A 197,857-nucleotide genomic window follows, 5' to 3' on the forward strand; every position below is an offset into this window, starting at 1 on the left:
TGTGGGAGGCGAGCGGCGTGGCCTACCCGGAGCTGGTGGACCGCCTGGTGCAGGCGGCGCTGAACCGCTCGACCGGGCTCCGCTAGCGGCTTCCGCGGCAGCCCGTCACGTCAGTCGGCGATCCCCTCGGGGATCGCCTTCTTGATGGGCGCCGCGAAGTCCGTGAGCGGCCCCGCGCCCTCGTCGGCACGCTCCTTGGGCAGCCTCACCTCGACGTATGCCGTGCGCAGGGTCGTGGTGAAGACGTACGACCCGTCGTCCCGCTTCTCGACCAGCCAGCCGACGCCGTTCACCTCCGCGCCGTCGGCGTTCGAGTCGTTCATCTCGGCGGGCCGTTCCACACCGCAGCGCAGTATGATCGCCGGGCCTCCCCAGCCCGCGGTCAGCGCGGACCGGGGCTCGGGATCGTTCCGGTCGAGGCCGTTGACTTTCTTCGGCAGCTCCTTGTCCAGGTTCTGGCACAGCTTCGTGACCTTCGCGCCCGGGCTGGGAACCGCGGCCGAGGGTTCGTCGTCTGCCGAGGAACAGCCCGTGACGGCGAACAGCAGAGCGAGAACGGGCAACCCGAAAGCAGCGGTTCGCCGGTGGTGGAAGAAGGTCACCGGCCAAGGGTAGACGGGGGCTACAGGTGCACGACCGGGCAGGTCAGGGTGCGGGTGATGCCGTCCACTTGCTGGACTTTGGCGACCACCATGCGACCGAGGTCGTCGACGGTGTCGGCCTGGGCGCGCACGATCACGTCGTACGGTCCTGTCACGTCCTCGGCCTGGATCACCCCCGGGATCTTGCTGATCGTCTCGGCGACGGTCGACGACTTGCCGACCTCCGTCTGGATCAGGATGTACGCCTGTACCACGGAACCTCCAGGGCGGCCACGAGGATCATGTGGGGAAAAGGAACGCCACGGTATCGCGTCGCCGCTCGCCGCGGGGAGACCCGCGGTGGCTGGGGCTTGCGCGCCGGGGTGCACAGACTGCACGAGTTGACGGTCATTTCGACCGTACCGAGTACCAGGACGGCACGCGACCGCACCGAGGACGGTTCGTCTGCCGCGGCGCGGGACGGATCGCGCAGCGCGGCGCAGGCGGTACGCGCCGCGGTTCGGACGAGTCGTACCGTGGCGCAGACAGGAAGAGAAGGGGCAGTACGACTATGAAGGGCACCGTGGGCGAGTTGGGGGAGTTCGGGCTCATCAAGGAGCTCACCTCGCGTCTCACCACCACCCCGGCGGTCCGGGTCGGCCCCGGCGACGACGCCGCGGTGGTGGCCGCGCCCGACCGCAGGGTCGTGGCGAGCACCGACATCCTCCTGGAGGGGCGGCACTTCCGCCGCGACTGGTCGACGGCGTACGACGTCGGGCGCAAGGCCGCCGCGCAGAACCTCGCGGACATCGCCGCGATGGGCGCCGTACCGACCGCGCTGCTGCTCGGCCTGGTCGTCCCGGCCGAACTCCCGGCCACCTGGCCGTCCGAGATGATGGACGGACTGCGCGACGAATGCCAGGTCGCGGGCGCCTCCGTGGTCGGCGGCGATGTCGTACGCGGCGACACCATCATGGTGTCGATCACCGCGCTCGGCGATCTGCGCAACCACGAGCCGGTGACCCGGGGCGGCGCCCAGCCCGGTGACGTGGTCGCCGTGACGGGCTGGCTCGGCTGGTCGGCGGCCGGGTTCGCGGTCCTCTCCCGGGGCTTCCGCTCACCGCGCGCCTTCGTCGAGGCGCACCGGCGCCCGGAGCCGCCCTACCACGCGGGTCCCGCGGCGGCCGGGCTCGGCGCGACCTCGATGACGGACGTCAGCGACGGGCTGATCGCCGACCTCGGGCACATCGCCGAGGCGAGCAAGGTGCGCATCGACGTGCGTTCCGGGGACATCGACATCCCGACCCAGATGAACGACATCGGGCAGGCCGTCGGCGTCGACCCCATCCAGTGGGTGCTCACCGGGGGCGAGGACCACGCGATCGTCGCCACCTTCCCGCCGGACGTGAAGCTGCCCGCCCGCTGGAAGATCATCGGTGAGGTGCTCAACCCGTCGGCGCTGCCGCAGGTCACGGTGGACGGGGCGCCGTGGACGAACACGGGCGGCTGGGACCACTTCGGGGACATCGAGTCGTGAGCGTCCCGCCCCGCGTGCTGACGGTCGCGGGCTCGGACTCCGGTGGCGGGGCCGGGATCCAGGCAGACCTGAAGACGATGCTCGCGCTCGGCGTGCACGGCATGAGCGTGATCACGGCCGTCACCGCGCAGAACTCCCTGGGCGTGCAAGGCGCTTGGGAACTGCCGGTGGCGGCCGTACGCGCCCAGTACCGCAGCGTGGTCGACGACATCGGCGTCCAGGCGGTGAAGACCGGCATGCTCGCCTCCGCCGAACTCGTCGAGGCCGTCGCCGAGTTGATCGCCGCCACGGACGCGCCGGCCGTCGTCGACCCGGTCGGCGTCTCCAAGCACGGCGACTCGCTGCTGGCCGCCTCCGCGCTGGATTCCGTACGGACGAGGCTGCTGCCGGTCGCGACCGTGGCGACGCCGAACCTCGACGAGGTCGCCCAGCTGACGGGTGTGCGGGTCGAGTCCGAGGAACAGTTGCGGGAGGCCGCGGCCGCTGTGCTGGCGTACGGCCCGAAGTGGGTGCTGATCAAGGGCGGCCATCTGCCCGCGGACGCCGTCGATCTGCTGACGGACGGGTCCGAGGAGCACTGGCTGCGCGCGCCCCGCCACGACAACCGGCACACGCACGGCACGGGCTGCACGCTCGCCTCGGCCATCGCCTGCGGACTGGCGAAGGGGGAGACCGTGCCGGAGGCTGTCGCGGCGGCCAAGGAGTATGTCACCGGGGCGATCGCGGCCGGGTTCGCGCTGGGAGGCGGGATCGGGCCGGTGGATCACGGGTGGCGGTTCAGGGCAGGCACGTAAACGCTTACGTAAGCGTTTACGTGTGCATTTTCCTACGCGCTCGCGTCGTTTCCCGTCTGGTCGGGAGCAGCAAAAAACCGGCCCACCGTGAGATGGACCGGTTCAGTGCAAGCGAACCAGCAGTGGCCGCGCGCTAGCGGTTGTCAGCGCGTGACCTTGCCGGCCTTGATGCACGAGGTGCAAGCGTTCACGCGCTTCGGCGTCCCGCTCACCACGGTACGGACGCGCTGGATGTTCGGGTTCCAGCGACGAGGTGTACGGCGGTGTGAGTGCGAGATGCTGTTGCCGAAGCTCGGCCCCTTGCCACAGACGTCGCAGTTGGCAGCCACGGGTCACTCCAAAGACTTCAGATGAACTTACGGTGGATCCCGGCATGCCGAGATCAAGATCTAGGATCTGAGTGGCGGTGCCAGGGGGAAGACCCGATCTGATCGGGCAACTGGAGCAGCATACAACGACTGCGTCCGGAGAACGAAACTACCATGGCTGCCCCGGGCTCCGGCCTGGCCCTCCAGAGGGCCCCCTACCGGCAGTAACCCCTTCTGGGTCTACGCTGCGTCCACGTCCAGCAGCTCAAGGAGGCGCAGGTGCCCAAGGTGCCGCAGACGTTCGATGCTCTCGCGGTGCGCACCTGGTGCGGCCTCGCGCTGGAGGCACTGGGACGGGCGCGCGAGGAGATCGACGCGATCAACGTCTACCCGGTGGCCGACGGGGACACCGGCACCAACCTGTATCTGACGCTGGAGTCGGCGAACGCCGCGGTCGAGGCGGTCTTCACGGGGCACGAGGTCGGCGCCGCTGCCGGTCGCGAGGCCGACAGCCACGGGCCGTCGCTCGCCGACGCGGCGGGGGCGATGGCGCACGGGGCGCTGATAGGGGCCCGGGGCAACTCCGGGACCATCATGGCGCAGCTGTTGCGCGGTATGGCGCAGGTACTCGGTGCCGACGGTGAGACCGCTCACATCGACGGGCCGGGTCTGCGGTCCGCCCTCCGGAAGGCCGCCGACTCCGCTCGTCAGGCCGTCGCGCACCCCGTCGAGGGCACGGTCCTCACGGTCGCCTCGGCCGCCGCCGACGCGGCCACCGGCACCGAGGGGGACTGCGGCACGGTGGCGCGGGCGGCGTACGAGGGAGCGCGGGCGGCCCTCGCGGCGACTCCCGGGCAACTGGCCGTCCTGGAGCGCGCCGGTGTCGTCGACGCGGGCGGACGGGGGCTGGTGGCGGTGCTGGGGGCGCTGGTGGAGACGTTCACGGGGGAGGCCCCGAGGGCGTTCGCCGGGCCTGCCGAGGTCCACGCGCGCGTGCGGACGGCCCGGGCCGCCGTCGACATCGTCGGTGTCGGCATCGGGGGAGTGCACGCCGACGTGTGCGCGGACCCGGTGCCGGAAGAGGGCGGGCCGGCCTTCGAGGTGATCTACCTCCTGGAGGCGGAGGACGGGCCCGTGGCCCGGTTGCGGGACCGGCTCGACCGGCTGGGCGACTCGCTCGTCGTCGTCGGCGGGGACGGGCTGTGGAACGTCCATGTGCACGTGGACGACGCGGGTGCCGCCGTGGAGGCGGGAGTCGAGGCCGGACGGCCGTACCGGATCAGGATCACGCACTTCGGGCTCGGGGACGTCCACACCGGCGGCCCGGGGCGGCCGGTGCGGGAGCCGGCGCAGCGTGCCGTCGTGGCGGTCGTACCCGGCGAGGGGCTGGCCGGGCTGTACGCGGAGGCCGGGGCGACCACCGTGCTCGCGCGGCCGGGGGAGCCCCCCGCGAGCGGCGAGCTCGTCGAGGCCGTACGGCGTGCCCACGCGCGCGAGGTGGTCCTCCTGCCCAACGACGCCGAACTGCGCCACACCGCGGCGGCCGCCGCCGAGCAGGCGCGCGCGGACGGTGTCAGGGTCGCGCTGATCCCGACCCGCTCCGCGGTCCAGGGGATCGCCGCGCTCGCCGTCCACGAGCCGGAACGCCGCTTCGACGAGGATGTCGTCGCCATGACCTCCGCGGCCGGCGCCACCCGCTACGCCGAGGTCGCCGTCGCGGAGCGCCAGTCCTGGACCATGGCCGGCATCTGCCAGGCCGGCGACGTCCTCGGCCTCATCGACGGCGACGTCGCCGTCATCGGCTCCGACATCACCGTCACGGCCGAAGCCGTCCTCGACCGGATGCTGTCCGCCGGCGGTGAGATGGTCACCCTCGTCCTGGGCGACGAGGCGCCCGAGGCCATTGCCGGCCACCTGGAATCCCGCGTCCGTGAGTCGTATCTGGCGGTGGACACGGTGGTGTACCGGGGCGGTCGGCAGGGAGCGTTGTTGCTGATCGGGGTGGAATAGCCGGTGAGCGGTTGGACGCGCCGGCCCGCCTCCACCCCTGGCGCCGGTCAGTTCTCCGAACGCCCCTCCGTCACCTTGAGGATGCTCTCCGCCTCCGAGCGCCTGGCGTCCGCGGTCTCCCCCTCCAGCCCCGCGTACGCGGAAAGCACTCCACGCGCGCGTGCCGCGGCCGCGGCGGGCCGGTGAAGGTCCGCCTCCAGCCGGCCGGCGGCGAGTTCGGCGCCGGTACGGACGTCGACGACCTCGTCCCCCAGGGAGGCGAACACGGAGATCGCCTCGGCGAAGTGGGTCAGCGCCTCCTCGTAGGCGGCCCTGGCCGATTCCTCCGCCGCGTCGTCCGGCACGGAACGCGCCACCAGGTCGCCGAACTGACGGTGGGTGTGCCCGAGTTCGGCGACGAGACGGAGGGCCGCGGCGGTGTCCTCGTCCTCGTCCTCGTGCTGGTTCTCGGCGTCGGCTTCGTTGTCGGTCTCGCTCTCGGTCGCGGTCTTGAATTCCGCGTCGGCGTCGGCGTTGGCGTCGGCTTCGGCTGAGTCGGAGGCGATCGGCGTGGCTTGGATCGCGATCTCGCACTCCCGCACCGCCGCCGTCATCAACTCGCGTGCCCCGTCGAGTCCCGCCTCCGCACCGGCGGCCGACCAGGCGCGGGCCCGCAGCGAGCGGACCAGCCCGTGGACGTTGCCGAGCTCGCGCCAGAGGTCGCCGGCGCGCTCGTACGCCTGGTCCGCCTGGGCGGGCAGTCCGGCGTTTCCGAGGGCCTCGGCGGCGAGATGGGCGAGCATCGCATGGTCGCGCTGCTCGGGCCAGTGACGGGCGATGTCGGCGGCCCGCAGCCAGTGATCGGCGGCCTCTCGGTGGTCGCCGAGTTCGGTGAGGCAGTCGCCGAGCCACCAGTTGGTCTGCACGATCGCGCCGTCGCCGTGCATGGCGGTCGTCAGGTCGGGCAGCGCCGACTCCAGGATCTCGGCGGCCTCGGCCCAGCGCCCCTGACGCACCAGGAAGCCGCCGAGCTGGTGCCGGGCCCAGGCGCCGAGCGTGGCACTCTGGCCCGCTTCGTCGGCCCAGTGCGCGGCCTCCAGGGCGTGTTCGGCCGCGGGCCCGAACTGCCCGGTGCCGCCGAGGATCTCGGCGAGCTGAAGGTGCAGCTGTGCGTGGCCCGGCGCCTCCAGGTGGATTCCGCCGTGCTCCAGCGCCCCGCGTACCGCCCGCTCCGCCGCTTGCGGGTCGCCGAGGTGCAGGGCGATACCGGCGAGCCGTGCCTCGTGCTCCACCGCGAACCACGGCAGTCCGGCCGACACGTACGTCTCGACGGCCCGGCCGAGCAGCTCAGCGGCCTGCTCGGCGTCCCCGGCACGCGCGGCGAGCTCCCCGAGCATGGCCTGCGCCTCGGCGGCCCGCGAAGCCAGCCGCACGTCCCCGACATGGGGCCCGGTAAGAGCCAACAACTCGCGTGCCGCGGCTTCGGCGGCGGCTACGGGGGTGAGGCGGGGCGGGCGCGCGGGTACTTGCCGGGCTGTGCGTTCGGGCGTACCCACGACCCGGGGCGCGTGGGTGTCTTCGTGCGTGCCCGCGTCTCCGGCGGTGCCGGTGTCTTCACGCGTGCCCGCGGCTCCGGCTTCAACTGTGTCTTCGCGCCTATTCGCGACTCTGACCGCGCCGGCGTCTTCGAGACCGCCCGCGGCTCCGGCTTCGCCTGTGTCTTCGCGCGTATCCGCCGCTCCGGCCCCGCCTGCGTCTTCGTGTGAGCCGGTGCTTCCGCCCACGCCGAGGGCCGCTGCCGGGACTCCGGCCTCCGCCGGGACTCCGGCCTCCGCCGGGACTCCGGCCTCCGGGTCCGTCCCGCGCTCCGGGCCGGTCCCACCGTCCGGCTCGGTCCCAGCCTCCCCGTCACCCCCCGCTCCCGGTCCCGCCTCATCCACCCGATGCATCAGAATCCGCGCCCGCCCCACCAGCACGGACGCCGTCTGAGACACCCCCGTGGCGCCCTCCGCGAGGAGCGCGAGCGCCTGGTCGTACAGTTCCGAGACGCTGGTCAGGGCTTCGTCCGTGCCACCGGTCAGGGCGAGGACGTAGGCGGCGCGGGCGCGGGCGGCGAGGGCCTCGCCGGGGTCGTCGGCCTCGGCGTAGAGCTCGGCCGCGCGGTGGAAGAGGTCGATGCCCTCGGGGCCGCGCTCCATCGCCGCGTGGTCGGCTATCTCCGCGCGGTCGCGGACGTCCAGCTCGTGACCCTCGGCGGCACGTGCGACCGCCGCCCAGGCCTCGATGGCGTCCGGACTCCGGGAGTCCGACAGGCGGCGGGCCTCGGCGAGCAGCGCGGGCAGGCCGGGCTCGGCGGCTGCCGCCGCCGACGCGACGGCGGGCGGACGCGACGCGTGCGCCGTGGGTACGGAGCGCGCGGAGCGCACGCCCAGCGGCAGGCGTTCGACGAGCCCCGACTGGTTCATCCGCGTCCGCGCGCGGGTGGTGACATACGACGTGCCGTTGCGCGCGTCGAAGCGCGCCGCCAGCGAAAGCGCCTCCCCGCGCGCGTGGGCGGCGAGGTCGCGCGCTGTCCACGCGCGGCCGGCAGGACCGGGAACCGTCTGATCACCGAGTCCCAGGGAGGACAGGTGGTCCATCAGGAGGGTCACCACCGCCATGAAGTCCAGCTTGCTGCGCGGATCCCCGGTGTCAGTGAAGTACGCGGGACGCTCGGCGAGCAGTTCCAGCGCGCGCGCCTCGTTGCCGGAGAGCGCGCAGAACTCCACGTGGTCCGCGTACGCGCCGCGCATGCTCTCCATGGCGCGGACGAGCCGGAACCCGCGCAGATGGTTGGCGCGCGCCTCCTCCACACGCCCAAGGCGCAGCAGGGGCACCAGGGAGGACGCCAGGACGGTGTGCGGCTCGTGGGCGCAGGAGTACTCGCCCTCCAGGACCGGGCCCCACAGCTCCAGCGCCTCCGCGTCGGAGCCGCGCTGCGCCCGCCACCACCCCTGGCCGTGCAGCTCGCACGCGTGGCAGTCGGCCATGGTGTCCCGGTCGGCGGCCAGCCAGGCGGCGTAAGCCCGCTCGGCGCGGTCCAGGTCCCCGAGGTGCGCGGACACGCTGAACTCGGCGCTGCGCACGGCCCGTTCGGAGTGCCCGGCCAGCCGGTAGCGGTGCTCCATCTCGCCGAGCCACTTCTCTATGGAGGCGAGTGGAATGTGCGGCTGGTCCAGCATTCCGGCCGACATCCACTTGAAGACCCAGTGCAGCGAGTGGATCTCGTACTGGTCGAAGTCCTCGGGGCGTTCGTCCCACATGCGCAGCAGGCGCGCGAAGGGGACGAACATCTTGTCCTTCTCGGAGCTGTAGTTGTAGACCTTCAGCTGGTGCCCGAGCGCCTCGATCACCGCGAGGGGGATGCCGAGTTTCTCCGCCGAGGCCAGCAGCTGCTCCGCGCGCGCGTTGCGGGCGGGCCCCTCCGGCTGGTCGAAGTTGTCCCCCATCGCATGGCGGAGGGCGTCGAAGTCGGTGATCGCGTCGAACTCGCTCATCGTCGGCCGTCCTCACCGGAGTTGGTGTGCGTGGCCCACTCGAGGAGGCCGATGAACGCGCGGTTCAGAAGAGCGGAGTCCGCGGGCCGCAGCGGGCGCTGGGCCATCAGCAGGGCCTGTCCGTAGAGGGACTCCGTGGCGGTGCCGATCAGCTCCGGGTCCTTGAGTGAACTGATGCGCCGGATCAGCGGGTTCAGATGGTTGAGCACCAGACGCGCGCGTGGAGCGCTGCCGCGCAGCGACCCGAGGATGCCTGCCCACAGGTCGTCGGCCCGGTCCTCGGCCTCCGCGCGGGCCTGTTCGTGCCGGGCCCCCCGGTCGTCCAGGTGCAGCGCCGGGACCGAGAGCGGGTGGAAGGCGCGCAGGACCACGTCGCAGCCCAGGGGATCGAGTCTGGCCCGCGCCGCCCCCAGGAAGGCCGCCAGCGCAAGTTCCTCGGCCGGGTCGACCGAGTCCAGGTGCGCCGTGACGGTGTCGGCGTCCAGCTCCGAGACGACCGTCCCGGGGCGCACCGACGGCAGCGCCTCGACCAGCTCGCTGTCGTACGTGTAGCCGCCGTTGACGACCCCGACGCCCTGCGCGGAGGCGATCGGCGCGACCTGCCGGTACTCCTCCACGGTCCGCGTGAAGTGCACCACCGGGTGCCGCTGCGCGAACTCCTCCAGGGAGAGCCGTCCGTCGGTCGTCTCGAAGGGCAGCCACGGCAGCATCGTGCGCAGCATCTCGGGGTCGTGCCGGGCCAGCGACTTCACGCCCAGGTGGTGGACCGACAGGAAGGCCGCCAGCCGCTCCGGGTCACCGGCCGCGAGACCGGTCAGCCAGGACCGGATCCGCTCGCCCAGTGCCTCGCGTACGGCGGCGAGCGTCTCGTCCTCGTACAGCGACTCGCGCGACGCGGTGGGCCGCAGGCTGTCCGTGTCCAGGACGCAGCGCACGAAGAACGCCCAGTCGGGCAGCAGCTGTTCGGCCCGCTCGGTGAGCAGCATGCCCTTCAGGTGCACACGATGGCTCGCGCGCTGGGCGGGGCTGACCGAGGACGGCAGGACGTACGCGACGCCCCGGATCCCGGCGAGCGGCACGTCCAGGTCGATCGAGTCCAGCGGAGTGAACCCGAACAGGTCGTGGCAGTGCCGCGCCAGGGCCACCCTCCGGTTGGCGGGGCTCGGGTACGCGCGGTCCCAGGGCGCCGGCAGGTCCGAGATCGCCTCGTCGCCGACCCGTACGTCGTACGGCAGCAGCGCGCCGAAGTCCCGCGCCAGTGACCGGACCTTCTCCTCCGTGAGCCACTCGCCGGCGCCGGCCCGCGCCACCAGGTGCACGGTGGTGCCCGGTTCGGTGCGGGCCTCGTGCGGCAGGGTGCGCACGGTGTACGAGCCGTCGTCGGCCGCCGTCCACTCCACCGGTGCCGCGTCGGGCGTACGGGCGCTGCGGCTGACGACCCGGATCCGCTCGGCGACCACGAAACACGCCAGCAGGCCGATACCGAACTGGCCGAGGAAGTCGGAACGCGCCGACTCCAGACCGTCGTTCCGCTTGGAGCTGCGGCCGATGGTCGCGAGGAGGCTGTGCACGTCGGACTCGGTGAGTCCGATTCCGGAGTCCTCCACGCGCAGGGCGCCGTCCTCGGCGTACAGGCGCACGGTGGCAGGCGCGTCCGGCTGTTCGGCGCGCCGGGCGGTGATGGCGTCCACGGCGTTCTGCAGCAACTCGCGCAGATAGACCTTGGGACTGGAGTAGAGGTGATGGGAGAGCAGGTCCACCAAACCGCGCAGGTCGACCTGGAACGTATGAGGTGACTGGGATGCCTGGGATGGCTGTGAGGTCTGGGAGTCCATCGTCGCAGCGCCGGTGGGGGGACGGGCGACGGCGCGGGGTCGGGCGGTCCCGGTGGACGGTGACCGCGAAGAGGGCCGGAGCCGGTCATCCTAGGCCCCGAACGACGCGTCTGACCAGCGGATTTCCAGGACGTATACGGCATTGTCAGTGCGGTGGTGTGCAATGGATCTCGTGTCCGTGCTCGAAGAACCACTGAAGAACGCGCTCGGTTCCGCCACCGCGAAGGTGATGGCCGAGCACCTCGGCCTGCACACCGTGGGTGATCTGCTGCACCACTATCCCCGCAGATACGAGGAGCGCGGGCAGCTCACCCACCTCGCGGATCTGCCCATGGACGAGCATGTGACGGTGGTCGCCCAGGTCGCCGACGCCCGTCTGCACTCGTTCGCGTCGTCGAAGGCTCCGCGCGGCAAGGGCCAGCGCCTCGAAGTGACCATCACGGACGGCAGCGGCCGCCTCCAGCTGGTCTTCTTCGGCCACGGCGTGCACAAGCCGCACAAGGAATTGCTGCCCGGCACACGCGCGATGTTCTCCGGCAAGGTCTCCGTCTTCAACCACCGCCTCCAGCTGGCCCACCCGGCCTACGAGCTGCTGCGCGCCGACGACGACGAGGCGACCGAGACCGTCGGCTCCTGGGCCGGGTCCCTCATTCCGCTCTACCCGGCCACCGCCAAGCTGGAGTCCTGGAAGATCGCCAAGTCCGTGCAGACGGTGCTGCCGAACGCGCGGGAGGCCGTCGACCCGCTTCCCGACTCGCTGAGGGACGGCCGGGGTCTCGTCACGCTCCCCGAGGCGCTGCTGAAGATCCACCGCCCGCAGACCAAGGCGGACGTCCTCGACGCCCGCGCCCGTCTCAAGTGGGACGAGGCCTTCGTCCTCCAGGTCGCGCTGGCCCGCCGTCGGTACGCCGACGACCAACTCCCCGCCGTGGCCCGCGAACCCAAGCCGGCCGGCCTCCTCACCGCCTTCGACGCCAAGCTTCCCTTCACGCTCACCGAAGGCCAGCAGAAGGTCTCCAAGGAGATCTTCGACGACCTCGCGACCGAACATCCGATGCACCGGCTGCTCCAGGGAGAGGTCGGCAGCGGGAAGACGATGGTGGCCCTGCGCGCCATGCTCACCGTCGTCGACGCGGGTGGACAGGCCGCGATGCTCGCGCCCACCGAAGTGCTCGCCCAGCAGCACCATCGTTCGATCACCGAGATGATGGGGGAGCTGGCCGAGGGCGGGATGCTCTCCGGGGTCGAGCACTCCACGAAGATCGTGCTGCTCACCGGGTCCATGGGGGCCGCGGCCCGGCGCCGGGCGCTGCTGGACCTGGTCACCGGTGAGGCCGGGATCGTCATCGGCACGCATGCGCTGATCGAGGACAAGGTGCAGTTCCACGATCTGGGCCTGGTCGTGGTCGACGAGCAGCACCGTTTCGGTGTCGAGCAGCGTGACGCCCTCCGGGGCAAGGGCAAGCAGCCCCCGCACCTGCTGGTCATGACCGCCACGCCCATTCCGCGCACCGTGGCGATGACCGTCTTCGGGGACCTGGAGACCTCCGTCCTGGACCAACTCCCCGCCGGGCGCTCGCCGATCGCCAGCCATGTCGTGCCCGCCGCCGAGAAGCCCCGTTTCCTGTCGCGCGCGTGGGAGCGCGTGCGCGAGGAAGTGGAGAACGGCCATCAGGCGTACGTGGTCTGCCCCCGCATCGGTGACGAGGAGGACGGCTCCGGCAAGGCCAAGAGCAAGAAGAAGGCCCCGGAGGACGAGGCCGAGAAGCGCCCGCCGCTCGCCGTCCTCGACATCGCCGACCAGCTCGCCAACGGCCCCCTCCAGGGGCTCAGGGTGGAGGTCCTGCACGGCAGGATGCAGCCCGACGACAAGGACGCCGTCATGCGCCGCTTCGCCGCGGGCGAGACCGACGTCCTGGTCGCGACGACCGTGATCGAGGTCGGGGTGAACGTGCCGAACGCGACGGCGATGGTGATCATGGACGCCGACCGGTTCGGTGTGTCGCAGCTCCACCAGCTGCGTGGCCGCGTCGGCCGCGGCTCCGCCCCAGGCCTGTGCCTCCTGGTCACCGAGATGCCGGAGGCGAGCCCGGCACGCCAACGGCTGAACGCGGTGGCGTCCACGCTCGACGGCTTCGAGCTCTCCCGCATCGACCTCGAACAGCGCCGAGAGGGCGACGTCCTCGGCCAGGCCCAGTCCGGCGTCCGCTCCTCGCTACGGATGCTGGCCGTCATCGAGGACGAGGACATCATCGCCGAGGCCCGTGAGGAAGCCACCAGGATTGTCGCCGCCAACCCCGACCTCACCGACCTCCCCGCCCTGCGCACCGCCCTGGACGCCCTCCTCGACGAGGAGCGCGAGCAGTACCTGGACAAGGGCTGACCGGGCACCGGGACCCACCGCGTGCCCTCAGCCCGGCAGGCAGTCCCTGCCCCCTGGCTGAGAGACTGGGAGCCGGCACACCCGCCGCCCTCTCACCAGCGAAAAGGACCCTCATGACTCGCGTGATCGCCGGCCGGGCCGGCGGACGCCGTCTGGCTGTTCCGCCGGGTACCGGTACCCGGCCCACCTCCGACCGGGCACGCGAGGGCCTCTTCTCCACCTGGCAGTCGCTGCTCGGCGGCCCCCTCGAGGGCGAGCGCGTCCTCGATCTGTACGCGGGGTCGGGCGCCGTCGGCCTGGAGGCGCTGAGCCGTGGCGCGGGACACGCCCTGCTCGTGGAGGCCGATGCCCGCGCGACCCGCGTCATCCGGGAGAACGTGGAGACACTGGGCCTGCCCGGCGCCGAGGTCAGGCCGGGCAAAGCGGAACAGATCGTCCATGCTCCGGCGCCGTCGGACCCGTACGACCTCGTCTTCCTCGATCCGCCGTACGCCGTCCCGGACGGGGATCTTCGCGAGATTCTGCTCACACTCCGGACGGGGGGCTGGCTCGCGGCCGAAGCCCTCGTCACCGTGGAGCGCAGCACCAGAGGCGGCGATTTCGGGTGGCCGATCGGTTTCGAGGCGATCAGGGCCCGTCGGTACGGTGAGGGGACGTTTTGGTACGGTCGCGCCGCCGCTACGTGCGAAGACGCACGATGACCGGACTGGAGAGCGAGGGACCTCAGTTGCGCCGCGCCGTCTGTCCCGGGTCGTTCGACCCGATCACCAACGGACATCTCGACATCATCGCCAGAGCCTCCAAGCTGTACGACGTCGTGCACGTCGCCGTGATGATCAACCAGTCCAAGCAGGGCCTCTTCGAGATCGACGAGCGGATCGAGCTGATCCGCGAGGTCACCGCCGAATTCGGCAACGTCGAGGTCGAGGCGTTCCACGGCCTCCTCGTCGACTTCTGCAAGCAGCGCGACATCCCCGCGATCGTCAAGGGCCTGCGCGCCGTCAGTGACTTCGACTACGAGCTGCAGATGGCCCAGATGAACATCGGCCTGTCGGGCGTGGAAACCCTCTTCGTCCCCACCAACCCCACCTACAGCTTCCTGTCCTCCTCGCTCGTCAAGGAGGTCGCGACCTGGGGCGGCGACGTCTCCCACCTGGTGCCACCCGTGGTCCTGGAGGCGCTCAAGGGGCGTCTCGGCAAGGACTGAGCCCGTCCCGGAGAACTGACAGTCCGTCATCCGGTGTCGGGCGGGGCGGGAGTGGTCGTACAGTCGACCCGTCCGTCTCCATCACAGTCGTAGAGAGTGGCGAGCGCAGAGTGGACGTGCAGAAGAAGCTCGATGAGATCGTCGCGTCGGTCGGCAGCGCCCGTTCCATGCCCATGTCGGCCTCGTGCGTGGTCAACCGCGCCGAGCTGCTCGCCATGCTCGAAGAGGTGCGCCAGGCACTGCCCGGCTCCCTCGCCCAGGCCGAGGAGCTGATCGGCGGCCGCGAGCAGCTGGTCGAGCACGCCCGTCAGGAGGCCGAGCGGATCATCGAGACCGCGCACGCCGAGCGCGGCTCGCTGATCTCCGACACGGAGGTCGCCCGGCGCTCCCAGGCCGAGGGCGACCGCATTCTCACCGAGGCCCGCAGGGAGGCCGAGGAGGTCCGCGCCGAGGCCGACGACTACGTCGACTCCAAGCTCGCCAACTTCGAGGTCGTCCTCACCAAGACCCTCGGCTCCGTGGGCCGCGGCCGCGAGAAGCTCCTCGGTACCGGGCCCGGCACCGACGAGCAGGGATACGAGGACGAGGACGCCCCCGAGCGCAGCCACGACCCGGAGACGCTGCGCCGCAGCGCCGACGAGTACGTCGACGTCAAGCTCGGCGCCTTCGAGGCCGTCCTCGCCAAGACCCTGGACGCCGTGGGCCGCGGGCGGCAGAAGCTGCACGGCCGCATCGCCAGCGACGACCTCGGCCTCCTCACGGAGGACGGGACACCCGTGCACCACACGAACGACTCCGACTACCTGGCGGGTCTCGCGGGCACGGCGGCCCCCGAGCAGCCCGCGGCGCCCCCGGCTCCGGAGATCCCGGCCCAGCAGCCGGCCTACGCGCAGCAGGACGCGTACGGATACCAGCAGCAGGCCGCCGCCGACCCGTACGGATACCAGCAGCAGTACACCCAGCAGGACCCGTACGCGTACCAGCAGCAGACCGCCGACCCGTACGCGGCCTACCCGCAGCAGCAGGGCTACGACCAGCAGGCGGGATACGACCAGAGTCCGCAGCAGGCCTACGCGCAGCCGCAGGCGAACGCCGCCGACGCGCAGCCGCAGGCCCTCGACGAGACCAGCCTCTTCGACACGGGCATGATCAGCGCGGAGCAGCTGCGGGCGTACGAACAGGGGCGCTGACACCGGATTGGGCCGAGAGCGAAAGGTCCAGTATCCTGGCTCTTCGGTCGCTTGTACGTCCGCGATCACAGCTGCCCGGATCATCACGGGCGGCAACCCCCCTTGAGCTTCGAAGATCGAAAGCAGGAATGGCTCTGAACGCCCGCCTCGACCACCGCAACCCGCTCGTGTTCGACACACACGAGCTGGGGCGGCGTCCTGGCGCGCTGCAGCGCCTGTCCCGCACGATCGACGCCCCCAAGGATCTCGGGATCCAGGGAGTCATCGGAGTGCCGGAAGGCGCCCCGGTGGAGCTCGACCTCCGGCTTGAGTCGGTCATGGAAGGGGTGCTTGTCACAGGCACCGCCCGTGCACTGGCCAAGGGGGAGTGCGTAAGGTGTCTGGAGCCACTCGAGCTGGAGCTCGAAGCGGAATTCCAGGAGATGTTCTCGTACCCTGACGCCGACGACCGGGGCCGCCCCAAAGCGGAACCGGCCGACGACGCCGAGGACGACGAGGACACGCTCTTTCTCGAGGACGGCCTGTTCGACCTCGAGGTCGTGCTGCGTGATGCGGTGGTGCTCGCACTGCCGATGCAGCCGGTGTGCCAGGACGACTGCCCCGGCCTGTGCTCCGAATGCGGAGCCCGGCTCGCGGACGCCCCGGACCACCATCACGAGGCCGTCGACATCCGTTGGGCGGCACTGCAGGGACTCGCCGGTTCACTCGAAGATGGCGAGAAGGACGAGTTGGGCGGCGCCGAAGCAGGCGTCGACGAGAAGCAGGAGAAGTAGCCGTGGCTGTTCCGAAGCGGAAGATGTCGCGCAGCAACACGCGCCACCGCCGGTCGCAGTGGAAGGCTGCGGTCCCCAACCTGGTCGCGTGCGAGCGCTGCCACGAGCCCAAGCTGCAGCACATCGCGTGCCCCGCTTGCGGCACCTATAACAAGCGCCAGGTCCTCGAGGTCTGAGCGGCTGGTGAGAGGTCTGATGTCTGACGCCAAGGCGGAGTCAAGCGCCAAGAAAAAGGCGGAGAACACAGCCTCGTCCCACACGCTTCTGGAAGGGCGGCTCGGCTACAAGCTCGAGTCCGCCCTTCTGGTGCGTGCGCTGACCCACCGTTCGTACGCGTACGAGAACGGCGGTCTGCCGACCAACGAACGCCTGGAGTTCCTCGGGGACTCCGTGCTCGGCCTCGTGGTCACGGACACGCTGTACCGCACTCACCCCGACCTCCCAGAAGGCCAACTGGCCAAGCTGCGGGCCGCGGTGGTCAACTCGCGTGCGCTTGCGGAGGTGGGTCGCGGCCTCGAACTCGGCTCCTTCATCCGGCTCGGCCGGGGCGAGGAAGGCACGGGAGGCCGGGACAAGGCGTCCATCCTTGCCGACACCCTTGAAGCGGTGATCGGCGCGGTCTATCTCGACCAGGGTCTGGACTCGGCGGGCGAACTCGTCCACCGGCTCTTCGACCCGCTCATCGAGAAGTCCTCGAATCTGGGCGCGGGCCTGGACTGGAAGACCAGTCTCCAGGAGCTCACCGCGACCGAGGGGCTCGGCGTTCCCGAGTACCTGGTCTCGGAGACGGGCCCGGATCACGAGAAGACCTTTACTGCTGCCGCCCGCGTCGGAGGCGTCTCGTACGGCACCGGCACCGGCCGCAGCAAGAAGGAGGCGGAACAGCAGGCCGCGGAATCAGCGTGGCGTGCGATCCGTTCCGACGCGGACGAACGCGCGAAGTCGGCCAGGGCCGCCGTAGAAGAGGCGGCAGCCCAGGTCACCGAGGAGATCGCCGACACCTCCCCGGCGCCGGCGACGAGCGATTCGGCCACGGCCTGATCCTTCACAACGGCGGCAACTGACGTACCGATGTACAGAAGTGGTCGCGGCACCCGTAGTACCCGCAGTATCCGAACCCCGTCGCAGCGCTCGCGCAGCGGCGGGGTTCGCATCGCATTCTCCGGAGGAGCACCGTGCCCGAGTTGCCCGAGGTCGAAGTCGTGCGGCGCGGTCTGGAGCGCTGGGTCAGCGGGCGCTCCGTGCGCACGGTGGAGGTCCGGCATCCGCGAGCCGTACGGCGCCACCTGGCCGGGCCCGAGGGCTTCGCCAAGGCGCTCGCCGGCCAGACCGTGGGAGAAGCCAGGCGTCGCGGCAAGTACCTGTGGCTGCCCCTCGCCGACTCCCCGCACTCCGTGCTGGCGCACCTCGGCATGAGCGGTCAGCTCCTGGTGCTGCCCGAGGACGCCCCGGACGAGAAGCACCTGCGCGTCCGTGTCCGCTTCGAGGACGACCAGGGCACCGAACTGCGCTTCGTCGACCAGCGCACCTTCGGCGGCCTCTCCCTGCACGAGAACACCGCGGACGGCCTGCCGGACGTCATCGCGCACATCGCCCGCGATCCGCTCGACCCGCTCTTCGACGACGCCGCGTTCCACACCGCGCTGCGCGGCCGCCGTACGACCATCAAGCGCGCCCTGCTCGACCAGTCGCTGATCAGCGGAGTCGGCAACATCTACGCCGACGAGGCGCTCTGGCGCTCCAGGCTGCACTACGAACGGCCCACGGGAACCTTCACGCAGCCGCGCACCGCCGAGTTGCTCGGCCACATCCGCGACGTCATGAACGACGCCCTGGCCGCCGGCGGCACCAGTTTCGACAGCCTGTACGTCAACGTCAACGGGGAGTCGGGCTACTTCGACCGCTCGCTCGACGCGTACGGGCGTGAGGGCGAGCCCTGCGGACGCTGCGGGACGCCGATGACCCGGCGCGCCTGGATGAACCGCTCCAGCTACTTCTGCCCGCGCTGTCAGCGCGCGCCGCGTAAGACGGCGTAGACCCGACGCGACGGGTCCTAGCCCCGGCGGGTCTCGTCGTAGCGCTCGCGGGACTCCAGTACGTCGTCCATGCGGCCCTCCATGAAGTGGATGAGGGTCAGCAGACGCTCGGCGACCTCGCGGCCGAGGGGGGTGAGTGTGTAGTCGACGCGCGGCGGATTGGTCGGCTGTGCGTCGCGGTGGACCAGGCCGTCGCGCTCCAGCGCCTGGAGGGTCTGGGAGAGCATCTTCTCGCTGACGCCGTCGACACGGCGGCGCAGCTCGTTGAAGCGGAACGTGCCGTCGTGCAGCGCTCCCAGCGTCAGCGCGCCCCAGCGTCCCGTCACGTGCTCCAGCGTGCGCCGGGACGGGCAGTTCCGGGCGAACACGTCGTAGGCGAAGTCCTGACCCCCGCCGCTCCCGGCGGTCCCCCCGGCTGTCTCCATGGTCGTAGCGTACTCCGACAGCGCCAACCAGCGGGTTGCGCTAACGAATCGACAGCGCGCTCGGCGGCGTTCGAAGCGGGTCGGCGCCCTAGCCGGTCAGTACGGTCAGTACCCGAAGTCCTGCGTCCACCAAGGGCCGCCCGTGCCGAGGTGCACGCCCACGCCGAGGGTCTTGAAGTCGCAGTTCAGGATGTTGGCGCGGTGGCCGGGGCTGTTCATCCAGGCTTCCATCACGGCCTCGGCGGTGGACTGCCCGCGGGCGATGTTCTCGCCGCCCAGGTTGCTGATTCCGGCGGTCGCCGCACGGTCCCAGGGAGTGGCGCCGTCGGGGTCGGTGTGGTCGAAGAAGCCGCGCGCGGCCATGTCCTCGCTGAAGACGGAGGCCAGCTCCGACAGGGAGCTGTTCGCCGCCACCGGGCTGCAACCCGCGGTGGCGCGCTCGGCGTTGACCAGCTTGAGCACCGCGGCCTCGGCGGCTGTCTCCGCGGACACCGTCACGGGGGCGGTGGCCTCCGGAGCCTCGGTGGTCTTCTCGGCGGGCTTCGAGGGCTCTTGCGTCTTGCTGGGCTCGGCCGTGGGCTTCTTCTTCGCCGGTGCCGACGCCGAAGGAGCGGTGGTGGAGGGCGTGGAGGGGGCGGCGGACGGTGAGGCGGCGCGATCGGCGTCACGGCTCGTCCCCGTGTCGTCGCGCTCGCTCTCCGCGCTGCCCGAGGTGCCGCCCTGCTCGGTCTCCACGCTGGACGGGGAACCGGCGGCCTGCACGTTGTCGGCGTTGCCGCCGCCACCGCCGATCGAGTAGTTCTCGCTGCCGGGCAGCACTCCGGTCGCGACGGCGACGGTGCCCAGGGCCACGGCGGCGGAGACGCCGAGCAGCCCCGTACGTACGGGCGCGCCCTTCCGCTTGCGGTGCGAGCGGGCGCGGGCGTCGTCCGGGAGGTCGGCGACGGCCGCGTAGCCGTACAGGTTCTCCGGGCCGTAGGGGCCGGTGGTGACCGTGCGGTTCGTGCGGGTGTCGGTGTCCCCGGCGGCGCGACCTGTGGCGGCGCGGCCGGCGGCTGAGCGTCGGTGGCGTCCCATCTCCTGGCCTTCCTCGATCTTGCGGTCAGCGAACCTCACCCTAAAGAGTGAGTTTCATATGAGACTCATTGGGTCGGGACGGTACCGCATGGCGCAAGGGGGGGAAGTGCCGCGAGAGACATTGTCCGGTTAGCGTGCGCCTATGAACGAGGTTGCACGGGTGGTCATCTGGGTGCGCGGAAGGGTGCAAGGGGTGGGTTTCCGCTGGTTCACCCGGGCCAGGGCGCTGGAGATCGGGGAGCTGAGTGGTTTTGCTCTCAATCTGGACGACGGACGGGTCCAAGTGGTTGCGGAGGGCCCCCGGGCCGGCTGCCAGAGTCTGCTCGACTGGCTCCAGGGCGACGACACACCCGGGCGCGTAGAAGGAGTCACTGAGATCTGGGACACGCCCCGTGGGATCTACGACGGGTTCGCCATCCGCTGAGGAAGCCGTCGACAACCGACCGGCCGGAGTCTCGGTGCACGCACATGACACCTGCCGGGAGCGGAAAGGCCCAGGTGGTTGCCAAGAATGGCAGGGGGTGACAGGCTCCGCGGATACGGATGATCTCCCGGCCCCGAGGGCCCGCAGGAGTCGCAGCGCCGCCCTCGAGGGGCCGCGGGCCCCAGTCATGCACGCCATTGCGGGGCGTGATCGTGTTGACCGTCAAACTTTTTGGTGAGACGCTGAAAACCCCGCGCACCTTAGCTGTTTGGCATGTGGAACAGCAGCAAGAACTTAAAAGTGTCAAGCAACGCGGGTGCGATTCCCTCACGACCCATCGACCCACACCGTTTCGGTCGGTCACTCAGTGTGGAGGACCATCCATCATGGCAAAGGCGCTTCTCGGTTACGTCGGCGGTTCCGACCCGCGACTCATTGCCGAGATGCGACGGCTCCAGCAGCGCGTACAAGACCTCGAATCCGAGCTCGGACGGATCCAGGCCGAGAACGACGCGCTCGCGGCTGCCGCTTCTCACGACTCGCTTCTCGATCTCGACGTACCCCAGGCGGAGCCTGCGCTCACCTGATCACCGCATCGCACCACGACAGCGGTGGTTGGGCAGCTCACATCAACCGCTAAGTTGTCAGAATCGCAAGGGACGCCTCTTCGGCGTCCCTTCTTTCTTTCCCCTGCGCGCTCTACCACTCTCTTCAACGTCTGGTGTGCCCTGCACGTTCATGGGTGAAACCGCGCGTTCATGGAGTGAGACCGGCCCGAAAGGTAGAGTTCAGCGGCGTGCACCTCAAGGCCCTCACCCTGCGCGGGTTCAAATCGTTCGCCTCGGCGACCACGCTGCGGTTCGAACCAGGCATCACCTGCGTCGTGGGCCCCAACGGCTCGGGCAAGTCCAATGTGGTGGACGCGCTCAGCTGGGTCATGGGCGAGCAGGGCGCCAAGTCGCTGCGCGGCGGCAAGATGGAGGACGTCATCTTCGCCGGCACGACCGGGCGGCCACCGCTGGGCCGCGCCGAGGTGTCCCTCACCATCGACAACAGCGACGGCGCGCTGCCCATCGAGTACGCCGAAGTCACCATCACGCGGATCATGTTCCGCAACGGCGGCAGCGAGTACCAGCTCAATGGCGACACGTGTCGGCTGCTGGACATCCAGGAACTGCTGAGTGACTCCGGCATCGGCCGCGAGATGCACGTCATCGTCGGGCAGGGCCAGCTCGACTCCGTACTGCACGCCGATCCGATGGGCCGCCGCGCCTTCATCGAGGAGGCTGCGGGCGTCCTCAAGCACCGCAAGCGCAAGGAGAAGGCGCTGCGGAAGCTGGACGCGATGCAGGCGAACCTGGCCCGCGTCCAGGACCTGACGGACGAGCTGCGGCGGCAGTTGAAGCCGCTGGGCCGGCAGGCCGCGGTCGCACGCCGCGCCGCCGTCATCCAGGCCGATCTGCGCGACGCCCGGCTCCGTCTCCTCGCCGACGACCTCGTACGCCTGAGGCAGGCGCTCCAGGGCGAGATCGCCGACGAGGCCGCGCTGAAGGAACGCAAGGAGGCCGCCGAGTCCCTGCTGAAGAAGGCGCAGCAGCGGGAAGCGCTCCTGGAGGACGAGGTCCGGCAGCTCGCCCCGCGCCTCCAGCGCGCCCAGCAGACCTGGTACGAGCTGTCGCAGCTCGCCGAGCGGGTGCGCGGCACGATCTCGCTGGCCGACGCGCGCGTGAAGAGCGCGACCTCGACGGCTCCCGAGGAGCGGCGCGGGCGGGACCCCGAGGACATGGAGCGCGAGGCCGCGCGGATCCGCGAGCAGGAGGCCGAGCTCGAAGCGGCCCTGGAGGCGGCCGAGCACGCCCTTGAGGACACCGTCGAGCACCGGGCCGAGCTGGAGCGCGAGCTCACCGTCGAGGAACGCCGACTCAAGGACGTCGCCCGCGCCATCGCCGACCGCCGCGAGGGCCTGGCCCGCCTCAACGGCCAGGTCAACGCCGCCCGTTCGCGGGCCGCCTCGGCCCAGGCCGAGATCGACCGCCTCGCCTCCTCCCGCGACGAGGCACAGGAGCGCGCGGTCGCGGCCCAGGAGGAGTACGAGGAGCTGAAGGCCGAGGTCGACGGCCTCGACGCGGGCGACGCCACGCTGGCGGAGCAGCACGAGGCGGCCAAGCTGGCGCTGACGGAAGCGGAGGCCGCGCTGACAGCGGCCCGCGAAGCCGCCACGACGGCGGAACGCAAGCGCGCCGCGACCCAGGCCCGCCGCGAGGCCCTCGCGCTCGGGCTGCGCCGCAAGGACGGCACGGGGGCGCTGCTCGGCGCCAAGGAGCGACTGACGGGTCTCCTCGGTCCCGCGGCCGAACTCCTCTCGGTCACCCCGGGTTTCGAGGTCGCGCTGGCCGCGGCCTTCGGTGCCGCGGCCGACGCCATCGCCGTCACCACCCCGGCCTCGGCGGCGGACGCCATCCGCATGCTCCGCAAGCAGGACGCGGGGCGGGCGGCGTTGCTGCTGGCGGGGGCGCCGGAGGAGCGGGACACGCACACGGCGGAGGGCGACGTACCCCGTCAGGAGCGGAACGACGGACCGCCGTACGCCGCCGATCTCGTCCGGGCTCCCAGCGAGCTCATGCCCGCCGTACGACGGCTGCTGCGCGGGATCGTGGTGGTCAGCACCCTGGAGGACGCCGAGGAGCTCGTCTACTCGCGGCCGAAGCTGACCGCCGTCACCGCCGAAGGGGACCTTCTTGGCGCCCACTTCGCGCACGGCGGGTCGGCCGGGGCGCCGAGTCTGCTGGAGGTGCAGGCGTCCGTCGACGAGGCGGCGGCGCAGCTCGAAGAGCTGGCCGTACGGTGCGAGGAACTCGGCGAGGCGCAGCACGAGGCCACCGGACGCCGGAAGGAATGTGCCGCGCTCGTCGAGGAACTGGGGGAGCGGCGGCGGACCGCGGAGCGCGAGAAGTCGGCGGTGGCGCAGCAGTTGGGACGGCTGGCCGGGCAGGCGCGGGGCGCGGCGGGCGAGGCGGAGCGCAGTACCGCCGCCGCCGCGCGGGCGCAGGACGCCCTCGACCGGGCGGCGGAGGAGGCGGAGGAGCTGGCCGAGCGGCTCACCGTCGCCGAGGAGATGCCGGTGGAGGAGGAGCCCGACACCGGCGTACGGGATCGGCTGGCCGCCGACGGCGCCAACGCGCGGCAGACCGAGATGGAGGCCCGGCTCCAGGTGCGTACGCACGAGGAGCGGGTGAAGGGGCTCGCCGGACGGGCCGACGGGCTCGACCGGGCCGCGCGCGCCGAACGCGAAGCACGCGCGCGTGCCGAGCAGCGCCGGGCACGGCTGCGGTACGAGGCCGAGGTCGCTGGGGCCGTCGCCTCCGGAGCGCGGCAGCTCCTCACGCACGTCGAGGTGTCGCTTACCAGGGCCGAGGAAGAGCGGGCCGCCGCCGAGAACGCGAAGGCGCACCGGGAGCGGGCTCTCGGCGCCGCCCGTGGCGAAGGACGCGACCTCAAGGCGGAACTCGACAAACTCACGGATTCAGTTCACCGGGGCGAGGTACTCGGCGCCGAGAAGCGGCTGCGGATAGAGCAGCTGGAGTCGAAGGCGTTGGAGGAACTCGGTGTCGAACCGGCGGGGCTGGTCGCCGACTACGGTCCGCAGCAGCTCGTGCCGCCCTCGCTCCCCGCCGAGGGCGAGGAACTGCCCGAGGACCCGGAGCACCCGCGCAACCAGCCACGGCCGTTCCACCGATCCGAACAGGAGAGGCGGCTGAAGTCAGCCGAACGGGCGTACCAGCAGCTCGGGAAGGTCAATCCGCTCGCCCTCGAGGAGTTCGCCGCGCTGGAGGAGCGCCACAAGTTCCTCAGTGAGCAGTTGGAGGACCTCAAGAAGACGCGGACCGACTTGCTTCAAGTCGTGAAGGAGGTCGACGAGCGCGTCGAGCAGGTCTTCACCGAGGCGTACCGGGACACGGCTCTTCAGTTCGAAGGTGTCTTCAGCCGGCTGTTCCCGGGCGGTGAGGGGCGGTTGATCCTGACCGACCCCGACAACATGCTCACCACGGGTGTGGACGTGGAGGCGCGTCCTCCGGGCAAGAAGGTCAAGCGGCTGAGTCTGCTCTCCGGCGGGGAGCGGTCCCTGACCGCCGTGGCCCTGCTCGTGGCGATCTTCAAGGCTCGGCCCAGTCCGTTCTACGTGATGGACGAGGTCGAGGCGGCGCTCGACGACACCAACCTCCAGCGGCTGATCCGGATCATGCAGGAGCTCCAGGAGGCCTCGCAGCTGATCGTGATCACGCACCAGAAGCGCACGATGGAGGTCGCCGACGCGCTCTACGGCGTCTCCATGCAGGGCGACGGTGTGTCGAAGGTCATCAGCCAGCGACTTCGATAGGTACGTGTAGCTAGCACGTGTCTTGACCTGCGGCTTCCCCTTGGGTTCAACTATTGAACACCTCTATGTGATTTCAGCGGGTAATCCGCCAGGCAGGGGCGGCGTTGACTTCGAAAGTTGAAGGCATAGTCTCTGCACCGTTGCCTTTACCTTCAGGTGGTGAGCGGCGTCATGTTGTGCGCCACTTAAATGACCATGTGAAGGGCTCGCCCCCACCCCCGGCAGTGAGGCCGGTGGCCCGAGGAGTTACACGTGACCAGCACAGTGCCCGACAAGTCAGGAGCCGGAGCGGCTCATCCCGAGCATCTCGGACATGTCATCTTCATCGCGGCCGCGGCCGCGATGGGCGGGTTCCTCTTCGGCTACGACAGTGCCGTGATCAACGGAACCGTCGAAGCCATCCGAAGCCGGTACGACGTGGGCTCGGCGGCGCTGGCCCAGGTCATCGCCATCGCGCTGATCGGCTGCGCCATCGGCGCGGCGACCGCGGGGCGCATCGCCGACCGCATCGGACGCATCCGCTGCATGCAGATCTCGGCCGTTCTCTTCACGATCAGTGCCGTCGGATCCTCGCTGCCCTTCGCCCTGTACGACCTGGCCTTCTGGCGTGTCATCGGCGGCTTCGCCATCGGTATGGCCTCCGTCATCGGCCCCGCCTACATCGCCGAGGTCGCACCGCCCGCCTACCGCGGACGCCTGGGCTCCTTCCAGCAGGCCGCGATCGTGGTCGGCATCGCCATCTCGCAGCTGGTCAACTGGGGCATCCTGAACGCCGCGGACGGCGACCAGCGTGGTCAGCTGATGGGCCTGGAGGCCTGGCAGGTCATGCTCGGCGTGATGGTCATCCCGGCCGTCCTCTACGGTCTGCTCTCCTTCGCGATCCCCGAGTCGCCGCGCTTCCTGATCTCCGCGGGCCGGGACGCGCGCGCCCGTGAGGTGCTCAAGGAGGTCGAGGGCGACAAGATCGACCTCGACGCGCGAGTCGCCGAGATCGAGCACGCCATGAAGCGCGAGCACAAGTCGACCTTCAAGGACCTGCTCGGCGGCAGCTTCTTCTTCAAGCCGATCGTCTGGATCGGTATCGGCCTGTCGGTCTTCCAGCAGTTCGTCGGCATCAACGTCGCGTTCTACTACTCCTCGACGCTGTGGCAGTCGGTCGGCGTCGACCCGACGGACTCCTTCTTCTACTCGTTCACCACGTCGATCATCAACATCATCGGCACCGTGATCGCCATGATCTTCGTCGACCGCATCGGCCGCAGGCCGCTCGCCCTCATCGGCTCCGTGGGCATGGTCGTCGGTCTCGGCTTCGAGGCCTGGGCCTTCTCCTTCGACCTCGTAGACGGCAAGCTGCCGGCCACCCAGGGCTGGGTCGCCCTGATCGCCGCCCACGTCTTCGTCCTCTTCTTCGCCCTCTCCTGGGGTGTCGTTGTCTGGGTCTTCCTCGGCGAGATGTTCCCGAACCGGATCCGCGCCGCCGCGCTCGGCGTCGCCGCCTCCGCGCAGTGGATCGCCAACTGGGCCATCACCGCGAGCTTCCCGTCGCTGGCCGACTGGAACCTCTCCGCGACCTACGTGATCTACACGGTCTTCGCCGCGCTCTCCATCCCCTTCGTCCTCAAGTACGTGAAGGAGACCAAGGGCAAGACGCTGGAGGAGATGGGCTAGGCCTCGCAGGCCACGCCCACCCGGAACTCGGGGAGAAGGGCCAAACCCCCGCTGCCCCTCTCCCCGTACTCGTGAGAGACGCACCGCCCCGGCTCGGCCTTCGAGGCCCTGAGCCGGGGCGGTGCGTTTTCGGCCCCCTGAGCCCTCTGCCTCCTCAGTCCTTGAGGCGGGGCAGGACGCTCTCGCAGAACAGGTGCAGGCTGCGCCAGCCCTCGTCGACGGGCATGCCGCCGGACAGCGGGTGCAGGACGTAGTTGTCGAGGTGGTGCGCCACGCACTCGTCCGGCGTGAGAATCCGGTAGACGCCCTCGGCACGCAGCTCGTCCACCGTCGTGGCCGCCGACTTCACCGCCGAGCGGATGTCGCCAGACTGCCAGGAGGCGTACGTCGCGGCCTCGTGTAGGAAGTGCGCGCCGTACTCGGCCCAGGCCCGGTCCGGGTCCTCGGCGATGTGCAGGAGCGGGGTCTCGGCCGACGGCATCATGGTCCAGCCCTCGGTGCCGTGCTCGATGAGCTGCTCCTTGTAGTACGCCTCCAGGTCGGGAAGGTGGGCGCTGGGGAAGAAGGGCAGGCCCAGGCGCGCCGCCCGCCGTGCCGCCGCCTTCGAGGAACCGCCGACCAGCAGCAGGGGGTGCGGATCGGAGAAGGGCCGCGGAGTCACCCGTACGGTCCTGCCCCGGTACTCGAACTCCTCGCCGGTCCAGGCCTTCAGCACCGTCTCCAGAAGTTCGTCCTGGAGTTTGCCGCGCCGCTTCCAGTCGACGTCGAAGAGGGCGTACTCCTCGGGCCGGTAGCCGATTCCCGCGACGGTGACCAGGCGTCCGCCGCTGAGCAGATCGAGCACGGCGACGTCCTCGGCCAGGCGCAGCGGGTCGTGCAGCGGGCCGATGATCGCCGACACGGTGACCGCGATGTGCCGGGTCGCGCCGAAGACCGCGCCCGCGAAGGTGAACGGCGACGGCAGCCAGTTGTTGGGGACGCCGTGGTGTTCCTCGGTCTGCACGGTGGTGATGCCGCGGTCGTCGGCGTACGCGGCCATCTCGACCGCCGCCTTGTAGCGGGCGCTCAGTGACGCGGGGGTGGCGCCGGGGTCAACAAGGTTGAAGCGTACGACGGTTACGGGCATGGGAGCCCCCCTTCGGGTGTGGTGGGGGACGGTAGCTGACGGTGCGTCAGACGGCCATAGGGGGCGCGCTCGGGCTGTGTCACAGCCCACCTCGTGGGCCATGACACACCCCGGGGACGCTGTGCGCCCCCGACGCACCCCACCGACACCGGGTGGCGTTGTGACTCCGGCCTCAAGGCTTCCCGCCCACGCGTGGCAGAGCGGCGGACCGGCCCGGCCCGTGGGGGCACACAGCCCGCGCCGACAACGAATGGCCGGGTGCGAGGTCACGCATACTGGAGTCGTTATGGAAATCGTCATCCTTGCTGTAGTCATCGCCGTGGTCGTGATCGGCGCGCTCGGCGGGCTCGTCGTCGGCAGCCGCAAGCGGAAGCTGCCCCCGCCGCCGCCCGCCGCCCCCGACATCACCGCCCCCCCGGCCGAGCCGCATGTCGGCGACGAGGCCGAGACGCCGCGCGACGAACCGCGCCGCACGATCGAGGAGGTGGATCTTCCGGGCTCCGACGCGTCGGCGTCGGCCCCCGTCGCTGTCGAGGAACCCCCCGCGGCCCCCGAGATCGAGGTCCCGGAACCGTCCGCGGGACGCCTGGTGCGGCTGCGCACCCGGCTGTCCCGCTCGCAGAACGCGCTCGGCAAGGGGCTGCTCACGCTGCTCTCGCGCGAGCACCTCGACGAGGACACCTGGGAGGAGATCGAGGACACGCTGCTCACCGCCGACGTCGGCGTGCAGCCCACCCAGGAGCTGGTCGACCGGCTGCGTGAGCGCGTGAAGGTGCTCGGCACCCGTACGCCCGTCGAGCTGCGGGCGCTGCTGCGTGAGGAGCTGCTCACGCTGCTCGTCCCCGAGTTCGACCGAGAGGTCAAGACCGACTCGAACCTCGACACCCCCGGCATCGTGATGGTCGTCGGGGTCAACGGCACCGGCAAGACCACCACGACCGGCAAGCTCGCGCGCGTGCTGGTCGCCGACGGCAAGAACGTCGTCCTGGGTGCCGCCGACACCTTCCGTGCCGCCGCCGCCGACCAGCTCCAGACCTGGGGCGACCGTGTGGGTGCCCGCACCGTGCGCGGTCCCGAGGGCGGTGACCCCGCCTCGATCGCGTTCGACGCGGTCAAGGAGGGCATCGAGGCGGGCGCCGACGTCGTCCTCATCGACACCGCGGGCCGGCTGCACACCAAGACCGGGCTCATGGACGAGCTCGGCAAGGTCAAGCGCGTCGTCGAGAAGCACGCTCCGCTGGACGAGATCCTGCTCGTCCTCGACGCCACCACCGGGCAGAACGGTCTCGTGCAGGCCCGTGTCTTCGCCGAGGTCGTCGACATCACCGGCATCGTGCTCACCAAGCTCGACGGCACGGCCAAGGGCGGCATCGTCATCGCGGTGCAGCGCGAGCTGGGCGTCCCGGTCAAGCTGGTGGGTCTGGGGGAGGGGGCGGACGATCTGGCGCCGTTCGAGCCGGAGGCGTTCGTGGATGCCCTTATCGGAGAATAGGGCAGGTATCGATTTCAGTATCCGCCACGAAGAGGCGCCCGCCCCAAGGTGCAGTCGGGAGCGGGCGCTTCGTCATGTGAGCCCATGGCGAGCGCGGCTGAGCCCACGGTGTGGACGGTTACGCGCGCGACCGGTGTGCCACGTACGCCAGTGTCCCGAGCAGCAGCCGCGCCTGGGGCGGCTTGGTCGCCGAGTCCAGGTCGGGGGAGCGCAGCCAGCGGACCGGGCCGAGGCCGGCGCGGTCGGAGGGCGGGGCGGTGATGTGCGCGCCGGTGCCGAGGCCGTGCAGGTCGAGGGAGGCGTCGTCCCAGCCCATCCGGTAGAGCAGCTGGGGCAGTTCGGGCGCGGAGCCGGGGGCCACGAAGAAGTGTGCGCGGCCGTCGGAGGTCGCCGTCACCGGTCCGAGGGGGAGCCCCATCCGTTCGAGCCGGAGGAGCGCCCGGCGCCCGGCGGCCTCGGCGACCTCGATCACGTCGAACGCGCGGCCGACCGGCAGCATCATGGCGGCACCCGGGAAGTCGGCCCAGGCCTCGGTCACTTCGTCGAGGGTGGCGCCGGCCGGGATCGACGGCGCGAAGTCCAGCGGATGCGCGCCCGGTGCCGGACAGTCGGCCCTGCCGCAGGAGCACGCCCCCGCGGCGGCCCGGGCACCCGGGACCACGTCCCATCCCCACAGGCCGGTGAACTCCGCCACCGCCGTGCACTCCGACAAACGGCCGCGGCGCCGTGAGCCGGGCCGGAGTTCTCTCGTCCCCCGACTGCTGCCGATCGTGAAGCCCATGCCCCCTCCAACGGGTCCGATCCACCGGTGGTTACGTGCTGGAATCGGAACGTGACCCTGTGTTCCCGACTTCCCCGGTGCCGCCCGGTCCAGGCGGCGCTAAGTAGTGCTCCGGGTAGTGCACTAGGCGTCACGCGCCCCGGCGTACATCGCTCCGCCCACTCCCAGCCATGCCGTGTCAAGTGAATCGCGCGTGGACGATACGGAGTTCATTCGAAGGGGTGGCGAATGGTGGCGTTTCCGCGATCGCCATGGCCGGAGGGGTGATCGTAGGATTACTTTGAGTACACGAGTCCTGGGGACGTGTGCACTCGTGGGTATGCCAAGGGCAAGTCGGCTTCCCGTTCGAAGGGTGAGAACTACCGGACGGGCAGCCGTATTTACCGGCATTCTGATAGGGCTTGGCGCACGCGGCGTACAAGTGGTCTCAGGGATGGGGGCGTTCCAGTGGGCGGCAACGGCGGAGGGACGAACGCTGACAAGCGCCCCAATGAGCTGCTCGGCTCATGGTTCGTGCGCAGCGGCTGGTCCAAGGGCGAACTCGCACGGCAAGTAAACCGCAGGGCCCGCCAGTTGGGGGCCAACCACATCTCCACGGACACCTCACGGGTGCGTCGCTGGCTGGACGGGGAGAACCCGCGCGAGCCGATCCCGCGGATCCTCTCCGAGCTGTTCTCCGAGCGGTTCGGCTGTGTCGTCGCCGTCGAGGACCTCGGACTGCGCGCCGCCCACCAGTCACCTTCCGTGTCCGGCGTCGACCTGCCCTGGACGGGCCCGCAGACCGTCGCGCTGATCAGCGAGTACTCCCGCAGCGACCTGATGCTGGCGCGGCGCGGCTTCCTCGGCAGCTCGCTCGCCCTCGCGGCGGGACCGGCCCTCATCGAACCCATGCAGCGCTGGCTCGTGCCGTCGCCCGCCACGCCGCGTGCGGAGCCCGAGCCCACCACCTCGGTGCGCCGCGGCCGGCTCTCCACGCCGGAGCTGGACCTCCTGGAGTCCACCACCGTGATGTTCCGGCAGTGGGACGCCCAGTGCGGCGGCGGACTGCGCCGCAAGGCGGTCGTCGGGCAGCTGCACGAGGTGACGGACCTCCTCCAGGAATCCCAGCCCGCCGAGACGAACAGGCGCCTGTTCAAGGTCGCCGCGGAACTGGCCGAGCTCGCGGGCTGGATGAGCTACGACGTCGGGCTCCAGCCCACCGCGCAGAAGTACTTCGTCCTCGCCCTGCACGCCGCCAAGGAGGCGGGTGACAAACCCCTCGGCTCGTACGTCCTGTCCAGCATGAGCCGCCAGATGATCCACCTGGGCCGGCCCGACGACGCGCTGGAACTCATCCACCTCGCGCAGTACGGAAGCCGCGACTGCGCGAGCCCGCGCACCCAGTCCATGCTGTATGCGATGGAGGCCCGCTCGTACGCCAACATGGGCCAGCCCGGGAAGTGCAAGCGCGCCGTCCGGATGGCCGAGGACACCTTCGCCGACGTGCACGAATGGGACGACCCGGACCCCGACTGGATCCGCTTCTTCTCCAAGGCCGAGCTGTACGGCGAGAACTCCCACTCCTACCGCGACCTCGCCTATGTCGCCGGGCGCAGCCCCACCTACGCGTCCATGGCCGAGCCCCTGATGCAGCAGGCCGTCGACCTCTTCGCCGAGGACTCCGAACACCAGCGTTCGTACGCACTGAACCTGATCGGCATGGCCACCGTGCACCTCCTCCAGCGGGAGCCCGAGAAGAGCGCGGTCCGCGCCACGGAAGCCATGTCGTACGCCAGGAAAGTGCGCTCGGAGCGCGTCAACACTCGTATCCGAAAGACGGTCGACACGGCGGCCCGGGACTTCGGGGACCTCGCCGAGGTCGTCGACCTCACCGCCCAGCTCGCCGTCGACCTGCCCGAGACCGCCGAGGCGGTCTGACAGAGGCCGCGCGAGCGGTCCCGTCCCAGTACCCCGGCCGCGGCCGGCCGTCCCGAACAGCCCGACTCGGCTCCCCCGTGCCAGGTCATCGGACGGCCCGTCGCGGCCGGCCTGTCTCCGTCCGGGGAAGGTTGCGCCACGATAACGATCGCTCCGCGCGGTCTCAGGCAGTTCATCGAGGCGTAACACACGAGGTGCCTTCGTCACTGCGGCGAAACATCGAGGGGTGCCGACCGAAACCGCGCTGCGCCAATGTCATGGCGCATAACCGGCCCACCCCTCACGCCCACTTCAGGCTTCGCCCGCACGGGGCCGTACCAACCGACGAGGAGACGCCGATGGCACCAGCCATCACCCTTGCCGCAGATGCACCCACGCTGTCTGCCGCCAACACAGGGTTCATGCTCATCTGTTCCGCCCTGGTGCTGATCATGACACCCGGCCTGGCCTTCTTCTACGGAGGCATGGTCCGGGTCAAGAGCACCTTGAACATGCTGATGATGAGCTTCATCAGCATCGGGATCGTCACCATCCTGTGGGTGCTGTACGGCTTCTCCCTCGCCTTCGGCACCGACAAGGGCTCGCTGATCGGCTGGACCTCCGACTACGTCGGATTCAGCGGCATCGGCAGCACGGACCTCTGGGACGGGTACACGATCCCGATCTACGTCTTCGCCGTCTTCCAGCTGATGTTCGCGATCATCACGCCCGCCCTCATAAGCGGTGCGCTCGCGGACCGCGTGAAGTTCGTGTCCTGGTGCCTCTTCGTCACCCTGTGGGTCACGGTCGTGTACTTCCCGGTCGCGCACTGGGTGTGGGGCACCGGCGGCTGGGCCTTCGACCTCGGCGTGATCGACTTCGCGGGCGGTACGGCGGTCCACATCAACGCCGGTGCGGCCGCGCTCGGCGTGATCCTCGTCATCGGCAAGCGGGTCGGCTTCAAGAAGGACCCGATGCGCCCGCACAGCCTCCCGCTGGTGATGCTCGGCGCCGGTCTGCTGTGGTTCGGCTGGTTCGGATTCAACGCGGGCTCCTGGCTCGGCAACGACGACGGTGTCGGCGCGCTGATGTTCCTCAACACGCAGATCGCCACCGCCGCCGCCATGCTCGCCTGGCTCGCCTACGAGAAGATCCGCCACGGCGCGTTCACCACGCTGGGCGCCGCCTCCGGCGCGGTCGCCGGTCTGGTCGCGATCACCCCGTCCGGCGGTGCGGTCTCCCCGCTCGGCGCGATCGCCGTCGGCGCCATCGCCGGTGTGCTGTGCGCCATGGCGGTCGGCCTGAAGTACAAGTTCGGCTACGACGACTCGCTCGACGTCGTCGGTGTCCACCTCGTCGGCGGTGTCGTCGGCTCCCTGCTCATCGGCTTCTTCGCCTCCGGCAAGGGCCAGTCCGACGTCGAGGGCCTCTTCTACGGCGGCGGCCTCGACCAGTTCTGGAAGCAGTGCGCCGGCGTCTTCGCCGTCCTCGGTTACTCCCTCGTCGCCTCCGCGATCCTCGCCTTCCTGATCGACAAGACGATCGGGATGCGGGTCAGCGAGGACGAGGAGGTCGCGGGCATCGACCAGGCCGAGCACGCCGAGACCGCATACGACTTCAGCGGCGCCGGCGGTGGCTCGGGCTTTACTTCCTCGACGACCGCCACTGCGGGCACGGCCAAGAAGGTGGACGCATGAAGCTCATCACCGCCGTCGTGAAGCCTCACCGGCTCGACGAGATCAAGGAGGCCCTCCAGGCCTTCGGAGTCCATGGTCTGACGGTCACCGAGGCCAGCGGCTACGGTCGGCAGCGGGGACACACCGAGGTCTACCGTGGTGCCGAGTACACCGTCGACCTGGTTCCCAAGATCCGCGTCGAGGTGCTGGCCGAGGACGAAGCCGCCGAGGGCCTGATCGACGTCATCGTCAAGGCGGCCCGTACCGGCAAGATCGGTGACGGCAAGGTCTGGTCGATCCCGGTCGACACCGCAGTCCGGGTCAGGACCGGCGAGCGCGGCCCGGACGCGCTCTAGAGAAACGACGCGCTCGCAAGAGACGGGCTCTGAGGAGACGACGGGCTCCGAAGAGACAAAGAAAGACAGGAGTCGCTGGGTGACGAGTACGGACACACGTACGGAAGCAGAGGACTCGGGACCCAGCGGCTATGCGGCGGCCCGGCTGCGCCTTCTCCAGGGGGAGGCGCAGTCCGGGCCGCCGCGCCGTACCGCTCTCGCCGAACTCACGGACGAATGGCTCACCGGCCTCTTCGACGCCGGCAGCGAGGCGCCCCGCGGTGTCTCCCTGGTCGCCGTCGGCGGCTACGGCAGAGGCGAGCTCTCCCCGCGCAGCGACCTCGACCTGCTCCTCCTGCACGACGGCAGCGACTCCGGCGCGGTCGCCGCCCTCGCCGACCGCATCTGGTATCCCGTCTGGGACCTCGGTCTGGACCTCGACCATTCCGTCCGTACGCCCACCGAGGCCCGCAAGACCGCGAGCGAGGACCTCAAGGTCCAGCTCGGCCTGCTCGACGCCCGGCACATCGCCGGCGATCTCGGCCTCACCGCCGGACTGCGTACGGCCGTCCTCGCCGACTGGCGAAACCAGGCGCCGAAACGTCTCCCCGAACTCCAGGAGCTGTGCGCCGAGCGGGCCGAGCGCCAGGGCGAGCTGCAGTACCTCCTCGAACCGGACCTCAAGGAGGCGCGCGGCGGACTGCGCGACGCCACCGCCCTGCGCGCCGTCGCCGCCTCCTGGCTGGCTGACGCGCCCCGCGAGGGCCTCACCGACGCACGCAGGCGCCTCCTGGACGTCCGCGACGCACTCCACCTGGCCACCGGACGCGCCACCGACCGCCTCGCGCTCCAGGAGCAGGACCAGGTCGCCGCGGAACTGGGGCTGCTGGACGCCGACACCCTGCTGCGCCAGGTGTACGAGGCTGCCCGCGTCGTCTCGTACGCGAGTGACGTGACCTGGCGCGAGGTCGGCCGCGTGCTGCGTTCCCGTGCCGTGCGTCCGCGCCTGCGCGCCATGCTCGGCGGCGGTGCCAAGCCCGCCGCGGAGCGCTCACCGCTCGCGGAGGGCGTGGTCGAGCAGGACGGCGAGGTGGTGCTCGCACGCGCCGCGCGGCCCGAGCGCGACCCGGTGCTCCCGCTGCGCGCGGCGGCCGCGGCGGCGCAGTCGGGACTTCCGCTCTCCCTGCACGCCGTACGGCGCATGGCGGCCGCCGTACGCCCGCTGCCCACGCCCTGGCCCGCCGAGGCACGCCAGGAGCTCGTCACCCTCCTCGGCTCGGGCCGCCCGACCATCGAGGTCTGGGAAGCCCTGGAGGCGGAGGGTCTGATCACCAGGCTGCTGCCCGACTGGGAGCGCGTGCGCTGCCGGCCGCAGCGCAACGCCGTACACATCTGGACCGTGGACCGCCACCTCATCGAGACGGCCGTCCGCGCCTCCGAACTCGCCCGCCGCGTGGGCCGGCCCGACCTGCTCCTCGTCGCCTCCCTGCTGCACGACATCGGCAAGGGCTGGCCCGGTGACCACTCCGTGGCGGGCGAGATCATCGCGCGGGACGTGGCCGCCCGGATCGGCTTCGACCGCGCGGACGTGGCGGTGCTCGCCACCCTCGTACGTCACCATCTGCTCCTCATCGACACCGCGACCCGGCGCGACCTCGAGGACCCGGCCACCGTCCGCGCGGTCGCCGAGGCAGTCGGCTCGCAGGGCACCCTCGAACTGCTGCACGCGCTCACCGAGGCCGACGCGCTGGCCACCGGGCCCGCCGCCTGGTCCTCCTGGCGGGCCTCCCTCGTCGCCGACCTGGTCAAGAGGGTCTCCGCCGTGTTCGCCGGTGACGTCCCCGAGGAGCCCGAGACCGTGGCGCCGACGGCCGAACAGGAACGGCTCGCGATCGAGTCGTTCCGGACCGGCGGGCCCGTGCTGTCGCTGCGCGCCCAGACCGAGCCGGTCGACACCGAGGCCGTCGCCGCGTCCGCGGCGCAGGACCCGGAGCCGCTGGGTGTCGAGCTCCTCATCGCCGTACCCGACCAGCCCGGCGTCCTCCCCGCCGTCGCGGGCGTCCTCGCCATGCACCGGCTGACCGTCCGCACGGCCGGACTGCGCGCCCTCGACCTGCCCGACGGCGTGGCGGGCTCGGTGCTGCTGCTCGACTGGCGGGTCGCCGCCGAGTACGGCTCCCTGCCGCAGGCCGCCCGGCTGCGCGCCGACCTCGTACGCGCACTGGACGGCTCCCTCGACATCGCGGCCCGTCTCGCCGAGCGGGACGCCGCCTACCCCAGGCGCCGGGGCACGATCGCCCCGCCACCCCGGGTGACCGTCGCCCCCGCGGCATCACGCCATGCCACGGTCATCGAGGTCCGCGCCCATGACGCCCCCGGCCTGCTGCACCGCATCGGGCGGGCGCTGGAGGAGGCGAACGTACGGGTGCGCAGCATGCATGTGTCCACGCTGGGCGCGAACGCCGTGGACGCCTTCTACGTGACGGGGGCGAAGGGCTCGCCGCTGCCTGGGGAGGAGGCGGCTTCGGTGGCCCGCGGGCTGGAGGAGATGCTCCGGGGGTGATTCCGGACGTGGTCGTAGGATCGAGGGATGCGCCCGGGTGCGAGGGGTGCCTTCAAGCTCGTACGAACGCGGTGGAGACCCTTCCGCGCGCGGCCAGATACCCTGGAGGGCGATTCCCATCGCCCCCGACCCCTGAGGACAGACGAGCGCCGTGTTCGATACTCTCTCCGATCGCCTCTCAGCGACGTTCAAGAACCTGCGGGGCAAGGGCCGGCTGTCCGAAGCTGACATCGACGCCACCGCACGCGAGATCCGTATCGCGCTTCTCGAAGCGGACGTCGCCCTGCCGGTCGTGCGGACCTTCATCAAGAACGTCAAGGAGCGCGCGCTCGGTGCCGAGGTCTCCAAGGCGCTGAACCCGGCCCAGCAGGTCCTGAAGATCGTGAACGAGGAACTCGTCACGATCCTCGGCGGCGAGACCCGCCGCCTCCGGTTCGCCAAGAACCCGCCCACCGTGATCATGCTGGCGGGTCTCCAGGGCGCGGGCAAGACCACGCTCGCGGGCAAGCTCGGCAAGTGGCTCAAGGACCAGGGCCACTCCCCGCTGCTCGTCGCCGCCGACCTCCAGCGCCCCAACGCCGTGACCCAGCTCAGCGTCGTCGCCGAGCGCGCGGGCGTCGCCGTCTACGCGCCCGAGCCGGGCAACGGCGTCGGTGACCCGGTCAAGGTCGCCAAGGACTCCATCGAGTTCGCGAAGACGAAGGTCCACGACGTCGTGGTCGTCGACACCGCGGGCCGCCTGGGCATCGACCAGGAACTGATGCGGCAGGCCGCGGACATCCGCGACGCCGTCTCGCCGGACGAGATCCTCTTCGTCGTCGACGCGATGATCGGCCAGGACGCGGTCAACACCGCCGAGTCCTTCCGCGACGGCGTCGGCTTCGACGGTGTGGTGCTCTCCAAGCTCGACGGCGACGCCCGAGGCGGTGCCGCCCTCTCCATCGCGTCGGTCACCGGCAAGCCGATCATGTTCGCGTCGAACGGCGAGAAGCTCGACGACTTCGACGCCTTCCACCCGGACCGGATGGCCTCCCGCATCCTCGACATGGGTGACCTGCTCACCCTGATCGAGCAGGCGGAGAAGACGTTCAGCCAAGAAGAGGCCCAGCAGATGGCCTCCAAGCTGGCGTCCAAGAAGGGCCAGGACTTCACGCTCGACGACTTCCTGGCCCAGATGGAACAGGTCCGGAAGATGGGCAGCATCAGCAAGCTGCTCGGCATGCTCCCGGGCATGGGCCAGATCAAGGACCAGATCGCCAACATCGACGAGCGCGATGTCGACCGCATGGCCGCGATCATCAAGTCGATGACCCCGGCCGAGCGCCAGGAGCCGACGATCATCAACGGCTCACGCCGCGCCCGTGTCGCCAAGGGCTCCGGTGTCGACGTCAGCGCGGTCAAGGGCCTGGTCGAGCGCTTCTTCGAGGCCCGCAAGATGATGGCCCGGATGGCCCAGGGCGGCGGCATGCCGGGAATGCCCGGGATGCCGGGCATGGGCGGCGGCCCCGGCCGCGCAAAGAAGAAGCAGAAGCAGGCCAAGGGCAAGCAGCGCTCCGGCAACCCGATGAAGCGCAAGCAGGAAGAGGCGGACGCCGCGGCGCGCCGCGAGGCCGGCGGCCAGCCGGGCGGCGCCCCCGGCCTTCCTCAGCAGGGCGGCCAGAACTTCGAGCTGCCGGACGAGTTCAAGAAGTTCATGGGCTGACGGTTCGTCGCGTACGGGCTGTCTTCTCGTACGGTGCCGGGGGCGCCCCTCGTGTTCGGGGGGCGCCCCCGGTGCGTCGCCGGGGCGCCCCCTGCGGGTGCTGGCGCCTCTTTCCTGTCGTAACGTCCGGATATGAGCAACCCTGTGCCGCCGCGCAAGGCTGACAAGCCGTGGCGTTCCGAAGGCACTCCGCCGGAACCGACACCGCCGGCCTCCGGCAAGCGGAAGATGCCGGGTGGCTGGGGCGGCCTCATCCTCACCGCCCTCGTCGTGTATCTCATCGCCAACCTGGTGCTGTCCTTCTTCAATGAGGGCGACGAACCGACGATCTCGTACACGGAGTTCAGCAAGCAGGTCGACGCCGGCAACGTCACCAAGATCTACTCCAAGGGCGACGCGATCCAGGGCCAGCTCAAGAACGGCCGGGACAACCCGGAGGGCGACGGGAAGTACACCAAGTTCAAGACCCAGCGGCCGTCCTTCGCCGACGACCAGCTCTGGGAGGACCTGGAGAAGCACAACGTCACGGTGACCGCCGAACCGGTGGTCCAGCAGCGCAGCTTCCTGTCCAACCTGCTCATCTCGCTCGCGCCGATGCTGCTGCTCGTCGTCCTGTGGATCTTCATCGCCCGGCGGATGAGCGCGGGCATGGGCGGCGCGGGCGGCATGCTCGGCCGTAAGGCACCGCCGAAACCGGTCGAGCTGGAGCCCGGCACCGAGCGCACGACCTTCGCCGACGTGGCCGGGATCGACGAGGTCGAGGGCGAGCTGAACGACGTCGTGGACTTCCTGAAGAACCCCGACGAGTACCGGAAGATGGGCGCCAGGATGCCCCGTGGCGTGCTGCTCGCCGGTCCTCCCGGTACCGGCAAGACGCTGCTGGCGCGGGCGGTCGCGGGGGAGGCGGGCGTGCCGTTCTTCTCGGCCTCGGCGTCGGAGTTCATCGAGATGATCGTGGGTGTGGGCGCCTCCCGGGTCCGGGAGCTGTTCGCGGAGGCCCGCAAGGTGGCCCCCTCCATCATCTTCATCGACGAGATCGACACGATCGGGCGGGCACGGGCCGGCGGCTCCGGAATGGGCGGCCACGACGAGCGCGAGCAGACCCTGAACCAGATCCTCACCGAGATGGACGGCTTCTCGGGCGCGGAGGGCGTGATCGTCATCGCGGCGACGAACCGCGCGGACATCCTGGACCCGGCGCTCACCCGGCCCGGCCGCTTCGACCGTGTCGTCAACGTCTCGCCGCCCGACCGCGCCGGCCGCGCGGCGATCCTGGAGATCCACACCCGCGGGATTCCGCTGGCCCCGGACGTGGATCTGGTCCGGATGGCCCGTTCGACGCCGGGCATGACCGGTGCCGATCTGGCCAACCTCGCCAACGAGGCCGCACTCCTCGCGGTCAAGCGCAAGCAGGACCAGGTCACGCAGGCGGACCTCTCCGAAGCGCTCGAAAAGGTCCAACTGGGCGCCGAACGCCCCCTGGTGATGCCCGACGAGGAACGCCGCCGCACCGCCTATCACGAGAGCGGCCACGCCCTCCTCGGCATGCTCCAGCCGGGCGCCGACCCGGTCCGCAAGATCACCATCGTGCCGCGCGGCCGCGCCCTGGGTGTCACGCTGTCCACCCCGGACGCGGACCGGTACGCGTACACGGAGGAGTACCTGCGCGGTCGCATCATCGGCGCCCTGGGAGGCATGGCCGCCGAACACGTCGTCTACGGGGTCGTCACCACGGGGTCGGAGAACGACCTGGAGCAGGTCACGAACCTCGCGCGCGGCATGGTCGCCCGCTGGGGAATGAGCGAACGGGTCGGCCGCCTCTCCGCCCTCCCGAACGACGTCCAGCAGGCCTACGGCCTCGCCGCGGCCCCCGCCACCCTCGACTCGATCGACCACGAGATGCGGCGCATCGTCGACGGGTGCTACGAGGAGGCGTGCGGGAAACTCCGCGACCACCGGGGGCAGTTGGACGCCCTCGCCGAGGCGCTGCTCGCCAACGAGACCCTGGAGGAGGCGGACGCGTACCGGATCGCGGGGATCACGCGTCTGGCGAAGGAGGCGTAGCCGGGCCCGGTCCTCAGTTCGTGCGGGCGATCAGGTACCGGAAGACGTTCGGCATCCACACCGTTCCATCGTGCCGCTGATGCGGGTGCAGTGCTTCCCGGAGCTCCTTGTCGACCTGGTTCGCGTCCGTGGCGCCGACCGCCGCGTCGAACAGACCGGTCGACAGCAACCCCCGCACAGCGCTGTCCACGTCGGCGTACCCGAACGGACAGGCGACCCGCCCCGACCCGTCCGGCCTGAGCCCGGCGCGCTCGGCGACCTCCTCCAGGTCGTCACGACGGGCCGGCCGCCAACGGGCCGCCCTGCGCGGCGGATCGGCCGGCTTGGTGGCGACCCGCAGCACGGACGAGGTGGCGCAGCGCTCCGGCGGACCCCAGCCGGCGAGCACCACGGGCGTTCCCCGCTCGACGAGCGGTGTCGCGGAGTCCAGGAGTTCGGTGAGCCCTTCGGAGTCGCCGGCCACGCATCCGATGGGTTCGAACGCGGTGACGAGGTTGAACGCGGGTGCCGTCGATTCGGCCACGTCCTCGGGGGTGCCGTCGACGAGCCGGGTGTCGGCACGCGCGCGCGTGCCGAACGTCCGTGGCAGTAACCGCTCCCGGGCGAGCGCCACCCGTTCGGGCGACCTGGAGTCGACCCCGGTTACCGCGGCGCCCCGGGAGGCCGCCATCAGGAGGGCGAGCCCGGAGCCGCAGCGCAGACCGAGGAGCCGTGTTCCGGCGCTCACTTCGAGTCGTTCGTAGACGGCCTCGTGGAGCGGCACAAGCATCCGCTCCTGGATCTCGGACCAGTCACGCGCGCGTGCACACGGGTCCACCCGGGGTACTGCCCCCGCGTGAGGTAGGTGCTGCCGCACGAGCGTAGGTGTCATCGAAAGCGCCCCAATCCGCCGAGAGTTGCCGCTGTGCCTCGTTCCCCTGGGCCCCCGTAGCAGTGCGTCGCACTTCCCCCGTAAGCCAGGTAACTCCGCGCCCGACGTGTCGTCCAGGGTTTGCGGCGCCCGGTTTGTGCGCGGGGTGTGCACTCGGTAAGAATTCACATCCCGGCAACGTGTGCCCGTACCATCGCGCCATGGCCAAGGCACCTGTTCTCACACCCCAGGCGGACGACTTCCCGCGCTGGTACCAGGATCTGATCAACAAGGCCGAGCTGGCCGACAACGGTCCGGTGCGCGGCACCATGGTCATCCGGCCGTACGGGTACGGGCTGTGGGAGCGGATGCAGCAGGAGATGGACGCCCGGATCAAGGAAGCGGGTGCCCAGAACGCGTACTTCCCGCTCTTCATCCCGCAGTCCTACCTGACGAGGGAGGCCGAGCACGTCGAGGGTTTCGCCCCGGAGCTCGCGGTCGTCACGCACGGCGGCGGCAAGGAGCTGGAGGAGCCGATCGTCGTCCGCCCCACCTCCGAGACGATCATCAACGAATACTTCTCCAAGTGGGTGCAGAGCTACCGCGATCTGCCGCTGTTGATCAACCAGTGGGCGAACGTGGTCCGCTGGGAGATGCGCCCGCGGGTGTTCCTGCGTACGACGGAGTTCCTGTGGCAGGAGGGGCACACCGCCCACGCCACGTTCGAGGACGCCCGGGACTACGCCGCGCACATCCACGAGAAGGTGTACGCCGACTTCATGGTCAACGTCCTCGGGATCGACGTCGTACTCGGCCGCAAGACGGCGAGCGAGCGGTTCGCGGGAGCCATCAACACCCTCACGCTCGAGGCGATGATGGGCGACGGCAAGGCCCTGCAGATGGGCACCAGTCACGAGCTCGGGCAGAACTTCGCGAAGGCCTTCCACACCCAGTACCTGTCCGCGGACGGGAAGCAGGAGCTCGTCTGGCAGACCTCCTGGGGGTCCTCGACCCGCATGCTGGGTGGCCTGATCATGTCGCACGGTGATGACAACGGGTTGCGGGTGCCGCCCCGGCTGGCCTCCGTGCAGGCCGTCGTCCTCGCGATCAAGGGTGATGACGCGGTTCTGGCCAAGGTCCGCGAAATCGGCGCTCGGTTGAAGGCGGCGGGTGTACGGGTGCAGGTCGACGACCGCACGGACACGCCTTTCGGGCGGCGCGCCGTCGACTGGGAACTCAAGGGCGTGCCCGTACGTATCGAGGTCGGCCCCCGTGACCTGGAGAACGGCACCGCGATGCTGGTCCGTCGTATCCGTGGCGGCAAGGAGCCGGTCGCGATCGACGCCCTCGCCGGCCTGCTCCCCGCCCTCCTGGAGGAGGACCAGGCCCTGCTCCTCGAGCAGTCGCGCACCCGGCGTGAGTCCAGGACGGCGGAGGTGTCGACGGTCGAGGAGGCCGTCGAGGCGGCCGTGGCCGGCGGCTGGGCGCGGATTCCGTGGGCCGACCTCGGCGAAGAGGGCGAGGCCCGACTGGCCGAGCACGCGGTGACCGTACGGTGTCTGATCGCCGCGGACGGGTCGGTGCCCGACTCCGACGATTCACCCGGTAACGTCGCTGTCGTGGCCCGCGCGTACTAGGTTCGCCCAAGCGCGACCGAAACGCCTCTTGCGCATCTGATGACCGCAGTTGACCCGTAGCGCGGATCTCGTCTACGCGCAGGGGCGTACGGGTGTCTACGTACCGGCTAGGCATGAACTGTGAGGCTTCTCCGCAGATCAGCGCACCCGCCCTCGTCCGGACGCATCAGTGGCAACTGACGGGTACGTGCAAATTATTTGGGATGCCCCGGAATAGGAACACTGGGGCACTCAGGCTCGTTGTCATTACGTGAGCACGACACCACCTGTTCTCGCCGCAGAGCTGGCAGAGGCGTGGGCCGATATTCAGCGGCACCACACCGAGCTGCCCGATCTAGCCGCGCCAGAGTCCCTGATCGGAGAGTCGTCGTCCGCCTGCGGACACGAGCTCTCCTTCGAACGACTGCTTCATGAGGCAGTCCATGGCATCGCCGCCGCACGCGGAGTCCGCGACACCTCGCGCGCCGGCCGATACCACAACCGCAGATTCCTCGCGATCGCCGAGGAGTTGGGCCTGGACCATCCCGAGGAGCCGCATCCCAGCAGCGGCTTCTCGCTGGTCACGCTCAACCCCGAGGCGAAGAGGCGCTACCGCCCGACCATCGAGCGGTTGCAGCGTTCCCTCAAGGCCCACACCGTCGCGACCGCCGCGGACACGGCGCGCAGCTTCCGTGGTCCGGCCGCCCGGCACGGCTCCTCCGGAGGGGGCGTGCGCGTGAAGGCGGTGTGCGACTGCGGCCGCAACGTACGGGTCGTTCCGTCGGTGCTCGCGCAGGCACCGATCGTGTGCGGGGGGTGTGGCAAACCGTTCCGGATTCCCGAGGTGGTCGGCGCGGCGGCGGGCTGAGCCGGCATCCCGTAGGTACCGGGTCGCGGGGACCCGGTCGGCTCGAGTGGGTCTCGGCGGTGAGCGGCGGCATCTCGTGGATGCCGGAAATCACAGTCGAGGCCGGCTCGTCCGGGCTCCGGGAGCCGTCGTATCCGGGCAGGGGAGTCACCGAGGTTCGGCCGCACGTCAGGGTGTGGCAGAATGGTTCGCTGTACTCGACAGTCGCATAGGACCCCTCTCTCCTCCGGCTGACGCGTCCATCGGGCACTCGGGTACCGCAACCCCACGCGGCAATCTCGCCGTGCCCAACCACGTCAAGACCAGGAGACACCACTTCCGTGGCAGTCAAGATCAAGCTGAAGCGTCTGGGCAAGATCCGTTCGCCTCACTACCGCATCGTCGTCGCCGACTCCCGTACCCGCCGTGATGGTCGGGCCATTGAGGAGATCGGCCTGTACCACCCGGTACAGAACCCCTCGCGCATCGAGGTCGACACCGAGCGTGCGCAGTACTGGCTGGGTGTCGGCGCGCAGCCGACCGAGCCGGTTCTCGCCATCCTCAAGCTGACCGGCGACTGGCAGAAGCACAAGGGCCTTCCCGCCCCGGCTCCGCTGCTCGTGGCCGAGCCGAAGGCCGCGCGCCCGCTGTTCGAGGCTCTCGGTGGCGAGACCGAGGGCAAGGGTGAGGCCATCACCCAGAAGAAGAAGGCTGAGAAGAAGGACGAGGCTTCCGCCGAGTCCGCGTCGACCGAGGCCTGAGCATGCTCGAGGAGGCTCTCGAGCACCTCGTGAAGGGCATTGTCGACAATCCCGACGATGTGCAGGTCGCCTCGCGCGATCTGCGCCGTGGGCGCGTTCTCGAGGTTCGGGTACACCCCGACGACCTCGGTAAGGTGATCGGCCGCAACGGCCGCACCGCGCGTGCCCTGCGTACCGTCGTGGGTGCCATCGGCGGCCGCGGTGTCCGCGTCGACCTCGTCGACGTGGATCACGTCCGCTGACGTACAAGCAGCACCGGCTCGGGCCGGGGAGGGCCTACTGGGCCGTCCCCGGCCCGTAGTCGTACCGACAGGAGATCAAGCACAGTGCAGCTGGTAGTCGCTCGAGTCGGCCGTGCCCATGGCATCAAGGGCGAGGTCACCGTGGAGGTACGTACGGACGAGCCGGAACTCAGGCTCGGGCCCGGCGCAGTCCTGCTCACCGAACCGGTCTCCGCCGGACCTCTGACCATCGAGACGGGCCGTGTCCACAGCGGCCGTCTCCTGCTGCGTTTCGAGGGTGTCCGTGACCGGACCGCCGCCGAGGCGCTGCGCAACACCCTGCTCATCGCCGAGATCGACCCGGACGACAAGCCCGAGGATCCGGACGAGTACTACGACCACCAGCTGATGGACCTGGACGTCGTCACGGTCGACGGCACCGAGATCGGGCGGATCACCGAGATCTCGCACCTGCCGTCCCAGGACCTCTTCGTGGTCGAGCGGCCGGACGGGACCGAGGTGCTGATCCCGTTCGTCGAGGCGATCGTCACCGAGATCGACCTGGACGAGCAGCGGGCGGTCATCGATCCGCCGCCGGGGCTCATCGACGACCAGGCCGAGGACGAAGAGGAAGCCGCCGACGGTGCAGCGGCCGCCGGAGGAGACGGTGCCCCGGCGAGGGACGAGAACGGATGAGGCTCGACGTCGTCACGATCTTCCCCGAGTACCTGGAACCCCTGAACGTCTCGCTCGTCGGCAAGGCACGCGCGCGTGGACAGCTGAATGTGCACGTGCATGATCTTCGGGAGTGGACGTACGACCGCCACAACACGGTCGACGACACCCCTTACGGCGGCGGTCCCGGCATGGTCATGAAGACCGAGCCGTGGGGCGACGCCCTGGACTCGGCGCTCGCGGACGGCTACGAGAGCGGCTCCCACGGGCCCGTACTGGTCGTGCCCACGCCCAGCGGACGCCCCTTCACCCAGGAGCTCGCCGTCGAGCTCTCCGAGCGGCCCTGGCTGGTCTTCACCCCCGCCCGCTACGAGGGCATCGACCGCCGGGTCATCGACGAGTACGCGACCCGGATGCCCGTCTACGAGGTGTCCATCGGGGACTACGTCCTGGCCGGCGGCGAGGCGGCCGTACTCGTCGTCACGGAGGCCGTGGCGCGGCTGCTGCCGGGTGTCCTCGGCAACGCCGAGTCGCACCGGGACGACTCCTTCGCGCCCGGGGCCATGGCCGACCTCCTGGAGGGGCCCATCTACACCAAGCCGCCCCAGTGGCGCGGCCGGGAGATCCCCGGGGTGCTCATCAGCGGGCACCACGGGAAGATCGCCCGCTGGCGCCGGGACGAGGCGCTGCGGCGTACGACGGAGAACCGGCCCGATCTCATCGAGCGCTGCGATCCCTCGGCCTTCGACAAGAAGGACCGCGAGATGCTCTCGATCCTGGGCTGGGCGCCCGGGCCCGACGGTCGATTTTGGCGCAGGCCGGAGGCCGTGGAACAATAGGGGGCTGTTGTGCGTCGTCCGGCGTGCGCCCCTGCCACAGGGGGACACGACGCCCGCCCCGACGGAGACAGCACCTTCTTTGGAAACGACTTCCGTTGATGACCTGTGGCATCAGCGAAGAAAGCAGACGAAATGACCCACCTGCTCGACTCCGTCGACAACGCGTCGCTGCGCAGCGACGTCCCGGCCTTCCGCCCGGGTGACACCGTCAACGTCCACGTCCGCGTCATCGAGGGCAACCGCTCCCGTGTGCAGCAGTTCAAGGGCGTAGTCATCCGCCGCCAGGGCTCGGGTGTCCGCGAGACCTTCTCGGTCCGCAAGGTCTCCTTCTCCGTGGGCGTCGAGCGCACCTTCCCGGTGCACACCCCGATCGTCGAGAAGATCGAGCTCGTCACCCGTGGTGACGTGCGTCGCGCCAAGCTCTACTACCTGCGCGAGCTGCGCGGCAAGGCCGCGAAGATCAAGGAGAAGCGCGACAACTGAGCTCGCGCGACCGCGGCGAGCCGCGGGCGACCCAGCCAGGTATGAAGTCGGTAAGAAGGTGTCATGCGGGGGCCGGATAACATCTGGCTCCGATGAACACCGAAGCACGGCAAACGGAGCGCGACCGCTCCTCCCGCCCTTCCGAGTCCGAGGAGATCTCGGACACAGGGGGACGGGAGGGACGGTCGCGTTTCGCTTTGGCGGCCCGTGCCGCCGACTGGCTTCCGGGCGGGCGGATCACCCTCACAGCGCTGGTCTGCCTGCTCTTTCTGCTCTTTGTCAGCACCTTCGTGATGCAGCCCTTCCAGATTCCCAGCGGCTCCATGGAGCCCGGATTGAGGATCGGGGACCGCGTTCTCGTAAATAAGTTGGCGTACCGTTTCGGTGCTGTGCCGCAGCGGGGTGACGTCGTGGTGTTCGACGGAACCGGGTACTTCGGAAACGCCGACTACATCAAGCGCGTTGTCGGTGTGGGGGGAGACCACGTGGTCTGCTGCGACAAGGAGGGGAGACTCGAGGTGAACGGCCGCTCGGTCGACGAGTCGACGTTTCTGCGCCCGGGGGACAGCCCGTCCGAGGTGCCCTTCGACGTCGTCGTGCCCGACGGCACCCTCTTTCTCCTCGGCGACCACCGCGGCGACTCCAGCGATTCCCGGGACCACCTGGGGTCTCCCGGTGGCGGCATGATCCCCGTCGGCGAGGTCATCGGCAGAGCGGACTGGATCGCCTGGCCCTCCGACCACTGGACCCGGCTGACGCGCCCGGGTGCCTACGCGCGCGTGCCCGCCGCGGACGGTGCCCATGGGTAACCGCGGGAGACCGCGCGGAGTCTCCAGCCATCCCGCCGACAACCTGCTGCCCACCGGAAGCCGGCGCGCGTCCGGCGGCGCGGCCCGTCCCAGTCGTGTCGAGCGGCGCAAGCTCGCCCGCAAGATCAAGCGGCGCAGGCGGCGTTCGTCGGTCAAGGAGATACCCCTCCTCGTCGGCGTCGCGGTGCTCATAGCCCTGGTCCTGAAGACCTTCCTCGTCCAGGCGTTCGTGATCCCCTCGGGCTCCATGGAGAACACGATCCAGATCGGCGACCGTGTCCTGGTCGACAAGTTCACCCCGTGGTTCGGCTCCAAGCCGCAGCGCGGTGATGTCGTGGTGTTCCAGGACCCGGGTGGCTGGCTCACGGAGGAGGAGACCAAGAAGGGGGACGACCCCATCGTGGTCAAGCAGGTCAAGCAGGGGCTCACCTTCATCGGCCTACTGCCGTCCGACAACGAGAAGGACCTCATCAAGCGGGTCGTCGCGGTCGGCGGGGACACGGTCAAGTGCTGTGACGCGCAAGGCCGGGTGACCGTCAACGGAACGCCGCTGAGCGAGCCGTACATCCTCGCCGGTGACAAGCCCTCCGACTTCGCGTTCCAGGTGAAGGTGCCGACGGGCCGCCTCTTCGTCATGGGCGATCACCGGTCCAACTCCGCCGACTCCCGCTACCACCGCACCGACAAGTTCAGCGGCACCGTCTCCGAGGACTCCGTCGTCGGCCGGGCCATGATCATCGCCTGGCCCATCGGGAACTGGACTCGCCTGGAGGAGCCGGGGACCTACTCCTCGGTGGCCGCCGCGCCTGGAGGGGCGACCTCCGCTCTGTTCACGTCGCATAGGGTGGCCCCTGCGGATTCAGAAGGATTGATCCCGCTCCCGAGCCCTGCGGAACTCCCGCTCGTTATGGGAGTGGTGGGCCTGCGGCGAATCCGGCGCGGGCTGCGGCACGGAGTGAGGAGTGGATGTGGGGGATGTGGCGGTCGGCGCACGGTCCGGACACGAAGGTCCCGAAGGGCGCCCGGAGCGGCCCGACGACTCGGCTGCCCCAGCTGTAGACGCCGAAATCTCCGAGAGCGGCTCCGTGGACGGCAGCGCGGAGCAGGAGAGCGCGGTCCAGGACGACCAGCCGGGCAAGCCGAAGCAGCGCTCCTTCTGGAAGGAGCTGCCGATCCTGATCGGCATCGCCCTGGTGCTCGCGCTGCTCATCAAGACGTTCCTGGTGCAGGCGTTCTCGATCCCCTCGGACTCGATGCAGAACACCCTCCAGCAGGGTGACCGTGTCCTCGTCGACAAGCTGACCCCGTGGTTCGGTTCCGAGCCGGAGCGCGGTGAGGTGGTCGTCTTCCACGATCCCGACGCCTGGCTGGCCGGCGAGCCCGCGGCCGACCCGAACGCCCTTCAGACGGTTCTCAGTTGGATCGGCCTCATGCCGTCCGCCGAGGAGAAGGACCTCATCAAGCGGGTCGTCGGAGTCGGCGGCGACACCATCGAGTGCAAGGGCACCGGACCCCTGAAGGTCAACGGCAAGGCGTTGAACGAGCCTTACGTGTACCCCGGGAACACGCCGTGCAGTGTCGACGAGGAGGGTGGCCAGTTCAAGGTCACCGTTCCCAGCGGCGACATCTGGGTGATGGGCGACCACCGCCAGAACTCGCGTGACTCGCGGTACAACCAGACGGACAAGAACCACGGCATGGTCCCGGTGGACGAGGTCGTCGGGCGCGCCATCGTGAAGGCGTGGCCCATCAACCGCTGGGGCACCCTCCCGGTTCCGGACACCTTCGACCAGTCGGGCCTCGACAACAAGGCGGCGGCCGCGGTCACTTCGCCGGGTGCCGTGGCACTCGTAGGAGCTGTGCCGCTGGTCCTGGTGCGGCGGCGTCGGCGCGAGGCGTCCGAGTAACTCCTCGAAGCGTCCTCATGGGGCCGGTGCGCGCGGATTCGTCCGGGCGCACCGGCCTCTTCGGTTGTCCGGGCGGCTCGGGGGCCTGGCCCCTTCGGCGGCATGGGTGTCTTGGGGTACTGGCCCCTTCGGTCGTACCGGCGTCTCGCGGTACTGGCGTCTTCCGTCATACGGGCGTCTCGCGGTGCGGTGAGGAGTCGGTGGTGTCGGTGTGTGTGAACCGATGCATGGGCTGACCTCCGCCCGTACCCCCGGGTAGGGTGCGGATCCATGGGTGGCGAGAGCTCGACAAGTACGGCCGCGCGCGGCGGCACACGCAACACCCCGGCGGGCGGCCGGACCGGAGAGGTACTGTCCGGGATAGCTGTGGCACTGGGCTTTGTGCTGTTCCTCGGCGGCTTCGTCTGGGGGGCGGTGGTCTACCGGCCGTACACCGTGCCCACCAGTTCGATGACCCCGACGATCGACGCGGGGGACCGGGTGCTGGCGCAACGCGTCGACGGCGACCAGGTCCGGCGCGGCGATGTCGTCGTCTTCAAGCAGGCCACCTGGGGCGACGTGCCGATGGTCAAGCGCGTGGTCGCCGTCGGCGGTGACAAGGTCGCCTGCTGCACGGACGGGAAGCTGACCGTCAACGGGAAGCAGATCGACGAACCGTATCTCCCCAAGGGCTCGGCGGCCGAGCTCGTGGGCATCCCCACCGTCACGGTTCCGGACGGCAACCTCTTCCTGCTCGGCGACGAGCGCGCCGGATCCCTGGACTCCACCGCCCACCTGACGGACGCCGCCGGCGGAACGGTGCCGCGCGGCGCCGTGCGGGCGCGGGTGGATGCCGTCGCCTGGCCCATGAACGGCATGCTCGGCCGGCCGACGGGTTTCGAGACCCTGGGCAGCCTCTCCGAACCGGGCCCACTGCCACTGATCGTCGGCGCGGTGGTGGGAGGCGCGGTGCTCGTCCTCGGCGGCGCCGCGTACGGTCCGGTCGCCAAACGCGCGGGCCGTCGGGACCGCGCCCGGACGGAGCTCGCCGGTGCCCGCTGAGGTGTCGTACGACGGGAGCCCGCACGACGCCGGAACCGCGGCCCCGGACGAGTACGAAGGCGGCCTGCGCAGGGTCGCCCGCGTGGTGCTGCTCGACCCCGACGACCGGATTCTGCTGCTGCACGGGCATGAACCGGACGACCCCTCGGACGACTGGTGGTTCACGCCCGGCGGCGGTCTCGAGGGCGACGAGACACGCGAGCAGGCCGCACTGCGGGAGCTCGCGGAGGAGACCGGCATCACCGAGGTCGAGCTGGGCCCGGTGCTGTGGCGGCGGATGTGTTCCTTTCCCTTTGCCGGACGCCGCTGGGACCAGGACGAGTGGTACTACCTGGCCCGTACGGCCAGCACGGCTCGGACGACGCCGGTCGCCGCCGGGCTGACGGAGCTGGAACGCCGCAGCGTCGCCGGAGCACGTTGGTGGACGTGCCAGGAACTTCACCAGGCACATGAGACGGTGTATCCGACCAGACTCGCCGAGCTGCTGCGCAGGGTGCTCGATGAGGGTCCCCCGGCCACGCCCGAGGTCCTCGACACCGAAATCGTCTAAGGGCTCGCGGTGCTGGCGCACAATAAGGGGACGCACGGCTGAAGGGGAACATGCCATGAGCGCCGAGGACCTCGAGAAGTACGAGACCGAGATGGAGCTGAAGCTCTATCGGGAGTACCGCGATGTCGTCGGTCTGTTCAAATATGTGATCGAGACCGAACGGCGCTTCTACCTCACCAACGACTACGAGATGCAGGTGCACTCGGTCCAGGGCGAGGTGTTTTTCGAGGTATCCATGGCGGATGCCTGGGTGTGGGACATGTACAGGCCCGCTCGCTTCGTGAAGCAGGTAAGGGTACTCACGTTCAAGGACGTGAATATCGAGGAGCTGAACAAGAGCGATCTGGAGCTGCCGGGCGGTTGATGACACGGGGTGGCTGTTCGCCGGGCGTCCGCTTCTGGAGCGGGCGCCCGCTCGTGTGGGTGACGGAGTTTTCCACAAGCGTCGACTCGTCCACCAAGATCCAATAGCGGGCCGAAGTGGCCGCAATGTTGGCGCCGGAGGTGGTGCCGACATGAACACACGCAACGTACAGAGCGACGCACAGGACAATGCTCACCGCGACGCGCATCGCAATGCTCACCGCGGTGCACCAAGCAATGCCCACCGTGATGCACCAAGCAATGCCCACCGCGGTGCGCAAAGCAATGCCCAGCGCAGTGCACTCGGCAGGTACGGCGAGGATCTGGCCGCGCGGCGGCTGACCGAGACCGGGATGACGGTGCTGGCGCGCAACTGGCGCGCCGGCCGGACCGGTGAGATCGACATCGTGGCCCGTGACGGCGACGCGCTCGTCGTCTGCGAGGTGAAGACCCGCAGGGACGGAGCCTTCGAACACCCGATGGCCGCCGTCACCCCGGCCAAGGCGCAACGCCTGCGCGGCCTGGCGGAACGCTGGCTCCAGGAACATGGCGGGGCTCCGCCGGGCGGCGTCCGCATCGACCTGATCGGCGTCGTCCTCCCCGACCGCGGCGCGCCCGTGGTCGAGCATGCGCGGGGGGTGGCGTGATGGGGTTCGCCCGTACGTGTTCGGTGGCCCTGGTCGGTGTCGAGGGCGTCGTCGTGGAGGTCCAGGCGGACCTGGAACCGGGTGTCGCGGCGTTCACCCTGGTGGGACTGCCGGACAAGAGTCTGACGGAGAGCAAGGACCGGGTTCGCGCGGCCGTGGTGAATTCCGGGGCTTCCTGGCCGCAGAAGAAGCTGACGGTCGGGCTGAGCCCGGCTTCCGTCCCCAAGAGCGGTTCGGGATTCGACCTCGCCATTGCCAGCGCCGTACTGGGCGCTTGCGAACGGATCGATCCGCGGGTGCTCGCCGACATCGTGATGATCGGCGAGCTGGGTCTCGACGGGCGGGTCCGGCCGGTGCGCGGAATCCTGCCGGCCGTCCTGGCCGCGGCGAACGCCGGCTACGAACAGGTGGTGGTACCCGAGTGTGCCGCCGCCGAGGCCTCGCTCGTGCCGGGGGTGTCGGTGCTAGGGGTCCGGAGTCTGCGCCAGCTGATCGCCGTCCTCACGGACGAACCGGTGCCCGAGGAGGATCCGGACGAGCAGGGGCGGCCCGATCCACTGCTGGCGGGTCTGCGTATGCCGGGCACGGGGGAGGCCACCGGCCTGTGCGGCATGGCGGTGCCTGAGCACGATCTGGGGCACGACCTCGCCGACGTCGTCGGCCAGTTGTCGGCACGCACCGCCATGGAGGTCGCGGCGGCCGGTGGGCACCACGTCTTTCTCCAGGGACCACCCGGCGCGGGCAAGACCATGCTCGCCGAGCGGATGCCCTCGCTGCTGCCCCGTCTCAACAGGCAGGAATCCCTGGAGGTCACGGCGATCCACTCGGTGGCCGGCCTGCTGCCACCGGGGAAGCCGATGGTGGACATCCCGCCGTACTGCGCGCCCCACCATTCGGCGACGATGCAGTCCCTCGTCGGCGGCGGCAAGGGGCTCGCCAGGCCCGGCGCGGTGTCCCTGTCGCACAGAGGTGTGCTCTTTCTGGATGAGGCGCCGGAATTCAGTGGGTTTGTCCTCGATGCCCTGCGGCAGCCTCTGGAGGCTGGGCATGTCGTGATCGCGCGCAGCGCCGGGGTCGTCCGGTTTCCGGCGAAGTTCCTGATGGTCCTCGCCGCCAACCCCTGCCCCTGCGGGCGGTTCAGCGTGGCGAACGACATCTGTGAGTGCCCGCCCTCCTCAGTCCGCCGCTACCAGGCCAGGCTGTCCGGCCCGCTCCTCGACCGGATCGACCTGCGGGTCGAGGTCGAGCCGGTCACCCGGTCCGAGCTGACGGCGGCCGGCGCCCTGGGCGAGTCGACCCGGGTGGTCGCCGACCGGGTACGTAACGCACGCGAGCGGTCCGCCGCGCGATTGGCCGGCACCCACTGGCACACGAACAGCGAGGTACCGGGTCGTGAACTGCGCAGCCGCTGGCAGGCGCTGCCGGGCGCGATGGACGAGGCCGAGCGCGGACTGGAGCGAGGCGTGCTGACCGCGCGCGGCCTGGACCGGGTCCTGCGGGTCGCCTGGACCGTGGCCGACCTCTCGGGACACGACCGGCCCGACGCCGGGGATGTGGCCCTGGCCCTGCAACTGCGCACCGGAGTCCCACGAGGGGTACCGATGATGATCGGCTCGCCGTCATGACGTACGACGAACGGACGGCCCGCGTCGCCCTCACTCGAGTCCTCGAACCCGGCGACGAGCTCGGAGGGCGGTGGCTGCGGGAGTTCGGGGCGGTGGAGGTGGTGCGGCGGCTGGTGGAGGGCCGGGAGCCGCTGCCCGGAGCGAGCGCGCAACGCTGGGAGGGGCTGCTGGGCCGGGCCTCCCGGATGCGGCCTGAGCGGGATCTGGCCGAAGCGGAGGATGCCGGCGCCAGGTTCATCTGCCCCGGTGAGCCGCAGTGGCCCGCACAGCTCGACGACCTGGGCGACGCCCGGCCCACCGGACTCTGGGTACGGGGGCGGCCCAGCCTGCGGATATGGGCACTGCGCTCCGTCGCTGTCGTCGGAGCGCGGGCCTGCACCGAGTACGGCGCGCATGTGGCGGCCACGCTGGGCGCGGGGCTCGCCGAGCGGGGGTGGGTGGTGGTGTCGGGCGGCGCATACGGTGTGGACGGCGCCGCGCACCGGGGTGCTCTGGGCGCGGGCGGCGCCACCGTCGCCGTGCTGGCCTGCGGTGTCGACAGGCCCTATCCTCGCGGGCACACCGAGTTGATCACCAGGATCGCCGAACAGGGTCTGGTGATCGGGGAGTTGCCGCCTGGCGAACACCCCACGCCGAGCAGATTCATCCTCCGGAACAGGGTCATCGCGGCGCTCACCCGGGGAACGGTGGTCGTCGAGGCCGCCTACCGCAGTGGTGCGCTGGTCACGGCCCGTGCGGCGGCGCGGCTCGGGCGGTTCACGATAGGGGTGCCGGGGCCCGTCACCAGCGGGCTGTCGGCCGGGGTGCACGAACTGTTGCGCGGAGACGCGGTGCTGGTCTCCGACGCCGCGGAAGTCGCCGAGCTGGTGGGCGACATAGGAGAGCTGGCTCCCGACAGGCGAGGGCCCGTGCTGCCGCGTGACCTGCTCGATCCCGGCACCGGGCGGGTGCTGGCCGCGCTGCCGGCCCGCGGCCTGGCGGCGGCCGACGAGGTCGCCCGCGGCGCGGGGACCACGACGGACGAGGCGGTCGGGAGACTGTACGAACTCCGAGCACTTGGTTTCGTCGAACGACACGGCGACGGCTGGAAGTTGACACGCCAGGCAATGATCTCCGTCCGCGGTGATCGAAGCGGGCGCTGACCGAGTGTGTTCGGCCGTCCGGGCGAACGCCGACAGCCTTGGCAATTCCCGCAGTTGGCGTCTTCGGGTGGTCACTCAGGGCGATCACCCGGACTCCGGAGGGTGTCCAGCGGAACGTATCTGCGCAGGGGTGATCGCGAAGCCTTCGCGCACTGCGACGCTCCAGTCACGCTACGCTCACGGGGTTTCCGGTGCAGACAGGCAACTCGACATCGGACCGACAGCTCACCCAGGCATCCCCAGTTCACGGCAGAACGGCACAAGGCGACGAATGCCCCAGCACACCTCCGGGTCCGACCGGGCGGCGATCCCCCCGGCCGCCCGTGACGGCCGCAGCGTGCGCCCGCCCGCTCCCTCGACGCTCGACGAGCTGTGGCGGTCGTACAAGTCGACGGGCGACGAGCGGCTGCGGGAGCAGTTGATCCTGCACTACTCGCCGCTGGTGAAGTACGTCGCCGGGCGGGTGAGCGTAGGTCTGCCGGCCAATGTCGAGCAGGCGGACTTCGTCTCCTCGGGCGTGTTCGGGCTGATCGACGCGATCGAGAAGTTCGACATCGAGCGGGAGATCAAGTTCGAGACGTACGCGATCACGCGGATCCGCGGCGCGATGATCGACGAACTGCGCGCGCTGGACTGGATTCCGCGGTCCGTGCGCCAGAAGGCGCGCAATGTGGAGCGGGCCTACGCGACCCTGGAGGCGCGGTTGCGGCGCACCCCGTCGGAGGGTGAGGTGGCCTCCGAGATGGGGATCGGGGTGGACGAACTCCACGCGGTCTTCAGCCAGTTGTCGCTGGCGAACGTGGTGGCTCTGGAGGAGCTGCTGCACGTCGGCGGCGAGGGCGGCGACCGGCTGAGTCTGATGGACACCCTTGAGGACACCGCGGCCGACAATCCGGTGGAGGTCGCGGAGGGCCGGGAGCTGCGGAGGTTTCTGGCGCGGGCGATCAACACGCTGCCCGACCGGGAGAAGACCGTGGTGACGCTGTACTACTACGAAGGGCTCACACTCGCCGAGATCGGCAATGTGCTGGGAGTGACGGAAAGTCGGGTGAGCCAGATCCATACGAAGTCGGTGCTTCAGTTGCGGGCGAAGCTGGCCAGTTTCGGGCGCTGACCCCGAGGGGGCAGGGTGCTGAATCGTCTCTGCCTCTGTCTCTACCTCCGCCTCCGCCTTTGCTTCCGCCTTCGCCTCGGCCTCTGGCTTGGCCGGCCGTTGGTCCCTGCCTGACCTGCTGGCCTGTCCACTGCGCTGCCCGCTGCCCGGTGCCCTTGCCTTGGCTCGCCGTCTGCCCCCTTCCGTGGCTCCGCCCTCGATCCGTGCCTCACCGGCCCCTGGCTCGGTCCCGGGTTGCGGCTGTCTTCACCCTGTTTGTCGCCGCTTCGCTTTCTCGGGTGATCGGAGTGGGTGCCGTTCGGGTCGGTCCGTCCGTAAAGTGGTGGCGTGCCAAGGATTCGAGCGGCCTCCGTGGCCGAGCACCGGTCGATGCAGCGAGCCGCCCTGCTGGACGCGGCGCGGTCCCTGCTGTCCGAGGGCGGGACGGAGGCGCTGACCTTCCCCGCTCTCGCCGAGCGCACAGGGCTCGCGCGGTCCTCCGTCTACGAGTACTTCCGGTCGCGGGCGGCCGTGGTCGAGGAACTGTGCGAGGTCGACTTCCCGGTCTGGGCGGCCGAGGTGTCCGACGCGATGCAGCGGGCGGATACCGCGGAGGCCAAGGTCGAGGCCTACGTCCGGCAGCAGCTGGCTCTCGTCGGGGACCGGCGGCACCGGGCCGTGGTGGCCATCTCCGCGAGCGAGCTCGATGCCGGTGCCCGGGAGAAGATCCGGGCGGCGCACGGCGGACTCGTCGCGATGATCGTCGAGGCGCTCGGGGAGCTGGGGCACGCGGAGCCGCGGCTGGCGGCGATGCTTCTTCAGGGTGTGGTGGACGCGGCTGTGCGGCGGATCGAAGTGGGGGCCGCCGAGGATCACACCTCCATCACGGACGCGGCGGTCGCTATGGCGCTGCGGGGCGTTCGGGGCTGAGCCCCTGCTTTCCGGCCGCTGGCGTGGGGCGGCGTCTCCCTTTGTGGCGTCGCCGCGTATCCGGGGCACGTCCATTCCCAGCGGCGCGTGAGCCCGTAGCCGGGTCGGCTATGACGGAAACGGAACCCCTGTCACCGGCAGCAAGCGGGACGGGCCTCTGCGCAGCAGCCAGGGCGGGAGCAGGGACAGCGGGTCCAGGTAGATCTTGCCTCTGAGCAGGCCCCAGTGCAGGCATGAAGTCGGGCAGGGGGAAGCGCCCGGTTCCACGGTGCCCAGTACCTCGCCGGCCGCGATCTCGGCGCCCTTCGACACCGACGCCCGTACCGGCCCGTACGTCGTGCGCAGCGGTGGTGTGCCCGTGTCTGCCAGTTCCACAGCGACCACCCCGCGTCCCGCGACCTGGCCCGCGAAGGACACCCGGCCTGGGGCGACGGCCCTGACCGGGCTGCCCGGGGGTGCCGCGAGGTCGACGCCCCGGTGGCCGCGGCCGTAGGTCGTCGCCGGGGGATCCCAGCCTCGTACGACCAAGGGACGTACACCCACGGGCCATGCGCGGGCGACGGCAGGGACCGTCGGATCGGTGGTCGGCGGGCCCAGGGGTAGGGGCGGGTCCGGTGGCTCGGGGCCGGTCGTCCAGGCCAGGGCGGACAGGGGCAGGGAACCCAGGAAGGTCACTGTCAGTACCAGCAGCAGGGCCGGCCAGATACGCGGACATCGGTTCGCTCGCATGCGGCAACCGTCCCGTATCCGGCCGGTCTTGGCCGGGGTCTGTGGAGCACCAGCCGGTTGTGGACAGCGGCGTCACCCGGTGCCTCTCGGGTCCCGTACACTTCTGGTGGCGATCCGGGCGACCGGGTCGACTTCGCACGCCCCGACACCAGGCCGTGAACAGCCGGTGTCAGCGCCTCTCGGTCCCTAGTGGCAAGGCGCGTCGCGGGCGTCAGGAGCGGGTGCCGTCCGGCACTCGCAGCACAACCGAGAACACCAAGGAGAACGGCCATGGCCGTCGTCACGATGCGGGAGCTGCTGGAAAGCGGCGTCCACTTCGGTCACCAGACCCGTCGTTGGAACCCGAAGATGAAGCGGTTCATCTTCACGGAGCGCAACGGCATCTACATCATCGACCTGCTCCAGTCGCTGTCGTACATCGACCGCGCCTACGAGTTCGTCAAGGAGACCGTCGCCCATGGCGGCACGGTCATGTTCGTCGGCACGAAGAAGCAGGCGCAGGAGGCCATCGCCGAGCAGGCCACCCGCGTCGGCATGCCCTACGTCAACCAGCGCTGGCTGGGCGGCATGCTCACCAACTTCTCGACCGTCTACAAGCGTCTGCAGCGCCTCAAGGAGCTCGAGCAGATCGACTTCGAGGACGTCGCCGCGTCGGGTCTCACCAAGAAGGAGCTTCTCGTGCTCTCGCGCGAGAAGGCCAAGCTGGAGAAGACCCTCGGTGGTATCCGCGAGATGTCCAAGGTTCCCAGCGCCGTCTGGATCGTGGACACCAAGAAGGAGCACATCGCGGTCGGTGAGGCCCGGAAGCTGAACATTCCGGTCGTCGCCATCCTCGACACCAACTGCGACCCCGACGAGGTCGACTACAAGATCCCGGGCAACGACGACGCGATCCGCTCCGTCACCCTGCTCACCCGCGTGATCGCCGACGCTGTCGCCGAGGGCCTCATCTCCCGTTCCGGCGTCAACACCGGTGACAAGGGTGAGAAGGCCGCGGGCGAGCCGCTCGCCGCGTGGGAGCGCGACCTGCTCGAGGGCGAGAAGAAGGCCGACGACGCCGAGGTCCAGACCTCCGCCGAGACGGAGAAGGTCGCCGACGCCGAGCCGGTCGAGGCGCCCGCCGCCGAAGCCGCCGCTGACGAGGCCCCCGCCGCCGAGGCCGAGAAGCCGGCCGACGCTCCTGTCGCCGAGGCGCCCGCCGCCGAAGCCCCGGTCGCCGACGAGGCCCCCGCCGCGGACGCCGAGAAGGCCTGACCCCCTCACCCCTTCGGGTTCTGAACGGCGGGGGCGCACCAAGCCCCCGCCGTTCGGCCCGTAGATCTTCAGACTTCGAGAGAGATTCCAGGAATCATGGCGAACTACACCGCCGCCGACGTCAAGAAGCTCCGTGAGCTCACCGGCGCTGGCATGATGGACTGCAAGAAGGCGCTGGACGAGGCCGACGGCAACGTCAACAAGGCCGTCGAGGCGCTGCGGATCAAGGGCCAGAAGGGCGTCGCCAAGCGCGAGGGCCGCTCCGCCGAGAACGGCGCTGTGGTCTCCATCATCGCCGACGACAACACCTCCGGTGTCCTGGTCGAGCTGAAGTGCGAGACGGACTTCGTCGCCAAGGGCGAGAAGTTCCAGGCCGTCGCCAACCAGATCGCCGAGCACGTCGTCAAGACCTCCCCGGCCGACCTCGACGCCCTGCTGGGCTCCGAGATCGAGGCCGGCAAGACGGTTCAGACGTTCGTCGACGAGGCCAACGCCAGCCTGGGCGAGAAGATCGTCCTGGACCGCTTCGCCCAGTTCTCCGGCGCCTTCGTGGCCGCGTACATGCACCGCACCATGCCCGACCTGCCCCCGCAGATCGGTGTCCTGGTCGAGCTGGACAAGCCGAACGCCGAGCTCGCCAAGGGGATCGCGCAGCACATCGCCGCCTTCGCGCCGAAGTACCTCTCCCGCGAGGACGTTCCGGCCGAGGTCGTCGAGTCCGAGCGCCGCGTCGCCGAGGAGACCACGCGCGCCGAGGGCAAGCCGGAGGCCGCGCTCCCGAAGATCGTCGAGGGTCGCGTCAACGGCTTCTTCAAGGAGGCCACCCTCCTCGGTCAGCCGTACGCGCTCGACAACAAGAAGTCCGTCCAGAAGATTCTGGACGAGGCCGGTGTCGCCCTGAAGCGCTTCGTGCGCATCAAGGTCGGCATCTGAGTCCGTACCGCGATCGACGCCCGACCCCGCTAGGGTCGACAGCAGTCGCCCGCGTACGTGGGCACGCGCGCGTGCGTGTCGGACGACAGCAGATCTGACGAGGAGGCCATTGCCGGGCATGGGATGCGAACAACACCCCAGCGGCAATGGCCTTCTTCGTTTGTGTGACACGTAAAAGAGGCGAGAGACCCATGACCACCACCCAGGCCGACAAGGGCGAGACGACCGAGGACGGCAAAGGCGCGGGACGCTTCATGCTGAAGCTCTCCGGCGAGGCGTTCGCCGGTGGCGGCGGACTGGGCGTCGACCCCGACGTGGTGCACAAGATCGCCCGCGAGATCGCGGCCGTCGTGCGCGGCGGCGCCCAGATCGCGGTCGTCCTCGGCGGCGGCAACTTCTTCCGCGGTGCCGAACTCCAGCAGCGCGGCATGGACAGGGCCCGCTCCGACTACATGGGCATGCTCGGCACGGTCATGAACTGCCTGGCCCTCCAGGACTTCCTGGAGAAGGAAGGCATCGACAGCCGTGTCCAGACCGCCATCACCATGGGGCAGGTCGCCGAGCCGTACATCCCGCTGCGCGCCGTACGGCACCTGGAGAAGGGCCGTGTGGTCATCTTCGGCGCCGGTATGGGCATGCCGTACTTCTCCACCGACACCACCGCCGCCCAGCGCGCGCTGGAGATCGACGCCGAGGCCCTGCTGATGGGCAAGAACGGCGTCGACGGTGTGTACGACTCCGACCCGAAGACCAACCCCGAGGCCGTCAAGTTCGACTCGCTCAGCTACGGGGAGGTCATCACCCGCGACCTCAAGGTCGCCGACATGACCGCCATCACGCTGTGCCGGGACAACAAGCTGCCCATCCTGGTCTTCGAGCTCCTGGCGGAGGGCAATATCGCGCGAGCCGTCAAGGGTGAGAAGATCGGCACACTTGTGGGTGAACACAGCAGCCGGGCCTGACGGGACCGGCCCCGACCGGGGTCGAGCCCGACCGGGTACGGACCCTGACCGGGGGATGGACAATGTCCCGCGGGTCGGGAACCGTGCAGGAACAAGACGCGACGCAGCCGGCTGCCGCCCCTACGAGGAACAGTTGCCGGGCCTACTCAAGACACGCAGGAGCAAGTGGTGATCGAAGAGACCCTCCTCGAGGCCGAGGAGAAGATGGAGAAGGCCGTCGTGGTCGCCAAGGAGGACTTCGCCGCGATCCGCACCGGTCGTGCGCACCCGGCGATGTTCAACAAGATCGTGGCCGACTACTACGGCGCACTGACGCCGATCAACCAGCTGGCCTCCTTCTCGGTGCCCGAGCCGCGCATGGCGGTGGTGACCCCGTTCGACAAGAGCGCGATGCGCAACATCGAGCAGGCGATCCGTGACTCCGACCTGGGTGTCAACCCGAGCAACGACGGCAACATCATCCGGGTGGTTTTCCCGGAGCTCACCCAGGAGCGCCGCAAGGAGTTCATCAAGGTCGCCAAGACCAAGGGTGAGGACGCCAAGATCTCGATCCGCTCCGTCCGCCGCAAGGCGAAGGAGACCATCGACAAGCTGGTCAAGGACGGCGAGGTCGGCGAGGACGAGGGCCGCCGTGCGGAGAAGGAACTCGACGACACCACGGCGAAGTACGCCGCCCAGGTGGACGAGCTCCTCAAGCACAAGGAAGCGGAGCTGCTCGAGGTCTGATGAACGACTCTTCCTGGGGGGCGCCGCCACAAGCCGGGTACTGGGGGGCGCCCGAGCAGGGGCCTGTCCAGGGGGCTGCCCCGGCGGGTCCCGCATACGATGCGTATGACGCGCAGCACACTCGCCCCATGCCCATCGTGCCCGACGTACCCGCACACGGCGGAGACCAGGATGACGACCGGGGGACCGCTCGGCTGAGCGGTCCCCTGTTCCGCGACGACTCGTCGGCGACGGCGCCGCCCTTCGGGGGCCCGTCGCAGAAGCCGCAGGAGCCCATGCCCAGCGCCCCACAGCCCGCCCCCGCACCGCAGAAGAAGACTGCGGGACGCGACTTGGGCGCGGCCATAGGGGTGGCTGTCGGGCTCGGTGTGGTGATCGTCGCGTCCTTGCTCATCGTCAAGGCCGTCTTCATCGGCGTGATAGCGGTCGCCGTGGTGGTGGGGCTGTGGGAGCTCACCTCCCGGCTCGAGGAGCGCAAGGGCATCAAGGCGCCCCTCGTGCCGCTGGCGCTCGGCGGTGCGGCGATGGTCGTCTCCGGTTACGTACGGGGCGCCGAGGGCGCCTGGGTGGCGATGGCACTCACCGCGCTGGCCGTCCTGGTCTGGCGTATGACGGAGCCTCCTGAGGGTTACCTCAAGGACGTCACGGCCGGCGTTTTCGCGGCCTTCTACATCCCGTTCCTGGCCACGTTCGTCGCGCTGATGCTCGCGGCCGACGACGGTTCACGGCGGGTGCTCACCTTCCTGCTGCTCGCCGTGGTCAGCGACACCGGCGCGTACGCGATCGGCTGGCGCTTCGGCAAGCACAAGCTGGCGCCGCGCATCAGCCCCGGCAAGACCCGCGAGGGCCTGCTCGGAGCGGTCACCTTCGCGATGGCGGCGGGTGCGCTGTTGATGGAGTTCCTGATCGACGACGGCACCTGGTGGCAGGGACTGCTCCTCGGCCTCGCGGTCGCGGCCAGCGCCACGCTCGGGGACCTCGGCGAGTCCATGATCAAGCGGGACCTCGGCATCAAGGACATGGGCACGCTGCTGCCGGGACACGGCGGCATCATGGACCGGCTGGACTCCCTGCTGCCCACGGCTCCGGTCGTGTGGCTGCTGCTGGTGCTCTTCGTCGGGTCCGGCTGACCTGCGGGTTCGTCGTTCGGGGGCTCGTTGTCCACAGGGCGGCGAGCCCCTGTTCCTATGTCTGCGACACTGGTACGGCCATGCCTAATCCTGGAGAACTTACATTCGTCGCCCCGCGCGGAGCCAAGAAGCCGCCGCGGCACCTTGCCGATCTCACGCCTGCCGAGCGTAAAGAGGCCGTTGCCGCGGTTGGTGAGAAGCCGTTCCGTGCCAAACAGCTCTCGCAGCACTACTTCGCGCGGTTCGCGCACGATCCCGAGCAGTGGACGGACATTCCGGCCGCCTCGCGCGGGAAGCTCCAGGAGGCGTTGCTTCCCGAGCTGATGACGGTGGTGCGGCATCTGTCGACCGACCAGGAGACCACCCGCAAGACCTTGTGGCGGCTCTTCGACGGGACGCTCGTCGAGTCCGTGCTGATGCGGTACCCGGACCGGGTGACCATGTGCATCAGCTCGCAGGCCGGCTGCGGGATGAACTGCCCGTTCTGCGCGACCGGGCAGGCCGGGCTCGACCGGAACCTGTCCACCGGCGAGATCGTGCACCAGATCGTGGACGGCATGCGGTCGCTCAGGGACGGCGAGATCCCGGGTGGTCCGGCGCGGCTCAGCAACATCGTCTTCATGGGCATGGGCGAGCCGCTCGCCAACTACAAGAGGGTGGTCGGAGCGATCCGCGCCCTCACCGACCCCGAGCCCGACGGGCTCGGCCTGTCGCAGCGGGGCATCACCGTGTCGACCGTCGGGCTTGTCCCGGCGATCAACCGGTTCTCCGACGAGGGCTTCAAGTGCCGCCTCGCCATCTCCCTGCACGCGCCCGACGACGAGCTGCGTGACACCCTCGTCCCCGTGAACACGCGGTGGAACGTGCGGGAGGTGCTGGACGCCGGCTGGGAGTACGCGGCCAGGTCGGGGCGCCGGCTCTCCATCGAGTACGCGCTGATCAGGGACATCAACGACCAGGCATGGCGTGGTGACCGGCTCGGGCGGATGCTCAAGGGCAAGCCCGTGCACGTCAACCTCATCCCGTTGAACCCCACGCCGGGTTCGAAGTGGACCGCCTCGCGGCCCGAGGACGAGAAGGCGTTCGTCGACGCGATCGCGGCCCACGGGGTGCCGGTCACCGTCCGGGACACCCGTGGCCAGGAGATCGACGGGGCGTGCGGACAGCTCGCGGCCACCGAGCGGTAACCTGGCGGGGAACAACCGCGAAATCCACATCTTCATATTCCGACAGGGGAGCGCCACAGCGCTGAGAGTGCGGCAGCCGGGTCACCGGTGGGCCGCAGACCCTCAGAACCTTGCCCAGGTCATTCTGGGTAGGAAGTTCGGTCAATACTCAAGCTGTTGCGCCCTGCCCCGGCACCTCCGACAGGTTCCGGGGCAGGGCCGCGTCTCTTCCTGGTCATCCCAGGAGGAATTCAGTGAGCAAGAAGAAGACGATCACGGCCGTCGGTCTCGTCGGTCTGGGGCTGGGGCTCGTCACGCTCTCCGGGTGCGGCTCGACAGAGTCAGGTTCCGGAAGCGGCGGTGACTCCAAGACCGTGACCCTCGTCAGTCATGACTCCTTCACGTACTCCAAGGACGTGCTGAGCGCCTTCGAGAAGGAGTCCGGGTACACGGTCAAGGTGCTCAAGGACGGCGACGCCGGGCAGGCCGTCAACAAGGCGATCCTCACCAAGGACAACCCGCAGGGCGACGTCTTCTTCGGCGTCGACAACACCCTGCTGTCCCGGGCGCTCGACAACGGGCTCTTCCAGTCGTACGAGGCCAAGGGCTCGGACCAGATCCTCCCGGAGTACCGGGTCGACGGGGACGAGCACCGGGTCACGCCCATCGACACCGGCGACATCTGCGTCAACTACGACAAGGCCTACTTCACCGAGCACAAGCTGGCTCCGCCGGCGTCCTTCGCCGATCTCGTCAAGCCCGAGTACAAGAACCTGCTGGTCACCGAGAACGCCTCGACGTCCTCGCCCGGCCTCGGCTTCCTGCTGGGGACGGCGGCGAAGTACGGCGACGACGCCTGGCAGGACTACTGGACGAAGCTCAAGGCCAACGGCGTCAAGGTCGTCGACGGCTGGGAGCAGGCCTACAACGAGGAGTTCTCCGGGTCGGCCGGAGGCAAGAAGGCCAAGGCGGACCGGCCGCTGGTCGTCTCGTACGCCTCCTCGCCACCCGCCGAGGTCATCTACGCCGACCCGAAGCCGAAGACCGCGCCGACCGGCGTCGCGGCCGGCACCTGCTTCCGGCAGGTCGAGTACGCGGGGCTGCTGAGCAACGCCGGGAACACCAAGGGCGGTGAGGCTCTCCTCGACTTCCTGATCACCAAGAAATTCCAGGAGGACATGCCGCTGAACATGTTCGTGTACCCGGTGGTCGAGGGGGCCACGGTGCCGGCCGAGTTCACGGAGTTCGGTCCGCAGGCCAAGGACCCCGAGACCATGGACCCGGCCAAGGTCGCCGACAACCGTGACCAGTGGGTCAAGTCGTGGACCTCACTCGTACTGAAGTAACGCCCCGGGTGCGCGGGAAGTCCCGTCGGGGAGGCGCGGCGCGGCTCGGGCTCATGGCCCTGCCCGTCGCGTTCTTCGGCGTCTTCTTCGCCTACCCGGTGGCGGCGATCGTGGCCCGCGGTCTCAAGGTCGACGGGGTCTGGCAGTTCGGCCGGATCCGGGATGTCCTCGCGCAGTCCGACATCCGGCACGTGCTGTGGTTCACCACCTGGCAGGCGCTCGCCTCGACCGCGCTCACGCTGCTGATCGCGCTCCCCGGCGCGTATGTTTTCGCGCGCTTCGATTTCAGGGGCAAGCAGATCCTGCGCGCGGTGGTGACCGTGCCGTTCGTGCTGCCGACAGTCGTCGTCGGGACAGCGTTCCTCGCCCTCGTCGGCCGGGGCGGACTCCTGGACGAACTGTGGGGCGTACGGCTCGACACGACCGTCTGGGCGATCCTGCTCGCCCATGTCTTCTTCAACTACGCGGTCGTCGTCCGCACGGTCGGCGGTCTCTGGTCGCAGCTCGACCCGCGACAGGAGGAGGCCGCCAGGATGCTCGGCGCCTCCCGGTTCGCGGCCTGGCGGAAGGTGACGCTGCCGGCCCTGAGCCCGGCCGTGGCCGCCGCCGCGCTGATGGTCTTCCTCTTCACGTTCACCTCCTTCGGTGTGGTGCAGATCCTGGGCGGTCCCACCTTCTCGACTCTCGAGGTCGAGATCTACCGGCAGACCTCGGAGATCTTCGACCTCTCCACGGCGGCGGTGCTGACGATCATCCAGTTCGTGGCGGTGGGCGCGATCCTCGCCGTGCACGCCCGGACCGTACGGCGCCGGGAGACCGCCCTGCGTCTGGTGCCCCCGGAAGTGACCGCCCGCCGGCCGAGCGGGGCCGGGCAGTGGGCGCTGCTCGCCGGAGTGCTCGCGACCATCGCCGTGCTTCTCGTGCTGCCGCTCGGCGTGCTGGTCCAACGGTCCCTGGACGCGCCCGACTTCGGGTATTACCGGGCTTTGACCTCGGATGACAGCGGTATCTTCCTCGTCGCGCCGATCGAGGCGATCGGCAACTCCCTGGAGTACGCGCTCGCCGCCACCGCCATCGCCGTGCTGATCGGCGGTCTGGCGGCCGCGGCCCTCACCAGGCGGGCGGGCCGTCTCGTACGAGGCTTCGACGCGCTGCTGATGCTGCCGCTCGGCGTGTCGGCGGTGACCGTCGGGTTCGGGTTCCTGATCGCGCTCGACGAACCGCCGCTCAACCTCAGAAGCAGCTGGATCCTGGTGCCGCTCGCGCAGGCGCTCGTCGGTGTGCCCTTCGTCGTACGGACGATGCTGCCCGTGCTGCGGGCGGTGGACGGGCGGCTGCGGGAGGCGGCGGCGGTGCTCGGGGCGTCTCCGTGGCGGGTGTGGCGCGAGGTCGATCTGCCGATGGTGCGGCGTGCGCTGCTGGTCGCGGCCGGCTTCGCCTTCGCGGTGTCGCTGGGCGAGTTCGGGGCGACCGTCTTCATCGCGCGGCCCGACAACCCGACACTGCCGGTCGCCGTGGCCCGGCTGCTCGGGCGCGCGGGTGACCTCAACTACGGCCAGGCGATGGCCCTTTCGACGATCTTGATGGTGGTGTGCGCGGTGGCGCTGCTGCTGTTGGAGCGGGTACGGACCGACCGGACCGGGGAGTTCTAGATGCTGCTGAGCCTTGAGACCGCGACCGTGCGCTTCGGCGGGCGGGCGGTGCTCGACGATGTCGGCCTAGCGGTCGCCGAGCACGAGATCGTGTGCGTGCTGGGGCCGAGCGGCAGCGGCAAGTCGACGCTGCTGCGGGCGGTGGCCGGACTCCAGTCGCTCGACGCGGGCCGGGTACTCCTCGACGGCCGTGATCAGGCGGGGGTGCCCGCGCACCGGCGGGGCGTCGGCCTGATGTTCCAGGACCACCAGCTCTTCCCGCAGCGCGATGTGGGCGGCAATGTCGCCTTCGGGCTTCGGATGCACGGCGCGGGCAAGGGTGAACAGGCGGTACGGGTTCGGGAGTTGCTGGAGCTCGTCGGGTTGCCGGGTGCCGAACGCAGGGCCGTCGCCACGCTCTCCGGGGGCGAGCAGCAGCGGGTCGCGCTGGCCCGCGCCCTCGCTCCGCGCCCCCGTCTGCTGATGCTCGACGAACCGCTCGGCCAGCTCGACCGCTCGCTGCGGGAACGCCTTGTCGTGGAACTCCGGCAGCTCTTCGGTGAGTTGGGTACGACCGTGCTCGCCGTCACGCACGACCAGGGCGAGGCCTTCGCGCTCGCCGACCGGGTCGTGGTCATGCGCGACGGACGAATCGCCCAGTCCGGCACGCCGCTTGAGGTCTGGCAGTACCCCGCCGACGAGTTCGTCGCGCGCTTCCTCGGCTTCGACAACGTGGTGGAGGCGACGGTGAGCGGGGAGGCCGCGGACACCCCGTGGGGGAAGGTCCCGGTGCCGGAGGGCACCCGGCAGGGGCCGGGCACACTGCTCGTGCGGCCCGCGGGCGTACGGCTGGTGGACGCGGCGGAAGGGCTGCGCTGCACCGTGGCCGGACGCACCTTCCGGGGCACCCACGTCGCCGTACAGCTGCAACCGGAGGACGCGCCCCGGCTGGAAGCGGCGTGCACGCTCAGGGAGGCGCCGGAGCCCGGCGACCGGGTCGGGGTGGAGTTCGACTCGGCCGAGATCGCCGTCCTCGGCTGAGCTCGCCGTCGTGGGCCGAGCCCCGGGCCGGCCCGCGGCCGACCGTCCGTCGGTGCCCGAAAACGCCGTGCCCGGGGAACCTTCCGCCGCATAAGGTGCGGCCCATGACGCCATTCGGACAGCTCGGGCACGACCGCTACTGCGACGCGATCGAGGCGCAGGTACGGCAGTTGAGGGACGTGGTGAACTCGGAGGGTGTCGTGCTGTCCGCCACCGTGCCGACCTGCCCGGACTGGTCGCTCGAGCAGCTCGTACGGCATACGGGCGGGGCGCTGCGCTGGGTCGAACTCCTCGTGCGCACCAGGGCGCGGGAGAATGTTCCCGACGAGGACGTGCCGTGGGCCGCGGGACCGGCCGCCGAGGGTGATCCCGCGGCCCTGGACGGCTGGCTCGCGGAGACCGGCGAGATGCTCGTCGGCACGCTGCGGGAGGCGGGGCCCGACACGGAGGTCTGGGCGTGGGCCGGCGTCCACAACTCCGGTTTCTGGGCCCGCCGGATGACGCACGAGCTGGCGATCCACCGCGCCGACGCGACGCTGGCCGCCGGGCTGCCGTACGAGGTCGAACCCGAGGTGGCCGCCGACGCGATCGACGAGTGGCTGGGGATCGTGGAGTACATACAGCGGACCCAGCCGCACGACCCGGCAAGGGAGTTGCGCGGAACCGGCCGCGGCATCCATCTCCACGCCACCGACACGGACGCCGGGTTGAACGCCGAGTGGGTCGTCGAGCTCACCGAGAAGGGTGTCGTCTGGCGCCGGGGCCACGAGAGGGCGACCGTCGCGCTGCGGGGCCCGCTCACCGACGTACTCCTCGCCTTCTACCGTCGGCTGCCGCTGGACGGCGGGCGGTTGGAGGTACTGGGGGAGCGGGAGCTGCTGGAGTTCTGGCTGGAGCGGGCGACCTTCGGGTAGGTGCCGCGGGGGTACAGGCGTGTGGCCCGCCCCCTCGGTGAGGGGACGGGCCACACGTTCGTACGGTGGTGAGGATCAGGCCTTCGCGGCGCCACGGCGGCGCATTCCGAAGAACACCGCTCCGCCACCGACCAGGACGAACGCACCGGCGATGCCGGCGATCATCGGCGTGTTCGAGTTCGCACCGGTCTCGGCGAGGTTGGACTCACCGGCCGCGGGGGACGGGGCGTTGCTGCCCGTCGTCGCGGGGGTGGTGGTGCTCTCGGAGGGCGACGGGGTCGCCGAGTCCGAAGGCGTTTCGGACGGGGAAGGCGTCTCCGAAGCCGGAGGCGTCGATGCGGGCGGCGTGGTCTCCGAGGACTTGCACGCCACATCCGGCGTGATCAGGTTCGGCAGGATGTCCTCGTCGACCGAGTTGTTCTCGGCCTTGATGTGGACGCGGTACTCGGCCTTGGGAGTCCAGGCCTCCGAGAACGTGACGGTGGCGCCCTCGCGGGTGCCGACCACCGTCTCCTCGCCGACGAGCCGGGCGTCGGCGCCGTTCGACTCGAGGAAGACCGAAACGGTGGCCTTCACGCCCGAGGCGTCCGTGTCGGTGACGGTGATGATGCCCTTGCCGTTGTCGTCGCAGGCGGCGACAGCGGCGAAGTCACGGATGTTGCAGGCCATTGCGTTGCCGGCGACGCCGAGCGCGAGCGCGGCGGTCGCGGAGGCAACACCCAGAATTCGCACAGAACGTGCGGTACGGCGAGATATGGACACGATTGCCCTTCACGAAATGCGCAACTGCGGGGGGTGAGAGGGGCGTTCTGCTGCTCTGCTGCCACAACAGCGCCCCCAGTAGCCTCACTGGTTTATAAGCGCCAGCTAAGGGATGTCAATGCATATGCCCTGCCAAGGCGTTGCCTTTACCTTGTCGTTAACCGCCGAGACGTTTGAGCGCCTCCGGAGCCTCCTCGATACGGTCAACAAGGGCGATTCTGGACTCCATCGCGCGCTCCCTGGCCAGCGACTGGAGGAGCGGCCAAGTCGGGTGCTTTTCGGTCCAATGGGCCTGGTTCACGAGAACCATGGGTGTCGGCTCGCCACGGGACTCGTAGTAGTTCGGCGTCGCGTTGTCGAAGATCTCCTGTACGGTCCCGGCGGCGCCCGGCAGGAAGACGACGCCGGCGTTGCAGCGGGCCAGCAGGCCGTCCTCGCGGGTCGCGTTGGCGAAGTACTTGGCGATGTGCGCGGCGAAGGCGTTCGGCGGCTCGTGGCCGTAGAACCAGGTGGGGATGCCGACCGAGGCGCCGCCGGAGGGCCAGCGCTCGCGTACGTCGAAGGCGGCACGCGCCCAGTCGGTCACCGAGGGGACGAACGACGGGGTCCGCGCGACGAGTTCGAGCGCCTCGGGGAGCATGTCGTCGTCGAAGGGCGCCGCGTAGGCGCCCAGGTTGGCCGCCTCCATCGCACCCGGACCGCCGCCGGTGGCGACCGTGAGGCCGGCGCGCGCCAGCTCGCGGCCCAGCCGCGCCGCACCCTCGTACGCCCGCGTGCCGCGCGCCATCGCGTGGCCGCCCATCACGCCCACCACCCGTGCGCCGACGAGGAGTTCGTCGAGCGCGTCGGAGACCGAGTCGTCGTGGACCGCGCGCAGCATCGACGCGAGTATGTCGCCGTCGGCCTTGGTCCGCTGGAACCAGGCGTAGGCGCCGGCGTCCGGTGTCGCCTCGTAGCCCGCGTCGAGCCCTTCGAAGAGTTCACCGGGGGAGTAGAGCAGGCCGCGGTACGGGTCGAAGGGCAGGCCGGGGACGGGCGGGAAGACCAGCGCGCCCGCGCCGCGTATCCTCGCCGCCGCGTCGGGGTCCATCGGGCACCCGAGAAAGACGGCGCCCGTGGTGTCGACGGTCAGCAGATCCGTCGTACGGCCCGTCAGATCGACTGCCTGGACGCGGAGGCCGGCGAGTGAACCGTGCTTCGAGACGGTCTCGTCGAACTCGGCGAGGGACTCGATCTCACGGTCGTGGGAAGCATGGAGGGAGGTCGGCTGCACACGGCCATGCTAGGCATACGGGCGGCCGCGTTCGCAGGTGTCCCGCGAACTGAGGCCCCCATCGAGGGCTTTGGGTTGCCCTGGGCCGCCGTCGTACGGTGAGGCGGCCCCGGGACAGTCGGGTGCGTGGGAACCGGCCCGCGTCGGCCGCGTGCGCGTGCGCGGCGGATCAGCCCTGGACCGCCGCCGGGTCCATCCACATGACCTCCCAGGTGTGGCCGTCCGGGTCGTCGAAGGCACGGCCGTACATGAAGCCGTGGTCCTGGGTCTCGCCCGCGGCCGAACCGCCCGCCGCGATGGCGTTGTCGACGAGCTCGTCGACCTTCTCGCGGCTCTCGGCGCTCAGACACAGCAGGACCTCGCTGGTCTTGGTGGAGTCCGCGATCTGCTTCTTCGTGAAGTCGGCGTAGCGCTGCTTGCTCAGCATCATCGCGACGATCGTGTCGCTGATCACCACGCAGGCGCAGTCTTCCGTCGAGAACTGCGGGTTGATCGTGTACCCGAGCTCGGTGAAGAACTTCCTCGACGTGTCGACGTCGGCGACGGCCAGGTTCACGAAGATCATCTGCTGGTACATGTCCAGGTCTCCCATAGGTGCGGTACGGCGCGCTGAGGTGTCGTTCGCAGGGATAGACCCTGGGTCCGCGCGGAACTCATCGTTCGGCGCGGACTTTTCTCCCGGGGGCGGTCAGCGGACCAGGGGGAGCGCGGCGAGTTCGGCGACCACCCAGGTCAGCGGGCCGAACACGGCGAGCAGCGCGCCGACGCGCAGGGCGGCGGCGCTCCGGAGCATGGTCGCCGGCGCGCCCAGCCGCAGCAGCGCGGCGATGGTGTCCGCGCGCGCCTGCCTGGCCTCCAGGGCGGCCGTCGCCAGGGTCAGGACGGTGCACCCCGCGACCACCAGGGCGCCGAGGGTGGTCAGCGGACCGAAGTCGGGGCGCGCGCCGGTGTAGAGCGTCGCCACCGCGTAGCCGCCCGACGCGACCGCGCACACCACGCCGAGCGGCTGCCCGATGCGCCGCGCCTCGGCCTGGAGGACCCGCCCGGCGAGCAGCCGCAGAGCGCCCGGCCGCACCGCCTGGAGCACCCGCCCGCAGGCGTACGTGATCGCGGGCCCGGCCATCGCCAGGCCCACCGCGGTCAGCGCCCAGCCGGCCAGCACCCCCGCCGGCCCGCCCGCGAAACCGCCCGGCAGCGCCAGACCGGTGGCCGAGCCGGAGCGGCTCGCGTACGTCTCCACGGCGAGGCCCGCCGCCAGTACGGCGGCGCCCCAGGGGAGGCCGCCCGGGGCGGTCCGGGTAGCGGGAGGGAGCTCGGGGAACTGGCGGAGCCGCGCCGAGTCCGGGGGGCTGGTGACGTCGTAGAGCGCCGCGTCGCCGCCGGAGCGTTCGTATGCCGCCGCGTCGTTTCCGGAGATGTCGGCGAAGCCGTACGCGTCGACGCTCCCGGGGGAGGCGGAACGGTCGTACGCCCGCGCGTCCTGGCCGGCGTGCGCGCTCTTGGTGTGTCGAGGCGTGTGCGGGGGCGCGTCCTGGTCGGTGCGCGCCGAAGCGCTGCTCACCGCGCTCATGGCCGCGCGGGCGGCCAGCCAGGCGTTTCCGAAGCGCACCGTCGTGTTCCGCGGACGCAGTACCACCGCGCTCGCCACCGATGCCGCCAGCGGGACCAGCGCGAGCAGGGTCAGCGCGGCCGGCAGCGGGAGGGGCCGGTCCGCGGCGAGGAACTCCGCCGCCGAGCCGTCGAAGGGCATGCCCGTCAGGTCTCCGCGCAGGTGCAGGAAGAAGAGCAGGGCGAGCATCGAGCCGAGGAGGGTGGACAGGGCGGTGGTGACCGCCGAGACGGCCATCAGGCGGCCGGGGCCCAGGCCGATCGCCGAGAGGCCGGGGCGCGGCCGGGTGCCGGGGTCGGCGCGGGCGACCGCGACGGCGAAGTACACCGTGGCGGCCAGCGGAGCGACGCACCAGGTCAGGCGGAGCACCGACGCGGTAGAGGCGTCCGGATGCGCCATCGCGTACCCCAGCGTGCACAGCAGCAGGAAGCCGGTCCCGGCCGACGCGGCGGTGACCAGGAGCCGGCGCAGCTGGACGAGGGGGTGGGCCCCGCGGGCTAGACGGAGAGCGAGCACGCGGGCCGGCCTTCCGACTCGGCGACCGGGGGCAGGTGGACGGTGTTCACGCGCCGCCCGTCCAGGAGCGAGACCGTACGGTCGGCGAGCGCCGCGGTCTCCGCGTCGTGCGTGGCCAGGATGACCGTGATGCCGTGCGAACGGGCCGCCGTGGTGAGCGTACGCAGCACATGGGCGCGGTCGGCGCGGTGCAGCGAGGCGGTCGGCTCGTCGGCGAAGAGCAGGGTGGGCGCGGGCACGAGAGCGCGTGCGACGGCGACGCGCTGGCGCTCGGCCTGGAGCAGGTCGTGCGGGCGCTTACGGGCGCAGCCGCCGATGTCGAGGCGCTCCAGCCACTCCAGGGCGGCGGTCTTGGCGGCCCGGCGTCCGCAGCCGCGGAGCATCAGGGGCAGCGCGGCGTTCTCCCAGACGTTCAGCTCGGGGACGAGGACCGGCACCGGGTCGATCCAGCCGAAGCGGTCGCGGCGCAGCCGTTCACGGGCGAGCGGTCCCATGGTGTGCACGGGCGCGCTGTTGAACCAGACCTCGCCCCGCGCCGGCAGCAGCTGACCCGACAGGCACCGCAGCAGGGTCGTCTTGCCGCTGCCGCGCGGGCCGCCGACGGCGAGGATCTCGCCCTCGCGTACGCCGAGCGAGACACCGCTGAGCGCGGGCGAGCCGTCGTGCTTGACGTGCAGGGCGCGTGCCCAGAGCACGTCGTTGTCAGGCGGGGCCACCATCGCGTACACCTCGGTTCAGATCTGATTTGCCTTGCCAAGTCCCCCGGTCGGGGGAACGAAGGCAGGGCCGATCGGTCACTGGGCACGCTAGGGAGTCGGGGCGGGGAGGCCGGACAGCACGCGGCCCCGGGCGGCCCATTCTCACTCGTACGGGCGGCACCGGGGCCGGTGTTGATCACAGGATCACAAGGATCCGGGGACCGGAATGCGGGGCGTGGGGCGTGAGGCGTGAGGCGTGGATCAGAGCTTCGCCCACGCCTCCGTCAGCACCTGACGGACGATTCCCTCGATCTCGTCGAAGGTCGACTGGTCGGCGATCAGCGGCGGCGACAGCTGGATGACCGGGTCACCGCGGTCGTCGGCGCGGCAGTAGAGGCCGTACTCGAAGAGCTTCTTGGAGACGAAGCCGTAGAGCACGCGCTCCGACTCCTCGTCCGTGAAGGTCTCCTTGGTGGCCTTGTCCTTCACCAGCTCGATGCCGTAGAAGAAGCCGTTGCCGCGGACGTCGCCGACGATCGGCAGGTCGTGCAGCTTCTGGAGGGTCTGGAGGAAGTTCGCCTCGTTGTCCAGCACGTGCTGGTTGAGGCCCTCGCGCTCGAAGATGTCGAGGTTGGCGAGTGCCACGGCCGCGGAGACCGGGTGGCCGCCGAAGGTGTAGCCGTGCAGGAAGGTGTTGTCGCCCTGGTAGAACGGCTCGGCGATGCGGTCCGAGATGACGGTGGCGCCGATCGGGGAGTAGCCCGAGGTCATGCCCTTGGCGCAGGTGATGATGTCCGGGATGTAGTCGAACTTGTCGCAGGCGAACATCGTGCCGAGCCGGCCGAAGGCGCAGATGACCTCGTCGGAGACGAGCAGCACGTTGTACTTGTCGCAGATCTCGCGCACGCGCTGGAAGTAGCCGGGGGGCGGCGGGAAGCAGCCGCCCGCGTTCTGCACCGGTTCGAGGAAGACCGCGGCGACGGTCTCCGGGCCCTCGAAGAGGATCTCCTGCTCGATCTGGTCGGCGGCCCAGCGGCCGAACGCCACCGGGTCGTCGCCGTGGATCGAGGCGCGGTAGATGTTGGTGTTCGGGACCTTGTGCGCGCCGGGGACCAGCGGCTCGAAGGGGGCCTTGAGGGCCGGCAGGCCGGTGATCGACAGGGCGCCCTGCGGGGTGCCGTGGTAGGCGACCGCGCGCGAGATGACCTTGTACTTCGTGTGGTTGCCGGTGAGCTTGTGGTACTGCTTCGCCAGCTTCCACGCGGTCTCCACGGCCTCGCCGCCGCCCGTGGAGAAGAACACCTTGTTCAGGTCGCCCGGCGCGTAGTGCGCGAGCCGCTCCGCGAGCTCGACGGCCTTGGGGTGGGCGTAGGACCAGATCGGGAAGAAGGCCAGCTGCTGCGCCTGCTTGAACGCCGTCTCCGCGAGTTCCGTGCGGCCGTGGCCCGCCTGGACCACGAACAGACCCGCGAGACCGTCGAGGTAGCGCTTGCCCTTGTCGTCGTAGATGTAGGTGCCCTCGCCACGCACGATGGTGGGGACGGGCGCGTTCTCGTACGAGGACATGCGGGTGAAGTGCATCCACAGGTGGTCGTACGCGGTCTTGCTGAGGTCCTTGGTGCTCACGGCTATCGGGTTCCCCACATGTAGGTCTGTTTCTTGAGCTTCAGGTAGACGAAGCTCTCGGTGGAGCGCACTCCGGGGAGGGCCCGGATGCGTTTGTTGATGACGTCCAGCAGGTGGTCGTCGTCCTCGCAGACGACTTCCACGAGGAGGTCGAACGAGCCCGCGGTCATCACCACGTACTCGACTTCCGGCATCGCGGTCAGGGCGTCTGCCACCGGCTCCAGATCACCCTCCACGTTGATGCCCACCATCGCCTGCCGACGGAAGCCCACGGTGAGCGGGTCCGTGACGGCCACGATCTGCATCACGCCCTGGTCGAGCAGCTTCTGGACGCGCTGGCGCACGGCCGCCTCGGAGAGGCCGACGGCCTTTCCTATCGCGGCGTATGGGCGCCGTCCGTCCTGCTGGAGCTGCTCGATGATGGCGAGGGAGACGGTGTCCAACGAGGGACTGCCGTTCCTGGACTCGGTCCTGGACCCGGTCCTGGACTCGCGGGAGTCCCTTGGGTCTGCGCTTCGACTGGCCACGGCTTCACTCTGCCCGACGGCTCGACGGATCCGCAAGGTCGTTGCGATGAAATTCGTTGTTTACGGGTGCGAGTCTTGCGGATTTCGCAGTTCTGGGGCAATCGGGGGTGTTGAAAACGTGGGTACACGGATTAGGGTGGGTGTCTCAGCGTATGGACATCTGAGGTCAACGGACACCTAACCTGGAGGGCCGGCAGTGAGCACCGAGCTGCGTCGTCTGCGCAACTACATCGATGGTGAGTTCCGGGATGCCGCCGACGGGCGGACCACCGAGGTCGTCAACCCCGCGACCGGTGCGGCGTACGCGACGGCGCCGCTGTCCGGTCAGGCGGACGTGGACGCCGCGATGGCGGCGGCCGCCGCGGCCTTCCCGGCCTGGCGCGACCAGACGCCGTCCGAGCGGCAGCGGGCGCTCCTCAAGATCGCGGACGCGTTCGAGGAGCGGGCCGAGGAGCTGATCGCGGCCGAGGTGGAGAACACCGGCAAGCCGATCGGGCTGACCCGCTCCGAGGAAATCCCGCCGATGGTCGACCAGATCCGCTTCTTCGCGGGCGCCGCCCGGATGCTGGAGGGGCGCAGCGCAGGCGAGTACATGGAGGGTCTGACCTCCATCGTGCGCCGCGAGCCCATCGGTGTCTGCGCGCAGGTCGCGCCGTGGAACTACCCGATGATGATGGCGGTGTGGAAGTTCGCCCCCGCGCTCGCGGCCGGCAACACCGTCGTCCTGAAGCCGTCGGACACCACCCCCGCCTCCACCGTCCTGATCGCCGAGATCATCGGCGGCATCGTCCCCAAGGGCGTCTTCAACGTCATCTGCGGGGACCGGGACACCGGCCGCGCGATGGTCGAGCACCCGACCCCGGCGATGGCCTCCATCACCGGCTCGGTGCGTGCGGGCATCTCGGTCGCCGAGTCGGCGTCCAAGGACGTCAAGCGGGTCCACCTGGAGCTGGGCGGCAAGGCGCCGGTCGTCGTGTTCGAGGACACCGACATCGCGAAGGCCGTCGAGGACATCTCGGTGGCGGGCTTCTTCAACGCGGGCCAGGACTGTACGGCCGCCACCCGCGTGCTGGTCCAGGAGGGCATCCACGACGAGTTCGTGGCCGCGCTCGCCAAGGCCGCCGCCGAGACGAAGACCGGGCAGCCGGACGACGAGGACGTGCTGTACGGCCCGCTGAACAACCCGAACCAGCTCAAGCAGGTCTCCGGGTTCATCGAGCGCCTCCCCGCCCACGCCAAGGTCGAGACGGGCGGCCACCGGGTCGGCGAGACCGGCTACTTCTACGCGCCGACCGTCGTGTCGGGCCTGAAGCAGGACGACGAGATCATCCAGAACGAGGTCTTCGGCCCGGTCATCACCGTCCAGTCCTTCACGGACGAGGCACAGGCCGTCGAGTGGGCCAACGGCGTCGAGTTCGCCCTCGCCTCCTCGGTCTGGACGAAGGACCACGGGCGGGCGATGCGGCTGTCGAAGTCCCTCGACTTCGGCTGCGTGTGGATCAACACCCACATCCCGCTGGTCGCCGAGATGCCGCACGGCGGCTTCAAGAAGTCCGGCTACGGCAAGGACCTCTCGGCGTACGGGTTCGACGACTACACGCGGATCAAGCACGTGATGACGTCGCTGGACGCGTAGCCTGGCGGGGCGCCTCATGGTTGCTCTGAGGCGCCGGTACGTCGAGAGCGCGGCCCCGGACGGGAGTTGATCCGTCCGGGGCCGCGCGCTTTTTCCCGCGCGATGGTCGGGCGTTCTTCACGGCGCCGGTGTGCGGGGGCCTCTGGGGGGCCGGTCGGTGTGGGGTGAGGCGCTGGGTGGGCCGGCTCACCCAGCGCCCGCCGCTGCCTGCCGTACTAACTGATCGACAGGGTGTCGGGTCGACGCGTGAGTGCTCGACGCAGCGTCCATTGTCCCGGCCGGGACGATCGCGGCATGCTGCCCGGGTGCCAGTGATTCGCAAGGCCTCGCCCCTGTCCCGACGGTCCCTGCTGCGTGCCGTGGGTGGTGGCGCGGCGCTCGGCGCCCTGGCGGGGTGCGGGGTGCCCGCCGCGTACGTGTCGCCGGGCGACCGGGCAGGGGCCGACCTCTCCGCCCGCGACAAACGGCTGACGTGGGCGAACTGGCCGCTCTACATCGACACGGACGACGAGGACACGACGAAGCGGCCGACCCTGGACGCCTTCGAGAAGAGCACCGGGATCTCGGTCGACTACGTCGAGGAGATCAACGACAACGACGAGTTCTTCGGCAAGATCAGCCCGTCCCTGATGAACCACCAGCGGACCGGCCGCGACCTGATCGTCATCAGCGACTGGATGTGCGCCCGTTTCGTCCGGCTCGGCTGGGTCCAGGAGATGGACCGGTCCAAGCAGCCGAACGTCACCAAGTACCTTGACCCGCTGCTGAGTTCGCCCGCCTTCGACCCCGGCCGCGGGTCCACCGTGCCGTGGCAGTCGGGGATCACCGGCATCGCGTACAACCGCCGCAAGGTCGGCCGGGAGATCAAACACGTCTCCGACCTGTGGGCGGACGACCTCAAGGGCCGGGTCACCCTTCTCTCCGGCCTGGACGAGGCCTTCGCGCTGCTGATGCAGGGCAACGGCGTCGACATCACCAAGTGGACGGCGGACGACTTCCACCAGGTCTGCGACCAGGTCGAGAAGTACGTGAAGAACGGGCAGATCCGGCGCTTCACCGGCAACGACTACATCAAGGACCTCGCCGGCGGAGACGTCCTCGCCTGTCAGGCGTACTCCGGTGACGTGATCCAGCTCCAGGCGGACGACCCCGACATCCGCTTCGTCGTCCCCGAGGAGGGCGCCGAGCTGTGGGCCGAGTCCCTGATGATCCCCAACCTGGCCCGGCACAAGGCCAACGCGGAGAAACTCGTCGACTACTACTACCAGCCCGAGGTCGCCGCCGAACTGGCCGCCTGGGTCAACTACGTCTGCCCGGTCCCCGCCGCCCAGGACGTCCTCGCCTCCTCCAAGGACGAGGACACCGCCGCCCTCGCCGAGGACCCGCTGATCTTCCCGGACTCCACCATGCGCAAGCGGCTCGCGATCGCCCGCGACATCGAGTCCACGGAACGCACGGAGTTCGCGAAACGGTGGAACGCGATCGCGGGGCTGTAGTCCGGGCGGGCCCATCCGCTCACAGGTTTGTGAGACGCCTCGCGCAGTAGGTCGGGCCGCCCAGCCCGGCGACGTTCAGGATGGAGTCCTCCGTCAGCTGGATGTCGTCCGCGCGTGGGCAGTTGTCGTCCAGGTCCGGTTGCCCGACGATCTTGACGTCGGGCAACGTCTCCCCTTCGCAGGGGACTTCCTTGTACTGGTCGACCGGGCCCGAGGTCCACAGGCAGTCACCGACGCGGATCTCCATGCCTCCTCCGCCCGGGTCGCCGGGGTGCGGAGCCCTGAGGTTGCGTACGCAGGCGTAGCCCACACCGTCCACGTACTGGGAGTAGTCACGTGGGCCCGCGAGCTCCGGTCCGCCCGCGTCGCTGATGCCCAGCACGTCGTCCGTGGGGGCGGGGCAGTCGATGTAGGTGTTCTGGGTCGTCTTCTCCTCGGCGCGCTTGAGGACCTTGCCGATGGCGTCGGGGTCGTCGCAGGCCATCTCGTCGACACGACCCGGCGCGCTGCCCGTCACGGATCCGTAGCAGTCGTCCTCGGCCAACAGCACGGTGTCGCTGTCGCTGTACGGAGACTCTGGCGGACTGCTCGACGGGGTCCCGGGCCCGGTCCCCGTCGCGGTCCCGGTCGCCGGGGTCGGCACAGCGGGCGACGACGACGCTCCACTCGCTCCGTCGCCGCCGTCCGAACAGCCGGCCGCCCACACCAGCACAGCCACAACGGCGGCAGCTCGTACGCCGCGCCCGTACCGCATCTCAAGGTCCCCCCCGCATCGGAGTCGGGGCCAGCATGGGACGTCCCCACCGGTCACGCAAGTCCCCGCACCTCACCCGGGAACCGGTCAACTCGCTTTGTGCGTAGGTACATTGAGGTTGCCGAATGTGCGGGCGAGTGGGGGCGGGGATGCGCGGCACGATCCTGGACGGCCGGTACACGCTGACGGAGCGGATCGGCGCGGGCGGCATGGGCGTGGTGTGGCGTGCCGACGACGGGAGGCTCGAACGCCCGGTGGCCGTCAAGCTGTTGAGCCTGCCTCCGGGCACGGTCGACGGCGAACGGGAGCGGCTGCTCGCCATGTTCGGGCGGGAGGCGCGGGCGGCCGCCGCGCTGGACAGTTCCTACATCGTGCCGGTGTTCGACCACGGGGCGGACGGTGAAGTCCCTTACCTGGTCATGCCGTTGCTCTCGGGCCGGACCGTGGGCGAGCTGCTGGCCGGGGGCCCGCTGCCGCCGGAGCGGGTCGCGGTGCTGGCGGCGCAGGTCTGCCGGGCCCTGGTGACCGCGCACCGGGCCGGCATCGTGCACCGCGACATCAAACCGGCGAACGTGATGGTCACGGACGAGGGCACGGTCAAGGTGCTCGACTTCGGCATCGCCAAGTTCCTCGACGCGACGACCGGCGGCCGGCTCACCGCGACCGCCGACTCTCCCATCGGCACCCTCGCCTACATGGCGCCGGAGCGCTTCACGCGGGGCGCGGACGACGGTCGTACGGATGTGTACGCGCTGGGCTGCACGGTGTACGAGATGCTCACCGGGGCGCCGCCCTTCGACGCGGCGTCGGCGCCCGCGCTGATGCACTGCCATGTGTACGAGACACCGCGGAAGCCGTCGGCACGGCGTCCGGGGCTCGCTCCCGAGTGGGACGAGCTGGTGGGCCGGATGCTGGCGAAGCCGGTCGGGGAGCGGCCGACGGCGGAGGAGGCGCGAGCGGCGTTCGAGACGCTGGCCTTCCCCGCGCCGGGCCTCCCCGCGCCGGGCCTCCGCGAGCCCGCGGCGCCCGCGGCCCGGCCCTCGGATCAGGCGGCGCCCGCGGCTCAGTCCCCGGATCACGCCGCGCCCGAGGCCCAGTCCCCGGATCACCCCGGGCTTCCGGGCCGCGGCTCCGCCTCGACCTCACCGGCGAGCTCCGCCGACGCGGCCCGCGATCAGCGACTCCTCGTACCGGAGGGACTCGCCACGGACGCCGTGCCTCCCGGGCCCGATCCCACCTCGTACCTGCTGGCGCCGCCTCTCCCGGGACATCCGCCGCCCGCTCTCCCGGCAGTTCGGCGTCGCGGGCGTCGCGTCGCGTGGATCGGGGCCTCCGCGGTCGTCACCGCGATGGTGGCCGTGCTCGCGGTCCTGCTGCCCTTCGGCGGCGACGACGGCGACGAGGGCGGCGCGAAGAGCGGCCAGGGCGGACCGAAGGGCGTCGGCGTGGCCCCGGTTGCGAAGACCGAGACCCTGACGCTCGGTTCGGCCACCGACTCCAGGGGCCCGGCCCCGGCGGTGCGCTCCGCCCGAAAGGGCGGCACGGTCACGGTCCTCGAACCCGGCGGTATCACCACCCTCGACCCGGGCAACATGTGGTCCGGGTCCGACCGGTTGATCTCCCGCCTCGTCCACCGCAGCCTGACCTCCCTCAAAACCCTGCCCGACGGCTCCGTCCGCCTCGTGGGGGACCTCGCCCAGGACACCGGCCGGTCAGCTCTGGACGGCCGCGAATGGACGTTCACCCTCAAACCGGGCCTCACCTACAACGACGGATCACCCGTACGCGCCCAGGACTTCGCGTACGCGGTCGAACGCGCCCTCGATCCGGACGACTTCCCGATGGGCGACCGCACCCTTCGCAGCTTCCTGCTCGGTCCCGAGGACGCGGACGGCATCGGCGCCGAACACGCGATGCCGCCGGGCGTCATCGAGACCCCGGACGACCGCACGATCGTCTTCCATCTCGACGGCGCACACCCCGACTTCAACGTCGTCCTGGCCGGACCCAACGGCGCACCGGTGCCGGAGCGGGTCGCCGACATCTCCGGCACCTCGACACTCCTTCCGTCGACGGGCCCGTACCAGGTCGACTCCTTCACCGGCGCCAAGAACCTGACGCTCACCCGCAATCCGAAGTGGCGCGCGGACACGGACCCGGTGCGCACGGCGTACCCCGACCGTTACGAGATCACCGGCGCGCTCACCCTCGACGAGATCAAGACCCGTATCCGCGCGGCCGGTTCGGGCTCCGCCGTGATGACGTTCTCCGGTTCGCTGGACAAGGACGGGCTGGGCGCGGCGGACGGTGCCACGGGCAGCGGCACGGTCCGTGTCACGTCACCGGCCCCCTATGTCCACGCGTACACCGTCGACACCGAGCGGGTACCGGAACTGAAGGTCCGTCAGGCCATCGCCACCGCGTATCCGGCGGCGGACGTCCTGGCCGCGAGCGGCGAGGACGGCGTCGCCACACACCACCTCATGCCGCCGGGCATCCCCGGTGCGCGAGACTTCGACCTGTACAGGACGGGGGATCACGGTGATCCCGCCCGCGCCCGCGCGCTGCTCGCCGAGGCCGGTGAGACGGGCTACCCGCTCACCCTCGCCTACGCGACGACAGCCGACGAAGCTCGGGCGAAGGCGGTGAAGAAGGCTCTGGACAAGGCCGGTTTCCGGGTGACGCTGGAGAACGCCGACGTCTCCGACCTCTACGAGAACGTGGGCGAGGGCGCGTACGACCTCGTCCGCCTGCCGATGAACGTCAGTGGCCTCCCGCTGGCGTCGGCGTACCTGCCGGACTCCTTCGACGGCCGCTTCACCTACCCGACCACCTCGAACTTCTCCCGGCTCGACAGCACGGCGGTCAACACCGCGATCGACGAGGCCAACGCGACGACCGACCTGGCGGCCGCGGGCGAGAAGTGGTCCACCGTCGACCGACGGGTGATGGAGCAGGCGGCGGCCATCCCGGTGTACGTGCCGGTACGCACGTTCCTCCACAGCTCCAGGCTGAAGGGGCTCCAGGTGGACCTGGACGGGCTGTCGCCGCTCAACGCGTACATGACCGAGTGACGGCCGTCGCGACCCCACGGACCTACCATGAGCCCGAGTTCGATCACCTCCTGAACAGGGAGTTCCGGGTGGGTGCCGGGCACCCAGGAACGCGGTTCCTGCGATGGACCGTGGCCTGGTTCCTGGCGCGTCGGGGCGCGACCGTGGAGCCATGAACACGAACGCGGCGCCGCACCCCTTCGTCGGCATGTGGGTGACGGCGGACGGTCACATCCGGCAGGAACTTCTCCCGAACGGCCGCTACGACGAGGCCCGTGGCAGCCGGCGGAGCGCCTACACCGGCAGCTACAGCGTCACCGGCGACCACATCGACTACGTCGACGACACCGGGTTCACCGCCACCGGTGACGTCCGGGACGGTGTGCTCTTCCACGAGCACCTCGTCCTCCACCGGGAGGGCGGCGCGCAGAGGTGAGGCGGGGGGCGACACAGTGCTCGGACCGACCGGCTGACGCGCGGGGGCGGAGGGCCACGCACCCGGTGCGTGCGCGGCCCTCCGCCCCCGTCGTCGGGCGAGGGGATCAGCCGTTGGGGACGGTGTCCTGGAACGTGGTGCCCGAGCCGCGGTACGCCGTCACCTTCGCGGCGACCTGGGCCGGCGTGAGGACCTGGTCCTTGACGTGCAGGACGTAGTCGACCTGCTGGTCGTACGCCCGCGCCGTGGTGCTGGTCTGGCCGGCGAGGTCGATCAGCCACTGGTTGAAGTTGATCGACATCGGCCGCTCCGGCAGGTACGCGGCGTCATGCGTGCCGAACAGCTGCCCGTCGACGTAGTACTTGATGCTGCTGTTGTCGATGGTCAGCACCAGGTCGTGCCAGCCGGCGTAGCTCTGGCGGCTCTCGGTGTGCTGGTTGACCGCCACCCACGGGTCGGCCTGATAGGTCTCCCAGGACGTCGTGTAAAGGATGTTCGACGGCTCGCCCCAGCCGCCGTTGGGCAGGTACTCGAAGTCGTACTCGGCGTAGTCGTCCGCGAGCGGTGCCTTGAGGTCGTTGATGGTGAAGAACGTCTGGACGAGGTGGTCGCCGTCCGGGCCGTACTTGGGCGCGTCGTTGAACCTGACCCGGGCCGCGTAGGTGCCGTTCTTGAACTTCGTCGCCTTGGTGAGGATCTCGGTCTGCTCGGTGCTCGCTCCGGTACCGGCGGTCGAGGTCTCCAGGTTCATGATGGAGTTGCCGCTCGCGGTGGAGAAGGTGACGTTCTCGGGTGCCCAGGTGGCGCCGGGCACACCGGGGCCGCCCGAGTTGGAGCGCACGCTCCAGCCGTTGGCCGAGATCCTCGGGTCGGTGTGGCCGCTGTAGTTGAAGTCGTCGAACAGGGTGGCGCCGTTCGCCGGAGGATCGGTCGGAGGGTCGGTGGGCGGGTCCGTCGGCTCGTTGCCCGCGGGGGCCTGGCCCCACAGGGTGCTGCCGGCCAGCTGCGCCGTGACCTTGGACCAGTCGCCGTACGAGGTCTGGGCGGCGCCGAAGGAGTAGTCGTCGCTCTGGTTCAGCGACGCCCACGTCGACTGGTAGAAGCGGAGTTGCATGTCGCCGGTGTCGGCGCCCGGGGCGAGCGAGCCGGCACCGGACGTGAAGCCGATCTCCAGGTAACGGTCGGCGGTGGCCGTCGGGTTGGTGAGCGTGCCGAAGACGCCCGTGACGTTGGCGCAGCCCTTGACGGCCCACGAGCAGGCGAAGCGGTAGGTCGCGCCCGCCGAGTCGGCCTTGAAGTAGTAGCGGACCTTGACGCCGCTCAACTGCACGCTCGTGGTGCCGGTGTTCCGCACCTTGAACCAGGGTTCGCTCTGGTCGGCGCGGGCCCCGGTGGCGCTCGTACGGTACTGGACGCTCAGGCCGTCGCCGGCCGCGGACGCGGTGGCCGGGAGTGCGGTGAGGGCGGCGGCGCCCATGGCTGCGGCGATGGCGGTGGCCGCGGCTGTGCGCAGCCGGTTCTTCGTGAATCTCATCGTTGTTCCTCTCCAGAACGGTGGGGGCTTCCCGGAACGGGACTCGGGTCAGGGGTGGCGCTCGACGCCGAGCGCGTCGAGCCGGGCCGTGTGCTCGGCGAGGCGGGAGCTGAAGTCGGCCCAGTCGGTGGCGCCGCTCCAGCCGCGGTCTGCGAGCGCGCACAGCCGCGGGTAGGTGAGGTACTCGATGTGGGCGGGCGTCGTGACGAACTCGGTCCACAGCTGGGTCTGGGTGCCGAGCACCCGCCCGGCCGCCCGGTCGTCGGCGTCCTCGGGCACCGGGTCGTGGGCGTGAACGGCGCGCAGATCCACGACAGGTCCCGGCTGCGCCCGCGGCTCGTGCGCGCCGCCGGTCTGCGCGTAGTCGAGGTAGGTGGCCCGGTGGTACGCGCTGACGACGGGGTGGCCGCGCCGGGCCGCCGTCAGGGTGTGGGCCGGGTCGCGCCAGGTCATCACGGTGAAGTCGAGGGGCAGTTCGGCGCCCGTCTCGGCCCAGCCGATCGGGCGCCGTCCGCGCCCGACGAGGAAGTCGCCGATCCGGGCGAGGAACCAGCCGTGCAGGGCCTCGGGGTCGGCCAGGCCCTGTGACACCGCGCGTTCGCGTGCGGCGACACTGTGCGTCCACTCGGTGGTGGGGCACTCCTCGCCGCCGACGTGGATGTACGGCGAGGGGAAGACGTCCATGACCTCGTCGAGGACCGTACGGCAGAAGTCGAGGACCTCGTCGTGGACGCCGAGGACGGTGTCGCACACGCCCCAGCGCGTCCAGACGTCGAGGGCGCGCTCCGGATGGTTGCCCAGGCGGGGATAGGCGGCGAGAGCGGCCCGTACGTGCCCGGGCATCTCGATCTCCGGCATGACGGTGACACCGCGAGCGGCCGCGTACCGGACCAGGCCCTCGAGTTCGGCCCGCGTGTACGCCCCGCCGTGCGGCACGCCGTCGAACGCGTCGCCGCCGGCCGGTCCGGTCTGGGACTGCGTGCGGTGGCCGCCGATCTCGGTGAGCTTGGGGTAGGCGGCGACCGGCATGCGCCAGCCCTGGTCGTCGGTGAGGTGCAGATGGAACACGCTGATCTTGTGCAGGGCCAGCAGGTCGACGTACCGGCGCAGATAGGAGACGGGCTGGAAGTGGCGTGCCACGTCCAGCATCGCGCCGCGCCAGGGGTGTTGCGGGATGTCCGTGATCTCGGCGCAGGGCAGCAGCCACCGGGTGCCGGGCCGCGGGATCGCCGACAGGGCCTCTAGGGGCAGGAGTTGACGGATCGTCTGGATTCCGCGGAGCAGTCCGGTGGGGTGCGCGGCGCGCAGCAGAGCGGTGTGCGGGTCGACGCTGAGGATGTATCCCTCCTCGCCCAGGTGGCCGAGGGCGGAGTCGAGCGCCAGGGTGAACTGCCCCTCCGGGGAGCGCGGTAGAGCCAGTCCGGTGGCGGGGGCGAGCAGGGTGCGCAGGAGGTCCGCGGCCGGTTCGGCGCCCGCGCCGATGTGCAGCGCGGTGTCGTCGTCGAGGCTGAAGTGGCCGGGCCGGAACGCGGCCTGTGTGGGACGGGGTACGAGTGCGGGCATGGATCTTCTCCGGAACGGGGTGGTGTGGGAGGTCAGCCTTTGACCGCCCCGGCCGCGAAGCCGGAGGTGACGTGGCGCTGGAGGAGCAGGAACACCACGAGTGCCGGGGCGGCGAAGAGGGTCGAGGCGGCCATGGTGGCGCCCCAGTCGGTGCCGAAGACGTTCTGGAACGAGGACAGCCACACGGGCAGGGTGCGGTTGTCCTGCTGCTTGATGATCAGGAAGTTGGCGTACGTGAACTCGTTCCAGGCGGTGATGTAGCCGAACAGCGAGGTGGCCATCAGGCCCGGGGCAAGGAGCGGGAACGCTATCCGCCGGAACGCGCCGAGCCGGGTGCAGCCGTCGACCTGGGCGGCCTCCTCCAGCTCCGGGGGGATCGTGCCGATGAAGCCGCGCAGGACGATGACGGTGAAGGGCAGCGTCATCATGAAGTAGACGAGGGTCAGGGTCGGCAGCCGGTCGAGCATGTCGGTGTCCCGGGAGATGATGTAGACCGGGATGATCAGTGACTCCCAGGGCGCCATCTGGGCGATGAAGACCATGAGCATGAACTGCCGACGCCCTCTCCACTTCATCCGGGCGACCGCGTAGGCGGCGCCGAGCGCGATGACGAGGGCGAGCAGGACGGCGCTCAGCGTGACGAGGATGCTGTTGCGCCAGAACAGGCCGAAGCCGTCGGCGCCCACGGCGGTGCGGAAGTGGTCGAGCGTCCAGGTCTCCGGGACGAGCCGGGGGTTGTCGGACTGGATGTCGCGGGTCGGGGTGAACGCGGTGGCGGCCATCCAGTAGACCGGGAAGAGACAGAGCACGACCGTCACGAAGGCGGCGGCGTTCAGCGGGATACGGCGGACGCGGGGCGGCCGGGTGGTGCTCATGCGAGCTCGTCCTCCTGGCGGAACATCTGGCGGAAGTAGAAGACGAGCACGCCCGACATCAGGAGGACGGTGACCATGGAGGCCGCCGATCCGAGGTCGTAGCGCTGGCTCGACAGGGCGGTCTGCACCGCGTACACGGGCAGGATCGTGGTCGCGTCGCCCGGCCCGCCGTTGGTCATCACCCAGATCTGGACGAAGGCCTTGAACGTCCAGATCACCTCGAGCGAGAACACCAGCATGAAGATCGGCCGGACCATCGGGAAGGTGACGGAGCGGAAGATCCGCGGCCCCGACGCCCCGTCCAGCCGCGCCGACTCGTACAGCTCGGTGGGGACGGTGGTGAGCGCCGAGTACAGGGTGATCGCCGCGAAGGGCACGGACTGCCACACGACGAGGGTGACCACGATGGCGAAGGCGGCCGGCCCGTGGGCGAACCAGGGATAGCGGTCGAAGGACTCGAACCCGAGGCCCGTCAGGACCGCGTTGACGATGCCGAACTCGGAGTGGAACAGCCACTGGAAGACGGTGGTCGCCGAGATGACGGGCATCGCCCAGGCCAGCACGAGCGCGCTGAGGACGGTGGTCCGGCCGAACCGGCCGAGCCGCTCGACCATGAGCGCGACCAGCGTGGCCAGCACCATGATCAGGATGACGTCGACCGCCATGAAGAGGAAGGTGCGGCGCACGACCTCCCAGAAGTGGCTGTCGCCCAGCAGCGTCCCGTAGTTCTCCAGCCCGACGAACCGCGCGTCACCCACGATGAGTTGGCGCAGTCCGAAGTCCTGGAGCGAGATCACCACGGCACGGGCCAACGGGTACACGAGCAGATAGAGCGTGCCGAGGACGGCGGGCGCGATCAGGACGTATGGCCATATCCCGCGGCCCGCGGACTTCGCCGGGCGGCGCGGTCCCGGGCCGGGGGAGCGCCGGGGCGGCCCGGCGCCGATCGGCGGACGGGGGGCGGTCTGTTCTCGTACGGCGGCCGACACGGCGCTTCTCCTTCCGGTGCGGGGCGGTTCAGGAGCCGGAGTTCATCGCCGTGGTGATGGCCTCGGACGCGATGGCGGCTTCCTTGTGGGGGTCGCCTCCGGTGAGTACGGCCGTCAGGTAGTCCTTGATCGGGTTCTTGGCCTCCACCGCCGCCCAGCCAGGGGTGTTGGGTGTGGCGTGGCCCTCGGCGGCGCCGACCGCCATGGCCGCGGCGCCCGGGTCGGCGGCGACCGCGGAGGCCAGGGTGGTCTTGTTCGGGACGTAGCTCATGGCGACGGCGAGCTTCTTCTGCCAGGCGTCGCCGGTGAGTTCGCGGATGAAGGTGTAGGCCGCGTCCTGCTTGCCGGAGGCCGTGGGGATGACGAGGTCGGAGCCGCCGGTGAAGACCGCGCCGGGTGTACTGGCGCTTTTCCCCGGGATCGGGAAGAAGCCGAGCCTGCCCTTCAGTTCGGGGTTGCTCTCGATGACCGTGTTGGCGCCGCCGGGGGAGGAGATGACCTGGGCGACCTTCCCCTTGGCCATGACGTCCGCCTGCGGGGGATTGGCCTCGTCGGAGTCCTTGGGGCCTCTGCCGAGGGCCTGGAGTTTCTCGTAGAACTCCATGCCGCGGATCGCCTCGGGGGTGTCCAGCGCGCCCTGCCACTTGCCGCCGGACTCGGCGGCGAGGTCGCCGCCCTCGTCCCAGACGAAGCCGGCGAGGGTGAACCAGTTCTGCCCCGGCAGGTAAATACCCTGAGTGTCACCGGAGTTGAGCTTCTCGGTGGCCGCGATCCACTGGTCGCGGGTCTTGATGGCGGACGCGTCGACGCCCGCCTCCTCGAAGAGGTCGGTGCGGTAGATGACGACGCGGTTGGCGGCGTAGTACGGGATGCCGTACTGCTTGCCCTCGTAGGCGCCCGGCTCGGCGAGGCCCTTGAGCCAGTCCTTCCCGCCGAGTTCGCCGACCTTGTCGCTGAGGTCGAGCAGCCCCCCGCTCTGCGCGAACCGGGCGACCTGGGTGTTGCCGGTCTCGATGACGTCCGGTGCGTCGTTGCTGGCCAGGGCGGCCGTCACCTTCTCGCCGATGCCGTCCCACTCCTGGATCTGCACCTTGACCTCGATGTCCGGGTGGGCGGTCTCGAAGCCCTTGACGAAGTCGTCCTGGAACGCGGCCGAGACGCTGTCGCGCATCAGCCAGACGTCGATGGCCGTGCTCCCGCCGGAGTCGTCGCCGGACGTGTCGGAGGAACCGCCGCAGGCACTCAGCCCGGCGGTCATCAGGAGCACGGACATGCCGGCAAGCAAACGGAGCTTCACGGTTCACCTCGGGAAGACATGACCTAACCACCTGACCAGTGAGGCCCACTGGACAGCTCGCCTGTTGACGTGTGGACGAAGGTGGCATAGACCAATCTGTGGCGTCAATCCCTTGTACCCATTGGGATTTGACGCGCGATCAGGCCGGAAGCTGGACGATCACCGCACGGCGGTGACTACACTGGACCTGACCAAAAGGGCAATCGCGAACGGCAACTGGTCAACTGGTTCACTGGTCACTGGTCAGTCGGGTTCCGCGGACGAGGGAGCACAGCATGAAGGCCGACGCACCAGGGGCGGTGCTCAAGCGGGAGCGGGTCCGCGACTTCCTCCTCGACCTCGTCGAGTCCCACCGCCCGGGGGACGCCATCCCCTCCGAGCGCTCCCTGTGCGCCCAGCTCGGTGTGTCCCGCCCGACCCTGCGCGCGGCGGTCGACGAGCTCGTCGCCGCCGGACTGCTGGTACGGGAACACGGTCGCGGCATGTTCGTGGCACCCGCGAAGATCACCCAGGAACTCGTCTCCGGTCAGCAGGCCATGGGGGTGCCCCAGGCCTCCGGGACCTGGTCGAGCCGCCTGCTGGAGTTCACCACCGTCCCGGCGGGCGCGCGCGTGGGCCGCAAGCTGCGCATGTCACCCGCCGCCGAGATCGTGTACGTGGCACGGCTGCGCCTGGTCGACGGCGCCCCGATGGCCATCGAGCATCTGCACATCAGGGCCGATCTGGTCCCCACCCTGTCCGCCCGGGAACTGGAGGACGGCGACCTCTACGAGCACCTGCGCGAACAGCACGGCGTGCACGTCCAGGAGGCCGTACAGGCGATCGAGCCGACCGTCGTCACCCGGGCCGAGGCCGAGCTGCTCGAGGTGCCCGAGCTGTCCCCGGCGCTGCTCTTCGAGCGGCTCACCACGGACACCGCGGGCCGGCCCGTCGAATACGTCCACTCGCTCTACCGCGGCGACCGCTACCGCATCGTCTCCCGGCTCACCCTCGGCCCCTCCGTCACGCAGCCGTCCGCCCGGCTCGGGCACCACCCCGGCATCCCACCGGGCGACTTCGCCCACCGCGACACCATCGCGTCCTCCACCCGCGGGGACATCCAGTCGGCCCCGTGAGCCACGAGCCGCGCCCGTACCCCACGCCGATTAACCTGGTCGCATGAGCGATGGGACGCCCTTGGGGGAATTCCTCAGAGCCCGCCGAGAGGCACTCGAGCCGCGGGACGTCGGCCTTCCCGACCACGGGCGACGTCGGGTGCCGGGGCTGCGCCGAGAAGAAGTCGCGCTGCTCGCCGGAGTCAGTTCCGACTACTACGTCAGGTTGGAACAGGGGCGTGAGAACAGCCCGTCCCCGCGGGTACTCGACGCCGTGGCACAGGCGCTGAAACTGGACGCGGAGGCCACCGACCATCTCAACCGGCTCTGCCTCACCGTCTCGCAACGCCCGCGCGACCGGGGCGATACGGACGTCAGCCCGCGGTTGTCGCGGCTGCTGGACGGATGGGAGCACACCCCGGCCTTTGTCGTCGGTCCGGCCCTCGACGTCATGGCGGCCAACTCCCTCGCCAGGGCCCTGCACAGCGGGTTCGAGCGGTTCGACAACCTCGCCCGCATGGCGTTCCTCGACCCGGCGGGGCGCGAGTTCTACCAGGAATGGGAACGGGCCGCGCACTCCTGTGCCGCCGAACTCAGGGCGGCTCGTGGCCGCTTCCCCGAATCGGCCCGCATCGCCGCACTCGTGGCGGAACTGTCCGACCTGAGTGCGGAGTTCGCCGCGATCTGGCGCACGCACGAGGTCAGGAGCAAGACTCAGGAAGTCAAGCATCTCAAGCACCCGGAGGCCGGAGACCTGTTCGTGGAGTTCGCGGCCTTCACGGTCAACGGAGCGCCGCACCAGCAACTGGTGGTCTATCAGGCCGAACCGGCAGGACCGACAGCGGCCGCCTTCGGGACGCTGCGGGAAGCGTCGGCCCGGTGGCACGGCACGAACCCCGCAAACAGGGCCGACTGAGACCGCCGGACGAGGAGATCGGCCGGCACCGTCGTACGACATGCCCTCCGGTGAGGGGGCATGGACCGCCCGGTCCATGCCCCCCTGTGCGGTGCGGCGCGGTCTACGGAGCGTCCACCACCGTGCCCGTCAGCGTCGGGTGCCCGGGAAGCGGCTCGGCGTCGTAGTCGGTCAGGCCGATGCCCACCGACTCGGCCGGCTCGGCCACCTGGTCCTTCACCGTCGGTACGGTGAACTCGGTGTCGGTGGTCCCCGCCGCGATGGTCGTCCACACCCACAGGCCCGTCCGCGAGAGCGGGCGCTCCGGCTCCGGGACCTCACCGGTGTAGTCCAGCAGCCACTGCGGGTCCACGTCCTTGGTGGACAGTTCGGCGCCCTCGGTGACCGGGAACACCCGGACCGGCTGGTAGATCTCCACCTCGACGGGCTCGGCGATGGAGATCCGCCAGGTCAGCGTGTCTCCCTCGACCCCCTGGTCCTTGACCGGAGTCAGGCTGGCCACGGGCTCGGGGTCGTCGTTCACCGCGGTGACCCCGCCCCGATAGGAGCCGATGACAGCGCCGCGCACCGCCTTCGCGACGAGGTCGTACTGCTCGTCGTAGCCGAAACGCGTGTCGCCCGCCACCTCCACGGGTACGTCGATCGGCCTGCCGCCGGGCCGTACTGTGACCAGCTTGTTCGTGGTCCTGCCGGTCTCGGGGTCGAGGACGGAGAAGCGGACCTTGCCGCTGCCGTGTCCGGAGACCTGGACCGGAATGTGGTAGGTACGGGTGCCCGAGTCGCCCTCCTGGACGGTGAGCCGGCCGATGTCGACGCGCGGCAGCTCGGCCGCCCTGACCGCCGGGGTACCGGGGGCCCAGCCCCAGGCGTCCATCAGCCAGGCCTGTCCGGAACCCGAACGCGGTGTCAGTTCAAGGGACTTGACGTGCTTGAGGTCAACTCCGGCGCGGGTGGCCGCGGTCAGCGGGACACGCAGTTCGCGCGCCCAGTAGGAGGCGGTGCGCACCGAGCCGGGCAGTCCGTCGACCCGGATCTGGCCGAGCTTCGCCCGGCGGCCGGAGGAGTCGGTGACGGTCACGTCCAGTTTGGTGCCGGTCGTGTTCGGCGGCACGAACACCCGCAGCGCCAGGCTCTTGGCGCCGGAGAGCGAGACCGCGGTGGCGGGGCGGACCTTGGCCGCCGCCCCCGGCGTCGACCACTTCAGCGCGACCGCGCTCCGGCCGGCCTCCTTCTCGGTCTGCCACCACGCGAAGTGCGGCGACGAACCCTCGGTGTCCGGGCCCAGGCAGGCCACGGCCGGGTCGGGGTCGACCGCCGAGCACAGCTTGCCGCCGCCGGTCACCTCGACCGGGGCGTCGGGCAGGAAACCGCCGGTGCGGCGGGCGCCGACCGCGTGGGTCAGGACGCGGGCCGGATCGGCTGAGGGGGCACGCCGGCCGGAGCCGTCGAGCAGTGGACGGGCCCGGTCGTCTCCGGCGACGTACAGCCGGGCCGCGGCGGCGATGTAGGTGGCGCCCGCCTGGTGCTGCTGGTCGGCGGTCAGCCGGGTGGCGGTGCCGGTCGAGCACACCGGGTCGGGCTCCTCGTCCGGGAACTCCCAGAAGTCGTCGAAGGAGGGCGCCTCGGACCGGCCCGGCGTCCACTCGGTGTTGAAGTAGTTGTGGTTGGCGCCGACGACGTAGACGGCGCTGTGCAGGGCGGTGCCCTTGCTGACGCCGCGCGTTCCGTCGACGTACACCTCGCCCTGGAGGTCGGAGACGTCACCGTCGCAGCCCGGGAGGATCGTCGTGGACGGCACGTCGGCGACCGGATTCTGGCCGAAGATCGTCGGTCCGATGAGGACGGTCCCGCGGATCTTCCAGCGCACCGGTCCCCGGTAGCCGTCCTGCGCGGCGGGCGGCGGGTAGAGGCTGTCCAGGGCCGCCCGGTTGACGCCCTCGCCGCCGCGCGAGTGGCCGACGAGCAGGACACGGGACAGGTCGGCCCTGGCGGCGCTCGGCACGGCCGCCGGGGCGGTGGCCGGACGGGCGGCCCAGCCCGCCCACTTGGCGAGGTGCTGCCGCACCAGCGAGGAACGCGCCTGCGCGCCGCCGTCCTCGGCCTCCCAGTCCTGGCCGTTGATGCCGTTCGCGGAGATCGACACCGTCACATAGCCCTGGGAGGCCAGCAGCTTCTGGTCCTTCAGGTAGCCCTTGTGGCTCGGGATCGTCCGCGTGCCGGCGGAGCAGGGCCACTCGAGGGTCACGTCGTCCTCGGTGCCGCCCGGCTTGTAGCAGGTGGGGTGGCGGCCGTGCAGGAACAGGGCGAGTGGCCGCTTGCCGGTGGCGCCCTCGGGGGCGACGACGACGGCCTGCATCTCGACGGGCTGGGCGAAGCCGGGCAGCGTCACCGGGGCGAGGTCGTACTCGCCGGTGACCGTGCGGTACGAGCCCGGCTTGCCCGGGTCCACGGAGTTCGCCGGGAGTTGGGCCGGGGGACGGCCGACCGCCGGGGAACTCCGCCGCGCCTTGCCGCCGTTGTCGGTGGCCTCGTCCAACCGGCGTCCGCTCGCCAGGACTTGGAGGTCGTCCAGCGAGGTCGCCCGGTTGATCGCGAGGCGGAACGTGCGGCCGTCCTTGGCTTGCTTCGGTACGCCGAGCAGCCGGCCGTCCGCGTGGAACTCGACACGGGCGTCACCCACGGGTACGGCCCGGTCCGAGCGCCAGACCAGCTCACGCGCGACGCCCTCCCCGGTGACGCGCCAGCCCGGCGGCAGCGCGTTGTCGGCGTTCGCCGTCAACGGCATTGCCTGGGGCGGCGGTTGGGCCTGAGCCAGGCCCGGTAGACCCGCCAGGGCCGCGAGCACGGCCACGGCGGTGACGCCTATTCGCCGGGTTCGGTTCAAGGGTCCCTCCTCACACTTCGAGCACGGGCGCCCCAGTGACACCGGGAGCCCCTGACGCCACGAAGGAAGCGAAACGGGACCTGTGGGTTGCCTGTGCCGGGCGAAGCGGGTCCTGTCGGGGGCGGGAATCGGTCACGGGGGAGAAGCGGTGCGGGCGCGAACTCCGCCACGACTCTTGGCCGCACGGCCCGTACGAGCGAGGGGAGGGCGGACCTCGCTCGGGCGTTGCCGGCGCCGGGCCGGGCCCGCCAATGCGATCGCGAGGCGGCCGTCCTTTGCTCAGCCTCGGCCCGTGCCGGTCCGGGACGACCTGTGCCGATCGCGAGGCAGTCGTGCCCCGCCCAAGCCCTGCCCGTGCCGGTGCGGGACCACCCGTGCGATCGCGAGGCAGCCGCGCCTCGCCCAGGTCCTGCCCACGCCGGCCTTGTGCGGGACCAGCCGCGTCGGCGCGAGGCGGCTGGTCCCGGCGCCCCTTGCCAACCGGCCGGTCCCGGCGGCTTTTCCGGGCAACCGGTGCCGTGGGCTCGGCCAACCGGCCGGTGCCGAGGGCTAGGCCAACCGGCCGGTCTCTGCGGCCGTGGTGAGCGGCCGGCGTCGAAGTCTCTGCCATCCGGCCAGTTCCTGCGGCCGTGGCGAGCGGCCCGCGTCGAAGCCTCTGCCATCCGGCCGCCCCCGGCGACCTTCCCGAGCAACCGGCGTCGAAGGCTCCGCCAACTCGGCGCCGCCCCGGCGGCTTTGCCATCTCTTTGCAACGTGCGGCGGTGCTGCCTCGTCTCTCCTCCCGATCCGTAACCGGCCCGCCGGCAAGAGCGCGGGCTGACCGAAGAAAGAGAGCGACTCATGCGCCGAACCGTCCTCAGTGCCATGGCACTCGCGTGCACCGCCGTGCTGGCGAGCACGGCGCCCGCGTTCGCCGACGGGGCCACCCCGAGCACGGCCCCCACCACCCGCCCGTCCGAGAGCGCCGAACCGACCAGGGCGCCGACCCCCGCACCGGCGCCGGGCGACGCTGAGGTCTCCGCCGTACCGTCGGGAGCGCCCGACACCGGTGCGGCGCCGGTGACGCAGTCCGGCAACGACGGCGCGCTGATCGGCGGAGGTGCCGCCGCGATGTTCGCCGGGGCGGGCGCGGCGGTCTACCTCGTACGGCGCCGCCGGGCGACCGGAGTATGACCTCGCTCTCCAGGCGCGCGTTCACCACCGCGGCGGTGGCGTCGCTGCTCGTGAGCTGCGGAGCCGGCCAACAGGCCGACGACCGGCCCACGACGGCACGCCCCGGCGCGAACACGGGCACGGGCAAGAACACGAACTCGGGCACGTCACCGTCCCCGCGGTCCTCCGCGAAGGCGACGCCCGCCCTGGAGCGGTCGGTGCCCGTCCGATTGCAGATCCCGGCCATCGAGGTCGACACCCCGGTCATGCGGCTGGGGTTGGCCGCGGACGGCACCGTGCAGGTCCCGCCGATCGCGCCGCACGACCAGGCGGGCTGGTACCGGCACTCGCCGACGCCGGGCCAGACCGGTCCCTCGGTGATCCTCGGCCATGTGACCGTCGGTGAATACGGTGACGGGGTCTTCCGCCACCTCGAGGAACTGCACCGGGGCGACCGGATCGTGGCGCGCCTGGAGAACGGCACGTCGGCGGTGTTCGACGTCACCTCCGTACGGACGGTCGCCAAGGCGGACTTCCCGACGGACGACGTCTACGGTGACGTGGGCCGTCCGGAGCTGCGGCTCATCACATGCGGCGGGACCCTCACCGGCGACGGGTACCTCGACAACGTGATCGTCTTCGCCGCGCTGAGCACGGCGAGTACGAACAGCCCCTGACGCGACTCCCGACCTCCGACTCCCGACCTCCGAACCCCGCCCCTCGAACAAGGGCCCGGGCCGTTGGACCTACGACAGCGGCCCGGGATCCTCCCCCCCCACGAGTACGTCACGACCATGGAGAGCGTTGAAACGGTCCCGCGAGAGGGCAGCGTCCGAGCTGTTCGCCGCCCTCTATCCGCGCCTCGCCGGCTGGTGCCGGCGGCTGGTCGACGACGACGAGACGGCTCACGAGATCGCCTCCGAGGCGTTCACCCGGCTCTGGGCGCGCTGGACGTCGGTCGAGGAGCCGCGCGGTTTTCTCTACGTCACCGCGGCCAACCTCGTCCGGGACCACTGGCGCAAGACCGAACGCGAACGCAGAGCCATGCACCGTGCCACCGTCGAGGCGGCCGTCCGCCCGCAGCCCGAGCAGGCCGACCCCTCCGTGCGGCTCCTCGTGCAGTCCCTGCCGGAACGACTGCGCGTGCCGATCCTGCTGCACTACTACGCTGACATGCCGATCCGGGAGGTCTCCGCGCTGACCGGGCGTAAGGAAGGAACCGTCAAGGCCGACCTCCACGCGGCCCGAGAACTGCTGCGCGCCCACCTGAGGAGAAGCCTTGATCACACACTCTGACCACGGTCCGGACTCCGACCCCGACGACCCCCTCACCGTCATCCTGCGGCCGTCCTCCGAGTACCTCGGCCCACCCCCCGGCCGGTACGAGGCGATCCGCCGCGGCGCGGCCCGCCGCAGGCTGCTCCGCGCCGCGGCCGGGGTCGGCCTGTCCTGCGCGGTCGCCGCCGTCGTCTCGCTGCCCAGCCTGCTGGCCACACCCGGGGCACCCGTGTCCCCGACGGTGCCCCTCGCCCCGCCGTCCGCGAGCAGTCCGCGGCCCCTGAGCAGTCCTCCGGCCATGCCCGACCCCGCACCCACGGACGCCCCCTCCGAAGCGCCCACCCCGTCGGCGACGCCCGAGCCCTACGACTCCCGGCCCCCCGAAAGTTCGCGGACAAGCGGTTCCCGCACCTCGACCGGCACGGAAGCCTCCGTCGCGCCCTCGACGACACCGACCAGGTCATCCGTCCGGACATCGGCGGTTCCGAGCGCGGGCGAGGTCACGCGAGACGCCTCGCAGGGGTGACGAGCCAAGCCTGGGCCACTTTTGAACGTGTTCAACTGTAGGCGTACGCTCCTGTCATGAGCGACAGATCCGCCCTTCTGAAGGGCATCCGTGCCTGGTTGGCCTTCTTCGTCGTCTGCCTGGTCCTCAGCGGAGCCACGGCCTTCCCCCTGGTGCACGAACTGCGCTGGACCGAGGACGTGTTGAGGGCGCTGTCTGTGCCCGAACACCTTCCCGGGCTCATGGACTGGATCGAGCGGGTGCGCCGCGGCCTCGACGCCACCGACGCGGAGTACCCCTTCGTGCTCTACGGAACGGACTGGCTGGCCTTCGCCCATCTGGCCATCGCCGTCGCCTTCTACGGTCCCTACCGCGATCCGGTTCGCAACATCTGGGTCGTCGAGTTCGGCATGATCGCCTGCGCCGGGATCATCCCGCTCGCGCTGATCTGCGGGCCGATCCGGGGAATTCCCTTCTGGTGGACGCTCATCGACATGTCGTTCGGGATCCTCGGGGTGCTCCCGCTGTACGCCGTGCGCGGGAGGATCAAGCGGTTGGAGGCGCTCACCCCCGCGCCCCCGACGGCGGCCGCGGTCACCGCGTGAACGCCGGCCACTCTGACCGGACGAGGGCCGTCCGCCGTCACCGGGGAAGCCCCATCCGACCTCACCGGGCGAGCGCCGGCCGCCGTCACCAGTCGAACGCCGTCCGCACGACGCGCTCGGCGACGGGATTCATGCCCTGCCCCTTGGCGTCGGTCGCGTTGACGGAGTAGACGAGGGTCCGGGACAGGTCGCGGGTGCCGCCGACGAACGTGTTGTAGCCCCAGCGGCCCCCCGTCTTCAGCCACAACACCGTGCCGTCGTCGAGGACATACCGCTGGAGACCCGCGCTCATCGTGGCCCCCGGAACATCGGCCGGAACGGTGAACATCTCCTCCAACTGCCCTCGCGGCACCACCTGTCCACGGAAGAGTCCCTTCAGAAGCCGCTCCAGATCCGCCGTCGTGGAGATCATGTCGCCCGCCGCCCAGCTCTCCGAGGCACCCCACACGGTGACATCACGCAACTCGGTCGTACCGTCGGCGCGCGCGACGCTCTGGTAGCCGTGGTTGTGCGGTCCGGCGATGCGCGGGTCTGCGCCGGGGAAGTACGTGTGCCGCATGCCCAGCGGACCGAGGATCCGGCGCGCCGCCTCCCGCTCGTACGAGTGGCCGGTGAGCCGTTCCACCAGCAGTCCGAGCACGGTGTAGTTGATGTTGAGGTAGTGCTGCCGGGCACCCGGCTCGAACTCCCGCTCCTTCGCGGTGGCCGAGGCGAGCATCTCCCGCGGTGTGTGGAGGTCGAAGCGGTGCGCGTACCACTCCTCGAAGGTGTCACCGGGGAGGTCGGCGGCGGGGATGCCACTGGTGTGGTTCAGCAACTGCCGGACGGTGACCTTCTCGTACGTCGCCGGGATCAGGTCCGGAAGATAGTCCCGGACGGGGCGCCCGAGGTCGGCCCGTCCCTCCGCCGCGAGCTGGAGCACGAGCGCCGCCGTGACCACCTTCGTCGTCGACCCGGCCCGGAACAGCGCGTTCGGGTCGGCCGCCCGGCCGCTTTCGAGATCGCGCACCCCGGCGCTCCCGCGCCAGCTCCCGCCGGTGCCCCCGACCCGTACGAGCGCGGCCGTCGCGTCGGAGTCCGGCAGCCCGGCGATCGCCGCGGCCAGGGCATCCGCGTCCGGGGCCGCGATGGTGGACCGGGCGACCCCGGCGGGGGACGCGAAGGCGGGGGCGGTCAGCGGGCCCGCCGCCAGGCCCAGGACGAGGGCGACGGCGACAGCGGTGAGGGTGCGTGTACGCATGGGCTGCTCCTGGTGGGCGGGGATGGTCGAGATCATCCTGTGGCCGTACGCGCCCGGGCGGATCCTCACCGTGAAGGGTCCTGCCCCTGGCCCCGACCCCGAGCAACTCCCTTACAAGACAAGGGTGTTGTCAGGGATTACCCCTAGGCGCCGTCGGTGGCGGCCGTGGCGGAAGTTCCTGAAGGGAAAAAACTGTTATCGCGGAGGCCGTCGCTCCGTCTCCTGGGTGTCCGACCACCCCTCCGCCCGGGAGCACCAGATGCCTGCGCACAAGCGCCAGAACACGAACGAGCCGAAGCGCGAGAACAAGCACCGCCCGACCCGCCGAGGCGTCCTGCGCCTCGGCGGAGGTCTCGCCGCCACCGCGGCCCTCGGCGGCGGCGCGGCGATCGTGCTGTCCGGCGGCGACAACGCCGACGCGGCGCCCACGGCTTTCACCCACCCCGGCATGCTGCACGCCTACGGCGAGCTCAACCGCGCGAGGGTCCGGGTGGCGTCGAAGTCCCAGCCGTGGAGCGCCGGTTGGGAGAGGCTGACCGCCAACTCGCACTCCCAGAGCACCTGGAGGCCCAACCCTCGGGCAACGATCGTCCGTGGCGGCACCGGCCAGAACTACGCGACCCTCTACAACGACATCCACGCCGCCTACCAGAACGCCCTGCGCTGGAGGATCGCCGGCACCAGGGCCAACGGCGACACCGCCCGCGACATCCTCAACGCCTGGTCGGCCACCCTGACCACCGTGACCGGGAACGCCGACCGCTTTCTGGCCGCGGGGATCTACGGCTACCAGTTCGCGAACGCCGCCGAACTCATGCGCGGCTACGACGGGTTCGACCTCGCCCGCTTCAGGACGATGATGCTCGACGTCTTCTACCCCCTCAACGACCAGTTCCTGAAGGAACACAACGACGCCTGCATCACCAACTACTGGGCCAACTGGGACCTGTGCAACATGAACTCCGTCCTGGCCATCGGCATCCTGTGCGACGACCGCGCCAAGTACGACCAGGCGGTGGACTACTTCAAGAACGGCGCGGGGAACGGGTCGATCAAGAAGGCCGTCCCGTTCGTGTACGAGTCGCAGGGCCTCGCCCAGTGGCAGGAGTCGGGGCGCGACCAGGGCCACACCATGATGGGCATCGGACAGATGGGCGCATTCTGCGAGATGGCCTGGTCGCAGGGTGACGACCTCTACGGTTACGACGACAACCGGTTCATGAAGGCCGCCCAGTACGTGGCCAAGTACAACCTCGGCCAGGAGGTGCCCTTCACCAAGTACACCTGGCGCAGCGGGCAGGGCACCGGAAAGTACAACGAGCAGACGGTGGTCGCCGCCCAGGACCGTGACCAGCTCCGCCCGGTCTGGGACCTGCTGCACTACCACTACGCCCGGCGCCGCCGGCTCTCCGTCCCCTTCATCACCACCATGGCGGAGAGGGTGCGGGCGGAGGGTGGCGGCGGTCAGTACGGGCCCAACAGCGGCGGCTACGACCAACTCGGCTTCGGGACGCTGCTCTACGCCAAGTGACCTCTCGCGGGGAAGGAACGTACGTGGACGGGCGGCAGTGGCGCGGCACCATCGCGGCCGCGCAGGCCGGTGACAGGCGCGCCCTCGACGAACTGGTCGCGGGCTGGCTGCCCCTCGTCTACAACATCGTCGGACGCGCCCTGAACGGCCACGCGGACGTCGACGACGTCGTGCAGGAGACCATGCTGCGCGCCGTCGACAACCTCGGCTCGCTGCGCGACCCGGACAGCTTCCGGTCCTGGCTGGTCGCCATCGCGATGCGGCAGATCCGCGACCGGGCCCGCCGCCGCACGGCCGAGCCGCTCGACGGCGACGCGGGAGAGCGGGCCGCCGACTTCGCCGAACTCACCGTGCTGCGGCTTCAGTTGGCGGGTCAGCGCCGCGAGGTCGCGGAGGCGGTGCGCTGGCTCGACGACGAGGACCGCCAACTCCTCTCGCTGTGGTGGCTGGAGGTCGCGGGCGAACTCACCCGGCGCGAACTGGCGGCGGCGGTCGGCATCAGCCGGCAGCACGCGGCCGTCCGCGTCCAGCGTATGAAGGAGCGGCTGGAGGCGGCACGCGGCATCGTCCGGGCGCTCGACTCGGCCTGCGCCGACCTCCGTTCGGCGACCTCCCGCTGGGACGGCCGGCCCGACTCGGTGTGGCGCAAACGCCTCGCCCGGCACATCCGGGGCTGCGCGTACTGCTCCGGCAGCCCGCGCGAGACGGTCGTCCCCGCGGAACGGCTGCTCGTCGGGATCGCGCTCGTCCCGGTGCCGCTCGGCTTCACGCTCTCGCTCGCCCTCGGCGGTGGCAAGACGGCGGTCGCCGCCACGACCGTCGGATGGTCCGCCAAGATCCTGAGCGCGCTCACCAAACCGGCCGTCGCGGTCACGGCGGGCGCGACCATCGCGGCGGGCGGCGCGTACGTCGTCACGCGGACGCCTGACAAGCCGCCCCCGCGCGCCGCGGTCGCCCCCACGGCGTCGAGCACGGCCCGCCCGCCGACGCGCACCCCCAGCCCTTCGGCCTCCCCGAGCCGCGTCCGGCTGTACGGCACGGTCGTGGACGCCGTCGACAGCGCGCCCGCCGCCACGGCGCCGCCCGGAACACTGCCCCGCCGGGCCGAACAGGGCGTCACCGCCACGGGCGCCCCCGCCACCGGCCTGACCCACAACGGCGAGAGCGTCACCCTCAGGGGCACGGGCTACTTCCGGGTCCGCTGGCAGATCCTGCCCGGCGAACGCCCGGGCGACCTGGTGATGCCCACCTGGACCGGCCTCGACGGCAGGCTCTTCCACGTCGCCTCGGGCGGCGGCCACCGGATGGACGACGTCCAGCCCGGCTCGACGGACGGCACGACCTGGATGGGCGGCCCGTCCACCGGCACGGCCGTACTCCCCTCCGGCACCCAACAGATGTGGCAGAACGAGTACTTCTGGATCGACGGCGCCGTCACCCTCCACCAGAACGAGGGCACCGCCGACTACAACCTCTTCGTCGAGACATCGACGTGGGACAAGGTGACGGAGGACATCCGCACCGGCCCAGCCCAGGGCGCCGTCCGCTACGGCCTGGTCCGCGACAACGCCGAGGACACGACTCCCGTACCCCAGTACCTGACCCGGTCGACCCCCGCCGACCAGTCGACGGTCCGCCGCCGGTCACAGGTCACTCCCTAGCCCGCGGACCGGCTGCCGTCAGCGCAGTTGACTGAACGTCCCGGCCGCGGTGAACGCGTCGTTGACGGGTGTGATGAGCGAGGCGAGGCGGCGGGCGCCCGCGTCGCCGATCGGCGCCCACAGCGCGGCGCTGTGCGCGTCGGTCTCGGCCTCGATCCGCTCGCGCGCCGCGGTGCCGGCGTCGGTCACGTTGCCATCGGCGTCGAGCCAGCCGCGCGCGACGAGGCGCGCCGTCGCCGCGGCCCACTCCTCGTCGTTCCACTGCCGGGTCGCACGCGTGATCGCCGTCGGGAGACGCCCCGTCGCGGTCTGGACGACGTTGCAGTCGCACGGCCCGAGGCGGTTGTCGGCGAGTACGACGAGATGCGCGTCGCCACGCCACTCGCGCAGCACCGTGATCTGCTGCCACAGCGCGACGAGCGGATCGGACGGGAGCGGGACCGACGCGTTCGCGGCGGCCAACGTCTTGCCGGCGTAGTCGGCACCGGCGACGACCGGGTCGATCAGCGACCGTGCCTCCGCGATCCGGTCCGGTGTGAGAGACACGCCGACGCGCCGCAGGGCACGGTCGGCGACCACGAAGCGGGCGGCCTGCCACTGCTCGGGCGACGCCGCGTCCCACACGCCCGTCATGGGCCGCACCGACCGCGGGCTGAAGTTGTAGAAGGCCGCGAGCGAGACCTGCCAGGGGACGGCGCCCATCGCGGCCGACCGGAACGCGAAGTACGCCGGTCCGCGGTCGGTCACGCCGAACCTGGCTGCCTCTTGGGCGGCCTCGGGGACGAAGTAGATGAACCGGTGGGTCTGGTTGATGGCGAGGCCGACCTCGCGCACGGTGGTCAGGTCGACGGGCAGGCCGCGCGGGTGGGCGCGGTCAGAGACGTTGGCCGTAGTCATCGGGGTTGTTCTCCTGGTGGGTCGAGGGATCGTGGCCGGACGCGAGGGCGGCGGCGGTGAGGGTCAGATGCCGGTCGAGGAGTTCGGCGGCCGCGTCGGCGTCCCGGGCCAGCGCCGCTTCCTCGAGCCGGCTGTGCTCGCCGACGTGGTCACGGGCGGGGGCGCTGTGCCCGGACCACCTGCGCGCCAGCTCGCTCGCCGTCCACAGCCGGTCGAAGGTGTCCAGCAGGACCGGGTTGCCGCAGCCCTCCAGCAGGGTGCGGTGGAAGACGCGGTGGGCCTCGGCCCAGGTACCGCTGTAGTACTCGCCCTCCTCGGCCACGAACGCGGGCGTCCGCGACAGCCGGTGGTGGGCGGCGCGTACCCGGGCCTCCCAGTCCAGGTCGCCGCGCTCGACGGACATGCGCAGGATGACCGGCTCGATCGTCCGGCGGGCCTCGGCGATCTCCTGCCAGCGCCGGTCCGAGAGGGCGGGCACCGCGAAACCGCGGTTGGGCAGCCGGTCGGCGAGGCCCTCGCCCACCAGCCGGACCAGGGCCTCCCGCACCACCGCCAGGCTGACCACGTACTCCCTGGCCAGTTCCTGCGGTTTGAGGGCCTGCTCAGGGGCGTACTCGCCCCGCATGATCGCCTCTCGCAGGCGGACGTACGCCCGCTCCGAGAGCATCTGCTTCCCCGGGGGCGCCGGAGTGCCGGCCGTCTGAGTCATGCACTCAGCATAGACGATCCATTGGATAATCGATTATCGGTGTTATGGTCGATGAGAAAGGTCGCTGCGGCAGCCCGCTCGCCACGAACGACGACGGCGCGACCGCCCAGCGGTGACCAGGAACCACCGAAAGGACCCGGCGATGACCGCCAACAACCCCTTCGCCCGCCTTCCCGAGGCGGCGACCTTCAGCGTCACCAGCACCACCGTCGCCGACGGCGCCGAGTGGGCCGCCGAGCAGTACTCCGGCATCTCCGGAGTCCCCGGCGGCAAGGACATCTCCCCGCAGCTGTCGTGGAGCGGCGCCCCCGAGGGCACCAGGAGCTACGCCGTGACGGTGTACGACCCCGACGCCCCGACCGGCTCCGGTTTCTGGCACTGGGCGGTCGCCGACATCCCGGCCGCCGTCACCGAGTTGCCGGAGGGAGCGGGGGACGACACCGGCTCGGGCCTGCCCGAGGGGGCCTTCCAACTGCCCAACGACGCCCGCGCCGCCCGCTTCATCGGCGCCGCCCCGCCCGCCGGCCACGGCCCGCACCGCTACTTCGTCGTGGTGCACGCGCTCGACGTGGAGTCCATCGGCGTCCCGGCCGAGGCCACCCCGGCCTACCTCGGCTTCAACATCGCCGGACACATCCTCGGCCGCGCGGTCCTGACCGCCACGGCCGAGACACCTGCCTGACCGCGCCCAACGGCTCCCGGAGCGGCCGCTACACCTCGCGCAGCGCGTCGACGCGGTTCGTCGTGATCGAGTCGACGCCGACGTCGAGGAGCCGGCGCATGGAGCGCCGGGTGTCCGGCGTCCAGACCGACAGCAGATATCCCTTGCGGTGGACGTGGGCGGCGAGGTCGCGGTCGACCAGGCTGAAGCGGTAGTTGAGCCAGCGGGGGCGCACCGCGTCGAGAAGGGCCGGGCGCGGTGGCGCCAGCGTCGTCCAGGTCAGCGCGATCTCCGCGGCGGGGTCGGCGGCGCGCACCGCGAGCATGGTCGGGGCGCCTCCGCAGTAGTACACCCGCTCCCGCGCCCCGCAGTCGCGGATGACGCCGACGATCCGGCTCACGGACCCGGCGTCGGGCGCACCCGGCAGGTCGACCATGATCCGGCCGTCCCCGGTCGCGGCCAGCGCCTCCGCCAGCGTCGGCACCCCACCGTCCGTGAGCCCGCGCACCTCGTCCGAGGAGAGCGAGCGGAGCGGCCGGTCGTGCTCCCAGAGCCGCTTCAGCGTCTCGTCGTGCAGGAGGACGGGGACGCCGTCACGGGTGAGTCGTACGTCGATCTCCACCGCGTCCGCGCCCAGTCGGAGCGCGGAACGCAGCGAGCCGATCGTGTTCTCGCGGACGCGGTAGGGGTCGCCGCGATGGGCCACGGCAGTCACGGTGAGCATGGATCCCATTGTGGCGTCCGGGTCAGGGTGTGATCCAGGTGGAGGCGTACGTGTCGATCTCCTCGGCGAGCCTCGCCTTGCCGGGCGCGTCCAGGAACGACGCCTCGACCGCGTTCTTCGCCAGCGCGGCCAGGCCGAGTTCGTCGAGTTCGAGGAGACGGGCGGCGACCGCGTACTCGTTGTTGAGGTCGGTGCCGAACATCGGCGGGTCGTCGGAGTTGATGGTCACCAGGACACCGGCCCGGGTGAACTCCTTGATGGGGTGCTCGTCGAGAGTGCGGACCGCGCGGGTCGCGATGTTGGACGTCGGGCAGACTTCCAGGGCGACGCGGTGCTCGGCGAGATGCGCGAGCAGCTTCGGGTCCTGGGCGGCGGTGGTGCCGTGCCCGATGCGTTCGGCGCGCAGGTCGTTCAGCGTGTCCCAGACCGTCTCCGGGCCCGTCGTCTCGCCGGCGTGCGGCACGGAGTGCAGGCCGGCCGCGATCGCGCGGTCGAAGTACGGCTTGAACTGCGGTCGCGGCACGCCGATCTCGGGGCCGCCGAGCCCGAAGGAGACCAGCCCCTCGGGACGCAGCCGGTCCTCGGTGGCCAGCCGTACCGTTTCCTCGGCGGCTTCGAGGCCCGCCTCTCCGGGGATGTCGAAGCACCAGCGCAGTACGACACCGAGCTCGGCCTCAGCCGCCTTGCGGGCGTCCTCGATGGCGTCCATGAAGGCGCGCTCGTCGATGCCCCGGCGGGTGGAGGAGAACGGGGTGACGGTCAGCTCGGCGTACCGGACCCGCTGCCGGGCCATGTCCCGCGCGACCTCGAACGTCAGCAGCCGGACGTCCTCCGGGGTGCGGATGAGGTCGACGACGGACAGGTACACGTCGATGAAGTGCCCGAAGTCCGTGAAGGTGAAGTAGTCCGCGAGGGCCTCGGGGTCGGTCGGCACCTTGGAGTCGGGGTGGCGGGCGGCCAGCGTGGAGACGATGCGCGGGGAGGCTGATCCGACGTGGTGCACGTGCAGTTCGGCCTTGGGCAGTCCGGCGATGAAGGCGTGCAGGTCACGGGCGTCATCGCGTGGGGTGTGGTGGTCGGTCAAGAGTTCCTCCCCGGAACGGCGTCCCCGGAACGCGGTAGGCGGGGACGCGGGTGATCGGCTGATCGGTGGTTCAGGGATCATCGTAGGCGGCGGCCCGCTCGACACAGGCTCCGGCCGTAGCATGACGGAACGTACAACAGAGGGGGGCTCACGCATGTCCGACGACGCGCAGACGCCGGGAGCGCCGCAGGACGCGGGCGCGTGGGTTTCCAGGGGCGAGACAACAACCCCGCCGTCACGATCCGCCGCGACGCCTCCGGAGGACCGGGTCCCGGCTTCGCCCCCCGAGGACGCCCGTCCCGTCCGGGCGGTCGCGTCGGGTTCGACGCCTGAGGATGCCCCTCCCGTTCCGGTGGTCGCGTCGGACGAGCCGACGGAGGCGAGGTCTCCGGTGGGCGGCGCGTCGAACTCCGGGCCCGAGGAGGCGCCTCCCGTTCCGGCGATCCCGTCGGGTGAACCGGCGGGGGCGAGGTCTTCCACAGGCCACGCGCCGGGCTCCGCGTCCGGGGCTTCCGGTCCCGCGTCCGGTGAGTCCGTGGAGGTCAGCGCGCTTCGGTCGGAGGCGACGCCTTCCTGGGGTCACCCGTCGGGTTCCGCACCCGAGGCCGCCGCTCCCGTTCCGGTGGTCGGGTCGAGCGAGCCGGCGGAGGCGTCCGGGCCCGGACCGGAGACGACTCCCACGTCGGGCGAGCCGGCGGAGCTGTCCAGGCCCGGACCGGAAGCGACTCCCATGGGAGGCCACGCGCCCGGTCCCGCATCCGCGGAACCCGAGGACGCCCCACCCGCGTCGAGGGTCCCCTTGGACAAACCCGCCGCCCCGCGTCTCGAGCCCGACCCCTGGGCAGCACCGGCGGAAACGGCTCCCTCCCGGGCGAACGGCGCCACCGATGCTCCCGTGCACGACCAGCGGACAGTCACGTCGATGCCCGGCACGGGCACGCCGGTCCCGCCCGGCTCGGGTGTCGCCAACCCCCCGTCCTGGGGCAACCCCTTCGCGCCTCCCGCCGACCACACCCCCTACGCTCCGCCGCCCGTCGGCCACACCCCGTATCCCCAGCCGCCCGCCGGTCACATGCCCTATCCCCAGCCGCCCGCCCACGGACAGCCCTTCGCGCCGCCGCCCTTCGCCGCCGGAGGCCCCGGCCAGCCGCCCCCGTACGCGTACGGCTACCCGGGCTACCCGCCGCAGCAGCACTTTCACCCCGGCGCCCCCGGCTACGGCGGCTGGCCGGGGATGCCCCCCGCGCCCAGCAACGGCATGGGCACCGCCGGACTGATACTCGGCATCGCCTCGGCGGTCGTGGTCTGCGTATGGCCGCTGACCATCGTGATGGGCATCCTCGGCATCGTCTTCGGCGCGATCGGCCGCCGCAAGGCAAGCCGCGGCGAGGCGACGAACCCCGGCCAGGCGCTGGCCGGGATCATCTGCGGAGCGGTCGGCATCGTCCTGGGCATCGCCCTGATCGTGCTCATCGTCGTCTTCGCGGACGACTCCGAGTCCGGAACCGACTCGGGCACGGACGGCGACGGCTTCTCGACGTCACTCGTCGTGGAGCAGCTCCGCTGACGGACCAGGCCCTTCCAGGCCCCGCCCCAGCGGGACCAGTCCACTAGTGGGCGGCGACTTCGCCAGGTGCCGAGCCGCTGTCCTCGACCGCCCGGCGGATCCGCTCCCGCGCCTCCATCAACGCGAACCCCAGGAGATTCGGCCCCCGCCACCGCTCCGGATCCGCCGCACGCACGTCGTCCGCGGCGAGGCCGATCCCCCAGACCCGGTCCATCGGACTGGCCTCGACCAGCACACGCTCGCCCGTGCCCAGCAGAAACGCCCCCAGCTCGGGATGCGCGCCGAACTTGTGGACGCTGCCCTCGACCACGATCGCGAACCGCTCGCGCTCCCATATGCCTTCGTCGAAGCCGCGCACGAGCCGCCCCGCCTTCTTGGCCAGCGCGGGGCTGCCCGCGTCGACAGCGCGCCGCTCGGCCTCCGCGTCCCCGAAGAGCCGCGCTTTCCGCGCCATCATCCAGTGCTCGGCCGTCGTGTACGCCACGCCGTCCACCGTGAACGGCGACGGCCACCACTGGCTCAGGCAGCTCGCGCCGACCCGGCCGTCCGGCAGCGGCCGGTGCCCCCAGAAGTGCAGGTACTCCACCCTCGCCCCGGAGTGGACCTCGCTGACCAGCGCTTCCCGTGATCCGATCTTCCCCATGCACGCGAGTGTGGCATCCACCACTGACACTCCGTCCTGCCTTTTCCACATCGACTCGACACCTGGTCGACAGATTCCGTCGCGTAACCAAAAGGCAACAACGGAATCACTTGTTGGAGTCCCTTTGCTCTGTCAGGATCGGCACTCAAATCGAGCCGGAGCTACGCCGACCCCCGCAGGACGGGGAGGGCGGCGGAGGAGAGCGACATGCACAATCCGGGCCATCGCTTCCAGGCGCAGGACCGCTTCGCGGACGGCGCGCAGTACATCGCGGGCCGACTGACCAAGGGCACCTCCGGCCATGCGTACGCGGTCGTCGACCCGTCCACGGGCGACGAGGTCTACACGTACGAACTCGCGGGGACCGCCGACGTGGACGCCGCCGTCGCGGCCGCCCGCGCCGCGTTCCCCGGCTGGTCGGGTGCCACCCCCGGCGAGCGCTCCGACGCGCTGCACCGCTTCGCCGGCGTGCTCGCCGACCGCGCCGAGGAGTTCGCCGCCGCCGAATCCCTCCAGTGCGGCAAGCCGCTCAAGCTCACCCGGGAGTTCGACGTCCCGGGGACCATCGACAACATCGCGTTCTTCGCCGGCGCGGCCCGCCACCTCCAGGGCCAGTCCGCGGGCGAGTACTCCGGCGACCACACCTCGTACGTACGCCGTGAACCCATCGGTGTCGTCGGCTCCATCGCCCCCTGGAACTACCCCCTCCAGATGGCGGCCTGGAAGATCCTCCCCGCGATCGCGGCCGGGAACACGATCGTCCTGAAGCCCGCCGAACTCACCCCGCTCACCTCGCTCCTCTTCGCCGAGGCGGCCACGGCGGCGGGCATCCCCGACGGTGTCATCAACATCGTCACGGGAGCCGGGAAGGACGCCGGTGAGCATCTCGTCGGCCACCCCGACGTCGCCATGACCTCCTTCACCGGTTCGACCGCCGTCGGCAAGCGGGTCGCCGAGATCGCCACCTCGACCGTCAAGCGGCTCCACCTGGAGCTGGGCGGCAAGGCGCCCTTCGTGGTCTTCGACGACGCGGATCTCGAAGCCGCCGTGCACGGCGCGGTCGCCGGTTCGCTCATCAACAGCGGGCAGGACTGCACGGCCGCCACGCGCGCGTACGTGCAGAGGCCCCTCTACGAAGCGTTCGTATCCAGAACGGCCGACCTCATGGCGAGTGTCCGGGTGGGGGACCCCTTCGCCCCGGACACCGACCTGGGTCCGCTGATCTCGCACGCCCAGCGCGACCGCGTCGCCGGATTCGTCGACCGGGCGCGCTCCTACGCGCGCGTGGTCACCGGCGGAACCGTTCCGCAGGGCGACCTCAAGAGCGGCGCGTACTACCGGCCCACCCTCGTCGCCGACGCCGCCCAGGACAGCGAGATCGTGCAGTCCGAGATCTTCGGGCCCGTACTGGTCGTGCTGCCCTTCGACACCGACGACGAGGGCATCGCGCTGGCCAACGACACGCCGTACGGACTGGCCGCCTCCGCCTGGAGCCGCGACGTCTACCGTGCCAACCGCGCCACCCGCGAGATCAAGGCGGGCTGCGTCTGGGTCAACGACCACATTCCGATCATCAGCGAGATGCCGCACGGCGGCTACAAGGCGTCCGGCTTCGGCAAGGACATGTCCGCGTACTCGTTCGAGGAGTACACACAGATCAAGCACGTCATGTTCGACAACACTGGGGTTGCCGGGAAGGACTGGCACCGCACGATCTTCGGGGACCGGAACTAGCCGACTCGTTTCGGCTGGCGCCGAGGCAGACCAGGCCGCGACCACGGCCGCGACCCTTCCGAAAGGGCACCAGGAGCATGGAGCAGTACGAGCCCGAACCTCTGTCCCCGGTCCAACTGGCCGCCATGCGGCGCAGCCTCAGGAACGGCAGGGCCTCACTCGCCCGCCGTTCACTGCTGCGCGCGTCGGCGGGCGGTGCGCTCGCCGTCGGCGGTCTCGGGGCGCTGAGCGCCTGCGGGATCCCCGCGGCCGGCAAGACCCAGGGTGGCGTCTCCGCCGACGACCGCTCGGCCAAGGAGAAGACGATCAACTTCTCCAACTGGACCGAGTACATGGACGTCGACGAGAGCGAGAAGCACCACCCCACGCTGGACGCCTTCACCAAGCGCACCGGCATCACGGTCAAGTACACCGAGGACATCAACGACAACGCCGAGTTCTTCGGCAAGATCAAGCCGCAGCTCGCCGCGGGCCAGGACACCGGCCGCGACCTCATCGTCCTCACCGACTGGCTGGCGGGCCGACTGATCAACCTCGGGTGGGTCCAGAAACTGGACCCGGCCAATCTGCCGCACGCCTACACCAACCTGTCGCAGCAGTTCCGCAACCCCGACTGGGACCCCGGACGCGCCTACTCCTACCCCTGGCAGGGCATCTCGACCGTCATCGCCTACAACAAGAAGGCGCTCGACGGCGTCGAGGTGAAGTCGGTCTCCGACATGCTCGACAACCCCAAGCTCAAGGGGCGCATCGGCTTCCTGACGGAGATGCGCGACAGCGTCGGCATGACGCTGCTCGACATGGGCAAGGACCCGTCCAACTTCACGGACGACGACTACGACGCGGCGATCGCCCGTCTCCAGAAGGCCGTGGACAAGGGCCAGATCCGCCGCTTCACCGGCAACGACTACACGTCCGACATCACCAGCGGCAACTTCGCGGCCTGTATCGCCTGGGCCGGCGACGTCGTCCAGCTCAAGGCGGACAGCCCGGACGTCGACTTCATCATCCCGGACAGCGGTTACATCACCTCGACCGACAACATGCTGATCCCCAACAAGGCGCGCCACAAGACGAACGCCGAGCGGCTCATGGACTACTACTACGAGCCCGAGCCGGCCGCCGAACTCGCCGCCTACATCAACTACGTCTGTCCGGTCGACGGGGTGAAGCCCTATCTCGAGAAGCTCGACAAGGACGCGGCGAACAACCCGCTGATCATTCCCGACCAGGCCATGGCCGCCAAGTCTCACGCCTTCCGCTTGCTCAGCAGCAAGGAAGAGACGGCCTACGAAGAGAAGTTCGCGAAGCTCACAGGGGCGTGACCATGATGACGACAGACAACAGCGGCGACGTCCGCCTCTCCGGGATCAGCAAGACGTACGGCGCCTTCACGGCCGTACACCCGCTCGACCTGACCGTGCCGCAGGGATCGTTCTTCGCCCTCCTCGGGGCATCGGGCTGCGGCAAGACCACCACTCTGCGCATGATCGCCGGCCTGGAGGAACCCACTTCGGGGAGCGTGCACCTGGGAGAGCAGGACGTGACGAACCTGCCGCCCTACAAGCGGCCGGTGAACACCGTCTTCCAGTCCTACGCCCTCTTCCCGCACCTCGACATCTTCGAGAACGTCGCCTTCGGTCTGCGCCGGCGCGGCATCAAGTCGGTGAAGAAGCAGGTCGAGGACATGCTGGAGCTCGTACAGCTCGGCGAGCAGGCCCGCAAGAAGCCGCACCAGCTCTCCGGCGGCCAGCAGCAGCGGGTCGCCGTGGCCCGCGCGCTGATCAACACCCCCAAGGTGCTGCTCCTCGACGAGCCGCTCGGCGCCCTCGACCTCAAGCTGCGCCGCCAGATGCAGTTGGAGCTCAAGCGCATCCAGACCGAGGTCGGCATCACGTTCGTGCACGTCACGCACGACCAGGAGGAGGCCATGACGATGGCCGACACGGTCGCCGTGATGAACGCGGGCCGTGTCGAGCAGCTCGGCTCGCCCGCCGACCTCTACGAGAACCCGAACACCACGTTCGTCGCCAACTTCCTCGGCACCTCGAACCTCATCGAGGCCGAGGTCGACTCCAGGAGCGGCGACGAGATCGTCCTCAAGGCGGGTGGCGGCAAGCTCCTGCTTCCCGCGGCGCGATGTTCGGCGCCCACGACGACCGGCGGCAAGGTCCTGGTCGGCGTCCGCCCCGAGAAGATCACGCTCACGCACGCCGACGACGCGGGCGACATCCCGGTGGGCCGCAACCGGATCACCGGCAAGATCGCCGACTCCAGCTTCATCGGCGTCTCCACGCAGTACGTCATCGACAGCGCCGTCTGCCCCGAGTTCGAGGTCTACGCCCAGAACATCGACCGCGACTCCAGGCTCCGGCCCGGCACGGACGTCGTCCTGCACTGGAACCCGGCGCACACCTTCGGCCTGGACGCCGCCCAGGACATCGACGCCGGCGTCGAGACGGTGGACGAGGAGGCCGCCTGATGGCCACCGTCACCGAGGCGCCACCCCTGGCGCCTCAGCCCGCCGAGAAGCCGCCCCGCAGGCGCAGGCGTCTCACCCCGTACTGGCTGCTGCTGCCCGGCATCCTCTGGCTGCTGGTCTTCTTCGCGCTGCCGATGGTCTACCAGGCCTCCACGTCCGTGCAGACGGGCTCCCTGGAGGAGGGCTACAAGGTCACCTGGCACTTCGCGACCTACTGGAACGCGCTGGCCGACTACTGGCCGCAGTTCCTGCGCTCGGTGCTCTACGCGGGCTCCGCGACGATCCTGTGCCTGATCCTCGGATATCCGCTCGCCTATCTGATCGCCTTCCGCGCGGGCCGCTGGCGCAACGTCGTCCTCATCCTGGTCATCGCCCCGTTCTTCACCAGCTTCCTGATCCGCACGCTGGCCTGGAAGACGATCCTCGCGGACGGCGGCCCGGTGGTCGGCGCCCTCAACTCGCTGCACATCCTCGACGTCACGAGCTGGCTCGGCATCACGGCGGGCGACCGCGTCCTCGCGACACCGCTCGCGGTGATCTGCGGTCTCACGTACAACTTCCTGCCGTTCATGATCCTGCCGCTCTACACCTCGCTGGAACGCATCGACGGACGTCTGCACGAGGCGGCCGGCGACCTGTACGCCAGGCCGGTCACGACGTTCAGGAAGGTCACCTTCCCGCTGTCGATGCCCGGTGTGGTCTCCGGGACCCTGCTGACCTTCATCCCGGCCAGCGGCGACTACGTCAACGCCGACCTGCTCGGCTCCACGGACACCCGGATGGTCGGCAACGTCATCCAGACCCAGTTCCTGAGAATTCTCGACTATCCGACGGCCGCGGCGCTTTCCTTCATTCTCATGGCCGCCATCCTCATCATGGTCACGCTCTACATTCGCAAGTCCGGGACGGAGGACCTGGTCTAAATGGCCTTCGTACGCTGGTTCAAGCATCATCTCGTCGTCATCGCGGGACTGCTGACACTCGGATATCTGCTCCTGCCGAACGTCGTGGTCACGGTGTTCTCCTTCAACAAACCGAAGGGGCGCTTCAATTACGAGTGGCAGAACTTCTCCACGGACGCCTGGACCGACCCGTGCGGCGTCGCCGACATGTGCGGCTCGCTCTCGCTCAGCCTCCAGATCGCCGTGTGGGCGACGCTCGGAGCCACCGTCCTCGGCACCATGATCGCCTTCGCCCTGGTCCGCTACCGCTTCCGCGCGCGTGGGGCGGTCAACTCGCTGATCTTCCTGCCGATGGCGATGCCCGAGGTCGTGATGGCCGCCTCGCTGCTCACCCTGTTCCTCAACATGGGTGCTCAGTTGGGTTTCTGGACCATCCTGATCGCCCACATCATGTTCTGCCTCAGCTTCGTGGTGACGGCGGTCAAGGCGCGCGTCATGTCGATGGACCCGCGTCTGGAGCAGGCGGCTCAGGACCTGTACGCGGGACCGGTGCAGACCTTCGTCCGCGTCACCCTGCCCATCGCGGCACCCGGAATCGCCGCGGGCGCGCTGCTCGCCTTCGCGCTCTCCTTCGACGATTTCATCATCACCAATTTCAACGCGGGCTCGACCGTCACCTTCCCCATGTTCGTCTGGGGCTCGGCGCAGCGCGGAACACCCGTTCAGATCAATGTCATCGGTACGGCCATGTTCGTCGTCGCCGTACTGTTCGTCCTGGCCGGAATGGTGGTCGGTAACCGCCGCAACCGCCAGAAGGCATAAGCCTCCGAGAGAAAAGCACGTGTAAGGGAGTGGAAATCATGGCCCCAAGCGCCATGACCCGTTGGGCCGAGTCTCTTTCCGACGTACAGCCGGTGTCCTACTGGCTTGACGACCCCGGCAAACCCCGCGCCGAACCCGCCCTCACCACCGCCGAGACCTGCGACCTGCTCGTCGTCGGCGGCGGCTACAGCGGACTGTGGACCGCGCTCCTGGCCAAGGAGCGCGACCCCGGGCGCGAGGTGGTCCTGGTGGAGGGCCGCGAGGTGGGCTGGGCCGCCTCCGGCCGCAACGGCGGCTTCTGCGCCGCGTCGCTGACCCACGGTCTGGCCAACGGCCTCACCCGCTGGCCGGACGAGATCAGGAAGCTGGAGGAGCTGGGCGCCCGCAACCTCGACGGGATCGAGGCGGCCGTCGCCCGCTACTCCATCGACTGCGACTTCGAGCGCAGCGGCGAGATCGACGTCGCCACCGAGCCGCACCAGGCGGCCGAACTCCGCGAATGGCACGAGGAGCTGCGGCGCGAGGGGCTGGCGGACGGCATCGAGTTCCTGGACGCCGAAGCGGTACGGGAACAAGTCGACTCACCGACATTCCTGGCCGGCCTCCACGACCGCCGGGGCGTCGCCATGCTCCACCCCGCCAAGCTCGCCTGGGGTCTCAAGCGGGCATGCCGGGAACTCGGGGTCCGTGTCTACGAGCACACCCCGGCACTCGAACTGAGGCCCGACGGCGCCGGAATGGCCGTACGCACCCCGTACGGTTCGGTCCGCGCCCGTCGCGTGGCCCTCGGTACGAACATCTTCCCGAACCTGGTCAGGCGGGTCCGCGCCTACACCGTCCCCGTCTACGACTACGCGCTGATGACCGAGCCGCTGACCGCCGACCAGTTGGCGTCCATCGGCTGGAAGAACCGTCAGGGGCTGGGGGATTCGGCGAACCAGTTCCACTATTTCCGGCTGTCCGCCGACAACCGGATCCTGTGGGGCGGTTACGACGCGATCTACCCGTACGGCGGCCGGATGCGCGCCGAGTACGACGACCGCCCGGAGACGTACGCGAAGCTCGCCGGGCACTTCTTCACCTGCTTCCCGCAGTTGGCGGGCGTCCGCTTCACGCACGCCTGGGGCGGCGCGATCGACACCTGCTCGCGCTTCTCCGCCTTCTTCGGTACGGCGCACCAGGGCAAGGTCGCCTACGCGGCGGGCTACACCGGGCTCGGCGTGGGCGCGACACGGTTCGGCGCGGACGTGATGCTCGACCTGCTGGCGGGGGAGCGCACGGAACGCACCGAGCTGGAGATGGTCCGCAGAAAGCCGCTGCCGTTCCCGCCCGAGCCCTTCGCCTGGACGGGCATCGCGCTCACCAAGTGGTCGCTGGCCCGGGCCGATTCACACGGCGGGCGGCGCAATCTGTGGCTGAAGGCCATGGACCGGATGGGGCTCGGCTTCGACAGCTGAGGGGCACTGACGGGCGGGGGTACCGGAGGGTCCTGAAGGGCGCGTACGCCGATTCTTGATTCACGGCGTACGCCCTGCTCAGCAGCTGTGACCCGCCTCACTATCAACAATTATTCAGAACCCGCGTAATGCCCGGGCCGAACCTCGCTCTCCCCTGTGACGCGACTTGCGTCGACATGAGAGAGGGAGGTTCCGTCATGACAGGGGCCAAGACGGCGGTCGACTGGCTGGCATCCGTAGCTCCGGATCCGGAGGCCTGCCGCTGGGAATGGGAGCGCAATCCGCTGGGGATCGCGCTGCTGCCCGCGGGCAAGGCCTGGGACGTGCTCATCCTGCCGGGCGAACTCGGCTACCCGACGCTCGACGTGCTGACCCGGGTGATCGACCAACTGGGTCCGGTGCTGGTCGACTTCGGGGACGCCCGGATGGGCTTCTTCGTGCCCGCGGGCACCGCGGCCCGGTGGCTCGGCACGGGGGTGCGTACAGCGGGCCGCGGCACCTGGATCGTGGTGCCGTACCCGGGACGGACGACCGGCGGGGTCCGCTGGCTGATCCCGCCGGACGGCTCCGGCACGCTCACCGACCCGGCGCTGCTGGAGCTGGCCATGCACGAGGCGGCGGCGGGTATCGCCGGGAACGAGAACCGATAGCCGCGCCGGGGCCGGACCCCGGTAACAGCCAGAGGTCTTGACAACATGATTGGTCTGGACCAAATTGGGCGCGCTTCACCCTCCAATTCCCCCTGCACGGAGGCAGTCGTGGATCGAACCCGGCGCAACGGATCAGTCATACGTCACAGACTTCTCGCCGTGTGCACGGCCATCGTCCTGGCCGTTCCCGGTATGACCGCGCTCTCGTCGGCCGCCCGTGCGGCCGACGCGGACATCGCGAAGAACGGCGGTTTCGAGGCAGGCCTGGACAGTTGGACCTGCTCAGCGGGCACCACCGTCAACTCACCTGTACGGAGTGGCAGTTCCGCGTTGCAGGCGACCCCGGCCGGCAGCGACCACGCGCAGTGCTCCCAGGCGGTGACCGTCCAGCCCAACTCCCAGTACACCCTGTCCGGTTACGTCCGGGGCAGCTACGTCTACCTCGGCGCGAGCGGCACCGGCACCACCGACGTCTCCACCTGGACCCAGTCCTCGACCGGCTGGCAGCAGCTCACCACGACCTTCCGCACCGGCCCGTCCACCACCAAGGTGACCGTCTACACGCACGGCTGGTACGGCACCGGCGCGTACTACGCCGACGACATCTCCCTGTTCGGCCCCGCCGGCACCCCGGGTCAGCCCCCGGCCGCGCCCACCGGCCTGACGGCAGGCACCGTCACCTCCTCGTCCGTCGCCCTGTCCTGGTCCCCGGTGACCGGCGCGACCGGATACGCCGTCTACCGCGGCGGCGTGAGAGTCCAGTCGGTGACCGGGACTTCGGCCACGGTCAGCGGGCTCACGGCCTCGACGGCGTACGCCTTCCAGGTCGCGGCGGTGAACGACGCGGGCGAGTCGCCGAAGTCGGCGACGGTCACCGCGACGACGACAGCGGGCGGCGGGGGAGGCTCCACCGGACACGCCCTCGTCGGCTACCTGCACGCCAGCTTCGCGAACGGCGCCGGGTACACGCGTCTCGCCGACGTCCCCGACAGCTGGGACATCATCGACCTGGCCTTCGGCGAACCCACCTCCACCACCTCCGGCGACATCCGCTTCACCCGCTGCCCGGTCGCGGAGTGCCCGACCGTCGAGAGCGACGCCGACTTCAAGGCGGCGATCAAGGCCAAGCAGGCGGCGGGCAAGAAGGTCCTGATATCCATCGGCGGCCAGAACGGCCAGGTGCAGCTGACGACGACGGCGGCGCGCGACACCTTCGTCACCTCGGTGTCGAAGATCATCGACACCTACGGCCTGAACGGCCTGGACATCGACTTCGAGGGCCACTCGCTCTCGCTGAACGCGAGCGACACCAACTTCAAGAGCCCCACCACACCCGTGATCGTGAACCTCATCTCGGCCCTGAAGGCCCTCAAGGCCAAGTACGGCGCCGGCTTCGTGCTGACGATGGCCCCCGAGACCTTCTTCGTCCAGCTCGGCTACCAGTACTACGGCACCGGCCCGTGGGGCGGCCAGGACCCGCGCGCCGGGGCCTACCTTCCGGTCATCTACGCCATGCGCGACGACCTGACGCTCCTCCACGTCCAGGACTACAACTCGGGCCCTGTCATGGGCCTCGACAACCAGTACCACTCCATGGGCGGCGCCGACTTCCACATAGCGATGACCGACATGCTCCTCACCGGCTTCCCGGTCGCCGGCAACGCGAGCAACGTCTTCCCGGCCCTGCGCCCCGACCAGATAGCCATCGGCATGCCGGCGACGACGAACGCGGGCAACGGCTACGTGGCGCCCTCCGAGGTCGACAAGGCCCTCGACTGCCTCACCAAGAAGACCAACTGCGGCTCCTACGCCACCCACGGCACCTGGCCCGGCCTCCGCGGCCTGATGACCTGGTCGATCAACTGGGACCGGTTCGGCAGCTGGGAGTTCCAGCGGAACTTCGACGGCTACTTCGGCTGAGCGGCCGCCACGGCGTTGTTCCGGCTCAGCACCGTCCACAGCAGGCACAGCAGCACCGCGCACAGGCACCAGCTCGCCACCACGTCCAGCGGCCAGTGGAAGCCGCGTCGGATCAGGCCGAAGGGCACCGCGAGGTTCAGGGCGAGGCAGACGGTGACCAGTGCGCGGCGGGTGCGGGCGGTGCGGAGCCAGGGTAGGAGGACCAGGGTCGCGGCGCCGTACGCGACGGCGGCGGTCGCCGTGTGACCCGAGGGATAGAAGCCCGTGCCCGGGCCCATCACCGGTGGGCCCGGCCGGGCGACCAGTTCTTTCACCGGTACGACCAGTGCCGGTACGACGGCCATCAGCACCGCCGCCGCGACGGACGGCAGCCACCAGCGGTCCCGCCCGGCCCGGCGGGCGCGCAGGGCGGCGTAGCCGAGCGCGACGGCGAGGACGGGAACGGCGATCGCGACACCGCCGAGGTCGGCGAGGAGCTCGTAGCTCCGGGCCGGATCCACGAGACGGCCGCTGAGGCGTTCGTCCGCGTGGGCGAGGGGGCCATGGGCCACGACCTGCCAGGTGATCACCGCGAAGAGGAGGGCCGGAAGGCCGAGAAGGAGGAGAAAGGCCGGCCACCCCGGAACAGGGGGGGTGGTTCCGGGGTGGCCGACCGGATCGGATCGTCGCACGCCCCGGGGGGTTTGGGGCGGGCGACTGTCCGATCGGTGAGGAGATTCGGAGCTGGAAGCTCCGGGTGTGTGCGCGAGGGCACGACCAGGGCGAAGCTGGGGAGGCCCCGACCCGGCGTCGCCCACAGTCCCCTGTGGGCGGGGTGTTTCTCTCATCTGGGTAGAACCTACGACAGGGGATCCGGGTCCGACAGACGGAATCGTGTCCCGTCATGCACCTCGCACACGTTCTTCACACGGTCTGACGGCCGCCGCCCCGCCCCTGCGGCCAAGCGGAATCCGGCGCGAGGAGCGGTCGGACCCCGCGCGCGGGCGGGCCCGCGGTGTCAGATACGGGAGAAGGCCTGCTCGATGATGTCGAGGCCCTCGTTCAGGAGGTCCTCGCCGATGACCAGCGGGGGCAGGAAGCGGAGGACGTTGCCGTAGGTGCCACAGGTCAGGACCAGCAGGCCCTCCTGGTGGCAGGCCTTGGCGAGCGCGGCGGTCGCCTCGGCGTTCGGCTCCTTGCCGTCGCGGTCCTTGACCAGCTCGATGGCGATCATGGCGCCGCGGCCGCGGACCTCGCCGATGATGTCGAACTTCTCGGCCATCGCGCCCAGACGGGTCTTCATGACCCCCTCGATGTGCTTGGCCTTCGCGTTGAGGTCGAGTTCCTTCATCGTCTCGATCGCGCCGAGGGCGCCGGCGCAGGCCACCGGGTTGCCGCCGTAGGTGCCGCCCAGGCCGCCCGAGTGCGCGGCGTCCATGATCTCGGCGCGGCCGGTGACGGCGGCGAGCGGGAGGCCGCCCGCGATGCCCTTGGCGGTGGTGATCAGGTCCGGGACGATGCCCTCGTCCTCGCAGGCGAACCACTGGCCGGTGCGGCAGAAGCCGGACTGGATCTCGTCGGCGACGAAGACGATGCCGTTGTCGGTGGCGAACTTGCTGATGGCGGGCAGGAAGCCCTTGGCCGGCTCGATGAAGCCGCCCTCGCCGAGCAGCGGCTCGATGATGATCGCGGCGACGTTCTCGGCGCCGATCTGCTTGTTGATCATGTCGATGGCCTGGGCGGACGCCTCGGCGCCCGCGTTCTCCGGGCCGGTCAGCCAGCGGTAGCCGTACGCCACCGGCACGCGGTAGACCTCGGGGGCGAACGGGCCGAAGCCGTGCTTGTACGGCATGTTCTTGGCGGTCAGCGCCATCGTGAGGTTGGTGCGGCCGTGGTAGCCGTGGTCGAAGACGACCACCGCCTGCCGCTTGGTGTACGCCCGCGCGATCTTGACGGCGTTCTCGACGGCCTCGGCGCCCGAGTTGAACAGGGCCGACTTCTTGGCGTGGTCGCCCGGCGTCAGCTCCGCGAGCGCCTCGGCGACGGCCACGTACCCCTCGTACGGCGTGACCATGAAACAGGTGTGCGTGAAGTCCTGGAGCTGGGCGGAGGCCCGGCGTACGACGGCCTCGGCGCTCGCGCCGACACTGGTCACGGCGATTCCGGAGCCGAAGTCGATCAGACGGTTCCCGTCGACGTCCTCGATGATGCCGCCACCGGCGCGCGTGGTGAACACGGGGAGCACCGAGCCCACACCGGCGGCGACCGCGGCGAGACGCCGGGCCTGCAGCTCCTGCGACTTCGGGCCGGGAATGGCGGTGACGACGCGGCGCTCCTGCGGAAGTGCGGTCATGAGGGGCTCCCTGATGTTCCTGCGAACCGGACGGTCCCCGGCGGGCGGGGCGCACCGGGTGGGGGTGCTTTCGGACGCTTGACTGCCTTCTTCGCAGGTTAGGGCCGGGGGAGGGGGGTGGGCATGCTCCACGGGGGAGATGTTCGGGCTCCCGGTTGTCCGTGGTGGACATAGGAGGAAGGTGTGCCGCGGTACCTGGTCCGCAGGGCGCCTCCGGGCAGGTCCGGCCGCGTAAACGGTGAACTCCCCCCGTGGGGGCACTAGATTGGCTCGCGGACGACGCACGGAGCGGCTGGTCAGGGGGCAAGGCGATGGACAGCGACGGGACGCGGGACGCGCGGGGCACGCACGCGAGTCCTGTGCCGCGTCCGGCGGGGCCGCCGGACGCGGCGGCGACGCCACCGAGGCCCACGGGGGCGCCGGGGATGCCGCCGTTGCCGGACGGGGCCGGCTTCCTGACGTGGGTCCGGACGTCGAGGCCGGAGGCGCCGCCCGGGGTCTGGCGGTTCGGGCACCGGCCGCGGCCGGACGAGGAGCCGGAGGAGATCCCGGCGCGCCAGCTCCTGAGCGGCGCCGTGATCGCGTTCCTGGTGGGCTGGCTGATCTGGTCGCTGCTCTGGAACGGCTACCTGGGCGGCTGGTGGATCATCCCGCTCGACCTGTTCACCCCCGACTCCTGGCGCCGCAGCGACGACGCGGTGGGCAACGCGTTCCTCTGGTACGGCTACTACACGCTGATCGCCCTCGGGATCATGTTCGGCGTCGGCCGCCTCGGCCGCTGGGGCGAGGTCTGGCGGCGCTACGGGCTGCCCGCCTGGCGCCGCGCCGCGCCCGTGAGCGAGCGGCCGCCCGCGCCCGAGGAGGACCCCGCCCAGTGGAACCAGCTCCGCGCCGCCGGCGCGGCCGACGCCGCCGACCGGCTCGCCGCCGAGGCCCGCTCGGGGCTGACGCGCGACGTCGACCACGCCCGGATCACCCGCGCCTGGCAGAGCGTACGGAGCGGGCGGCACAGCCTCGCCACCTTCACCGGGGCGGTCCTCAAGGACGGGTCCGCCGCCTGCCTGCATCCCTCCGGCGCGCGCGACCTGCCCGGACGGCACGCGCTGCACGACCTCGTGACCGGCCAGGTGCGGCTGGGCACGACCGCCGACGACGCCCGCAACCCGTATGCCTACCGTGCCACCGGCCTGGGGCTCGGCCCCGACCTGCTGGGCACCTCGCTGGTCGCCGTCGGCCCGCCCGGATCGGGCAAGACCGGTGGCGTTGTGTGGCCGCTCGCGGAGTCGCTGTGCCTCCAGGCGCTCGCCGGGCGGGCCGCCGTGGTCGTGGTCGGCGCCGCGGGTGCCGGGCTCGGCGCCCCCGACGCCTACGACGTCGTCGTACGGATCGGGAATCCCGAATCCGTGTACGACCTCGACCTGTACGGCGGGACCACCGACCCCGACGAGGCCGCCGCCGTACTGGCGGAGGCGCTCGTCGGTGATCTGGCCGATCCGCATCCCGGGGGCGACAGCCGCCGGTCGACCACCGTCCTCGCCCAGCTTCTCGGACCGTTCCGGGCCGTCCACGGCCGGTTCCCCTCGGTGCCCGAACTGCGACAGCTCCTCGACGGCACTCCCGGTCCGCTCGGGGCGCTGCGCAAAGCCCTGGAGGACAGCGGGAAGGAGTCCCTGCTGCGCGAACTCGACGCCCGTGAGCGCCAGTTGGGGCACCCGGGAGATCTGGGAGGCGTGCTCTCGGATCGCGTCGCGCTGCTCGACAGGCCGGCGTTCGCGGGGTTCTTCGACACGTCGGGGCAGTCCCGCCCCTTCTCGCTGCGGGCCCTCGACCATCCGGTGCGGGTACGGATCGACCTGCCCGCGCGCGGGCACGCCGACGCCTCGCGGATCCTGGCGCGGCTGGTGCTCGCGCAGTTCACGGCGAGTGTCGCGGTACGGGAGGACCGGTCGCTGTTCGCCTGCCTGGTGCTCGACGACGCGACCGGGGTCGTCACGCCCGAGGCCGTACGAGGTATCCAGCGGCTGCGTTCCGGCAACGCCGGCGCCGTGCTGACGCTGCGGACCCTCGACGACGTGCCGCGCACGCTGCGTACTCCGCTGCTCGGCGCCATCGGGTGCCGGATGGCGCTGTCCGGGCTCACTCCCTGGGACGGGCAGGACTTCGCCGAGGTCTGGGGCAAGGAGTGGATCGAGGCGCGCGACGTCACCGACCGGCAGATCATCGCGGAGACCCCGGCGGGCAAGGCGCTGCACATGGTGCGCCGGGTGATCACCGGGCACGCGCCGACCGCCCGGGCCGTCACCGTGCGTCAGGTCGAGCGGGAGCGGTGGTCCGCGTCCGAGCTGGCGCACGGGGTGCCGCCGGGGCACGCCGTGCTGTCGCTCACGAGCGTGCGGGGCGAGCACGCGCCGCCGCTGCTCGTGGATCTACGCGGCTGACGCCGGTCGCCCCGCGCGGGTGACGGTCCTGGGCGGGTGATGGTCCTGGGCGTACGGCGCTGACCTGTACGTCTGGACACACGGTCACGGCCGTACCGTACGGTGAGGCAGAATCGACACGGGTCGTTCATACGTCGCGGCCAAAAGATCCACACCACCAGTGACCGTCGGAACCGCCAGTGACCGTCGAAGATCCTGTGAAGACCTGAGAACCCGAAGGCCTGAAGGTCCCATGCCCCCCACGCTCGCCTCGCTCGTCCACCACTCCGCGCTCAAGCTCACCGTGCGCGCGGGCGAGGACCGGCTGGACGCGCCCGTCCGCTGGGCGCACGCGAGTGAGCTCGCCGACCCCGTGCCGTACATGGAGGGCGGGGAACTCCTGCTGATCACCGCGCTCAAGCTGGACGCGGACGACCCCGAGGTCATGCGGCGCTATGTGAAGCGGCTGGCCGGAGCGGGTGTGGTCGGGCTCGGGTTCGCCGTCGGGGTGCACTACGAGGAGATCCCGAAGGCACTCGTCGACGCGGCGCGAGAAGAGGCGCTGCCGCTCCTCGAAGTGCCCCGGCGTACGCCCTTCCTTGCCATCAGCAAGGCCGTCTCCGCCGCCATCGCGGCCGATCAGTACCGGGCCGTGACCGCTGGGTTCGCCGCGCAGCGCGAACTGACCAAGCAGGCGCTGAACGACGGGCCCGAAGGGCTGCTGTCCTCCCTCGCCGGACAGGTCGACGGGTGGGCCGCGCTGTACGACGCGTCCGGCGCCGTCGTCGCCGCAGCGCCCGACTGGGCGGAGCGGCGGGCCGCCCGGCTGACGCCGGACGTGGAGCGGCTGCGGGACCGGCCCGCGCCCGCGAGCTCGGTGGTCGGCGGCGAGGACCGGGTGGAGCTGCACTCGCTGGGCACCGGACGCAGGCCGCGCGCCGCGCTCGCCGTCGGCACCGCCGCCGCCCTCGGAACCGCCGAGCGCTACGCCCTGCACTCGGCGATCGCCCTGCTGACCCTCACCACCGAACGCTCGCGCTCCTTGCAGGCGGCCGAGCAGCGGATCGGCGCGGCGGTGCTGCGCATGCTGCTCGCCGGGGAGTCCGATCACGCCCGGGCCGTCGCCGGGGACCTGTTCGGCGCACTCCTCGACGCGCCCTTCCGGCTGATCCTCGCCGAGTCGGCGTCCGCGTCGGCCGGCCGTGCGCACGCCGACGGCCGGGCCCGCGTGACCGCCGCCGCCGTCCCCTCCGTCGCCCTCGCCGTGCCCGAATCCGGCGGTGAACCGCTCGGCGTGCTCGCCGAGGTCGTGGAGTCCGCGGCGGCCCGTTCCGGTGAGGCCGTGCTCGTCGTGCCCGACGGGGAGCGGCTCGTCGTGCTCGCCGTCGACGGGGGCGCGGCGGTCGCCGCCTGCGGGGAGCACGCGGCGGCGCTGGAGGCCGCGCGGGCGTCCGAGCGGGAGCAGTCCGGCGCGGACGAGGACGAACTGGTGGTCGGGCTTTCGGCGCCCGCCGGGCCGATCGCGGCCGGCGCCGCGTACAAGCAGGCCGAGCAGGCGCTGTCCGTCGCCCGCCGGCGGGGGCGGTTCCTCGTCGAGCACGAGGAGCTGGCCGCCGGGTCCGTGCTGCCGCTGCTCGCCGACGACGCGGTGCGGGCGTTCGCCGACGGGCTCCTGCGGGCGCTGCGGGAGCACGACGCGACCGGGCGTGGTGACCTTGTCGCCTCGCTGCGGGCGTGGTTGTCCCGGCACGGACAGTGGGACGCGGCGGCGGCCGACCTGGGGGTGCACCGGCACACGCTGCGGTACCGGATGCGGCGGGTCGAGGAGATCCTCGGGCGGTCGCTGGATGATCCGGATGTGCGGATGGAGCTTTGGCTGGCGCTGAAGACCACGGCCGCGGCGGGGGAACAGGGCTGATTTTCAGCCCGTCCGGCGATTGAGGACGAGCGCGTCAGCGCGATGCGGGGGTCCGGGGGCGGCAGCCCCCGGGAACGGGACGGGCAGGGGCGGAGGGGCGAAAAACCCACGCCCGCGCCACCCCCACCGTTCCAAACCGGCGCACCCCCCACCCCGACTGCTACGAGTCGGACAAACGACCCCCGGCCGCCCCGCCCCTACCGTTGACCGGGAAAGCCACGCCCGCACACCAACCTCGGAAGGGCGGACTCACACATGACTTCCACCCACGCCTTCTGGCTCGCCGGCCGCCAGGCCACCGGCGAGACCACGTTCGACGTCACCTCCCCGTGGGACGGCCGCCTCGTCGGCCAGGTCAGCGTGCCGACCGAGGCCCAGGTCGAGGAGGCGGTCGCCGCCGCGTACGCCGTACGGGACGAGTTCGCCGCGACCCCGGCACACATCCGCGCCGCCGCCCTCGACCACGTGTCGAGGCGTCTCGCCGAGCGCACCGAGGAGATCGCCCGGCTCATCTCCGCCGAGAACGGCAAGCCGGTCAAGTGGGCCCGCGGCGAGGTCGGCCGCGCGGTGTCGGTGTTCCGGTTCGCGGCTGAGGAGGCCCGCCGGTTCAACGGAGGCGAGGCCCAGCGGCTCGACACCGACCTCGGCGGCCAGGGGCGGCTCGCGCTGACCCGGCGGTTCCCGAAGGGCGTCGTCCTGGGCATCGCGCCCTTCAACTTCCCGCTCAACCTGTGCGCCCACAAGATCGCCCCGGCCATCGCCGCCGGCACGCCGATCATCCTGAAGCCGGCGCCCGCGACCCCGCTGTCGGGCCTGATCATCGGCGACCTGCTGGCCGAGACGGAGCTGCCCGCCGGTTCGTGGAGCATTCTGCCCGTGTCCAACGAGCGGATGCCCGCGCTGGTGCGGGACGAGCGGCTGCCGGTCATCTCCTTCACCGGCTCGGAGAAGGTCGGCTACGCGATCATGGACAGCGTGCCGCGTAAGCACTGCACGCTGGAACTCGGCGGCAACGGCGCGGCCGTCGTCCTCGCCGACTGGGCGAGCGACGAGGACCTGGACCTGGCCGCCACCCGCATCGCCACCTTCTCCAACTACCAGGGCGGCCAGTCCTGCATCTCCGTGCAGCGGGTGATCGCGGACGCCTCCGTGTACGACCGGCTGCTGCCGCGTATCGTCGCCGCCGTCGAGGCGCAGGTCACCGGGGACCCGTCGGACGACAGGACCGACGTGGGCCCGCTGGTCAGCGAGGACGCCGCCGAGCGCGTCGAGGCGTGGGTCGAGGAGGCCGTCCGGGCGGGCGCCCGTGTGCTCACCGGCGGCAAGCGTGACGGCGCCGCGTACGCGCCGACCGTGCTCGCCGACGTACCGGCGGACACCACCATCTCCTGCGAGGAGGTCTTCGGACCGGTCCTCACCGTACGGAAGGTGGAGGGCGAGGCAGCCGCCTTCGCCGCCGTCAACGACTCCAAGTACGGCCTCCAGGCAGGTGTGTTCACGCACGACCTCCAGGTCGCCTTCCGCGCCCACCGTGCGCTGGAGGTGGGCGGTGTCGTGATCGGCGACGTGCCGTCCTACCGCGCCGACCAGATGCCGTACGGCGGTGTGAAGCAGTCCGGTGTCGGCCGCGAGGGCGTGAAGTTCGCGATGGACGACTACACCTACGAGCGGGTGCTGGTTCTGACGGGTCTCGCCCTCTGAGCTCCACTCAGCTCCGCGGACGGCCGTAGCCCGTCCTGGCCGACGGCCGGAGCCCGCTGTGCGGGGGCTCCGGCCGTCGGCTTTCCCCTACTGGCTCATGGGAACCATTTTCAAATAGGATTCCGGTGCGGGGCCCGGCGCCGCTGCCTTCCGGCGCCGGGCCCCACCGTGCCGGCCTGCCCGGACCCTCAGCCGGAGAAGCCGACGTGCGCGAGCCGCAACGGGCCGCGCAGCCTGAGGTGTACGTCGTGCACGCCGGCGGCGGTGAACTCCGCGCCGAGCGTCGTGTAGTCGTAGGGTCCCTTGCTCGCGTCGAGAGTCACTGGAGCGGTCGACGGGCCGCCGTCCAAGGAGATCTCCACGGCTCCCTCGCCCGCCACCTCGACGGTGACCCGGCGGATGCCGTCCCCGAAGTCGCAGCCGCGGAAGACGAGTTCGCCCGTCCCGCCGTCCACCGGTGTCACGGCGTCGCCCGTCACCTTCGTACGGTCCACGATCGCCGTGTTCCGCTGCTCGTCGAAGCCGGCCGCGTCGAGGCCCAGTTCGCGCACCGGTCGGGGGGCGGCCGGTTCGCCGTCGAGTTCGACCGTCGCGCGGAGCCGGATGTCCTCGCTGGAGGCGCCCACGAGCAGTTCGTGGGCGCCCGGCTCCAGGCGCGGACGGCCGTGTGCCACATCCCAGAACTCCAGTGCGGAGAGCGGGACTTCGAAGGTCAGCGTGGTCGTGGCGCCCGGGGTGAGGTGGACGCGGCGGTGTGCCGCCAGCTCTCGGCGGGGGCGCGGCACCGACGGGTTCACGGCACGGGTGTAGAGCTGGGCGACCTCGTCGGCCGCCACCGCGCCCGTGTTGGTGACGGTGAAGGAGATCCTCAACTCATCGTTCCGTGGGGTGACTTCGAGGTCGGAGTACGAGAACCGCGCGTACGAAAGACCATGTCCGAACGGGAACAGCGGCGCGCCCTCGAAGTACAGATAGGTCTGCCGGCCGCCGATCACGTCGTAGTCGAGGAGGCCGGGCAGGTCGGCGTCGGAGGCGTACCAGGTCTGCGGGAGGCGGCCCGCCGGGGAGACGTCACCGGCGAGCACGCGGGACAGGGCGGTGCCCGCCGCCTGCCCGCCGTGCGCGGTCCACAGGACGGCGGGCAGGTCCGTGTGGTCCACCGCGTACGGGTACGCGGAGACCAGGACCAGAGCCGTGTCCGGGTTCGCCGCGCGGGCCGCCCGGAGCAGCCGCTCCTGGTGGGCGGGGAGGCGGAGTGTCGTGCGGTCCTCCGTCTCCCGGCCGTTGATGTGCGGGTCGTTCCCCGCGACCACCAGGACGACGTCCGCGCCGGCCGCCGCGCGAGCCACCGCGTCCTCGCCGCGCTCGGTGAACTCCAACTCGAGGATTTCCGCGCCGGAGGCGTCCTCGGCGGCAACCTTCACGCCGTCGGTGGCGACAGAGACGTACCTACCCGTCCCGACGTGCTTCAGGAGGTGGCCGTTCTCGTGGGTTCCGGAGGGTTCGAGGCGGAATGTCTCCTGGACGACCCAGCCGCCGGGCTGGTCCGCGGACGCGCGCACGAAACCGTCGTCCGCGACCGAGAGATACCGTCCGTCGGGGGCGCGCAGCGTCAGGACTCCGTCGCCCCAGTCGATGAGCGCGAGTTCGGTGCCGGCCGTGTCGGTGGTGAGCGGGGGCAGGTCCGTGCGGCCCGCGAGGAGCGCCGGGTCCAGGGCGCCTCCGGCTCCGCGTGCCTCGTCGTCCGCGGCGTTCTCGTCCAGCGGCACCGACAGGTACCTACCCGACGACGTCCGCAGGCGTACGCGGTCCACGCCCTCCGCGAAGTCGACGCGCTCGGCGCCGAAACGCTCGTACAGGCCCTCCAGCGGAGTCGAGCGGTGGATGAGTGTGCCGCTGTACCAGTCGAGCTTGCACTCGTCGGCGAGGAGCCCCACCACGGCGAGGCCGGCGCCGGGGGCCAGTGGCAGCAGGCCGTCGTTCTTGAGCAGCACGACCGCCTGCTCCGCGGCCTCCTGGGCGAGGGCGCGGTGGGCCGGGGTGTCGAAGGCCGAGGCGCCCGCGTACGGGTCGAGCCCCGGGTCGAACTCGCCCAGCCGGAACCGGACAGCGAGCTGTCGGCGTACCGCGGCGTCGATGTCGGCCTCGCTCAACAGGCCCTGGACGAGAGCGCCTTGAACACGCTCGATGATCCGCGAGCTGTCCGTGCCGTGGTCCGTGAAGCTGTCCACCCCGGCGCGGACCGCGGCCGCGGTCGACTCCTCGTGGGTGTCGAAGTAGTGCTCGGAATCGACCAGGTTGGAGGGCGCGCCCGCGTCCGAGCAGACCAGCAGATCCTGGTCGGTCCAGGTGCGCAGGTGCTCGCGCAGATACGGCGAGACGTGGTTGGGACGGCCGTTGACCAGGTTGTACGCGGGCATCACACCGGCCACGGCGCCCGCCTCGACCGTCTCGCGGAAGGCGCGCAGGTCGTACTCGTGCAGGACGCGCGGGCGCACGGAGGAGGACGAGGTGTCCCTGTCCGTCTCGTTGTTGTGGGCCAGCCAGTGCTTGAGGACCGGGGCCGTACGCCAGTACACCGGGTGGTCGCCGCGCAGGCCGCGGGTGTACGCCGTCGCGATCGCCGAGGTGAGCCGCGGGTCCTCCGAGTAGCCCTCCTCGTTGCGGCCCCACAGCGGGTGGCGGAGCAGGTTGACCGTGGGGGACCACACGTTGAGGCCGACGCGGTCGTCGCGGGCGCGCATGGCGCGGGTCTCGGTGGAGACGGCCTCGCCGACCCGGCGTACGAGCTCGTCGTTCCAGGTCGCGCCGAGCCCCACGGCCTGCGGGAACACCGTCGCCGGGCCCATCCAGGCGACGCCGTGCAGCGCCTCCTGCCCGGTGCGGAAGGCGGCGACGCCGAGTCGCTCGACGGCCGGTGCGAACTGGTGCAGGAACGCGATCCGTTCGTCGAGCGTGAGCCGTGCCAGCAGGTCGTCGATGCGCTTCGCGAACGGCAGCTGCGGATCACGGAAAGGGGGCGTAGGCGGCGTTTGTGCGGTCACGTGGAGATCCCTTTGCGATGGAGCGACGGGGCGCTTTCGAAGCGCTTCGATGCTGATTCGACCGAGGGGTGGGTGTCAAGACACCCAGACGCAACAACTCCGTTTCCCCATCTCTACATCAAGTGCCGCACGGGGCCGGTCCAGTCCTCTGCGGCCATGGCATACCTCCGAGGAATCTTGGAATCGACTCTTGTGCACCCCCACGCGTTCACTTAACCTCGCAGCAACATCGAAGCGCTTCGACTGACGGGATCGCCGCCTGGGGCGCGCAGTCCTTCGAGGACCGTTTCAGCTCAGCCAGTTCCACTCAAGACACCGCAGCCGACGGCCCTACCGCCGGGTGTCCTGGTGCGCCATGAAGGGTTGACGCAATGACGCCGAACTCCGCCACCTCCGCTCCGAGCCGGAGAAGCTTCCTCGCCTCCACGGCGGTCGCCGCCGCCGCGGTGGCGGGCGGGATGCCGCTGCTGACCGCCTGCGGCGGCTCCGGCGGCGGCTCCAAGGACGGCACGACCTCGGGCAAGGACGCGCAGAAGATCCTCCCCACCTTCGTGGCGCAGAGCGTGGTGACGCCGGACATCCCGTCGAAGAACGGCTCCTCCCTCGGCTTCACCGGCAAGCTCGTCCTCGGCGACCTGAAGACCTCGGTGCCCCAGAAGCTCGGCAAGGGCGGCACCATCAAGATCATGTCGCCGTTCTGGGGCTCGCCCCCCAAGGGGAACAACCCCTACTACTCGGCGATGAACGAGAAGATCGGCGCCGACGTCGTCTGGCAGAACCAGGACGGCAACACCTACGACGAGAAGCTGGGCGCGGTCCTCGCCTCCAGCGACATGCCGGACGTCGTCGTCATCCCGAGCTGGAACATGGGCGGCAAGATACCCAGCGCCATCATCAGCAAGATGGCCGACCTGGGCCCCTACCTCTCCGGCGACAAGGTCAAGGACTACCCGAACCTCGCGGCGATCCCGACCGACGCCTGGCAGCGCTCGATCTTCGGCGGCAAGCTGCGCGGCCTGCCGATGCCCTCCTCGTACGTGCCGAACATCGTGCCGTACTACCGCAAGGACATCTTCGACGCGAAGGGATACCAACTCCCCACAACGGCAGACGAGTTCCTCGCCCTGGCCAAGGAGATCACCAATGCCAAGGCGAAGGTGTGGGCCTGCGACGACCTGAAGTGGACCGCCTTCAACATGTTCGGCGTCCTGTCCGGCAGCGAGAAGCCGCTCGGCTGGAACCTCGTCGACGGCAAGCTGGTCTGCCGCGTCGAGACCGACGAGTACCTCGAAGCACTCGAGTGGACACGGAAGTTGTACGACGCGGGAGTCGTCCACCCCGACGCCAAGGCGCAGAACCAGGGCGACTCCGGGCTGCGCTTCACGTCCGGCGAGGTGCTGTTCTTCAACAACGACATCTCGACCTGGTGGGGCAAGAGCGCCGAACAGGCCACCCAGAACAAGGAATTCCGCATCGGCGGCATGGACATCATCGGCCATGACGGCGGCGACCCCACGCTGTGGGCCGGATCGCCGGCCGGCATCTTCGCCTTCGTCAACCGGAAGGCGTCGAAGGCCGCGGTCCACGACATCCTGGCCGCCGCCAACGTCACCGCCGCCCCGTACGGCACCGAGGAGTACATGCTCACCAACTACGGGGTCGAGGGCACGCATTACACCGTCAAGGACGGCACGCCCACCAAGAACGACAAGGGCAACCAGGAGGTCGTCAACGCCTTCGTGATGCTCGCGAGCCCCGCCTCGACCATCGCGCACCCCGACTTCCCGGACATCGCGAAGGAACAGGTCGAGTGGCAGCAGCGGATGGGCGCCTTCACCAAGAAGTCCTCCTTCTACGGCCTCCAGATCACCGAGCCGGCCCGCTACACCAACCTCTCCAACGACTTCGAGCAGCTCGAGGACGACATCGTCCGCGGCCGCAAGAAGATCGGCGACATGCAGCAGGCGGTCGCGGACTGGAAGAGCCAGGGCGGCGACGGACTGCGCGACTGGTACAAGAAGCTGCTCGACGACAACGGTTCGGCGCAGGGGTGACGAGGTGGCACACAGCACCACACCGGGCGCCGCCGAGGGCACGGCGTCGGCCTCGGTCCCGTCCGCGGCCTCGACTTCGGTGACGGACGCCGCCGGCGGTGATCCGTCGTCCGCCGGACGCACCGAGACCCCGGCCGTCGAGCCCGCGGCCGACTCCAAGTCCGCGCCGGAATCCCGGACTTCCAGGGCATCCAAGGCGTCCAGGGCGTCGAAGTCCACGAAGGCTTCAACAGGTGGCACCTTCAGGAACCGTTTCAAGCGGGACCGCACACTGATCCTGATGACCCTGCCGGCCGTCCTGCTGGTCCTGGTCTTCAACTACATACCGATCCTGGGCAACGTCGTCGCCTTCCAGGAGTACGACCCCTACATCAGCGACAACGGCTTCATCGCCGTCTTCGAGAGCCCCTGGATCGGCCTGGAGCAGTTCAACCGGCTCTTCGAGGACTCGGCGTTCTGGGACGCCGTCCAGAACACGCTCGTCCTGTTCTCCCTCCAACTGGTGCTCTTCTTCCCCATCCCGATCCTGCTCGCGCTGCTCATCAACAGCGTGATCAGGCCCCGGGTACGGGCGGTGTCCCAGGCGATCCTCTACCTGCCGCACTTCTTCTCCTGGGTACTGGTCATCACCGTCTTCCAGCAGATCTTCGGCGGCGCCGGCATCATCGCGCAGACCCTGCGACAGCACGGGTACGAGGGCTTCGACCTGATGACAGACCCGGGGATCTTCAAGTTCCTGGTGACGTCCGAGGGCGTCTGGAAGGACGCGGGCTGGGGCATCATCGTCTTCCTCGCGGCGCTGGCCTCGGTGAGCCCCGACCTGTACGAGGCCGCGGCGATGGACGGGGCCGGGCGGTGGCGCCGGATGTGGCACGTCACGCTGCCCGCACTGCGCCCGGTGATCGCCCTCCTCCTGGTGCTGCGCGTCGGTGACGCCCTCACGGTCGGCTTCGAACAGATCCTGCTGCAACGGGACGCGGTCGGACCGGGCGCGGCGGAGGTCCTCGACACCTATGTGTGGTGGAACGGCGTCCGCAACCAGGACTTCAGCTACGCCGCCGCGGCGGGCCTGATCAAGGGCGTGGTCAGCCTCGGTCTTGTCCTCGCGGCGAACAAGGTGGCCCATCTCATGGGCGAGCAGGGGGTGTACAAGAAGTGAGTGCCATGACCACGGAGTCCTCCGCGGCCTCCGTCTCCGACGTACGGCCACCGAAGGCACCCGGTCGCTGGGCGGCCCCGCGGAGGCCCGTCTGGGAGGAGGAGCCCAGCAGGGCCGGGCTCGCGGGCAAGGGCATCGTCCTGGCCGGCGCCTGCCTCGCCGTCGTGTTCCCGCTGTGGATCGTCGTCGTCACCAGCCTGTCCTCGAAACAGGCGATCACCGAGGCCGGCGGGCTGGTGGTGATCCCCAAGGGCCTCACCTTCATCGCCTACCAGGAACTGCTGAGCGGCGGCCAGGTCACCCGGGCCACCCTCGTCAGCCTGGGTGTCACCCTCGTCGGCACGCTGTTCTCGATGACGGTGTCCATCCTCGCGGCGTACGGGCTCTCCCGCATCGGGTCGGTCGGGCACCGCTGGTTCCTGATGACCCTGCTGGCGACGATGTTCTTCGGCGCCGGCCTCATCCCCACGTATCTGCTGGTGCAGGCGCTGGGTCTGACGGACACCTATCTGGCGCTGATCCTGCCGAGCGCGATCAGCGTCTTCAACATCCTGGTGCTGCGCGGGTTCTTCATGGGGATCTCGCCGGAGCTCACCGACAGCGCGCGGATCGACGGTGCCGGCGACTGGCGGATCCTCTGGACGATCGTGATGCCGCTCTCCCGCGCGGTCATCGCGGTGATCACGCTCTTCTACGCCGTCGGCTACTGGAGCGCCTGGTTCAACGCGTCGATCTATCTGAGCGACCAGGACATGATGCCGTTGCAGAACGTCATGATCCAGCTCGTCCAGAAGCAGGAGCCGCCGGTCGGCATGGGCCAGGCCATCAAGACCGGCCAACTGTCCGCGCTCGCCGTGCAGATGGCGGTCATGGTGCTTGCGCTGCTGCCCGTCGCCTTCCTCTCGCCCTTCGTCCAGCGGCACTTCAAGAAGGGCATGCTCACCGGAGCCGTGAAGGGCTGACGCGCGTCAGCCCTCCATCTCCGGTCCCCCTGACGCCGCTGCGGTCGACCTGCTCCTGTCGGCGGTCGGCCGTGGCGGCCCCCAACGGTTCGCACCGCGGGGTGCGCCGTAGCGCCGGACCGTCCTTCGGCCGCGGGTCCGGTTGTGGCCGGTCGCGCAGCTCCCGCGCCCCCGGAGGGACGCTCCCCACACCCCTACTTTCCTAACGAGGTATGTCATGCGCACGCCCCGCCCGAGCAGACGAGCCGTCCTTGCCGGAAGCGCCGCCGCGGCCGCGCTCACCGCCGTTCCCGCGCTCGGGAGCCGGGCCGTCGCTGCCGAAGGCGCCGCGTACCGCTGGCGCAACGTCGTCATCGGCGGGACCGGCTTCGTCACCGGCGTCCTCTTCCATCCCGCCGTACGCGGACTCGCCTACGCCCGCACCGACATCGGCGGCGCCTACCGCTGGGACGACCGCGCCGCCCGCTGGACCCCGCTCACGGACCACCTCGGCTGGGACGACTGGAACCTCCTCGGTGTGGAGGCCCTCGCGGTCGACCCCGCGCACCCCGGCCGGCTCTACGCCGCGCTCGGCACGTACGCCCAGTCGTGGGCGGGCAACGGCGCGGTGCTGCGCTCCGAGGATCGCGGCGCCACCTGGACCCGTACCGATCTGCCCGTGAAACTCGGCGCCAACGAGGACGGACGCGGCACCGGTGAACGCCTCCTGGTCGACCCGCGCGACAGCGACACCCTGTGGCTGGGCACCCGGCACGACGGGCTGCTGAGGTCGACCGACCGGGGCGCGACCTGGGCAGCCGTCAGTGGCTTCCCGGCGACGGCGAACCCGTCCGGGCAGGGCATCACCTTCCTCGTCGCGGCCGGACGCGCCGTCTACGCGGGCTGGGGTGACGGCGACGGCACCTCCGGCACGGCGAACCTGTACCGCACGGCCGACGGCACGACCTGGCAGGCCGTACCCGGTCAGTCCTCCGGCACCGCCGCTAAGGTCCCGGTCCGCGCGGCCTACGACACGCACACCCGCGAGCTCTACGTGACCTACGCCAACGCCCCCGGCCCCAACGGCCAGTCGGACGGCAGCGTGCACAAGCTGCGCACCACCAGCGGCAAGTGGACAGACGTGACCCCCGTCGGACCGGGCGGCACGAGGCCGGACGGGTCGGTGGACACCTTCGGCTACGGAGGGATCGCCGTCGACGCCCGCCGCGCGGGCACCGTCGTCGTCTCCACCAACAACCGCTGGGCGGACGTCGACACACTGTTCCGGACCACCGACGGCGGCCGCACCTGGACGTCCCTCAAGGACGCGGCGGTATTCGACGTATCGGAGACTCCCTTCCTCAACTGGGGCGGTGTCAAGCCGAAGTTCGGCTGGTGGATCCAGGCCCTCGCGGTCGACCCGTACGACTCCAAGCACGTCGTGTACGGGACCGGCGCGACCCTCTACGGCACCCGTGACCTCAGGCACTGGGCGCCGCGGATCCGCGGCCTGGAGGAGACGGCCGTGCGCCAGCTGATCTCGCCCCCGGCCGGGGAGGCACACCTGATCAGCGGACTCGGGGACATCGGCGTGATGTACCACGAGCGGCTCACGGCGTCTCCGTCGCGCGGCATGGCGACGAACCCCGTGTTCGGGTCGGCGACGGGACTCGCGCAGGCCGCGGCCAGGCCGGCGTACGTCGTCCGGGCGGGCTGGGGCGACAACGGCAACGGCGCACACTCCGGTGACGGAGGCCGGACCTGGGCGCCCTTCGCGGCCCAGCCCGACATCGCCAAGGACGCACCGGGGCCGATCGCCACCAACGCCGACGGCAGCACCCTGCTCTGGTCCTTCGTGCACTGGGACGGCACGAAGTACCCGGCTCACCGCTCGGCGGACAACGGCACGACCTGGTCCGAGATCTCCTCCTTCCCGAAGGGCGCCACGCCGGTCGCCGACCCGGCCGACCCGACGCTCTTCTACGCGTACGACACCGACACAGGAACGCTGTACGTCAGCACCGACAGTGGCCTCTCGTTCACGGCCCGTGCGACCGGGCTGCCCGCGGGGGACAGTCAGTTCAAGGTGGTCGCGGCCCCCGGGCGCTCCGGTGACCTGTGGCTCTCGGCCAAGTGGAACGGCCTCTACCGCTCCACCGACGGCGGTGTCACCTTCACCAAGGTCGCCGGCTGCTGGGCCTCGTACACCCTCGGCTTCGGCAGGGCGGCCCCCGGCGCCGGCTACCCGGCGATCTACCAGGTCGGCTCCACCGAAACGATCACCGCCGTCCTCCGTTCCGACGACGAGGCGAGGACCTGGGTGCGGATCAACGACGACGCCCACCAGTGGGGATGGACCGGCGAGGTGATCGTCGGCGACCCGCGCGTCCACGGCCGCGTGTACCTCGCCACCAACGGCCGCGGAATCCAGTACGGGGAGCCCTCCTGATGCCACAGCTCGGTGACGCCACCCGTGGCCGCATCCTCTTCGGCGGTGACTACAACCCCGAGCAGTGGCCCGAGGAGACCTGGCACGAGGACGTACGCCTCATGAAGGAGGCGGGCGTCAACTCCGTCACCCTCGGCGTCTTCTCCTGGGCGAAGCTCGAACCACGCCCGGGCGTTCGGGAGTTCGGCTGGCTCGACCGCCTGATGGACCTGATGCACGAGAACGGCGTCGGTGTCGTCCTGGCCACCCCGACCTCCGCACCCCCGCCCTGGATGGGCCGCCTCCACCCCGAGACGCTGCCCCGCGACGAGGACGGCCGCACCGAGTGGTGGGGCTCCCGCCAGCACTTCTCGCACTCCAGCGCCACCTACCGCCGCTATGCCGCCGCCATCACCGAGGACCTGGCCGCCCGGTACGGCGGTCACCCCGCCCTCACCATGTGGCACATCAACAACGAGTACTGCACGTTCGACTACGGCGACGAGGCGGCCGCCACCTTCCGCCGCTGGCTCCAGGACAGGTACGAAACGGTCGAGGCGCTCAACAAGGCCTGGGGAACAGCCTTCTGGAGCCAGGGCTACGACGGCTGGCACGAGATACTCCCGCCGCGCCACGCCCACTACATGAAGAACCCGACGCACGTTCTCGACTTCAGGCGCTTCACCTCCGACATGCTCCTGGAGTGCTACCTCGCCGAACGCGACATCGTCCGCCGCCACACCCCGGACATTCCCGTGACCAGCAACTTCATGCCGATGTGGGTGGGGCAGGACGCCTGGCGGTGGGCCGCCGAGGAGGACGTCGTCTCCGTCGACATCTATCCCGACCCGCGCGACCCCCTCGGCGCCCAGAGCGCCGCGCTCGTCCAGGACATGACGCGCTCCCAGGCGGCAGGCGGCCCCTGGATGCTCATGGAGCAAGCCGCGGGCCCGGTCAACTGGCGCGGCGTCAACCACCCCAAACCGCGCGGCCTCAACCGCCTCTGGTCCCTCCAGGCCGTGGCGCGCGGCGCCGACGCCGTCTGCTACTTCCAGTGGCGTCAGTCCCGGCAGGGCGCGGAGAAGTTCCACTCGGGGATGGTCAGTCACGCGGGGGAGCGGGGCCGCACCTTCCAGGAGATCAGGCAGCTCGGCGCCGAACTCGCCCAAATCGGCAGCGAGGTGACGGACAGTCGGATCGTGCAGGACATCGCGATCCTGCACGACTGGAACTCCTGGTGGGCCGGCGCCCAGGACGGCCGTCTCTCCTCGGAGGTCGACTACCCCCAGGTCCTGCGCGCCTGGCACCGCGCCCTCTGGGAGGCCAACCTCACCACCGGCTTCGCCCACCCCGAGCACGACCTCTCCGCGTACAGGCTCGTCGTCGTACCGCAGCTCTACCTGCTCACGGACGCGGCGATCGACAACCTGATCGCGTACGTACGGGGAGGGGGCACCCTCGTCTGCGGATTCCTGACCGGCGTCGCCGACGAGGACGACCGGGTGCGACCGGGCGGCATGGACGAGCGGCTGCGGGAGCTGTTCGGCATCCGCACTCTGCACGAGTGGTGGCCGCTGGACGCGGGGGACACGGTCGAGTGCGAAGGCTTCCGCGGGACGCTCTGGTCGGAGGAGATCGAGGCCGAGGACGCCGTGACCGAGGCCGTCTACAAGGGCGGCGAACTGGACGGGCTGCCGGCCGTACTCCGCAAGGGCAACGCCCGGTACCTGTCCACGCTCCCCGAACCGCCCGCGCTGCGCGCCCTGTTGGCGGACGTGGCGGACTGTGCGGGCGTCCGTCCGGTGCTCGACGCGATCCCCGCGGGAGTTGAGGCAGTACGCCGCGGGGAGCTGCTCTTCCTGCTCAACCACGGGCGGGACGAGGTGACGGTCGAGGTGCCTGGCACCCACCGTGACCTGCTCACCGGCCGCCCCGTCACCGGTTCCGTACGCCTGGAACGCCACGGAGTGGCGGTGCTCGCGCCATGACCAGGCTCGAGGCGACAGGCGCCCCTGACTCCGGTCCCGTGCACGGCACTTGGGAACCCGAGCCCGCCGCGCGCTGGGAGGACGCCTTCCTGAGCGGCAACGGGACACACGGAGCCATGGTGTTCGGCGACCCGGACGACGACCGGGTCATCGTCAACCATCACGCCCTGGTCCGCCCGAACGGCAACGAGGACGCCCGCCCTCCCGAACTCGCCGGCCAACTCCGCGAGGTGCAGGACCGGTTGCTGGCCGGCGATGTCGCCGCCGGGGAGGACTTCACCGACGGACGGCCGCTGCTGTGGGTGCGGCCCTTCCACCCCGCCTTCCAGGTGCGGTTGCGCCGGCCGGCGGCGAAGCGGGGCTCCTACCGGCGGGAGGTCGACTTCACCACCGGCGTGGTCGGCGCCGACTGCGACGGCTGGCGCAGCGAGGTCTTCGTCTCCCGCGCCGACGACGTCATCGTCCAGTACGTGACCGGGGCCGACCTCACCGTGGACGTGACCCTGGACCACCGATTGCCCGGTCTGCCCAATGACGTGATGGCGGGACACAGTTCGGTCCTCACGCCTGAGGGCGCGCTGCTCACCCTGCGTGCCCGCTATCCGGGCAGCGAACTGGCGTACACGGGCGTCACCATCGCCGTGGTCACCGGCGGGCGGACCCGGACCGCCCTTCCCGGCCTGCGGGTCGAGGGCGCCCGCTCGGTGCTCCTGCTCACGCGGGTACGACGGCACACCGGCGAACTGGACGTGCTTGCCGAGGTCCGCGAGCTGCGGGCGCTGCTGACGGACGCCGACGCCGGTGCCGACTCCGGACCAGGCTCCGGCGCCGGCTCAGGCACCAGCGCGCGGACCGGCCCAGGCGCCGCCGCACACGCCGGATCAGGCCCAGGCATCGGCGCGAGCACCGGCTCAGGCGCCGCACACACCGGCTCAGGCGCCGCACACACCGGCTCAGGCGCCGCACACACCGGCCCAGGCCCAGGCACCGTCCCCGACGCGGCTCTCGACCCCAGGTTCAACGCAACCAGCGGCTCCGGCCCCGGCACAGGCCTCGGTCCCGGATTAGATCCCGCCCCTCCCACCGCCCCCGGTCCCAGTCCCGGACTAGACCCCAGCCTCATTCCAGGCCCCGTCCCCGCCCCCAACTCCGCCAACGCCAACGGCAACGCCAAAAACGCATACGCCCGCCTCCAAGCCCGCCACACCGCCCTCCACCGCTCCGCCTACCTCCGAGTCGGCTTCGAGCTCGACGCCGACGCGGCCGAACGCGCGCTCCCCGGCTCCGAGTTGCTGCGCCGCCCCGGAAGTCCCGCCCTCCTGGAGCGACTCCTCGCGGCAGGGCGCTACCACCTCCTGTCGGCCTCCGGAACGCGGCCGCCGCGCCTGACCGGCCTGTGGACCGGTGACTGGGACACCGCGTGGTCCGGGGCGTTCACCACCGACGCCAACCTCAACCTCCAGACGGCTTCGGCCGCCGCGGCAGGACTCCCGGAGGTCACCGAGGCTCATGCCACCCTGGTGCAGGGCCAGTTGCCAGACTGGCGGGACAACGCACGGGCGATCTTCGGCGCCCGCGGTGTCGTCGCCCCCGCGCACACCGACGGCGAGTCCGGGCACATCTACCACCTCAGCCGCGAGTACCCCCTGCATGTGTGGACCGCCGGCGCCGACTGGCTGCTGAAACCGCTCGTGGACCACGACGAGACCCGTGGCACGCGGGACCCACGACTGGCCGCCGCGCTCGCCGAAGTCGCCACCTTCTACGAGGACTTCCTCACCCGCACCGACGAACACGGCCGACTCGTCGTCGTCCCCTCGTACTCACCGGAGAACCGCCCCGCCAACGCGAGCTGGGTCACCCTCAACGCCGCCATGGACCTCTCCGCGGCCCGCCACGCGCTGCGCACGGCCGCCGACTACCACCCGGGCCCGGACGCCGAACGCTGGCGCGCGCTCGCCGACCGGCTGCCGCCGCACCGCGTCAACGCCGAGGGCGCGCTGGCCGAATGGGCCTGGCCCGGCCTCGACGACACCTACGACCACCGGCACCTCAGCCACCTGTACGGCGTCTGGCCGCTCGACGAGATCAATCCCTACGACTCCCCGGAACTGGCCGAGGCGGCCCGTCGCGCCCTCGAACTGCGCGGCGCCGAGAACGACTCGGCGCACGGTCACCTCCACCACGCCCTGCTGGCGGCCCGGCTGCGCGACACCGACCGTGTGACGGCGGCTCTCGGCAAGGTGCTGGCGGGGGACTTCTTCCACGTGTCCCTCATGAGCGGCCACTACCCGAACCGCCACGTCTACAACGCGGACGCCGCCCACACGCTCCCCGCCCTCCTCATCGAGGCACTGATCCAGTCCACTCCCGGGCGGCTGGTCCTCTTCCCGGCGCTCCCCACGGCGTACCCGACCGGCCGACTGCACGGCATCCGGACCCGGTTCGGCGCCGAGGTCGACCTGACCTGGAGCCCCCGGGAGCGCACGGCCGTCATCCGCCCCGCCCGCACCCTGCGCATCGATCTCAGGACTTCCACCGGAGCGCGACCGCTCTCCCTGCGCGCCGGAGAAGACTGCGTCCTCACCTCGGGGCCGCAGTAGCAGCAGCCGCAATTCCCCCCACCCATGGAAGGGACACCATGGCACATCGCACACTGAAAAGGATCAGCAAGGCCCTCGCGGCCCCCGCACTCGCGCTCGGCGTCACCGTCGGAGTCGCCGCCGCCCCCGCCCAGGCCGCCGTCTGGAGCTCCTGCGACCAGTGGGGCAACACCTCGCTGAACGGCTACACCCTCTACAACAACATCTGGGGATCCGGAGCCGGCTCCCAGTGCATCTGGGCCAACTCCGGGACCAACTGGGGGGTTTGGGCCAACCACCCCAACACCGGAGGCATCAAGTCGTACCCCAACTCCAAGAAGGTGATCAACAAGACGATCACCTCGCTCGGTTCGCTCTCCAGCAGCTACAACGTCACGGTCCCGTCCGCCGGCGCGTACAACACGTCGTACGACATCTGGGACACCGACTACGACTACGAGATCATGCTCTGGGTCAACTACAACGGAGCCGTCGGCCCGCTCGGCACCTCGCAGGGCAATGTGACGCTGGGCGGCCACACCTGGACCGTCTACAAGGGCAACAACGGCGCGAACGAGGTCTTCTCGTTCCTGCGCACCTCGGACTCGTCCTCCGGCACCGTCAACATCCTGCCGATCCTCAAGTGGATCAAGGACACCAAGGGCTGGTTCGGCAACGAGACCATCGGAGACGTCCAGTTCGGCTACGAGGTCACGTCCTCGTCCGGCGGCCTGGACTTCACCACCAACAACCTGACGGTCAGCAGTAGTTGATCCGCGCGTGAGAGTGCGGCCGGTCCCGTCGAGGGGCCGGCCGCACTTTCCCTGTTCACTCCGCCACAGGCAGCCGCGCTCCGTCCCGCAGGAACAGCGGTATGCGGTCCAGCGGGGCGTCGACGGTGACGGTCGCACCCCCCTCGTACGTCTCACCCGTCCACGCGTCCGTCCAGCGCGCGCCCGCCGGAAGGTAGGCCGTACGGTCCGTCGCGCCCGCCGTGAGCACCGGCGCGACCAGCAGATCCGGGCCGAACAGATACGCGTCGTCCACCGACCAGGCGGCCGGGTCGTCCGGGAACTCCAGGAACAGCGGGCGCATCACGGGCAGCCCCTCCTCGTGAGCCTCCCGCATGACGTCCAGGACGTACGGCTTCAGGCGCTCACGCAGCCGCAGGTACTTCTCCAGGATGGCCCCGGCCTCCTCGCCGTAGGACCAGACCTCGTTCGGGCCGCCGGTCATGTCGGGGCCGAGTGCCATGCCCGGATCGCGGAAACCGTGCAGGCGCATCAGCGGGGACAGCGCGCCGAACTGGAACCAGCGGACCATGACCTCGCGGAACTCCGGATCGTCCGGGTCGCCGCCGTGGAAGCCGCCGATGTCGGTGTTCCACCAGGGGATGCCGGAGAGTGCGGTGTTGAGGCCGGCCGCGATCTGGCGGCGCAGGGTCGCGAAGTCCGTGCCGATGTCACCGGACCACAGGGCGGCGCCGTAGCGCTGACTGCCCGCCCACGCCGAGCGGTTGAGGGAGACGATCTCGGTCTCACCGGCGGCGAGCAGGCCCTCGTGGAAGACGCGCGCGTTCTCCCGCGGGTAGAGGTTGCCCACCTCGAGGCCGGGGCCCGCGTAGTAGCGCAGGTTCTCCGAGAAGCCCGGCTTCAGCTCCGGCTCGCAGGCGTCCAGCCAGAAGGCCGTGATGCCGTACGGGTCGAGGTAGTTGGCCTTCACGCGGGACCACAGGAAGTCGCGGGCCTCCGGGTTGGTCGCGTCGTAGAAGGCGACCTGGACGGTGGAGGCCACCTCCTTGTCGGGCCAGTCGGCGTGCGCCATGGGGCCGTACTGCGTGCCGATGAAGTAGCCGCGCTGCTCCATGAGCTGGTGGTTCTCGGAGAGCGGGGACACCGACGGCCAGACGGACACGACCAGTTTGACGCCCATCGCGGCGAGCTCCTCCTGCATCGCCGCCGGGTCGGGCCACTCGGTCAGGTCGAACTTCCAGTCACCCAGGTGCGTCCAGTGGAAGAAGTCGCAGACGATGACCGACAGGGGCAGCCCGCGGCGCTTGTACTCCCTTGCCACGGCGAGGAGTTCGTCCTGCGTGCGGTAGCGCAGTTTGCACTGCCAGAAGCCGGCCGCCCACTCGGGGAGCATCGGTGTACGGCCGGTCGCGGCGCTGTAGCGGCGCTGCCCGTCGGCCGGGGTCCCCGCGGTGATCCAGTAGTCGAGCTGACGGGCCGAGTCGGCGACCCAGCGTGTGCCGTTGCCCGCCAGCTCGACGCGGCCGATGGCGGGGGAGTTCCACAGCAGGGTGTAGCCCCGGCTGGAGGTGAGTACCGGGATGGTCACCTCGGCGTTGCGCTGCACCAGGTCGAGGACGGCGCCCTTCTGGTCGAACAGCCCGTGCTGGTGCTGGCCGAGCCCGTACAGCTTCTCGTCCTCGTACGCGGCGAACCGCTGCTCCAGCCGGTGGTGGCCGTTGCCGGTCGGGGTGTAGAGGCGCGAGCCGGGCCACCAGAAGTGGGCGCGTTCCTCGGCCAGCAGTTCGGAGCCGTCGGAGGTGCGGACGAAGCGGATGAGCCCTTCCGCGGACATCAGGACGGTCAGCGCGCCGACCGTCAACTGTGCCTCCCCCGCCTCGGTCTTGACCGTGCTCTCGGTGGCCGGCGGCTCGTCGAGCAACGCGCCCGGGAGGCCTTCGAGGACCGGTCCGCCGAGCCGTGCGCGGACCCGGACCGCGTCCGGACCCCAGGGCTCGACGCGCACGGTCTCCGTGCGGCCGCTCCACTCCAGCGCACCGTCCCGTTCGCGGAAGGTGCCGACGGTGGGGGAGGACTGCGCGAGGCTGACCTGGGGCTGTGTTTCGGCAGGCAGATTCACTGGGGGTGCTCCTGGGAGAAGGAGTGGCTGCGACAGACCCGGCCCGCGACGGACGCGTGCCGGGAAAGAAGGGGCTGCCCCGTGGGGCCGCCTGAGGTGGCCGGCCGCCGGGGAGGCGACCGGCCGGGGTCCTGGGCTGATGGGCCCAGGTGTGCGTGAGCGGATGGGCTCAGGGGTGCCTGAGCGGGTGGCGGGGGGACCCGAGCCGGTGGCGCGGGTACTCGTACTCGAACGGGTGGGCTCAGCCCGCGCCCGGCGCCGGCCCCGTGCTCGCCCGCACCGTCAACTCCGGCGCGATCAGTACGACTTCGTCCTTGCCGTGCCCGTCGAGCTTGGCGATCAGTTGTTCCACGGCGTGCCGGCCCATCTCCTGGGCGGGGATGGCGACCGAGGTCAGCCGCACCGAGGCCTGGGTCGCGACCTGGTCCGGGCAGATCGCGATCACCGACACGTCCTCGGGGACGGCGCGGCCCTGCCGGCGCAGCAGCGCGAGCAACGGCTCGACCGCGGACTCGTTCTGCACGACGAAGCCGGTGGTGCCCGGGCGCTCGTCGAAGATGCGGGCGAGGGTCAGGGACATCGCGTCGAAGCCGCCCTCGCAGGGGCGGTGCAGTACGCGCAGGCCCAACTCCCGCGAGCGGGAACGCAGTCCGTCGAGTGTGCGCTCGGCGAATCCCGTGTGCCGCTCGTAGACCGCGGGCGCCTCGCCGATGACAGCGATGTCACGGTGGCCGAGAAGCGCCAGGTGTTCGGCGCACAGACCGCCCGTCGCGCCGAAGTCGAGGTCGACGCAGGTCAGTCCGGAGGTGTCGGCGGGCAGGCCGATGAGCACCGAGGGCTGGTCCGTGTCGCGCAGCAACGGCATCCGCTCGTCGTCGAGTTCGACGTCCATCAGGATCATCGCGTCGGCGAGCCCGCTGCCGGTGACCCGGCGTACCGCGTCGGGACCCTCCTCGCCGGTGAGCAGCAGCACGTCGTACCCGTGGGTGCGGGCATTGGTCGCCACCGCGATGGCGATCTCCATCATCACCGGCACGTACATGTCCGTACGGAGCGGGATCATCAGCGCGATGATGTTGGACCGGCTGCTCGCCAGGGCCCGGGCACCCGCGTTCGGGTGGTAGCCCAGCTCCTGGATGCTCTGTTCGACCCGTTGCCGGGTGCCCACGGAGATGGACCGCTTGCCGCTGAGGACATAGCTCACCGTGCTCGCCGAGACTCCGGCGTGCTGGGCGACCTCGGCGAGGGTGACCATCCAGCTCTCCCAGCATTGTGTGAAGCGCTTCGACAGTGCGCGTTGCGGATAACGGCGAGTGAGGGTGGCTCGACAGTAGCCCGATGGATGTTGGGTGTCCATAGGTTGTCGAAGCGCTTCGACACCTTTTCGCCTACCGATCTCGATCCGACCGTCCTCCGTAAGGATCCCCGATGCAATACCGCCGCGAGTGCGTTGGGCCGAACGCTGCGCGAGGACTGGTGGGGTCATCCGGAATCAGGTAAATACGATCGAGTAGAACCGATCGGTAACGTGCGCCCGGCGATCGATGAAAGCGCTCAAGATCGATGAAATGGGTACACAGGATCGGAGTCCCAAGCGTACGAGACCGGCACACGAACCCCTGTTCCCGATGCGCGGCGAGGTGACCAGCATGACCGCAACACCCCACCAGCCCACTGTCACCGAACGTGAGGCCCGGCAGGTCGCCGAGGCCGCGCGCGAACAGGACTGGCGCAGGCCCAGTTTCGCCAAGGAACTGTTCCTCGGCCGCTTCCGGCTAGACCTGATCCACCCGCACCCCCTGCCGGCCGACGAGGACGCGCGGCGCGGCGAGGAGTTCCTCGCCAGGCTGCGCGTCTTCTGCGAGACGAAGATCGACTCCGCGCTCATCGAGCGCGAGGCGCGGATCCCCGACGAGGTCATCAACGGCCTCAAGGAACTCGGCGCCCTCGGCATGAAGATCGACACGAAGTACGGCGGTCTCGGCCTCACCCAGGTCTACTACAACAAGGCGCTCGCCCTGGTCGGCTCCGCGAGCCCCGCGATCGGCGCGCTGCTGTCCGCCCACCAGTCGATCGGCGTACCGCAGCCGCTGAAACAGTTCGGCACCCAGGAGCAGAAGGACACCTTCCTGCCGCGCTGCGCCCGCACCGACATCTCGGCCTTCCTGCTGACCGAGCCGGACGTCGGTTCCGACCCGGCCCGGCTGGCGACCAGCGCCGTGCGGGACGGCGACGACTACGTCCTCGACGGGGTGAAGCTCTGGACGACCAACGGCGTCGTCGCCGACCTCCTCGTCGTCATGGCTCGGGTGCCGAAGTCCGAGGGCCACAAGGGCGGCATCACGGCGTTCGTGGTCGAGGCCGGCTCCGAGGGCATCACCGTCGAGCACCGCAACGCGTTCATGGGCCTGCGCGGCCTGGAGAACGGCGTCACGCGCTTCCACCAGGTCCGGGTGCCCGCCGCGAACCGGATCGGCCCGGAGGGCTCGGGCCTGAAAATCGCGCTGACCACGCTCAACACGGGCCGGCTGTCCCTGCCCGCCATGTGCGTGGGCGCGGGCAAGTGGTGTCTGAAGATCGCCCGCGAGTGGTCGTCGGCGCGCGAGCAGTGGGGCAAGCCGGTCGCCTTCCACGAGGCGGTCGGCGCGAAGATCTCCTTCATCGCGGCGACGACCTTCGCGCTGGAGGCCGTCCTCGACCTGTCCTCCCAGATGGCCGACGAGGACCGCAACGACATCCGCATCGAGGCCGCCCTCGCCAAGCTGTACGGCTCCGAGATGGCCTGCCTCATGGCCGACGAACTCGTCCAGATCCGCGGCGGCCGGGGCTTCGAGACCGCGGAGTCGCTGGCGGCGCGCGGGGAGCGGGCGGTACCGGCCGAGCAGATCCTGCGCGACCTCCGTATCAACCGCATCTTCGAGGGCTCGACGGAGATCATGCACCTGCTGATCGCCCGCGAGGCCGTCGACGCCCACCTCTCGGTCGCCGGTGACCTCATCGACCCCGACAAGTCCCTCTCGGACAAGGCGAAGGCAGGCGCCAACGCCGGTGTCTTCTACGCCAAGTGGCTGCCGAAGCTGGTCGCGGGCCAGGGGCAACTCCCGCGCGCGTACGCCGAGTTCAACCAGGAAATCGACCTCTCGCCGCACCTGCGCTTCGTCGAACGCAGTGCCCGCAAGCTCGCCCGCTCCACCTTCTACGCCATGTCGCGCTGGCAGGGCCGGATGGAGACCAAGCAGGGCTTCCTGGGCCGGATCGTCGACATCGGTGCCGAGCTCTTCGCGATGAGCGCGGCCTGCGTGCGCGCCGAACTCCTGCGCACGACCGAGGACCACGGCCGCGAGGCCTATCAACTCGCCGACGCCTTCTGCCGCCAGTCCCGCATCCGCGTCGACGAACTCTTCGGCCGCCTGTGGACCAACACCGACGACCTCGACCGCAAGGTGGTCAAGGGTGTCCTGACGGGCACCTACGAGTGGCTGGAGCAGGGCGTCATCGACCCCTCGGGCGAAGGTCCTTGGATCGCCGACGCGACGCCCGGCGCGAGCACGAAGGAAAACGTCCACCGACCCATTCGCTGACCTTTTCCCCACCCATGCACCGCAGCCCCGTCCGTCATTGTGCCGCTTGCCGCACCGGAAAATGTGCGCCAACAATGAGCGCAATGGCGAACGGGGACGGCACATGCGCCAAGGAACCGGGGAAGAATACAGTCACGGTATTTCCGTACAGCTGACCCGCGCCCGCGGACAGGCGTGGCGGCAGCCCGACGAGATGGATCGCGCACGGGCCCTGCGGACCGTGCGCGATGAAGTACGGCCGCTCGCGCAGAAGTTGCGGGAGACCGCGCCGGAGACCTTCCAGGGGCACCGGGACGCGGTCGCCGTCCTGCTCAACGACTGTGCGCTCGCCCTGGTGGACGAGGAACCGAGGCCGCCCGGGGCCTCCTTCGACGCGCCCCGCATCCGGAGGTTCGACCTCCGTGACGTCGACGAGCTGCTCGACGCGGGACGGCCGGGTGAACGGCCTTTGATCCAGCAGCTTTTCCGTGGTGCGCTCGACGTGGTCAAGGACCCTGTTCCGCGCGAGGTGATCACAGCGAATCAACAGAGCGTCCATATTCTCCAGCGGGCCAACCGCTGGATGGGGATGCTCATGGACGCCGTTCAGTTGCGGGGGAATTCCCATGCCAGTCAAGGGCCTTGACGCCATCACCGGCAGGATCATGCGGGCCGGCGAGGGCCGGATGCTGCGCCGGCTGGAGCGCGTCGCCGAACAGGTGGGCTCCGTCGAAGAGGACTTCAAGAAGCTGACCGACGAGGAACTCCAGTCACTCACACCGGAGTTCAAGGAGCGGTACGCCGAGGGCGAGAGCCTCGACGACCTGCTGCCGGAGGCCTTCGCGGCGATGCGCGAGGCCGCGCGCCGCACCCTCGGCATGCGTCACTTCGACGTACAGATCATGGGCGGCGCGGCGCTCCACCTCGGCAACATCGCCGAGATGCAGACCGGCGAGGGAAAGACCCTCGTCGGCACCCTTCCCGTGTACCTGAACGCCCTGACAGGCAAGGGAGTCCACCTCGTCACGGTCAACGACTACCTGGCCGAGCGCGACGCCCAGTGGATGGGCCGCGCCTACCGCTTCCTCGGCCTGACCGTCGGCGTCATCAAGTCGCAGTCGACCCCGGCCGAGCGCCGTGAGCAGTACGCCTGCGACATCACCTACGGCACCAACACCGAGTTCGGGTTCGACTACCTGCGCGACAACATGGCCTGGTCACAGGACGAACTCGTCCAGCGGGGCCACCATTTCGCGATCGTCGACGAGGCCGACTCGATCCTCATCGACGAGGCCCGCACCCCGCTGATCATCTCCGGCCCGGCGGACCAGCCCACCCACTGGTACGAGTCCTTCGCCCGGTTCGCCCTGCGGATGAACGGCGTCCTGGTGCAGGAGGAGCAGTTCACCACGCCGTCGGACAAGGACCGGCTCGCCGAGCTGCGTACCCAGTACGACTACGAGTACGACCCGAAGAAGCGCACGGTGTCGATCCTGGACCGCGGAGTGGAGTACCTCCAGGACCAGTTGGGCATCGAGAGCCTCTACGAGTCCGACCACACCCCGCTCATCGGACACCTCAGCAACGCGCTCAAGGCCAAGGAGCACTTCAAGAAGGACAAGGACTACGTCCTCGTGGACGGCGAGGTGCTGATCGTCGACGAGCACACCGGGCGCATCCTCGCGGGCCGCCGCTACAACGAGGGCCTGCACCAGGCGATCGAGGCCAAGGAGGGCGTGACGGTCAAGGACGAGAACCAGACGCTCGCCACGATCACCCTGCAGAACTTCTTCCGCCTCTACGACAAGCTCGCCGGCATGACCGGCACCGCGATGACCGAGGCCGCCGAGTTCCACCAGATCTACAAGCTGCACGTCGTCCCGATCCCCACCAACCGGCCGATGGTCCGCCTCGACGACCCCGACCAGATCTACCGCACCGAGGAGGCGAAGTACGCCGCGATCCTCGCGGACATCGCCGAGAAGCACGAGGCCGGACAGCCGGTCCTGGTGGGCACCACCTCCGTGGAGAAGTCCGAGGTACTGTCCGCGCGGCTGCGGAGGGAGGGCATCCGGCACGAGGTCCTCAACGCCAAGAACCACCAGCGCGAGGCCCAGATCGTCGCGCAGGCCGGACGCAGGGGCGCGGTCACCGTGGCCACCAACATGGCGGGCCGCGGCACCGACATCATGCTCGGCGGCAATCCGGAGGCCATGGCGCTCGCCGAGGCCGGTGAGGACGCGGGCCCCGAGGACCGCCGGCGGGTACTCGACCGGATCACCTCCACGGCCGCCGCCGAACACGACGAGGTCAAGAGGCTGGGCGGCCTCTACGTCCTGGGCACCGAACGCCACGAGTCCCGCCGCATCGACAACCAGCTGCGCGGCCGCTCCGGCCGTCAGGGCGACCCTGGGGCCTCGCGCTTCTACCTCTCGCTCCAGGACGATCTGATGCGGCTGTTCCGCGCCAACGTGGTCGAGCGCGTGATGTCCATGGCCAACGTCCCCGACGACATACCCATCGAGAACAAGATGGTCACCCGCGCCATCGCCTCCGCCCAGGCCCAGCTGGAGCAGCAGCACTTCGAGTCCCGCAAGGACGTCCTGAAGTTCGACGAGGTCCTCAACAGGCAGCGCACGCTGATCTACGCCGAGCGCCGCCGGGTCCTCGCCGGGGAGGACCTGCGCGAACAGATCCTGCACTTCATGGACGACACCGTGCGGGCCTACGTCGAACAGGAGACGAGCGAGGGGTTCGCCGAGGAGTGGGACCTGGAGCGGCTCTGGAGCGCCTTCAGGCAGCTCTACCCGGTGCGGCTCACCATCGAGGACCTGGAGGACGCGGCGGGCGACCGCGCGAGCCTCACCGCCGAGGACCTGCTCGACGCGGTGACGGCGGACATCCACGCCCGCTACGACGACCGCGAGGCCGAACTCGGCGCCGCCGCCCTGCGCGACCTGGAACGCCTGGTCGTCCTCTCCGTCCTCGACCGAAAATGGCGCGAGCACCTCTACGAGATGGACTACCTGCGCGACGGCATCGGCCTGCGCTGGACGCTCGGCCGGGAGCCGATCGTCGAGTACGAGCGCGAGGGTTTCGACATGTACGGCGCGATGACCGAGGCCATCAAGGAGGAGTCCGTCGGCTATGTCTTCAACCTCGACGCGGCGGCCCCGGGCGCGGAGAACCTCGAACGCCGCGACCGCACCGAAGGCCTGCACTTCACCGCGCCGACGCTGGACACGGCGGAGGGCGTCATCGAGGGCGCCTTCGCCCCGGCCGACACCGCTCCCGAGCCCGCACCCGCCGACCGGGCGTCCGCACCCACCGACCGGGCGTCCGCACCCACCGACCGGACATCCGCAACCGCCGACCGGGCGTCCGCACGCAGCGGCGCCCGGCCCGCGAAGTCGAAGGGCAGGCGCCGCCGCAGGCGGTGAGGGCGGGTCAGCAGTACTTGTCGCTGGGATCCCGCGTCGTCCACGAGCACGAGTCGACCCTGCTGCCGTTCGCCTTGGTGAGTGTGGCGGTGTCGCTCGTGTTGTTCCAGACGTAGGCGCGCCGGTTCTGGTAGCGGTGCGCCGAGGTGGCCGTGCCCTTGCCGGTGTGCACGATGACGGTCTTGCCCGCCCCGATCCTCACGTCGGGAAAGGTGAACCTGTGGTTCGCGATGTCCTTCAGGATCCAGCCCTTGACCGAGATCGCCGCGGAACCGGTGTTCTTGAGCTGTACCCACTCGCCGTTGAGGCTGGTGTTCGAGCCCGTGTCCGAGCCCGGGCTGTCGAAGTAGGCGCGGTGAATGGTCACACCGCCGGCCGCCTGAGCCGGAGTGCTGAGAAATGTGCCTGTCAGTGCCACTGCGCCCACGAGCGCGGGCAGGGCAGCGCGTATCCGCATGAGAACCCCCCAGGGTGTTGTCCGCCGGTCGGTCGTCCACCGACCGGTTGTGCAGTGCTATCACGTGATCTTCACGTTGGTTTCACAAAGGGTGATTTCCGTTCCTCCGGGGCGCGAGGGTGCTAAAGGGACCGGAAGAGGGGCGCACTGTCCTGCGTGGGACCCATTGCGGCCACAATGGGGGAATGAGCGACAGTCCAGCCCCCCTCGCTGATCCGCATCTTGTCTTCGACCCCGTGGACGGAGTCCGGGATGTCGTGATCCTCGGCTCCACCGGCTCGATCGGCACCCAGGCCATCGACCTCGTGCTGCGCAACCCCGGCCGGTTCCGGGTCACCGGCCTCTCCGCCGCCGGCGGCAGGGTCGGCCTGCTCGCCGAACAGGCCCGCCGGCTGCGCGTCGAGACGGTCGCCGTCGCCCGCGAGGACGTCGTACCCGCGCTGAAGGAGGCCCTCGCGGCGCAGTACGCCCCAGGTGAGACCCTTCCCGAGATCCTCGCCGGTCCGGCCGCGGCCACCCGGCTCGCCGCCTCCGCCTGCCACACCGTGCTGAACGGGATCACCGGCTCCATCGGCCTCGCGCCCACCCTCGCCGCCCTGGAGGCGGGCCGCACCCTCGCGCTCGCCAACAAGGAGTCGCTCATCGTCGGCGGTCCGCTGGTGAAGGCGCTGGCCAAGCCCGGTCAGATCATCCCGGTCGACTCCGAGCACGCCGCCCTGTTCCAGGCCCTCGCCTCGGGCACCCGGGCCGACGTACGCAAACTCGTCGTGACCGCTTCCGGGGGCCCCTTCCGGGGACGTACGAGATCCGAACTGGCCGACGTCACACCGGAGGCCGCCCTGGCCCATCCCACCTGGGCCATGGGGCCGGTCATCACCATCAACTCCGCGACCCTGGTGAACAAGGGGCTCGAAGTCATCGAGGCGCACCTCCTCTACGACATTCCCTTCGAGCGGATTGAGGTGGTCGTGCACCCGCAGTCGTATGTCCACTCGATGGTTGAGTTCACCGACGGATCGACGATCGCCCAGGCGACGCCCCCCGACATGCGCGGGCCGATCGCCATCGGGCTGGGCTGGCCCGAACGCGTGCCCGACGCGGCGCCCGCTTTCGACTGGACCAGGGCGTCGAGCTGGGAGTTCCACCCGCTCGACAACGACGCGTTCCCGTCGGTCGCCCTCGCCCGGCATGTCGGGCAGCTCGCGGGCACGGCCCCGGCGGTGTTCAATGCCGCCAACGAGGAGTGTGTGGACGCGTTCCTGAAGGGCGCCCTGCCCTTCCTCGGAATCATGGAGACTGTCACGCGAGTGGTCGAGGAACACGGCACACCGGACACGGGAACTTCCCTGACGGTCGCGGACGTCCTCGAAGCGGAGACCTGGGCGCGCGCCCGGGCCCGTGAACTGACGGCACAGACGAAACAGACGCCACAGGCGACAACCGCGGAGGCTCGTGCATGACGACCTTGATGATGATCCTCGGCATAGTCGTCTTCGTGGTCGGCCTGCTCATCTCCATCGCGTGGCACGAACTGGGACACCTGTCGACGGCCAAGCTCTTCGGCATTCGCGTGCCGCAGTACATGGTCGGCTTCGGCCCGACCATCTTCTCGCGCCGCAAGGGCGACACCGAGTACGGCATCAAGGCCATCCCGCTCGGCGGCTACATCCGCATGATCGGCATGTTCCCGCCCGGCCCGGACGGCAGGATCGAGGCCCGCTCGACCTCCCCCTTCCGCGGCATGATCGAGGACGCCAGGTCGGCCGCCTTCGAGGAGCTCAAGCCCGGCGACGAGAACCGCCTCTTCTACACGCGCAAGCCGTGGAAGCGCGTGATCGTGATGTTCGCGGGCCCCTTCATGAACCTCATCCTGGCCGTCGCGATCTTCCTCGGCGTGATGATGACGTTCGGCATACAGACCCAGACCACCACCGTCGGCAAGGTCTCCGACTGTGTCATCCAGGGCAGCGAGAACCGCACGAAGTGCGCGGCCGGTGACGAGGCCGCGCCCGCCAAGGCCGCGGGCCTCCAGGGCGGCGACAAGATCCTCGCGTTCAACGGCGAGGCGATCACGGACTGGTCGGCCCTCCAGTCCGACATCCGCGCCAACCCCGGCAAGGACGTCACCCTCACCGTCGAGCGCAAGGGTGAGCAGGTCGACCTGACCGCCCACCTGATCAAGAACCAGGTCAGCAAGAGCGACGGCGACGGCGGCTATGTCGAGGGCCAGTACGTGTACGCCGGCTTCCTCGGCTTCACGCCCGCCACCGGCATCGTCGAGCAGTCCTTCGGCCAGTCCGTCGACCGCATGGGCGACATGATGCAGAACGGCGTGGAGTCGCTGATCGCCCTGCCCAGCAAGGTCCCCGCCCTGTGGGACGCGGCCTTCGGAGACGGACCGCGGGAGGCCGACTCCCCGATGGGCGTGGTCGGCGCGGCCCGTATCGGCGGCGATGTCTTCACCCTCGACATCCCCGCGTCGCAGCAGGTCGCGATGATGCTGTTCCTGGTGGCCGGCTTCAACCTCTCGCTGTTCCTGTTCAACATGCTCCCGCTGCTCCCGCTCGACGGCGGGCACATCGCGGGCGCGCTGTGGGAGTCGCTGCGCCGGAACCTGGCGAAGGTGCTGAGGCGGCCCGACCCGGGCCCCTTCGACGTGGCCAAGCTGATGCCCGTCGCCTACGTGGTGGCCAGCGTCTTCATCTGCTTCACGATCCTGGTGCTGATCGCCGACGTCGTTAACCCGGTGAAAATCTCCTAGCCGGGTGCTGTTCGCGGCGGCCGGGCAGAGTGACTGCCCGGCCGCCCACCGCTGTGTGAGTCCGGCCGCCCACCGCTGTGTGCGTCCGGCCCCCACTAATGAGTGCGTTTACAAGCTGGATGTGCCCGGGCCTGTACGGGTGCCGTAATCTCGAAGCCTGGAGCCCACGATTCCGGGACCTTGATCCACAACTTGGGGTTGCTCAGCAGATGACTGCGATTTCTCTCGGCATGCCGTCCGTTCCGACCAAGCTGGCCGAACGCCGCAAGACCCGGCAGATCATGGTCGGAACCGTGCCCGTGGGTGGAGACGCCCCGGTCTCCGTGCAGTCGATGACCACGACGCGTACGTCCGACATCGGCGCCACGCTCCAGCAGATCGCCGAGCTGACCGCGTCCGGCTGCCAGATCGTCCGGGTCGCCTGCCCGACCCAGGACGACGCCGACGCCCTCGCGGTCATCGCCAAGAAGTCGCAGATCCCCGTCATCGCGGACATCCACTTCCAGCCGAAGTACGTCTTCGCCGCGATCAACGCCGGCTGCGCGGCCGTGCGCGTGAACCCGGGCAACATCAAGCAGTTCGACGACCAGGTCAAGGAGATCGCGCGGGCCGCCAAGGACACCGGCACCCCGATCCGGATCGGCGTCAACGCGGGCTCGCTGGACAGCCGGCTCCTCCAGAAGTACGGCAAGGCGACACCCGAGGCGCTCGTCGAGTCCGCCCTCTGGGAGGCGTCCCTCTTCGAGGAGCACGACTTCCGGGACATCAAGATCTCGGTCAAGCACAACGACCCGGTGGTCATGGTCAACGCCTACCGCCAGCTCTCGGCCGCCTGTGACTACCCCCTGCACCTCGGTGTCACGGAAGCCGGTCCGGCCTTCCAGGGCACCATCAAGTCGGCGGTGGCCTTCGGCGCGCTGCTGAGTGAGGGCATCGGCGACACGATCCGCGTCTCCCTGTCGGCGCCGCCCGTCGAGGAGATCAAGGTCGGCATGCAGATCCTGGAGTCGCTGAACCTCAAGCAGCGGCGCCTGGAGATCGTCTCCTGCCCCTCCTGTGGCCGCGCCCAGGTCGACGTCTACAAGCTGGCCGAGGAAGTCACCGCCGGCCTCGACGGCATGGAGGTCCCGCTCCGCGTCGCCGTCATGGGCTGTGTCGTCAACGGCCCGGGCGAGGCCCGCGAGGCCGACCTCGGCGTCGCCTCCGGCAACGGCAAGGGGCAGATCTTCGTCAAGGGCGAGGTCATCAAGACCGTCCCCGAGTCGAAGATCGTCGAGACGCTCATCGAAGAGGCGCTGAAGATCGCCGAGGAGATGGAAGCGGCGGGCGTGGCCTCGGGCGAGCCCTCGGTGTCGGTGGCCGGCTGAAGATCTTTCAGCCCGTCCGGCGTTTGAGGACGAGCGCGAAGCGCGACAGGGGGGTCTGGGGGCGCAGCCCCCCGGGAACGGGACGGGAAGGGGCGGAGGGGGCGAAACCCTTGGGCGGAGGGTGCGAAAACCTTCCGCACCCCACGGGGCGGCGCCGCTGAACCTCGCCAGGTACAGTGCGGAGATCAGCAGATTCGCATGGTGAGGCCCCCGCACGTGTTGACCCAGACCACCACCAGGGTCCTCGAACCGAGTGACCTGGACGCCGCGCTCGCCGTCCTGGACAGCGAGCCGGTGGCGAACGCGTTCGTCGCCTCCCGGGTCCAGATCGCCGGCCTCGACCCCTGGCGCCTCGGCGGCGAGATGTGGGGCTGGTACGAGGACGGCATGCTCCGCTCCCTCTGCTACGCGGGCGCCAACCTGGTGCCGATCTGCGCGACCCCCCGAGCCGTCCGCGGCTTCGCCGACCGCGCCCGCAGGGCCGGCCGCCGCTGCTCCTCGATCGTCGGCCCCGCCGAGGCCACCGCCAGGCTGTGGCGGCTGCTCGAACCGAACTGGGGCCCCGCCCGCGAGGTCCGCACCCACCAGCCCCTGATGGTCACCGACCGGCCCTCCACCGACGTCGCCCCGGATCCCTACGTCCGCCGCGTCCGCAAGGACGAGATGGAGACGATCATGCCGGCGTGCGTGGCGATGTTCACCGAGGAGGTCGGCGTCTCACCGCTCGCCGGTGACGGCGGGCTGCTCTACCAGGCCCGAGTGGCCGAACTCGTCGCCGCAGGCCGCTCCTTCGCCCGCCTCGACCGGTACGGCAAGGTCGTCTTCAAGGCCGAGATCGGCGCCGCCACGACACACGCCTGCCAGATCCAGGGCGTCTGGGTCGCCCCCGAATACCGCGGGCAGGGTTTCGCGGCCCCGGGCATGGCGGCGGTCCTGCGCTACGCCCTCGCGGACATCGCCCCGGTCGCCAGCCTGTACGTCAACGACTTCAACACGGCCGCGCGGCGCACCTACCAGAGGGTGGGTTTCCAGGAGGTCGGCGCGTTCATGAGCGTGCTGTTCTGACCCGGTGCCCTTCCTGGACCGTCCTGTTCCGGCCGCGCCCCGGCGGACAGTTCTGAGCCCCGGACCCGACCTGTAGTCTCCCCGGCATGCTGCGCTTCCCCGGTCAGGGCCCCCGTACCCCCGACGACGTGGTCATCGGCCCGCTGGATCTCGCCGCGCGCGTCGACGAGGCACTCGCCGTGCAGGCACTCGCCTTCGGGCTCGGCGCCGACGAGATCGCCGTACGCCGCCAGATCGTGCTGCGTCACCTGAGCTATCCGGGAGCCCGCGCGCTCGGCGCCACCACCGCCGACGGACGGCTCGTCGGCTTCGTCTACGGCATGCCGAACGACCGTACGCACTGGTGGTCCACCGTCGTCGAGCCGTATCTGCGCGGCCGGGGCCACGACGGCTGGCTCGACGAATCCTTCGTGATCACCGAACTGCACGTGCACCCGCTCCACCAGAACCAGGGCGTGGGCCGAGCCCTGATCACCGCCGTCACGGACGACGTCTCCGAACCCCGCTCGATCCTCTCCGCCATCGACACGGACAGCCCGGCCCGCGGCCTGTACCACTCGCTGGGATACGAGGACCTGGCCAGGCAGGTTCTGTTCCCCAGTGCTCCGAAGCCGTACGCGGTGATGGGCGCTCCGCTGCCGCTGCGCCGCCGGTGACGGGCGAAACGGATTTCCGGGGACGGCGGGCCCCCGGCTAACCTCCTTGGCATCACCCTTGAGCAGCAGGAGTCAACAATCATGGCCCAGGTCCAGCGCATGTCCCGTTTGATGGTCAAGACGCTGCGTGACGACCCGGCGGACGCCGAGACGCTCAGCCACAAGCTGCTCGTCCGCGCCGGCTACGTGCGCCGCACCTCCGCGGGCATCTGGACCTGGCTGCCGCTGGGCAAGAAGGTCCTCGACAACGTCTCCCGGGTCGTCCGCGAGGAGATGGACGCCATCGGAGCGCAGGAGGTTCTCCTGCCCGCCCTGCTGCCCAAGGAGCCGTACGAGGCGTCCGGCCGCTGGGAGGAGTACGGCGACCTGCTCTTCCGTCTCAAGGACCGCAAGGGCGCCGACTACCTGCTCGGCCCGACCCACGAGGAGATCTTCACCCTGCTGGTGAAGGACCAGGCGGCGTCGTACAAGGACCTGCCGGTCATGCTCTACCAGATCCAGACGAAGTACCGGGACGAGGCCCGCCCGCGCTCCGGCGTGCTGCGCGGCCGCGAGTTCCAGATGAAGGACTCGTACTCCTTCGACACCACCGACGAGGGCCTCGCGGAGTCGTACGCCCTCCACCGCGCCGCCTACCGGAAGATCTTCGAGCGGCTCGGTCTCGACTACCGCATCGTCTCCGCCGTCTCGGGCGCGATGGGCGGCTCGGCGTCCGAGGAGTTCCTCGCCCCGGCGGCCGCCGGCGAGGACACCTTCGTGGACTGCCCGGCCTGCGACTACGCGGCGAACACGGAGGCCGTCACCTTCAAACTGACGCCCGTCACCGAGGAGCACGGCCCGGTCGAGGAACTCGACACCCCCGACACCCCGACCATCGAGACCCTCGCCGAGCACCTCGGCGTCCCTGCCTCCGCCACCCTCAAGAACCTCCTGGTCAAGGTCGACGGCGAGATCGTCGCCGTAGGCGTCCCCGGCGACCGCGAGGTCGACCTCGGCAAGCTGGGCGAGCACCTCGCGCCCGCCGTCGTCGAACTGGTCACGGCCGAGGACTTCGAAGGCCGCGAGGATCTCGTACGCGGTTACGTGGGCCCGCAGGGACTGGAGAAGGTCCGCTACGTCGCCGACCCGCGGGTGGCCCCCGGCACCGCCTGGATCACCGGTGCCAACAAGGCCGACACCCACGCGAAGAACGTCGTCGCCGGCCGCGACTTCGAGGTCGACGACTACCTCGACGTCGTCGTGGTCGAGGAGGGCGACCCCTGCCCGTCCTGCGGCACCGGCCTCAAGCTGGACCGCGCCATCGAGATCGGCCACATCTTCCAGCTCGGCCGCAAGTACGCCGACACCTTCCAGCTCGACGTCCTCGGCCAGCAGGGCAAGCCCGTCCGCGTGACCATGGGTTCGTACGGCATCGGCGTCTCGCGCGCGGTCGCGGCCCTGGCCGAGCAGACGGCGGACGGACAGGGGCTGTGCTGGCCCAAGGAGATCGCGCCGGCCGACGTGCACGTCGTCGCGGCGGGCAAGGCCCTCCAGACCGAACTGGCCCTCGACGTCTCCGAGAAGCTCGGGGCCGCGGGTGTCCGCGTCCTGGTGGACGACCGGCCCGGCGTCTCGCCCGGCGTGAAGTTCACGGACGCCGAGCTCCTCGGCGTACCGCAGATCCTGGTCGCCGGACGGCGCTCCGCCGAGGGCGTAGTGGAGCTCAAGGACCGCCGCACCGGCGAGCGCGAGGAGCTGACGGTCGACGAGGCGATCGCCCGACTGACCGTGTAGGCGCGGCGGTTGGCGTGAGTGGGTCCGAGATTAAATGCGCCTCTCAGAGACTTCTTCCCGGGCGTATGGACTCCTCACAGACTTCTCTCAGGCTGCTCCCCGACCGTAGGACGTGACAGAGCGTCATTCGGAGGGGAGCAGTCATGACAGGCAGCGAGCGGGGGGCCGCCGCGGCGGTCCGCAGAGGCACACGGCGTACGGCGGCCGCGGCAGCGGCGGTGACCCTGGCCGCGGCGGCCGGGATGTTCGCCCTGATCGGCACGATGCAGGCGGACGCCGGCGCGGACACGGCGGCGAGCGGCAGCACGGACTCCTCGTCGAGCTCCACGAGTTCGTCCTCGGACTCCTCGTCTTCATCCGACTCGTCCTCGTCTTCGTCCTCCTCGGACTCGGCCCTCCGGTCGCCGTCCGACAACCCCACCTCCTCCGACAGCGGCGGCTCGGCCGACTCCGCCTCGGGGGCGTCATGACCGCCGCCGCCGACTGGCGCGCCCTCGGCACGAGCGTCCGCCTGGTCACCACCGACCCGGCCCTGCTGGACTCCTGCAACCTGCTGCTCGCCCGGCACCTCGCCGAGGTCGACGTCACGTGCAGCCGTTTCCGCCAGGACTCGGAGCTGGCCGCGCTCGACGACGCCGGGGGCCGGCCGGTCGAGGTCAGCCCGCTGCTCGCCGAAGCCCTGGCCGTCGCGCTGCGCGCCGCGGAGGCCACGGACGGAGCCGTCGACCCGACGGTCGGCTCGGCGATGAACGCCCTCGGCTACGACCGCGACTTCCAGCTGCTCCAGGAGGACGGCCGCCCGGTACGGCTCACCGTGCGCCCGGTCCCCGGCTGGCGTCGGGTGGCGCTGGACCGCACGGCCGGCACGGTCACCGTGCCGGCCGGAATCCGCCTCGACCTGGGCGCCACCGCGAAGGCCTGGGCCGCCGACCGGGCGGCGACGACGCTCGCCGAAGCGGCGGGCTGCGGAGTCCTGGTGAGCCTGGGCGGCGACACGGCCGTCGCGGGCCGGCCACCGCGCGGCGGCTGGCGCGTCCGCGTCCAGGACGCCACGGGTGCCGTGACCGAGATCCCCGCCGACGGCTCGTACGCCACGATCGCCATCCGCGGCGGCGGCATCGCCACCTCCGGCACCACCGTCCGCCGCTGGCGCCGGGGAGACCGCGGCCTCCACCACATCCTCGACCCGCACACCGGGCTGCCCGCCCAGACCCCCTGGCGCACGGTCTCCGTGGCCGCCGCGACCTGCGCGGACGCCAACGCGGCGAGCACGGCGGCCCTGGTGAAGGGCGCGGGCGCGGAGCGCTGGCTGGCACGGCTCGCGCTGCCCGCGCGGCTGGTGGCGAACGACGGCACGGTGGTCACGACACCGGGCTGGCCCGTTTCAGCCCGTCCGGCCTTCGAGGACGAGGCCGTTCAGGCCGATACGGGGGTCTGGGGGCTCCGCCCCCAGGGAACGGGAACGGGCAGGGGCGGAGGGGGCGAGAACACCCAGCCCTCAGCCACCCCCGAGGCCGCGGCATGACCGACGACGCGATCCTCTGGTACGCCAACCGCGCCACGGGTGCGGTCACCCTGATCCTGTTCACGATCGTCGTCGCGCTCGGCACAGCCGTACGCCTGCGAGGCAGACTCCCCGGACTCCCCAGGTTCGGCACGGTCTCGCTGCACCGCACCCTCTCCCTCACCGCCACCGTCTTCCTCGCCCTGCACATCACGGCCGCGGTCGTGGACGGCTACGTGGACATCACCGTCCTGGACGTCCTCGTCCCCTTCGCCTCCGACTACCAGCCCCTCTGGCTGGGCCTCGGCACGGTCGCCCTCGACCTGCTGCTCGCGGTCCTGGTGACCAGCCTCACGCGGGCGAGGATCGGCCCGCGCACCTGGCGCGCCGTCCACTGGCTGGCGTACGCCTCCTGGCCGGCCGCGCTCTTCCACGGCCTCGGCATCGGCACGGACAGCGGCACCGACTGGATGCTGTGGCTGACGGTCTCCTGCGTGGCCGCGGTACTCGTCGCCCTCGGCATCCGCCTGGCCCACACGGCCCGCGAGTCCAGGCGCACCCCCGCCGAACTCCTCCGCTCCGCGGAATCCCGTACCGCAGAGAGAGCGCACTCATGACCATGACCACGACCTTCACGGACATCTACCTGCCACCCCGGCTGCTCGCCCCCGGCGGCGCCCCGGCCGGCCACGCCACCCACCTGCGGCGCTACGGCCCGGTGTCGTACGGCAACCCGGCGCGCCTGCTGCGCACGCTCGCGGAGTCCGGACTCACCGGCCGGGGCGGCGCCGCCTTCCCCACGTACCGCAAACTGGTCGCCGTCGCCGAGGCGGGCCGCCGCAGGGGCCGCGCCCCGGTCGTCGTGGCGAACGGCGCCGAGGGCGAACCCGCGAGCCACAAGGACAGGACGCTGCTGCGGCTCTCGCCCCATCTCGTCCTGGACGGGCTCCAGCTGGCGGCCGAAGCGATCGGCGCGGGGGAGGCGTACCTCGCCGTCGGGGACGGCGCGACCCCGCTGGAAAGGGCAGTCGCCGAGCGCCACGACCCGCTGCCCGTGCGTATCGTCCGAGTGCCCAGGCGCTTCCTCTCCGGCCAGTCCTCGGCCCTGGCCAGTTACGTCTCCGGACAGGCCGCCCTGCCTCACGACCAGCACCCGCCGGTCCGCGAACAGGGCGTGCGCCGGGCCCCGACCCTCGTCCAGAACGTCGAGACTCTCGCGCACCTCGCTCTGATCGCCCGCTACGGCGCCGACTGGTTCCGCTCGGCGGGCACGCCGTCCGAACCGGGCAGCGCCCTGTGCACGGTGTACGCGCCGGGACGGGACGTACGTGTCGTGGAGGCGCCGTTCGGGATGCCGCTGCACCGGCTGCTCCCGCTGGACGGCGTGGCCGCCGTGCTGACCGGCGGCTACCACGGCACCTGGCTCACCGCCGCCGAGGCCGCCACCCGCACCCTGACCGCCGACGGTCTCGGCGCGGGCGTCCTCATCGCGCTGCCCGCCGACCGCTGCGGCCTCGCCGACACGGCCCAGGTGCTGCGCTATCTCGCCCTCGAATCGGCGGGGCAGTGCGGCCCCTGCCTCAACGGCCTGCCCCGTATCGCCGCCGCGTTCCAGACCCTGGCCGCGCCCGGCCCGCAGGGCACCGGTCGGCACGACGTCGCCCGCTGGGCCGGACTCGTCGAGGGCCGCGGCGCCTGCCACCACCCCGACGGCACCGTCCGCCTGGTCCGCAGCGCGCTCACCGCCTTCGCCGCCGAACTCGACACCCACGCCGCGGGCCACTGCACCGCGTCCGACCGCGGCCCCCTGCTGCCCGTCCCCCGGAACGGGAGCTGACATGGAGACCGACACCCGCCTCGGCGTCGACTGGACCGCCTGCCAGGGCCACGGCCTGTGCGCGGAGCTGCTCCCCGAACACATCACGCTCGACGAGTGGGGCTACCCGCTCTTCCAGGAGGGCCCGCTTCCGCGCGGGACCCTGAAACGCGCCCGGAGAGCCGCCGCCGACTGCCCGGTCCTGGCCCTCAAACTCACCTCACCACAAGGGAGTCAGAGCCAGCTCGCGAACTCCAGCAACAGCTCCGCGTCCTGAGCACGCCCGACCCGCCGGGCCCGTACCCCCGACTCCACCGCCCGGAACAGGGTCCAGCCGCGCAGCCGCTCCTGATCCACGTCCAGCGACTCGGCGAGCCGCTTCACCCGCCGACGTGTGGTCGAGGACCCCGAGGGCGACGCGATCAGATCCTCCACCCGGTCGCGGACCAGCCGGGCCAGATCGAAGGCGCACTCGCCGACCACCGGGTCGGGACCCACGGCCAGCCACGGCGTGCGCTCACCGGCGAGCACCTTGCTCTGCCGGAAGGTGCCGTGCAGCAACCGCTCCTCGGGCGGGCCTGCGAGCAGTTCCTCGCGGGCCGCGAGCGCCGCGTCCACCAGGACCGCGACCTCCGCGTCTCCGCCGGCCGACGCCCGCATCGCCCCGGCCTGCCGCCCGGTCCGCTCGGCGACGGTCTCGAAGACGTACCCGGCGGGCGGCTCGACCCACAGCCGCCGCAGCGTCCCGGCCGCCTCAAGCAGGGCCTTCGCCTCGGGCAGCGAGCGCACCGACAGATCGGGACGGAGCCGCTCCAGCAGCAGTACGCCGGGTGCGTCGCCGTGGTCGAGGAGCCGCACCGCGCCCCGGCCGTCCCAGTGGGCGAGAGCGGCCCGCTCACTCTCCGGACGGGCCCGCCCGGGCGCCAGCTTCAGCACCGCCGGCGTACCGTCGGCCCGCCGGACCAGCACCACCAGACTGCTGCGCCCGCCGGGTGCCTGCACCCGTTCCACGGTCAACTCGCGTAGATCAACCGCCTGTTGCGCCAGCACGGGCAGCTTGTCCAGCCACTCGCCGGACCCACCGGTCCCCTCGGCACCGCCGGCTCCGTTGAGGTGCGTCTCGCCGAGCGCCCGCACGAGACGCTGCGGCGGTTCGAAAGCCATGCGCGAGTGGTTCCCTTCCAGCTGGCGTTACGACGGCGGGGGCGCCGACGAAGACGGGGTGGCCGCCCGCTCGGCGAGCCCAGGGAAGGCTACGCTCTCGCCGCGCCACCGCACCGCCCGTACCGCCGCCTCGCGCAACGCCTCGGCGGCCGAGGCCCGCCGGTCGCCGGTGGAGGCCCGGACGAGATCGGAGTACACCCCGGCCACCCGATCCTCCAGTTCCGCCGCGAGGCGCACGGCCGCGCCGGTGTCCTTCACCTGGAACGGCAGCGCGTACGCGGCCGCCGAGGCATCGGGGCTGCCGCCCAGGTCCCGCACGGCACGCGCCAGTTCGTCCCGCCGCGCGCGGTGTGCGTCGTACGCCGCCCGGGCATCGGTCCTGCGCGCCGCGTCGATCTTGCCGCCGACGACGCCGTACCCGTAGACGACGGCGTGCTCGGCGCCGAGCGCGGCCTGCAGGGCCTTGAGCTCCGCCGCCTCGACTTCCTTGGACTTCTTGGACTCCTTGGACTTCTTCGCTTCCTCGGTCCCGCCGGTGTCCTTGGTGTCGCTCATTTCGTCCCCTCCGTCTCCGTCAGCAAGAACGCGTGCGCCGCCCCGGCCGCCGCGACCGACGCCAGCAGCCGGGCCAGCTCTCCAGGGACCTCGAGCAGCGTCTTCGCGCGCTGGTCGGCCAGGGTGCGCTCGGCCGCCGCGAGGCCGGCGAGAGCATGCTTCTCGTCGACCGGTACGGCGGGGGAGGCACTGGCCGACGCGGAAGCGGAGGCAGACGGTGCTGCCGAAGCCGACGCGCTCTCCCCGGTGCCGAACGCCGCCGCGTGCCGTACGACCTCCGCCCGCAGCGGGCGCAGCCGCTCCGCCAGCGCCGGGTGCGCGGTGATCACGGTTGTGTACCGCTCCGCGAGCGCCCGGCTGTCCCGGGCGCCACGCGCGCGTGCCCGGTCGGCGGCCGACGGGCTCCCGCCGGTGGTGTCGGTGGACGAGTCGGGAGAGGAACAGCCCGCGAGCGCCAGGGCACCCGCGGCCGACGCGAGCAGGGTCCTTCGGCGCGGGCCCGAACGGGTGCGCGGCGGCGGGGTGAACGGCACGGGAGACGTCCTCGGCAGGCTCGTACGAAAGGAGAGGGCTGCACGCCCGTGATCACGGTACCCGCGCCCCGGCCGATCGCCCGCCAGCGGCTCCCGCGGGCCGCGGGTTCCCGGCCGGTTTGTTCCGTCCCGCCTGCCCCGCACCCCGTCCGGCCACGTCAGGATGGACGGCAACACCCCCGGCGACCGGATACCCTTTGACCTGACACACGAGACCTACCCACAACAGCACACGCGGCCGAGGAGTCACCCGGATGAGCACCACCCAGAGCGAGAGGCTGCGAGAACTACTGGAACCGCTCGTCAGCTCTCAGGGACTCGATCTCGAAGAGGTCGAGGTCGACTCGGTGGGGCGCAAGCGGGTGCTGCGTGTCGTCGTCGACTCGGACTCGGGTGCGGATCTGGACCAGATCGCCGATGTGAGCCGCGCGCTCTCGGCGAAGCTGGACGAGACGGACGCGATGGGCGCGGGGGAGTACACCCTCGAGGTCGGAACCCCCGGTGCCGAGCGAGAGCTCAAGGAGCACCGCCACTACGTACGCGCCACGGACCGGCTGGTGAAGTTCCAGCTGACCGGGGGCGACGAGCTGGTCGCCCGGATCCTGACGGTGGACGACACCGGAGTCGACGTCGAGGTGCCCGGCGTGAAGGGGCGCAAGCCCACCGCGAGGCGGCTCGCCTTCGAGGACATCGCCAAGGCGCGCGTCCAGGTCGAGTTCAACCGCAGGAACAAGAGCGACGAGGAAGACGAGCAAGACGTGCGATCAGAGCAGGAAACGCACGAAGAGAACGCAGAGGAGGCGTAGCCGTGGACATCGACATGAGTGCCCTGCGGGGTTTGGTGCGGGAGAAGGAGATCTCCTTCGACCTGCTGGTCGAGGCGATCGAGTCGGCCCTCCTCATCGCTTACCACCGCACCGAGGGAAGCCGTCGGCACGCGCGTGTGAAGCTCGACAAAGAGACCGGCCATGTGACCGTGTGGGCGAAGGAGGACCCGGACGACCTGGAGGAGGGGCAGGAGGCGCGCGAGTTCGACGACACCCCATCAGGGTTCGGCCGGATCGCCGCGACCACCGCCAAGCAGGTCATCCTGCAGCGCCTGCGGGACGCCGAGGACGACGCGACGCTCGGCGAGTACGCGGGGCGTGAGGGCGACATCGTCACCGGTGTCGTGCAGCAGGGGCGCGACCCCAAGAACGTGATGGTCGACATCGGCAAGATGGAGGCCATCCTGCCGGTGCAGGAGCAGGTCCCCGGTGAGACCTACACGCACGGTCTGCGCCTGCGCAGTTACGTGGTCCGGGTGGCGAAGGGTGTCCGCGGCCCGTCCGTGACGCTCTCCCGCACGCACCCCAACCTGGTGAAGAAGCTGTTCGCGCTCGAGGTGCCGGAGATCGCCGACGGGTCCGTCGAGATCGCCGCCATCGCGCGCGAGGCCGGCCACCGTACGAAGATCGCGGTCCGCTCCACCCGGTCCGGACTCAACCCCAAGGGCGCCTGCATCGGCCCCATGGGCAGCCGGGTGCGCAACGTGATGGCCGAGCTGAACGGCGAGAAGATCGACATCGTCGACTGGGCGGACGACCCGGCCGAGATGGTGGCGAACGCGCTGTCCCCGGCCCGCGTCTCCAAGGTCGAGGTCGTCGACCTCGCGGCCCGTTCCGCGCGGGTGACCGTGCCCGACTACCAGCTGTCGCTGGCGATCGGCAAGGAAGGGCAGAACGCCCGGCTCGCGGCCCGCCTCACGGGCTGGCGGATCGACATCCGCCCGGACACCGAACAGCCGTCCGAGCAGCGTAGGGACGGGTCCGGGGAATAGATCCAGACCGAGGGTGGGTTGGATCACGACAACAACCGTTCGATTCTTGCCCCAAAGGGGTGAGGTCGATACGGGGAGGTAGACTAGAGAGTGTCTGGCCGGACGCGAGCCCGCGCATGCCCTGAACGCACCTGTGTGGGGTGCCGGGAGCGAGCGGCCAAGAAGGAACTGCTGCGCATCGTGGCGGTCGAGGGTGAATGCGTCCCCGATCATCGCGGTACGCTGCCCGGCCGGGGTGCGTATGTACACCCCGCCCTGGTCTGCTTCGACCTGGCGGTCCGCCGCCGGGCGTTCCCACGGGCGCTGCGCGTCCCGGGATCGCTCGACAGCAAGGCGTTGCGCCACTACGTCGAGCAGGCAACACCGTAAAACGTGTCGCGCGGAACCCCCGTGCGGCCCTGGTACCCCGCGAGTTGGAAGTAGGTCGAGATTGCGATGAGCACTCGATGAGCACGCGATGAGTACGCCCATGAAGTAGCGACGGTCCGGACGCACCCGGACCTAAAAGGAGCGAAGTGGCTAAGGTCCGGGTATACGAACTCGCCAAGGAGTTCGGGGTTGAGAGCAAGGTCGTCATGGCCAAGCTCCAGGAACTCGGTGAGTTCGTCCGTTCGGCGTCCTCGACGATCGAGGCGCCCGTAGTACGCAAACTGACAGATGCCCTCCAGCAGGGCAACGGCGGCGGCAAGCCGGCGCCGCGCAAGGCAGCGCCCGGCAAGCCGGGTGCGCCTTCTCCCGCGCAGGCAGCCCGTCCGGCCGCCCCGCGTCCGCCGGCTCCCAAGCCGGCCGTGGCCGAGAAGCCCGCGGAGGCCGCACCGGTCACCCCGGCTGTTCCGTCCACTCCGGCTTCGGGCCCGCGTCCGGGTCCCAAGCCCGCGCCGAAGCCCGCTGTGGCGGCTCCGGCTCCGGTGGCTGCCGAGTTCACGGCGCCCCCGTCGGCTCCCGAGGCTCCGGCCGCCGGCGCCTCTCGTCCGGCCGCTGCCCGTCCCGGTGCTCCCAAGCCCGCCGGTGCCCGTCCGGCCGGTCCCGGCCAGGCCGGCCCGGGCCAGGGTGGTCAGAGCCGTGGCGACCGTCCCGAGCGCACGGACCGTCCCGACCGTGGCGACCGTCAGGGCGCTCCGCGTCCGGGTGGCCAGGGTGCGCGTCCCGGTGCTCGTCCGGCCGGCCCGCGTCCGGGCAACAACCCGTTCACCTCTGGTGGCTCCACCGGTATGGCGCGCCCTCAGGCGCCCCGTCCGGGCGGTGCCCCGCGTCCGGGTGGCGCAGGCGCCCCCGGCAGTCCGCGTCCGCAGGGCGCGGGTCAGGACCGTGGTGACCGCGGTCCCCGTCCCCAGGGCGGTCCCGGCGGCGCTCCGCGTCCGCAGGGCGGTCCGGGCGGTACCCGTCCGTCTCCGGGCGGCATGCCTCGTCCGCAGGGTGGCGCTCCGCGTCCCGGCGGCGGCCCCGGTGGTAACCGTCCGAACCCCGGCATGATGCCGCAGCGTCCCGCTGCGGGCAGCCCGCGTCCGGGCGGCGGTGGCCCTGGTGGCGGCCGTGGTCCTGGTGCCGGTGGCGGTCGTCCCGGCGGTGCCGGTGGCGGTCGTCCCGGTGGTGGCGGCGGCGGGTTCGCCGGTCGTCCGGCCGGTCCCGGTGGCGGTGGCGGCGGGTTCGCCGGTCGTCCCGGTGGTCCGGGTGGCGGCGGTGGCGGTTTCGCCGGTCGTCCCGGTGGTCCCGGTGGCGGTGGCGGCGGTCGTCCCGGCTTCGGTGGTCGTCCCGGTGGTCCCGGTGGCCGTGGTGGCACACAGGGTGCGTTCGGCCGTCCCGGCGGTCCCGCGCGTCGTGGCCGTAAGTCGAAGCGGCAGAGGCGCCAGGAGTACGAGGCCATGCAGGCCCCGTCGGTCGGCGGCGTCATGCTGCCTCGCGGCAACGGACAGTCCGTCCGCCTGTCGCGCGGTGCCTCGCTCACCGACTTCGCCGAGAAGATCGGCGCCAACCCGGCGTCGCTCGTCGGCGTGATGATGAACCTCGGCGAGATGGTCACTGCCACGCAGTCCGTCTCCGACGAGACGCTGAAGCTCCTCGCGGACGAGATGAACTTCGTCCTCGAGATCGTCAGCCCCGAGGAGGAGGACCGCGAGCTGCTCGAGTCCTTCGACATCGAGTTCGGCGAGGACGAGGGTGGCGAGGAGTTCCTCGTCGCGCGTCCGCCGGTCGTGACCGTCATGGGTCACGTCGACCACGGTAAGACCCGCCTGCTCGACACCATCCGCAAGACGAACGTCGTCGCGGGCGAGGCCGGCGGTATCACGCAGCACATCGGCGCGTACCAGGTGGCGACCGAGGTCAACGGTGAAGAGCGCAAGATCACCTTCATCGACACCCCGGGTCACGAGGCGTTCACCGCCATGCGTGCGCGTGGTGCCAAGTCGACCGACATCGCGATCCTCGTGGTGGCGGCCAACGACGGTGTGATGCCCCAGACGATCGAGGCGTTGAACCACGCCAAGGCGGCCGACGTGCCGATCGTGGTCGCGGTCAACAAGATCGACGTCGAGGGCGCCGACCCGACCAAGGTGCGCGGTCAGCTCACCGAGTTCGGTCTGGTGGCCGAGGAGTACGGCGGCGACACGATGTTCGTCGACATCTCCGCCAAGCAGGGCCTCAACATCGAGGCTCTCCTGGAGGCCGTGGTCCTCACCGCGGACGCCTCGCTCGACCTGCGGGCCAACCCGGAGCAGGACGCGCAGGGTATTGCGATCGAGTCCCACCTGGACAAGGGCCGCGGCGCCGTCGCGACCGTCCTGGTCCAGCGAGGCACCCTGCGGGTCGGCGACACCATGGTGGTCGGCGACGCGTACGGCCGTGTCCGCGCGATGCTCGACGACAAGGGCGAGAACGTGGAAGAGGCGGGTCCCTCGACCCCGGTCCTCGTCCTCGGTCTCACCAACGTCCCGGGCGCCGGCGACAACTTCCTGGTTGTCGACGAGGACCGTACGGCGCGTCAGATCGCCGAGAAGCGCGCGGCGCGTGAGCGCAACGCCAACTTCGCCCGCCGGGGTGTCCGGTTCTCCCTGGAGAACCTGGACGAGGCCCTCAAGGCCGGTCTGGTGCAGGAACTCAACCTCATCATCAAGGGCGACGCGTCCGGTTCGGTGGAGGCCCTCGAGTCCTCGCTGCTCCAGCTCGACGTCGGCGAAGAGGTCGAGATCCGTGTCCTGCACCGCGGTGTGGGTGCGGTCACCGAGTCGGACATCAACCTGGCGACCGGCTCCGACGCGATCGTCATCGGCTTCAACGTCCGCGCAGCGGGCCGCGCGGCTCAGATGGCGGAGCGCGAGGGCGTCGACGTCCGGTACTACTCGGTGATCTACCAGGCCATCGAGGAGATCGAGGCGGCCCTGAAGGGCATGCTGAAGCCGGAGTACGAGGAGGTCGAGCTCGGCACGGCGGAGATCCGCGAGGTCTTCAAGTCGTCCAAGCTGGGCAACATCGCCGGTGTCCTGGTCCGTTCGGGAGAGGTCAAGCGCAACACCAAGGCGCGCCTCGTCCGCGACGGCAAGGTCATCGCGGAGAGCCTCAACATCTCCGGGCTGCGTCGCTTCAAGGACGACGTCACCGAGATCCGCGAAGGGTTCGAGGGCGGTATCAACCTCGGCAACTTCAACGACATCAAGGTCGACGACGTCATCGCGACGTACGAGATGCGCGAGAAGCCGCGCTCGTAAAGCGGTTGTGCGAGCTGGCCGGCGGGGCTTGTCCCCGCCGGCCAGCTCGCCGCTTTTCAGGGGCGCGACGGGTAGGGGCGGCGGGGGCGAAAACCCCGTCGAGCGGACCGGGACTTCGTTGTACGGTTCTGATGTCCCTGCCAAGCGCATTGGCAGGCCGTCTATCCCGTACCGGCGGGACATCCGGATACACATGTACGTGGGGACACTGTCCTTCGATCTGCTCCTCGGCGATGTCCACTCGCTCAAGGAGAAACGCTCCCTCGTCCGGCCGATCGTCGCCGAACTTCAGCGGAAGTACGCGGTGAGCGTGGCGGAGACGGGAAACCAGGACCTGCACCGCAGGGCCGAGATCGGCCTCGCGGTGGTCTCCGGAGACACCGAGCACCTCACCGACGTACTGGACCGGTGTGAACGGCTCGTCGCGGCCCGACCGGAGGTGGACCTGCTGTCGGTACGGCGCAGACTCCACACGGACGACGACTGACCACAGCCGACGACGTCCGACGAAGACCGACGAAGACCGACGAAACAAGCAAGGCGAAGAAGGAGACGGACCAGTGGCCGACAACGCGCGGGCTAAGAGGCTGGCGGACCTCATCCGAGAGGTGGTGGCCAAGAAGCTGCAGCGCGGGATCAAGGACCCGCGGCTCGGCACCCACGTCACCATCACGGACACCCGGGTCACGGGTGATCTGCGGGAGGCGACCGTCTTCTACACGGTGTACGGGGACGACCAGGCGCGGGCGGAGGCCGCCGCGGGCCTGGAGAGCGCCAAGGGCGTGCTCCGCTCCGCGGTCGGCGCGGCGGCGGGCGTGAAGTTCACGCCGACGCTGGCCTTCGTCGCGGACGCCCTGCCGGACACCGCCAAGACCATCGAGAACCTCCTCGACAAGGCGCGGGCCTCGGACGAGAAGGTGCGCGAGGTCTCCTCCGGCGCGAAGTACGCCGGTGACGCCGACCCGTACAAGAAGCCGGACTCCGACGAGGAGCCGGACGACGCCGACGAGACGGACGACGCCACCGGATGACCGAGAAGCACCTGACGCCCGACGGACTTGTCATTGTCGACAAGCCGTCGGGCTTCACCTCGCACGACGTGGTCGCCAAGATGCGCGGGATCGCCAAGACCCGCCGCGTCGGACACGCCGGCACCCTCGACCCCATGGCGACGGGCGTGCTCGTCCTCGGCGTCGAGAGGGCGACCAAGCTCCTCGGGCACCTCGCGCTCACCGAGAAGGAGTATCTGGGGACCGTCCGGCTCGGGCAGAACACCCTGACGGACGACGCGGAGGGTGACATCACCTCGTCCGCGGACGCGTCCGGCATCGAGCGGGACGCCGTCGACGCCGGCATCGCCAAGCTGACCGGCGACATCATGCAGGTGCCGTCCAAGGTCAGCGCCATCAAGATCAACGGAGTGCGCTCCTACAAGCGGGCGCGCGACGGCGAGGACTTCGAGATCCCGGCCAGGCCCGTGCGGATCTCGTCGTTCTCGGTGTACGACGTCCGCGCCGCCGTCGCCGAGGACGGCACCCCGGTCCTCGACCTGGTGGTGTCGGTGGTCTGCTCGTCCGGCACGTACATCCGGGCACTCGCCCGTGACCTGGGCGCGGACCTGGGCGTCGGCGGTCACCTCACCGCGCTGCGCCGCACCCGCGTCGGCCCGTACAAGCTGGACTCCGCGCGCACCCTCGACCAGCTCCAGCAGGAGCTGACCGTGATGCCGGTCGCGGACGCCGCCACGGCCGCGTTCCCGCGCTGGAACGTGGACGACAGCCGGGCGAAGCTGCTGCTGAACGGCGTGCGGCTGGAGATGCCCGAGGAGTACGCCGGGCGCGGCGCCGTCGCGGTCTTCGACCCGGCGGGGCGCTTCCTGGCGCTGGTGGAGGACCAGAAGGGCAAGGCCAAGAGCCTCGCGGTGTTCGGCTGACGCCGAAGCTCCACGGGAAAGCTCTGCCGGACCCGCCCGTGGAGCGGCGATCACGGGGTCTCGTGCCCGCCGCTCCACAGTCCCCCTCGGTTCCCCCACCCAAGGGTGTATCCATCCGAACTCGCACATTCACCCCATCGAGCAGGCGCTCGGAGTGAAGCGGGGTAGCGGAAGGGGGCGCGTTCGCGACGCGATCTGTCCCGCTGATCATCCCGCGCCTACCGTCGGAAACAGGAGCGCCGGGGGGAGGTTCGAGCATGGCGGGACGAGGCCCGCGGACCGGGGGCCGGCACGCACCGGTCGACAGCGGAGCGGCAGCCGACGGCCGACGAACGCCGGACGACACCCGGGCGACACGGGCTGGTCCGCGGGAGACATCCGACGACGGCCGGGAATCACCTGAGGACGACCCGGCGATGCCGGACGAGGCGCTGGTACGTGTCTGCGACCTGGCGGGGCGTCCGCGCGGCACCGGCTTCGTCGCCGACCACCAGGGCACGGTGATCACCAGTCACGAGGCGGTCGACGGACTGGCCCGTCTGGTCCTGCACGCCCCCGGCGGACGCACCTGTGTGGTCACCGCGGACGCGGTCACTCCCGTCCCGGACGCCGATCTGGCGCTCGTACGCACCGAAGGTCTCGGCGTGGACCCGCTCCCCGTCACCGTGCGCGGCCACGTCGAGACGGGCACCTATGTGCGGATCGCCGCGGGCGGCTGGCGCGAGGCCCGGGTGCTCGGCGCCTGCGCGGTCACCTACACGGCAACCGACCGCTTCCATCTCCTGGGCGACGCACTGGAGTTGGCGATCGGCACGACCGGCGCCGACGCGCTGCGGCTGGGCGGCGGAGCCGCCGGAGGCCCCGTCCTCGACGTCTCCACGGGAGCGGTGGTGGCGGTCCTCGGCACCGCGCTGCACGCCGGGCACAGGGTGGCGGGCTTCGCCGTCCCACTGCGGGGGCCGGACGCCGAAGGCCCTCTCGCCGCACTGCTGGCCCGCAACGCGACGACGGTCCCCGCGTATGGCGCCGACCTCAATCCGGCGGGCGTCCTGGAGCTCACGGCGACGTCCGTGGGCTCGGATGGACCGGACGACGCCGACGACTCCGAGCCTGTCGAACGGGTCGATGTCGTCAGGGAGTTCGAGGCGTTCACGGCTCCGGTGGAGGGCTCCGCGGCCGTGCTCGGGCTCGTCGGCCCGCCCGGCAGCGGCCGTACGACGGAACTGGCGGCCCTCGCCGCACGCCGCACCCGGTGCGCGGAACCGGCGTCCACGCTGTGGCTCCGAGGCGCCGACCTCTTCGACACCGACCACTCGGTGGCGGAGGCCGCGGCGCGGGCACTGGAGCGGGCGGGGCGGATCGTCGCGGCCTCGCGGGAGGGCCTGGTGAGTTCGGCGTGCCCGGGCGTGCTGCCTCCTGAGGGGTACGACGGAGAGCTGGGCGACATCGGGCCGGAGCGGCTGGCCCGGGTGGCGCGGGACACCGGGCGGCCGTTGCTGCTGCTCCTGGACGGTCCCGAGGAGATGCCGCCCGCCCTCGCCCACCGGATGCCCCAGTGGACGGCGGGCACGGCTGACTGGCTGCGGGAGAACGGGGCGCGGCTGGTGATCGCGTGCCGCGCCGAGTACTGGGAGCAGGTGGGGGCCGGGTTCCCGAGTGAGCTGCTGCACCGGGGCCGCGGGACCTCCGCCCAGGCGGCAGGGCGGTTTCCCGCCTGTGTGTGGCTGGGGGACCTGACCGAGGGGGAAGCGCTGCGGGCCCGCGCTCACGCGGGAATCCCCGAGGGCGCGCTCGCGCCCGCCGACGCACGCCACCCCTTGTCCCTGCGGCTGTTGTCCGAGGTACGGGCCGCGCTGCCGGACTGCGACGACGCCGGGCCGCTCGACCGGGACGAGGTCTTCGCCGCGTACCTGGACCTCATGTGCCTGCGCGTCGCGGTGCGGCTCGCCGCGGCGAACGGGCTGCGCGGCTCGGCGGTACGACGGCTCGCCGCGCAGGTCTCCGGCCAGGTGCACGAGGCCGCGCGGCGCTGCCTGGGGCCCGGTCAGGGGGAGTTGGACCGCGTCTCCTTCGAGGCCGTCTTCCCCTGGGGACCCGCCCGTGGACGCCGCCTCGGCGCCGCCACCGGCTGGGCCTCCGCCGTCCTCACCGAGGGACTCCTCGTCCCGGCGGGCACCGGCTACCGGTTCGCCCACGAGGAGCTCGCCGACTGGATCCAGGGAACCCATCTCGACCTGGCGCCCGCCCTGCACGCCCTGGTTCACCGGGGGCGAGCCGATCCGGCCGAGGCGCCGGAGTCCGCGCGGGAGACCCGTGCGCTTCCCGTCCCCCGGCACCGCATCGGCCCGGTCGTCCAGGCCCTGCTTCTGCTGGCCCGTCAGCGGTACCCCGCCGAACTGGCCCGCAGGCTGCTGGAGTTGGTGCACGCCGTGGACGAGCTCCTGCCGGCCGAGCCGGTACCGCCCGGCGACGCCGCCTGGTGGGCCACGCACCTCTGCGCCGACGTCCTGCTGCGCGTGCCCGACGCGGGACCGTACGCCGGGGTGCTGCGGCAGCTCGCCGAGCGGATCGTGACGTGGCGGGAGCAAGGGCGTCGCGTACCGGCGGAGTTCGGGCCGGCGTTCTGGGAGGCGCTGGCGCTGCCGAGGGCGGAACGGTTCGAGCTCCTGAGGTGTCTGGTCGTCGCGGACGAGGCGCCGCGGCCCGCGAACCAGGGCCAGGTTCATGGCCGGGAGGAGGGCCAAGGCCAAGAGGAGGGTTCGGGCCAGCGGCAGGAAGGTGAACCCCGCTACCTGGACGCCGTGGCACGCCTCCTCGCCGCCGACCCCACCGCCGTACAACCGCACCTCACCCCTTGGTTCGACGACGACCGCCCTCTTCCCGCGACCCCGCACGCGACCGTGGCGACGGCGGCTCAGACGCTGCTGTACGCCTACCGGCGCCGGGCTCTGGACGATCTCGCGGAGGCGCTGGTCGGAGTCGCGCACCGGCACGCCGACGAGCTGCTCGCCGTACTCGCCGAGGAGGAACCGTCGGCCGTCTGCCGGGCGGTCGACCGCTGGGCGCACGACGACCGGCCGGCGCGGCGGGTGGCGGCGATGGCCTACGGGCTGCGTGCCGCACCACATGTGCGCACCGAGGCCGACCGCGCCCTGCTGCGCTACGCGGCGCTCGCCCTGCTGGCCCGCCCCGCCGACAGCACCCTGCACGGCGGCGCGCTCGGCCTCCTCGTACGGGACCCGTGGACCCGGGCGCGCCATCTGACCCAGGCCCTCGAGCGGTTCACGGCGGGCGACCCGCAACTGCCCGCGAGCGCGCTGGTGGCCGCCCTCGCGACCCACCCCGACCAGGTGCTCGCCGCCTTCAGGACGCGGCTGTGGCAGCCGGGCACGGGCCCGCACACGGACGAGACGCTGCTAACCCTCGCCGAGGTCACCACACCCGCCCTGGCCGGCCGCGTCGCCGCCCTCGTCCGCGAGCTGGCGGAGCTGCGCCCGGCGACCGCCGCCCACGTGGCCGCGTACGTCGACCGGCGACTCGAACACGGTCCGGAAGCGCGTCCGGTGCTCTTTCCGCTGGTCACCGGCCTGCTCGACGGCTGCCCCGCACCGGTGCGGTCGGCGCTCGCGACCGTGCTCGCCGCATCCGGCGGTCCCGCCTCCCGTCCGCTGCGCCGCGAACTGCTGGACCTCCTCCTCACGGGCGAGCGGGACCCGGCCGTCCTCGGCACCCTGCTGCGGGCCGCCGCGACCGGCGCGGCCCGCAGGGGAGAGGAACCCACCCGGGAACTCGTGCACCGCACGGGCCTCCTCCTCGTCCGCACCCCGGCCGGCGCCACCGGGTTCGACCGCGGCCTCGTCGACCTGGCCCGTACCGTCCCCGGCTTCGCCGCGCTCGTCGCCCGCTGGCTGACCGGCGCTCCCGAGGAGTGGGCCGGCGTGGTCGGCCCGAGCACCCGCCGCATGATCGAGAACCTGGCCGGGGCACGGGTCCCCGCCTGACCCGGGCGCGGTGGTGCGGGATGTGTCACAGCCCGATGCCGATGCAAGCGGAGCGCACCCGGCATGGCACTCTTAGAGCTGCGCATGAGGCAATCACGGACACGGGTTCGACGAGTTTGCGACAAGGAGCAGACACAGTGCAGCGCTGGCGTGGCTTGGAGGACATCCCCGAGGACTGGGGGCGCAGCGTCGTCACCATCGGTTCCTACGACGGGGTGCACCGCGGACACCAGCTGATCATCCAGCATGCCGTGGACCGCGCCCGTGACCTGGGCGTCCCCTCCGTCGTCGTCACCTTCGACCCGCACCCCAGCGAGGTGGTCCGCCCCGGCAGCCACCCCCCGCTGCTCGCCCCGCACCACCGCCGCGCCGAACTGATGGCAGGGCTGGGCGTGGACGCCCTCCTCATCCTCCCCTTCACCACCGAGTTCTCGAAGCTGTCGCCCGCCGACTTCGTCGCGAAGGTCCTCGTCGACAAGCTGCACGCGAAAGCGGTCGTCGAAGGCCCCAACTTCCGCTTCGGCCACAAGGCCGCCGGCAACGTCGGGTTCCTGCGTGAGCAGGGCGAGACGTACGACTTCGAGGTCGAGGTCGTCGACCTGTACGTGACCGGTGACGCCGGCGGCGGCGAGCCCTTCTCCTCGACCCTCACCCGGCGACTCGTCGCCGAGGGCGACGTCGAGGGCGCGCGCGAGATCCTCGGCCGTCCGCACCGTGTCGAGGGCATCGTCGTACGCGGCGCCCAGCGCGGCCGCGAGCTCGGCTACCCGACGGCGAACGTCGAGACCCTCCCGCACACGGCCATCCCCGCCGACGGCGTCTACGCCGGCTGGCTGCACGTCGCGGGTGAGGCGATGCCCGCCGCGATCTCCGTCGGTACGAACCCCCAGTTCGACGGCACCGAGCGCACCGTCGAGGCGTACGCCATCGACCGCGTCGGCCTCGACCTGTACGGCCTGCACGTCGCCGTCGACTTCCTCGCCTTCGTGCGCGGCCAGGCGAGGTTCGACTCCATCGAGGCGCTGCTGGTGGCCATCGGGGACGACGTGAAGCGGTCGCGGGAGCTGATCGAGGGGTACGAGGGGGAGTAGTAGCAGTTTCCCTCCGTCGCGTTCTTCCATCGCCGTCCTCCGTTCCGCGGAGGGCGTGCGTCGATGGCCTACGTCGATGGCGGCGGCCGGCGCCTGTGGTGGCACCGGCCGACCTCCCACACGGTGACGGTGTCTACCTGGTGGCGGGCGCTCTCGCCCAATGGCACGCCACCTGTGTCTCGGCGCCTCCGGCGAGCACTTCCAGATCCTGGCTCCGGCACGCGTCCGCCACCCCCGCCCGCTCCGCCTCCCCGTTCGCCAGGACCTGGCAGCGTGCGTGGAAGCGGCAGCCGGAGGGGATGCGGGACGGGTCCGGGGGCTCGCCGGTCAGCACCACCGGTTCGCCCGGGGCCTCCGGCAGGACGGACAACAGGGCCTGGGTGTAAGGGTGTTGAGGGGCAGTCAGAACCTGTTCGACTTCGCCCGTCTCCACGATGCGGCCCAGGTACATCACCGCGACCCGGTCGGCGATGTTCCATGCCAGGCCCAGGTCATGGGTGACCACCAGGGCGGACAGGCCCAGTTCGGTGCGCAGCCGCAGGAGCAGGGCCAGGATCTCGCCGCGTACCGAGGCGTCCAGGGAGGCCACCGGCTCGTCGGCGACGATGAGTTCGGGCTCCAGGACGAGGGCGCCCGCGATGACGACTCGCTGGCGCTGGCCGCCGGACAGCTCGTGCGGGTAGCGGAGGAAGAAGCGTTCCGGTGGGCGGAGTCCCGCCCGGGAGAGGGCTTCCGCGACCGCGGCCCGCTCGTCACCGCCGTACCGGTGGATGCGCAGGCCCTCGGCCACCGCGTCGTACACCGTGTGACGGGGGTTGAGGGAGCCGCTCGGGTCCTGGAGGACGAGCTGGACCCGCTTGCGGTACGCCTTCAGCGCGCGTGAGGAGTAGTCGAGGGGCTTGCCGTCGAAGGTGACGCGCCCTCCGGTCGGCGGGACGAGACCGAGCAGCGAGCGCGCCAGTGTCGTCTTGCCGCAGCCCGACTCGCCGACCAGCGCGACGATCTCACCGCGCCGGATGTCGAGGTCGACCCCGTCGACGGCACGGGCGAGGGCCGCGCCGTGCCGTCCGGGGAAGGCGATGTGCAGGCCCTGGGCGCTGAGCAGGGGCGATGGTGCCGTCACTGGGTGCTCCTGGCGTGCGGGGGCGGTCATACGGTGCTCCTCGTCTCCGGGACCGGCGCCCCGGCGTGCACACAGGCCGCCCACCGGCCCGCGCCCGCGTCCCTGAGCACCTGGTCCTCGGTCACGCAGGATTCCAGCGCCACGGTGCACCGGGAGTGGAACGTACAGCCGGACGGCAGTGCCGACGGGTCCGGCGGATCGCCCGGCAGGCCGCGCGGCGCGAACCGCGAGGCGGTGTCGCCGATGCGGGGGAAGGCGGCCGACAGGGCCTTGCCGTACGGGTGTCGGGCATTCTCGTAGACCTGCTGGGCGGGTCCCTCCTCGACCACGCGGCCCGCGTACATCACGGCCAGCCGGTCGCAGGTGTCGGACAGCACCGCGAGGTCGTGGCTGATCATGACGAGCCCCAACTCCTGCTCGGTGACGAGCTGTTGGATGAGCCGGAGGATCTGGGCCTGGATCATCACGTCCAGCGCGGTGGTCGGTTCGTCGGCGATGACGAGCCGTGGATCGCAGGCCAACGCCATGGCGATCATGACGCGTTGGCGCTGGCCGCCGGACAGCTCGTGCGGGTAGGCGTCGGCGCGGGCGGCTGGCAGGCCCACGTGTTCGAGCAGCTCGCCGGTCCTCCGCCTCGCGCCCGCCGCGGTCGCCTTCCTGTGCAGCAGGATCGGCTCGGCGATCTGGTCGCCGACGCGGTGCACGGCGTTCAGCGAGTGCATGGCGCCCTGGAAGACGATCGAGGCGCCGGCCCAGCGGACCGCCCGCACGCGGCCCCACTTCATCGTCAGCACGTCCTCCCCGTCGAGCAGGATCTCGCCGGTGGTGCGCGTGCCGGCGGGCAGCAGCCGCAGCAGTGCGAGGGCCAGGGTGGACTTGCCACAGCCCGACTCGCCCGCGATGCCGAGCTTCTGGCCCGCGTCGAGCGTGAGGTCCACACCGCGGACGGCGGCGGCCCCGCCCGTGTAGGTCACCTCGAGGTTCCGGACCTCCAGCAGGCGAGTTCCAGTCTGCGTGCTCAACGTGCTACCCCCAGCTTGGGGTTGAGGACCGATTCGACCGCGCGCCCGCACAGCGTGAACGCCAGCGCCACGCCCGCGATGGCGACTCCCGGCGGCACCAGGTACCACCACTTCCCGGCGCTGACCGCGCCCGCCTCCCGTGCGTCCTGGAGCAGTCCGCCCCACGACACGACCGTCGGATCGCCGAGCCCGAGGAACGCGAGCGTCGCCTCGGCGAGGATCGCCGAGGAGATGATCAGCGTCGTCTGGGCAAGGACCAGCGGCATCACATTGGGCAGCACATGGCGGGACATGATGTGCCAGTGCCCGCCGCCGAGCGCCCTGGCCCGCTCGATGTACGGCCGCGACTCCACCGCCAGGGTCTGCGCGCGCACCAGCCGTGCCGTCGTCGGCCAGGTCGTGACGCCGATCGCCAGGATGATCGTGCCGAGCGAGCGGGACATCACGGTCGCCAGCGCGATCGCGAGAACGAGGGTCGGCATGACCAGGAACCAGTCCGTGATCCGCATCATGACGGTCGCGAACCAGCCCCGGAAGTGCCCCGCCGTGATCCCGATGACCGCGCCGATCGCCACGGACAGCACCGCGGCGAGCAGGCCGACGAGCAGCGACACCCGGGCGCCCCACACCACCAGGCCGAGCAGATTGCGCCCGAACTGGTCGGTCCCCAGCGGGAATTCGGCACTCGGACTCTCCATCGGCCCACCCGGCGCGTTCGTCACGCTCTGCACGTCGGACCCGACGGTCAGCGGCGCCGTCAGCGCGATGAGCGCGAAGAGGCCGAGGGCACCGAGCCCGAGAACGCCCGCCCGGTGGGTTCTGTACTGCTTCCAGAAGCGGGCCACCGAGGCCCGGCGGCGCTGCCGGGCGAGAGCGCGTGGGCTCTTCACGGACACCGGTGCGGCCTGCTCGGCCGCGGTGGATTCGGTCGTCATCGGCCCACCCGGGGATCCAGCAGCGGATAGATCAGATCGGCCAGCGTGTTCATCACGATCACCGCCGCCGCGAAGAAGAAGAACAGCCCCTGCACCAGGGGGAGATCGGGCACGCTCAGCGCCTGGTAGAAGAGCCCGCCCAGGCCCGGCCAGGAGAAGACGGTCTCGACGAGGATGACACCGGCGACGGTCCGGCCGAGGTTGATGAAGATCAGCGTCACGGTCGGCAGCAGGGCGTTGGGCACCGCGTGCCGGCGTCGTACCAGATCGTCGCGCAGGCCCTTGGCCCGGGCCGTCGTCAGATAGTCGCTGCCCATCTCGTCGAGCAGCGCCGAGCGCGTCACGAGCAGGGTCTGCCCGTACTCGACGGCGACCAGGGTCACCACCGGAAGGACGAGATGGTGGGTGACATCGAGGACGTACGCGAAGCCGGTCTCGCCGTTCCCCGACTCCATGCCGCCGGTCGGGAACAGGCCGGGGATCGGGCCCATGCCCACCGAGAAGACGATGATGAGCAGCAGCCCGAGCCAGAACGACGGGATGGAGTAAAGGGTCAGCGCCAGACCGGTGTTGAGCCGGTCGCCGATCCCGCCGTTGCGCCACGCGGAGCGGGTGCCGAGGAAGATGCCGAGCGCCGTGAAGAGGACGAACGACGTGCCGGTGAGCAGGAGGGTGTTCGGGAGCGCCTCGGTGATCTTGTCGATGACGGGGGCCCGGAACTGGTACGACGTGCCGAGGTCGCCGCTGAGCGCCTTGGCGCAGTAGTCCGTGAACTGCTCCCACATCGGCAGGTCGAGCCCGAACTCCTCACGGTAGTTGGCGAGTTGCTCCGCCGACACCTGACGGCCACCTGTCATGTACTTCACGGGGTCGCCGGGGATGAGCCGGAAGAGGAAGAAGCTGGTGACGAGGACGGCGAGCAGGGAGACGGCCGCGCCGCCCAACTTGCCCGCCACGTACCGCGGATAGGCGGTCCTGCTGCGTGCCCGTGGCCCGCGGACCGACGGCCCGGCCTCAGCCGGACCGCCGATCGCCGCGGTAGGCGAGGGTGTTGCTTCAGCGGTCATGGACTCTCACTCGGTGGGGGCTGCTCGCGGCTCGGTGGGGGACCCGTGGCTACTCGCGGTCGTCGGCGGTCGAGCGGCGCCGCATCGCGAAGAACGCCGCGGCGCCCAGCAGGACGACCGCGCCCGCGACGATGCCGATGATGACCCCCGTCGACCCCGAACCGTCGGAGGACTCACCGGAGGAGGCCGCCGGAACCGCCGACCACCAGCTCCAGTAACCGTCCTGGCCGTAGATGTTGCCCGCGGCCTTCGGCATCGTCTCGATCGACTTGATCTGGTCGGTGCGGTAGGCCTCGACCGCGTTCGGGTACGCCATGACGTTCATGTACCCGGTGTCGTACAGCCGCGACTGCATCTGCTTGACGAGGTCCGCCCGTTTGGCGGTGTCGTACTCCGCGAGCTGCTGGTCGTACAGATCGTCGAACTTCTTGTCGCAGATGAAGTTGTCCGTCGCACCGGTGTCCTTGGGGGTCGCCGGGAGCGCGCCGCAGGTCTGGATCGACAGGAGGAAGTCGGGATCGGGATTGGCGGACCAGCCGTCGAAGGCGATGTCGTACGTCCCCGCGAGCCAGGGGTCGGTCACGTTGTCCAGGCAGTTGAGGGTGACACCGATGCCGAGCTCGCCCCACCACTCCTTCAGGTACTGTCCGACCGCCTTGTCGTTCGGGTCGGTGGCGTGGCACAGGACGCGGTAGTTGATCGGCTTGCCGTTCTTGCCGACGCGCTTGCCGTCGCCGTTCTCCTTGTAGCCCGCCTCGTCGAGGAGCCGGGCCGCCTCGGCCGGGTCGTAGGACAGTTCCTGGCTCGCGGACGGCTTCCAGAAGTAGTCGGAGAAGCGTGGCGGGAGATAGCCGGCCCCTTCGACGGCATGGCCCTGGAAGACCTTGGCGAGGAGGGCCTTGCGGTCGACGGCCATGAACAGCGCCTGTCGCACCTCCTCGTTACGCAGCGACTCGTGCCCGTCGCCGAACTCCTGCCCGTTCTTGGCCCGCGCTCCCGGGTTGACGGCGAGCGCGTAGAAGCGGCGCCCCGGCGCGTCGTTGACCTTGATGTTCTTCTGGGTCTCCAGCGTGGCCGCCTGAGCGGGCGTCAGGCCGAAGGTGAAGGAGACCTCGCCCTTCTGGAGGGCGGCGACGGCGGCGTCGTTGTCCTTGTAGTACCGGAAGACCAGCTCGTCGAACTTGGGGGAGCCGCGCCAGAAGCTCTTGTTGGCCTTGAGCCGTACGTAACTGTCGGCCTTGTAGTCGGTGAGCACGAACGGTCCGTTGCCGACGACGGGGAAGTCCTTGTCGTTGTTGAACTTCGAGAAGTCCCCGACCTTCTCCCAGACGTGCTTCGGCACGATCGGCACGTCGAGCGCGGCCATGGTGGCCTGCGGCTTCTTCAGTTCGATGACCAGTTCGGTGGGGCTCGGAGCGGTGACCTTCCTGAAGTTGCCGACGAAGCTGCCGTTGGCCGTCGCCGCGCCGTCGTCGGTCATCATCTTGTTGAAGGTCCAGGCCGCGTCCTCGGCGGTGGCCTGCTCACCGTCCGACCACTTGGAGTCGGAGCGGATCGTGTAGGTCCACGTGAGCTTGTCGGCCGAGGGTTCCCACTTGGTGGCGAGCCCCGGGATGGCGTGGTTGTCCGCCGGGTCGTAGTTGGTCAGGTACTCGTACATGAGCCGGTGGATGCTCGTACTGACCAGGCGGCTCGCGAGGAACGGGCTCAGCGAGTCGACGCTCTGCGCGACCGCGACCGTGAGGGTCTTCTTGCTCGCCTTGGCCTGATCCTGGGCCTGATCCTGGGCCTGCGGCTGGGCCTGAGTCCGGGCCTGGGCGGGCTGGGGTGCCGGGTTGAGCGGGGTCGCGAGAACGGCGGTGAGGGTGAGCGCCGCGACGCCCGCGGCGGCGACGAGCCGCAGGTGCCTTCTGCCGTGCTGATGCTGTGTCTTCATGGGTCGGTGACCTCGCGTCATCGCTCGCACAGGGATGGCTTGTTGAACGGATGGACCACGGTTGATCGGGGGACGCCGGCGGGGCTGGTGAGTGTGTCTACCAGCGCCGGTCTCCACGAGTCAACGGCGCATGAACCCCATGTGGCCTGCGGAAATAACGAGTTGACGCGCATTTTTCACTCATTGGTTCAGACCGCTGAAGCCCCCCAGGTGAGGGCCTGACGCCGCGAAACACCTGCGGGTACGCGAAGGGCCCGCACCGTACGGAGACGGTGCGGGCCCTGACGCGAATCGGTCCCCCGAAAGGGGCCGATCGGGTTACTGCTGAGGGGGCGCCGGCGGCTGGAAGGGCTGCCCCGGCTGGGGATACGGCTGCCCCTGCTGAGGCGGATACGGCTGTCCCGGCTGCTGCGGGTGACCCTGGCCCGGTTGCTGGGGGTAGGGCTGACCGGGCTGCGGCGGATAGGGCTGCTGTCCGGGCTGCGGCTGCTGCGGGACCTGCCCCGGTGCGGGTTGTCCTGGGGCAGGCTGACCGGGGTACTGCTGTCCCGGCTGCTGCTGGTACTGCTGACCCGGCAGCGGGGGCGCGGCCACCGGCGGCGGGTTGCCGTCGGACGTCCAGAGCCCGTGCGACTGCTGGTGGCGCGCGATGTCCTCGGCCACCATCGCGGAGAGGTTGAAGTACGCCTCCCGCACCTTGGGCCGCATCATGTCGAGGTCGACCTCGGCGCCCGCGGACAGGTGCTCGTCGAAGGGCACCACGATGACCCCGCGGCAGCGCGTCTCGAAGTGGCTGACGATGTCCTCCACCTTGATCATCTTCCCGGTCTCGCGGACCCCGGAGATGACGGTGATGGACCGCGAGACGAGATCCGCGTACCCGTGCGCCGACAGCCAGTCCAGCGTCGTACTGGCACTGCTCGCACCGTCGACCGACGGCGTCGAGATGATGATCAGCTGGTCGGCGAGGTCGAGCACTCCGCGCATGGCGCTGTAGAGCAGACCCGTGCCCGAGTCGGTCAGGATGATCGGGTACTGCTTGCCCAGTACGTCGATCGCGCGCCGGTAGTCCTCGTCGTTGAACGTGGTCGACACCGCCGGGTCGACGTCATTGGCGATGATCTCCAGGCCGGACGAGGCCTGGGAGGTGAACCGCCGGATGTCCATGTACGAGTTGAGGTGCGGGATGGCCTGCACGAGGTCGCGGATGGTGGCCCCGGTCTCGCGGCGCACGCGGCGCCCGAGCGTACCCGCGTCGGGGTTGGCGTCGATCGCGAGGATCTTGTCCTGCCGCTCGGTGGCGAGCGTCGAGCCGAGCGCGGTGGTCGTGGTCGTCTTGCCCACGCCGCCCTTGAGGCTGATGACGGCGATCCGGTAGCACGACAGCACCGGCGTCCGGATCAGCTCCAGCTTCCGCTGCCGCTCCGCCTCCTCCTTCTTGCCGCCGAGCTTGAACCGCGACGAGCCGGCGACGGGGCGACCGCTCTTGGCCTTCTGCTTCTTGTTGTTGAGCAGCCGGTCGGAGGAGAGCTCCACCGCCGCGGTGTACCCGAGCGGGGCGGCGTTGGGATTGATGGGCTGACGCTGGTCGTGCCGCACGGGCTGCGGCCAGCCGGCTCCGGCGCGTGGATCGACGGGGGCCTGGGGCTGCGGCTCCGCGGCGGGCGGAACGCCGGGGCCCTGCGCGGGCAGACCCTGCTGGGGCTGTGCCTCGTACTGCTGCGGTACGGACGGGTAGCCCGGCTGCGCCTGCCCCTGCTGCGGGTACGGCGGGGCCGCCTGCGCCGGGGGGACCGGGGCCGCGGGTTGCGCGGAGGACTGTTGCGGAAAGCCGTAACTGGGCTGGGGCGCGGGGGTGTTGGGCGCCTGGGGGGCGGGGGACTGCTGAGGGAAGCCGTATGCCGGTTGCGGTTCCGCCGGCGCGCCCTGGGGAGGGAAGCCGTAAGCGGGTGCGGGTGCCGGTGCTGGCTGGGCGGCGTGCTGGTTGGGCACCGCCGGGGCCGGGGCCTGTGCGGGGGCGCCGGGCTGCGGGAAGCCGTAGCTGCCCTGGGGGGTGGGGCTCGGGGCCGGAACGCTGGGCTGTGGGAAGCCGTAGCTTCCCTGGGGCTGGGCCTGGGGCTGGGGTGCCTGAGGCTGGGCGTCGGCCACGGGGGGCGGTGACACCGGTGCGGGCACCTGCGCCGGGCCGGCGGAAACGGGTGCCCCGGAGGGGGACCACGCCGGAGGCGCCGCGGGCTGCGGCGCGGGCGGCTGTGTCGGGAAGGGCTGGCCCGGTGCCGGTGCCGGTGCCGGCGCCGGTGGCTGGAACGGCTGGCCCGGTGCGGGCGCGGCCGGCTGAGACCGGGGCGGCTCCTGTACCTGCCCGGCCTCGGCTGCCGCGGGCGGCGTGGACACGGGCCACTCCGCCGCGGGAGCGGGCGCCGCGGGCTGATAGGCGGGCGGCAACGGCGGCAGCCCACCCTGCGGCAACGGCGGCGGAGCCCACGCCGGAGGAGCGTCCTGTACCGGAGCTTCCCCACGAGGCCCGGGGCCCGGGACCACATCCTGAGGCTCGGCGTTCTGGGGCACCGCGTCACGGACCTCGTCGACGCCGGTCACGACATGCGCGACCGGAGGTTCCACGACCCCGCCCTCATCGGACGCGTCGGAAACCTGGGGACCAGCCACCGCGTCGGCGGATGCCAACTCGGCATCAGCGGTTGCCTCGTCCTGTACGACGTGCAGGTCGCTGTCGCTGTCGCTGTCGCTGTCGCCGTCGCCGTCGGAATCGCCGGAGCGGTCGGGAGCATCCCCCGTAGAAGTCCCGACAGCGGCACCCGTGGGTACCTCCGCCCGCTCCGCGACCTCACGTTTCACGGCGCGAGCGGAGATCCGCATCGTCGCGCCGCTCTCCAGATCCTCGCCGCCGGCCTCCGCGTCGTCCGACACCGGCACGGGCGACACAGGAGCAGCGGCGGGAGCGATGGCCTGTGGAACGGCGGGTGCGGCAGGAGCCGCCGTGGGAGGCAGCTGGAGGGGCAGGCTCGGCAGCTCGGCCGGGCTGCCCGCGACGGGCCCCACGACAGGCGGAGCCGCGGGAGTCTCCGCGTTCGACGCCTCGGCGGGAGGCTCGACCGCACCTTCCACCGGCGGGTCGGGCACCACGGCAGGGCTCACCAGAGGCGGTACGGAAGACGTACCCCAGGGCGAACCTTCCGGAGCGGCCAGGCCTTCTGAATCGACATCCGCGTCTGCGTCCGCCGATGCCGCGTCGGCCGGTGCCTCCGCCCCGGGCACCTCCGAAGAACCGGAGCCCTCGGAGCCCTCAGCCGCATCGGCCCCATCGCCGGAGATCCCCGCATCCTCCGAAGCCGCCTCGGGTTCCGGCTCCGGATCCGGCTCAGGCGCGGACTCCGGCTTCGGCTCAGGCGCGGACTCCGGCTTCGGCTCCGAAGCCGGGTCCCCCGAACTCCCCGACGCGTTCTGCGTGTACCAGGCCGGCGGCGCGTAGTCGATGGTGAACTCGCCCGTCGTCTCGACGGCGGACTCCGCGTCGGAGTGGTCATCGCCGGGTGTGGCCCAGCCCCCGCGGATGCCGTCCCGATCGCTGCTCACAATTCCTCCTGGTGTGGTCGAGCCCCCTGTTGCGGCGCCGTGCCGGGGCGGGATGTGGTCGGTCCGTCCACGGGCTCTGGCGTCGCGCCCGGTCCCAGACTAATCACCACGACTGTCAACACGGCAGGCCCGTCCGCCCCACCGCCACTGCCCGCTACGACGCACGCTGCCCAGAAGTGCCGTACTCACGCCCACTATTGACCGGCAAAGCGGACAAACAGTGTCATCGAGGCGATCGCGTTGCGAGTGGGTCTCGGCCCGCTCCTCCCCTTGTACCCAGTCCGCACCGGCGGCGGAACAGCAAGCCGAATAAGGTCCTTGGAAGGGGTGGTGAACAAGCCGCGCCACACGCCGGGCAGTTGACGGTCAGCGGTTCCCCGTACATGAAGAAGCGGCCGACGCGGCCCACCGCCGCCCCGACCGCTCGCCCGGCTACCGGCCGGCCCTCTCGGCGGTGATCCCCGCCTCGGCCGGCCGCGAGCCCCCTACTCGCCCGCCAAGCCGCCGTTGTGCGGCGCCGGCTCAAGATCGAACTCGCCGTCCCGGGCCCCGAGCACGAAGGCCCGCCACTCCGCCTCCGTGTACCGCAGCACCGTCTCGGGGTCGAGAGACGACCGCATGGCCACCGCGCCCTCGGGCAGGTACGCGATCTCCACCCGCTCCTCGTGCTCCTCCGTGCCCGGCGCGCTCAGCCATTCGACGCCCGAGATGTCGAGGGCGTAGAGCTCGTCCTTCTCCCGCTCCTTGCGCGCCTTGACGTCCTTGTCCGCTTCCTCGGCCATGTTTCCGCCGGCCCCTTCCCCGCATACGAAAGACCTGTCCGCTCACCCTAGTGGCCTGGTCCGCGCCGTACGGGCGGGTTCGGGGAGCGGGTAAGCCGGGTCTGCCCAGGCTGGTACCCTGTGTAACGGCCGCTTGTGTACGCACCCCCGGAGCTCACCGCTCCGGAGGCCGCGCCCGGCGGATCCCGCCTCCCGAGTTACAGAAGCTCCCCTGAGATGTGGACCAGGGGCACTCGATGGCACATCACAGACTACGAGGAGTACGCGTGCCGCTCGACGCCGCAACGAAGAAGCAGCTCATCACCGAGTTCGGCCAGAAGGAGGGCGACACCGGCTCCCCCGAGGTCCAGGTCGCCATGCTCTCGCGCCGTATCTCGGACCTGACCGAGCACCTCAAGACCCACAAGCACGACCACCACTCCCGCCGTGGTCTGCTGATCCTGGTCGGTCAGCGTCGCCGCCTGCTGCAGTACCTGGCCAAGAAGGACATCCAGCGCTTCCGTGCGCTGGTCGACCGCCTGGGCATCCGCCGCGGTGCGGCGGGCGCCAAGTAAGACATCGTGAGAGGGAGCGGTTCCCACTTCTAGGGGACCGCTCCCTTTTGCTGTACGTGCTCTAGGTGCGGAGTGTCACCGACGCTTTGTAGTGTGGTAGCACGACGCAGTACGCAGGACACAGCAGGTACGACAGCAGGTAAGACAGAAGTACGCAGGACAAAGCGTGATGAAGCCCCGCCCGCCGGGCAGGGGCACGTCACGACAACGAACGAGGAGAAGCGCACCTCGCCGCCGCCGGTCCTCGGTAGTGGCCCCCGGGGAAATATGAACCCGGGTGCTTCGATCGAAGACCGGCCAGCACCAGAAGGAGCGCTTCTCCGCCGCCGTCCCCCTGCCACACGGGCAGGACCGGGACGAAAGACGAAAAGTATCGGAGAAAACGCTAGTGGAGAACGAGACCCACTACGCCGAGGCCGTTATCGACAACGGTTCCTTCGGCACCCGCACCATCCGCTTCGAGACGGGCAGGCTGGCCAGGCAGGCCGCCGGATCCGCCGTCGCGTACCTGGACGACGACACCATGGTGCTGTCGGCCACCACCGCCTCCAAGAAGCCCAAGGAAAATCTCGACTTCTTCCCCCTCACGGTGGACGTCGAGGAGCGGATGTACGCCGCGGGCAAGATCCCCGGCAGCTTCTTCCGCCGCGAGGGCCGTCCCTCCGAGGACGCCATCCTCACCTGCCGTCTGATCGACCGTCCGCTGCGCCCGTCCTTCAAGAAGGGCCTGCGCAACGAGATCCAGGTCGTCGCGACGATCATGGCGCTCAACCCCGACCACCTGTACGACGTCGTGGCGATCAACGCCGCCTCCGCGTCCACGCAGCTGGCCGGCCTGCCCTTCTCCGGCCCGATCGGCGGCGTCCGCGTCGCGCTGATCAACGGCCAGTGGGTCGCGTTCCCGACGCACACCGAGCTCGAGGACGCCGTCTTCGACATGGTCGTCGCGGGTCGCGCCCTCGAGGACGGCGACGTCGCGATCATGATGGTCGAGGCCGAGGCCACCGAGAAGACCATCCAGCTGGTCGCGGGCGGTGCCGAGGCGCCGACCGAGGAGGTCGTAGCCGCCGGTCTGGACGCCGCGAAGCCCTTCATCAAGGTGCTCTGCAAGGCCCAGGCCGACCTCGCCGCGAAGGCCGCGAAGCCGACCGGCGACTTCCCGGTCTTCCTCGACTACCAGGACGACGTCCTGGAGGCCCTGACCGCCGCGGTCAAGAGCGAGCTCTCCCAGGCGCTCACCATCGCCGGCAAGCAGGACCGCGAGGCCGAGCTGGACCGCGTCAAGGAGATCGCCGCCGAGAAGCTGCTCCCGCAGTTCGAGGGTCGCGAGAAGGAGATCTCCGCCGCGTACCGCTCGCTGACCAAGGCCCTGGTGCGCGAGCGCGTCATCAAGGACAAGGTCCGCATCGACGGCCGAGGCGTCACGGACATCCGTACGCTCGCCGCCGAGGTCGAGGCCATCCCGCGCGTGCACGGTTCGGCGCTGTTCGAGCGTGGCGAGACCCAGATCCTGGGCGTCACCACCCTGAACATGCTCCGCATGGAGCAGCAGCTGGACACCCTCTCCCCGGTGACCCGCAAGCGCTACATGCACAACTACAACTTCCCGCCGTACTCCGTCGGTGAGACGGGCCGCGTCGGCTCCCCGAAGCGTCGCGAGATCGGCCACGGCGCGCTCGCCGAGCGCGCGATCGTGCCGGTCCTGCCGACCCGCGAGGAGTTCCCCTACGCGATCCGTCAGGTGTCCGAGGCCCTCAGCTCCAACGGCTCGACGTCCATGGGCTCGGTCTGCGCCTCCACGATGTCGCTGCTGAACGCCGGTGTGCCCCTGAAGGCCCCCGTCGCCGGTATCGCCATGGGTCTGATCTCCCAGGAGATCGACGGCCAGACGCACTACGTCGCCCTCACCGACATCCTCGGTGCGGAGGACGCCTTCGGTGACATGGACTTCAAGGTCGCCGGCACCAAGGAGTTCGTGACCGCTCTCCAGCTGGACACCAAGCTGGACGGCATCCCGGCCTCCGTCCTGGCCGCGGCCCTCAAGCAGGCCCGCGACGCCCGCCTCCACATCCTCGACGTGATGATGGAAGCGATCGACACGCCGGACGAGATGTCCCCGAACGCCCCGCGGATCATCACCGTCAAGATCCCCGTGGACAAGATCGGTGAGGTCATCGGCCCCAAGGGCAAGATGATCAACCAGATCCAGGAGGACACCGGCGCCGACATCACGATCGAGGACGACGGCACCATCTACATCGGTGCCCAGCAGGGCTCGCAGGCCGAGGCCGCGCGCGCCACGATCAACGCGATCGCCAACCCGACCATGCCGGAGGTCGGCGAGCGCTACCTGGGCACCGTCGTGAAGACGACGACCTTCGGTGCGTTCGTGTCGCTGCTTCCGGGCAAGGACGGTCTGCTGCACATCTCGCAGATCCGCAAGCTCGCCGGCGGCAAGCGCGTGGAGAACGTCGAGGACGTGCTCGCCGTAGGCTCCAAGGTCCAGGTCGAGATCGCCGAGATCGACTCCCGCGGCAAGCTCTCCCTGATCCCCGTTGTCGAGGGCGAAGAGGGCGACGACAAGAAGGACGACACCGACCAGTGACGTCAAGCAGCTCCACGGCGACGGCCCGCACCTCCTCGGAGGCGCGGGCCGTCGCCCGTACCCAAACCCTCATCAAGGGCGAGAACGGCATCGGTACGGTCCGCAGGACCACCCTCCCCGGCGGTCTGCGCATCGTCACCGAAACGCTCCCCTCCGTACGCTCCGCCACCTTCGGCATCTGGGCGCACGTCGGCTCCCGCGACGAGACCCCGACGCTGAACGGCGCGACCCACTACCTGGAGCACCTGCTCTTCAAGGGCACCCGGCGCAGGTCCGCACTCGACATCTCCTCCGCCATCGACGCGGTCGGCGGCGAGATGAACGCGTTCACGGCGAAGGAGTACACGTGCTACTACGCACGCGTGCTCGACACCGACCTCCCGCTCGCCATCGACGTCGTGTGCGACATGCTCACCGGCTCGCTGATCGAGCAGGCGGACGTCGACGCCGAGCGCGGGGTGATCCTCGAAGAGATCGCGATGACCGAGGACGACCCGGGCGACTGCGTGCACGACCTGTTCGCGCACACCATGCTCGGCGACACCCCCCTCGGCCGCCCGGTCCTCGGCACGGTCGACACGGTCAACGCCCTCACGGCCGACCGCATCCGCCGCTTCTACAAGAAGCACTACGACCCGACACACCTCGTCGTGGCCTGCGCGGGCAACGTCGACCACAACAAGGTCGTACGCCAGGTCCGCGCCGCCTTCGAGAAGGCGGGCGCCCTCAAGGTCCCCGACGCCGCCCCGTTCGCCCCGCGTGACGGCCGCCGTGCCATCCGCACCGCGGGCCGCGTCGAGCTCCTCGGCCGCAAGACCGAGCAGGCCCACGTCGTCCTCGGCATGCCGGGCCTGGCCCGCACCGACGACCGCCGCTGGGCCCTGGGCGTCCTGAACACCGCGCTGGGCGGCGGCATGTCCTCCCGCCTCTTCCAGGAGGTCCGCGAGAAGCGCGGCCTGGCCTACAGCGTGTACTCGTACACCTCGGGCTTCGCCGACTGCGGCCTCTTCGGCGTGTACGCCGGCTGCCGCCCGAGCCAGGTGCACGACGTGCTCAAGATCTGCCGCGACGAGCTCGACCGCGTCGCCGAGCACGGCCTCTCGGACGACGAGATCGGCCGCGCCATCGGCCAGCTCCAGGGCTCCACCGTCCTCGGCCTCGAGGACACCGGCGCGCTGATGAACCGTATCGGCAAGAGCGAACTGTGCTGGGGCGAGCAGATGTCCGTCGACGACATGCTGGCCCGGATCGCGTCGGTCACCCCGGACGAGGTCCGCGCGGTCGCCCACGACATCCTGGGACAGCGGCCCTCGCTGTCGGTCATCGGCCCGCTCAAGGACAAGCAGGCGTCCCGTCTGCACGAAGCGGTCGCGTAAGTCCTCGACCGTCCTCGACTAAGGAACAAGAAGATGAGCAAGCTGCGCGTGGCGGTCCTCGGTGCCAAGGGCCGTATCGGAGCGGAGGCGGTACGAGCCGTCGAGGCCGCCGAGGACCTGGAGCTGGTGGCCGCGCTCGGCCGGGGCGACAAGCTGGAGACGCTGACCGAGACCGGCGCCCAGGTCGCCGTCGAGCTGACCACGCCTGCCTCGGTGATGGACAACCTCGACTTCTGCGTACGGCACGGCATCCACGCCGTGGTCGGCACGACGGGCTGGACCGACGAACGCCTGGCGCAGCTCAGGACCTGGCTGTCCGCCTCCCCGGAGACCGGCGTGCTCATCGCGCCCAACTTCTCCATCGGCGCCGTACTGACCATGAAGTTCGCCGAGTCGGCCGCGCCGTACTTCGAGTCCGTCGAGGTCGTCGAACTGCACCACCCGAACAAGGTGGACGCCCCCAGCGGCACCGCCACCCGCACCGCCCAGCTCATCGCCGCGGCCAGGGGGCGCGCGGGCAGCGCCCCGCAGCCCGACGCCACCGCCACCGCGCTGGACGGCGCCCGCGGAGCCGACGTCGACGGGGTGCCCGTGCACGCAGTACGCCTCCGTGGGCTCCTGGCCCACCAGGAGGTGCTGCTCGGCGGCGAGGGCGAGACCCTCACCATCCGCCACGACTCCCTCCACCACAGCAGCTTCATGCCGGGCATCCTGCTCGGCGCCCGCCGCGTGGTCACGACCCCGGGCCTCACCTTCGGCCTGGAACACTTCCTGGATCTGAACCGGTAACCATGCGCGCGAAGCTCACATACGCCATCACGGCGGCCGTCCTGGTCGCCTACTTCGGGCTGGTCGGCTGGCGCGGAGTACTGCTCATCCAGGCCGGCACGCTCCTTACCGTCACCTTCGGTGTCGCGGTGCTGATCCTGCCGGTCATCGGTATCTGGTTCCTCTGGAAGAACACGCAGTTCGTCCAGAAGGCCAACCGTCTCGCCGCCGAACTCGACGCCGAAGGCGGCCTGCCCGTCGACGAGTTGAAGCGCACCGCGGGCGGCCGTATCGACCGCGACTCGGCCGACGAGGTCTTCGCCAGGCGCAAGGCCGAGACCGAGGACGCCCCGGACGACTGGCGCAGCTGGTTCCGACTCGCGATCGCGTACCACGACGCCCGTGACACCCCGCGCGCCCGCAAGGCGATGCAGCGCGCGATCGCCCTGCACGAGGGCAGGCCACCGGTCGACGCTTGAGAGATACGACGAAGGGGCCGGTCCGCACTCCGCGGACCGGCCCCTCTCGCATTGCCGTCGGTGCCGGGCCTCAGGGCCGCCGGTACTCGTCCGCCCACACCTCTATGGCGTCGGCCGCCCGGTCGAAGGCCTCCATGCGCGCCAGGAAGTCGGCGTTGTGCGTGGTCAGCAGGGCCGGCAGATCGCTGGGCGCGCGGTCCTTGCGTGCGAGGACCAGCGCCTGTCCCTGGACGGTGCGCGGCAGTCCGAGCCAGCGCACCGGCTGCTGTACGGTGCGCACCGCGACGACCTGCGCCCACCGTGTCGTACTCGTACGGAAGAACCTCACCCGGCGCAGCCCCTGGGCGCTCACCCACACGCCCACCCGCAGCAGCCGCAGCGCGCAGAGTATGGCGAGCACGGCACCGCCGAAGCAGGCCGCGGCGCCGGGCAGGGTTCCGGTGACCGCGATGATGACGCCGGCGAACAGCACGTACGACGCCAGCAGCAGGATCAGCGCGGCCGCGCCCACCCGCCACGGTCCGGGCCGGTAGGGACGCCGCCAGTGGTCGCGGTCGTCGAACGGCAGCGCGAGGTCGTCCGCCACCTCGTCAAAAGCGCGATCCGCCGTCAGGAAGGGCAGGGGCACGATTGGTCCTCACTCAATCCACGCATGGGCTGTGCCCGGTGAGGCTATCGACCCGGGTCCCCCCTCACCACCCTTGGGGGTCCGGACGAGTCAGCGGCCGTCGGACGCCTCGGACTGCCGCGTTGTCGCGGATGTCTGGTCCGCGGATGACTTGTCCAGGGACAACGCGGGCATTCCGATGATCAGAGCGCCTATGAGGCCGGTGACCACGGTGAGTCCTATGAGCCATCGGCCGGCCATCTGACCGGCGGACGGACGCTCACGGGGCGGGGGAGTGACATTGCTGCGGAACTGGTCGGCTTCGGCGAGGAAGGCGAAGGGAACGGGCTCGCGCCGACGGAACATGGGAACTGCTTCTCCTCTGGAGACTCGAACGAACTGCTGTCACCAATACAGACGAGCGAACGCCCCAAGAGGTGCCCGGTTTCACCGAATTCGCAGAAGTTCGCCGACTATTGTCGCGGCACGACACCGAACGCCCTGTTGTCAGTGCCGGGCCGTAGAGTGGGCGCCGCCCGAGCCTGTGATGGGAAGGACCCTCTCCACCGTGACCGACACCCCCGCCGACGACCTCAAGCCCAGCTTCCGCAGCGATGTCCACGTCGAGCTGGTCAAGCACACCGCGTCCGACTCCGACGTGCTGTTCGCCGCCCGAGTCTCGACCGTCGGTGAGCAGTCGCTGGACGAGCTGAAGAAGGACCCGGAGCGTTCAAAGGGCCTGCTCAACTACCTGATGCGGGACAGGCACGGCAGCCCCTTCGAGCACAACTCGATGACGTTTCTCATCAGCGCCCCGATCTTCGTGTTCCGCGAGTTCATGCGCCACCGCGTCGGCTGGTCGTACAACGAGGAGTCGGGCCGGTACAGGGAGCTCCAGCCGGTCTTCTACGTCCCGGGCGAGTCCCGCAAGCTGATCCAGGAAGGCCGCCCCGGCAAGTACGTCTTCGTCGAGGGCACCCCGGCGCAGCAGGAGCTCACGGGCCGCGTCATGGAGGACTCATACCGTCAGGCGTACGAGGCGTATCAGGAAATGCTCGCCGCCGGAGTGGCCCGCGAGGTCGCCCGAGCGGTCCTCCCGGTAGGCCTCTTCTCCTCGATGTACGCCACGTGCAACGCCCGCTCGCTGATGCACTTCCTCGGCCTGCGTACCCAGCACGAGCTGGCCAAGGTCCCGTCCTTCCCACAGCGCGAGATCGAGATGGTCGGGGAGAAGATGGAAGCGGAGTGGGCGAAGCTGATGCCGCTCACGTACGCGGCCTTCAACGCCAACGGGCGCGTGGCGCCGTAGCGCGCTTCGGCATGCCTTGCGGCACAGATGTGCGGGTGCCCTGACCGAAGTGTCCGTATTGCGGCACTTCGAGAAGTTCATCTAGCCTGATGAAACGGACCCGGCACTGCTTGAACCCCCGAGCAGGCAGTGCCGGGCTCCACCTTTGTCACGACTTGTCGCCCGCCCCGAGGGCAGACCCCACGTTGAGCAGCGAGTAGCGTGTTCCCCATGGCTCCGACCTCCACTCCGCAGACCCCCTTCGGGAGGGTCCTCACCGCCATGGTCACGCCCCTCACGGCGGACGGCGCGCTCGACCTCGACGGCGCGCAGCGGCTCGCAACCCACCTGGTGGACGCAGGCAACGACGGCCTGGTCATCAACGGCACCACCGGTGAGTCTCCGACCACCAGCGACGCGGAGAAAGCGGATCTCGTACGAGCCGTATTGGAAGCGGTCGGCGACCGCGCCCACATCGTCGCCGGAGTCGGCACCAACGACACGCGCCACAGCGTCGAACTCGCCCGAGCCGCCGAGAAGACCGGCGCGCACGGCCTGCTGACCGTGACGCCGTACTACAACAAGCCCCCGCAGGAGGGCCTGCACCGGCACTTCACAGCCATCGCCGACGCCACCGAACTGCCGGTGATGCTCTACGACATTCCCGGCCGCAGCGGCGTACCGATCAGCACCGAGACCCTGGTGCGCCTCGCGGAGCACCCGCGTATCGTCGCCAACAAGGACGCCAAGGGAGACCTGGGCCGAGCCAGCTGGGCCATCGCCCGCTCCGGCCTCGCCTGGTACTCCGGCGACGACATGCTGAACCTGCCGCTGCTCTCCGTTGGCGCCGTCGGCTTCGTCTCGGTCGTCGGCCACGTCGTCACCCCGGAGCTGCGAACCCTGGTGGACGCTTATGTCTCGGGCGACGTACAGAAGGCCACCGAGATCCACCAGAAGCTGCTCCCCGTCTTCACCGGCATGTTCCGCACCCAGGGCGTCATGACGACCAAGGCCGCGCTCGCCCTCCAAGGCCTGCCCGCCGGGCCGCTGCGCGCCCCGATGGTCGAACTGTCCCCGGAGGAGACCGCCCAGCTCAAGATCGATCTTGCTGCCGGCGGGGTACAGCTCTAAATACAGACTTCACAACTGAATACGTACGACCACGCAGGCCACCGGGCCTGCACACCACACGACAACTGCTACTGCACGAACGTCACGCGCGCCACGTGCCTTGCGAGGTACGTGGCGCGTGTGGTGAGGAGAGTCTTTTGAGTCATCCGCATCCTGAACTCAGCGCCCCGCCGAAGCTCCCGAATGGCGGCCTGCGGGTCACCCCGCTCGGCGGCCTCGGCGAAATCGGCCGGAACATGACGGTCTTCGAATACGGCGGTCGTCTGCTGATCGTCGACTGCGGAGTGCTCTTCCCTGAGGAGGAGCAGCCCGGAATCGACCTGATCCTGCCGGACTTCACGTCCATCAGAGACCGCCTCGACGACATCGAGGGCATCGTCCTCACCCATGGTCACGAGGACCACATCGGCGGTGTCCCCTTTCTCCTCCGTGAGAAGCCGGACATCCCACTCATCGGCTCCAAGCTGACCCTCGCGCTCATCGAGGCGAAGCTCCAGGAGCACCGCATCCGGCCGTACACGCTGGAGGTGGCCGAGGGCCACCGCGAGCGCATCGGCCCCTTCGACTGCGAGTTCGTGGCGGTCAACCACTCCATCCCGGACGCGCTCGCGGTCGCCATCCGCACCCCCGCGGGCATGGTGGTCCACACCGGCGACTTCAAGATGGACCAGCTCCCGCTGGACGGCCGCCTCACGGACCTGCACGCCTTCGCACGGCTGAGCGAGGAAGGCATCGACCTTCTCCTCTCGGACTCGACGAACGCCGAGGTCCCGGGCTTCGTCCCGCCCGAGCGCGACATCTCGAACGTGCTGCGCCAGGTCTTCGCCGGCGCCCGCAAGCGGATCATCGTGGCGAGCTTCGCCAGCCACGTGCACCGCATCCAGCAGGTACTGGACGCGGCCCACGAGAACGGCCGCAGGGTCGCCTTCGTCGGCCGCTCGATGGTCCGCAACATGGGCATCGCGAGGGACCTGGGCTACCTGAAGGTCCCGCCGGGCCTGGTGGTCGACGTCAAGACGCTCGACGACCTGCCCGACAGCGAGATCGTGCTGGTCTGCACGGGATCCCAGGGCGAGCCGATGGCCGCACTGTCCCGCATGGCCAACCGCGACCACCAGATCCGCATCGTCCAGGGCGACACGGTGATCCTCGCCTCGTCGCTCATCCCGGGCAACGAGAACGCGGTCTACCGCGTCATCAACGGCCTGACCCGCTGGGGCGCGAACGTCGTCCACAAGGGCAACGCCAAGGTGCACGTCTCCGGCCACGCGTCGGCGGGCGAGCTCGTGTACTTCTACAACATCTGCAAGCCGAAGAACCTGATGCCGGTTCACGGCGAATGGCGCCATCTCCGGGCCAACGCCGAGCTGGGCGCCCTCACCGGTGTCCCGCACGACCGCATCGTGATCGCCGAGGACGGCGTCGTCGTCGACCTCATCGGTGGCAAGGCCAGGATCTCCGGCAAGGTCCAGGCGGGATACGTGTACGTCGACGGCCTCTCGGTCGGTGATGTGGGCGAGCCCGCGCTCAAGGACCGGCGCATCCTCGGCGACGAGGGCATCATCTCGGTCTTCGTGGTGATGGACGCCAGCACCGGCAAGATCACCGGTGGTCCGCACGTGCAGGCCCGTGGCTCCGGTATCGACGACTCGGCCTTCACCGACGTGATCCCGAAGGTCAGGGAAGTGCTGGAGAAGTCGGCTCAGGACGGCGTCGTCGAGCCCCACCAGATGCAGCAGCTCATCCGCCGCACGCTGGGCAAGTGGGTCTCGGACAACTACCGCCGACGCCCGATGATCCTCCCGGTCGTCGTCGAGGTCTGACCCTCACACGCGCCAACCTGGAGCGGGGTGCCTCGATTTGCATCGAGGCACCCCGCTCCAGTACGTTTACGGCTCCGCCTGAACGGGAACCCGGAACGCCTCGCGCTCCGGAGCCAGTCCCCGAAGGGGCGGAAATCCCGACTCAGAACTTCTGATAAAGTCGGAACCGCCGGAAAGGGAAACGCGAAAGCGGAATCCTGGAAAGGCGCCGAGGAAATCGGGTCGGAAACGGTCTGATAGAGTCGGAAACGCAAGACCGAAGGGAAAATGCCCGGAGGAAAGCCTGAGAGAGTCTCTCGGGTGAGTACAAAGGAAGCGTCCGTTCCTTGAGAACTCAACAGCGTGCCAAAAATCAACGCCAAGT

163 protein-coding genes, 2 pseudogenes and 1 riboswitch (1 of these 166 cut by a window edge) are annotated in these 197,857 nt (G+C 70.5%); of the genes and pseudogenes, 115 read left to right on the forward strand and 50 right to left on the reverse strand.

Features of this window, described 5'->3' with window-relative positions; genetic code table 11:
* Positions 1 to 86 carry the end of a D-alanine--D-alanine ligase family protein gene (locus ACIBLC_RS20020; RefSeq protein WP_399212339.1) on the forward strand. It extends 1,072 nt beyond the left edge of the window, so the window shows 86 of its 1,158 coding nt (coding positions 1,073-1,158); its start codon lies off the left edge, out of view; it ends in the stop codon at positions 84 to 86.
* A 24-nt stretch (positions 87 to 110) separates the two neighbouring features.
* On the opposite strand, the gene ACIBLC_RS20025 is transcribed toward ACIBLC_RS20020, so the two are convergent.
* Complete coding sequence (locus ACIBLC_RS20025; protein ID WP_399212340.1) at positions 111 to 602, reverse strand: DUF3515 domain-containing protein; 492 nt, start codon at positions 600 to 602, stop codon at positions 111 to 113.
* Between the two features lie 20 nt (positions 603 to 622).
* Positions 623 to 856 (reverse strand): Lrp/AsnC family transcriptional regulator, encoded by a 234-nt coding sequence (locus ACIBLC_RS20030; RefSeq protein ID WP_383684229.1) that lies wholly within the window; start codon positions 854 to 856, stop codon positions 623 to 625.
* Between the two features lie 296 nt (positions 857 to 1,152).
* Between ACIBLC_RS20030 and ACIBLC_RS20035 the strand changes: the two genes are divergently transcribed.
* A complete protein-coding gene (locus tag ACIBLC_RS20035) occupies positions 1,153 to 2,118 on the forward strand; it encodes a thiamine-phosphate kinase (RefSeq protein ID WP_399212341.1) in 966 nt (321 codons plus the stop codon).
* Positions 2,115 to 2,912: a bifunctional hydroxymethylpyrimidine kinase/phosphomethylpyrimidine kinase gene (thiD, locus tag ACIBLC_RS20040; RefSeq protein ID WP_399212342.1), complete on the forward strand. Its 798-nt coding sequence runs from the start codon at positions 2,115 to 2,117 to the stop codon at positions 2,910 to 2,912. Before ACIBLC_RS20035 ends, thiD begins: the two co-directional genes overlap by 4 nt.
* A gap of 143 nt (positions 2,913 to 3,055) precedes the next feature.
* Here thiD and rpmB read toward each other — a convergent pair whose 3' ends face one another.
* Positions 3,056 to 3,241: a 50S ribosomal protein L28 gene (rpmB, locus tag ACIBLC_RS20045; protein WP_399212343.1), complete on the reverse strand. Its 186-nt coding sequence runs from the start codon at positions 3,239 to 3,241 to the stop codon at positions 3,056 to 3,058.
* Positions 3,242 to 3,499: 258 nt separating this feature from the next.
* Between rpmB and ACIBLC_RS20050 the strand changes: the two genes are divergently transcribed.
* Positions 3,500 to 5,230: a DAK2 domain-containing protein gene (locus tag ACIBLC_RS20050; protein WP_399212345.1), complete on the forward strand. Its 1,731-nt coding sequence runs from the start codon at positions 3,500 to 3,502 to the stop codon at positions 5,228 to 5,230.
* Positions 5,231 to 5,277: 47 nt separating this feature from the next.
* On the opposite strand, the gene ACIBLC_RS20055 is transcribed toward ACIBLC_RS20050, so the two are convergent.
* Complete coding sequence (locus ACIBLC_RS20055) at positions 5,278 to 8,745, reverse strand: tetratricopeptide repeat protein (RefSeq protein ID WP_399212346.1); 3,468 nt, start codon at positions 8,743 to 8,745, stop codon at positions 5,278 to 5,280.
* Entirely contained in the window at positions 8,742 to 10,580 is a 1,839-nt protein-coding gene (locus tag ACIBLC_RS20060; protein WP_399212347.1) for an HSP90 family protein, read from the reverse strand. Before ACIBLC_RS20060 ends, ACIBLC_RS20055 begins: the two co-directional genes overlap by 4 nt.
* Before the next feature lie 163 nt (positions 10,581 to 10,743).
* On the opposite strand from ACIBLC_RS20060, the gene recG reads away from it, so the two are divergent.
* From recG to mutM, 8 genes are all read left to right on the forward strand, one after another.
* On the forward strand, positions 10,744 to 12,963 hold the full coding sequence (gene recG, locus ACIBLC_RS20065) for an ATP-dependent DNA helicase RecG (protein WP_399212348.1): 2,220 nt from the start codon (positions 10,744 to 10,746) through the stop codon (positions 12,961 to 12,963).
* Between the two features lie 113 nt (positions 12,964 to 13,076).
* Complete coding sequence (gene rsmD, locus ACIBLC_RS20070) at positions 13,077 to 13,664, forward strand: 16S rRNA (guanine(966)-N(2))-methyltransferase RsmD (RefSeq protein ID WP_399212349.1); 588 nt, start codon at positions 13,077 to 13,079, stop codon at positions 13,662 to 13,664.
* A gap of 26 nt (positions 13,665 to 13,690) precedes the next feature.
* A complete protein-coding gene (gene coaD, locus ACIBLC_RS20075) occupies positions 13,691 to 14,170 on the forward strand; it encodes a pantetheine-phosphate adenylyltransferase (RefSeq protein ID WP_399212511.1) in 480 nt (159 codons plus the stop codon).
* Positions 14,171 to 14,280: 110 nt separating this feature from the next.
* Positions 14,281 to 15,360, forward strand: coding sequence for a cell division initiation protein (locus tag ACIBLC_RS20080; protein WP_399212350.1), 1,080 nt, complete (start codon positions 14,281 to 14,283; stop codon positions 15,358 to 15,360).
* A 128-nt stretch (positions 15,361 to 15,488) separates the two neighbouring features.
* Complete coding sequence (locus ACIBLC_RS20085) at positions 15,489 to 16,133, forward strand: YceD family protein (protein WP_399212352.1); 645 nt, start codon at positions 15,489 to 15,491, stop codon at positions 16,131 to 16,133.
* A gap of 2 nt (positions 16,134 to 16,135) precedes the next feature.
* Positions 16,136 to 16,309: a 50S ribosomal protein L32 gene (gene rpmF / locus ACIBLC_RS20090; RefSeq protein WP_033321093.1), complete on the forward strand. Its 174-nt coding sequence runs from the start codon at positions 16,136 to 16,138 to the stop codon at positions 16,307 to 16,309.
* A 19-nt stretch (positions 16,310 to 16,328) separates the two neighbouring features.
* Positions 16,329 to 17,174, forward strand: a complete 846-nt coding sequence (gene rnc, locus ACIBLC_RS20095) for a ribonuclease III (RefSeq protein WP_399212354.1) — start codon at positions 16,329 to 16,331, stop codon at positions 17,172 to 17,174.
* 134 nt (positions 17,175 to 17,308) lie between these two features.
* On the forward strand, positions 17,309 to 18,169 hold the full coding sequence (gene mutM / locus ACIBLC_RS20100; protein WP_399212355.1) for a bifunctional DNA-formamidopyrimidine glycosylase/DNA-(apurinic or apyrimidinic site) lyase: 861 nt from the start codon (positions 17,309 to 17,311) through the stop codon (positions 18,167 to 18,169).
* A gap of 17 nt (positions 18,170 to 18,186) precedes the next feature.
* Here the strand turns inward: mutM and ACIBLC_RS20105 are convergent, their stop codons facing one another.
* Both ACIBLC_RS20105 and ACIBLC_RS20110 read right to left on the reverse strand, forming a co-directional pair.
* Complete coding sequence (locus tag ACIBLC_RS20105; RefSeq protein ID WP_399212357.1) at positions 18,187 to 18,594, reverse strand: winged helix-turn-helix transcriptional regulator; 408 nt, start codon at positions 18,592 to 18,594, stop codon at positions 18,187 to 18,189.
* 105 nt (positions 18,595 to 18,699) lie between these two features.
* A complete protein-coding gene (locus ACIBLC_RS20110; protein WP_399212513.1) occupies positions 18,700 to 19,671 on the reverse strand; it encodes a CAP domain-containing protein in 972 nt (323 codons plus the stop codon).
* A gap of 142 nt (positions 19,672 to 19,813) precedes the next feature.
* Here ACIBLC_RS20110 and ACIBLC_RS20115 point away from each other — a divergent pair, with 142 nt between their 5' ends.
* From ACIBLC_RS20115 to ACIBLC_RS20130, 4 genes are all read left to right on the forward strand, one after another.
* On the forward strand, positions 19,814 to 20,095 hold the full coding sequence (locus tag ACIBLC_RS20115) for an acylphosphatase (RefSeq protein ID WP_399212359.1): 282 nt from the start codon (positions 19,814 to 19,816) through the stop codon (positions 20,093 to 20,095).
* A 386-nt stretch (positions 20,096 to 20,481) separates the two neighbouring features.
* Complete coding sequence (locus ACIBLC_RS20120) at positions 20,482 to 20,682, forward strand: hypothetical protein (RefSeq protein ID WP_365428924.1); 201 nt, start codon at positions 20,482 to 20,484, stop codon at positions 20,680 to 20,682.
* A gap of 209 nt (positions 20,683 to 20,891) precedes the next feature.
* On the forward strand, positions 20,892 to 24,473 hold the full coding sequence (gene smc, locus ACIBLC_RS20125) for a chromosome segregation protein SMC (RefSeq protein ID WP_399212360.1): 3,582 nt from the start codon (positions 20,892 to 20,894) through the stop codon (positions 24,471 to 24,473).
* Positions 24,474 to 24,725: 252 nt separating this feature from the next.
* Positions 24,726 to 26,141 (forward strand): sugar porter family MFS transporter, encoded by a 1,416-nt coding sequence (locus tag ACIBLC_RS20130; RefSeq protein WP_399212362.1) that lies wholly within the window; start codon positions 24,726 to 24,728, stop codon positions 26,139 to 26,141.
* A 154-nt stretch (positions 26,142 to 26,295) separates the two neighbouring features.
* Here ACIBLC_RS20130 and ACIBLC_RS20135 read toward each other — a convergent pair whose 3' ends face one another.
* Positions 26,296 to 27,267 (reverse strand): LLM class flavin-dependent oxidoreductase, encoded by a 972-nt coding sequence (locus ACIBLC_RS20135; RefSeq protein ID WP_399212363.1) that lies wholly within the window; start codon positions 27,265 to 27,267, stop codon positions 26,296 to 26,298.
* Between the two features lie 286 nt (positions 27,268 to 27,553).
* On the opposite strand from ACIBLC_RS20135, the gene ftsY reads away from it, so the two are divergent.
* Positions 27,554 to 28,759, forward strand: a complete 1,206-nt coding sequence (gene ftsY, locus ACIBLC_RS20140) for a signal recognition particle-docking protein FtsY (RefSeq protein WP_399212364.1) — start codon at positions 27,554 to 27,556, stop codon at positions 28,757 to 28,759.
* Positions 28,760 to 28,877: 118 nt separating this feature from the next.
* Here the strand turns inward: ftsY and ACIBLC_RS20145 are convergent, their stop codons facing one another.
* A complete protein-coding gene (locus tag ACIBLC_RS20145) occupies positions 28,878 to 29,540 on the reverse strand; it encodes a bifunctional DNA primase/polymerase (RefSeq protein ID WP_399212365.1) in 663 nt (220 codons plus the stop codon).
* A gap of 447 nt (positions 29,541 to 29,987) precedes the next feature.
* On the opposite strand from ACIBLC_RS20145, the gene ACIBLC_RS20150 reads away from it, so the two are divergent.
* The 6 genes from ACIBLC_RS20150 (at position 29,988) to ftsH (ending at position 39,776) form a co-directional block, all read left to right on the forward strand.
* Complete coding sequence (locus ACIBLC_RS20150; protein ID WP_399212366.1) at positions 29,988 to 31,457, forward strand: hypothetical protein; 1,470 nt, start codon at positions 29,988 to 29,990, stop codon at positions 31,455 to 31,457.
* Positions 31,458 to 31,795: 338 nt separating this feature from the next.
* Positions 31,796 to 33,133, forward strand: coding sequence for an ammonium transporter (locus tag ACIBLC_RS20155; RefSeq protein WP_399212367.1), 1,338 nt, complete (start codon positions 31,796 to 31,798; stop codon positions 33,131 to 33,133).
* A complete protein-coding gene (locus tag ACIBLC_RS20160) occupies positions 33,130 to 33,468 on the forward strand; it encodes a P-II family nitrogen regulator (protein ID WP_399212368.1) in 339 nt (112 codons plus the stop codon). The genes ACIBLC_RS20155 and ACIBLC_RS20160 overlap by 4 nt, the downstream gene beginning before the upstream one ends.
* Positions 33,469 to 33,547: 79 nt before the next feature.
* Positions 33,548 to 36,010, forward strand: a complete 2,463-nt coding sequence (locus ACIBLC_RS20165) for a [protein-PII] uridylyltransferase (protein ID WP_399212369.1) — start codon at positions 33,548 to 33,550, stop codon at positions 36,008 to 36,010.
* A gap of 151 nt (positions 36,011 to 36,161) precedes the next feature.
* Positions 36,162 to 37,712 (forward strand): signal recognition particle protein, encoded by a 1,551-nt coding sequence (gene ffh / locus ACIBLC_RS20170; protein WP_399212370.1) that lies wholly within the window; start codon positions 36,162 to 36,164, stop codon positions 37,710 to 37,712.
* A 132-nt stretch (positions 37,713 to 37,844) separates the two neighbouring features.
* On the forward strand, positions 37,845 to 39,776 hold the full coding sequence (ftsH, locus tag ACIBLC_RS20175) for an ATP-dependent zinc metalloprotease FtsH (protein WP_399212371.1): 1,932 nt from the start codon (positions 37,845 to 37,847) through the stop codon (positions 39,774 to 39,776).
* Positions 39,777 to 39,789: 13 nt separating this feature from the next.
* Here the strand turns inward: ftsH and ACIBLC_RS20180 are convergent, their stop codons facing one another.
* On the reverse strand, positions 39,790 to 40,647 hold the full coding sequence (locus tag ACIBLC_RS20180) for an SAM-dependent methyltransferase (protein WP_399212372.1): 858 nt from the start codon (positions 40,645 to 40,647) through the stop codon (positions 39,790 to 39,792).
* A 200-nt stretch (positions 40,648 to 40,847) separates the two neighbouring features.
* Here ACIBLC_RS20180 and proS point away from each other — a divergent pair, with 200 nt between their 5' ends.
* From proS to ACIBLC_RS20270, 18 genes and pseudogenes are all read left to right on the forward strand, one after another.
* Entirely contained in the window at positions 40,848 to 42,263 is a 1,416-nt protein-coding gene (gene proS / locus ACIBLC_RS20185; protein WP_399212373.1) for a proline--tRNA ligase, read from the forward strand.
* A 250-nt stretch (positions 42,264 to 42,513) separates the two neighbouring features.
* Positions 42,514 to 43,110, forward strand: coding sequence for a hypothetical protein (locus ACIBLC_RS20190; protein ID WP_383681667.1), 597 nt, complete (start codon positions 42,514 to 42,516; stop codon positions 43,108 to 43,110).
* 320 nt (positions 43,111 to 43,430) lie between these two features.
* Positions 43,431 to 43,850 carry a 30S ribosomal protein S16 gene (rpsP, locus tag ACIBLC_RS20195; protein WP_399212374.1) on the forward strand — a complete coding sequence of 140 codons (420 nt, stop codon included), beginning with the start codon at positions 43,431 to 43,433 and terminating at the stop codon, positions 43,848 to 43,850.
* A 2-nt stretch (positions 43,851 to 43,852) separates the two neighbouring features.
* A complete protein-coding gene (locus ACIBLC_RS20200; RefSeq protein ID WP_005479813.1) occupies positions 43,853 to 44,092 on the forward strand; it encodes an RNA-binding protein in 240 nt (79 codons plus the stop codon).
* 84 nt (positions 44,093 to 44,176) lie between these two features.
* Positions 44,177 to 44,767 (forward strand): ribosome maturation factor RimM, encoded by a 591-nt coding sequence (rimM, locus tag ACIBLC_RS20205; protein ID WP_399212375.1) that lies wholly within the window; start codon positions 44,177 to 44,179, stop codon positions 44,765 to 44,767.
* On the forward strand, positions 44,764 to 45,585 hold the full coding sequence (trmD, locus tag ACIBLC_RS20210) for a tRNA (guanosine(37)-N1)-methyltransferase TrmD (RefSeq protein WP_399212376.1): 822 nt from the start codon (positions 44,764 to 44,766) through the stop codon (positions 45,583 to 45,585). The genes rimM and trmD overlap by 4 nt, the downstream gene beginning before the upstream one ends.
* Positions 45,586 to 45,717: 132 nt before the next feature.
* Positions 45,718 to 46,068, forward strand: a complete 351-nt coding sequence (gene rplS / locus ACIBLC_RS20215) for a 50S ribosomal protein L19 (protein ID WP_399212378.1) — start codon at positions 45,718 to 45,720, stop codon at positions 46,066 to 46,068.
* A 92-nt stretch (positions 46,069 to 46,160) separates the two neighbouring features.
* Entirely contained in the window at positions 46,161 to 46,877 is a 717-nt protein-coding gene (lepB, locus tag ACIBLC_RS20220) for a signal peptidase I (RefSeq protein ID WP_399212379.1), read from the forward strand.
* Positions 46,870 to 47,955: pseudogene (gene lepB, locus ACIBLC_RS20225) on the forward strand (signal peptidase I); the annotation flags it as partial. The gene lepB (ACIBLC_RS20220) and the pseudogene lepB (ACIBLC_RS20225), both read left to right, overlap by 8 nt.
* Entirely contained in the window at positions 47,846 to 48,784 is a 939-nt protein-coding gene (gene lepB / locus ACIBLC_RS20230) for a signal peptidase I (protein ID WP_399212380.1), read from the forward strand. The pseudogene lepB (ACIBLC_RS20225) and the gene lepB (ACIBLC_RS20230), both read left to right, overlap by 110 nt.
* A gap of 270 nt (positions 48,785 to 49,054) precedes the next feature.
* Entirely contained in the window at positions 49,055 to 49,825 is a 771-nt protein-coding gene (gene lepB, locus ACIBLC_RS20235; RefSeq protein WP_399212381.1) for a signal peptidase I, read from the forward strand.
* Position 49,826: 1 nt separating this feature from the next.
* Entirely contained in the window at positions 49,827 to 50,375 is a 549-nt protein-coding gene (locus ACIBLC_RS20240; RefSeq protein WP_399212514.1) for an NUDIX hydrolase, read from the forward strand.
* Positions 50,376 to 50,430: 55 nt separating this feature from the next.
* On the forward strand, positions 50,431 to 50,739 hold the full coding sequence (locus ACIBLC_RS20245; RefSeq protein ID WP_003965949.1) for a DUF2469 domain-containing protein: 309 nt from the start codon (positions 50,431 to 50,433) through the stop codon (positions 50,737 to 50,739).
* 151 nt (positions 50,740 to 50,890) lie between these two features.
* Positions 50,891 to 51,385 (forward strand): YraN family protein, encoded by a 495-nt coding sequence (locus tag ACIBLC_RS20250; RefSeq protein WP_399212382.1) that lies wholly within the window; start codon positions 50,891 to 50,893, stop codon positions 51,383 to 51,385.
* On the forward strand, positions 51,385 to 53,010 hold the full coding sequence (locus ACIBLC_RS20255; RefSeq protein ID WP_399212383.1) for a YifB family Mg chelatase-like AAA ATPase: 1,626 nt from the start codon (positions 51,385 to 51,387) through the stop codon (positions 53,008 to 53,010). The genes ACIBLC_RS20250 and ACIBLC_RS20255 overlap by 1 nt, the downstream gene beginning before the upstream one ends.
* On the forward strand, positions 53,007 to 54,152 hold the full coding sequence (dprA, locus tag ACIBLC_RS20260; protein ID WP_399212384.1) for a DNA-processing protein DprA: 1,146 nt from the start codon (positions 53,007 to 53,009) through the stop codon (positions 54,150 to 54,152). The genes ACIBLC_RS20255 and dprA overlap by 4 nt, the downstream gene beginning before the upstream one ends.
* Before the next feature lie 271 nt (positions 54,153 to 54,423).
* Positions 54,424 to 55,266: an RNA polymerase sigma factor WhiG gene (gene whiG / locus ACIBLC_RS20265; protein WP_399212385.1), complete on the forward strand. Its 843-nt coding sequence runs from the start codon at positions 54,424 to 54,426 to the stop codon at positions 55,264 to 55,266.
* Positions 55,267 to 55,617: 351 nt separating this feature from the next.
* The gene (locus tag ACIBLC_RS20270; RefSeq protein WP_399212516.1) at positions 55,618 to 56,175 is read left to right on the forward strand and encodes a TetR/AcrR family transcriptional regulator; all 558 of its coding nucleotides are present in this window, start codon (positions 55,618 to 55,620) and stop codon (positions 56,173 to 56,175) included.
* A gap of 108 nt (positions 56,176 to 56,283) precedes the next feature.
* On the opposite strand, the gene ACIBLC_RS20275 is transcribed toward ACIBLC_RS20270, so the two are convergent.
* Positions 56,284 to 56,904: a murein hydrolase activator EnvC family protein gene (locus tag ACIBLC_RS20275; RefSeq protein ID WP_399212386.1), complete on the reverse strand. Its 621-nt coding sequence runs from the start codon at positions 56,902 to 56,904 to the stop codon at positions 56,284 to 56,286.
* Positions 56,905 to 57,174: 270 nt separating this feature from the next.
* Between ACIBLC_RS20275 and rpsB the strand changes: the two genes are divergently transcribed.
* The 10 genes from rpsB to ACIBLC_RS20325 all read left to right on the forward strand — a co-directional run bounded on the left by rpsB (position 57,175) and on the right by ACIBLC_RS20325 (position 68,007).
* Positions 57,175 to 58,158, forward strand: coding sequence for a 30S ribosomal protein S2 (gene rpsB, locus ACIBLC_RS20280; RefSeq protein WP_399212387.1), 984 nt, complete (start codon positions 57,175 to 57,177; stop codon positions 58,156 to 58,158).
* Between the two features lie 96 nt (positions 58,159 to 58,254).
* Positions 58,255 to 59,091: a translation elongation factor Ts gene (gene tsf, locus ACIBLC_RS20285; RefSeq protein ID WP_399212389.1), complete on the forward strand. Its 837-nt coding sequence runs from the start codon at positions 58,255 to 58,257 to the stop codon at positions 59,089 to 59,091.
* A 191-nt stretch (positions 59,092 to 59,282) separates the two neighbouring features.
* The gene (pyrH, locus tag ACIBLC_RS20290) at positions 59,283 to 60,053 is read left to right on the forward strand and encodes a UMP kinase (protein WP_399212390.1); all 771 of its coding nucleotides are present in this window, start codon (positions 59,283 to 59,285) and stop codon (positions 60,051 to 60,053) included.
* A 168-nt stretch (positions 60,054 to 60,221) separates the two neighbouring features.
* Entirely contained in the window at positions 60,222 to 60,779 is a 558-nt protein-coding gene (frr, locus tag ACIBLC_RS20295; RefSeq protein ID WP_389624763.1) for a ribosome recycling factor, read from the forward strand.
* Positions 60,779 to 61,909, forward strand: a complete 1,131-nt coding sequence (locus ACIBLC_RS20300) for a phosphatidate cytidylyltransferase (protein WP_399212391.1) — start codon at positions 60,779 to 60,781, stop codon at positions 61,907 to 61,909. The genes frr and ACIBLC_RS20300 overlap by 1 nt, the downstream gene beginning before the upstream one ends.
* Positions 61,910 to 61,989: 80 nt before the next feature.
* Positions 61,990 to 63,096, forward strand: coding sequence for a 23S rRNA (adenine(2503)-C(2))-methyltransferase RlmN (gene rlmN / locus ACIBLC_RS20305; protein ID WP_399212392.1), 1,107 nt, complete (start codon positions 61,990 to 61,992; stop codon positions 63,094 to 63,096).
* 34 nt (positions 63,097 to 63,130) lie between these two features.
* A riboswitch (TPP riboswitch) is annotated at positions 63,131 to 63,249 on the forward strand.
* Positions 63,250 to 63,329: 80 nt separating this feature from the next.
* Positions 63,330 to 64,421: a thiamine ABC transporter substrate binding subunit gene (locus tag ACIBLC_RS20310; protein ID WP_399212393.1), complete on the forward strand. Its 1,092-nt coding sequence runs from the start codon at positions 63,330 to 63,332 to the stop codon at positions 64,419 to 64,421.
* Entirely contained in the window at positions 64,397 to 66,073 is a 1,677-nt protein-coding gene (locus tag ACIBLC_RS20315; RefSeq protein WP_399212394.1) for an ABC transporter permease, read from the forward strand. Before ACIBLC_RS20310 ends, ACIBLC_RS20315 begins: the two co-directional genes overlap by 25 nt.
* Positions 66,074 to 67,093, forward strand: a complete 1,020-nt coding sequence (locus tag ACIBLC_RS20320; RefSeq protein ID WP_399212395.1) for an ABC transporter ATP-binding protein — start codon at positions 66,074 to 66,076, stop codon at positions 67,091 to 67,093.
* 104 nt (positions 67,094 to 67,197) lie between these two features.
* Positions 67,198 to 68,007 (forward strand): maleylpyruvate isomerase family mycothiol-dependent enzyme, encoded by an 810-nt coding sequence (locus ACIBLC_RS20325; protein ID WP_399212396.1) that lies wholly within the window; start codon positions 67,198 to 67,200, stop codon positions 68,005 to 68,007.
* Between the two features lie 75 nt (positions 68,008 to 68,082).
* Here ACIBLC_RS20325 and ACIBLC_RS20330 read toward each other — a convergent pair whose 3' ends face one another.
* The 7 genes from ACIBLC_RS20330 to ACIBLC_RS20360 all read right to left on the reverse strand — a co-directional run bounded on the left by ACIBLC_RS20330 (position 68,083) and on the right by ACIBLC_RS20360 (position 75,018).
* Entirely contained in the window at positions 68,083 to 68,739 is a 657-nt protein-coding gene (locus ACIBLC_RS20330) for an LAETG motif-containing sortase-dependent surface protein (RefSeq protein ID WP_399212397.1), read from the reverse strand.
* Positions 68,740 to 68,926: 187 nt separating this feature from the next.
* Positions 68,927 to 70,042 carry an LOG family protein gene (locus ACIBLC_RS20335; RefSeq protein WP_399212398.1) on the reverse strand — a complete coding sequence of 372 codons (1,116 nt, stop codon included), beginning with the start codon at positions 70,040 to 70,042 and terminating at the stop codon, positions 68,927 to 68,929.
* 169 nt (positions 70,043 to 70,211) lie between these two features.
* Complete coding sequence (locus tag ACIBLC_RS20340) at positions 70,212 to 70,619, reverse strand: VOC family protein (protein WP_399212400.1); 408 nt, start codon at positions 70,617 to 70,619, stop codon at positions 70,212 to 70,214.
* Positions 70,620 to 70,730: 111 nt separating this feature from the next.
* Positions 70,731 to 72,167, reverse strand: a complete 1,437-nt coding sequence (locus tag ACIBLC_RS20345) for a hypothetical protein (RefSeq protein WP_399212401.1) — start codon at positions 72,165 to 72,167, stop codon at positions 70,731 to 70,733.
* The gene (locus ACIBLC_RS20350; RefSeq protein ID WP_399212402.1) at positions 72,149 to 72,886 is read right to left on the reverse strand and encodes an ABC transporter ATP-binding protein; all 738 of its coding nucleotides are present in this window, start codon (positions 72,884 to 72,886) and stop codon (positions 72,149 to 72,151) included. Before ACIBLC_RS20350 ends, ACIBLC_RS20345 begins: the two co-directional genes overlap by 19 nt.
* Before the next feature lie 240 nt (positions 72,887 to 73,126).
* The gene (locus tag ACIBLC_RS20355; RefSeq protein ID WP_399212403.1) at positions 73,127 to 74,509 is read right to left on the reverse strand and encodes an aspartate aminotransferase family protein; all 1,383 of its coding nucleotides are present in this window, start codon (positions 74,507 to 74,509) and stop codon (positions 73,127 to 73,129) included.
* Positions 74,494 to 75,018 (reverse strand): Lrp/AsnC family transcriptional regulator, encoded by a 525-nt coding sequence (locus ACIBLC_RS20360; RefSeq protein ID WP_399212404.1) that lies wholly within the window; start codon positions 75,016 to 75,018, stop codon positions 74,494 to 74,496. Before ACIBLC_RS20360 ends, ACIBLC_RS20355 begins: the two co-directional genes overlap by 16 nt.
* 196 nt (positions 75,019 to 75,214) lie before the next feature.
* Here ACIBLC_RS20360 and ACIBLC_RS20365 point away from each other — a divergent pair, with 196 nt between their 5' ends.
* Together ACIBLC_RS20365 and ACIBLC_RS20370 are read left to right on the forward strand one after the other, a co-directional pair.
* The gene (locus ACIBLC_RS20365) at positions 75,215 to 76,654 is read left to right on the forward strand and encodes a gamma-aminobutyraldehyde dehydrogenase (protein ID WP_399212405.1); all 1,440 of its coding nucleotides are present in this window, start codon (positions 75,215 to 75,217) and stop codon (positions 76,652 to 76,654) included.
* Positions 76,655 to 76,959: 305 nt separating this feature from the next.
* Entirely contained in the window at positions 76,960 to 78,150 is a 1,191-nt protein-coding gene (locus tag ACIBLC_RS20370; RefSeq protein WP_399212406.1) for a PotD/PotF family extracellular solute-binding protein, read from the forward strand.
* Between the two features lie 19 nt (positions 78,151 to 78,169).
* Here ACIBLC_RS20370 and ACIBLC_RS20375 read toward each other — a convergent pair whose 3' ends face one another.
* The gene (locus ACIBLC_RS20375; RefSeq protein ID WP_399212407.1) at positions 78,170 to 78,700 is read right to left on the reverse strand and encodes a hypothetical protein; all 531 of its coding nucleotides are present in this window, start codon (positions 78,698 to 78,700) and stop codon (positions 78,170 to 78,172) included.
* 353 nt (positions 78,701 to 79,053) lie between these two features.
* Here ACIBLC_RS20375 and ACIBLC_RS20380 point away from each other — a divergent pair, with 353 nt between their 5' ends.
* Both ACIBLC_RS20380 and ACIBLC_RS20385 read left to right on the forward strand, forming a co-directional pair.
* Positions 79,054 to 81,978, forward strand: a complete 2,925-nt coding sequence (locus tag ACIBLC_RS20380; protein ID WP_399212408.1) for an ABC transporter substrate-binding protein — start codon at positions 79,054 to 79,056, stop codon at positions 81,976 to 81,978.
* A 151-nt stretch (positions 81,979 to 82,129) separates the two neighbouring features.
* Positions 82,130 to 82,393, forward strand: a complete 264-nt coding sequence (locus tag ACIBLC_RS20385) for an Atu4866 domain-containing protein (protein WP_399212409.1) — start codon at positions 82,130 to 82,132, stop codon at positions 82,391 to 82,393.
* Positions 82,394 to 82,499: 106 nt separating this feature from the next.
* Here the strand turns inward: ACIBLC_RS20385 and ACIBLC_RS20390 are convergent, their stop codons facing one another.
* Genes ACIBLC_RS20390 through ACIBLC_RS20410 form a run of 5 tightly spaced genes read right to left on the reverse strand, consistent with a single transcriptional unit; the run spans position 82,500 to position 88,627 of the window.
* Positions 82,500 to 83,927 (reverse strand): cellulose binding domain-containing protein, encoded by a 1,428-nt coding sequence (locus ACIBLC_RS20390; RefSeq protein WP_399212410.1) that lies wholly within the window; start codon positions 83,925 to 83,927, stop codon positions 82,500 to 82,502.
* 48 nt (positions 83,928 to 83,975) lie between these two features.
* Positions 83,976 to 85,490, reverse strand: coding sequence for a beta-N-acetylhexosaminidase (locus tag ACIBLC_RS20395; RefSeq protein WP_399212411.1), 1,515 nt, complete (start codon positions 85,488 to 85,490; stop codon positions 83,976 to 83,978).
* 32 nt (positions 85,491 to 85,522) lie between these two features.
* A complete protein-coding gene (locus ACIBLC_RS20400; RefSeq protein WP_399212412.1) occupies positions 85,523 to 86,365 on the reverse strand; it encodes a carbohydrate ABC transporter permease in 843 nt (280 codons plus the stop codon).
* On the reverse strand, positions 86,362 to 87,354 hold the full coding sequence (locus ACIBLC_RS20405; protein ID WP_399212413.1) for a carbohydrate ABC transporter permease: 993 nt from the start codon (positions 87,352 to 87,354) through the stop codon (positions 86,362 to 86,364). The genes ACIBLC_RS20400 and ACIBLC_RS20405 overlap by 4 nt, the downstream gene beginning before the upstream one ends.
* Positions 87,355 to 87,382: 28 nt before the next feature.
* Positions 87,383 to 88,627: an extracellular solute-binding protein gene (locus ACIBLC_RS20410; RefSeq protein WP_399212414.1), complete on the reverse strand. Its 1,245-nt coding sequence runs from the start codon at positions 88,625 to 88,627 to the stop codon at positions 87,383 to 87,385.
* A 299-nt stretch (positions 88,628 to 88,926) separates the two neighbouring features.
* On the opposite strand from ACIBLC_RS20410, the gene ACIBLC_RS20415 reads away from it, so the two are divergent.
* Both ACIBLC_RS20415 and ACIBLC_RS20420 read left to right on the forward strand, forming a co-directional pair.
* A complete protein-coding gene (locus tag ACIBLC_RS20415; protein ID WP_399212415.1) occupies positions 88,927 to 89,766 on the forward strand; it encodes a GntR family transcriptional regulator in 840 nt (279 codons plus the stop codon).
* 43 nt (positions 89,767 to 89,809) lie between these two features.
* The gene (locus ACIBLC_RS20420) at positions 89,810 to 90,661 is read left to right on the forward strand and encodes a helix-turn-helix transcriptional regulator (protein WP_399212416.1); all 852 of its coding nucleotides are present in this window, start codon (positions 89,810 to 89,812) and stop codon (positions 90,659 to 90,661) included.
* A 103-nt stretch (positions 90,662 to 90,764) separates the two neighbouring features.
* On the opposite strand, the gene ACIBLC_RS20425 is transcribed toward ACIBLC_RS20420, so the two are convergent.
* On the reverse strand, positions 90,765 to 93,545 hold the full coding sequence (locus ACIBLC_RS20425) for a hypothetical protein (RefSeq protein ID WP_399212417.1): 2,781 nt from the start codon (positions 93,543 to 93,545) through the stop codon (positions 90,765 to 90,767).
* An 840-nt stretch (positions 93,546 to 94,385) separates the two neighbouring features.
* On the opposite strand from ACIBLC_RS20425, the gene ACIBLC_RS20430 reads away from it, so the two are divergent.
* The 5 genes from ACIBLC_RS20430 to ACIBLC_RS20450 all read left to right on the forward strand — a co-directional run bounded on the left by ACIBLC_RS20430 (position 94,386) and on the right by ACIBLC_RS20450 (position 97,085).
* Positions 94,386 to 94,718, forward strand: a complete 333-nt coding sequence (locus ACIBLC_RS20430) for a sortase-dependent protein (protein ID WP_399212418.1) — start codon at positions 94,386 to 94,388, stop codon at positions 94,716 to 94,718.
* Positions 94,715 to 95,374 (forward strand): class F sortase, encoded by a 660-nt coding sequence (locus tag ACIBLC_RS20435; protein ID WP_399212419.1) that lies wholly within the window; start codon positions 94,715 to 94,717, stop codon positions 95,372 to 95,374. Before ACIBLC_RS20430 ends, ACIBLC_RS20435 begins: the two co-directional genes overlap by 4 nt.
* Positions 95,375 to 95,501: 127 nt before the next feature.
* Positions 95,502 to 95,993 (forward strand): RNA polymerase sigma factor, encoded by a 492-nt coding sequence (locus tag ACIBLC_RS20440; protein WP_399212420.1) that lies wholly within the window; start codon positions 95,502 to 95,504, stop codon positions 95,991 to 95,993.
* Entirely contained in the window at positions 95,977 to 96,501 is a 525-nt protein-coding gene (locus ACIBLC_RS20445) for a hypothetical protein (protein ID WP_399212421.1), read from the forward strand. The genes ACIBLC_RS20440 and ACIBLC_RS20445 overlap by 17 nt, the downstream gene beginning before the upstream one ends.
* A 56-nt stretch (positions 96,502 to 96,557) precedes the next feature.
* On the forward strand, positions 96,558 to 97,085 hold the full coding sequence (locus tag ACIBLC_RS20450; RefSeq protein ID WP_399212422.1) for a hypothetical protein: 528 nt from the start codon (positions 96,558 to 96,560) through the stop codon (positions 97,083 to 97,085).
* An 85-nt stretch (positions 97,086 to 97,170) separates the two neighbouring features.
* Here ACIBLC_RS20450 and ACIBLC_RS20455 read toward each other — a convergent pair whose 3' ends face one another.
* Positions 97,171 to 98,325 carry a serine hydrolase domain-containing protein gene (locus ACIBLC_RS20455; RefSeq protein WP_399212423.1) on the reverse strand — a complete coding sequence of 385 codons (1,155 nt, stop codon included), beginning with the start codon at positions 98,323 to 98,325 and terminating at the stop codon, positions 97,171 to 97,173.
* A gap of 259 nt (positions 98,326 to 98,584) precedes the next feature.
* Between ACIBLC_RS20455 and ACIBLC_RS20460 the strand changes: the two genes are divergently transcribed.
* Positions 98,585 to 99,856, forward strand: a complete 1,272-nt coding sequence (locus tag ACIBLC_RS20460) for an alginate lyase family protein (protein WP_399212424.1) — start codon at positions 98,585 to 98,587, stop codon at positions 99,854 to 99,856.
* 23 nt (positions 99,857 to 99,879) lie between these two features.
* The gene (locus ACIBLC_RS20465) at positions 99,880 to 101,517 is read left to right on the forward strand and encodes a sigma-70 family RNA polymerase sigma factor (protein WP_399212425.1); all 1,638 of its coding nucleotides are present in this window, start codon (positions 99,880 to 99,882) and stop codon (positions 101,515 to 101,517) included.
* Between the two features lie 18 nt (positions 101,518 to 101,535).
* Here the strand turns inward: ACIBLC_RS20465 and ACIBLC_RS20470 are convergent, their stop codons facing one another.
* Complete coding sequence (locus ACIBLC_RS20470) at positions 101,536 to 102,414, reverse strand: hypothetical protein (RefSeq protein WP_399212426.1); 879 nt, start codon at positions 102,412 to 102,414, stop codon at positions 101,536 to 101,538.
* Positions 102,392 to 103,123: a GntR family transcriptional regulator gene (locus tag ACIBLC_RS20475; protein WP_399212427.1), complete on the reverse strand. Its 732-nt coding sequence runs from the start codon at positions 103,121 to 103,123 to the stop codon at positions 102,392 to 102,394. Before ACIBLC_RS20475 ends, ACIBLC_RS20470 begins: the two co-directional genes overlap by 23 nt.
* Positions 103,124 to 103,265: 142 nt before the next feature.
* Between ACIBLC_RS20475 and ACIBLC_RS20480 the strand changes: the two genes are divergently transcribed.
* A complete protein-coding gene (locus ACIBLC_RS20480; RefSeq protein WP_399212428.1) occupies positions 103,266 to 103,805 on the forward strand; it encodes a YbhB/YbcL family Raf kinase inhibitor-like protein in 540 nt (179 codons plus the stop codon).
* A 28-nt stretch (positions 103,806 to 103,833) separates the two neighbouring features.
* On the opposite strand, the gene ACIBLC_RS20485 is transcribed toward ACIBLC_RS20480, so the two are convergent.
* From ACIBLC_RS20485 to ACIBLC_RS20495, 3 genes and pseudogenes are all read right to left on the reverse strand, one after another.
* Positions 103,834 to 104,508: a glycerophosphodiester phosphodiesterase gene (locus ACIBLC_RS20485; RefSeq protein ID WP_399212429.1), complete on the reverse strand. Its 675-nt coding sequence runs from the start codon at positions 104,506 to 104,508 to the stop codon at positions 103,834 to 103,836.
* Between the two features lie 22 nt (positions 104,509 to 104,530).
* Positions 104,531 to 105,647 (reverse strand): annotated as a pseudogene (locus ACIBLC_RS20490) (adenosine deaminase).
* Positions 105,648 to 106,171: 524 nt separating this feature from the next.
* Entirely contained in the window at positions 106,172 to 106,324 is a 153-nt protein-coding gene (locus ACIBLC_RS20495; RefSeq protein WP_399212430.1) for a hypothetical protein, read from the reverse strand.
* 190 nt (positions 106,325 to 106,514) lie between these two features.
* Here ACIBLC_RS20495 and ACIBLC_RS20500 point away from each other — a divergent pair, with 190 nt between their 5' ends.
* Entirely contained in the window at positions 106,515 to 107,159 is a 645-nt protein-coding gene (locus ACIBLC_RS20500; RefSeq protein WP_399212432.1) for a hypothetical protein, read from the forward strand.
* 43 nt (positions 107,160 to 107,202) lie between these two features.
* Here ACIBLC_RS20500 and ACIBLC_RS20505 read toward each other — a convergent pair whose 3' ends face one another.
* Entirely contained in the window at positions 107,203 to 107,802 is a 600-nt protein-coding gene (locus tag ACIBLC_RS20505; RefSeq protein WP_399212433.1) for an NADAR family protein, read from the reverse strand.
* A gap of 207 nt (positions 107,803 to 108,009) precedes the next feature.
* Here ACIBLC_RS20505 and ACIBLC_RS20510 point away from each other — a divergent pair, with 207 nt between their 5' ends.
* The 8 genes from ACIBLC_RS20510 to ACIBLC_RS20545 all read left to right on the forward strand — a co-directional run bounded on the left by ACIBLC_RS20510 (position 108,010) and on the right by ACIBLC_RS20545 (position 117,769).
* Positions 108,010 to 109,536, forward strand: a complete 1,527-nt coding sequence (locus ACIBLC_RS20510) for a gamma-aminobutyraldehyde dehydrogenase (RefSeq protein WP_399212434.1) — start codon at positions 108,010 to 108,012, stop codon at positions 109,534 to 109,536.
* Between the two features lie 77 nt (positions 109,537 to 109,613).
* Entirely contained in the window at positions 109,614 to 110,861 is a 1,248-nt protein-coding gene (locus ACIBLC_RS20515; protein ID WP_399212435.1) for a spermidine/putrescine ABC transporter substrate-binding protein, read from the forward strand.
* Positions 110,862 to 110,866: 5 nt separating this feature from the next.
* Positions 110,867 to 112,018 carry an ABC transporter ATP-binding protein gene (locus ACIBLC_RS20520; RefSeq protein ID WP_399212518.1) on the forward strand — a complete coding sequence of 384 codons (1,152 nt, stop codon included), beginning with the start codon at positions 110,867 to 110,869 and terminating at the stop codon, positions 112,016 to 112,018.
* A complete protein-coding gene (locus tag ACIBLC_RS20525; RefSeq protein WP_399212436.1) occupies positions 112,018 to 112,941 on the forward strand; it encodes an ABC transporter permease in 924 nt (307 codons plus the stop codon). The genes ACIBLC_RS20520 and ACIBLC_RS20525 overlap by 1 nt, the downstream gene beginning before the upstream one ends.
* Positions 112,942 to 113,742: an ABC transporter permease gene (locus ACIBLC_RS20530; RefSeq protein ID WP_399212437.1), complete on the forward strand. Its 801-nt coding sequence runs from the start codon at positions 112,942 to 112,944 to the stop codon at positions 113,740 to 113,742.
* Between the two features lie 38 nt (positions 113,743 to 113,780).
* Positions 113,781 to 115,199, forward strand: coding sequence for an NAD(P)/FAD-dependent oxidoreductase (locus ACIBLC_RS20535; protein WP_399212438.1), 1,419 nt, complete (start codon positions 113,781 to 113,783; stop codon positions 115,197 to 115,199).
* Positions 115,200 to 115,396: 197 nt separating this feature from the next.
* Positions 115,397 to 115,849: a hypothetical protein gene (locus tag ACIBLC_RS20540; RefSeq protein WP_399212439.1), complete on the forward strand. Its 453-nt coding sequence runs from the start codon at positions 115,397 to 115,399 to the stop codon at positions 115,847 to 115,849.
* Positions 115,850 to 116,041: 192 nt separating this feature from the next.
* Entirely contained in the window at positions 116,042 to 117,769 is a 1,728-nt protein-coding gene (locus ACIBLC_RS20545) for a chitinase (RefSeq protein WP_399212519.1), read from the forward strand.
* Here the strand turns inward: ACIBLC_RS20545 and ACIBLC_RS20550 are convergent.
* Positions 117,757 to 118,440 carry a phosphatase PAP2 family protein gene (locus ACIBLC_RS20550; RefSeq protein ID WP_399212440.1) on the reverse strand — a complete coding sequence of 228 codons (684 nt, stop codon included), beginning with the start codon at positions 118,438 to 118,440 and terminating at the stop codon, positions 117,757 to 117,759. The genes ACIBLC_RS20545 and ACIBLC_RS20550 overlap by 13 nt on opposite strands.
* A 326-nt stretch (positions 118,441 to 118,766) precedes the next feature.
* Positions 118,767 to 120,101 (reverse strand): 4-aminobutyrate--2-oxoglutarate transaminase, encoded by a 1,335-nt coding sequence (gene gabT / locus ACIBLC_RS20555; RefSeq protein ID WP_399212441.1) that lies wholly within the window; start codon positions 120,099 to 120,101, stop codon positions 118,767 to 118,769.
* A gap of 311 nt (positions 120,102 to 120,412) precedes the next feature.
* Here gabT and ACIBLC_RS20560 point away from each other — a divergent pair, with 311 nt between their 5' ends.
* The 3 genes from ACIBLC_RS20560 to ACIBLC_RS20570 all read left to right on the forward strand — a co-directional run bounded on the left by ACIBLC_RS20560 (position 120,413) and on the right by ACIBLC_RS20570 (position 126,137).
* Positions 120,413 to 122,539: an ATP-binding protein gene (locus ACIBLC_RS20560; protein WP_399212522.1), complete on the forward strand. Its 2,127-nt coding sequence runs from the start codon at positions 120,413 to 120,415 to the stop codon at positions 122,537 to 122,539.
* A gap of 232 nt (positions 122,540 to 122,771) precedes the next feature.
* Positions 122,772 to 124,436, forward strand: a complete 1,665-nt coding sequence (locus ACIBLC_RS20565; RefSeq protein WP_399212443.1) for a PucR family transcriptional regulator — start codon at positions 122,772 to 122,774, stop codon at positions 124,434 to 124,436.
* 255 nt (positions 124,437 to 124,691) lie between these two features.
* Positions 124,692 to 126,137, forward strand: coding sequence for an aldehyde dehydrogenase family protein (locus tag ACIBLC_RS20570; RefSeq protein ID WP_399212444.1), 1,446 nt, complete (start codon positions 124,692 to 124,694; stop codon positions 126,135 to 126,137).
* A 188-nt stretch (positions 126,138 to 126,325) separates the two neighbouring features.
* On the opposite strand, the gene ACIBLC_RS20575 is transcribed toward ACIBLC_RS20570, so the two are convergent.
* Positions 126,326 to 129,181, reverse strand: a complete 2,856-nt coding sequence (locus ACIBLC_RS20575) for a glycoside hydrolase family 3 C-terminal domain-containing protein (protein ID WP_399212445.1) — start codon at positions 129,179 to 129,181, stop codon at positions 126,326 to 126,328.
* A 371-nt stretch (positions 129,182 to 129,552) separates the two neighbouring features.
* Between ACIBLC_RS20575 and ACIBLC_RS20580 the strand changes: the two genes are divergently transcribed.
* The 7 genes from ACIBLC_RS20580 (at position 129,553) to ACIBLC_RS20610 (ending at position 141,106) form a co-directional block, all read left to right on the forward strand.
* The gene (locus ACIBLC_RS20580; RefSeq protein ID WP_399212446.1) at positions 129,553 to 131,235 is read left to right on the forward strand and encodes an extracellular solute-binding protein; all 1,683 of its coding nucleotides are present in this window, start codon (positions 129,553 to 129,555) and stop codon (positions 131,233 to 131,235) included.
* 4 nt (positions 131,236 to 131,239) lie between these two features.
* Positions 131,240 to 132,394: an ABC transporter permease gene (locus ACIBLC_RS20585; RefSeq protein WP_399212447.1), complete on the forward strand. Its 1,155-nt coding sequence runs from the start codon at positions 131,240 to 131,242 to the stop codon at positions 132,392 to 132,394.
* 5 nt (positions 132,395 to 132,399) lie between these two features.
* Positions 132,400 to 133,356 (forward strand): carbohydrate ABC transporter permease, encoded by a 957-nt coding sequence (locus tag ACIBLC_RS20590; RefSeq protein WP_399212448.1) that lies wholly within the window; start codon positions 132,400 to 132,402, stop codon positions 133,354 to 133,356.
* A 217-nt stretch (positions 133,357 to 133,573) separates the two neighbouring features.
* Positions 133,574 to 135,784: a WD40/YVTN/BNR-like repeat-containing protein gene (locus ACIBLC_RS20595; RefSeq protein ID WP_399212449.1), complete on the forward strand. Its 2,211-nt coding sequence runs from the start codon at positions 133,574 to 133,576 to the stop codon at positions 135,782 to 135,784.
* On the forward strand, positions 135,784 to 137,751 hold the full coding sequence (locus ACIBLC_RS20600) for a beta-galactosidase (RefSeq protein ID WP_399212451.1): 1,968 nt from the start codon (positions 135,784 to 135,786) through the stop codon (positions 137,749 to 137,751). Before ACIBLC_RS20595 ends, ACIBLC_RS20600 begins: the two co-directional genes overlap by 1 nt.
* Positions 137,748 to 140,354: a glycosyl hydrolase family 95 catalytic domain-containing protein gene (locus ACIBLC_RS20605; RefSeq protein WP_399212452.1), complete on the forward strand. Its 2,607-nt coding sequence runs from the start codon at positions 137,748 to 137,750 to the stop codon at positions 140,352 to 140,354. The genes ACIBLC_RS20600 and ACIBLC_RS20605 overlap by 4 nt, the downstream gene beginning before the upstream one ends.
* 38 nt (positions 140,355 to 140,392) lie before the next feature.
* Positions 140,393 to 141,106, forward strand: a complete 714-nt coding sequence (locus ACIBLC_RS20610) for a hypothetical protein (RefSeq protein WP_399212453.1) — start codon at positions 140,393 to 140,395, stop codon at positions 141,104 to 141,106.
* A gap of 55 nt (positions 141,107 to 141,161) precedes the next feature.
* Here ACIBLC_RS20610 and ACIBLC_RS20615 read toward each other — a convergent pair whose 3' ends face one another.
* Both ACIBLC_RS20615 and ACIBLC_RS20620 read right to left on the reverse strand, forming a co-directional pair.
* The gene (locus tag ACIBLC_RS20615; protein WP_399212454.1) at positions 141,162 to 143,204 is read right to left on the reverse strand and encodes a TIM-barrel domain-containing protein; all 2,043 of its coding nucleotides are present in this window, start codon (positions 143,202 to 143,204) and stop codon (positions 141,162 to 141,164) included.
* A 241-nt stretch (positions 143,205 to 143,445) separates the two neighbouring features.
* Positions 143,446 to 144,459 (reverse strand): LacI family DNA-binding transcriptional regulator, encoded by a 1,014-nt coding sequence (locus tag ACIBLC_RS20620; RefSeq protein ID WP_399212456.1) that lies wholly within the window; start codon positions 144,457 to 144,459, stop codon positions 143,446 to 143,448.
* 394 nt (positions 144,460 to 144,853) lie between these two features.
* Here ACIBLC_RS20620 and ACIBLC_RS20625 point away from each other — a divergent pair, with 394 nt between their 5' ends.
* The 3 genes from ACIBLC_RS20625 to secA all read left to right on the forward strand — a co-directional run bounded on the left by ACIBLC_RS20625 (position 144,854) and on the right by secA (position 150,204).
* Complete coding sequence (locus tag ACIBLC_RS20625; RefSeq protein WP_399212458.1) at positions 144,854 to 146,785, forward strand: acyl-CoA dehydrogenase family protein; 1,932 nt, start codon at positions 144,854 to 144,856, stop codon at positions 146,783 to 146,785.
* A 103-nt stretch (positions 146,786 to 146,888) separates the two neighbouring features.
* Entirely contained in the window at positions 146,889 to 147,410 is a 522-nt protein-coding gene (locus ACIBLC_RS20630; RefSeq protein ID WP_399212459.1) for a hypothetical protein, read from the forward strand.
* On the forward strand, positions 147,391 to 150,204 hold the full coding sequence (gene secA / locus ACIBLC_RS20635) for a preprotein translocase subunit SecA (protein ID WP_399212460.1): 2,814 nt from the start codon (positions 147,391 to 147,393) through the stop codon (positions 150,202 to 150,204). Before ACIBLC_RS20630 ends, secA begins: the two co-directional genes overlap by 20 nt.
* A 7-nt stretch (positions 150,205 to 150,211) precedes the next feature.
* On the opposite strand, the gene ACIBLC_RS20640 is transcribed toward secA, so the two are convergent.
* Positions 150,212 to 150,661 (reverse strand): lamin tail domain-containing protein, encoded by a 450-nt coding sequence (locus ACIBLC_RS20640; protein ID WP_399212461.1) that lies wholly within the window; start codon positions 150,659 to 150,661, stop codon positions 150,212 to 150,214.
* A 185-nt stretch (positions 150,662 to 150,846) separates the two neighbouring features.
* Between ACIBLC_RS20640 and dxr the strand changes: the two genes are divergently transcribed.
* The 11 genes from dxr to ACIBLC_RS20695 all read left to right on the forward strand — a co-directional run bounded on the left by dxr (position 150,847) and on the right by ACIBLC_RS20695 (position 161,880).
* Positions 150,847 to 152,121, forward strand: coding sequence for a 1-deoxy-D-xylulose-5-phosphate reductoisomerase (gene dxr, locus ACIBLC_RS20645; RefSeq protein ID WP_399212462.1), 1,275 nt, complete (start codon positions 150,847 to 150,849; stop codon positions 152,119 to 152,121).
* The gene (locus ACIBLC_RS20650; protein ID WP_399212463.1) at positions 152,118 to 153,422 is read left to right on the forward strand and encodes a M50 family metallopeptidase; all 1,305 of its coding nucleotides are present in this window, start codon (positions 152,118 to 152,120) and stop codon (positions 153,420 to 153,422) included. Before dxr ends, ACIBLC_RS20650 begins: the two co-directional genes overlap by 4 nt.
* Before the next feature lie 209 nt (positions 153,423 to 153,631).
* Entirely contained in the window at positions 153,632 to 154,789 is a 1,158-nt protein-coding gene (gene ispG, locus ACIBLC_RS20655; RefSeq protein ID WP_399212464.1) for a flavodoxin-dependent (E)-4-hydroxy-3-methylbut-2-enyl-diphosphate synthase, read from the forward strand.
* Positions 154,790 to 155,005: 216 nt separating this feature from the next.
* Entirely contained in the window at positions 155,006 to 155,854 is an 849-nt protein-coding gene (locus ACIBLC_RS20660) for a GNAT family N-acetyltransferase (protein WP_399212465.1), read from the forward strand.
* A gap of 86 nt (positions 155,855 to 155,940) precedes the next feature.
* Positions 155,941 to 156,510, forward strand: a complete 570-nt coding sequence (locus ACIBLC_RS20665; RefSeq protein WP_399212466.1) for a GNAT family N-acetyltransferase — start codon at positions 155,941 to 155,943, stop codon at positions 156,508 to 156,510.
* Between the two features lie 81 nt (positions 156,511 to 156,591).
* Positions 156,592 to 158,283, forward strand: coding sequence for a proline--tRNA ligase (locus ACIBLC_RS20670; protein ID WP_399212467.1), 1,692 nt, complete (start codon positions 156,592 to 156,594; stop codon positions 158,281 to 158,283).
* A gap of 143 nt (positions 158,284 to 158,426) precedes the next feature.
* The gene (locus ACIBLC_RS20675) at positions 158,427 to 158,753 is read left to right on the forward strand and encodes a hypothetical protein (RefSeq protein ID WP_399212468.1); all 327 of its coding nucleotides are present in this window, start codon (positions 158,427 to 158,429) and stop codon (positions 158,751 to 158,753) included.
* Entirely contained in the window at positions 158,750 to 159,808 is a 1,059-nt protein-coding gene (locus ACIBLC_RS20680) for an FAD:protein FMN transferase (protein ID WP_399212469.1), read from the forward strand. The genes ACIBLC_RS20675 and ACIBLC_RS20680 overlap by 4 nt, the downstream gene beginning before the upstream one ends.
* Positions 159,805 to 160,404: a ferric reductase-like transmembrane domain-containing protein gene (locus ACIBLC_RS20685; RefSeq protein WP_399212470.1), complete on the forward strand. Its 600-nt coding sequence runs from the start codon at positions 159,805 to 159,807 to the stop codon at positions 160,402 to 160,404. Before ACIBLC_RS20680 ends, ACIBLC_RS20685 begins: the two co-directional genes overlap by 4 nt.
* A complete protein-coding gene (locus tag ACIBLC_RS20690; protein ID WP_399212472.1) occupies positions 160,401 to 161,624 on the forward strand; it encodes an NADH-ubiquinone oxidoreductase-F iron-sulfur binding region domain-containing protein in 1,224 nt (407 codons plus the stop codon). The genes ACIBLC_RS20685 and ACIBLC_RS20690 overlap by 4 nt, the downstream gene beginning before the upstream one ends.
* A gap of 1 nt (position 161,625) precedes the next feature.
* Complete coding sequence (locus tag ACIBLC_RS20695) at positions 161,626 to 161,880, forward strand: ferredoxin (protein ID WP_399212473.1); 255 nt, start codon at positions 161,626 to 161,628, stop codon at positions 161,878 to 161,880.
* Here the strand turns inward: ACIBLC_RS20695 and ACIBLC_RS20700 are convergent.
* Genes ACIBLC_RS20700 through ACIBLC_RS20710 form a run of 3 tightly spaced genes read right to left on the reverse strand, consistent with a single transcriptional unit; the run spans position 161,838 to position 163,855 of the window.
* Positions 161,838 to 162,767: an aminoglycoside phosphotransferase family protein gene (locus ACIBLC_RS20700; RefSeq protein ID WP_399212474.1), complete on the reverse strand. Its 930-nt coding sequence runs from the start codon at positions 162,765 to 162,767 to the stop codon at positions 161,838 to 161,840. The genes ACIBLC_RS20695 and ACIBLC_RS20700 overlap by 43 nt on opposite strands.
* A gap of 27 nt (positions 162,768 to 162,794) precedes the next feature.
* Positions 162,795 to 163,322, reverse strand: a complete 528-nt coding sequence (locus tag ACIBLC_RS20705) for a ferritin-like domain-containing protein (protein ID WP_399212475.1) — start codon at positions 163,320 to 163,322, stop codon at positions 162,795 to 162,797.
* Positions 163,319 to 163,855 (reverse strand): hypothetical protein, encoded by a 537-nt coding sequence (locus ACIBLC_RS20710; RefSeq protein ID WP_399212476.1) that lies wholly within the window; start codon positions 163,853 to 163,855, stop codon positions 163,319 to 163,321. The genes ACIBLC_RS20705 and ACIBLC_RS20710 overlap by 4 nt, the downstream gene beginning before the upstream one ends.
* Before the next feature lie 254 nt (positions 163,856 to 164,109).
* On the opposite strand from ACIBLC_RS20710, the gene rimP reads away from it, so the two are divergent.
* The 9 genes from rimP (at position 164,110) to ACIBLC_RS20755 (ending at position 176,403) form a co-directional block, all read left to right on the forward strand.
* Entirely contained in the window at positions 164,110 to 164,661 is a 552-nt protein-coding gene (gene rimP / locus ACIBLC_RS20715) for a ribosome maturation factor RimP (RefSeq protein ID WP_399212477.1), read from the forward strand.
* Between the two features lie 2 nt (positions 164,662 to 164,663).
* Entirely contained in the window at positions 164,664 to 165,674 is a 1,011-nt protein-coding gene (gene nusA / locus ACIBLC_RS20720) for a transcription termination factor NusA (protein WP_399212478.1), read from the forward strand.
* 90 nt (positions 165,675 to 165,764) lie between these two features.
* A complete protein-coding gene (locus tag ACIBLC_RS20725; RefSeq protein ID WP_399212479.1) occupies positions 165,765 to 166,043 on the forward strand; it encodes a YlxR family protein in 279 nt (92 codons plus the stop codon).
* Between the two features lie 146 nt (positions 166,044 to 166,189).
* Positions 166,190 to 169,378, forward strand: coding sequence for a translation initiation factor IF-2 (gene infB / locus ACIBLC_RS20730; protein WP_399212480.1), 3,189 nt, complete (start codon positions 166,190 to 166,192; stop codon positions 169,376 to 169,378).
* A 193-nt stretch (positions 169,379 to 169,571) separates the two neighbouring features.
* Positions 169,572 to 169,865, forward strand: a complete 294-nt coding sequence (locus ACIBLC_RS20735) for a DUF503 domain-containing protein (protein ID WP_383682436.1) — start codon at positions 169,572 to 169,574, stop codon at positions 169,863 to 169,865.
* 73 nt (positions 169,866 to 169,938) lie between these two features.
* Positions 169,939 to 170,409, forward strand: coding sequence for a 30S ribosome-binding factor RbfA (gene rbfA / locus ACIBLC_RS20740; RefSeq protein WP_399212481.1), 471 nt, complete (start codon positions 169,939 to 169,941; stop codon positions 170,407 to 170,409).
* Complete coding sequence (gene truB, locus ACIBLC_RS20745; RefSeq protein WP_399212482.1) at positions 170,406 to 171,311, forward strand: tRNA pseudouridine(55) synthase TruB; 906 nt, start codon at positions 170,406 to 170,408, stop codon at positions 171,309 to 171,311. Before rbfA ends, truB begins: the two co-directional genes overlap by 4 nt.
* Positions 171,312 to 171,727: 416 nt before the next feature.
* Positions 171,728 to 175,312 carry a trypsin-like peptidase domain-containing protein gene (locus ACIBLC_RS20750; protein ID WP_399212483.1) on the forward strand — a complete coding sequence of 1,195 codons (3,585 nt, stop codon included), beginning with the start codon at positions 171,728 to 171,730 and terminating at the stop codon, positions 175,310 to 175,312.
* 137 nt (positions 175,313 to 175,449) lie between these two features.
* A complete protein-coding gene (locus ACIBLC_RS20755; RefSeq protein ID WP_399212485.1) occupies positions 175,450 to 176,403 on the forward strand; it encodes a bifunctional riboflavin kinase/FAD synthetase in 954 nt (317 codons plus the stop codon).
* 133 nt (positions 176,404 to 176,536) lie between these two features.
* Here the strand turns inward: ACIBLC_RS20755 and ACIBLC_RS20760 are convergent, their stop codons facing one another.
* From ACIBLC_RS20760 to ACIBLC_RS20790, 7 genes are all read right to left on the reverse strand, one after another.
* The gene (locus tag ACIBLC_RS20760; RefSeq protein ID WP_399212486.1) at positions 176,537 to 177,556 is read right to left on the reverse strand and encodes an ABC transporter ATP-binding protein; all 1,020 of its coding nucleotides are present in this window, start codon (positions 177,554 to 177,556) and stop codon (positions 176,537 to 176,539) included.
* Complete coding sequence (locus tag ACIBLC_RS20765; protein WP_399212487.1) at positions 177,553 to 178,548, reverse strand: ABC transporter ATP-binding protein; 996 nt, start codon at positions 178,546 to 178,548, stop codon at positions 177,553 to 177,555. Before ACIBLC_RS20765 ends, ACIBLC_RS20760 begins: the two co-directional genes overlap by 4 nt.
* Positions 178,545 to 179,483: an ABC transporter permease gene (locus ACIBLC_RS20770; RefSeq protein WP_399212488.1), complete on the reverse strand. Its 939-nt coding sequence runs from the start codon at positions 179,481 to 179,483 to the stop codon at positions 178,545 to 178,547. Before ACIBLC_RS20770 ends, ACIBLC_RS20765 begins: the two co-directional genes overlap by 4 nt.
* Positions 179,480 to 180,550, reverse strand: coding sequence for an ABC transporter permease (locus ACIBLC_RS20775; RefSeq protein WP_399212489.1), 1,071 nt, complete (start codon positions 180,548 to 180,550; stop codon positions 179,480 to 179,482). Before ACIBLC_RS20775 ends, ACIBLC_RS20770 begins: the two co-directional genes overlap by 4 nt.
* Before the next feature lie 49 nt (positions 180,551 to 180,599).
* A complete protein-coding gene (locus ACIBLC_RS20780; RefSeq protein WP_399212490.1) occupies positions 180,600 to 182,486 on the reverse strand; it encodes an ABC transporter substrate-binding protein in 1,887 nt (628 codons plus the stop codon).
* A 318-nt stretch (positions 182,487 to 182,804) separates the two neighbouring features.
* On the reverse strand, positions 182,805 to 186,080 hold the full coding sequence (locus ACIBLC_RS20785; protein ID WP_399212492.1) for an SCO5717 family growth-regulating ATPase: 3,276 nt from the start codon (positions 186,078 to 186,080) through the stop codon (positions 182,805 to 182,807).
* Positions 186,081 to 186,565: 485 nt separating this feature from the next.
* A complete protein-coding gene (locus ACIBLC_RS20790) occupies positions 186,566 to 186,862 on the reverse strand; it encodes a DUF397 domain-containing protein (RefSeq protein WP_399212493.1) in 297 nt (98 codons plus the stop codon).
* 266 nt (positions 186,863 to 187,128) lie between these two features.
* Here ACIBLC_RS20790 and rpsO point away from each other — a divergent pair, with 266 nt between their 5' ends.
* The 5 genes from rpsO (at position 187,129) to ACIBLC_RS20815 (ending at position 192,644) form a co-directional block, all read left to right on the forward strand.
* Positions 187,129 to 187,416, forward strand: a complete 288-nt coding sequence (gene rpsO / locus ACIBLC_RS20795) for a 30S ribosomal protein S15 (protein WP_020128575.1) — start codon at positions 187,129 to 187,131, stop codon at positions 187,414 to 187,416.
* Between the two features lie 388 nt (positions 187,417 to 187,804).
* A complete protein-coding gene (locus ACIBLC_RS20800) occupies positions 187,805 to 190,021 on the forward strand; it encodes a polyribonucleotide nucleotidyltransferase (protein ID WP_399212494.1) in 2,217 nt (738 codons plus the stop codon).
* The gene (locus ACIBLC_RS20805) at positions 190,018 to 191,397 is read left to right on the forward strand and encodes a M16 family metallopeptidase (RefSeq protein WP_399212495.1); all 1,380 of its coding nucleotides are present in this window, start codon (positions 190,018 to 190,020) and stop codon (positions 191,395 to 191,397) included. The genes ACIBLC_RS20800 and ACIBLC_RS20805 overlap by 4 nt, the downstream gene beginning before the upstream one ends.
* Before the next feature lie 33 nt (positions 191,398 to 191,430).
* Positions 191,431 to 192,186: a 4-hydroxy-tetrahydrodipicolinate reductase gene (gene dapB / locus ACIBLC_RS20810; protein ID WP_399212496.1), complete on the forward strand. Its 756-nt coding sequence runs from the start codon at positions 191,431 to 191,433 to the stop codon at positions 192,184 to 192,186.
* Between the two features lie 2 nt (positions 192,187 to 192,188).
* Positions 192,189 to 192,644: a hypothetical protein gene (locus ACIBLC_RS20815; protein ID WP_399212497.1), complete on the forward strand. Its 456-nt coding sequence runs from the start codon at positions 192,189 to 192,191 to the stop codon at positions 192,642 to 192,644.
* Positions 192,645 to 192,714: 70 nt separating this feature from the next.
* On the opposite strand, the gene ACIBLC_RS20820 is transcribed toward ACIBLC_RS20815, so the two are convergent.
* Together ACIBLC_RS20820 and ACIBLC_RS20825 are read right to left on the reverse strand one after the other, a co-directional pair.
* Positions 192,715 to 193,272: a PH domain-containing protein gene (locus ACIBLC_RS20820; protein ID WP_399212498.1), complete on the reverse strand. Its 558-nt coding sequence runs from the start codon at positions 193,270 to 193,272 to the stop codon at positions 192,715 to 192,717.
* Between the two features lie 90 nt (positions 193,273 to 193,362).
* On the reverse strand, positions 193,363 to 193,617 hold the full coding sequence (locus ACIBLC_RS20825; RefSeq protein WP_399212499.1) for a hypothetical protein: 255 nt from the start codon (positions 193,615 to 193,617) through the stop codon (positions 193,363 to 193,365).
* Positions 193,618 to 193,819: 202 nt separating this feature from the next.
* Between ACIBLC_RS20825 and thyX the strand changes: the two genes are divergently transcribed.
* From thyX to ACIBLC_RS20840, 3 genes are all read left to right on the forward strand, one after another.
* Positions 193,820 to 194,560 (forward strand): FAD-dependent thymidylate synthase, encoded by a 741-nt coding sequence (thyX, locus tag ACIBLC_RS20830; RefSeq protein WP_399212501.1) that lies wholly within the window; start codon positions 193,820 to 193,822, stop codon positions 194,558 to 194,560.
* 210 nt (positions 194,561 to 194,770) lie between these two features.
* Complete coding sequence (gene dapA / locus ACIBLC_RS20835) at positions 194,771 to 195,670, forward strand: 4-hydroxy-tetrahydrodipicolinate synthase (protein ID WP_399212502.1); 900 nt, start codon at positions 194,771 to 194,773, stop codon at positions 195,668 to 195,670.
* 137 nt (positions 195,671 to 195,807) lie between these two features.
* The gene (locus tag ACIBLC_RS20840) at positions 195,808 to 197,493 is read left to right on the forward strand and encodes a ribonuclease J (protein ID WP_399212503.1); all 1,686 of its coding nucleotides are present in this window, start codon (positions 195,808 to 195,810) and stop codon (positions 197,491 to 197,493) included.
* The last annotated feature ends 364 nt before the right edge of the window (positions 197,494 to 197,857 follow it).

The organism is Streptomyces sp. NPDC050535 (genome assembly GCF_044457665.1).
Taxonomy (GTDB): Bacteria; Actinomycetota; Actinomycetes; order Streptomycetales; family Streptomycetaceae; genus Streptomyces.

Bases quoted from the DNA above. Each gene is read 5' to 3' on its own strand.
- ACIBLC_RS20035 (WP_399212341.1), top strand. From the start codon at position 1,153: ATGAAGGGCACCGTGGGCGAGTTGGGGGAGTTCGGGCTCATCAAGGAG.
- ACIBLC_RS20055 (WP_399212346.1), bottom strand. From the start codon at position 8,745: ATGAGCGAGTTCGACGCGATCACCGACTTCGACGCCCTCCGCCATGCG.
- ACIBLC_RS20060 (WP_399212347.1), bottom strand. From the start codon at position 10,580: ATGGACTCCCAGACCTCACAGCCATCCCAGGCATCCCAGTCACCTCAT.
- recG (WP_399212348.1), top strand. From the start codon at position 10,744: ATGGATCTCGTGTCCGTGCTCGAAGAACCACTGAAGAACGCGCTCGGT.
- rsmD (WP_399212349.1), top strand. From the start codon at position 13,077: ATGACTCGCGTGATCGCCGGCCGGGCCGGCGGACGCCGTCTGGCTGTT.
- ACIBLC_RS20085 (WP_399212352.1), top strand. From the start codon at position 15,489: ATGGCTCTGAACGCCCGCCTCGACCACCGCAACCCGCTCGTGTTCGAC.
- rnc (WP_399212354.1), top strand. From the start codon at position 16,329: ATGTCTGACGCCAAGGCGGAGTCAAGCGCCAAGAAAAAGGCGGAGAAC.
- ACIBLC_RS20105 (WP_399212357.1), bottom strand. From the start codon at position 18,594: ATGGAGACAGCCGGGGGGACCGCCGGGAGCGGCGGGGGTCAGGACTTC.
- ACIBLC_RS20110 (WP_399212513.1), bottom strand. From the start codon at position 19,671: ATGGGACGCCACCGACGCTCAGCCGCCGGCCGCGCCGCCACAGGTCGC.
- ACIBLC_RS20115 (WP_399212359.1), top strand. From the start codon at position 19,814: ATGAACGAGGTTGCACGGGTGGTCATCTGGGTGCGCGGAAGGGTGCAA.
- ACIBLC_RS20120 (WP_365428924.1), top strand. From the start codon at position 20,482: ATGGCAAAGGCGCTTCTCGGTTACGTCGGCGGTTCCGACCCGCGACTC.
- ACIBLC_RS20135 (WP_399212363.1), bottom strand. From the start codon at position 27,267: ATGCCCGTAACCGTCGTACGCTTCAACCTTGTTGACCCCGGCGCCACC.
- ftsY (WP_399212364.1), top strand. From the start codon at position 27,554: ATGGAAATCGTCATCCTTGCTGTAGTCATCGCCGTGGTCGTGATCGGC.
- ACIBLC_RS20145 (WP_399212365.1), bottom strand. From the start codon at position 29,540: ATGGGCTTCACGATCGGCAGCAGTCGGGGGACGAGAGAACTCCGGCCC.
- ACIBLC_RS20155 (WP_399212367.1), top strand. From the start codon at position 31,796: ATGGCACCAGCCATCACCCTTGCCGCAGATGCACCCACGCTGTCTGCC.
- ACIBLC_RS20160 (WP_399212368.1), top strand. From the start codon at position 33,130: ATGAAGCTCATCACCGCCGTCGTGAAGCCTCACCGGCTCGACGAGATC.
- ftsH (WP_399212371.1), top strand. From the start codon at position 37,845: ATGAGCAACCCTGTGCCGCCGCGCAAGGCTGACAAGCCGTGGCGTTCC.
- ACIBLC_RS20180 (WP_399212372.1), bottom strand. From the start codon at position 40,647: ATGACACCTACGCTCGTGCGGCAGCACCTACCTCACGCGGGGGCAGTA.
- proS (WP_399212373.1), top strand. From the start codon at position 40,848: ATGGCCAAGGCACCTGTTCTCACACCCCAGGCGGACGACTTCCCGCGC.
- ACIBLC_RS20200 (WP_005479813.1), top strand. From the start codon at position 43,853: ATGCTCGAGGAGGCTCTCGAGCACCTCGTGAAGGGCATTGTCGACAAT.
- trmD (WP_399212376.1), top strand. From the start codon at position 44,764: ATGAGGCTCGACGTCGTCACGATCTTCCCCGAGTACCTGGAACCCCTG.
- rplS (WP_399212378.1), top strand. From the start codon at position 45,718: ATGACCCACCTGCTCGACTCCGTCGACAACGCGTCGCTGCGCAGCGAC.
- lepB (WP_399212379.1), top strand. From the start codon at position 46,161: ATGAACACCGAAGCACGGCAAACGGAGCGCGACCGCTCCTCCCGCCCT.
- lepB (WP_399212381.1), top strand. From the start codon at position 49,055: ATGGGTGGCGAGAGCTCGACAAGTACGGCCGCGCGCGGCGGCACACGC.
- ACIBLC_RS20245 (WP_003965949.1), top strand. From the start codon at position 50,431: ATGAGCGCCGAGGACCTCGAGAAGTACGAGACCGAGATGGAGCTGAAG.
- ACIBLC_RS20250 (WP_399212382.1), top strand. From the start codon at position 50,891: ATGAACACACGCAACGTACAGAGCGACGCACAGGACAATGCTCACCGC.
- ACIBLC_RS20255 (WP_399212383.1), top strand. From the start codon at position 51,385: ATGGGGTTCGCCCGTACGTGTTCGGTGGCCCTGGTCGGTGTCGAGGGC.
- dprA (WP_399212384.1), top strand. From the start codon at position 53,007: ATGACGTACGACGAACGGACGGCCCGCGTCGCCCTCACTCGAGTCCTC.
- whiG (WP_399212385.1), top strand. From the start codon at position 54,424: ATGCCCCAGCACACCTCCGGGTCCGACCGGGCGGCGATCCCCCCGGCC.
- ACIBLC_RS20275 (WP_399212386.1), bottom strand. From the start codon at position 56,904: ATGCGAGCGAACCGATGTCCGCGTATCTGGCCGGCCCTGCTGCTGGTA.
- rpsB (WP_399212387.1), top strand. From the start codon at position 57,175: ATGGCCGTCGTCACGATGCGGGAGCTGCTGGAAAGCGGCGTCCACTTC.
- tsf (WP_399212389.1), top strand. From the start codon at position 58,255: ATGGCGAACTACACCGCCGCCGACGTCAAGAAGCTCCGTGAGCTCACC.
- pyrH (WP_399212390.1), top strand. From the start codon at position 59,283: ATGACCACCACCCAGGCCGACAAGGGCGAGACGACCGAGGACGGCAAA.
- ACIBLC_RS20300 (WP_399212391.1), top strand. From the start codon at position 60,779: ATGAACGACTCTTCCTGGGGGGCGCCGCCACAAGCCGGGTACTGGGGG.
- rlmN (WP_399212392.1), top strand. From the start codon at position 61,990: ATGCCTAATCCTGGAGAACTTACATTCGTCGCCCCGCGCGGAGCCAAG.
- ACIBLC_RS20320 (WP_399212395.1), top strand. From the start codon at position 66,074: ATGCTGCTGAGCCTTGAGACCGCGACCGTGCGCTTCGGCGGGCGGGCG.
- ACIBLC_RS20325 (WP_399212396.1), top strand. From the start codon at position 67,198: ATGACGCCATTCGGACAGCTCGGGCACGACCGCTACTGCGACGCGATC.
- ACIBLC_RS20340 (WP_399212400.1), bottom strand. From the start codon at position 70,619: ATGTACCAGCAGATGATCTTCGTGAACCTGGCCGTCGCCGACGTCGAC.
- ACIBLC_RS20350 (WP_399212402.1), bottom strand. From the start codon at position 72,886: ATGGTGGCCCCGCCTGACAACGACGTGCTCTGGGCACGCGCCCTGCAC.
- ACIBLC_RS20380 (WP_399212408.1), top strand. From the start codon at position 79,054: ATGCGCGGCACGATCCTGGACGGCCGGTACACGCTGACGGAGCGGATC.
- ACIBLC_RS20385 (WP_399212409.1), top strand. From the start codon at position 82,130: ATGAACACGAACGCGGCGCCGCACCCCTTCGTCGGCATGTGGGTGACG.
- ACIBLC_RS20390 (WP_399212410.1), bottom strand. From the start codon at position 83,927: ATGAGATTCACGAAGAACCGGCTGCGCACAGCCGCGGCCACCGCCATC.
- ACIBLC_RS20395 (WP_399212411.1), bottom strand. From the start codon at position 85,490: ATGCCCGCACTCGTACCCCGTCCCACACAGGCCGCGTTCCGGCCCGGC.
- ACIBLC_RS20400 (WP_399212412.1), bottom strand. From the start codon at position 86,365: ATGAGCACCACCCGGCCGCCCCGCGTCCGCCGTATCCCGCTGAACGCC.
- ACIBLC_RS20410 (WP_399212414.1), bottom strand. From the start codon at position 88,627: ATGTCCGTGCTCCTGATGACCGCCGGGCTGAGTGCCTGCGGCGGTTCC.
- ACIBLC_RS20415 (WP_399212415.1), top strand. From the start codon at position 88,927: ATGAAGGCCGACGCACCAGGGGCGGTGCTCAAGCGGGAGCGGGTCCGC.
- ACIBLC_RS20420 (WP_399212416.1), top strand. From the start codon at position 89,810: ATGAGCGATGGGACGCCCTTGGGGGAATTCCTCAGAGCCCGCCGAGAG.
- ACIBLC_RS20430 (WP_399212418.1), top strand. From the start codon at position 94,386: ATGCGCCGAACCGTCCTCAGTGCCATGGCACTCGCGTGCACCGCCGTG.
- ACIBLC_RS20435 (WP_399212419.1), top strand. From the start codon at position 94,715: ATGACCTCGCTCTCCAGGCGCGCGTTCACCACCGCGGCGGTGGCGTCG.
- ACIBLC_RS20450 (WP_399212422.1), top strand. From the start codon at position 96,558: ATGAGCGACAGATCCGCCCTTCTGAAGGGCATCCGTGCCTGGTTGGCC.
- ACIBLC_RS20455 (WP_399212423.1), bottom strand. From the start codon at position 98,325: ATGCGTACACGCACCCTCACCGCTGTCGCCGTCGCCCTCGTCCTGGGC.
- ACIBLC_RS20460 (WP_399212424.1), top strand. From the start codon at position 98,585: ATGCCTGCGCACAAGCGCCAGAACACGAACGAGCCGAAGCGCGAGAAC.
- ACIBLC_RS20470 (WP_399212426.1), bottom strand. From the start codon at position 102,414: ATGACTACGGCCAACGTCTCTGACCGCGCCCACCCGCGCGGCCTGCCC.
- ACIBLC_RS20475 (WP_399212427.1), bottom strand. From the start codon at position 103,123: ATGACTCAGACGGCCGGCACTCCGGCGCCCCCGGGGAAGCAGATGCTC.
- ACIBLC_RS20480 (WP_399212428.1), top strand. From the start codon at position 103,266: ATGACCGCCAACAACCCCTTCGCCCGCCTTCCCGAGGCGGCGACCTTC.
- ACIBLC_RS20485 (WP_399212429.1), bottom strand. From the start codon at position 104,508: ATGCTCACCGTGACTGCCGTGGCCCATCGCGGCGACCCCTACCGCGTC.
- ACIBLC_RS20495 (WP_399212430.1), bottom strand. From the start codon at position 106,324: ATGGGAGTCGCTTCCGGTCCGGGCCTGGACAGCTCCGCCGGCTCGCCC.
- ACIBLC_RS20500 (WP_399212432.1), top strand. From the start codon at position 106,515: ATGCCCGGCACGGGCACGCCGGTCCCGCCCGGCTCGGGTGTCGCCAAC.
- ACIBLC_RS20505 (WP_399212433.1), bottom strand. From the start codon at position 107,802: ATGGGGAAGATCGGATCACGGGAAGCGCTGGTCAGCGAGGTCCACTCC.
- ACIBLC_RS20510 (WP_399212434.1), top strand. From the start codon at position 108,010: ATGCACAATCCGGGCCATCGCTTCCAGGCGCAGGACCGCTTCGCGGAC.
- ACIBLC_RS20515 (WP_399212435.1), top strand. From the start codon at position 109,614: ATGGAGCAGTACGAGCCCGAACCTCTGTCCCCGGTCCAACTGGCCGCC.
- ACIBLC_RS20520 (WP_399212518.1), top strand. From the start codon at position 110,867: ATGACGACAGACAACAGCGGCGACGTCCGCCTCTCCGGGATCAGCAAG.
- ACIBLC_RS20525 (WP_399212436.1), top strand. From the start codon at position 112,018: ATGGCCACCGTCACCGAGGCGCCACCCCTGGCGCCTCAGCCCGCCGAG.
- ACIBLC_RS20530 (WP_399212437.1), top strand. From the start codon at position 112,942: ATGGCCTTCGTACGCTGGTTCAAGCATCATCTCGTCGTCATCGCGGGA.
- ACIBLC_RS20535 (WP_399212438.1), top strand. From the start codon at position 113,781: ATGGCCCCAAGCGCCATGACCCGTTGGGCCGAGTCTCTTTCCGACGTA.
- ACIBLC_RS20540 (WP_399212439.1), top strand. From the start codon at position 115,397: ATGACAGGGGCCAAGACGGCGGTCGACTGGCTGGCATCCGTAGCTCCG.
- ACIBLC_RS20545 (WP_399212519.1), top strand. From the start codon at position 116,042: ATGACCGCGCTCTCGTCGGCCGCCCGTGCGGCCGACGCGGACATCGCG.
- gabT (WP_399212441.1), bottom strand. From the start codon at position 120,101: ATGACCGCACTTCCGCAGGAGCGCCGCGTCGTCACCGCCATTCCCGGC.
- ACIBLC_RS20560 (WP_399212522.1), top strand. From the start codon at position 120,413: ATGGACAGCGACGGGACGCGGGACGCGCGGGGCACGCACGCGAGTCCT.
- ACIBLC_RS20565 (WP_399212443.1), top strand. From the start codon at position 122,772: ATGCCCCCCACGCTCGCCTCGCTCGTCCACCACTCCGCGCTCAAGCTC.
- ACIBLC_RS20570 (WP_399212444.1), top strand. From the start codon at position 124,692: ATGACTTCCACCCACGCCTTCTGGCTCGCCGGCCGCCAGGCCACCGGC.
- ACIBLC_RS20580 (WP_399212446.1), top strand. From the start codon at position 129,553: ATGACGCCGAACTCCGCCACCTCCGCTCCGAGCCGGAGAAGCTTCCTC.
- ACIBLC_RS20590 (WP_399212448.1), top strand. From the start codon at position 132,400: ATGACCACGGAGTCCTCCGCGGCCTCCGTCTCCGACGTACGGCCACCG.
- ACIBLC_RS20595 (WP_399212449.1), top strand. From the start codon at position 133,574: ATGCGCACGCCCCGCCCGAGCAGACGAGCCGTCCTTGCCGGAAGCGCC.
- ACIBLC_RS20600 (WP_399212451.1), top strand. From the start codon at position 135,784: ATGCCACAGCTCGGTGACGCCACCCGTGGCCGCATCCTCTTCGGCGGT.
- ACIBLC_RS20605 (WP_399212452.1), top strand. From the start codon at position 137,748: ATGACCAGGCTCGAGGCGACAGGCGCCCCTGACTCCGGTCCCGTGCAC.
- ACIBLC_RS20610 (WP_399212453.1), top strand. From the start codon at position 140,393: ATGGCACATCGCACACTGAAAAGGATCAGCAAGGCCCTCGCGGCCCCC.
- ACIBLC_RS20620 (WP_399212456.1), bottom strand. From the start codon at position 144,459: ATGGTCACCCTCGCCGAGGTCGCCCAGCACGCCGGAGTCTCGGCGAGC.
- ACIBLC_RS20625 (WP_399212458.1), top strand. From the start codon at position 144,854: ATGACCGCAACACCCCACCAGCCCACTGTCACCGAACGTGAGGCCCGG.
- ACIBLC_RS20630 (WP_399212459.1), top strand. From the start codon at position 146,889: ATGCGCCAAGGAACCGGGGAAGAATACAGTCACGGTATTTCCGTACAG.
- secA (WP_399212460.1), top strand. From the start codon at position 147,391: ATGCCAGTCAAGGGCCTTGACGCCATCACCGGCAGGATCATGCGGGCC.
- ACIBLC_RS20640 (WP_399212461.1), bottom strand. From the start codon at position 150,661: ATGCGGATACGCGCTGCCCTGCCCGCGCTCGTGGGCGCAGTGGCACTG.
- dxr (WP_399212462.1), top strand. From the start codon at position 150,847: ATGAGCGACAGTCCAGCCCCCCTCGCTGATCCGCATCTTGTCTTCGAC.
- ACIBLC_RS20650 (WP_399212463.1), top strand. From the start codon at position 152,118: ATGACGACCTTGATGATGATCCTCGGCATAGTCGTCTTCGTGGTCGGC.
- ispG (WP_399212464.1), top strand. From the start codon at position 153,632: ATGACTGCGATTTCTCTCGGCATGCCGTCCGTTCCGACCAAGCTGGCC.
- ACIBLC_RS20665 (WP_399212466.1), top strand. From the start codon at position 155,941: ATGCTGCGCTTCCCCGGTCAGGGCCCCCGTACCCCCGACGACGTGGTC.
- ACIBLC_RS20670 (WP_399212467.1), top strand. From the start codon at position 156,592: ATGGCCCAGGTCCAGCGCATGTCCCGTTTGATGGTCAAGACGCTGCGT.
- ACIBLC_RS20675 (WP_399212468.1), top strand. From the start codon at position 158,427: ATGACAGGCAGCGAGCGGGGGGCCGCCGCGGCGGTCCGCAGAGGCACA.
- ACIBLC_RS20680 (WP_399212469.1), top strand. From the start codon at position 158,750: ATGACCGCCGCCGCCGACTGGCGCGCCCTCGGCACGAGCGTCCGCCTG.
- ACIBLC_RS20685 (WP_399212470.1), top strand. From the start codon at position 159,805: ATGACCGACGACGCGATCCTCTGGTACGCCAACCGCGCCACGGGTGCG.
- ACIBLC_RS20690 (WP_399212472.1), top strand. From the start codon at position 160,401: ATGACCATGACCACGACCTTCACGGACATCTACCTGCCACCCCGGCTG.
- ACIBLC_RS20695 (WP_399212473.1), top strand. From the start codon at position 161,626: ATGGAGACCGACACCCGCCTCGGCGTCGACTGGACCGCCTGCCAGGGC.
- ACIBLC_RS20700 (WP_399212474.1), bottom strand. From the start codon at position 162,767: ATGGCTTTCGAACCGCCGCAGCGTCTCGTGCGGGCGCTCGGCGAGACG.
- ACIBLC_RS20705 (WP_399212475.1), bottom strand. From the start codon at position 163,322: ATGAGCGACACCAAGGACACCGGCGGGACCGAGGAAGCGAAGAAGTCC.
- rimP (WP_399212477.1), top strand. From the start codon at position 164,110: ATGAGCACCACCCAGAGCGAGAGGCTGCGAGAACTACTGGAACCGCTC.
- ACIBLC_RS20735 (WP_383682436.1), top strand. From the start codon at position 169,572: ATGTACGTGGGGACACTGTCCTTCGATCTGCTCCTCGGCGATGTCCAC.
- truB (WP_399212482.1), top strand. From the start codon at position 170,406: ATGACCGAGAAGCACCTGACGCCCGACGGACTTGTCATTGTCGACAAG.
- ACIBLC_RS20750 (WP_399212483.1), top strand. From the start codon at position 171,728: ATGCCGGACGAGGCGCTGGTACGTGTCTGCGACCTGGCGGGGCGTCCG.
- ACIBLC_RS20760 (WP_399212486.1), bottom strand. From the start codon at position 177,556: ATGACCGCCCCCGCACGCCAGGAGCACCCAGTGACGGCACCATCGCCC.
- ACIBLC_RS20770 (WP_399212488.1), bottom strand. From the start codon at position 179,483: ATGACGACCGAATCCACCGCGGCCGAGCAGGCCGCACCGGTGTCCGTG.
- ACIBLC_RS20775 (WP_399212489.1), bottom strand. From the start codon at position 180,550: ATGACCGCTGAAGCAACACCCTCGCCTACCGCGGCGATCGGCGGTCCG.
- ACIBLC_RS20780 (WP_399212490.1), bottom strand. From the start codon at position 182,486: ATGAAGACACAGCATCAGCACGGCAGAAGGCACCTGCGGCTCGTCGCC.
- ACIBLC_RS20790 (WP_399212493.1), bottom strand. From the start codon at position 186,862: ATGGCCGAGGAAGCGGACAAGGACGTCAAGGCGCGCAAGGAGCGGGAG.
- dapB (WP_399212496.1), top strand. From the start codon at position 191,431: ATGAGCAAGCTGCGCGTGGCGGTCCTCGGTGCCAAGGGCCGTATCGGA.
- ACIBLC_RS20815 (WP_399212497.1), top strand. From the start codon at position 192,189: ATGCGCGCGAAGCTCACATACGCCATCACGGCGGCCGTCCTGGTCGCC.
- ACIBLC_RS20825 (WP_399212499.1), bottom strand. From the start codon at position 193,617: ATGTTCCGTCGGCGCGAGCCCGTTCCCTTCGCCTTCCTCGCCGAAGCC.
- dapA (WP_399212502.1), top strand. From the start codon at position 194,771: ATGGCTCCGACCTCCACTCCGCAGACCCCCTTCGGGAGGGTCCTCACC.